The organism is Leisingera caerulea DSM 24564, assembly GCF_000473325.1.
Taxonomy (GTDB): domain Bacteria; phylum Pseudomonadota; class Alphaproteobacteria; order Rhodobacterales; family Rhodobacteraceae; genus Leisingera; species Leisingera caerulea.
Genome location: NZ_KI421514.1, coordinates 4,340 through 226,720, shown reverse-complemented (window position 1 = coordinate 226,720; position 222,381 = coordinate 4,340). Strand labels below are relative to the sequence as shown.

At 63.9% G+C, this 222,381-nt stretch carries 224 protein-coding genes and 1 tRNA gene (1 of these 225 running past the window's edge); 117 read left to right on the top strand and 108 right to left on the bottom strand.

The genetic code is table 11. From position 1 onward, the window contains the following. A protein-coding gene (gene queC / locus CAER_RS0125620; protein WP_027238043.1) for a 7-cyano-7-deazaguanine synthase QueC crosses the window boundary here: on the bottom strand, positions 1-160 show its start. It extends 542 nt beyond the left edge of the window; 160 of the gene's 702 nt are visible here — the first part of the coding sequence; it begins with the start codon at positions 158-160; its stop codon lies off the left edge, out of view. Positions 161-399: 239 nt separating this feature from the next. Continuing rightward, positions 400-1,290 (bottom strand): LysR family transcriptional regulator, encoded by an 891-nt coding sequence (locus CAER_RS0125615; RefSeq protein ID WP_027238042.1) that lies wholly within the window; start codon positions 1,288-1,290, stop codon positions 400-402. A 111-nt stretch (positions 1,291-1,401) separates the two neighbouring features. Here CAER_RS0125615 and CAER_RS0125610 point away from each other — a divergent pair, with 111 nt between their 5' ends. The 3 genes from CAER_RS0125610 to CAER_RS0125600 all read left to right on the top strand — a co-directional run bounded on the left by CAER_RS0125610 (position 1,402) and on the right by CAER_RS0125600 (position 3,461). Further along, positions 1,402-2,160, top strand: coding sequence for a class II aldolase and adducin N-terminal domain-containing protein (locus tag CAER_RS0125610; protein ID WP_027238041.1), 759 nt, complete (start codon positions 1,402-1,404; stop codon positions 2,158-2,160). Positions 2,161-2,183: 23 nt separating this feature from the next. After that, complete coding sequence (locus tag CAER_RS0125605; protein ID WP_027238040.1) at positions 2,184-3,176, top strand: sterol desaturase family protein; 993 nt, start codon at positions 2,184-2,186, stop codon at positions 3,174-3,176. Positions 3,177-3,272: 96 nt separating this feature from the next. Then, positions 3,273-3,461, top strand: a complete 189-nt coding sequence (locus CAER_RS0125600; RefSeq protein WP_027238039.1) for a hypothetical protein — start codon at positions 3,273-3,275, stop codon at positions 3,459-3,461. On the opposite strand, the gene CAER_RS0125595 is transcribed toward CAER_RS0125600, so the two are convergent. Next, entirely contained in the window at positions 3,458-4,216 is a 759-nt protein-coding gene (locus tag CAER_RS0125595; RefSeq protein ID WP_154667863.1) for an alpha/beta fold hydrolase, read from the bottom strand. The two genes, CAER_RS0125600 and CAER_RS0125595, sit on opposite strands and share 4 nt — an antisense overlap. 103 nt (positions 4,217-4,319) lie before the next feature. Here CAER_RS0125595 and CAER_RS0125590 point away from each other — a divergent pair, with 103 nt between their 5' ends. Beyond that, on the top strand, positions 4,320-4,685 hold the full coding sequence (locus CAER_RS0125590; RefSeq protein ID WP_027238037.1) for a hypothetical protein: 366 nt from the start codon (positions 4,320-4,322) through the stop codon (positions 4,683-4,685). Between the two features lie 391 nt (positions 4,686-5,076). Here CAER_RS0125590 and glyA read toward each other — a convergent pair whose 3' ends face one another. Continuing rightward, positions 5,077-6,372 (bottom strand): serine hydroxymethyltransferase, encoded by a 1,296-nt coding sequence (gene glyA, locus CAER_RS0125585; protein ID WP_027238036.1) that lies wholly within the window; start codon positions 6,370-6,372, stop codon positions 5,077-5,079. Between the two features lie 169 nt (positions 6,373-6,541). Here glyA and CAER_RS0125580 point away from each other — a divergent pair, with 169 nt between their 5' ends. Further along, entirely contained in the window at positions 6,542-7,303 is a 762-nt protein-coding gene (locus CAER_RS0125580) for an NAD kinase (RefSeq protein WP_027238035.1), read from the top strand. Positions 7,304-8,091: 788 nt separating this feature from the next. Here CAER_RS0125580 and CAER_RS0125575 read toward each other — a convergent pair. The 4 genes from CAER_RS0125575 to CAER_RS0125560 form a co-directional block, all read right to left on the bottom strand. Next, the gene (locus CAER_RS0125575) at positions 8,092-9,534 is read right to left on the bottom strand and encodes an amidase family protein (RefSeq protein WP_027238034.1); all 1,443 of its coding nucleotides are present in this window, start codon (positions 9,532-9,534) and stop codon (positions 8,092-8,094) included. Positions 9,535-9,678: 144 nt separating this feature from the next. Beyond that, positions 9,679-11,568 (bottom strand): propionate-CoA ligase PrpE, encoded by a 1,890-nt coding sequence (prpE, locus tag CAER_RS0125570; RefSeq protein WP_027238033.1) that lies wholly within the window; start codon positions 11,566-11,568, stop codon positions 9,679-9,681. 262 nt (positions 11,569-11,830) lie between these two features. After that, positions 11,831-12,226 carry a GFA family protein gene (locus tag CAER_RS0125565; protein ID WP_027238032.1) on the bottom strand — a complete coding sequence of 132 codons (396 nt, stop codon included), beginning with the start codon at positions 12,224-12,226 and terminating at the stop codon, positions 11,831-11,833. 47 nt (positions 12,227-12,273) lie between these two features. Next, the gene (locus CAER_RS0125560; RefSeq protein ID WP_027238031.1) at positions 12,274-14,547 is read right to left on the bottom strand and encodes an NADP-dependent malic enzyme; all 2,274 of its coding nucleotides are present in this window, start codon (positions 14,545-14,547) and stop codon (positions 12,274-12,276) included. 163 nt (positions 14,548-14,710) lie between these two features. On the opposite strand from CAER_RS0125560, the gene CAER_RS0125555 reads away from it, so the two are divergent. The 6 genes from CAER_RS0125555 to CAER_RS0125530 all read left to right on the top strand — a co-directional run bounded on the left by CAER_RS0125555 (position 14,711) and on the right by CAER_RS0125530 (position 20,901). Further along, positions 14,711-15,799 carry a cupin domain-containing protein gene (locus tag CAER_RS0125555; RefSeq protein ID WP_027238030.1) on the top strand — a complete coding sequence of 363 codons (1,089 nt, stop codon included), beginning with the start codon at positions 14,711-14,713 and terminating at the stop codon, positions 15,797-15,799. Positions 15,800-15,890: 91 nt separating this feature from the next. Then, a complete protein-coding gene (locus CAER_RS0125550; RefSeq protein WP_027238029.1) occupies positions 15,891-16,283 on the top strand; it encodes a cytidine deaminase in 393 nt (130 codons plus the stop codon). Further along, a complete protein-coding gene (locus CAER_RS0125545; protein WP_027238028.1) occupies positions 16,283-17,587 on the top strand; it encodes a thymidine phosphorylase in 1,305 nt (434 codons plus the stop codon). Before CAER_RS0125550 ends, CAER_RS0125545 begins: the two co-directional genes overlap by 1 nt. Continuing rightward, complete coding sequence (locus CAER_RS0125540; RefSeq protein WP_027238027.1) at positions 17,587-18,798, top strand: phosphopentomutase; 1,212 nt, start codon at positions 17,587-17,589, stop codon at positions 18,796-18,798. The genes CAER_RS0125545 and CAER_RS0125540 overlap by 1 nt, the downstream gene beginning before the upstream one ends. 76 nt (positions 18,799-18,874) lie before the next feature. After that, positions 18,875-19,507, top strand: coding sequence for a uracil phosphoribosyltransferase (upp, locus tag CAER_RS0125535; RefSeq protein WP_027238026.1), 633 nt, complete (start codon positions 18,875-18,877; stop codon positions 19,505-19,507). Positions 19,508-19,686: 179 nt separating this feature from the next. Next, a complete protein-coding gene (locus CAER_RS0125530; protein WP_027238025.1) occupies positions 19,687-20,901 on the top strand; it encodes an SPOR domain-containing protein in 1,215 nt (404 codons plus the stop codon). A gap of 93 nt (positions 20,902-20,994) precedes the next feature. Here CAER_RS0125530 and CAER_RS0125525 read toward each other — a convergent pair whose 3' ends face one another. The 3 genes from CAER_RS0125525 to CAER_RS0125515 form a co-directional block, all read right to left on the bottom strand. Then, complete coding sequence (locus tag CAER_RS0125525; protein WP_027238024.1) at positions 20,995-21,807, bottom strand: class I SAM-dependent methyltransferase; 813 nt, start codon at positions 21,805-21,807, stop codon at positions 20,995-20,997. Between the two features lie 102 nt (positions 21,808-21,909). Beyond that, positions 21,910-22,920 (bottom strand): hypothetical protein, encoded by a 1,011-nt coding sequence (locus CAER_RS0125520; protein WP_027238023.1) that lies wholly within the window; start codon positions 22,918-22,920, stop codon positions 21,910-21,912. Between the two features lie 104 nt (positions 22,921-23,024). Then, entirely contained in the window at positions 23,025-24,653 is a 1,629-nt protein-coding gene (locus tag CAER_RS0125515) for an AMP-binding protein (RefSeq protein WP_027238022.1), read from the bottom strand. 76 nt (positions 24,654-24,729) lie between these two features. Between CAER_RS0125515 and CAER_RS0125510 the strand changes: the two genes are divergently transcribed. The 3 genes from CAER_RS0125510 to CAER_RS0125500 all read left to right on the top strand — a co-directional run bounded on the left by CAER_RS0125510 (position 24,730) and on the right by CAER_RS0125500 (position 27,366). Beyond that, positions 24,730-25,653 (top strand): DMT family transporter, encoded by a 924-nt coding sequence (locus CAER_RS0125510; RefSeq protein WP_027238021.1) that lies wholly within the window; start codon positions 24,730-24,732, stop codon positions 25,651-25,653. Between the two features lie 184 nt (positions 25,654-25,837). Further along, on the top strand, positions 25,838-26,503 hold the full coding sequence (locus tag CAER_RS0125505; RefSeq protein WP_027238020.1) for a sulfotransferase family 2 domain-containing protein: 666 nt from the start codon (positions 25,838-25,840) through the stop codon (positions 26,501-26,503). Positions 26,504-26,685: 182 nt separating this feature from the next. Next, complete coding sequence (locus CAER_RS0125500) at positions 26,686-27,366, top strand: Hint domain-containing protein (RefSeq protein WP_027238019.1); 681 nt, start codon at positions 26,686-26,688, stop codon at positions 27,364-27,366. 70 nt (positions 27,367-27,436) lie between these two features. Here the strand turns inward: CAER_RS0125500 and CAER_RS0125495 are convergent, their stop codons facing one another. From CAER_RS0125495 to CAER_RS0125455, 9 genes are all read right to left on the bottom strand, one after another. After that, complete coding sequence (locus tag CAER_RS0125495) at positions 27,437-29,638, bottom strand: 3-hydroxyacyl-CoA dehydrogenase NAD-binding domain-containing protein (protein WP_027238018.1); 2,202 nt, start codon at positions 29,636-29,638, stop codon at positions 27,437-27,439. Continuing rightward, complete coding sequence (locus tag CAER_RS0125490) at positions 29,635-30,120, bottom strand: cupin domain-containing protein (protein ID WP_027238017.1); 486 nt, start codon at positions 30,118-30,120, stop codon at positions 29,635-29,637. The genes CAER_RS0125495 and CAER_RS0125490 overlap by 4 nt, the downstream gene beginning before the upstream one ends. After that, the gene (locus CAER_RS0125485) at positions 30,120-31,331 is read right to left on the bottom strand and encodes an acetyl-CoA C-acetyltransferase (RefSeq protein ID WP_027238016.1); all 1,212 of its coding nucleotides are present in this window, start codon (positions 31,329-31,331) and stop codon (positions 30,120-30,122) included. Before CAER_RS0125485 ends, CAER_RS0125490 begins: the two co-directional genes overlap by 1 nt. 10 nt (positions 31,332-31,341) lie before the next feature. After that, positions 31,342-31,974 (bottom strand): glutathione S-transferase family protein, encoded by a 633-nt coding sequence (locus CAER_RS0125480; protein ID WP_027238015.1) that lies wholly within the window; start codon positions 31,972-31,974, stop codon positions 31,342-31,344. A gap of 278 nt (positions 31,975-32,252) precedes the next feature. Then, positions 32,253-33,401 carry an acyl-CoA dehydrogenase family protein gene (locus CAER_RS0125475; protein ID WP_027238014.1) on the bottom strand — a complete coding sequence of 383 codons (1,149 nt, stop codon included), beginning with the start codon at positions 33,399-33,401 and terminating at the stop codon, positions 32,253-32,255. 26 nt (positions 33,402-33,427) lie between these two features. After that, positions 33,428-33,640 carry a hypothetical protein gene (locus tag CAER_RS0125470; protein WP_027238013.1) on the bottom strand — a complete coding sequence of 71 codons (213 nt, stop codon included), beginning with the start codon at positions 33,638-33,640 and terminating at the stop codon, positions 33,428-33,430. Positions 33,641-33,713: 73 nt separating this feature from the next. Next, positions 33,714-35,495, bottom strand: a complete 1,782-nt coding sequence (locus tag CAER_RS0125465) for an acyl-CoA dehydrogenase C-terminal domain-containing protein (RefSeq protein ID WP_027238012.1) — start codon at positions 35,493-35,495, stop codon at positions 33,714-33,716. A gap of 73 nt (positions 35,496-35,568) precedes the next feature. Next, positions 35,569-35,970 carry a MerR family transcriptional regulator gene (locus CAER_RS0125460; RefSeq protein WP_027238011.1) on the bottom strand — a complete coding sequence of 134 codons (402 nt, stop codon included), beginning with the start codon at positions 35,968-35,970 and terminating at the stop codon, positions 35,569-35,571. A gap of 400 nt (positions 35,971-36,370) precedes the next feature. Next, positions 36,371-36,739 (bottom strand): MerR family transcriptional regulator, encoded by a 369-nt coding sequence (locus CAER_RS0125455; RefSeq protein WP_027238010.1) that lies wholly within the window; start codon positions 36,737-36,739, stop codon positions 36,371-36,373. A 124-nt stretch (positions 36,740-36,863) separates the two neighbouring features. Between CAER_RS0125455 and CAER_RS0125450 the strand changes: the two genes are divergently transcribed. Genes CAER_RS0125450 through CAER_RS0125440 form a run of 3 tightly spaced genes read left to right on the top strand, consistent with a single transcriptional unit; the run spans position 36,864 to position 39,125 of the window. Continuing rightward, positions 36,864-37,286 carry a PaaI family thioesterase gene (locus tag CAER_RS0125450; protein ID WP_027238009.1) on the top strand — a complete coding sequence of 141 codons (423 nt, stop codon included), beginning with the start codon at positions 36,864-36,866 and terminating at the stop codon, positions 37,284-37,286. Then, positions 37,283-37,801 (top strand): PaaI family thioesterase, encoded by a 519-nt coding sequence (locus CAER_RS0125445; RefSeq protein ID WP_027238008.1) that lies wholly within the window; start codon positions 37,283-37,285, stop codon positions 37,799-37,801. Before CAER_RS0125450 ends, CAER_RS0125445 begins: the two co-directional genes overlap by 4 nt. A 4-nt stretch (positions 37,802-37,805) precedes the next feature. Then, entirely contained in the window at positions 37,806-39,125 is a 1,320-nt protein-coding gene (locus tag CAER_RS0125440) for an MATE family efflux transporter (RefSeq protein WP_027238007.1), read from the top strand. 111 nt (positions 39,126-39,236) lie between these two features. Here CAER_RS0125440 and arsC read toward each other — a convergent pair whose 3' ends face one another. The 3 genes from arsC to CAER_RS0125425 are packed head-to-tail and all read right to left on the bottom strand — an operon-like array spanning position 39,237 to position 40,968. Then, positions 39,237-39,578 (bottom strand): arsenate reductase (glutaredoxin), encoded by a 342-nt coding sequence (arsC, locus tag CAER_RS0125435; protein ID WP_027238006.1) that lies wholly within the window; start codon positions 39,576-39,578, stop codon positions 39,237-39,239. Then, positions 39,575-40,633: a quinone-dependent dihydroorotate dehydrogenase gene (locus tag CAER_RS0125430; protein WP_027238005.1), complete on the bottom strand. Its 1,059-nt coding sequence runs from the start codon at positions 40,631-40,633 to the stop codon at positions 39,575-39,577. The genes arsC and CAER_RS0125430 overlap by 4 nt, the downstream gene beginning before the upstream one ends. Then, complete coding sequence (locus tag CAER_RS0125425; protein ID WP_027238004.1) at positions 40,630-40,968, bottom strand: DUF952 domain-containing protein; 339 nt, start codon at positions 40,966-40,968, stop codon at positions 40,630-40,632. The genes CAER_RS0125430 and CAER_RS0125425 overlap by 4 nt, the downstream gene beginning before the upstream one ends. Before the next feature lie 162 nt (positions 40,969-41,130). Here CAER_RS0125425 and CAER_RS0125420 point away from each other — a divergent pair, with 162 nt between their 5' ends. Both CAER_RS0125420 and CAER_RS0125415 read left to right on the top strand, forming a co-directional pair. Further along, positions 41,131-42,711, top strand: a complete 1,581-nt coding sequence (locus CAER_RS0125420) for a bifunctional metallophosphatase/5'-nucleotidase (RefSeq protein ID WP_027238003.1) — start codon at positions 41,131-41,133, stop codon at positions 42,709-42,711. 163 nt (positions 42,712-42,874) lie between these two features. Next, on the top strand, positions 42,875-43,183 hold the full coding sequence (locus tag CAER_RS0125415) for a DnaJ family domain-containing protein (RefSeq protein WP_027238002.1): 309 nt from the start codon (positions 42,875-42,877) through the stop codon (positions 43,181-43,183). Positions 43,184-43,189: 6 nt separating this feature from the next. On the opposite strand, the gene CAER_RS0125410 is transcribed toward CAER_RS0125415, so the two are convergent. Then, positions 43,190-44,938, bottom strand: a complete 1,749-nt coding sequence (locus CAER_RS0125410) for a tetratricopeptide repeat-containing sulfotransferase family protein (protein WP_027238001.1) — start codon at positions 44,936-44,938, stop codon at positions 43,190-43,192. A gap of 90 nt (positions 44,939-45,028) precedes the next feature. Here CAER_RS0125410 and CAER_RS0125405 point away from each other — a divergent pair, with 90 nt between their 5' ends. Then, complete coding sequence (locus tag CAER_RS0125405; protein WP_036798058.1) at positions 45,029-45,718, top strand: SOS response-associated peptidase; 690 nt, start codon at positions 45,029-45,031, stop codon at positions 45,716-45,718. 4 nt (positions 45,719-45,722) lie between these two features. Here the strand turns inward: CAER_RS0125405 and CAER_RS0125400 are convergent, their stop codons facing one another. Then, complete coding sequence (locus CAER_RS0125400) at positions 45,723-46,214, bottom strand: MarR family winged helix-turn-helix transcriptional regulator (RefSeq protein WP_027237999.1); 492 nt, start codon at positions 46,212-46,214, stop codon at positions 45,723-45,725. A 163-nt stretch (positions 46,215-46,377) separates the two neighbouring features. On the opposite strand from CAER_RS0125400, the gene mnmH reads away from it, so the two are divergent. Continuing rightward, positions 46,378-47,430, top strand: a complete 1,053-nt coding sequence (gene mnmH, locus CAER_RS0125395) for a tRNA 2-selenouridine(34) synthase MnmH (RefSeq protein ID WP_027237998.1) — start codon at positions 46,378-46,380, stop codon at positions 47,428-47,430. 82 nt (positions 47,431-47,512) lie between these two features. Here the strand turns inward: mnmH and selD are convergent, their stop codons facing one another. Genes selD through CAER_RS0125360 form a run of 7 tightly spaced genes read right to left on the bottom strand, consistent with a single transcriptional unit; the run spans position 47,513 to position 55,647 of the window. Next, the gene (selD, locus tag CAER_RS0125390) at positions 47,513-49,675 is read right to left on the bottom strand and encodes a selenide, water dikinase SelD (RefSeq protein ID WP_027237997.1); all 2,163 of its coding nucleotides are present in this window, start codon (positions 49,673-49,675) and stop codon (positions 47,513-47,515) included. Positions 49,676-49,723: 48 nt separating this feature from the next. Continuing rightward, positions 49,724-50,122 (bottom strand): Na+/H+ antiporter subunit G, encoded by a 399-nt coding sequence (locus CAER_RS0125385; protein WP_027237996.1) that lies wholly within the window; start codon positions 50,120-50,122, stop codon positions 49,724-49,726. Positions 50,123-50,131: 9 nt separating this feature from the next. Continuing rightward, positions 50,132-50,401 carry a K+/H+ antiporter subunit F gene (locus tag CAER_RS0125380; RefSeq protein WP_027237995.1) on the bottom strand — a complete coding sequence of 90 codons (270 nt, stop codon included), beginning with the start codon at positions 50,399-50,401 and terminating at the stop codon, positions 50,132-50,134. Then, the gene (locus CAER_RS0125375) at positions 50,398-50,895 is read right to left on the bottom strand and encodes a Na+/H+ antiporter subunit E (RefSeq protein ID WP_027237994.1); all 498 of its coding nucleotides are present in this window, start codon (positions 50,893-50,895) and stop codon (positions 50,398-50,400) included. The genes CAER_RS0125380 and CAER_RS0125375 overlap by 4 nt, the downstream gene beginning before the upstream one ends. Continuing rightward, complete coding sequence (locus CAER_RS0125370; RefSeq protein ID WP_027237993.1) at positions 50,892-52,430, bottom strand: monovalent cation/H+ antiporter subunit D; 1,539 nt, start codon at positions 52,428-52,430, stop codon at positions 50,892-50,894. The genes CAER_RS0125375 and CAER_RS0125370 overlap by 4 nt, the downstream gene beginning before the upstream one ends. Next, entirely contained in the window at positions 52,430-52,783 is a 354-nt protein-coding gene (locus CAER_RS0125365; protein WP_027237992.1) for a Na+/H+ antiporter subunit C, read from the bottom strand. The genes CAER_RS0125370 and CAER_RS0125365 overlap by 1 nt, the downstream gene beginning before the upstream one ends. Positions 52,784-52,785: 2 nt before the next feature. After that, a complete protein-coding gene (locus CAER_RS0125360; RefSeq protein ID WP_027237991.1) occupies positions 52,786-55,647 on the bottom strand; it encodes a monovalent cation/H+ antiporter subunit A in 2,862 nt (953 codons plus the stop codon). 281 nt (positions 55,648-55,928) lie between these two features. Here CAER_RS0125360 and CAER_RS0125355 point away from each other — a divergent pair, with 281 nt between their 5' ends. Together CAER_RS0125355 and CAER_RS0125350 are read left to right on the top strand one after the other, a co-directional pair. Continuing rightward, the gene (locus CAER_RS0125355; protein WP_051357890.1) at positions 55,929-56,414 is read left to right on the top strand and encodes a rhodanese-like domain-containing protein; all 486 of its coding nucleotides are present in this window, start codon (positions 55,929-55,931) and stop codon (positions 56,412-56,414) included. After that, positions 56,414-57,250, top strand: coding sequence for a CE1 family esterase (locus CAER_RS0125350; protein ID WP_036798021.1), 837 nt, complete (start codon positions 56,414-56,416; stop codon positions 57,248-57,250). Before CAER_RS0125355 ends, CAER_RS0125350 begins: the two co-directional genes overlap by 1 nt. Before the next feature lie 273 nt (positions 57,251-57,523). Here the strand turns inward: CAER_RS0125350 and mdoH are convergent, their stop codons facing one another. From mdoH to CAER_RS28550, 11 genes are all read right to left on the bottom strand, one after another. After that, on the bottom strand, positions 57,524-59,401 hold the full coding sequence (gene mdoH, locus CAER_RS0125345; RefSeq protein ID WP_027237988.1) for a glucans biosynthesis glucosyltransferase MdoH: 1,878 nt from the start codon (positions 59,399-59,401) through the stop codon (positions 57,524-57,526). Further along, positions 59,398-60,906: a glucan biosynthesis protein gene (locus CAER_RS0125340; RefSeq protein WP_027237987.1), complete on the bottom strand. Its 1,509-nt coding sequence runs from the start codon at positions 60,904-60,906 to the stop codon at positions 59,398-59,400. Before CAER_RS0125340 ends, mdoH begins: the two co-directional genes overlap by 4 nt. Further along, positions 60,903-62,165: an OpgC family protein gene (locus CAER_RS0125335; RefSeq protein ID WP_027237986.1), complete on the bottom strand. Its 1,263-nt coding sequence runs from the start codon at positions 62,163-62,165 to the stop codon at positions 60,903-60,905. Before CAER_RS0125335 ends, CAER_RS0125340 begins: the two co-directional genes overlap by 4 nt. 25 nt (positions 62,166-62,190) lie before the next feature. Next, entirely contained in the window at positions 62,191-63,552 is a 1,362-nt protein-coding gene (locus CAER_RS0125330) for a tetratricopeptide repeat protein (protein WP_027237985.1), read from the bottom strand. 261 nt (positions 63,553-63,813) lie between these two features. Next, complete coding sequence (locus tag CAER_RS0125325; protein ID WP_027237984.1) at positions 63,814-65,013, bottom strand: CaiB/BaiF CoA transferase family protein; 1,200 nt, start codon at positions 65,011-65,013, stop codon at positions 63,814-63,816. Beyond that, positions 65,000-66,613 (bottom strand): thiamine pyrophosphate-binding protein, encoded by a 1,614-nt coding sequence (locus CAER_RS0125320; RefSeq protein WP_027237983.1) that lies wholly within the window; start codon positions 66,611-66,613, stop codon positions 65,000-65,002. The genes CAER_RS0125325 and CAER_RS0125320 overlap by 14 nt, the downstream gene beginning before the upstream one ends. Positions 66,614-66,757: 144 nt before the next feature. Next, on the bottom strand, positions 66,758-67,228 hold the full coding sequence (locus CAER_RS0125315) for a DUF302 domain-containing protein (protein WP_027237982.1): 471 nt from the start codon (positions 67,226-67,228) through the stop codon (positions 66,758-66,760). A gap of 154 nt (positions 67,229-67,382) precedes the next feature. Beyond that, a complete protein-coding gene (locus CAER_RS0125310) occupies positions 67,383-69,416 on the bottom strand; it encodes a PhoX family protein (protein ID WP_027237981.1) in 2,034 nt (677 codons plus the stop codon). Positions 69,417-69,576: 160 nt separating this feature from the next. Continuing rightward, positions 69,577-70,635: a YeeE/YedE family protein gene (locus CAER_RS0125305; protein ID WP_027237980.1), complete on the bottom strand. Its 1,059-nt coding sequence runs from the start codon at positions 70,633-70,635 to the stop codon at positions 69,577-69,579. A gap of 18 nt (positions 70,636-70,653) precedes the next feature. Further along, entirely contained in the window at positions 70,654-70,992 is a 339-nt protein-coding gene (locus tag CAER_RS28555; protein ID WP_036798019.1) for an ArsR/SmtB family transcription factor, read from the bottom strand. A 60-nt stretch (positions 70,993-71,052) separates the two neighbouring features. After that, positions 71,053-71,436, bottom strand: a complete 384-nt coding sequence (locus tag CAER_RS28550; protein WP_084299658.1) for a hypothetical protein — start codon at positions 71,434-71,436, stop codon at positions 71,053-71,055. Between the two features lie 110 nt (positions 71,437-71,546). Between CAER_RS28550 and CAER_RS0125295 the strand changes: the two genes are divergently transcribed. From CAER_RS0125295 to CAER_RS0125255, 9 genes are all read left to right on the top strand, one after another. Then, positions 71,547-72,284 (top strand): cytochrome c biogenesis CcdA family protein, encoded by a 738-nt coding sequence (locus CAER_RS0125295; protein WP_027237979.1) that lies wholly within the window; start codon positions 71,547-71,549, stop codon positions 72,282-72,284. Between the two features lie 19 nt (positions 72,285-72,303). Continuing rightward, positions 72,304-72,885 (top strand): thioredoxin family protein, encoded by a 582-nt coding sequence (locus CAER_RS0125290; RefSeq protein WP_051357889.1) that lies wholly within the window; start codon positions 72,304-72,306, stop codon positions 72,883-72,885. A 127-nt stretch (positions 72,886-73,012) separates the two neighbouring features. Continuing rightward, complete coding sequence (soxX, locus tag CAER_RS0125285; RefSeq protein WP_027237977.1) at positions 73,013-73,489, top strand: sulfur oxidation c-type cytochrome SoxX; 477 nt, start codon at positions 73,013-73,015, stop codon at positions 73,487-73,489. Between the two features lie 57 nt (positions 73,490-73,546). After that, entirely contained in the window at positions 73,547-73,963 is a 417-nt protein-coding gene (soxY, locus tag CAER_RS0125280) for a thiosulfate oxidation carrier protein SoxY (protein WP_027237976.1), read from the top strand. A gap of 44 nt (positions 73,964-74,007) precedes the next feature. Next, positions 74,008-74,337: a thiosulfate oxidation carrier complex protein SoxZ gene (soxZ, locus tag CAER_RS0125275; RefSeq protein WP_027237975.1), complete on the top strand. Its 330-nt coding sequence runs from the start codon at positions 74,008-74,010 to the stop codon at positions 74,335-74,337. A gap of 75 nt (positions 74,338-74,412) precedes the next feature. Beyond that, on the top strand, positions 74,413-75,264 hold the full coding sequence (soxA, locus tag CAER_RS0125270) for a sulfur oxidation c-type cytochrome SoxA (protein WP_027237974.1): 852 nt from the start codon (positions 74,413-74,415) through the stop codon (positions 75,262-75,264). Positions 75,265-75,363: 99 nt separating this feature from the next. Further along, on the top strand, positions 75,364-77,061 hold the full coding sequence (gene soxB, locus CAER_RS0125265) for a thiosulfohydrolase SoxB (protein WP_027237973.1): 1,698 nt from the start codon (positions 75,364-75,366) through the stop codon (positions 77,059-77,061). 117 nt (positions 77,062-77,178) lie between these two features. Beyond that, the gene (gene soxC / locus CAER_RS0125260; protein WP_027237972.1) at positions 77,179-78,450 is read left to right on the top strand and encodes a sulfite dehydrogenase; all 1,272 of its coding nucleotides are present in this window, start codon (positions 77,179-77,181) and stop codon (positions 78,448-78,450) included. Between the two features lie 130 nt (positions 78,451-78,580). After that, positions 78,581-79,585, top strand: a complete 1,005-nt coding sequence (locus CAER_RS0125255) for a c-type cytochrome (protein WP_051357888.1) — start codon at positions 78,581-78,583, stop codon at positions 79,583-79,585. 75 nt (positions 79,586-79,660) lie between these two features. On the opposite strand, the gene CAER_RS28545 is transcribed toward CAER_RS0125255, so the two are convergent. Together CAER_RS28545 and CAER_RS0125245 are read right to left on the bottom strand one after the other, a co-directional pair. Continuing rightward, on the bottom strand, positions 79,661-81,103 hold the full coding sequence (locus CAER_RS28545) for a hypothetical protein (protein WP_051357887.1): 1,443 nt from the start codon (positions 81,101-81,103) through the stop codon (positions 79,661-79,663). Between the two features lie 239 nt (positions 81,104-81,342). Beyond that, positions 81,343-82,350: a GlxA family transcriptional regulator gene (locus tag CAER_RS0125245; protein WP_027237970.1), complete on the bottom strand. Its 1,008-nt coding sequence runs from the start codon at positions 82,348-82,350 to the stop codon at positions 81,343-81,345. Positions 82,351-82,604: 254 nt separating this feature from the next. On the opposite strand from CAER_RS0125245, the gene CAER_RS0125240 reads away from it, so the two are divergent. The 7 genes from CAER_RS0125240 to CAER_RS0125215 all read left to right on the top strand — a co-directional run bounded on the left by CAER_RS0125240 (position 82,605) and on the right by CAER_RS0125215 (position 86,944). After that, the gene (locus tag CAER_RS0125240; RefSeq protein ID WP_027237969.1) at positions 82,605-83,237 is read left to right on the top strand and encodes an ATP-dependent Clp protease proteolytic subunit; all 633 of its coding nucleotides are present in this window, start codon (positions 82,605-82,607) and stop codon (positions 83,235-83,237) included. A 149-nt stretch (positions 83,238-83,386) separates the two neighbouring features. Continuing rightward, a complete protein-coding gene (gene clpX, locus CAER_RS0125235) occupies positions 83,387-84,655 on the top strand; it encodes an ATP-dependent Clp protease ATP-binding subunit ClpX (protein ID WP_027237968.1) in 1,269 nt (422 codons plus the stop codon). 39 nt (positions 84,656-84,694) lie between these two features. After that, complete coding sequence (locus CAER_RS29935) at positions 84,695-85,195, top strand: hypothetical protein (RefSeq protein ID WP_154667861.1); 501 nt, start codon at positions 84,695-84,697, stop codon at positions 85,193-85,195. A 23-nt stretch (positions 85,196-85,218) separates the two neighbouring features. Then, positions 85,219-85,587: a RidA family protein gene (locus tag CAER_RS0125230; protein ID WP_027237967.1), complete on the top strand. Its 369-nt coding sequence runs from the start codon at positions 85,219-85,221 to the stop codon at positions 85,585-85,587. Between the two features lie 135 nt (positions 85,588-85,722). Then, complete coding sequence (locus tag CAER_RS0125225; RefSeq protein ID WP_027237966.1) at positions 85,723-86,109, top strand: NADH:ubiquinone oxidoreductase subunit NDUFA12; 387 nt, start codon at positions 85,723-85,725, stop codon at positions 86,107-86,109. Between the two features lie 23 nt (positions 86,110-86,132). After that, positions 86,133-86,585: an outer membrane lipid asymmetry maintenance protein MlaD gene (gene mlaD, locus CAER_RS0125220; protein WP_027237965.1), complete on the top strand. Its 453-nt coding sequence runs from the start codon at positions 86,133-86,135 to the stop codon at positions 86,583-86,585. After that, the gene (locus CAER_RS0125215; RefSeq protein WP_027237964.1) at positions 86,582-86,944 is read left to right on the top strand and encodes a DUF2155 domain-containing protein; all 363 of its coding nucleotides are present in this window, start codon (positions 86,582-86,584) and stop codon (positions 86,942-86,944) included. The genes mlaD and CAER_RS0125215 overlap by 4 nt, the downstream gene beginning before the upstream one ends. Here CAER_RS0125215 and aat read toward each other — a convergent pair. The 4 genes from aat to CAER_RS0125195 form a co-directional block, all read right to left on the bottom strand. Beyond that, complete coding sequence (gene aat / locus CAER_RS0125210; RefSeq protein WP_027237963.1) at positions 86,908-87,540, bottom strand: leucyl/phenylalanyl-tRNA--protein transferase; 633 nt, start codon at positions 87,538-87,540, stop codon at positions 86,908-86,910. The two genes, CAER_RS0125215 and aat, sit on opposite strands and share 37 nt — an antisense overlap. 73 nt (positions 87,541-87,613) lie before the next feature. Beyond that, a complete protein-coding gene (gene accC, locus CAER_RS0125205; RefSeq protein WP_027237962.1) occupies positions 87,614-88,963 on the bottom strand; it encodes an acetyl-CoA carboxylase biotin carboxylase subunit in 1,350 nt (449 codons plus the stop codon). Between the two features lie 9 nt (positions 88,964-88,972). Then, entirely contained in the window at positions 88,973-89,470 is a 498-nt protein-coding gene (accB, locus tag CAER_RS0125200; RefSeq protein ID WP_027237961.1) for an acetyl-CoA carboxylase biotin carboxyl carrier protein, read from the bottom strand. Positions 89,471-89,648: 178 nt separating this feature from the next. Next, the gene (locus tag CAER_RS0125195; RefSeq protein WP_027237960.1) at positions 89,649-90,185 is read right to left on the bottom strand and encodes a LuxR C-terminal-related transcriptional regulator; all 537 of its coding nucleotides are present in this window, start codon (positions 90,183-90,185) and stop codon (positions 89,649-89,651) included. A 95-nt stretch (positions 90,186-90,280) separates the two neighbouring features. Here CAER_RS0125195 and CAER_RS0125190 point away from each other — a divergent pair, with 95 nt between their 5' ends. After that, on the top strand, positions 90,281-91,777 hold the full coding sequence (locus CAER_RS0125190; RefSeq protein ID WP_027237959.1) for a class I adenylate-forming enzyme family protein: 1,497 nt from the start codon (positions 90,281-90,283) through the stop codon (positions 91,775-91,777). 7 nt (positions 91,778-91,784) lie between these two features. Here CAER_RS0125190 and CAER_RS28540 read toward each other — a convergent pair whose 3' ends face one another. From CAER_RS28540 to CAER_RS0125150, 8 genes are all read right to left on the bottom strand, one after another. Next, on the bottom strand, positions 91,785-92,333 hold the full coding sequence (locus tag CAER_RS28540) for a helix-turn-helix transcriptional regulator (protein WP_036798016.1): 549 nt from the start codon (positions 92,331-92,333) through the stop codon (positions 91,785-91,787). Further along, positions 92,333-92,872 (bottom strand): cytochrome b/b6 domain-containing protein, encoded by a 540-nt coding sequence (locus tag CAER_RS0125180; protein ID WP_027237958.1) that lies wholly within the window; start codon positions 92,870-92,872, stop codon positions 92,333-92,335. The genes CAER_RS28540 and CAER_RS0125180 overlap by 1 nt, the downstream gene beginning before the upstream one ends. 61 nt (positions 92,873-92,933) lie before the next feature. After that, positions 92,934-93,185, bottom strand: coding sequence for a PepSY domain-containing protein (locus CAER_RS0125175; protein WP_027237957.1), 252 nt, complete (start codon positions 93,183-93,185; stop codon positions 92,934-92,936). Positions 93,186-93,476: 291 nt separating this feature from the next. After that, on the bottom strand, positions 93,477-94,232 hold the full coding sequence (locus CAER_RS0125170; protein ID WP_027237956.1) for an ABC transporter ATP-binding protein: 756 nt from the start codon (positions 94,230-94,232) through the stop codon (positions 93,477-93,479). Between the two features lie 12 nt (positions 94,233-94,244). Then, positions 94,245-95,000 (bottom strand): ABC transporter ATP-binding protein, encoded by a 756-nt coding sequence (locus tag CAER_RS0125165; protein WP_027237955.1) that lies wholly within the window; start codon positions 94,998-95,000, stop codon positions 94,245-94,247. Between the two features lie 12 nt (positions 95,001-95,012). Beyond that, a complete protein-coding gene (locus CAER_RS0125160; protein WP_027237954.1) occupies positions 95,013-96,215 on the bottom strand; it encodes a branched-chain amino acid ABC transporter permease in 1,203 nt (400 codons plus the stop codon). Positions 96,216-96,218: 3 nt separating this feature from the next. Further along, positions 96,219-97,241: a branched-chain amino acid ABC transporter permease gene (locus tag CAER_RS0125155; RefSeq protein ID WP_027237953.1), complete on the bottom strand. Its 1,023-nt coding sequence runs from the start codon at positions 97,239-97,241 to the stop codon at positions 96,219-96,221. Between the two features lie 131 nt (positions 97,242-97,372). Then, positions 97,373-98,719 carry a substrate-binding protein gene (locus CAER_RS0125150; RefSeq protein WP_027237952.1) on the bottom strand — a complete coding sequence of 449 codons (1,347 nt, stop codon included), beginning with the start codon at positions 98,717-98,719 and terminating at the stop codon, positions 97,373-97,375. A 231-nt stretch (positions 98,720-98,950) separates the two neighbouring features. Between CAER_RS0125150 and CAER_RS0125145 the strand changes: the two genes are divergently transcribed. From CAER_RS0125145 to CAER_RS0125125, 5 genes are all read left to right on the top strand, one after another. Beyond that, positions 98,951-100,249 carry a short-chain fatty acyl-CoA regulator family protein gene (locus tag CAER_RS0125145; RefSeq protein ID WP_027237951.1) on the top strand — a complete coding sequence of 433 codons (1,299 nt, stop codon included), beginning with the start codon at positions 98,951-98,953 and terminating at the stop codon, positions 100,247-100,249. Positions 100,250-100,341: 92 nt separating this feature from the next. Further along, positions 100,342-100,722 carry a response regulator transcription factor gene (locus CAER_RS0125140; protein WP_027237950.1) on the top strand — a complete coding sequence of 127 codons (381 nt, stop codon included), beginning with the start codon at positions 100,342-100,344 and terminating at the stop codon, positions 100,720-100,722. Next, positions 100,719-101,087, top strand: coding sequence for a hypothetical protein (locus CAER_RS28535; protein WP_051357886.1), 369 nt, complete (start codon positions 100,719-100,721; stop codon positions 101,085-101,087). Before CAER_RS0125140 ends, CAER_RS28535 begins: the two co-directional genes overlap by 4 nt. Continuing rightward, positions 101,087-103,765, top strand: a complete 2,679-nt coding sequence (locus CAER_RS0125130) for an ATP-binding protein (RefSeq protein ID WP_027237949.1) — start codon at positions 101,087-101,089, stop codon at positions 103,763-103,765. The genes CAER_RS28535 and CAER_RS0125130 overlap by 1 nt, the downstream gene beginning before the upstream one ends. An 84-nt stretch (positions 103,766-103,849) precedes the next feature. After that, entirely contained in the window at positions 103,850-105,145 is a 1,296-nt protein-coding gene (locus CAER_RS0125125) for a FliM/FliN family flagellar motor switch protein (protein WP_027237948.1), read from the top strand. A 196-nt stretch (positions 105,146-105,341) separates the two neighbouring features. On the opposite strand, the gene CAER_RS0125120 is transcribed toward CAER_RS0125125, so the two are convergent. Genes CAER_RS0125120 through CAER_RS0125105 form a run of 4 tightly spaced genes read right to left on the bottom strand, consistent with a single transcriptional unit; the run spans position 105,342 to position 107,537 of the window. Beyond that, complete coding sequence (locus tag CAER_RS0125120; protein WP_027237947.1) at positions 105,342-105,767, bottom strand: protein tyrosine phosphatase family protein; 426 nt, start codon at positions 105,765-105,767, stop codon at positions 105,342-105,344. An 11-nt stretch (positions 105,768-105,778) separates the two neighbouring features. Next, a complete protein-coding gene (locus tag CAER_RS0125115) occupies positions 105,779-106,213 on the bottom strand; it encodes a DUF6691 family protein (RefSeq protein WP_209320224.1) in 435 nt (144 codons plus the stop codon). Further along, positions 106,213-106,641, bottom strand: coding sequence for a YeeE/YedE family protein (locus CAER_RS0125110; RefSeq protein WP_027237945.1), 429 nt, complete (start codon positions 106,639-106,641; stop codon positions 106,213-106,215). Before CAER_RS0125110 ends, CAER_RS0125115 begins: the two co-directional genes overlap by 1 nt. A gap of 32 nt (positions 106,642-106,673) precedes the next feature. Next, a complete protein-coding gene (locus CAER_RS0125105) occupies positions 106,674-107,537 on the bottom strand; it encodes an MBL fold metallo-hydrolase (protein WP_027237944.1) in 864 nt (287 codons plus the stop codon). A 289-nt stretch (positions 107,538-107,826) separates the two neighbouring features. Here CAER_RS0125105 and CAER_RS0125100 point away from each other — a divergent pair, with 289 nt between their 5' ends. After that, the gene (locus CAER_RS0125100; protein ID WP_008556452.1) at positions 107,827-108,042 is read left to right on the top strand and encodes a hypothetical protein; all 216 of its coding nucleotides are present in this window, start codon (positions 107,827-107,829) and stop codon (positions 108,040-108,042) included. 42 nt (positions 108,043-108,084) lie between these two features. Here the strand turns inward: CAER_RS0125100 and CAER_RS0125095 are convergent, their stop codons facing one another. Beyond that, positions 108,085-108,303: a hypothetical protein gene (locus CAER_RS0125095; RefSeq protein ID WP_027237943.1), complete on the bottom strand. Its 219-nt coding sequence runs from the start codon at positions 108,301-108,303 to the stop codon at positions 108,085-108,087. A 194-nt stretch (positions 108,304-108,497) separates the two neighbouring features. Here CAER_RS0125095 and CAER_RS0125090 point away from each other — a divergent pair, with 194 nt between their 5' ends. Continuing rightward, positions 108,498-108,761: a DUF2312 domain-containing protein gene (locus tag CAER_RS0125090; protein WP_008553759.1), complete on the top strand. Its 264-nt coding sequence runs from the start codon at positions 108,498-108,500 to the stop codon at positions 108,759-108,761. Between the two features lie 93 nt (positions 108,762-108,854). Here the strand turns inward: CAER_RS0125090 and CAER_RS0125085 are convergent, their stop codons facing one another. Continuing rightward, on the bottom strand, positions 108,855-110,249 hold the full coding sequence (locus tag CAER_RS0125085) for a hypothetical protein (protein ID WP_027237942.1): 1,395 nt from the start codon (positions 110,247-110,249) through the stop codon (positions 108,855-108,857). A 233-nt stretch (positions 110,250-110,482) separates the two neighbouring features. Here CAER_RS0125085 and CAER_RS0125080 point away from each other — a divergent pair, with 233 nt between their 5' ends. The 8 genes from CAER_RS0125080 to preA all read left to right on the top strand — a co-directional run bounded on the left by CAER_RS0125080 (position 110,483) and on the right by preA (position 118,463). Further along, positions 110,483-111,892 (top strand): UbiA family prenyltransferase, encoded by a 1,410-nt coding sequence (locus tag CAER_RS0125080; RefSeq protein ID WP_027237941.1) that lies wholly within the window; start codon positions 110,483-110,485, stop codon positions 111,890-111,892. Beyond that, complete coding sequence (locus CAER_RS0125075; RefSeq protein WP_027237940.1) at positions 111,889-112,308, top strand: GtrA family protein; 420 nt, start codon at positions 111,889-111,891, stop codon at positions 112,306-112,308. The genes CAER_RS0125080 and CAER_RS0125075 overlap by 4 nt, the downstream gene beginning before the upstream one ends. Then, positions 112,305-113,633, top strand: coding sequence for an FAD-binding oxidoreductase (locus tag CAER_RS0125070; protein WP_027237939.1), 1,329 nt, complete (start codon positions 112,305-112,307; stop codon positions 113,631-113,633). The genes CAER_RS0125075 and CAER_RS0125070 overlap by 4 nt, the downstream gene beginning before the upstream one ends. After that, positions 113,630-114,367, top strand: coding sequence for an SDR family oxidoreductase (locus CAER_RS0125065; RefSeq protein WP_027237938.1), 738 nt, complete (start codon positions 113,630-113,632; stop codon positions 114,365-114,367). The genes CAER_RS0125070 and CAER_RS0125065 overlap by 4 nt, the downstream gene beginning before the upstream one ends. Positions 114,368-114,486: 119 nt before the next feature. Next, positions 114,487-114,885 carry a RidA family protein gene (locus tag CAER_RS0125060; RefSeq protein ID WP_027237937.1) on the top strand — a complete coding sequence of 133 codons (399 nt, stop codon included), beginning with the start codon at positions 114,487-114,489 and terminating at the stop codon, positions 114,883-114,885. An 88-nt stretch (positions 114,886-114,973) separates the two neighbouring features. Beyond that, the gene (locus CAER_RS0125055; RefSeq protein ID WP_027237936.1) at positions 114,974-115,615 is read left to right on the top strand and encodes a cupin domain-containing protein; all 642 of its coding nucleotides are present in this window, start codon (positions 114,974-114,976) and stop codon (positions 115,613-115,615) included. A 155-nt stretch (positions 115,616-115,770) separates the two neighbouring features. Beyond that, positions 115,771-117,105 (top strand): NAD(P)-dependent oxidoreductase, encoded by a 1,335-nt coding sequence (locus CAER_RS0125050; protein ID WP_027237935.1) that lies wholly within the window; start codon positions 115,771-115,773, stop codon positions 117,103-117,105. A gap of 53 nt (positions 117,106-117,158) precedes the next feature. Continuing rightward, positions 117,159-118,463: an NAD-dependent dihydropyrimidine dehydrogenase subunit PreA gene (gene preA / locus CAER_RS0125045; protein ID WP_027237934.1), complete on the top strand. Its 1,305-nt coding sequence runs from the start codon at positions 117,159-117,161 to the stop codon at positions 118,461-118,463. Between the two features lie 90 nt (positions 118,464-118,553). Here preA and CAER_RS0125040 read toward each other — a convergent pair whose 3' ends face one another. Next, a complete protein-coding gene (locus CAER_RS0125040) occupies positions 118,554-119,168 on the bottom strand; it encodes a TetR family transcriptional regulator C-terminal domain-containing protein (protein WP_027237933.1) in 615 nt (204 codons plus the stop codon). A gap of 268 nt (positions 119,169-119,436) precedes the next feature. On the opposite strand from CAER_RS0125040, the gene CAER_RS0125035 reads away from it, so the two are divergent. The 7 genes from CAER_RS0125035 to CAER_RS28530 all read left to right on the top strand — a co-directional run bounded on the left by CAER_RS0125035 (position 119,437) and on the right by CAER_RS28530 (position 127,358). Further along, positions 119,437-120,687: a Zn-dependent hydrolase gene (locus CAER_RS0125035; RefSeq protein ID WP_027237932.1), complete on the top strand. Its 1,251-nt coding sequence runs from the start codon at positions 119,437-119,439 to the stop codon at positions 120,685-120,687. Between the two features lie 129 nt (positions 120,688-120,816). After that, the gene (hydA, locus tag CAER_RS0125030; protein ID WP_027237931.1) at positions 120,817-122,271 is read left to right on the top strand and encodes a dihydropyrimidinase; all 1,455 of its coding nucleotides are present in this window, start codon (positions 120,817-120,819) and stop codon (positions 122,269-122,271) included. Between the two features lie 60 nt (positions 122,272-122,331). Further along, entirely contained in the window at positions 122,332-123,171 is an 840-nt protein-coding gene (locus CAER_RS0125025) for an ABC transporter ATP-binding protein (RefSeq protein WP_027237930.1), read from the top strand. Between the two features lie 99 nt (positions 123,172-123,270). Continuing rightward, positions 123,271-124,188: an ABC transporter permease gene (locus tag CAER_RS0125020; protein WP_027237929.1), complete on the top strand. Its 918-nt coding sequence runs from the start codon at positions 123,271-123,273 to the stop codon at positions 124,186-124,188. An 85-nt stretch (positions 124,189-124,273) separates the two neighbouring features. Next, positions 124,274-125,119, top strand: a complete 846-nt coding sequence (locus tag CAER_RS0125015) for an ABC transporter permease (protein WP_027237928.1) — start codon at positions 124,274-124,276, stop codon at positions 125,117-125,119. A 149-nt stretch (positions 125,120-125,268) separates the two neighbouring features. Then, a complete protein-coding gene (locus CAER_RS0125010) occupies positions 125,269-126,255 on the top strand; it encodes an ABC transporter substrate-binding protein (protein ID WP_027237927.1) in 987 nt (328 codons plus the stop codon). A 296-nt stretch (positions 126,256-126,551) separates the two neighbouring features. Then, positions 126,552-127,358: an ATP-binding protein gene (locus CAER_RS28530; RefSeq protein WP_245597426.1), complete on the top strand. Its 807-nt coding sequence runs from the start codon at positions 126,552-126,554 to the stop codon at positions 127,356-127,358. 30 nt (positions 127,359-127,388) lie between these two features. Here CAER_RS28530 and CAER_RS0125000 read toward each other — a convergent pair whose 3' ends face one another. From CAER_RS0125000 to acs, 8 genes are all read right to left on the bottom strand, one after another. Then, the gene (locus CAER_RS0125000; RefSeq protein WP_027237926.1) at positions 127,389-127,889 is read right to left on the bottom strand and encodes a flavin reductase family protein; all 501 of its coding nucleotides are present in this window, start codon (positions 127,887-127,889) and stop codon (positions 127,389-127,391) included. Between the two features lie 74 nt (positions 127,890-127,963). Further along, on the bottom strand, positions 127,964-129,373 hold the full coding sequence (locus CAER_RS0124995) for a 3'-5' exonuclease (protein WP_027237925.1): 1,410 nt from the start codon (positions 129,371-129,373) through the stop codon (positions 127,964-127,966). Positions 129,374-129,375: 2 nt separating this feature from the next. Continuing rightward, a complete protein-coding gene (locus tag CAER_RS0124990) occupies positions 129,376-129,894 on the bottom strand; it encodes a hypothetical protein (RefSeq protein ID WP_027237924.1) in 519 nt (172 codons plus the stop codon). 85 nt (positions 129,895-129,979) lie between these two features. Beyond that, positions 129,980-131,803 carry a DUF294 nucleotidyltransferase-like domain-containing protein gene (locus CAER_RS0124985; RefSeq protein ID WP_027237923.1) on the bottom strand — a complete coding sequence of 608 codons (1,824 nt, stop codon included), beginning with the start codon at positions 131,801-131,803 and terminating at the stop codon, positions 129,980-129,982. A 206-nt stretch (positions 131,804-132,009) separates the two neighbouring features. Continuing rightward, on the bottom strand, positions 132,010-133,794 hold the full coding sequence (locus CAER_RS0124980; protein ID WP_027237922.1) for a sodium:solute symporter family protein: 1,785 nt from the start codon (positions 133,792-133,794) through the stop codon (positions 132,010-132,012). A 1-nt stretch (position 133,795) separates the two neighbouring features. Then, positions 133,796-134,080: a DUF4212 domain-containing protein gene (locus CAER_RS0124975; protein ID WP_027237921.1), complete on the bottom strand. Its 285-nt coding sequence runs from the start codon at positions 134,078-134,080 to the stop codon at positions 133,796-133,798. A 194-nt stretch (positions 134,081-134,274) separates the two neighbouring features. Next, a complete protein-coding gene (locus CAER_RS0124970) occupies positions 134,275-134,958 on the bottom strand; it encodes an adenylate kinase (RefSeq protein WP_027237920.1) in 684 nt (227 codons plus the stop codon). Positions 134,959-134,965: 7 nt separating this feature from the next. Next, the gene (gene acs / locus CAER_RS0124965) at positions 134,966-136,927 is read right to left on the bottom strand and encodes an acetate--CoA ligase (protein WP_027237919.1); all 1,962 of its coding nucleotides are present in this window, start codon (positions 136,925-136,927) and stop codon (positions 134,966-134,968) included. 504 nt (positions 136,928-137,431) lie between these two features. Between acs and CAER_RS0124960 the strand changes: the two genes are divergently transcribed. The 6 genes from CAER_RS0124960 to CAER_RS0124935 all read left to right on the top strand — a co-directional run bounded on the left by CAER_RS0124960 (position 137,432) and on the right by CAER_RS0124935 (position 143,603). Next, positions 137,432-138,448 (top strand): C4-dicarboxylate TRAP transporter substrate-binding protein, encoded by a 1,017-nt coding sequence (locus CAER_RS0124960; protein WP_027237918.1) that lies wholly within the window; start codon positions 137,432-137,434, stop codon positions 138,446-138,448. A gap of 80 nt (positions 138,449-138,528) precedes the next feature. Continuing rightward, the gene (locus CAER_RS0124955; protein ID WP_027237917.1) at positions 138,529-139,194 is read left to right on the top strand and encodes a TRAP transporter small permease subunit; all 666 of its coding nucleotides are present in this window, start codon (positions 138,529-138,531) and stop codon (positions 139,192-139,194) included. 5 nt (positions 139,195-139,199) lie between these two features. Next, positions 139,200-140,603, top strand: coding sequence for a TRAP transporter large permease (locus CAER_RS0124950; protein WP_027237916.1), 1,404 nt, complete (start codon positions 139,200-139,202; stop codon positions 140,601-140,603). A 250-nt stretch (positions 140,604-140,853) separates the two neighbouring features. Continuing rightward, positions 140,854-141,855 carry a tRNA dihydrouridine(20/20a) synthase DusA gene (gene dusA, locus CAER_RS0124945; RefSeq protein WP_027237915.1) on the top strand — a complete coding sequence of 334 codons (1,002 nt, stop codon included), beginning with the start codon at positions 140,854-140,856 and terminating at the stop codon, positions 141,853-141,855. An 86-nt stretch (positions 141,856-141,941) separates the two neighbouring features. Further along, positions 141,942-142,796, top strand: a complete 855-nt coding sequence (locus CAER_RS0124940) for a sulfite exporter TauE/SafE family protein (protein WP_036798014.1) — start codon at positions 141,942-141,944, stop codon at positions 142,794-142,796. A 9-nt stretch (positions 142,797-142,805) separates the two neighbouring features. Then, a complete protein-coding gene (locus tag CAER_RS0124935) occupies positions 142,806-143,603 on the top strand; it encodes a phytanoyl-CoA dioxygenase family protein (protein WP_027237913.1) in 798 nt (265 codons plus the stop codon). A gap of 34 nt (positions 143,604-143,637) precedes the next feature. Here the strand turns inward: CAER_RS0124935 and CAER_RS29930 are convergent, their stop codons facing one another. The 4 genes from CAER_RS29930 to ccmI form a co-directional block, all read right to left on the bottom strand. Next, a complete protein-coding gene (locus tag CAER_RS29930) occupies positions 143,638-143,943 on the bottom strand; it encodes a hypothetical protein (protein ID WP_154667860.1) in 306 nt (101 codons plus the stop codon). Positions 143,944-144,108: 165 nt separating this feature from the next. Further along, positions 144,109-144,342 carry a DUF1289 domain-containing protein gene (locus tag CAER_RS0124930; RefSeq protein WP_027237912.1) on the bottom strand — a complete coding sequence of 78 codons (234 nt, stop codon included), beginning with the start codon at positions 144,340-144,342 and terminating at the stop codon, positions 144,109-144,111. A gap of 3 nt (positions 144,343-144,345) precedes the next feature. Continuing rightward, positions 144,346-144,819 (bottom strand): Holliday junction resolvase RuvX, encoded by a 474-nt coding sequence (gene ruvX, locus CAER_RS0124925; protein ID WP_027237911.1) that lies wholly within the window; start codon positions 144,817-144,819, stop codon positions 144,346-144,348. After that, a complete protein-coding gene (gene ccmI / locus CAER_RS0124920) occupies positions 144,816-146,054 on the bottom strand; it encodes a c-type cytochrome biogenesis protein CcmI (protein WP_027237910.1) in 1,239 nt (412 codons plus the stop codon). The genes ruvX and ccmI overlap by 4 nt, the downstream gene beginning before the upstream one ends. A 188-nt stretch (positions 146,055-146,242) precedes the next feature. On the opposite strand from ccmI, the gene CAER_RS0124915 reads away from it, so the two are divergent. The 10 genes from CAER_RS0124915 to rarD all read left to right on the top strand — a co-directional run bounded on the left by CAER_RS0124915 (position 146,243) and on the right by rarD (position 155,377). After that, positions 146,243-147,487, top strand: coding sequence for a sarcosine oxidase subunit beta family protein (locus CAER_RS0124915; RefSeq protein ID WP_027237909.1), 1,245 nt, complete (start codon positions 146,243-146,245; stop codon positions 147,485-147,487). A 33-nt stretch (positions 147,488-147,520) separates the two neighbouring features. After that, positions 147,521-147,862: a sarcosine oxidase subunit delta gene (locus CAER_RS0124910; RefSeq protein ID WP_027237908.1), complete on the top strand. Its 342-nt coding sequence runs from the start codon at positions 147,521-147,523 to the stop codon at positions 147,860-147,862. A 49-nt stretch (positions 147,863-147,911) separates the two neighbouring features. Beyond that, a complete protein-coding gene (locus CAER_RS0124905) occupies positions 147,912-150,944 on the top strand; it encodes a sarcosine oxidase subunit alpha family protein (RefSeq protein ID WP_027237907.1) in 3,033 nt (1,010 codons plus the stop codon). Then, entirely contained in the window at positions 150,937-151,503 is a 567-nt protein-coding gene (locus CAER_RS0124900; RefSeq protein ID WP_027237906.1) for a sarcosine oxidase subunit gamma, read from the top strand. Before CAER_RS0124905 ends, CAER_RS0124900 begins: the two co-directional genes overlap by 8 nt. Before the next feature lie 173 nt (positions 151,504-151,676). Next, positions 151,677-152,138 (top strand): hypothetical protein, encoded by a 462-nt coding sequence (locus tag CAER_RS0124895; RefSeq protein ID WP_245597431.1) that lies wholly within the window; start codon positions 151,677-151,679, stop codon positions 152,136-152,138. A gap of 158 nt (positions 152,139-152,296) precedes the next feature. Beyond that, positions 152,297-152,713, top strand: a complete 417-nt coding sequence (locus tag CAER_RS0124890) for a hypothetical protein (protein WP_027237904.1) — start codon at positions 152,297-152,299, stop codon at positions 152,711-152,713. 254 nt (positions 152,714-152,967) lie between these two features. Next, positions 152,968-153,570 carry a superoxide dismutase gene (locus CAER_RS0124885; RefSeq protein WP_008557774.1) on the top strand — a complete coding sequence of 201 codons (603 nt, stop codon included), beginning with the start codon at positions 152,968-152,970 and terminating at the stop codon, positions 153,568-153,570. A gap of 154 nt (positions 153,571-153,724) precedes the next feature. After that, positions 153,725-153,919, top strand: coding sequence for a hypothetical protein (locus tag CAER_RS0124880; RefSeq protein WP_027237903.1), 195 nt, complete (start codon positions 153,725-153,727; stop codon positions 153,917-153,919). 4 nt (positions 153,920-153,923) lie between these two features. After that, a complete protein-coding gene (locus CAER_RS0124875; protein WP_027237902.1) occupies positions 153,924-154,379 on the top strand; it encodes a host attachment family protein in 456 nt (151 codons plus the stop codon). Between the two features lie 86 nt (positions 154,380-154,465). Continuing rightward, positions 154,466-155,377 carry an EamA family transporter RarD gene (gene rarD, locus CAER_RS0124870; RefSeq protein WP_027237901.1) on the top strand — a complete coding sequence of 304 codons (912 nt, stop codon included), beginning with the start codon at positions 154,466-154,468 and terminating at the stop codon, positions 155,375-155,377. Here rarD and CAER_RS0124865 read toward each other — a convergent pair. Beyond that, entirely contained in the window at positions 155,314-155,865 is a 552-nt protein-coding gene (locus CAER_RS0124865) for an LOG family protein (protein WP_027237900.1), read from the bottom strand. The two genes, rarD and CAER_RS0124865, sit on opposite strands and share 64 nt — an antisense overlap. A gap of 124 nt (positions 155,866-155,989) precedes the next feature. On the opposite strand from CAER_RS0124865, the gene CAER_RS29000 reads away from it, so the two are divergent. Further along, positions 155,990-157,633 carry a LysM peptidoglycan-binding domain-containing protein gene (locus tag CAER_RS29000; RefSeq protein ID WP_167332335.1) on the top strand — a complete coding sequence of 548 codons (1,644 nt, stop codon included), beginning with the start codon at positions 155,990-155,992 and terminating at the stop codon, positions 157,631-157,633. Positions 157,634-157,730: 97 nt separating this feature from the next. Further along, positions 157,731-159,560, top strand: coding sequence for an ABCB family ABC transporter ATP-binding protein/permease (locus CAER_RS0124855; protein WP_051357885.1), 1,830 nt, complete (start codon positions 157,731-157,733; stop codon positions 159,558-159,560). Positions 159,561-159,641: 81 nt separating this feature from the next. On the opposite strand, the gene CAER_RS0124850 is transcribed toward CAER_RS0124855, so the two are convergent. Then, positions 159,642-161,813, bottom strand: a complete 2,172-nt coding sequence (locus tag CAER_RS0124850; protein WP_027237897.1) for a methyl-accepting chemotaxis protein — start codon at positions 161,811-161,813, stop codon at positions 159,642-159,644. Positions 161,814-161,936: 123 nt separating this feature from the next. On the opposite strand from CAER_RS0124850, the gene CAER_RS29925 reads away from it, so the two are divergent. Then, entirely contained in the window at positions 161,937-162,212 is a 276-nt protein-coding gene (locus CAER_RS29925) for a hypothetical protein (RefSeq protein WP_154667859.1), read from the top strand. 53 nt (positions 162,213-162,265) lie between these two features. Here CAER_RS29925 and CAER_RS0124840 read toward each other — a convergent pair whose 3' ends face one another. Further along, entirely contained in the window at positions 162,266-166,102 is a 3,837-nt protein-coding gene (locus tag CAER_RS0124840; RefSeq protein WP_027237896.1) for an efflux RND transporter permease subunit, read from the bottom strand. Then, positions 166,099-167,214: an efflux RND transporter periplasmic adaptor subunit gene (locus tag CAER_RS0124835; protein ID WP_027237895.1), complete on the bottom strand. Its 1,116-nt coding sequence runs from the start codon at positions 167,212-167,214 to the stop codon at positions 166,099-166,101. The genes CAER_RS0124840 and CAER_RS0124835 overlap by 4 nt, the downstream gene beginning before the upstream one ends. 288 nt (positions 167,215-167,502) lie before the next feature. Here CAER_RS0124835 and CAER_RS0124830 point away from each other — a divergent pair, with 288 nt between their 5' ends. From CAER_RS0124830 to CAER_RS0124810, 5 genes are all read left to right on the top strand, one after another. After that, positions 167,503-168,174: a hypothetical protein gene (locus CAER_RS0124830; RefSeq protein WP_027237894.1), complete on the top strand. Its 672-nt coding sequence runs from the start codon at positions 167,503-167,505 to the stop codon at positions 168,172-168,174. A gap of 52 nt (positions 168,175-168,226) precedes the next feature. Then, complete coding sequence (locus CAER_RS0124825) at positions 168,227-169,549, top strand: PQQ-like beta-propeller repeat protein (protein ID WP_027237893.1); 1,323 nt, start codon at positions 168,227-168,229, stop codon at positions 169,547-169,549. Between the two features lie 72 nt (positions 169,550-169,621). Then, entirely contained in the window at positions 169,622-171,085 is a 1,464-nt protein-coding gene (der, locus tag CAER_RS0124820) for a ribosome biogenesis GTPase Der (protein WP_027237892.1), read from the top strand. A 310-nt stretch (positions 171,086-171,395) separates the two neighbouring features. Next, positions 171,396-172,349, top strand: a complete 954-nt coding sequence (locus tag CAER_RS0124815; protein WP_027237891.1) for a fatty acid desaturase — start codon at positions 171,396-171,398, stop codon at positions 172,347-172,349. 69 nt (positions 172,350-172,418) lie between these two features. Next, positions 172,419-172,985 carry a helix-hairpin-helix domain-containing protein gene (locus CAER_RS0124810; protein WP_027237890.1) on the top strand — a complete coding sequence of 189 codons (567 nt, stop codon included), beginning with the start codon at positions 172,419-172,421 and terminating at the stop codon, positions 172,983-172,985. Between the two features lie 69 nt (positions 172,986-173,054). Here the strand turns inward: CAER_RS0124810 and serS are convergent, their stop codons facing one another. Continuing rightward, positions 173,055-174,347, bottom strand: a complete 1,293-nt coding sequence (serS, locus tag CAER_RS0124805; protein WP_027237889.1) for a serine--tRNA ligase — start codon at positions 174,345-174,347, stop codon at positions 173,055-173,057. Between the two features lie 302 nt (positions 174,348-174,649). On the opposite strand from serS, the gene yajC reads away from it, so the two are divergent. From yajC to CAER_RS0124755, 10 genes are all read left to right on the top strand, one after another. Further along, the gene (gene yajC, locus CAER_RS0124800; protein WP_027237888.1) at positions 174,650-174,934 is read left to right on the top strand and encodes a preprotein translocase subunit YajC; all 285 of its coding nucleotides are present in this window, start codon (positions 174,650-174,652) and stop codon (positions 174,932-174,934) included. Positions 174,935-174,967: 33 nt separating this feature from the next. Then, the gene (gene secD, locus CAER_RS0124795; protein WP_027237887.1) at positions 174,968-176,629 is read left to right on the top strand and encodes a protein translocase subunit SecD; all 1,662 of its coding nucleotides are present in this window, start codon (positions 174,968-174,970) and stop codon (positions 176,627-176,629) included. 1 nt (position 176,630) lies between these two features. Further along, complete coding sequence (gene secF / locus CAER_RS0124790) at positions 176,631-177,599, top strand: protein translocase subunit SecF (protein ID WP_027237886.1); 969 nt, start codon at positions 176,631-176,633, stop codon at positions 177,597-177,599. After that, positions 177,592-178,344: a TSUP family transporter gene (locus CAER_RS0124785; RefSeq protein ID WP_027237885.1), complete on the top strand. Its 753-nt coding sequence runs from the start codon at positions 177,592-177,594 to the stop codon at positions 178,342-178,344. The genes secF and CAER_RS0124785 overlap by 8 nt, the downstream gene beginning before the upstream one ends. Before the next feature lie 11 nt (positions 178,345-178,355). Further along, positions 178,356-178,709 carry an Mth938-like domain-containing protein gene (locus CAER_RS0124780; protein ID WP_027237884.1) on the top strand — a complete coding sequence of 118 codons (354 nt, stop codon included), beginning with the start codon at positions 178,356-178,358 and terminating at the stop codon, positions 178,707-178,709. A gap of 87 nt (positions 178,710-178,796) precedes the next feature. Further along, positions 178,797-179,411, top strand: coding sequence for a heme ABC exporter ATP-binding protein CcmA (ccmA, locus tag CAER_RS0124775; protein ID WP_027237883.1), 615 nt, complete (start codon positions 178,797-178,799; stop codon positions 179,409-179,411). Continuing rightward, positions 179,408-180,064: a heme exporter protein CcmB gene (gene ccmB / locus CAER_RS0124770; protein WP_027237882.1), complete on the top strand. Its 657-nt coding sequence runs from the start codon at positions 179,408-179,410 to the stop codon at positions 180,062-180,064. The genes ccmA and ccmB overlap by 4 nt, the downstream gene beginning before the upstream one ends. A 57-nt stretch (positions 180,065-180,121) precedes the next feature. Continuing rightward, positions 180,122-180,853, top strand: a complete 732-nt coding sequence (locus CAER_RS0124765) for a heme ABC transporter permease (RefSeq protein WP_027237881.1) — start codon at positions 180,122-180,124, stop codon at positions 180,851-180,853. Beyond that, complete coding sequence (ccmD, locus tag CAER_RS0124760; RefSeq protein ID WP_036798013.1) at positions 180,853-181,008, top strand: heme exporter protein CcmD; 156 nt, start codon at positions 180,853-180,855, stop codon at positions 181,006-181,008. The genes CAER_RS0124765 and ccmD overlap by 1 nt, the downstream gene beginning before the upstream one ends. Beyond that, positions 181,001-181,540: a DsbE family thiol:disulfide interchange protein gene (locus CAER_RS0124755; protein WP_027237879.1), complete on the top strand. Its 540-nt coding sequence runs from the start codon at positions 181,001-181,003 to the stop codon at positions 181,538-181,540. Before ccmD ends, CAER_RS0124755 begins: the two co-directional genes overlap by 8 nt. 14 nt (positions 181,541-181,554) lie before the next feature. Here the strand turns inward: CAER_RS0124755 and CAER_RS0124750 are convergent, their stop codons facing one another. The 3 genes from CAER_RS0124750 to CAER_RS0124740 all read right to left on the bottom strand — a co-directional run bounded on the left by CAER_RS0124750 (position 181,555) and on the right by CAER_RS0124740 (position 182,631). Then, positions 181,555-181,848 carry a putative quinol monooxygenase gene (locus CAER_RS0124750; protein ID WP_027237878.1) on the bottom strand — a complete coding sequence of 98 codons (294 nt, stop codon included), beginning with the start codon at positions 181,846-181,848 and terminating at the stop codon, positions 181,555-181,557. 73 nt (positions 181,849-181,921) lie between these two features. Then, positions 181,922-182,260 (bottom strand): DOPA 4,5-dioxygenase family protein, encoded by a 339-nt coding sequence (locus tag CAER_RS0124745; protein WP_027237877.1) that lies wholly within the window; start codon positions 182,258-182,260, stop codon positions 181,922-181,924. An 86-nt stretch (positions 182,261-182,346) separates the two neighbouring features. After that, complete coding sequence (locus tag CAER_RS0124740) at positions 182,347-182,631, bottom strand: antibiotic biosynthesis monooxygenase (protein ID WP_027237876.1); 285 nt, start codon at positions 182,629-182,631, stop codon at positions 182,347-182,349. Between the two features lie 264 nt (positions 182,632-182,895). Here CAER_RS0124740 and CAER_RS0124735 point away from each other — a divergent pair, with 264 nt between their 5' ends. Continuing rightward, positions 182,896-183,681 carry a substrate-binding periplasmic protein gene (locus CAER_RS0124735; protein ID WP_084299657.1) on the top strand — a complete coding sequence of 262 codons (786 nt, stop codon included), beginning with the start codon at positions 182,896-182,898 and terminating at the stop codon, positions 183,679-183,681. Positions 183,682-183,779: 98 nt separating this feature from the next. Here CAER_RS0124735 and acnA read toward each other — a convergent pair whose 3' ends face one another. After that, positions 183,780-186,554 carry an aconitate hydratase AcnA gene (gene acnA / locus CAER_RS0124730; RefSeq protein ID WP_027237874.1) on the bottom strand — a complete coding sequence of 925 codons (2,775 nt, stop codon included), beginning with the start codon at positions 186,552-186,554 and terminating at the stop codon, positions 183,780-183,782. A gap of 221 nt (positions 186,555-186,775) precedes the next feature. Here acnA and CAER_RS0124725 point away from each other — a divergent pair, with 221 nt between their 5' ends. Next, a complete protein-coding gene (locus CAER_RS0124725) occupies positions 186,776-187,477 on the top strand; it encodes a DUF1223 domain-containing protein (RefSeq protein ID WP_027237873.1) in 702 nt (233 codons plus the stop codon). 66 nt (positions 187,478-187,543) lie between these two features. Here CAER_RS0124725 and CAER_RS0124720 read toward each other — a convergent pair whose 3' ends face one another. The 4 genes from CAER_RS0124720 to purB all read right to left on the bottom strand — a co-directional run bounded on the left by CAER_RS0124720 (position 187,544) and on the right by purB (position 191,760). After that, positions 187,544-188,428, bottom strand: coding sequence for a lysophospholipid acyltransferase family protein (locus tag CAER_RS0124720; RefSeq protein ID WP_027237872.1), 885 nt, complete (start codon positions 188,426-188,428; stop codon positions 187,544-187,546). 153 nt (positions 188,429-188,581) lie between these two features. Further along, entirely contained in the window at positions 188,582-189,691 is a 1,110-nt protein-coding gene (locus CAER_RS0124710; protein WP_027237871.1) for a flagellar motor switch protein FliG, read from the bottom strand. A 75-nt stretch (positions 189,692-189,766) separates the two neighbouring features. Next, positions 189,767-190,300 (bottom strand): tetratricopeptide repeat protein, encoded by a 534-nt coding sequence (locus tag CAER_RS0124705; RefSeq protein WP_027237870.1) that lies wholly within the window; start codon positions 190,298-190,300, stop codon positions 189,767-189,769. 155 nt (positions 190,301-190,455) lie between these two features. Continuing rightward, a complete protein-coding gene (gene purB, locus CAER_RS0124700) occupies positions 190,456-191,760 on the bottom strand; it encodes an adenylosuccinate lyase (protein WP_027237869.1) in 1,305 nt (434 codons plus the stop codon). Positions 191,761-191,846: 86 nt separating this feature from the next. On the opposite strand from purB, the gene CAER_RS30250 reads away from it, so the two are divergent. Next, a complete protein-coding gene (locus CAER_RS30250) occupies positions 191,847-192,194 on the top strand; it encodes a hypothetical protein (protein WP_051357884.1) in 348 nt (115 codons plus the stop codon). A gap of 72 nt (positions 192,195-192,266) precedes the next feature. On the opposite strand, the gene CAER_RS0124690 is transcribed toward CAER_RS30250, so the two are convergent. Both CAER_RS0124690 and CAER_RS0124685 read right to left on the bottom strand, forming a co-directional pair. Then, positions 192,267-192,524, bottom strand: a complete 258-nt coding sequence (locus CAER_RS0124690) for a DUF6455 family protein (protein ID WP_027237868.1) — start codon at positions 192,522-192,524, stop codon at positions 192,267-192,269. A gap of 255 nt (positions 192,525-192,779) precedes the next feature. Then, positions 192,780-194,006 (bottom strand): bifunctional alpha/beta hydrolase/OsmC family protein, encoded by a 1,227-nt coding sequence (locus CAER_RS0124685; protein WP_027237867.1) that lies wholly within the window; start codon positions 194,004-194,006, stop codon positions 192,780-192,782. Between the two features lie 95 nt (positions 194,007-194,101). On the opposite strand from CAER_RS0124685, the gene CAER_RS0124680 reads away from it, so the two are divergent. Beyond that, on the top strand, positions 194,102-194,650 hold the full coding sequence (locus tag CAER_RS0124680; RefSeq protein ID WP_027237866.1) for an NUDIX hydrolase: 549 nt from the start codon (positions 194,102-194,104) through the stop codon (positions 194,648-194,650). A 68-nt stretch (positions 194,651-194,718) separates the two neighbouring features. Here the strand turns inward: CAER_RS0124680 and dddP are convergent, their stop codons facing one another. Further along, positions 194,719-196,062: a dimethylsulfonioproprionate lyase DddP gene (gene dddP / locus CAER_RS0124675; RefSeq protein WP_027237865.1), complete on the bottom strand. Its 1,344-nt coding sequence runs from the start codon at positions 196,060-196,062 to the stop codon at positions 194,719-194,721. Between the two features lie 149 nt (positions 196,063-196,211). Between dddP and CAER_RS0124670 the strand changes: the two genes are divergently transcribed. After that, a complete protein-coding gene (locus CAER_RS0124670) occupies positions 196,212-196,985 on the top strand; it encodes a heme-dependent oxidative N-demethylase family protein (RefSeq protein WP_027237864.1) in 774 nt (257 codons plus the stop codon). On the opposite strand, the gene CAER_RS28995 is transcribed toward CAER_RS0124670, so the two are convergent. From CAER_RS28995 to CAER_RS0124655, 3 genes are all read right to left on the bottom strand, one after another. Continuing rightward, positions 196,982-197,731, bottom strand: coding sequence for a hypothetical protein (locus CAER_RS28995; RefSeq protein WP_154667858.1), 750 nt, complete (start codon positions 197,729-197,731; stop codon positions 196,982-196,984). The genes CAER_RS0124670 and CAER_RS28995 overlap by 4 nt on opposite strands. A 444-nt stretch (positions 197,732-198,175) precedes the next feature. Next, positions 198,176-198,970 (bottom strand): lytic murein transglycosylase, encoded by a 795-nt coding sequence (locus CAER_RS0124660; protein ID WP_027237862.1) that lies wholly within the window; start codon positions 198,968-198,970, stop codon positions 198,176-198,178. Between the two features lie 94 nt (positions 198,971-199,064). Beyond that, on the bottom strand, positions 199,065-200,312 hold the full coding sequence (locus CAER_RS0124655; RefSeq protein WP_027237861.1) for an Hsp70 family protein: 1,248 nt from the start codon (positions 200,310-200,312) through the stop codon (positions 199,065-199,067). A 228-nt stretch (positions 200,313-200,540) separates the two neighbouring features. Between CAER_RS0124655 and CAER_RS0124650 the strand changes: the two genes are divergently transcribed. Then, positions 200,541-202,016 (top strand): globin-coupled sensor protein, encoded by a 1,476-nt coding sequence (locus CAER_RS0124650; protein ID WP_027237860.1) that lies wholly within the window; start codon positions 200,541-200,543, stop codon positions 202,014-202,016. An 80-nt stretch (positions 202,017-202,096) separates the two neighbouring features. On the opposite strand, the gene glnA is transcribed toward CAER_RS0124650, so the two are convergent. After that, complete coding sequence (gene glnA / locus CAER_RS0124645) at positions 202,097-203,503, bottom strand: type I glutamate--ammonia ligase (protein ID WP_027237859.1); 1,407 nt, start codon at positions 203,501-203,503, stop codon at positions 202,097-202,099. Positions 203,504-203,548: 45 nt separating this feature from the next. After that, entirely contained in the window at positions 203,549-203,887 is a 339-nt protein-coding gene (locus CAER_RS0124640; RefSeq protein WP_008554830.1) for a P-II family nitrogen regulator, read from the bottom strand. Between the two features lie 170 nt (positions 203,888-204,057). Between CAER_RS0124640 and CAER_RS0124635 the strand changes: the two genes are divergently transcribed. After that, a complete protein-coding gene (locus tag CAER_RS0124635) occupies positions 204,058-205,689 on the top strand; it encodes a bifunctional ADP-dependent NAD(P)H-hydrate dehydratase/NAD(P)H-hydrate epimerase (protein ID WP_027237858.1) in 1,632 nt (543 codons plus the stop codon). Positions 205,690-205,692: 3 nt separating this feature from the next. Here CAER_RS0124635 and CAER_RS0124630 read toward each other — a convergent pair whose 3' ends face one another. Continuing rightward, entirely contained in the window at positions 205,693-206,220 is a 528-nt protein-coding gene (locus tag CAER_RS0124630; RefSeq protein ID WP_027237857.1) for a Hint domain-containing protein, read from the bottom strand. A gap of 221 nt (positions 206,221-206,441) precedes the next feature. Between CAER_RS0124630 and CAER_RS0124625 the strand changes: the two genes are divergently transcribed. Further along, positions 206,442-206,526, top strand: a tRNA-Leu gene (locus CAER_RS0124625). Between the two features lie 96 nt (positions 206,527-206,622). Here CAER_RS0124625 and CAER_RS0124620 read toward each other — a convergent pair. The 10 genes from CAER_RS0124620 to CAER_RS0124575 all read right to left on the bottom strand — a co-directional run bounded on the left by CAER_RS0124620 (position 206,623) and on the right by CAER_RS0124575 (position 211,285). Beyond that, positions 206,623-207,633, bottom strand: coding sequence for a site-specific integrase (locus tag CAER_RS0124620; RefSeq protein WP_027237856.1), 1,011 nt, complete (start codon positions 207,631-207,633; stop codon positions 206,623-206,625). Beyond that, the gene (locus CAER_RS30245; protein WP_027237855.1) at positions 207,627-207,830 is read right to left on the bottom strand and encodes a helix-turn-helix transcriptional regulator; all 204 of its coding nucleotides are present in this window, start codon (positions 207,828-207,830) and stop codon (positions 207,627-207,629) included. The genes CAER_RS0124620 and CAER_RS30245 overlap by 7 nt, the downstream gene beginning before the upstream one ends. 17 nt (positions 207,831-207,847) lie before the next feature. Then, positions 207,848-208,087 (bottom strand): hypothetical protein, encoded by a 240-nt coding sequence (locus CAER_RS0124610; protein ID WP_154667857.1) that lies wholly within the window; start codon positions 208,085-208,087, stop codon positions 207,848-207,850. A gap of 43 nt (positions 208,088-208,130) precedes the next feature. Continuing rightward, on the bottom strand, positions 208,131-208,406 hold the full coding sequence (locus CAER_RS0124605; protein WP_027237853.1) for a hypothetical protein: 276 nt from the start codon (positions 208,404-208,406) through the stop codon (positions 208,131-208,133). A gap of 86 nt (positions 208,407-208,492) precedes the next feature. Continuing rightward, positions 208,493-208,732, bottom strand: a complete 240-nt coding sequence (locus tag CAER_RS0124600) for a hypothetical protein (protein ID WP_027237852.1) — start codon at positions 208,730-208,732, stop codon at positions 208,493-208,495. Between the two features lie 84 nt (positions 208,733-208,816). Further along, positions 208,817-209,158 (bottom strand): hypothetical protein, encoded by a 342-nt coding sequence (locus tag CAER_RS28990; RefSeq protein WP_027237851.1) that lies wholly within the window; start codon positions 209,156-209,158, stop codon positions 208,817-208,819. Beyond that, positions 209,155-209,406: a hypothetical protein gene (locus tag CAER_RS0124590; RefSeq protein ID WP_027237850.1), complete on the bottom strand. Its 252-nt coding sequence runs from the start codon at positions 209,404-209,406 to the stop codon at positions 209,155-209,157. Before CAER_RS0124590 ends, CAER_RS28990 begins: the two co-directional genes overlap by 4 nt. 97 nt (positions 209,407-209,503) lie before the next feature. Continuing rightward, positions 209,504-210,076 carry an acyl-homoserine-lactone synthase gene (locus CAER_RS28505; RefSeq protein ID WP_051357883.1) on the bottom strand — a complete coding sequence of 191 codons (573 nt, stop codon included), beginning with the start codon at positions 210,074-210,076 and terminating at the stop codon, positions 209,504-209,506. Positions 210,077-210,136: 60 nt separating this feature from the next. Then, positions 210,137-210,796, bottom strand: coding sequence for a helix-turn-helix transcriptional regulator (locus CAER_RS0124580; protein WP_027237849.1), 660 nt, complete (start codon positions 210,794-210,796; stop codon positions 210,137-210,139). Positions 210,797-210,955: 159 nt separating this feature from the next. Continuing rightward, on the bottom strand, positions 210,956-211,285 hold the full coding sequence (locus tag CAER_RS0124575) for a helix-turn-helix domain-containing protein (RefSeq protein WP_161631110.1): 330 nt from the start codon (positions 211,283-211,285) through the stop codon (positions 210,956-210,958). Positions 211,286-211,454: 169 nt separating this feature from the next. On the opposite strand from CAER_RS0124575, the gene CAER_RS0124570 reads away from it, so the two are divergent. The 13 genes from CAER_RS0124570 (at position 211,455) to CAER_RS0124500 (ending at position 222,290) form a co-directional block, all read left to right on the top strand. Beyond that, entirely contained in the window at positions 211,455-211,715 is a 261-nt protein-coding gene (locus tag CAER_RS0124570; RefSeq protein WP_154667856.1) for a hypothetical protein, read from the top strand. A 255-nt stretch (positions 211,716-211,970) separates the two neighbouring features. After that, on the top strand, positions 211,971-212,414 hold the full coding sequence (locus CAER_RS0124560) for a TIR domain-containing protein (RefSeq protein WP_027237846.1): 444 nt from the start codon (positions 211,971-211,973) through the stop codon (positions 212,412-212,414). Beyond that, positions 212,407-213,192, top strand: coding sequence for a DNA-methyltransferase (locus CAER_RS30375; protein WP_036798011.1), 786 nt, complete (start codon positions 212,407-212,409; stop codon positions 213,190-213,192). The genes CAER_RS0124560 and CAER_RS30375 overlap by 8 nt, the downstream gene beginning before the upstream one ends. A 156-nt stretch (positions 213,193-213,348) precedes the next feature. Next, positions 213,349-213,609: a hypothetical protein gene (locus CAER_RS0124545; RefSeq protein ID WP_027237845.1), complete on the top strand. Its 261-nt coding sequence runs from the start codon at positions 213,349-213,351 to the stop codon at positions 213,607-213,609. A 23-nt stretch (positions 213,610-213,632) separates the two neighbouring features. Next, positions 213,633-214,289 (top strand): hypothetical protein, encoded by a 657-nt coding sequence (locus tag CAER_RS28495; protein WP_245597424.1) that lies wholly within the window; start codon positions 213,633-213,635, stop codon positions 214,287-214,289. 184 nt (positions 214,290-214,473) lie between these two features. After that, positions 214,474-215,067 carry a hypothetical protein gene (locus CAER_RS0124535; protein ID WP_027237844.1) on the top strand — a complete coding sequence of 198 codons (594 nt, stop codon included), beginning with the start codon at positions 214,474-214,476 and terminating at the stop codon, positions 215,065-215,067. Beyond that, the gene (locus CAER_RS28490; protein WP_245597423.1) at positions 215,064-215,765 is read left to right on the top strand and encodes a hypothetical protein; all 702 of its coding nucleotides are present in this window, start codon (positions 215,064-215,066) and stop codon (positions 215,763-215,765) included. Before CAER_RS0124535 ends, CAER_RS28490 begins: the two co-directional genes overlap by 4 nt. Before the next feature lie 204 nt (positions 215,766-215,969). Then, a complete protein-coding gene (locus CAER_RS0124525) occupies positions 215,970-216,602 on the top strand; it encodes a hypothetical protein (protein WP_027237843.1) in 633 nt (210 codons plus the stop codon). Then, positions 216,602-218,617, top strand: a complete 2,016-nt coding sequence (locus CAER_RS0124520; protein ID WP_027237842.1) for a phage terminase large subunit family protein — start codon at positions 216,602-216,604, stop codon at positions 218,615-218,617. Before CAER_RS0124525 ends, CAER_RS0124520 begins: the two co-directional genes overlap by 1 nt. Continuing rightward, positions 218,604-218,819, top strand: a complete 216-nt coding sequence (gpW, locus tag CAER_RS0124515; RefSeq protein ID WP_027237841.1) for a gpW family head-tail joining protein — start codon at positions 218,604-218,606, stop codon at positions 218,817-218,819. Before CAER_RS0124520 ends, gpW begins: the two co-directional genes overlap by 14 nt. Further along, positions 218,816-220,447, top strand: a complete 1,632-nt coding sequence (locus CAER_RS28485; protein ID WP_245597422.1) for a phage portal protein — start codon at positions 218,816-218,818, stop codon at positions 220,445-220,447. The genes gpW and CAER_RS28485 overlap by 4 nt, the downstream gene beginning before the upstream one ends. Positions 220,448-220,451: 4 nt before the next feature. Further along, positions 220,452-221,864 carry a S49 family peptidase gene (locus CAER_RS0124505; protein WP_027237840.1) on the top strand — a complete coding sequence of 471 codons (1,413 nt, stop codon included), beginning with the start codon at positions 220,452-220,454 and terminating at the stop codon, positions 221,862-221,864. Positions 221,865-221,918: 54 nt separating this feature from the next. Further along, complete coding sequence (locus CAER_RS0124500; RefSeq protein ID WP_027237839.1) at positions 221,919-222,290, top strand: head decoration protein; 372 nt, start codon at positions 221,919-221,921, stop codon at positions 222,288-222,290. Positions 222,291-222,381 lie beyond the last annotated feature (91 nt).

Below are 222,381 nucleotides of genomic sequence, written 5' to 3'. Positions count from 1 at the left end.
CGCCCAGCCGTTTGGCTGCGGCGGCGGCATAGTCGAGTTCCTTCCTGTGGCGCTGGCCGTAATCGAAGGAGACAAGACGGGTCAGCTGATGTTCCTCAGCGACCATATGGGCAAGCGAAACGGAATCCAGCCCGCCCGAGCAGATAACGATAGTTTTCATTTTTGAACCCTTGTTTTGGTGACCGGGTAGGCTGCGACCGGTGCCGCGCGTTTAGCAGCAAGGCGGGAATGGCGCAAGGTGCGGGCGCATTGCGAACATTCGGCAGGACTTGTTAGGGAAATTTGAAAGTTTGGCGTTGGCGGCACATTGTGAGGGCAGTGCTCGTCCGCGGGCGGAAGCGTAGCGCCCGCCCGTGGGGGCGGACGGGCGCTGCCCGGGGTGCCGCCGGGCGGGGCAGTCTAAACCGGCGGCAGTTCCCCCTCCAGCCACTCCAGAAACGCGCGCGATGCCGGGGTGCTGGCATGGCTGGGCGGCGGCATCAGAAAGTAATTCTCCAGCAGCTCTGCCGAGTGATCGCTGGCCCGGACCAGCTGGCCGCTCTCCAGCAGCCCGCCCGCCAGCGTGTCATGCGACATTGCCATGCCCGCACCATTCAGCGCCGCGGTCATGGCGATCACGTAAGTGGAGGCCAGGTTGATCTCGTGATTGCGTTCAAACGGCAGGTCCTGCGACTTGAACCACGCGCCCCAGGAGCCTGTCACGCCTGCACAATCCAGCAGCGTTGCGCTGCCGAAATCAAACGCGCCATCCTGATAATCAGGAGCGCAGACCGGATAGAACCGGTCGTAAGTCAGCCGCACCGCTGCCGCTGACATGTCATTCGGGCGGCCGAAACGGATTTCTGTCCCGGCAGAGCTGGCATGGCGTTCCGGATCCCAGATCGGCGTCACGATATTCAGCACCAGCCAAGGAAAGCGCTCATAAAGCCGGGGCAGGCGCGGCGACAGCCAGAACACCGAGAATGCCATATTGCACTGCAAGACCAGATGCCGCCCCTGGTCGCCGCCGGTAAAGGCCTGGGTGCCGGCGGCAATCAGGTCGAACGCCTCGCGCACGATCGGCATGTAATTCGCCCCGGCCTCCGACAGCTCCAGCGCGCGGGTTTTGCGGATGAACAGCTCCCTCCCCAGAAAGTTCTCCAGGCTGCGCACATGCTGGCTGATTGCCGATTGCGTCAGGTTCAGCTCTGCCGCGGCGCGGGTGAACGACAGATGCCGGGCGCTGGCCTCAAAGGCGCGCAGCCAGGTGAGCGGGGGCAGGGAGGATGACGGCGGTCCGGGGGGCTGCATGAATGTATCACCTATGCATTAGCTCAATTAATGCATAGCGGCTGAATCCATCGTTTGTCAGCAGGGCAAGCGGCTGGCACCACTAGGAGAAGCGAACTTGGAGGCGCCAGAATGAACAAGCAAGCGGACATGAGCCCGAACCTCACGCATTGGCAGGAGCGAGTCGACATGGCCGCGGCCTTCCGCTGGACCGCGCGGTTGAACATGCACGAGGCTGTGGCGAACCATTTCAGCCTCGCGGTGAATGAGGACGGCACCCGGTTCCTGATGAACCCCAACCAGGTTCATTTTGCCCGTGTAAAGGCGTCTGGCCTGTTGCTGCTGGATGCAAATGATCCCAAAACGATGCAGCGCCCCGACGCGCCGGATCCAACCGCCTGGGGGCTGCACGGCTCCATCCACCGCCTCTGTCCGCACGCGCGCTGCGTGATGCATGTGCATTCGATCCACGCCACGGTGCTGGCCTGCCTCGCCGACAGCACCCTGCCGCCGATCGACCAGAACACCGCCACCTTCTACAACCGCCATGTGGTCGACAGCGATTTCGGGGGCCTGGCATTTGAGGACGAGGGCGCCCGCTGTGCCTCGATGCTGACCGACCCCAAGGTCAAGACTATGATCATGGGCAACCACGGGGTGCTGGTGATCGGCGACAGCGTCGCGGACACATTTAACCGGCTATATTACTTCGAGCGCGCCGCGGAGACCTATATCCGTGCCTTGCAAACCGGCCAGAAGCTGCGGGTGCTGAGCGACGAGATCGCCGAGAAGACCGCGCAGGAGCTGGAGGAGTATCCGGACCAGGCCGACCGGCACCTGGCGGAGCTGAAGGCGATCCTCGACGACGAGGGCTCGAACTACGCAACCTGAGGCCATAAGCAGGAGGCAGCCCGATGCACGGCACACTCCCCGACCGCGAGGCAGACCGCTGGCATTACCGCCCCAACGGACCTGTGCCGCTCAACCCGCTGTTCAGCTGGCCGCCGCGCCCGGCGGCGGTTTTCGCCTGGTACCGCGGCGCCTGGATGGAAATCACATCGCTGACGGTCTGCTTCCTGCTGGCGCTGGCGGTCTATGTGTGGCTGCTGCCGCCGCTGGCGGGGATGGCGGCGTTCCGCCCAGGCTGGATGCTGCAGGTCTGGCTTGCCAACCTGCTGCCGCAGGCGGCTGTTGCCGGCGGGCTGCACTGGTGGCTGTACATGCGCAAGGGCCAGGGGATGCGGAAGAAGTTCGACAAGCGCGACCTGTCCCGGGGCAACGGTACCTTCACCTTCAAGAACCAGGTTCTGGACAATATCTGGTGGACCCTCGGTAGCGCCATCACCGTGGCGACGGTCTATCAGTGGGGCATCTACTGGCTGATGGCCAATGGCTGGGTGCCGGTTGTGACTTTTGCCGAAGCCCCGGTCTGGTGCGTGGTCTGGATGCTGTTCATCCCGATGTGGTCCGGCCTGCATTTCTATTGGGTGCACCGGCTGGAACATCACCCGCGGCTCTATAAACACGTCCACGCGGTGCATCACCGCAACGTCAATACAGGCCCGTGGTCAGGGATCTCCAACCACTGGTATGAAAACCTGCTGTATTTCACCACCTATTTCATCCACCTGATCGTGCCGTCGCACCCGCTGCATCTGGCGTTTCACGCGATGTTCCAGCAGATCAGCCCGGTCCTGTCGCATTCCGGGTTTGAGCGGGTGATTGCCGGGGAAACCGAAGCCGCCAAGGCCGGGGATTTCTTCCACCAGTTGCATCACCGCTATTTCGAGTGCAACTACGGCACCTCAGAAATTCCGTTCGATAAATGGTTCGGCACCTATCACGACGGCTCTGCGGCGGCGACCGACCGGACCCGGGCCTTCAAGAAGCAAATGTATACCCGCTAGGATTGCTTCAGGCGCAAACTGATCAGGATCAAGGCGTACATATTCGCGAATCCCTATGCCTGTACGCAAGACAGTCAAAGGCATAGGAGAAAGCCCATGATGCGCCTTGCATCCATCCTCTATTCGCTGATCGGCAGCAGCCTGGCAGGCGTTGGCGTGATCGCGGTTCTGGTGGCAGGAATGGTCTCGGTTCAGGCGATTCTAGCTTCGGCGGCGGCAGGTGCGGTTGCGGGGTTGCCGGTCGCCTGGCTGGTTGCCAAGCAGCTTTATGCCCGCGGCGCCTAGGCGTTGAGGAACACCCGCGCGGCAGCTTCGAACTCCCGCGGCTTCTCGGCGTGCAGCCAATGGCCCGCGCCGGGAAGCTTGGCAAAGCGGGCGGCGGGAAAGCGCGTGCGGATCTCGTCCCGGTGTTCGGGCAGCACATAATCCGACTCGGAGCCTGACAGGAACAGGGCAGGGCCGTCCCAGGATGCCTCGGTCTGCGGGAAAGACATGATGTTCGGCATCTGGTCCGCCAGCGTGTCCAGGTTCAGCTTCCAGCGCTTGTTCGGCAGGTCCAGCGACTGGGTGAAGAAGCTCTGCAGCGCCGGATCCACCCCGGCCTCGGCCAGTTGGGCTGCGGCCTCGGGGCGGCGCTCAATGGCCTCCAGATCCAGCGACTTCATCGCATGGATGTACTGGATCTGGCTATGGCCGTAAGCCACCGGCGCAATGTCGGCAACCACCAGCCGCCGCACCGCCTCCGGGTGATTCAGCGCCAGCATCATCGCGGCCTTGCCGCCCATCGAATGGCCGATCACATCCATTTGCCCGCCATGGGCCGCGATCACCCCGGCCAGGTCCTCTGCCAGCTCCGGATAGGTGTGGCTGTCCGTGCGCGGGCTGTCGCCGTGGTTACGCATGTCCACCGCAATCACCTGCCGCTCATCCGACAGGCGTTTGGCGATGACGCCCCAGTTGCGGGCGGACCCATAAAGCCCATGGGCAATCAGAAGCGGCGGTTTTCCGGTGGCAGAGCCATGAGTGATCGAGTTCAGCATGCCGCCTTGATAGCGGGGCAGGCAAAGGCTTGCCAGCCCCATTGAGGCGGGCGCGGCCGCAGGCTAGGGTGCCGGAACGAGGCAGCTGAGGGAGAGTGCCGGAATGGCCGCCAGCCTGGACCAGGATATCGAAGAGATCCGCACGTTGCTGAAGGAGCGCGAGCACGCCTCCGGCGACTTTGCCGCCGCGCTGAAACGTGTCCGCCGCCGGCTGCCGCGCCGGATCTACAAACAGGGCATGAAACTGGCCGGTGCGCTGCCGCTGCTGGAACACCCCAAGCTGCGGCAGACAGTGGACGAAAAACCGCTGCGCGGCGCCGCCCGGGAGGTTAAGGCGCATCTGAAGGAAGTCGACATTGCCGACCGGCGCAAGGGCTTCTGGCTGGGCGTGCTGGGCAGCATCGCGTTTTCCATTCTGATGGTGCTGATCCTGCTGATCGTGGTCCTGCGCTGGCGCGGGCTGATCTGATTTCCCGGTTCACGCTGCCTGCAGTGTGAAAGCCTCCCTCAGCCGCAAGTCCTAGACCTTGCGGCTGCCGGCCTTTGAACAGTTGCTGGTGTTTTACGCCTGCAGGCCGGTCTGCTGACGCTAATTGCATTGAGGTCCCTCCCGCCCAGCCGCCAAGCGCTCCCGCCCCTTTCAGGCCCGCCTGCGGCTGTCCCGAAAGCGTTGGGCAGGGCGCCGTGCTTGCTGCACGGCGCGGGCAGCGCCCCTGTCAGGGGCGCTGCCGGGCCCAAGGCCCGTGCCGGGGCATCTGCGATGCACCGGCGGGGCGCGGGAGAGCTGCCGGTGCGGCAATGCAAAACCGCCGCGGCCGATGGGCCGCGACGGTTCAATTTCTTTTGACCTGAGAAAACGCTTACAGGTTCGGGTACAGCGGGAATTTGGCGCAGAGGTCTGCGACTTTCGCGCGGACGGATGCTTCCACATCCGCGTTGCCGTCCTCACCGTTGGCCGCCAGGCCGTCGATCACCTCGATGATCAGGTCGGCGATCTGGCGGAACTCAGCCTCGCCGAAGCCGCGGGTGGTGCCGGCAGGCGTGCCCAGGCGCAGGCCGGAGGTCACGGTCGGCTTTTCCGGGTCGAACGGGATGCCGTTCTTGTTGGTGGTGATGTGGGCGCGGCCCAGCGCCTTGTCGGCGATGTTGCCGGTCACGCCCTTGGGCCGCAGGTCGACCAGCATCACATGGGTGTCGGTGCCGCCGGTCACGATGTCCAGGCCGCCCTTGATCAGCTGGTCCGCCAGCGCCGCCGCGTTCGCCCGCACCTGCTTTTGATATTCTTTGAACTCCGGCTTCAGCGCCTCGCCGAAGGCCGCCGCCTTGCCGGCGATCACATGCATCAGCGGGCCGCCCTGGATGCCCGGGAAAATCGCCGAGTTCACTTTCTTGGCGATCGCCTCGTCGTTGGTCACGATCATGCCGCCGCGGGGGCCGCGCAGGGTCTTGTGGGTGGTGGTGGTGGCGACATGCGCATGCGGGAACGGCGAGGGGTGCTCACCGGCGGCGATCAGGCCCGCGATATGGGCCATGTCGACCATGAAGTAGGCGCCGACGCTGTCCGCGATTTCACGGAACTTGGCAAAGTCGATCTGGCGCGGGATGGCGGAGCCGCCGGCGATGATCAGCTTGGGCCGGTGCTCGGTGGCCAGCGCCTGGATCTGGTCGTAGTCGATCAGGTTGTCGCTTTTGCGCACGCCGTAATGCACCGCGTTGAACCACTTGCCCGACTGGTTCGGCGCCGCGCCGTGGGTCAGGTGGCCGCCGGAGGCCAGATCCATGCCCAGGATGGTGTCGCCGGGCTTCAGCAGGGCCTGGAACACGCCCTGGTTCGCCTGGCTGCCGGAGTTCGGCTGCACGTTGGCGAATTCGCAGCCAAAGAGCTGCTTGGCGCGGTCGATCGCCAGGTTTTCGGCGACGTCGACATACTGGCAGCCGCCGTAGTAGCGGCGCCCCGGGTAGCCTTCGGCGTATTTGTTGGTGAGGACAGAGCCTTGCGCTTCCATCACCGCGGCAGAGACGATGTTCTCGGAGGCAATCAGCTCGATCTCGTCGCGCTGGCGGCCCAGTTCCGCGGTGATCGAGGCATAAAGCTCAGGATCGCGCTCGGCGAGGGATTGGGTGAAAAAGCCGGGATCACGGGTCGCTTCAGTCATGGTGGCTCCGTTTGAGCAGGGGTCAGAATTGAGGGATTTCCTATCGGAAACATCTTTGCGCAGGAAGCCTGTAAAGCGACATTTCCCTGCGACAGAACGGCAACTATGGCCTTTGGCGGAAAGCTGTGATTGTTTCGGAACCAGTTGCCTAATACCGGAAACAGATTTGATGGGTTTGAGAATCGCCTTTCTGGCCAGCGAAGTGGAGGTTGCCCAGGAAGCCCTCGCCGAACTGACCCGCCGTTATGGCCATGTGCCCCCCGAAGAGGCGGATGTAATTGTGGCGCTCGGCGGGGACGGGTTCATGCTGCGCACACTGCACAGCATGGTAAACCACCCGGCGCCGGTTTACGGCATGAACCGCGGCACTGTCGGCTTTCTGATGAATGAATACCGTGAAGACGGGCTGATCGAGCGGCTTGGGGATGCGGTTCAGGAGATCATCAACCCGCTGTCGATGACCGCGATGGACCGCCGCGGCGAGGTTCACAAGGCGCTGGCGATCAACGAGGTGTCGCTGCTGCGCGCCGGCCCGCAGGCGGCACGGCTCAAGGTGTCGGTGGATGGCCGGGTCCGGATGGAGGAGCTGGTTTGCGACGGGGCGCTGGTGTCGACACCGGCGGGCTCCACCGCCTACAACTACTCGGCGCATGGGCCGATCCTGCCGATCGGGGCCGATGTGCTTGCGCTCACTGCCATTGCCGCCTTCCGCCCACGGCGCTGGCGCGGCGCGCTTTTGCCCAGCAACGCGATGGTGCGCTTTGACGTGCTGGAGGCCGACAAGCGCCCGGTGATGGCCGATGCGGACTCGATCTCGGTGGCCGATATCGACTGGGTCGAGATCCGCACGGATCCGGAAGTCCGCCACAAGATTCTGTTCGATCCTGGCCATGGGCTGGAGGAAAGGCTTATTTCCGAGCAGTTTACTTAACCGTTTAACGGAACCTTCACGAGTTTGTGAACTCCCCGGTAACGATTTCATGCGATGCTTTTCCACAGGCAGATGTGGATGGCGTCTGCCCCAGGGCTGAAGCGCCAGAGTGCCGTACCGGCGTGGTTTGAATAACCAGTGCAATTGTTTCCAGCCGGTAGCGCCCACGGAGCCTGCGCCCGAAGCCGGGTCCGCCTTTTATGGCGGGACGGGCGCTGTTTGTAGCGAGTTGTCTGAGTATGGAAGTTCCCCGGGGGCGGTTCACTCCGTTCCCCGGGACCTTATGTCCGCCCGTTGTGCTTGTCTGCCCTGAGTACATGCTGATGCCGGCCTGTGACGCTGCAGGGCCGTGGCGGTATTTCCGGTATGAAATATCGGCCTGAAACACTGGCCTGAACCCCGGGCTGAAACAGTGGCCTGAAATCCAGGTGCTTGCTTGGGAAATCCGCCAGCTTGCAGGGGTGTCTCCGTGCGCTTGGCGTGTGTGGCTGCTGTATACATGCGCCCGACCCGTAACCCGCACCCTTGGCGTCATGGCCAGCAGACCCTCCCACGAGCTTCAAAGAACGTGTGATTACAGGGGCCCCTGAGGCTTGCATTGCGTTGTGCGGGCACTCAGCAGGTCATTTTTTTGTGGCAGTCCGATTGATATGCGGCGCCCTGAAAGCCGTCAGGCCGCCAGAGCGTCCTGCATCTGTAACCCGGCGCGCCCTGCCAGTTGCGGTCAAACGGACCACGCCCCGTAACCCGCTGCTTGCGAGACGCACACCCTCTGACGGCCGCCGGTCTCAGGCGGAACCGGCCTGCATCTTCTCCCACAGGGGCAGGCACATGCGGCCGGCACGGGCCTCGATCGCGGCGCAGGCATCCACGGCCAGATCCTCGCGCCAGCGGCGGGCGGCGATCTGCACGTTGATCGGCTGCGGGCCATTGGTCAGCTGCGCCAGCCGGGCCGGGACGGAGGCCGCAGGCAGGCCGAGGTAATTCATCGCATAGGAGTAAACCGCGCAGCCCAGCACCTCATGCACACCTTCAGCGCCTTCGGTGTCGCGGTCGGGCCGGAAGAAAGGCTGCGGCAGGAAGGGCGACAGCACCAGCGGATACTCTTCCATGAACAGCGACCATTGCCGCGCGTAATGGGTGCGCTTGGCCATCATCTGCAGAAGCTCATCGCCGGCAAACGGCGGAAACTCCTGAAAGTAGACGGCAAAGATATCCCGTACAGTCTGCGAGCCGGCGGCATCCACATCCTGCTTCATCAGCGCATAGATCTCGCCCATCAGCGCGCGGTAGCCGGTGCGTCCGGCCTCAAAGACATTCGGAGGCTCCACTTCTTCGACAACGTAACCCGCATCCGCCAGGGCATCGCGCGCAAAGTCCAGCGCAGCTTCGACTTCCGGATGCAGCTCGTAGCCGTGGGTGTTCTTGGTGAAGGCCACCCGAACCGGCCCCTCCAGCGCCGCGCCGCGCCATGGGCCGGGCACATGGAACGGGTCGCGCGGATCGGCGGCAATCAGCGAAGCCATCGACAAGTGCAGGTCCTCTGCCGTGCGGGTGATCAGCCCCTGCACTGACATCAGCTGCGCCAGCAGCCCGCGTTCCGCCGTCTGGCTGGGATTCCAGGCCGGCACCCGGCCCAAGCCCGGCTTTACTGTAACCGCGCCATTGGCGGCGGCGGGAAAGCGCAAGCTGCCGCCGATGTCATTGCCATGGGCCAGTGCACCGATCCCGGCCATCACGGCCGCCCCCGCACCGCCGGAGGAGCCGCCAGGGGAAATATGCCGCCCCCAGGGGTTATAGGTGCGCCCGTGCAGCGGATTGTCGGTGTCGGCGCGAAAGGAGAACTCCGGCGTGTTGGTCCGCCCGATCACCACCGCGCCGGCCTTGTGCAGGTTTTCCACGACTGGGGCGTCCGCCGGGGCGATCAGGTCTTTCAGCGCAACGACCCCGTTTGAGGTGGCGTGGCCCGTCTGGTCGATGTTGATTTTGATGGTCACCGGCACCCCGTGCAGCGGGCCTGGCTCAGCGCCGCCCTCACGCGCCTTGTCGAGCGCGCGCGCACGCTCCAGCGCCTCCGCGCTCAGGTCCTCGACGACTGCGTTCAAGGCCGGGTTCACCGCATTCATCCGGTCAATTGAGGCCTGGATTGCGTCCTCTGCGCTCAGATCCCCGGCGCGGGTCAGTGCGGTCAGTTCGGTGGCGCTTAAGCGCCAGATGTCCGGTTTCGTCATGCAAAGGCCTCCCAGGCCGCAGCCTAGGCAGGCAGGGCGGAGTTGCAAGCAAAACCGGACGGCAGAAAGGCTCCGCCTGGTGGCGGAGCCTTCAAAAACCCTCGCAGGATTATTGGCCGTTTCCCGCGCCGGGAAACGCGCGCGTTATTTGGCGTAGCCGATGCTCTGCAGCGCCGCGGTGATCTCGTCCAGGATGGCTGGATCGTCGATGGTTGCGGGCATCTTCCAGGGCGTTCCATCGGCGATGTTCACCATCGTGCCGCGCAGGATCTTGCCGGAGCGGGTTTTGGGCAGCCGGTCCACCACAACCGCCAGCTTGAAGGCGGCCACCGGGCCGATCTTCTCCCGCACCAGTTTCACGACCTCGGACACCACTTCGCCGTGGTCGCGGTCCGCGCCCGAGTTCAGGCACAGGAAGCCCACCGGCATCTGCCCCTTAAGGCTGTCCGCCACGCCGATCACGGCGCATTCGGCAACGTCCGGATGGCCTGCCAGCACTTCTTCCATGCCGCCGGTCGACAGCCGGTGGCCCGCCACGTTGATCACGTCATCGGTGCGCGCCATGATGTAAAGGTAGCCGTCCTCGTCTTTCATGCCGGCATCGCCGGTCTCATAGTAGCCGGGGAAGGTGGTCAGGTAGCTCTTTTTAAAGCGGTCCTCGGCGTTCCACAGGGTCGGCAGCGTGCCCGGCGGCAGCGGCAGTTTCACGGCAATCGCGCCCAGCTCGCCCGCGGCAACCGGGTTGCCGCCCTCGTCAAGGATATCCACTTCATAGCCCGGCATCGGCACCGCAGGCGAGCCGAGCTTGGTCGGCAGCTCCTCGATCCCCAGCGGGTTGGCGGCAATCGACCAGCCGGTTTCTGTCTGCCACCAGTGGTCGACCACCGGCACCTTCAGCTGTTCCTGCGCCCAGGTGATGGTGTCGGGGTCCGCACGTTCGCCCGCCAGATAGACCTGCTCAAGGCAGCTCAGATCGTATTTCTTGACGAATTCGCCCTTGGGATCCTCCCGCTTCACCGCGCGGAAGGCGGTGGGGGCGGTGAAAAAGCTTTTCACCTTATGCTCGGAAATCACCCGCCAGAAGGTGCCCGCATCCGGCGTGCCGACGGGCTTGCCCTCGAAGACGATGGTGGTGTTGCCGTGGATCAGCGGCCCGTAGCAGATATAGCTGTGGCCGACGACCCAGCCCACGTCCGAGGCCGCCCAGAACACATCGCCGGGATCGACGTTATAGATGTTCTTCATGGTCCAGTTCAGCGCCACCAGCTGGCCCGCGGTGTGGCGGATCACCCCCTTGGGCTGGCCGGTGGTGCCGGAGGTGTAGAGGATGTAGGAGGGGTGGTTGCCCTCGACCGGCACGCATTCGGCCGGTTCGACACCGTACTGGAAGCCGTGCCAGTTCACATCGCGGCCCGGGATCAGCTCCGCCACTTCCTGTTCGCGCTGAAAGATCACGCAGAACTCGGGCTTATGCTCCGCCAGGTCGATGGCACCGTCCAGCAGCGGCTTGTAATGCACGATCCGGCCCGGCTCGATGCCGCAGGAAGCGGCGATGATCGCCTTGGGCTTGGCATCGTCGATGCGCACGGCGAGTTCGTTGGAAGCAAAACCGCCGAACACCACCGAATGCACCGCGCCGATGCGGGCGCAGGCCAGCATCGCTTCCAGCGCCTCGGGGATCATCGGCATATAGATGATGACGCGGTCGCCCTTCTCGACGCCCTTGGCGCGCAGCGCGCCGGCCAGGGTGGCGACACGGTTCCTGAGCTCGACATAGGAGATTTCACGCTTGGTATGGGTGACCGGGCTGTCGTAGATGATTGCGGTCTGCTCGCCGCGGCCTTCTTCGACGTGGCGGTCGACAGCGTTGTAGCAGGTGTTCACCTTGGCATCGGCAAACCATTCATAAAGGCCCTCGCCCTTGTCAAACAGCGCCTGCTTGGGGGCCTCGTCCCAGCTGATTTGCTTGGCGGCTTCCATCCAGAAACCTTCCGGGTCCTGTTTCCACGCGGCGTAAGTATCCTGATATCCCATGGTGTCTATCTCCTCCTGCCATCTGCGTAGGCGACGAACCGGGGACCGGGCAAGTTTTGCGCAAGGGGCACGCAAGGTTCGTCAAAGAATTTACAGTTTGCAGGCGGATTTCCATCGTGGCTTTACAGAATTTACACCCGGTTTGCCGTTTGCAGCCAATCCGCTTTGCAAACAGGTTTTTGGCGCGGAGTTTTCAGGAAAGCCCCTGCAGAATTGCAAAATTGCAAACTCCGCCGCTGACCCGCCGCCGGGCCGGACAGAATCACTCCTCGCCGGACAGCTTGGCATAGCGGGGCAGGCTGTCTTGAAGGTGCAGCCAGCTGACATGTTCGGAGTGGAACACGTGAAAGCGCGGTGGCGTCGTGCCGGGGCTTTCCAGCGTTGCGGTGTACAGATGCAGGTTCACGCCATCCCTGGCGGTGCGGTAGGCCATCTGGGTGCCGCAGGTGCCGCAGAACAGCCGCTCGACGCCTTGGGACGAGTTGTAGACCTTCGGCTCGGCGCCGGACCAATTCACCGCCTCGTGCGGCAAGGCAAAAAAAGCGGTGACGGGTGCCGCGCAGATGCGGCGGCAGTCGGCGCAGTGGCAATAACAGCTCCAGGCCGCCTCGGCCTGGCTCTCCCAATGCACGGCGCCGCAGTGGCAATGCCCTCTCATACTGGCCTCCCTGGGTGGGCGGCCAGCGGTTTTCCTTGGCCGCGGAATTAACCGTAGTGCGCCACCGGGGTGCCGGCAATGGCGGCCATATTCAAAAGGCCCCGCGCGGTGATCGAGGGCGACACAATATGGGCCCGGTTGCCCATGCCCATCAGGATCGGCCCCACTTCCAGCCCGCCGGCCCGCATTTTCAGGATGTTGCGCACGCCCGAGGCTGCGTCGGCATGGGCAAAGATCAACACATTGGCGGCGCCTTCCAGCCGGGAATTGGGGAAGATCCGCGCGCGCAGATCCGGGTCCAGCGCGGTGTCGATGTTCATCTCGCCTTCATAGGAGAAGTCCCGGCGCTTGTCGTCGAGGATCTCCAGCGCGTCGCGCAGCCGGCTGCCGGTGTCGCAGGCGATATTGCCGAATTGCGACTGAGAGCACAGCGCGATTTTCGGCTCGATCCCGAAGCGGCGCACATGGCGGGCCGCGCCGATCACGGTTTCGGCGATCTGCTCCGGCGTCGGCTCGATCCGCACGTGGGTGTCGGCGATGAACAGGGGGCCGTCCTCCAGGATCATCATCGACAGCGCCCCGTGCGGGGAATAGCTGTTGCCGCCCAGAACCTGCTGCACGTAATTCATATGCCAGCGGTACTCGCCGAAGGTGCCGCACAGCAGGCTGTCGGCCTCGCCGCGGTGGACCATGATGGCGCCGATGGCGGTGGTATTGGTGCGCATGATCGCCTTGGCCAGATCCGGCGTCACCCCGCGGCGCTGCATCACCTTGTGATAGCTGTTCCAGTAATCGTAATAGCGCGGGTCGTTTTCCGGGTTCACCAGCTGGAAATCGCGGCCCGGGCGCACGTCCAGACCCAGCTTCTCGCAGCGGCGTTCGATCACTTCCGGACGGCCGATCAGGATCGGGGTCTCGGTGGTTTCCTCCAGGATCGCCTGCGCGGCACGCAGCACCCGCTCGTCCTCGCCCTCGGCAAACACGATCCGCCGGGCGGCGGCGCGGGCGGCCTCGAACACCGGGCGCATCAGCAGGGCGGACTTGAACACGGTCTGGTTCAGCCTCTGCTTATAGGCCTCGATATCCTCGATCGCGCGGGTCGCCACGCCGCTTTCCATCGCCGCTTTGGCCACAGCAGAGGACACAACCGCCACCAGACGCGGGTCGAACGGTTTGGGGATCAGATAGTCGGCGCCGAAGTTCAGCTGCTCCCCCTTGTAAGCCGCCGCGGCCTCGGCGCTGGTGGTGGCGCGGGCCAGCTCTGCAATACCGTCGACACAGGCAATCTGCATCGCATCGTTGATTTCTGTCGCCCCCGCATCCAGCGCCCCGCGGAAGATGAAGGGGAAGCACAGCACGTTGTTGACCTGATTGGGGAAATCGCTGCGGCCCGTGGCGATGATCGCATCGGGCGCCACCTTGCGCGCCTGGTCCGGCATGATCTCCGGCGTCGGGTTGGCCAAGGCAAAGATGATCGGACGCTTCGCCATCTTCTCCACCATCTCCGGCTTCATCACGTTGGGGCCGGACAGGCCGAGGAACAGATCCGCGCCATCCATCACCTCATCCAGCGTGCGCAGGTCAGATGCCTGGGCAAAGGCCGCTTTCTGCGGGTTCATGTCCTCTTCGCGGCCCTCGTAAACCAGCCCGTGAATGTCGCACAGCCAGATGTTTTCCCGCTTCACGCCCAGCTTCACCAGCATGTTGAGGCAGGCAATCCCCGCGGCGCCGCCGCCGGTGGAGACGATCTTGATCTCCTCAAAGCTTTTGCCTGCCACATGCAGCGCGTTCTTGGCTGCCGCGCCCACGACAATCGCGGTGCCATGCTGGTCGTCGTGGAAGACCGGAATGCCCATGCGCTCGCGGCAGATCTTCTCAACGATGAAGCAGTCCGGCGCCTTGATGTCTTCAAGGTTGATCGCGCCAAAGGTCGGCTCCAGCGAACAGACGATATCCGCCAGTTTCTCGGGATCGCTTTCGTTGACCTCGATGTCAAAGCAGTCGATGCCCGCGAAGTTCTTGAACAAAACCGCCTTGCCTTCCATCACAGGCTTGGAGGCCAGTGCACCGATGTTGCCCAGCCCCAGAACGGCTGAGCCGTTCGACACCACCGCCACTAGGTTCCCGCGCGAGGTGTAGCGGGCGGCATTGGCCGCATCCGCCTTGATCTCGGTGCAGGCTTCAGCGACGCCGGGGGAGTAGGCGCGCGCCAGATCGCGCCCGTTGGCCATCGGCTTGGTCGCCCGGATCTCCAGCTTACCGGGGCGCGGAAACTCGTGATAGTTGAGTGCGGCTTGGCGCAGGTTCTGTGAGTCGGACATCTGGCGCTCCTCGAAAATCGTATTGTTTAGTGTTAAACCATTTTTTCTGCCGGAAACCTAGTCCAAACTGACGCAAACGGGCGCGGCGGCGGGCGGGCGGCGGCTTCTTGCATAAAGCCTGCCCTGCGGCCACAGTTCCGGGCAAATGAAAAGGGAGTGAAAAATGAGCGATACAATCGCCGAAATCCGCCTGCCCACTCAGGAGCTGCGGAACGATATACCGTTCTACACCAAGGTGTTGGGCATGAAGATGGACATGATCTATCCGGCAGATGATCCGCGCACCGCGGTTTTTTCCGGCCACGGCCTGCGTCTGCGCATCGAAAAAGGGGCACAGGAAAGCCCCGGCACAATCCGCATTCTGACTGAAGATCCTGATGGATTTGCCGAAGGCCAGCGCCGCCTGACCGCGCCCAACGGCACCATGGTGGAGATCGAGAAGCGCCACCCGCCGATGGTGATGCCGGAAACGGTGCACAGTTTTGTGGTCCGCCGCCTCAAGGACCAGGCGCCCTGGATCATCGGCCGCGCGGGGATGCACTACCGCGACCTGGTGCCGGACCGGCTGGGCGGCTCGATCATCGCCAGCCACATCCGCATTCCCGACGGCGGCCCGGTGCCGGACATGGTGCATTTCCACCGGGTCGGCTTTCAGCTGATCTTCTGCATCCACGGCTGGGTCGATGTGGTCTATGAGGATCAGGGCGACAAGATGCGGCTCACAGCGGGCGACTGCTTCATCCAGCCGCCGGAAATCCGCCACCGCGTGCTGGAGGCGAGCGACAATGTCCAGGTGATCGAAATCGGCGTGCCGGCAGAACACGTCACCGAAATCGACCACGAGATGACCTTGCCGACACCGGATTACCGCCCCGAACGGGAATGGCAGGGCCAGCGCTTTGTCTACAACAGGGCGGAGGGTGCCGAATGGGTGCCGTTCCGTCTGCCGGGCTACATATGCCGCGACACCACAATTGCCGAGAACACCAAGGGCGTCGCCGGCGTGCAGGTGTTGCGCCGGGGTGATGGCGCGCCGCAATGGGCCGCGCATGACACCGACATCCATTTCACCTTTGTGATGAACGGCACGGTCACGCTGGAAGGCGAGGGCAGGGAGCCTTACCGGCTGGAGCAGGGCGACGCCTTTGTCATCCCGCCGGGCATGAAAACCCGCCTCAGTGAACCTTCGCAGGACGTGGAGCTGCTGGAGGTGACCTTGCCCGGCGTGTTCAACACCACTCTGGGGCAGTGACGGAACCGCGTCCGGGGGCTTTCGCTCCCCGGGGCATTTCCGCTATCCTGCGGCATCTTGACCAAATGATCAAAAAAACCGGGGAATCGCCATGAGCCTCAAAGCCGCTGCCGCCGCCGTCCGCGAAAACGCCCACGCGCCTTACTCCAACTTCAAGGTCGGCGCTGCCATCCGCTCTGCCTCCGGCCAGATCTATGTGGGCTGCAACGTCGAAAACGTGGCTTATCCCGAAGGCACCTGCGCCGAGGCCGGCGCCATCGCCGCGATGGTTGCCGCGGGGGAAAAAGAGCTGGCGGAGGTCTATGTGATCGCCGATTGCCCGTCGCCGATCACGCCCTGCGGCGGCTGCCGCCAGAAGATCAAGGAATTCGGCACCGGCGATGTGAAGGTCATCATGGCCACCACTGACGGCGCCGAGCAGGAAACCACCATAGGCGAGCTGCTGCCCGGCGCCTTTGATACGGACCATATGGAGCGCAGCTGATGGACGCCCGCGCCATCAACGCGCAGCTGCGGCGCGGCGAAACCCCAGGCGAGAACGCGCTGCGCTGGTTTGCCGAAGGGCTTGCCAGCGGCGGCGTGACGGACGCGCAGGCCGGGGCCTTTGCCATGGCCGTCTGCCTGCAGGGCCTCAGCGTCGAGGGCCGCCGCGCGCTGACGCTGGCGATGCGCGACACTGGTGACGTGCTGGAGTGGGATCTGGACGGGCCGGTGCTGGACAAGCATTCCACCGGCGGGGTGGGCGACTGCGTCTCGCTACTGCTGGCCCCGGCGCTGGCCGCCTGCGGCGCCTATGTGCCGATGATCTCTGGCCGCGGCCTGGGCCACACCGGCGGCACCCTGGACAAGCTGGAGGCCATTCCCGGCGTCTCCATTCAGGTCAGCGAGGATCGCTTGCGGGGCATGATGCAGGACGTTGGCTGCGCCATTGTCGGCGCCACCACGCAGATCGCGCCGGCGGACAAGCGGCTGTACGCCATCCGCGACGTGACAGCGACAGTCGAAAGTGTCGACCTGATCACCGCCTCGATCCTGTCCAAGAAGCTGGCCGCCAGCCCGGACGCGCTGGTGCTGGACGTCAAGATCGGCTCCGGGGCCTTCATGAAAACCGCCGATGAGGCCCGCGCCTTGGCGCAATCCCTGTGCGATACCGCCAATGCGGCCGGCTGCAAGACCTCGGCGCTGATCACCGACATGAACCAGCCGCTGGCGCCGGCCCTGGGCAACGCGCTGGAGGTGGCAGAGGTGATGCGCGTCTTGACCGGCGATGCATCCGGCCCGCTGGCCGAAATCTCGGCGGTTCTGGGCGGCGAACTGCTGGCCCACGCCGGTCTGGCCGCGGATACGGCAGAGGGCGCGGCCAAGATCACCGCCACACTCACCGATGGCCGCGCTGCGGACCGCTTTGCCCGGATGATCGCGGCCCTGGGCGGGCCTGCGGATTTTACCGCCAGCTGGCAGGACGATCTGCCCGGCGCAGAAGTCATCCGCGAGGTCAAAGCGCCCTCGGCCGGCCATGTCGCTGCCATGAACGGCGAAGCGCTCGGTCTGGCGGTTGTCAGCCTTGGCGGCGGCCGCATGGTGGAAAGCGACCGCATCCACCCGGGTGTCGGTATTTCGGACATTGTCCGCCTGGGCCAGCACGTTGGGGCAGGGGACACCCTTGCCCGCATCCACGCGGCCAGCGATGATGCGGCAGAAATGGCGGAGGCGGCGTTTCTCGCGGCGGTCTCCATCGGCGAGGCGCCGGACACCCTGCCGCCGCTGGTTCACGAAAGGATCTCCTGATGCCCCGTGCCTTCCTTGTGGTGATGGACTCCGTCGGCATCGGCGGCGCGCCCGACGCCGGGACCTTCTTCAACGGCGATCTGCCGGACCTTGGCGCCAACACGCTGGCCCATATCGCTCAGGCCTGCGGGGCCGGTAAGGCGGATGAGGGCCGCAGCGGCCCGCTGAACGTGCGGCACATGGAACGGCTTGGCCTCGGCGCGGCAATGCGGCTGGCGTCATCCGTGCCGTTTCCGGGCCTGGACACCGAACCGCAGGGCCGCTGGGGCTCTGCCAGCGAGCTCAGCCGCGGCAAGGACACGCCGTCGGGCCATTGGGAACTGGCGGGCTTGCCGGTGCCCTGGGACTGGCACTACTTTCCCGACCAGTCGCCCTCGTTCCCCGAGGACCTGACCGCCTTTGTCGCGGAGCAGGCGGGCACCGACGGCATCCTCGGCAACTGCCACGCCTCCGGCACGGTGATCCTCGACGACCTCGGCGCGGAACACATGCGGACCGGCAAGCCGATCTGCTACACCTCCGCTGACAGCGTGTTCCAGATCGCCGCGCATGAGGAGACCTTTGGCCTCGACCGCCTTCTGAAGCTTTGCCAGGCCATTGCCCCGCGGCTGCACGCGATGAAGGTGGGGCGGGTCATCGCGCGCCCCTTCATCGGGTCGGCGGACCAGGGGTTCACCCGCACCACCAACCGCCGCGATTTTGCCATCACCCCGCCTGCGCCGGTGCTGACCAATTGGGTCCAGGACGCAGGGCGCAAGGTCCACGCCATCGGCAAGATCGGCGACATCTTCTCCATGTCCGGCATCAACACATTGAAAAAAGGCGCTGATGCCCAGCTGATGGAGCATCTGTTCGACGCAGTGGAGACGGCAGAGGACGGCAGCCTGACATTCGCCAACTTCGTCGAATTCGACAGCCTGTACGGCCACACCCGGGACATCTCAGGCTACGCCCGCGCGCTGGAGTGGTTCGACGCTGAAATCGGCCGCCTGCTGCCCAAGCTGCGCAACGGCGACATGCTGCTGCTGACCGCCGATCACGGCAATGATCCCAGCTGGCCCGGCTCCGACCACACCCGCGAACAGGTGCCGGTGCTGATCGCGGGGCTTGACGCAGGCCCCGTCGGGCAGGCCAAATTCGCAGATGTGGCGGCCTCGATCGCGGCCCATCTGGACGTCCCGGCCCAAGGCCCGGGCAAGAGCTTTCTTTGACCCGATGGTCAAAACCCGCTTGCCTGTTCCGGCCAAGCCCGTAAAAGCGCGCAAAACCAAACTTTAGGAGTGCCCCATGACCGACCACCTGACCGTTGTTGATCACCCGCTTGTGCAGCACAAGCTGACCCTGATGCGGGATAAGGGCACGTCCACAGCGGGCTTCCGCCGCCTGCTGCGCGAGATCACCCAGCTGCTGGCCTATGAAATCACCCGCGAGATGCCGCTGACCACCACCAATATCGAAACCCCGATGGAGGAGATGGAGGCGCCGATCCTGGCGGGCAAGAAGCTGGCGCTGGTGTCGATCCTGCGCGCGGGCAACGGTATGCTCGACGGCGTGCTGGAACTGATCCCCTCGGCCCGCGTCGGATTTGTCGGCCTCTACCGTGACGAGGAAACGCTGGAGCCGGTGCAGTATTACTTCAAGGCGCCCGAAGGCCTGAAGGACCGTCTGGTGATCGCGGTGGACCCGATGCTGGCCACCGGCAACAGCTCTGCCGCTGCCGTTGACCTGCTGAAGGAGGCCGGCGCCAACAACATCCGCTTCCTGTGCCTGCTGGCCTCGCCCGAAGGCGTTGCCCGGATGAAGCAAGCACATCCGGATGTGCCGATCGTGACTGCGTCGCTGGACCGCGAAATCAATGCCAAGGGCTATATCCTGCCGGGCCTGGGCGATGCGGGCGACCGGATGTTCGGCACCAAGTAACCGCAACAGCGCCAAGGCGCTTCACGGCGCCTTGGCCGCACGCGGGCTGACCCGGCCCTTGCGGACACTAGCTCCAATTGGCGCAAAAATTGCCGCGGCGCAGCCCTATTGTTGCCGCAGAATCTTTACTCACAAGCCAGAGTCAGGCATCCTGCAGCCATATTTTGTGGGGCGCAGGAATGAAAATAACTAGAATTATTGCACTGGCCATCATCGCGGCGACGTCAGGCGCGGCAGGTGTACAGGCACAAACCCTGCGCCCAACCAGCCCGCCCGCCGAATATCCGCCAGCCTCCTACGACGGCCGGCAATTTGTCGACAGCCGCGGCTGCGTCTATATCCGGGCAGGCATCGACGGCAACGTGACCTGGGTGCCGCGGGTGACGCGCTCGCGCAAGCAGATCTGCGGCATGCAGCCGACAGAGCTGGCCGGAACCACCCGCCAGCAGCCGCGCGCCGCCGCGCCGGAGCTGATCACGCTGGAGCCCAGCCAGCAGCCCGCGCAGACGGCGGCAGCCCAGCCCGCTCCGGCTGCGCAGGCCGAATCCGCGCCTGCTGCGGCCGCCCCGCCGCCCACGGCGGTGACCACAGCCAAACCGCGCCGCACTCCGCAAACCGCCAGCGCCCGCCCGGCGCCTGCCGCTGCCCCCGGGCCCGCGGTCAAGGAAGTGGTGCAGGCAGCCCCCGCTCCTGCTCTGGCGCCCGCCGCCGCTGCGCCGCAGTCCTCCGTGGCGCTGACACCGAACACCCGGGTGGTGCAGACGCACATCTACCAGGACCGCCGCCTCAGCAACAGTTTCCAGGTGCCCCAGGGCTACCGGCCGGTCTGGACCGACGGGCGCCTCAATCCGCAGCGCGCGGTGCGCACGGTCCGGCCTGCGGTGCTGAACGGTGCTGCCAAGGTTCCGCCCGGCTATCTGCTGGTTGAGCGCGGGGACGGCCGCCTGAACCCGATGCGCGGTCTGCGCTCGCCGCAGGGGGACGCGCAGATGGCGCGGATCTGGACCGATGGCGTGCCGCGCAAACTGGTGAGGCTGCCGCTGGACCGTCCCACGGTGAGCCTGCCGCGCGACGCCCGCCGCAGCCCGGCAGAGGCCGGGGCATCAGAGCTGCGCATTTCCACCCGCTCGGCGCCCGGCACGGCAGCGCCGAAGTCAGCCGTTACGGCACAGCGCTACGTCCGGGCCGCCACCTATGCCAGCGCGGAACAGGCCCGCGCCGCCGCCCGCAAGCTAGCCGGGGCCGGTCTGCAGGTGCGGCTTGGCACCGTCAGCCGCAAGGGCCGGCCCTACAAGGTGGTTCTGGCGGGACCTTACCGCAACAGCGGCCAGGCCGCAGCGGCGCTGGCCAGGGTGCAGCGTGCGGGTTTCAGCGGCGCCCGGCTCAGCAGGTAGCAGTTCTCGAAAAAATGGTGCAAAGGCCGGGTCTCTGCCCGGCCTTTTGCCGTTGCTGCACGGCATGTGCCGGTGACAGCCTGCAATCCGGCGCTAATTCCGCCGGCAGGTAAAGACAAAAGCAGCAAGGGGCATCCGCAGCGGCGGCGGTCCGAAGCGGCTGCGAAGGGCGTCCAGGATGGCGCTGGCGACCTCATCGGGATCAACGCCGCCCCGGCTGCGGATTTCGTCGATCATCGGATTGCCATAGACCAGCGCCTCAGCGAATCTTTCTGGATCATCAAGGGTTTTCTCCAGCGTGACGGGGTCATGGCTGGTCTCAGCCCAGTCATCTCCGTTCAGATCCGCCTTCACGGCTTCGGGGGCGCCGTAATGGAACGGCACCTTGTAGAAACCCGGCGGATCTTCCGGGAAAAACCGCGCGGCTTCGGTGTCGGCAATTTCCGCAAACGGGTTTTTCGCCATCGGCGCCCACACGTTGAAGATATAATGCCCGCCGGGTCTCAGCACCCGCGCGGCCTCCCGGAAGGCGGCGGCCTTATCCGGAAAGAACATCACCCCGAACTGGCAGGCAATCAGATCAAAGCTGCCATCGGCATAGGGCAGCGCCATCGCATCGGCAGGCTGGAAGGCGAGATTCGTGGTGTCGGGCAGCTTTGCCTTTGCCAGCTCCAGCATTGGTTCGTTCAAATCCGTAACCGTCAGCTTGCAGCCCGGCGGCAGCTTGCTGCGCAGCCGCTGCGAAACAATCCCTGTTCCTGCAGCCAGCTCCAGGACATCTTGCGGGGCAAGGCTGCGGCAGCGGTCCGCCAGGTCATCTGCATAGTCCTGGAAAATGACCGGTCCCAGGCCGCTGTCGTAGTGACTGGGAATATCCCCCGTGAAACTGGCTGCATTCTCCGTCATGACCCACCCCCCTGAACGTGCATTTGCGCAGATTTCACGATCCTAGCAGATCCGGCGCATTTTCGCGATTGGCGGGGAGGCGGGGGATGGACGCCGGCGGGGTCAGCCGCAGATGTTTTGCAGCTGCACCCAGTCGCGGTCGTTCAGAACCGGCTCCAGCTCGCGGCCGGCCATCGGGTCGGCCTCGATCAGGCCCAGCACCGATTCACCGGTGATATCCAGCGCATAAGCATAGGGCGAGGAGGGGAGAGCAGCGCGGGCGAACTCCGCCAGCAGCACCTGATCCGCAAGCGCGGGGCGGGGGCTGGCTAGGGTGGTCTCGGAGTAGGCGTCCAGCGTGGACCGGTCCACATCCCCGGTGGTCAGCAGTTTGAACGAGGCGAGAACCCCGCCCGCCTCCAGCAGATCAACCATCGGGTCGCGGGCCCCAGCCCGGGCACGCTCCGCCAGAATCGCGCCGGCCGCCACTGCAGGATCCTCGAAATCCTCCACAAAGGAGCGGTTCAGCAAAACGATACCACCTGGCAGATGCAGGCTGCCGGGAATGCCGGAGCGCAGGATCGCCAGCTGCCGCACCCCGGTGCGCTGCGCCAGGTCTTTCAGGATCGGCGCCGCCTCAGGCGTGGCGCAGGCCGGGCCGGAGACCCGCTCGATCCGCCCCAGCAGCGCCTGGCCGATGGCCTTGCGCTTGATCTCGGGCACCACGCTGACGGCGTGGCGGGTGACGGCGCCGGGCAGCCACAGCACCAGCAGCGCCAGAACCAGCGCCAGCGTGCCCAGGATGCTGACCGCCCGCAGCCGCCCGGGCCGCGCGCGCGACCGCCCGATCGCGTTTTGCACCCGGGCAATCGCCTCCAGCATGGCGGTCTCATCCTCGGCGATTTCCAGCGTTTCGCCGGGATCGCCATCGGGGTGGAACAGGGCCGGGAACACGCCGGGATTGGCGCGCTCCACCGCCGCCAGCGACCAATGCGCCAGCGGCCGGTCGTTCATGCTGGCAATGGTCAGCGTCGCATCGCCCAGCGAGATGATCACATCCCGCCGCTGCGCCTCCGGATCTGCGCGCCACAAGCCCGCAGCCTCCAGCCGCTCGAATTCCTTCAATGCCGTCATGCAGCCCGCCCGGCCCCCGTGTTTATCGTTGCCGCCAGAATAATCACATAAAACAGGGGCGGCAATTTGCTTTGCCGCCCCTGAAGCCGTTTCGCCCAGAATTCTTACAGAGACTTGGCGATTTTCCTCAGTTCAAACTTCTGGATCTTGCCGGTGGAGGTCTTGGGCAGCTCCTGGAACACCACTTTCTTGGGCGCCTTGAAGCCTGCCAGCGTCTCCCGCGAGAAGGCGATCAGCGCCGCCTCGTCGGTGCTGGAGCCGGGCTTCAGCTCGACAAAGGCGCAAGGCACCTCACCCCATTTCTCATCCGGCATCGCCGCAACTGCGGCCAGCAGCACATCCGGATGCGCCATCAGCACACCCTCCACCTCGACCGAGGAGATATTTTCGCCCCCCGAGATGATAATATCCTTGGCCCGGTCTGCGATCTGGATATAGCCGTCGGGGTGCTGCACGGCGAGGTCGCCGGAGTTGAAATAGCCGTTCTTGAAGGCCTCGGCCGTGGCCTCCGGGTTCTTCAGGTAGCCCTTCATCACCACATTGCCGCGCAACCCGATCTCTCCCTGGCTCTGGCCGTCCATCGGCAGCACGTTGTGTTCGCTGTCGCGCACCACCACCGGCTCCAGCATTGGCATGGCGACACCCTGGCGGGACTTCTTGGCGGCGATGCCTGCCTTGTCCAGCCCGTCCCAGTCCTCTGTCTTCCAGTAGCATTCGGTGACATGGCCGAAGGTTTCGGTCAGCCCGTAGACATGGGTGATGTTAAAGCCCAGGTCCTCGATCTTCGACAGCGTCGCCGGGGCGGGCGGGGCGCCTGCCGTGAAGACCTCGACCGTGTGGTCGAAGGTGCGCCGCTCCTCGTCCAATGCGTTTACCAGCATGTTCAGCACGATCGGCGCGCCGCCGAAATGGGTGACGCCCTCGTAGTGAATGGCATTGTAAATGTTCTGTGCGCTGATATCGCGGCAGCAGACCAGGGTGCCGCCCACCAGCGGCATCATCCAGGTGTGGTTCCAACCGTTGCAGTGAAACAACGGCACGATGGTCAGATAGACAGGGTGCAGCACCATCCGCCAGGACACCACCGTGCCCATGGTCATGAGATATGCACCGCGGTGATGGTAGACCACGCCCTTGGGCCGCCCGGTCGTGCCGGAGGTATAGTTCAGCGCCAGGCTTTCCCATTCGTCTTCGGGCATGATCCACTGGAAATCCGGGTCGCCGCCGACCAGCAGCGCCTCGTATTCCGTGTGGCGGCCGGTGGCGTGCCAGGTGGCTTGATCATCCGCCACTTCGATCAGCACAGGGGCCGGGCCTTCCATCTCCTCCACGGCGGCCTCCGCCAGTTCCAGGAACTGCGGGTCGACCAGCACCGCCTTGGCTTCGCCGTGCTCAAATATATAGGCGACCGTGCTGGTATCCAGCCGGGTGTTGATGGTGTTCAGCACGGCGCCGCAGGCTGGCACCCCGAAATGCGCCTCCGCCTGGGCGGGTATGTTGGGCAGCAGGGTCGCCACCACATCACCGGGCTTGACCCCCAGCTTGGCCAGGCCCGAAGCCAGCCGCGTGCAGCGCTCATGATACTCGGCATAGGTTTTGCGGTGCTTGCCATAGACCACGGCCGGACGATCCGGAAACACCTGTGCTGCCCGCTGCAGATGCGACAGCGGCGTCAGCGGCACATAATTTGCGGCGGTCTTCTCCAGACCGGTTTCATCCGCCATCCACCCCATCAGTTTCCTCCCCTGAATCACTTTGGTGTCGCTTAGAGGACAGATATTGCGGAAAGTTGCGGGCAATGGGAAGGGTATGAAACAAACAGCAACCCTAGCCCCCGTTGCCGGCAGCCAGGCTGCCGCCGCGCAGTCTATGCTGGCTGCGATGCTGATCATCGGCATCACAGACAACGTCGTGCCGCTGATGGCTGAGACCATCGGGCTGGGCCAGTTCTACCTGTTGCGCACATTTGTCGCACTGCCGTTCCTGTGGCTGATGGCGCGGGCCGGGCTGGGCGGGCTCAGCCCCCGCAACTTCGGCGCGGTGCTGCTCAGGGCGGTTCTGGTGGCGGTGTCGATGGTGTTCTACTTCTCCGCCGTGGCGCTGATGCCGATTGCCCAGGCGCTGGCGGGGCTGTTCACCTCGCCGATCCTGATCGTGGTGATTTCGGTGCTGTTCCTGCGGATGCGGATCGGCTGGGTCCGGGTTGCTGCGGTGCTGTGCGGCTTTGCCGGCGTGCTGATGGTGCTGCAGCCGGACCCGGCGGCCTTCAACTGGCTGATCCTGGTGCCGGTGGCGGGCGGGCTGTTCTATGCGCTCGGCTCTCTGGCGACAGGGCTTTACTGCCAGGGCGAAAGCACGGTGGCGATGCTGTTCATCTACCTGCTGGTGCAGGGCGCCTTGGGCGCGATGCTGCTGGCGGGTCTGGAGGTCTGGCCGCAAGACGTGCCTGCGGGCGCTGACGGCTTTGTCACCCGCGGCTGGGTCTGGCCGCTGTGGGAGATCTCGCACCTGATCCTGCTGCAGGGCTGCGCGGCGGTGGGCGGCGTGTTCCTGATCACCAAGGCCTACCAGCTGGGTGAGGCGTCTTATGTTGCCGTGTTCGAATACTCGGTGATGATCGTCGGCCCGGGCGTCGCCTGGGCCTATTGGGGGCAGATGCTGAACGGGTGGCAGATGCTGGGGATTGCGCTGATCATTGCCGCCGGAAGCACCATCGCGCTGCGCTCGCGGTAGGCGGGCAGGGGCTCTGCCCCTCTTGGCCCTAGCGGGCCAATTCACCCCGGAGTATTTGCGAAAAGGTGAAAGGGCGGGGCGCGCGCTGCGCTTTCATCTTTCCCCAAATACTCCCGCCGGAGGCCTGCACCGCAAGGTGCAGATCTGCATTTCCATCAGCGGATCAATATCCTAGGGTCGGCGCATGATCCTGTCGCAAGGCCGCCAATACGTCTTTATCCATATCCCCAAGACCGGCGGCACCGCCCTGTCGCTGGCGCTGGAGGCGCGCGCCATGGCGGACGACATGATGCTGGGCGATACCCCGAAAGCGCTGAAGCGCCGCCGCCGCCTGCGGAACGCGCAGGCGCGCGGGCGCTTGTGGAAGCACTCCACACTGGCCGATATCGAAGGGCTGGTGCCGCAGGAAAAGCTGCGCGGGCTGTTTGCCTTCACCCTGGTACGCAACCCCTGGGACCGGGCGGTGAGCTATTTTCACTGGCTGCGGGAGCAGAGCTTTGATCATCCGGCCGTCGGTCTGGCGCAGCGTCAGGAGTTTCGTGCGTTTGTGCAGCATCCGGACATCATCAGCGCCTTCCGCGCCAGCCCGGCATCCTCCTACATGCGGCATGCCGATGGAACAGAGCAGTGCCGGCTCTATATCCGGCTGGAGCATTTGCAGAACGACGCACGCCCGCTGTTTGATCACCTCGGTTTTGAGCTGGACCTGCCGCGCATCAACGAAAGCGGCCGCCAGCGCGACTGGCGGATCTATTACGACGATGCCGCGGCGGAGGCCATAGCCGAAGCCTGCGCGCAGGATATCGCGCAATTTGAATACTCTTTTAACGATTTCCTCCTATCCAAGTGACGTGATGCAGCGCTGAGGCCGCCAGTGCGGGGTTCAAACAGGCTCCGGGCAGGCGGACGGGCGCGAAACCGTAAACATTGACCGGTTTTTGCCTCAATTCCGGCCCATAAGTGGCGAGGAAAGAAGGAAAAGACCGGCCTGGCCGGCAGGGTTTCCACCGCGGCCGCAGGAAAGGATCTCGGATGCTGGATTGGCTTCTGAAACGCTCGCAGGTCTCGATGGGTCGGGCCATGAACAGCGGATTCCCCCTGATCCCCGTTGGGCAGGGCGGCTTCCTGGCGGGCACCCATGTGGCGTCCAACCTGGGCTGGCGCCCGGTGGAGGCGCTGACGGCGGGCGACAAGGTGCTGACCTTTGATCACGGGATGCAGACCATCGTGGAATTGCAGCGCGAAACCGTTCTGCCGGGCGAGGGGGAGCTGGAACCGGCCCGCTGCCCGCTGCTGGTGCCGCGCGATGCGCTGATGAACCGGGTGCCTTTGTGGCTGATGCCGGATCAGGGCGTGCTGCTGGAGAGCGACCTGGTGGAGGATGCCCGCGGCGACCCCTTCGCGGTGGTGCCTGCCTGCGCGCTGGAGGGCTACCGCGGTATCCGCCGGATGCATCCGGGGGCGCAGCTGGATCTGGTCACGCCGCGTTTTGCCCAGGATCAGGTGATCTATCTGGAGGCCGGGATGCTGGGGTATTCCGCGGCGCCGCGCGATCTGATGTGCGGGCGGGTCTATCAGGAAGAAGGCGCCTACAGGGTGCTGCCAGCGGATGAGGCGCGCGGGTTGGTGCTGTCGATGATGGCCGGGGACGAGCAGTGGGCGGCCCCCGGTGCCGCCATGACCGGGGCAGAGTATCAGCCGCCGCTGAGCTGATCCGCGGCAGCAGGACGGAAAAAAAACGGCCGGGTGAAACCCCGGCCGTTTTTGATTTTCAGAGGTGCCGTCAGGCCGCCGCGGATTTTTCCGGGGCGAAACGGGTATAAAAGCTTTGGCCCTTCTCCGCCATTTCGCGCAGCAGCGCCGGGCAGGTGAAGCGCTCGCCGAACTTCTCGGTCAGGCTGTCGCAGCGCTCCGCTGCATAAGGTGTGCCCAGGATGTCCAGCCAGCTCAGCGGACCGCCCGACCAGGGCGCAAAGCCCCAGGCCAGGATCGCGCCCACGTCACCCTCGCGGATGTCCATCAGCACGCCTTCTTCCAGCGCCCGCACCGCTTCCAGCACCTGCGCGAACATCAGCCGTTCCTGCACTTCGATCAGATCGGGCTGTTCAGCCGCGAGCGGATATTTCTCCTGCAGGCCCTTCCAGTAGCCGGTGCGCTTGCCCTTCTCGTCATACTCAAAGAAGCCCGCGTTCGACTTGCGGCCCAGACGTCCCTGTTCTTCCATCCAGAAGATCAGATCGTCTGCCGGGCTTTCCGGATAGGCATCGCCCATCGCCGCCTTGGTCGCCCGCGCGATCTTGGCGCCCAGGTCAATCGAGGTCTCATCCGTCAGCTGCACCGGCCCGACCGGGAAGCCCAGCTGGCGTGCGGCGTTGTCGATCAGGACGGGCGAGACGCCCTCGGTGATCATCCGCATCCCTTCGTTGATGTAGGGGATGATGCAGCGGTTGGCGTAGAAGAAGCGTGCGTCGTTGACCACGATCGGCGTCTTGCGGATCTGGCGCACGTAGTCCAGCGCCTTGGCCACCGCGCGGTCGCCGGTCTCCTTGCCCTTGATGATCTCCACAAGGAACATCTTCTCAACCGGCGAGAAGAAGTGGATGCCGATGAACTGATCCGCGCGGCTCGATGCCTTGGCCAGTTCCGAGATCGGCAGGGTGGAGGTGTTGGAGGCAAAGATGCAGTCTTCGGGGATGATCGCCTCAACCTTCTTGGTCATCTCGGCCTTGACGCCCGGGTCCTCGAAAACCGCTTCGATGATCAGGTCGCAGCCTTTCAGCGCGTCCAGATCGGTGGTGGCGGTGATCTGCGCCAGCAGCGCCTCTTTCTTGTCTTCGGTCGCCTTGCCGCGCTTGATGCCCTTGTCCATGTAGGCGGCGGAATAGGCCTTGCCCTTGTCAGCAGCGTCCTGGTCGCGGTCGATCAGCACCACTTCCATGCCCGCCTGAGCGGAGACCAGCGCGATGCCCGCACCCATCATGCCGGCACCCAGCACGCCGATCTTCTTCACGGACTGATCCGGCACGCCGGCGGGCCGCACTGCGCCTTTTTCCAGCGCCTGCTTGTTCAGGAACAGGCTGCGGATCATGGCGGAGGACGAGGGGTTCATCAGCACCGAAGTGAAATGCCTTGCCTCGATCTTCAGCGCGGTGTCGAAATCAACCAGCGCGCCCTCATAGATCGACGAGAGCAGCGCCTTGGCCGCCGGGAAGGCGCCTTGGGTCTTGCCGTGCACCATCGCCGATGCGCCGACAAAAGTCATGAAGCCCGCGGGGTGATAGGGCGCGCCGCCCGGCATCTTGTAGCCTTTGGCGTCCCAGGGCTTGACCAGATCGGCGTCCTTGGCGTTCAGCACCCATTCCTTGGCCGCCGCCAGCGGATCCTCGGCCACGGCGTCGATCAGCTGCGCGCCCTTGGCCTTCTTCGGGTCCATCATCTTGCCTTCCAGCAGGACCGGAGCCGCCGCCATCGCGCCCACCATGCGGGAGTACCGCATGGTGCCGCCGCCGCCGGGGAAGATACCGATCATGATCTCGGGCAGGCCGATCTTGGCCTTCGGGTTGTCGGTCATCACCCGGTGATGGCAGGCCAGCGCAATCTCGGTGCCGATGCCGGCGCAGGTGCCGTTGATGGCGCAGGCCACCGGCTTGCCGCCCTTCTTGGTTTTGCGGTCCATGCCCGCCAGCTCCAGCTTGCGCAGGATGCGGTGGCCGCCCATGGTAAAGTCGAACAGGCCCTGGGCCGGGTTGTCGCCCGACTCCTCGCGGATTGTGGCCAGCACATTGAGGTCCATGCCGCCAGCAAAGTCCTTCTTGCCGCTGGTGATCACGATGCCCTTGACGGCATCGTCCGCCAGCGCCCGGTCCACGTACTGCTCCACCAGGCCAAAGGCCTCGCGGGTGAGGACGTTCATGCTCTTGCCCTCGGCGTCCCAGGTGATGATTGCGACGCCGTCTGCGTCCACGTCGTATTTGAAATCGCTCATGAGTTCTCTCCAGTCTGGTCAGCCGTCAGCGGGCTGCCGTCCTTACGGGTGAAGGTGAACTGCCCTTCGGCAAGTTTCACCATCATGTCCAAATCGCTGTAATAGCCGGTCTCGGTTTCGGTGCGGGTCCCTACCACCAGAAACGCCGCCGGCTTGTCCGAACGGTTCACCAGGTGGTGGCCGTTCGCCTCGCCCGCCGGAAAGGCGGCGCAGTCGCCGGGCTGCATTTCATGCGCGCCCTGATCGTCGATCAGGGTGCAGCTGCCCTCGGTCACTATCACGAACTCGTCCTGCTCCATGTGGTAATGGCGCAAGGAAGAGGCCGCGCCGGGCTCCAGCCGGACGATGTTGACGCCGAACTGGCTGAGCCCGCCGGGATCCCCCAGCGGCTGCACGCTGCGGCCCTTGCAGGCCTCGGCCAGCTTGCCGGGGTAGTCCGATCCGGTCCGCCAGGGCAGTTGGGATAGGTCCAGCTTCGGCATCAGACCCGCTCGATGATCGTTGCGGCGCCCATACCCGAGGCGATGCACAGGGTGGCGAGGCCGGTTTGCTTGTCCTGACGCTCCAGCTCATCCAGCAGGGTGCCGATGATGATCGCGCCGGTGGCGCCCAGCGGGTGGCCCATGGCGATGGAGCCGCCGTTGACGTTCACCAGGTCGGGGTCGACGTCAAACGCCTGCTGGAACCGCAGCACGACAGAGGCAAAGGCTTCGTTGACTTCGAAAAGGTCGATGTCGCCGATCGACATGCCGTTGTCGGCCAGGATCTTCTCGGTCACCGGCACCGGGCCGGTCAGCATGATGGTCGGATCGGTGCCGATCTTGGCGGTCGCCTTGATCCGGGCGCGCGGCGTCAGGCCGTGCTTTTCGCCAAACTCCTTGTTGCCGATCAGCAGCGCCGCAGCGCCGTCCACGATGCCCGAGGAGTTGCCCGCATGGTGAATGTGGTTGATCCGCTCCAGGTGCGGGTATTTCAGCATCGCGACCTTATCAAAGCCCGGCATCTGCTCGCCCATCATCTGGAAGGCCGGGTTCAGCGAGCCAAGCGTCTGCATGTCGGTGCCGGGCCGCATGTATTCGTCATGGCTCAGGATCGGCAGTCCGTTCTGGTCCTTGACGGTGATCACCGATTTCTCGAACCGCTTCTCTTCCCACGCCTTGGCCGCGCGGCGCTGCGATTCCATCGCCAATGCGTCCGCCTGATCGCGGGTAAAGCCATACTCGGTCGCGATGATATCGGCCGAGATGCCCTGCGGCACGAAATAGGTCTCCATCGCGAGGCTCGGGTCCACGGCGATTGCCGCACCGTCGCTGCCCATGGCAACCCGGCCCATCATCTCGACGCCGCCTGCGATATAGGCATCGCCCGCGCCGCCCTTCACCTGGTTTGCCGCCAGGTTCACGGCTTCCATGCCGGAGGCGCAGAAGCGGTTGATCGCCAGGCCAGGGATGCGCTCGTCCAGATCAGAGGCGAGAACAGCGGAGCGCGCCAGGCAGCCGCCCTGTTCCATCACCTGGGTCACGTTGCCCCAGATCACGTCCTCGACCGCGTGGCCTTCCAGGTTGTTGCGCTCCTTGATCGCGTTCAGCGTCAGGGCGGAGAGGCGGACCGAGGTCACCTCATGCAAGGAGCCGTCCTTGCGTCCTTTGCCGCGCGGGGTGCGCAGCGCGTCATAGATATATGCGTCTGTCATCTTGCTCTCCTCAGGCCCGGTCCGACGGGTTGCCGGGCATCAAGTCATAGGGGTGTTTCCAGCCGGGCAGGGCGCTGATGCGGTCCAGCCAGGCGTCGATATGGGGCCAGTCGGCCCGGTCGAAGCCGAAGGGCTCCGGGTAAAACAGGTAGCCGCAGCAGGTCAGGTCGGCGTTGGAAAGTCCATCGCCCACGATCCACTCGCGGCCCTGCAGATGGGTGTTCAGGGTTTTGAAGGCCGCTTTCAGGCGGCCCTGCATGAAGGTGATCACCTCCTGCGGGCGCTTGTCCTCGGGGATGAAGTGCATCAGGAACCGGGTCATGCCCGCCTGGCTGGACAGTTTGTGGTTGTCCCACAGGACCCAGCGCAGAACCTCGTATTTGTCCTCGGGGCGGCCTGCGAACTTTCCGGTTTTGTCGCTGATGTACTGCTGGATCACGCCGGACTGCGACAGGCGAACATCCCCGTCCACCAGCACCGGCGCCTCCGCCATCACGTTGAGGCCGCGGTAATCGTCAGTGCGGTGCGCGCCGCTGAAGAAATCGACAAACACCGGCTCCCAGGCCAGGCCCGATAGCTCCAGCGCCAAGGCCGCCTTGTAGGAGTGGCCGCTTTCGCCGAAGCAATGCAGTTTGATTGTCATGTGTTGCTCCCTGTGTCTGCTGGCGGAGCGGGGGTTTCACACCCCCGCGCCCCCGTGGAGTATTTTTGGAAAGATGATGGGGCGTTAACCTGCGTCTGCGCGCAGCGTGCTACCTTGGTCCTGCGGCACAGGCTGGAGAGCCGATGGCCGTGAAAGGTGAAGACGTCCCTGCCCATTTGGCGAAGGCTTGGGGGCAGGGACACTGCCTTTGCTTCATCTTTCCCCAAATACTCAAAATCCATCATCGGCCTCCCGCGTCGCCGCCGCGGCCCCTGCGCCTACAGCGACCGCGCAATCAGCTCCTTCATGATCTCATTGGTGCCGCCATAGATCCGCTGCACGCGGGCATCGGCCCACATCTCGCCCACGGCATATTCCTGCATGTAGCCGTAGCCGCCATGCAGCTGCAGGCATTCGTCCAGCACTTCGCCCTGGGTGTCGGTGATCCAGTATTTGGCCATTGCCGCCTTCTCGACGCTCAAGCGGCCCTGCAGGTGTTCGGCGATGCACTCATCCAGAAAGGCGCGCGCGACCTTGGTCTTGGTCAGGCATTCGGCCAGCTTGAAGCGGGTGTTCTGGAATTGCAGGATCGGGCCGCCAAAGGCCTCGCGCTCCTTGCAGTAGGCCACGGTGCGCTCCACCGCGCCCTCCATCGCGCCGACCGCACCGCAGGCGATGATCAGGCGCTCCTGCGGCAGCTGCTGCATCATCTGGTAGAACCCCTGGCCCTCGGCGCCGCCCAGGATGTTTTCCGGCGGGATCTCCACATCGCTGAAGAACAGCTCCGAGGTGTCCGCCGCATGGCAGCCGATCTTGTCCAGGTTGCGGCCGCGGCTGAAGCCCGCGGCGCCGTCGGTTTCCACCGCCACCAGCGACACGCCCTTGGCGCCCGCGCCAGGGTCGGTCTTGGCTGCGACCAGGATCAGGTTGGCGTGCTGGCCGTTGGTGATGAAGGTCTTCTGCCCGGACAGCCGGTAGGCGTTGCCATCCTTCACCGCCTTGGTCTTGATCGCCTGCACATCCGACCCGGTCGAAGGTTCGGTCATCGCCAGCGCGCCGACCAGTTCGCCGGTCACCATCTTCGGCAGCCAGCGCTGTTTCTGTTCTTCGGTGCCATAGGCCAGGATGTAATGCGCCACGATGCCGGAGTGGATGCCGTGGCCCCAGCTGGCCAGGTTGGCCCGGCTGCCTTCCATCAGGATCACCGCCTCATGGCCGAAATCGCCGCCCGCACCGCTGTACTCTTCGGGAACCGAAGGGCACAGCAGGCCCAGTTCACCGGCCTGCTGCCAGGTTTCCCGGTCCATCATGCCCTGCTTGCGCCAGGTCTCGAACTTGGGCGCCCATTCATTGGTGATGAACTGGGCCGTCATTTCGGCAAGCATCTGGTGCTCTTCCGTCATCCAGGCGGACTGCGTGCTGGTCATTTTTCTCCCCTCGGCCGCGTTCGGGCCTATCTTTTGCGCGCCTCCAGCTCGGCGTTGAACAGCCGCAGCCGGTGGGTCAGGTTTTCTTGGTCCGTCACACTGTCGAAATGCTCGAACAGGAATGACAGCGCTTCTCCCTCGTCCAGCCCCGCCTCCTGGGCAAATTTCCTGAGCTTGCGGTAGCCGTCCTCGGTCATCGCGACGGGGAAGCGGCGGGTCAGGCGGAAGCGTTTCGGCATCTATCGGTCCTTTGCATGTCAAGGCACCGGCCAGGGCTGTGTCGGGCGCCCCGCGACGGGGCGCCCAAAGGCATCAGAAGGCGTCCGCGTCCAGGGCCATCACCGTGTCCGCACCGCTTTCGATGCGGGCCAGGTGCAGTTTGGTCGCGGGCAGCCGCCGTGCCATATAGTACCGGCCGGTTGCGAGTTTCGTCTCATAGAACGCCGCGTCACCGGCCCCCGCGTCAAGCGCTTCCTGCGCCGCCTTGCCCATCTTGGCCCACATCAGGCCCAGGCAGACCTGGCCGAACAGGTGCATGAAGTCATAAGAGCCCGCCAGCGCGTGGTTGGGATCTTTCATGCCGTTCTGCATGAAGAACATGCCGGCCGCCTGCAGATCCTTGGAAGCCGCCTGCAGGGGTTTGATGAAGTCTTTGGTGTATGCCTCGGAAATATCTTTGTTTTCCTGGCAGAAGCTCTTCACCAGATCAAAGAACGCGAGGACGTATTTGCCGCCGTGCTGGCCCAGCTTGCGGCCCACCAGGTCCAGCGCCTGCACGCCGTTGGCACCCTCGTAGATCATCGCGATGCGGGCGTCGCGGGTGTATTGCGACATGCCCCATTCCTCGATGTAGCCGTGGCCGCCATAAACCTGCTGCGCCTGCACGGTCATGTCATAGCCCTGATCGGTCAGGAAGCCCTTGATCACGGGCGTCATCAGCGAGATCAGGCCGTCGGCGTCCTTGTCGCCCGCGCGGTGCGCCTGGTCGATCAGGGTGGCGCCCCACAGCAGGAACGCGCGCGCGCCCTCGGCAAAGCTTTTCTGATCCATCAGCGAGCGGCGGATGTCCGGGTGCACGATCAGCGGATCGGCCGGGCCGTCCGGGTTCTTCGCACCGGTCACGTCGCGGCCCTGCAGGCGGTCCTTGGCGTATTCCAGAGCGTTCTGATAGGCGGCCTCAGCCTGCGCCAGGCCCTGCATCCCGACGCCCACACGCGCTTCGTTCATCATGGTGAACATCGCGCGCATGCCCTTGTGCTCTTCACCCAGCAGGTAGCCCACCGCGCCGTCATAGTTCATCACACAGGTGGAGTTGCCGTGGATGCCCATCTTCTCTTCGATCTTGCCGACCGAGACGCCGTTGCGCTCGCCCAGCGAACCGTCCTCGTTCACCAGGAACTTGGGCACGATGAACAGGCTGACACCCTTGATGCCCTCGGGGCCGCCGGGGATCTTGGCCAGCACCAGGTGCACGATGTTTTCCGCCATGTCGTGATCGCCGGAGGAGATGAAGATCTTCTGCCCCGAGATGCGGAAGCTGCCGTCATCCTGCGGTTCCGCCTTGGTGCGCATCAGGCCCAGGTCGGTGCCGCAATGCGGTTCGGTCAGGTTCATGGTGCCGGTCCACTCGCAGGACACCATCTTGGGCAGATAGGTGTTTTTCTGCGCGTCGGTGCCATGCGCCAGGATCGCCGAGGCGGCGCCATGGGTCAGGCCCTGGTACATGGTAAAGGCCTGGTTGGCGGCCGAGAAGAACTCGCCCACTGCGGTGCCGATCACATAGGGCATGTTCTGGCCGCCGAACTCTTCCGGCATGTCGATGCCCGGCCAGCCGCCTTCCTTCACCTGCTCAAAGGCGTCCTTGAACCCGTTGGGCGTGTAGACCACGCCGTTTTCCAGGCGGCAGCCTTCGGTGTCGCCCACCACGTTCAGCGGGTGCAGAACTGCGCTGGCGATCTTGCCCGCTTCCTCCAGCACGGCGCCGGTGAATTCAGGTTCCAGCTCGTTGTACCCGGGGATATCCTGGCCAGAGACCTTCAGGACATCATGCAGAATAAACTGGGCGTCTTTGGCGGGGGCTGTATAAGAAGGCATTAGGGTCCTCTTCAGGGGGCTTGTTGGACTTGGTTTGGCGCCGGGCAGGCCGGCAGTGGGGCAGGGCGGCTGCCTATTCGGCAGCCTTTTTCTGGGCCCGCATCGAGGCGATCATCTTTTCGCCCCAGGCGAGCTGGTCTTTCAGGTCCTCGATCGCCTCGGTCAGCTCTTCGCGCTGGCGCTCCATATCGTTGAGCCGGTCCTTGGCAATCTCATAGGTTTTGGTCAGCTGCGTCACCTGCTGGTCGCCGACGTGGTACAGATCCAGCAGCTGGCGGATTTCCTCCAGGCTGAACCCGAACCGCTTGCCGCGCAGAATCAGCTTCAGGCGGGCGCGGTCGCGTTTGGTGAACAGCCGCTTCTGGCCGTCTCGGATCGGGAACAGCAGTTCCTTGGCTTCGTAAAACCGCAGGGTGCGGGGCGTCACGTCAAAGGCCTCGCACATCTCGCGGATGGTCATGGTTTCTTCGGTCATCGTCGTCACTCTTACGGCTTGGTGCAGCCCTAAGCTGAGCACTTCCGGCTTTTCGATCAAGACTGACTTTACGTTTACGTAAGTTGTACGTTGCGTCACTTTTGGGGGCGGTAACAGTTCGCAATACGAACATTATGTGGCGCCGCGTTTCGGTGTGCGGGGGAGGCGGAAGCGGCCTTGGCCCCCGCAAACGGGGGCAGGACGAGGGGCGAATCCAATGGCCAGGACACACGCCGCAGGCGCCGCCCCGAGCCGCCGGGCGGGCGTAGCTGCAATGCGGCTGCATACTCAGAAAGGAGAGGTATTTGGCGTGAACAATGCCGCCAGTGCGAGCCGCAGCGCCATGCCGGCGGCATGCGCTGGCCCGGCGGGCGTTTGCGCCGCGCCGGACTTGGCTGCGTTACTTCAGCAGCGCCTTGGTGCTGGCCCGCAGGGCGGTCAGCTCATCAATGGCCTCATTGATCTGTTCGCGCTGCTTCTCCAGCTCCACCAGCTGGCGGTCGGCCATTTCCATAAAGGCATGGTTCTGGGCGTCGTTGCCCTCTTCCTCATAGATCAGCAGCCACTGGCGGATCTCTTCCAGCTGAAAGCCGAACTTGCGCCCGCGCAGGATCAGCTTCATCCGGGCGCGCTCCCGCGCGCCGTAATAGCGCGAGCGGCCTTCGCGGTCCGGTTGCAGCAATTCGATGTATTCATAATAGCGAAGCGTCCGCGGGGTCACGTCGAACTCTGCGCACATTTCCTTGAATGACAATCTGTTGTCGGTCATCCGTTTTCTCCCTTGCCGGGAACCTATGCACTTGCAGCGAACAGTGCAACCTCCGTGGCGGCACACTTGCGCTTTCGCCGGGCCGCAGCCAAAGATAGGGCAGAGATTTCAAAGGGACAGCCCCATGGCCGACAAGACCCAGCTCGCTCGCCAGTTCATCGAAGCGATCCCGCATGCCAAGCAACTGGGCATGAAGCTGACGGAGATCGGCGACGGCACCGCCGAAATCCGCATGGCCTATGACGAAAAGCTGATCGGCGACCCGGCCACCGGGGTGATTCACGGCGGCGCGGTGTCGGCCCTGATGGACACATGCTGCGGCGCAGCGGTGATGAGCCACCCCTCCGCTCCCGGCGGCACCGCGACCATCGACCTGCGCATCGACTATATGCGGCCCGCCACGCCCGGCCAGCCGATCACCACCCGCGCAACCTGCCACCACATCACCCGCACCGTCGCCTTTGTCCGCGCCGTGGCGATGGATGAGGACCAGGACCGCCCTGTCGCCACCGCCGCAGGCGCCTTTACCGTGGAGAAGAAGTTTTGAGCCGCCCCCGTCCCGAACCGATCCAGGTGGTCAAGCAGCGCCGCGATGCCGCGCTGTCGGCGCTGGTGGATTCGGTGCCGTACATCCGATTCCTGAACGTGACCTTCGACCGCCGCGGCGATGAGCTGACGGCGCAGCTGAATTTCGACGACAAGCTGATCGGCAACCCCTTCCTGCCGGCCATCCACGGCGGCGTTACCGCGGCATTTCTTGAGATCACCTCGATGATCACCCTCAACTGGTCCTTCCTTTGGCCGCGCATTGAATCCGGCGACCTGGACCCGGCACAGATGGCCAAGGGCAACCTGCCGCGCCAGCCCAAGACCATCGACTTCACCGTCGATTACCTGCGCTCCGGCCTGCCGCGGGATGCTTATGCACGGGCACGTGTAAACCGCTCCGGCCGCCGCTATGCCTCGGTGCATGTGGAGGCCTGGCAGGACCACAAGGACAAGCTGTTTGCCCAGGCCACCGGCCACTTCCTGATGCCGCAGGACGCAAGCGGCGAAGGCTGAAGTCATGAGCAGCGCGGATACGGACATCACCCACGCCCGGGTGCTTAGAATCGCGTTGCCGATTGTGCTGTCGAACGCCACCGTCCCCATCCTGGGCGCCGTTGACACCGGCGTGGTCGGGCAGATGGGGCAGGCCGCCCCGATTGGCGCGGTCGGCATCGGCGCGGCGATCCTGGCGGCGGTTTACTGGATCTTCGGCTTCCTGCGCATGGGCACCACCGGGATGGCCGCTCAGGCGCGCGGCGCGGGGGACTGGGCCGAAACCGGGGCTCTGCTGATGCGCGGCCTGCTGCTGGCTTTTGCTGCCGGGGCGCTGTTCATCATCGCCCAGGCCGCGGTGTTCTGGGGCGCCTTCGCGCTGGCGCCTGCCAGTCCCGAGGTCGAAACCCTTGCCCGCGGTTATCTGGAGGTCCGCATCTGGGGCGCGCCTGCCACCATCGCGCTCTATGCCGTCACGGGCTGGCTGATCGCGGTCGAGCGCACCCGCGGCGTGTTCCTGCTGCAGGTCTGGATGAACGGGCTGAACATCGTGCTGGATCTGTGGTTTGTGCTTGGCCTCGGCTGGGGCGTGGAGGGTGTCGCCCTGGCCACGCTGATTGCCGAATGGACCGGGCTGGCGCTGGGGCTGTACCTGTGCCGCGATGCGTTTGCGGGCGACCAGTGGCGCAACTGGGCGCGGGTGTTCGACGCGGCGCGGCTCAGGCGGATGGTGCAGGTGAATGGCGACATCATGGTGCGCTCGGTGCTGCTGACGGGGTCGTTCACCACCTTCCTGTTCATCAGCTCTGGCGTGGGTGACGTGAACCTGGCGGCCAACCAGATCCTGCTGCAGTTCCTGTCGGTCACCGCGTTTGCCCTGGACGGCTTTGCCTTTGCCGCCGAAGCGCTGGTGGGTGGTGCGGTTGGCGCCCGCGCCCGCGCCAGGCTGCGCCGGGCGGCGGTGATTGCCGCGCAATGGAGCACCGGCGGGGCGGTGCTTATGGGGGCGGGGTTTGCCTTGGCAGGACCTGCGGTGATCGACCTGATGGCCACAGCGCCGGAGGTGCGCGACGCGGGCCGCGTCTACTTGCTGTGGGCGGTGCTGGCACCGGTGCTGAGCGTGGCGAGCTACATGTTCGACGGAATCTACATCGGTGCCACCTGGACCCGCGAGATGCGGCGGGCGATGGTGCAGGCGGTGGGTGTCTACGTGCTGGCGCTGCTGGTGCTGGTGCCAGCGTTCGGCAACCACGGCCTGTGGGCGTCTTTGATGGTGTTGAATGTGGCGCGCGGCGTGACGCTGGGATTGCGGTATCCGCGGCTGGAGGCGCAGGTGGGCACCTGAGCCGCCCGGAAGTCTGTAAGACTTCCGGCTCGTTTTCCGGCACGGAAAACCGGCGCTTCGCGCCAAAAAATCCTCCCAGGATCTTTGGCAGTTTCCCGCGCCGGGAAACGGTTACAGCAGCGCTTCGATCGCCTCGGTCGGGCGTCCGATCACCGCCTTGCCGTCCTGGATCGCAATCGGCCGCTCGATCAGGATCGGATGCGCGGCCATCGCCGCCAGCAAGTCGTCCTCCGGGCTGTCCTTGCTCAGACCCAGCTCTTTGAAGGTTTTTTCACCCGTCCGCATCATCTCCACCGCAGAAACACCAAGCGCAGCTTGCACCTGCTTGATTTCCTCAACCGAGGGCGTGTCCTGCAAATAGAGCCGCACCTGCACGTCACCGCCGCGCTCTTCCAGCAGCGCCAGACCGGCGCGGGATTTCGAACAGCGGGGGTTATGCCAATAGGTGATCACAGCCAGTCCTTCCGTTTCGTGCCAACCGCTTGCGCGACATTGTCAAAACCGTCGCGGGCCAGCAATTCATCCAGCCCGCGGGCAATATCGCCCGCCAGCGACAACCCGCCATAGACCATCGCCGTGTAGAACTGCACGGCTGAGGCCCCGGCGCAGATCTTCGCATAAGCCTGTTCCGCCGTGCTGATGCCGCCGACACCGACCAGCGGCACTTGGCCCTCCAGCAGGTCCGACAGCTGCGCCAGAACCCGGGTGGATTTTTCAAACAGCGGCGCGCCGGACAGGCCGCCGGCCTCGCCCTTGTGTTCACTGTGAAGCCCGTCGCGGGACAGGGTGGTGTTGGTGGCAATCACCGCGTCGATGCCGGTTTCCACGGCGACGGCGGCAATGTCCTCGATCCCGGCGCGGTCCAGATCCGGGGCGATCTTCAGGAACACCGGCACCCGGCGGCTGAGGCTGTCGCGGGTCTCTATCACCCCCGCCAGCAGCGCCGACAAAGCCGCCTTGCCCTGCAGGTCGCGCAGCTTCTCGGTGTTGGGGGAGGAGACATTGACCGTGGCAAAGTCCAGATGCGCGCCGCAATGGGCCAGCACCTTGGCAAAATCCGTGGCGCGGTCGGCGCTGTCCTTGTTGGCGCCCAGATTGAGGCCGATCACGGCATCCCGCGGCCGCTGGGAGAGGCGCATGCCAATCGCCTCCATGCCCTCGTTGTTGAACCCGAAGCGGTTGATCGCGGCCTTGTCCTCGGTCAGGCGGAACAGGCGCGGCTTGGGGTTGCCGGGCTGCGGGCGGGGGGTGGCGGCGCCAACCTCGATGAAGCCGAAGCCGGACTTCGCCAGCGGAACCAGCGCCTCGGCGTTTTTGTCATAGCCTGCGGCGAGGCCCACCGGGTTCGGCAGATCAATGCCCGCCAGCGTGGTCTTGAGCCGGGGAGAGGTGACCGGGCCGGGGGCCGGGGCCAGCCCCATGGTCAGCGCCTTGATCGACAGCCCGTGCGCGGCCTCCGGATCAAACCGGTGCATTGCGGCCAGGGCCAGCTTTTCAGTCAGCTTCATGCCATCTCCTCAGGGAACTGATGGGTGCCCTCAACAAGCGGCAGCGGCTTGGCCCAGACCACGTCCGTCGTGCGGATGTTGCGGTAAAGGTGCGGGAACTCGGCGCCGCCGCGGGACACCTCCCACTTCAGGTCATCGCCCATCGCATCGGCATCGCAGGCCAGCAGGGTCAGCCCCTCGGCGCCGGCGAAATGCTTGGCCGCGGTTTCCGCTGCCTGGGTGGCGGTGGAGAAATGGACATAGCCGTCCGCAACATCAATCGGCGCGCCGCTGGTCTCGCCCGCGGCCTGCAGTGCGGCCCATTCGTCCGCCCGGAAAATCTTGTAAATCAGCATGAGCGCCTGATGCCCTGCGTTTGCAAAGGAATCAAGGGGGATTGGCCGTATGCGGCCGTGCAAAGATGACGTCAGGAGAGGGCGGATGGCGGCTTTTCCCCTTTGACCGGCGCGGGCTTTGGGCGCAGGCTTGGTCAAAACAGAACAACGGGAGCGCTTCTCATGATTGCACGCATTCTCACATCGGTTGCAGCCCTGGCCCTGACTGCCGGCGCGTCTACGGCGGAGTACAGGCTGACCATCCTGCACACCAACGACTTCCATTCACGGTTTGAGCCGATCAACAAATACGACAGCACCTGCGATGCGGAGGATCAGGCCGAGGGGAAATGCTTTGGCGGCACCGCGCGGCTTGTGACGGCGATTGCGGACGCGCGGGCGCGGGCGGAGAATGCGATCCTGGTGGATGGCGGCGACCAGTTCCAGGGCTCTTTGTTCTATACCTATTACAAGGGCAAGGCCGCGGCGGAGTTCATGAACCATCTGGGCTATGACGGGATGACCGTCGGCAACCATGAGTTCGACGACGGCCCGGAGGTGCTGCGCGGGTTCATGGATGCGGTGGGCTTTCCGGTCTTGATGTCGAATGCCGATGTGTCTGCTGAACCGGCGCTGGCGGATGTGCTGAAGAAATCCACGGTGATTGAGCGCGGCGGCGAGAAGATCGGCCTTATCGGTCTGACGCCGGAGGACACGCATGAGCTGGCAAGCCCCGGCGAGAACGTGAAGTTTTCCGACCCGGTGGCGGCGGTGCAGGCGGAGGTGGACCGGCTGACGGCCGAAGGCGTGAACAAGATCGTGGTGCTCAGCCACTCCGGCTATGGCGTGGACCAGCGGGTGGCGGCGGAGACCACAGGCGTCGATGTGATCGTGGGCGGGCACTCGAATACCTACCTCTCCAACACGTCTGAGAAGGCCGCGGGGCCGTACCCGACTGTTGTGAACGGGGTGCAGATCGTGCAGGCCTATGCCTATGGCAAGTTCCTGGGTGAGCTGAGCGTGACATTTGACGATGCGGGCAATGTCGTCAGCGCCGAGGGCGAGCCGCTGATCATGGATGCCGCCGTCAGCGAGGATGCAGCCACGTTGGACCGGATCGCCGAACTGGCCCAGCCGCTGGATGAGATCCGCAACAAGGTGGTGGCGGAGACCGCGGAGCCGGTCGAGGGCAGCCGTGATGTCTGCCGGGTGCAGGAGTGTCCGATGGGCAATCTGGTTGCCGATGCAATGCTCGACCGGGTGAAGGATCAGGGCGTGACCGTCGCCATTGCCAACTCCGGCGGCATCCGGGCCAGCCTGGATGCGGGGGAGGTCACCATGGGCGAGGTGCTGACCATCCTGCCGTTCCAGAACACGCTGTCGACGTTTCAGATCGACGGCAAGACGCTGGTCGCGGCGCTGGAGAACGGCGTCAGCCAGGTGGAGGATGTCAAGGGCCGCTTCCCGCAGGTGGCGGGGCTGAAATTCAGCTGGGACAGTTCTGCCGCGCCGAACGAAGGCCGGGTCACCGAGGTGATGGTGGCAGAGGGCGAGGGTTTTGTGCCCATTGATCCGGCCAAGACCTATGTGGTGGTGACCAATGACTACGTCCGCAACGGCGGTGATGGCTATGCGATGTTCGAGGGCGACGACAAGAACGCCTACGACTTCGGCCCGGATCTGGCGGATGTGCTGGCAGAGTATCTGGCGGCGCAAGGGCCCTATACGCCTTATACCGACGGGCGGATTTCACGGGTGAAATAAACCTCGGCATTTAGGTCCGGACCGGACCGAATGTTTCGCGCGCGAAACATTCGGGCAGGAGGGCTGCCGCATTATTTTCAGGGAATAGCAACCTTCGCCGGCGCTTGGTTAACAGGCTGGCGGGGGCTTTCCCAAGGCCGGCACGCGTGGCAGAATGCGGGCCATGGACCACCCGCTGATTGACCTCATCAATGCCCGCATCGAAGCCGCCGAGAAGGACGGCGCCTTTGACAATCTGCAAGGCGCCGGCAGGCCGCTGCCCAAATGCGAGGACCCGGAGAATGAACTGGTCAACCGCCTGGTGCGCGAAAGCGGCGGGGTGCCGGAGTTCGTGAACCTGTCGCGCGAGCTGCAGCGCTTGCGGGCGGAGCTGCGCGAGACCGGCGACCGCGGCCGCCGGCAGGAGATTTTGAAAGAGATGTCGATGATGGACGCGCGGATCGAGATCGCGCGCAAAACTTACACCAAGTAGCCCCTGTTACCCTTTGATTTCCGGCCAGATTTCCGGGTCCAGCCCGTCGATGAAGGGCGCCAGAACATTGGCGTATTTCTCCCATTTGCCGATTGAGCGCGTGTGCGCCGTCTGGCGGACCTGGGTGTTTGACAGCGTCAGCACCTGGCCCTCGTGGCGTTCCGGGTGGGCCATGTCCTCGACCCACTCCAGACCGCAGAAGTCCGCCAGCTTGCGGCTTTCGCCCTCAATATCCGTAACGAAGCTCTCATAACGCAAATCATAGATCCGCCCCGGCATCACCTGCCGCCAGTGCTGCATCAGCCGGCCGTAGAGGTTGAACCGGTGCGCCATCGCCTTGAGGTCATAGGCATAGGTCAGCGAGCTGCCGGAGAAATAGCCGCGCCAGATCGACAGCGCCACATCGCGCGGGTCGCGGCAAAGATGAACAAACCGTGCATCCGGGTAAGCCGTCAGGAGATGGCCCAAGAGGCGGTAGTTGTCGGGCATCTTGTCGACATAGGCCGCTGTGCCCTCGGGCATTTCCGGCAGGCGGCTGATGTCTTCCGTCACGAAATTGCGGGCGGCTTCGGGGGTGAAGTCCTGATCCTTGTCGATAAAGGGATGCAGCAGGAAAGCCGGCACGCCGCGCTCGCCCAGCGGGAACACATCGGGGTGCAGGCCGATCACGGTCTCTGTCAGTGTGGTGCCGGAGCGCGGCATCCCCACGACATAGATCGGGCGCGGGCCCTCGGGCGCGGTGTCCGCCGGGGTGATCTCCGCCGGGAAGGCGGCCATGATCCGGCTGAACTGGCGTTCGCTTTCCTCATAGTCATAGGGGTTCTGCGCCGCCATGCAGGCGTTGGCCTCGTCATTATGGGCGGCAAAGGCGTCCTTGTCGCCTGCCTGATCGGCTATCCGGGCCAGGGCAAAGCTGACGTTGGCGCGGTCGAGCGAGCGGGGGGCGGCGGCCTTCAGCGCCTTTTGCGCGACGGGCAGCAGCTCGGCGTTCTGCTCGCGGCTGCTAATGCGGGCCAGCATTTCCAGCACCTGGGTGTCCTTGGGGTCCAGCTCCAGGATCGCGAGGCAGTGGCCGCGGGCGGCGGCAGCGTCTCCGTTGGAAATCAGCTGGCTGGCCAGGCGCCTGCGGGCCTCGATGTTCTGCGGGGCAACGGCAACTGCCTTCTGCGCGGCTTCGGTGGCCTCGTCCTGCCGCATCAGGCGGGCCAGCAGCAGGCTGGCGTTTTGCAGGGCGTCGGCGTCAGTCGGGTTCACCTTGAGCGCCGCCTGATAGTCCGCCAGCGTCGCCTTTTCATCGCCCAGCGTGTTCCAGGCGGTCGCGCGCAGCCGCAGCATCCGCGGCTGGCGCGGATCGCGGGCGAGTGCTGCGGTGGCGGTCTCGATCGCGGCCTCGGGCGCATTCATCACCAGATGCGCCTGCGCTTGAAGATAGAGCGCCGCCTGATCGCCGGGCTGATCCTTCAGCACCCGCTCCAGCAGCTTCATCGCCTGTTCGCCTTGCTGCAGGAACAGCAGGGTCTGCGCCAGGTTCTTGCGCGCGTCGTGAAAGCCGGGGGCCAGCGCCAGTGCCTTCTTGAAGTAGGGCACGGCATCGCGGTGTTTGCCCAGACCCGACAGGGAGATGCCGGCGATATTGGGAAAATCCGGGTGGCTCTTGTGCCGCTTCATGCCGCCCTTGGACTGCTTCAGCGCCTGCTTGAACTTGCCCTGGTTGAGAAAGCCCAGGGCGGACTGGAGATCGTTCTGAAGAGTCATGAGGCCTATCTATCATCCTGTCGGGGCGGCTGAAAACCGTTGGGCCAGGGAGGCTTTGCATCCGCGCCGCGGCCTGGGTTAGAAATCAGCATGTGCGGACGATTTGCCATAACCCTGCCCACGGATGCAATGGCGCAGCTGTTTGCGGCGCAGCCCGCCAACAATCTTCCCCGGGTGCCGAACTTCAATGTTTGCCCGACCAACGCTGTGCATGCGGTGCAGGCGGGCGAAGCGGGGCGGCAGCTGGTTGCCATGCGCTGGGGGTTTCTGCCGCATTGGTACAAGGCGGAAACCGCTGGGCCGCTGCTGATCAACGCGCGGGCCGAGACGATTGCGGAAAAGCCCGCCTTTGCCGCCGCAGCCCGGGAGCGGCGCTGCTTGATCCCGGCCACCGGTTTTTATGAATGGACCAAGGCGGAGGACGGCGCCCGGCTGCCTTGGTATATCCACCGCAGCGATGGTGCGCCGATAGCGTTCGCAGCGGTCTGGCAAAGCTGGGGATCTGACGATCCGGTCAAGACCTGCGCCATTGTCACCACCGCGGCCAATGAGGGGCTGTCGGCGATCCATCACCGGATGCCGCTGATCCTGGAGCCGCAGGACTGGGGCAAGTGGCTGGGTGAGGAGGGTCGCGGCGCCGCAGCGCTGATGCAGCCGGGGGCGGAGGGTGTTCTGGACTATCACCGGGTTGATCCGGCGGTGAACTCAAACCGGGCCGGGGGGCCTGAGCTGATCGAGCCGTTTGAGGACGGCGATACCCCGCGCGGCCGCCTGATCTGAGCGCTTATTCGGCCGCCTGGCTGCCGGGCAGGTCGCGCTGCGGCGCCCGGCTCAGCTCATTGGCGGCGAGGGTTGCTTTGCGCAGCAGGGCCACAAAGATTTCCCGCTCCGCCTCGGTGAGGCCGGTGAAGATCGCGGGCTGGGCGGCTTGAACAACCGGCAGGATCCGGTCCAGCAGCTCCTCACCGTCGCGGGTCAGGCTGACTTCGCGGGCGCGGCGATCCGCAGCGGAAACACGGCGCGCCACCAGGCCCTTGTCCGCCAGCCGGTCCACCACCTTGCCCAGGGTGGCGCGGTCATAGGCGATCAGCCCCGCGACTGAGGCCTGGTCGATGCCGGGATGGCGCCGGATGGCGGCCAGGGCGGAAAACTGCACCGGGGTCAGATCCACCCCCTCATCAGCCATCCGCTCCATGAACTGGGCGACGGAGATCTGGTGCAGCCGCCGGATCAGGTGGCCGGGCAGAGCGTGTATGTCCAAAGGGTCGGTGTCCATCGGTCCTGGTCCTTGCCGCTGTGGCGCCGCCGGGCCTTCTGCCCGGGCTGGTCTGTTCGCTTCGTTTGCCTTACTGCCCCGCGCGCAGTGCGCGCAAGTATTATTGCCGCAGGAGGGCCGTTTGCGGCTTTTCCTTGCGCAGGGGGCGGGGTACAGCAAAGGCATGGCGCTGACATTCACATCCCTGCAAGAGTTTTACGGCCACGGGTTCGACACCGTGATCGACGTGCGCAGCCCGGCGGAATTTGCCGAAGACCACGTGCCGGGCGCCATCAGCCTGCCGGTGCTGAACAACGAGGAACGCGCCGAGGTCGGCACCATCTATGTGCAGGACAGCCCCTTTAGGGCGCGCAAGCTGGGGGCGGCGCTGGTGTTCCGCAATGCCGCCAACCATATCGAACAAAGCCTGAGCCACCATGAGGGCGGCTGGAAGCCGCTGGTCTATTGCTGGCGCGGCGGCCAGCGGTCCGGGTCCTTCACCTGGATGCTGCAGCAGATCGGCTGGCGTGCCGAGGTGGTGGAGGGCGGTTACCAGACTTACCGCCGCCTGGTGCACAAGGCGATGTACGAGACCGTTCTGCCGCACCGGCTGGTGGCGCTGGACGGTTATACCGGATCGGCAAAGACCGAGGTGCTGAACCGCGCGGCGCAGCTGGGGGTGCAGGTGCTGGATCTGGAGGGGCTGGCCAATCACCGCGGCTCCCTTCTCGGCGAGATGCCGACGCCGCAGCCGTCGCAGAAGGGGTTTGAATCCGCTGTGTCTGGGGCGCTGATGCGGCTGGACCCCGCCCGCCCGGTGCTGGTGGAGGCCGAGTCGAACAAGATCGGCCAGCGGATCATCCCGCCGGCGGTCTGGGACGCCATGAAGCAGGCCCCCCGCATCGAGCTGCAGGTGCCGGTGGCGGCGCGCTGCCGCTATCTGGCGGCGGCCTATGACGACATCCTGTCGGACGCAGCGCGGCTGCGCGAGAAGCTGGGCCCGTTGCGCGCCCATCGCTCCGGCGCTGTGGTGGACGGCTGGTTTGCCAGCATCGAGGCGGGGGACAAGGCTGCTTTGACTGAAGCGCTGATGCTGGAGCATTACGATCCCGCCTACCGCAAGTCCCGGACCGCGATCGGGGCGGAGGTGGCTGCCACGGTGGAGGCTGATGCGCTGGACGAGTCCGGACTGCAGGCGGCCGCGGCGCAGGTTGCGGAGATCATGGCACGCGTCTGACCGGCGGTTCTCCCGCCCGTCGCCGGGGCATCTGCGATGCCCCGCTCCCGTTGGGCCCGGCGCTGCGCTGGCGCGCAGCGGGTCAGGCGCTGAGGGTGATGGCGCCGGCCCCTTCTGTGATCTTGCCGATGAGGGCCGCCGGGTATCCGGCGGCGTGCAGGTGCTCAAGCAGGCCGCCGGCCTGATCTGCGGCCACCGCCGCCAAGAGCCCGCCCGCAGTTTGCGGGTCGAACAGCAGCTCCTGCCAGCCGGTGGTTTTCAGCTCCGGCACCGTCGCCTGGTTGGCGGGCAGCAGCGAGGACCGGACCCCGCGGTCAGCCAGTTCTGCGGCGCCTTGCATCAGGGGCACCTGGCCGGTGAACACGTCCGCGCCTGTGCGGGACGCCTCGCAGATGCCGAGCAGATGGCCGAGCAGGCCAAAGCCGGTCACGTCGGTCATCGCATGGGCGCCTTGCAGGATGCGGGCGGCCTCACCCTGCGGCTGGCTCATCTGCTCCAGTGCCGCTGCCACCCACTCTCCGCTGGCGTCGCCAGCCATTTCCGCGGCCATCAGCACGCCGGAGCCGATGGGTTTGGTCAGGATGAGCGCATCGCCCGGCCGGGCGCCGGCAAGCGTGATCGGCGGGCGGGGGCAGAGGCCGGTGACGGTGAAGCCCACGGTCAGCTCATCCCCCAGCGAGGTGTGGCCGCCGATGATGGCGGCGCCGGCCGATTGCATGACCTCTGTGGCGGCTGCCATGATTTCCTGCAGGGTGCGGGTTTGCAATTCCGGCGACATGCGTGGCAGGATCAGGTTGGCCGTTGCCGCCTGAGGTTCCGCGCCCATTGCCCAGATGTCCCCCAGCGCATGCACGGCGGCGATGCGGGCCATCAGTACCGGATCATTGGTGAAGCTGCGAAGGTGATCGGTGCTGATCACCTGTTTGACGCCGCCGGTGGTCAGCAGCGCGGCATCGTCGCCGGGCAGGGGTGTGATGTCTTCGCGCCCGGTGCTGCTGAGCCCGGCCAGCGTGCCCAGCAGCGCGCCGCGCCCGACCTTGGCGCCGCAGCCGCCGCACATCGGCTTGTCCCCCAGCGCCTGCTCCATCCCCAGCGTGTGTTCGGCGGGCAGCGGCGGCTGGTCCATCGCGGGCAGGTCGCGGAACTTCTCCATGAAGGCCTGGTCGATGCGGTCCTTCCAGCTCCACATCAAGGGGCCCGACAGCGTGGTGCCGAAGCGTTCGCCAAGCGCTTCCTTGGCGCCCATGGAGATCAGTTTCAGGTAATCCTTTTGCGGACGGTATTTGCGCAGAGGGTCGCCTGTCAGGGTGCTGCGCAGATTGTGGTAGAGCACCGGGGCCTGGCGCACTGCATAGACGCCGGCCTTGGGGCGCGGGGCGAAATCCAGATGGGCGCAGTCGCCGGCGGCAAAGACATTGGCGGCAGAGCTTTGCAGGGTTTCACTGACCCGGATGAAGCCGTCCTGCAGGTCAAGCCCGCTGTTCGCGAGCCAGCCGTAGGGGCGGGCGCCGGCGGCGCCGGTGGTGAAATCCGACAGCACCTCGCGCCCGTCCTGCAGCACGATATAGCCGTCCTCAATCCGTTCGACCGGCGCGTTTTCCTCCAGCCGGACGCCGTGTTCGACCAAGGCGCGCAGAAGCTTGCTGCGGGCGGTCTCGCCGATGGCGCGCAAGGCCTGGTCGCTGTCGATCAGCGTCGCCTGGGCCAGACGGCCGCGGGATTTCAGCGCAAAGGCCATGGCCAGGATCAGCTCTGCACCGGCAACCCCGCCGCCGATCACGGCGGCATGGGCGGGGCCGCTGCCATCGCGGAAGGCGGACCACTGCGCGGCGAACCGGCCGAGCGGTTTGGCCGGGATGCCGTATTCGGCAAAGCCCGGCAGATCCGGCATGGCGGAGGTGATGCCGATGTCGACGGAGGCCACGTCATAGGCAACCGGCGGGCGGCCCGGCACATGCACCAGCCGGGCCGCGGTGTCGATATGCTCTGCCGCGCCCAGCACCACGCGGGCACCGGCAAAGCGGGCCAGGCGCACCAGGTCGATGTCCAGCTCCCCGCGTGTGTAATGGCCTGCGACAAAGCCGGGCAGCATGCCGGAATAGGGCGCGGCGGGGCCGGGGTTGATGACTGTCAGCCGGGCGCCGGGCAGGGGCCGCATCCCCCATTTGCGCAAGACCAGCGCGTGGGTGTGGCCGCCGCCGATCAGCACCAGATCGCGGGTGAGCGGCAATCGCAAAGAGTCCATATGCTATCCTGCCTGTGCTGCGGGCCGGTTCCGGCCGGGTTGCTGCGCTTATTGCGCGGCGTCCGGGCGGCCTGCGGTTCTCTGTTCCTCATCCTCCGGTTTGTCATGGGTGGCCCAATGGTCATCCACACCTGCCGAAGGCATTGTTTCGCGGGTCTCGTGCCGGTGGATATGCACCTTGGCAATGAAATTCGCGGTGATCGGGGCGGTCAGGAACAGGAACAGAGTGATCATCAGCTCATGCACCGAGACATATTCCTCGAACACTGCCGCGTGGATCAGCGAGGCCAGCAGCACCCCGCCGACGCCCAGCGTGGTGGCCTTGGTGGGCGCGTGCAGGCGCGACATCCGATCGTTAAGCTTGATCAGGCCGTAGGAGCCGACGATGCCGAAGATCCCGGCAATCACCAGGAAGGCGGCAACAATAAATTCAAACAGACTTGCCATCTTTGCCCCTCACTCGATGATGTTGCCGCGCAGGATGAAGCGCGCGTAGGCCACGGTGGAGACGAAGCCGAGCATGGCGATGATCATCGCGGCCTCGAAAAAGATCTCTGTCCCGAGCGCCATGCCATAGAGCACCATCAGGGCGATGGCGTTGATGAACATGGTATCCAGCGCCAGGATGCGGTCGGCGATATCCGGGGCGGTGACGACCTTCCACAGGTTCATCAGCATCGCCAGGGCGAAGCAGGCAAAGGCGAAATAGGCAGCGTTTTCGATCATTCGAAAATCTCCATCAGCCGGCGCTCATAGCGTTGTTTGATCTCGTCGCGCACCGCGTCCGGGTCGGGGGCATCCAGGCAATGTACCAAAAGCGCGTGGCCTGCGTCAGAGATATCCGCCGACAGGGTGCCGGGGGTCATGGTGATGGTGCCGGCCAGGGCGGTGATCGCCTCGGGCGTTTTCAGGTCCAGCGGGATGGTGATCCAGTTGGGGCGGCGGTCTGCGTTAGGCTTGAACAGCACGATCCGGGCCACGATGATATTGGCCTGGATGATGTCCATCAGGACGATCAGCACGTACTCCGCGATTTTCAGCGGTTTGCTGAGCCGCGGCCGGTTGGGCCAGTAGGGCTGGGTGAAAAACGGGATCAGCACCCCCAGCATAAAGCCGAAAAGCAGCGAGTTCAGCGACCAGCCATTCACCAGCAGCAGCCAGGTGAGGGTCAGCAGCAGCGTCAGAAAAGGGTGCGGCAGCAGCCGCCGGAACAGTTTCATTTCGCCTCCTCCCCAAGCACGGTACCGATATACGCCTCAGGCGCAAAGAGCTGCGCTGCGGTGGCCTCGGCGTAGCGGGTGGCGGGGCCCGCAAAGACGGTGAGCGCCACCAGCCCCGCCAGCAGCCCGAAACACGCGACAAACGGCAGCTGCGCCGGTCTTGCGGCAGGCTCCTCCTGCGGCGGCTCCTCGCTGGTATCGGTGTTTTCCGGCGGCAGGCCGTGGCCTTTCCAGAACAGCAGCGAGCCTGCGCGCGCCATGCCGATGATGGTGATCAGCGAGCCGACGAGGATCACCGCCCAGATCCAGGTGGCCAGCTCAGAGCCGCGGGTGGCATCCAGCACCAGCAGCTTGCCCAGGAAGCCCGACAGCGGCGGCATCCCCGCCAGCGCGATGGCGGCGGCAAAGAACAGCGCCGAGATCAGCCCGGTCTGCGGCATCGGCAGCTGCGGCAGGATCCAGCCGCCCTGGCGCTCCATCACCAGGTCGGCAACCAGGAACAGCAGCGCTGCGGCCAGGGTGGAATGCACCAGGTAATAGAGCGCGGCGGCGGTGGCGGTCTGGGTGAACAGCGACACCGCAATCAGCAGCGTCCCCATCGAGGCGATGGCGCCAAAGGCGGCCAGGCGGCCGATCTTGTTGGAGCCAAGCACGCCAATTGCACCGGCAATCAGCGTCAGCAGCGCGGCGGGCAGCAGCCAGTTTTCGGTCAGCCCGGCGGTCGCCGCGATCTCTGGCCCGAAGACCAGCGTGTACATGCGCAGGATCGAATAGGCGCCGACCTTGGTCATGATGGCGAACAGCGCCGCCACCGGCATCGGCGCGTTGGCATAGGCCGAGGGCAGCCAGAAATGCAGCGGCAGCAGCGCCGCCTTGATGGCAAAGACCAGAAGCAGCATCACCGCGCCGGCCCGCAGCAGGGCGGTATCCTCGGCCGGGATCTGCGCGACCTTCACCGCAAGGTCTGCCATGTTCAGCGTGCCGGTCACCGAATAAATCGTGCCAAGGGCAAACAGGAACAGGGTGGAGCCAAGGAGGTTGAAGACCACATACTGCACCCCGGCCTGAAAGCGGCGGGTGCCGCCAGAGTGGATCATCAGGCCGTAAGAGGCGATCAGCAGCACTTCGAAAAAGACAAACAGGTTGAAGGCGTCGCCGGTCAGGAAGGCGCCCATGATGCCCATCAGCTGGAACTGGAACAGCGCGTGGAAGTTGCTGCCGCGGGTGTCCCAGCCCGACCCGATGGCATAAAGCAGCACCGGCAGCGCCAAAAGCGAGGTCAGCACGATCATCATGCCCGACAGCCGGTCCAGCACCAGCACGATGCCAAAGGGCGCGGGCCAGTCGCCCAGCTCATAAACCTTGACGGTGCCGTCTGCGGCTTGTGCCGCCAGCGCCAGGGTTACACCGGCCAGCAGCACCGCGCTGGCGACGGAGAAGATCCGCTGCAGGTCCAGGTGGTGGCGCAGGACCATGATGATGAACGGCGCAACCAGGGCAGGCAGCACCACCGGCGCGATCAGAAGGTGCTCCATCATGCGTCCTCTCCCGCGCCTTCGGGCTCAGCGGGCAGGGCGGTGCGGTCATCGCGCGAGGACAGGAAGGCCCCCAGCGCGATCATCACCACCACCGCGGTCATGCCGAAGGAGATCACGATGGCGGTCAGCACCAGCGCCTGCGGCAGCGGATCGGTATAGGCCACCTCCTCATACTTGTTGAGGATCGGCGGCGCGGCGGTCATCAGCCGGCCGGAGGCAAACAGGAAGACGTTCACCGCATAGGTGATCAGCGACAGGCCGAGGATCACCGGGAAGCTGCGGCGGCGCAGGATCAGATAGATGCCGGCCGCAGTCAGGATGCCCACGGCCGAGGCGACGAGAAGTTCCATGGTTATCCCTCCGTCCCGGTCTTGGCCGCGTCCTCGCGGGCCGGGTTGATGTCCATCGCGTGTTCAGAGCTGATGCCCGGCTGCCAGGCAAAGCGCGACAGGCTTTCCAGTGCCAAGAGCACCGCGCCCACCACCGCCAGGAAGACGCCAAGGTCAAACAGCGCCGCTGTGGCCCATTCGAACTCCTCCAGCGGTTCCCAGTGGATATAGCCGAAGGCGCTGGTCAGGAACGGCATCCCGTTGAACCAGGCGCCCATGCCGGTGGCGGCGGCAATCAGCACGCCGGAGCCGATGATGGCGTGGTAGGGATAGCGCTGCCGCTCGGTCGCCCAGGCAAAGCCCGAGGCCATGTACTGCATGATGATCGCAATCGCCGCGACGAGGCCCGCGATAAAGCCGCCGCCGGGCAGGTTGTGGCCGCGGAAGAAAATATAGGCCGCCACCATCAGCGCCAGCGGCATCATCACCCGGGTCGCCACCACCATCATCAGCGGATGGCTGTCGCCCGCCTGCGGCAGGTCCGGCTCGCGGTTCAAGAGGTAGGCGCGCACGCGGGAGCCCAGCACCGCCTCTGTCAGGGCAAAGATCACCATGGCGGCGATGCCCAGCACGATGATCTCGCCAAAGGTGTCATAGCCGCGGAAGTCGACCAGGATCACGTTCACCACATTGGTGCCGCCGCCGCCCTTGTAGGAGTTGGCGAGGTGGAAGTCCGAGATGGTCGGGAAGGCAAAGTCGCGCATCAGCAGCGCATAGATCAGCCCGCCCGCGCCCAGGCCCGCGACAACCGAAATGGCGCCGTCGCGCAGACGCGTCAGGACCGGGGTTTCGACCGGGGTTTCCTTGGGCATGAAGTTCAGCGCCAGCAGCATCAGGATGATGGTCACCACCTCGACCGAGATCTGGGTCAGCGCCAGGTCCGGCGCCGAGAGGTAGTTGAACGCCATAGAGACCACCAGGCCGATCACACCGATCAGCACCAGCGACAACAGGCGGTTGCGGTGCTTCACCACGATGAAAAGGGTTGCAATAACCAAGGCGAACCAGCCGGTCACCGGCAGCAAGCCGGGTTCCTGCAGGCTGCGCGTCGGCGCGCCCAGGGTGCCGCCCTGGTAGGCCAGGTAGGCAATCACCACAGTGAAGGCGACCATCACCGCGGAGTAGCGGGTAAGGGCACCGTTGTGCAGCCCGCCGGTCACTGCCTGGCTGAGGCGGGTGAAAGCGCCGATAAGGCCCTCAAAAATCACCTTGGCCTCGGGGCGCGGCGCGGCGTCCCAGGCGCGGGCCAGCGGTTTATGCAGGGCCAGCAGCACCGCGCCGCCAATCACCGCAAATATCGACATATACAGCGCCGGGGTCAGCCCGTGCCACAGTTTGAGCGAGTAATAGGGCAGCTTTTCGCCACCGATCACCGCGCTGGCGGCAGTGGCCACCATCGGGCCTGCGATCTTGGCCGAGGCAAGGCCGATCAGCACCACCAGCAGCACCAGGAAGGCGGGGCCGATCCACATGCCGGTGCCCGGGTCATGCGGGTGGCCGGGGTAATCCTCGCGCTTGGGGCCAAGGAAGACATGGGCAATGAAGCGGAAGGAATAGGCCGCGGAGAACACAGCCGCTGCGGTGACCAGCGCCGGCACAATCAGATGCGAGCCGTTCCAGAGGGTATGGGAGGCTTCTTCCAGCATCATTTCCTTGGACAGGAAGCCGTTCAGTGGCGGAATGCCCGCCATCGACAGCGCCGCCACCGTGCCGATGGTGAAGGTGACGGGCATCAGGTGTCGCAGGCCCCCGAGGCGCTTGATGTCGCGGGTGCCGGCCTCGTGGTCGACGATGCCTGCGGTCATGAACAGGGCCGCCTTGAAGGTGGCGTGGTTGATGATGTGAAAGACAGCCGCTACCGCGGCGAACTTGGTGCCGAACCCCAGGAGCATGGTGATCAGGCCCAGGTGGCTGACGGTGGAGAACGCCAAGAGCGCCTTCAGGTCATCCTTGAACAGCGCAATCACCGCGCCCAGCAGCATGGTGACAAGACCGGTCGTGGCGACAATGTAGAACCATTCCGGCGTGCCGGCCAGAACCGGCCAGAGGCGGGCCATCAGGAACAGCCCGGCCTTCACCATGGTGGCGGAGTGCAGATAGGCCGATACTGGTGTTGGTGCCGCCATCGCGTGCGGCAGCCAGAAGTGGAAGGGGAACTGGGCAGACTTGGTGAAGGCGCCCAGCAGGATCAGGATCAGCGCCGGCAGATAGAGCGGCGAGGCTTGGATCGCGTCCTTGTTCTGCAGGATCACGCTGAGGTCATAGGAGCCTGCGATATGGCCCAGGATCAGCATCCCCGCGATCATCGCCAGCCCGCCGGACCCGGTCACGGCCAGCGCCATGCGGGCGCCCTGGCGGCCTTCGGGCAGGTGCTTCCAATAGCCGATAAGCAGGAAGGAGCTGAGCGAGGTAAGCTCCCAGAATACCAGCAAAAGCAGGATGTTGTCGGACAGAACGATACCAACCATCGCGCCCTGGAACAGCAAGAGGTAGCTGTAGAACTGGCCCATCGGATCTTCGCGCGACAGGTAGAAGCGGGCGTAGAGGATAATCAGCAGGCCGATGCCGAGGATCATCGCCGCAAACAGGAAGCCCAGCCCGTCGAGGAAGAAATGGGCGTTCAGCCCCAGGGCGGGCAGCCAGTCCACCGCAGCAAAAACGGTCTCGCCGCGGAAGATGGCGGGGATGTGCAGCATCAGCCCGGTGAAGGCGAGGAAGGTTGTCAGCCCGGCTGCCGAAGCCGCGGCATTGCGCCCGGCGCGGATCAAAAGCGCTGGGAAGACGGCTCCGAGAAAGGGCAGGGCCGCAATCAGGAATAGGGACACGTGCAGGTCTCCTGTCGGGTTGGCGCGTCGTTGTTTTTTGGTCCAGTGCTAAGCAATTTTTCAGCCCAGAACCACCCCCGCCGCCCCTGATACGGTAAGAATGCCGCAGCCCCGGGACGGAATTGATACGATTATTGCGCCTATATTTGGGGGAGGCGTGCGCAATAACAAGAACTTGACCGGCCGAAACCCTCTATTTCCGGTGATTGGCGGCGGCCAAGCTGCTAGATCTTGGGGCAGGACCGCGATCCAGCGGCGGGAAATGGAGATGCGGAGGCAAAATGCCCGGTACACAGCCCGGTACACAGACGGACACTGGCAACCTGACGCGGCGGCTGATGCTGCTGGGCGGGGCTGCGGCGGCAGGCGGCTTTGGCTACTGGTGGCACCGCCGCCAGCCGCCCGCGCACGACCAGCCGCGGCTGAGCGCGGCACAGGCCTTTGCCGCGGCCCGGGACGGCGGCATTATCCTGGTGGATATCCGCACGCCGCAGGAATGGCGCGCGTCCGGGGTACCGGTGGGCAGCCACCAGATCGACATGCGGCGCGATGATTTCCTGGCCGCCTTGCAGGCGGTGACGGGGCCGGACAGGGCCGCGCCGGTGGCACTGATCTGCGCCCGCGGGGTGCGCTCGGCGCGGATGACGCTGGCGCTGGCAGACGCGGGCTTCACCAATGTGATCGACGTGCCCGAAGGCATGCTGGGCTCCGCCGCGGGACCGGGCTGGATTGCAGGCAACCTGCCGGTGGCCCGGTGGGAGGGGTGATGAGAGGTTTTAGGCCTGGGGCCGCGGTTGCGGCGCTGATTGCGTTTTGGGGCAGCGGAGCGGCGGCAGCCTGCGGCGCGGCGCCGGAGGCTTGCGAGGTGCAGAATGGCCGCTATCACATCGTGCTGCCGGAGGCCTCCGCTGTGCCGGTGCCGGTGGTGATGTTCCTGCACGGCTACGGCGGCAGCGGCGCGCAGGTGCTGAAGAACAAATCGCTTGTCAAAGGGGTGACGCAGCGCGGTTATGCGCTGATCGCGCCGGAGGGGCGCAAGCGGGGCGGTGCTGGTCCGCAAAGCTGGGGGTTCGGCCCCTTTGATGACGGCCGCGATGAAGGCGCGTTCTTTGCCGCGGTTCTGGCAGATGCCTCTGCGCGGTTTGGCACGTCCGGGGCGCAGACCGTCCTGGCAGGGTTCTCGGCCGGGGCCTTTATGGTCCATTACCTGGCCTGCCGCGATCCCGAAGCCTTTGCGGCTTATGCGCCGGTTTCGGGGGCCTTTTGGCGGCCGCAGCCGGAGGCTTGCGCAGGGCCGGTGCGGCTGTTGCAGGTCCACGGCTGGCGCGATGAGGTGGTGCCGCTGGAGGGGCGGCCTCTCGGCGGCGGCCGCTGGGAGCAGGGCGACGTCTTTGCCGGGCTGGAGCTGTGGCGGCAGGCCAATGGCTGCACCTCCCATGCGCCGGACAGAGCGTGGCGGGAGGACGGCCAGTTGCGCCGCCGCTGGGACTGCGGGCCGGGGGCTGAAATCGAGATGGTTCTGTTTGACGGCGGCCATGCGCTGCCCGGGGGCTGGGCTGGCTGGATGGCCGATTGGTTCGAGGACGAACCCGCCGTGCGCTGACCGCCCGGGGCAGCGCCTTTTGAACCGGTGCGCTCCCGCCCATTCACCTGTAAATCAGAGATTTGCGGCAAAGCGTTGGGCCAGGCTGCGCGCCCCTGAGGGCGCGCAGCTGCAGCTCTGAATTGGCGGCGCTATTACAGTGGTGGAAGGTGTTGTTAGTTTCGCGGACCCGCGCCGCGCGTCAGCGCGGCGCCGGGCCCAAGACTGCCAAGGTCAGCCCGGGGCAGCCGGGGTGACCTGCGGGCGCGGGAGGTGCCCCCTTGCGCGCCGGGGTTACTCTGCCGGGGTGCCGCGGGCGGTGCTGCCGTCCAGCAGCGCCTTCAGGTCGGCGCGGGCCGCGCGGGCGGCGCGGGTGATCTGGGGTTCGGTGAACTCCTCCCGCGTGGCCATCCAGTGGCGGATGCGGTTCACGGTCTTGACGCCGGACAAGGCGGACAGCGGCACCGCCAGCACCAGCGACAGCGCGATCGGTGCCAGCCACAGCGACACGGTGCCCGACAGGATGCCGGCCCAGAGCGCCACGCCGCTGACGGTTTCCAGGGCATGGCAGGTGATCAGCGTGCGCAAGGCGTAGCTGCCGCCGTCGCGGGCCTGCGGTTCCCAGCCGCGCTGCAGGCCCAGGGCCGTGCGGAACACTGCGATCATCTGCTGCACCATCAGGATCGGCGCATAGAGGATGGCCAGCATCAACTCGGACAGGAAGGACAGCACGAAGTGCACCGGGCCGCCGTATTCCGAGAACCGGCTGCCGGTCAGCGGCAGCGCCGCCGCGGCCAGGATCTTGGGCGCCAGAAGCATCGCGTAGATCAGGATGATCACCAACACATGCCTGGGCTCCGACATATCCGGCCAGTTGGGGCGGAAGGGGTTGGCTTCGCTGAAATAGCTGATGACAGACGCCTCTTCGCTGCGGCCGATGATGGCCCACAGCACCAGCAGCGCAAACCACACCGGTGCCATCAGATAACCGATGGCGCCCGCAAAGAGGTGGAAGCGGGAGATCGCGCGGAAGCCCTTGGCGTGCAGCAGATTTAGGTGCTGCAGGTTGCCCTGGCACCAGCGGCGGTCGCGCAGGATGTGGTCGATCAGGGTGGCGGGGGTTTCCTCGTAAGAGCCGCGGATGCGGGGCAGGAAGCGCACCGACCAGCCGGCCCGGCGCAAGAGGCCCGCCTCGACGAAATCGTGGCTCATGATCAGCTTCTCGCCGCCGCCGAAGCGCGAGCGCAAGAGCGGAAGGCCCGCGCAGGCGGCAAAGGCGCGGGTGCGGATGATGGCGTTGTGGCCCCAGTAGTTGCCCTCGTGCCCGGCCCAGCGGGCCAGGCCCTCGGCCAGCGCGAGGCCGTAGACGCCGTTGGCGAACTGCTGCATCCGGCCAAAGACCGACTGCGCGCCGATCAGCTGCGGATAGCTCTGGATCAGGCCGGCGCCGGGGTCACGGGCCAGCGCATCGGCCAGCCGGGCAATGGCGCGGCCGGTCATCAGGCTGTCGGCGTCCAGCACCAGCATCGCCTCGTAGCCTGCGCCCCAGCGGCGCACCCAGTCGGAGATATTGCCGACCTTGCGGCCCTCGTTATCGGCGCGGCGGCGGTAGTAGAGTTCCGTGCCTTCCGGCAGCATGGTGCGCAGGGCCTCGACGCTGTCGCGCTCTTGCTTGGCAATTGCATCGTCGCGTGTGTCCGACAGGATGAACATCGCATATTCATGCTGGCCGCCGCGGCCGTGCAGCTCTTGCAGCATGGTCTGGGCATTGCCCAGCACATACCAGGGCACCTCGTTGTAGACCGGCATCAGCAGCGCCACCTTCATCGGGCGCGCGGGGCCGCGGGCCACGGTTTTTTCGCGGCGTGACAGGCCGTAAAGGCCCAAGAGAACGGTGGAGACGGTGAAGGCGATCCAGAAGAAGTTGAAGGCGATCAGCGCCAGCAGGATCATTTCCAGAACCGAGAAGCCGCCGTCGGCGAACCAGCCCTGCATCACCCAAGTGAGCACACCCGTCGCTGCCATGGCTGGCGAAAAGGCCAGCAGGCGCCAGAGCGCCACCTGGCTGGGGGCCGCACCGCCGGGGGCGGCAGCGTCCCTGAAGTCCTTGCTGAAATCCTGTTCCGGCATCGCCAGAGGCTGCTCCGGGGGCATCAGATCACATGCGGTCATGCGGTCCACCTGTAAAGCCAGACCTCGGAGGCGGGGCTGCCGTCCTTCCTGAGCTGGGCGCGAAGTTCGACGTGATCCCGGTCGCCGGGATCGAAGGTGAAGGCGAGCCGCAGGCCGCCGGTTTCCGGGTTTCGCTGCAGCACGCCTTCGCTGGCCGCCACATGGGGAGAGTGGATGTGCACGTCAAGGGCCTCGGGCCCGTCCTCGAACAGGGGGTGGGCGTCGAAGTCGATGGTGACGATCCGGCCCGGCCCGCCAAAGATGCGGGCGCCCTCGGCGGTGTCGATCACCCGCGGCATCGGCAGCACCGGCTCCGCGCCCCAGGTGAGGCGGTAGCTGAGGCTGATCTCCGATCCGGCGGCATAAGGCTCGCGCGGGCGCCAGTAGGCGACAGTATTGTCGTAGATTTCCTTGTCGGCGGGGATTTCCACCAGGGTGACCGCGCCCTTGCCCCAGTCCTCCTTGGGTTCGACCCACAGGCAGGGGCGGTTGTGATAGAAGGCTTCCAGGTCGTTGAAATCCGACAGCTTGCGCGCGCGCTGCATCAGGCCGAAGCCGCGCGGGTTGTCGTCGACGAAGGACGACACCTGCAGCCGCGCGGGGTTGGCCAGCGGCCGCCACAGGGTTTCACCGTTGCCGTTGACCACCAGCAGGCCATCGCTGTCATGCACCGCAGGGCGGAAATCGTCAAAGCGGTTGCGGTTGGTGGCATCGAACAGGAACATCGAGGTGAGGGGCGCCAGGCCCGTGTGGTTCAGGTCCTCGCGGGCGAACAGTGTGGCCTCCACCTCCATCACCGTGCTGCTGCCGGGGGTGATGGTGAAACGGTAGGCGCCGGTGACGGAGGGGGAGTCCATCAGCGCATGGACCACCATTGCGCGCTGGCCGGGAGCAGGGGCCTCCAGCCAGAATTCGATGAACTCCGGGAACTCTTCACCGTCGGGATCCGCGGTTTTCAGCGCCAGGCCGCGGGCGGACAGCCCGTAGGTATTGCCGATGCCGATGGCGCGGAAGTAGCTGGCCCCCTGGAACACACAGAATTCTGTCTTCTGGGTGGGATCGTCCAGAACAGTGCGCAGGCGCAGGCCGGAATAGCCCAGATGCCCATCGGTTGTCAGCTCGGGCGCCTTGTCTGTCTTGTCGAACAGCGACAGGTCGAAAGGCACGGCCTGCGCTTGCCCGCCGGTCACGGTGTTGATTTGAACCGGGCGCGGGAAGTACAGGCCGGGCAGGAAGAAATCCACGTTGTAGCTGCGGTCGGTCTTGGACCACAACGCGTCCGAGGAGCGGAACCAGCGGGCCTTGTAGTCGTCATAAGACTGTTCGAGCCAGTCCTGCGGCACCGACGGGCGTTCGGCATAGTCCTCCTGCGCAAGCGCGCGGGCCTTGGCCACGACCACCTCGCGGCTGAAGGGCTGGGTGTCATTTGCCAGACCCGGCAAGGCGTACAGGGCGGTGCTGCCAAGCGCGGCAGCCAGAAAGGAACGGCGGGAAAAAGAGCTCATTTCTTGGCTCTCCAAGGCTGTGACTTGAACCAGGCAGCGCCGTAAGCGCAGCCAATGATTAGGAAAAAGCCAACCAGATTGGCGTATGCCGTGGTCATAACCGCGCGGTCGGTCTGGTCAAGGGCAAAGCCGATGAACCGGGCCAGGGCCATCGAGAACACAAACACGGCAAGCGATTGCTGGCCGACCTTGGTGATGACCTTCAGCAGCACCGCCCAGAGGCGCGCGCCCAGCGAATGGCCGGTGGCGATCAGGCGCTTGCCCCCTTCGCCCGCCGCAACCCAGCCCAGATAGGCCAGAGCCAGGAAGTGGGCATAACGCAGCAGGCCGAAGTCGGTCTTTTCGCGCCATTCGCCGATGGCGTCGCGGCCGGGTTTGATCAGCTCAGCCAGATCCGGGCTGGCGGCTTTGACCCAGGTGAAGACTTTCCAGGAACCGTACGGGGCCGAGAGGATCAGGAAGGCGGCGGCAAGCACGACCAGAACCTTGGAAACCGGCGGCTTTGGCAGCCAGCCCTTCATGAAGGCAAAGCCGGTGAAGAACAGCAGCTGCCAGCCGAAGGGGTTGAAGAACCATTCCCGGTCAGACCACGGTTCCGCCGGCAGCGAAACGCCGTTGGGGCCAAGGCCGGCCAAATAGGGGTTGGCGGTCAGCCAGATCAGCACCGACATCGCCGCCACGGCCCAAAGCCCCGCCTTCTCCAGTCCGATCATCAGCGGCATCAGCATCAGCACCACCAGGTACATCGGCAGGATGTCGAAGTAATTCGGCACGTAGGTGAGGGTGAAGATGCCGACGATCTGGGTCATCGGATCCTTGAAGAAATGGCCCAGGTTCAGCGAGTTGATATAGCTCTTCTCGAACCCGCCATAAAGGTCGAGCGCCGCCATCGACATGGCCAGGAAGAAGAACAGCCCGATGTGGGCCCAGAACACCTGCCAGCAGCGGAAGGCGACGCGGGCGGTGCCCAGCCACCAGCCCTGGCGGTCGAAAGAGCTGCCAAAGGCGATGGCGGAGGCCATGCCGGAGCAGAAGACAAAGATTTCAGTCGCGTCCGAAAACCCGAAGCGGGCCGGGATCCAGCCAGTCCAGCGGTTGCCAGGGATATGGGCCACTAGGATGATGAACATCGCAATGCCGCGGTAGAAGTCGAGCCGCGGGTCGCGCACCCGCGGCTGCGCCGCTTGCGGCGGGGGGGCTGCGCGGTTGGCGGCAGCAGGGTCTTTCTGAGGCCCGGGGAAGGGCGCAATGCTGGACATCTGTGGTTTCTGGTCCTTGAAGGTCTTACTCGGCAGGTACGCTTTTGGCGCCAGACTGGGTCCGCGCCTCGGCGATCAGGGTGCGGCGGGCCAGCGCGTAATTGTCCTCTGCGCCGCCCCGCTTGGCGCGGCGGTCTTCCAGGATTGCCTCGACCGCGTCAAGCTGGCCTGAGCGGATTCCCGCGTCTATGGTAATGCGTTCAAAAACATCGCGTTGCGCGTGGCTGCCGCCGGCCAGCTGCAGGGTGCCGCGGGCCGCGGACAAACGGGCAAAGGCGGCCTTGTAATTACCGTCTCCGAAGGCTTCGAGCCCGTCGGCAGCGGCGCAGCCGGGGTCCGCCATCCGTGCTCGCGCCTCGCTGCCGCCCTTCTCCGCGTCGGCGTGAATCCGCTGCACCAGGCGGTGGGCGTCTTCCTTGCGGTGGCCGGTCAGCGCCAGCAGGTAGTGCAGATCGGCAAAAATCAGGCTGCCGTCCTCAGTGCGGGCAGCGCAGAGATTCGCCAGCTCTTCCCAGCGGTTGCCGACATCAACGCCTTCCAGCTCCAGCCGCACCAGCAGCGAGGTGGCGTTGGATATGTCGCGGTAGTCGTCGGTCTTGTCCTTGCGGACCTCGGTGTCGTAAAGCGCAATCGCCTCGTCCATCTGGCCCAGGTCCAGATGCATCAGCGCCTTATGCCACCAGACGTGATAGCGGAAGTTGTTGCAATGCGCCCAGGCTTCCTCGCGGCCGTGCAGCCAGTCGAGGCCAGATTTGGCGTTGCCGGTCATGTCATGCACATGGGCCACGGCGTGCAGGCCCCAGGCGTCATCCGGCGCCATCCACAGGGCCTGGCGGCCGGCATTGGCGGCGCGCTCATACTCGCCGGTCTCCTCCAGCGCAAAGGCATGGCAGCCCAAGAGGTAGCCGCGGCCGGCATGGTCCGGCGCATAGGCCGGCAGCACCCGTTCGATCGAGGCACGCATGCCCGCGGGGTCGCCCATGATAAAGCGGATGCCGTGGCTGAGTTTCATCGCCAGTGTGTCCTGAGGGAAGACGGCCAGCACTTGTTCCATCCGCTGGATTGCCAGACTGGGGCGGCCGGCCAGCCAGTCTTCCAGCGCGTCGACGTATTTGCGCTCGCGCGGGAGGGCGCCCTCGTAACAGGCCTTGGCATCACGCAGCGCGGCGCGCGCCGTGGGCACCAGCTCAGAGCGTCCCAGCATCAAGAGCGACAGCCCCTTGATCGCATGGGCCAGGGCATATTCCGGCGCCGCCTTCAGCACTGCGCCCAGGTGATCAGCGGCCGCTGCAGCATGGGAAAGAACTCCCAGCTGCACGGAATTCCAATCCTGCTGTGCGGCGGCATCGGTCAGGCTGCTGTCTTGGCCGAAGATATCTTGCGTCATGAGAGTCCAATCATTGTTCTGATACGAGCGCGGTTTCCGTGTCCTGCTGAAGAGTAGATCATCGGAATGTTCCGGGCGAACCCTGCTCGCGGTTTGGTGATGGCCTGTGTGCGCCTGGATTGAAACTATGGCGGATGTGTAGGATTTCCCGGGAAATTTTGGCAAGACGGCGGATCAGGGCAGGCTGAAAACACCGCTGGTTTAGCGGTGAATTGCCGGAAACTGTAACACATGGCGGAAAGCCGCCGCATCACTGGGGGATCAGGACGGCTCAAACGGGTGTTTTGCGGTCAGAATCTCTTCGGTGCCTTCGCCGCAGACCGGCGGCGCGTGCCGGTATGTGACCGGCGTGCGGGAGAAATTCAGCGGGTTGCCCAGCAGCTTGACCGGGCCGGCCGCCGTTTCCATGCCAATGGCCATGTTGCGGGCTTCCACCTGATCGGTGGCAAACAGGGTTTCCAGGTCCTGCACCGGGCCGGCCGACACCTTGCGGGCCTCCATTGCGGCCAGCACATCCCCGGTGGTGTACCGCTGCACCGACGGGATCAGGACCGCGTTCAGCGCATCGCGGTTCTGCAGGCGGGCGGGGTTGGTGGCAAAGCGCGGATCCTCTGCCAGGCCCTCCAGCTTGAGGAACTCCATAAAGCGGCGGAACTGGCTGTCGTTGCCCACGGCCAGGATGACATGGCCGTCCGACGTTTCGTAAACCCCATAGGGCATGATGCTGGGATGTTCATTGCCGCGGCGCTTTGGGACTTGGCCGGTATTCAGATAGGCGACGCCTTCGTTGATCAGCCAGGCGATCTGGGCATCGACCAGCGCCAGGTCGATCTGCTGGCCCTCGCCGGTTTTATCGCGGTGGTGCAGCGCCGACAGAATCCCGATGCAGGCATACATGCCGCACATCACATCAGCGATGCCGACGCCGGCTTTCATCGGCTGGCCGCCGGGCTCGCCGGTCAGCGACATGATGCCGCCGAACCCCTGCGCCATGATGTCATAGCCGGGCTTGTGGCTGTTGGGGCCGGTCTGGCCGTAGCCGGAGATTGAGCAGTAGATCAGGCCCGGAAGGTCATCTTTGAGGCTGTTATAATCCAGCCCGTATTTCGCCAGCCCGCCGGGTTTGAAGTTCTCGATCAGGATATCTGCCTCTGCCGCCAGACGGCGGATGGCCTTTTGGCCGGCGGGCGTTGCGATATCAATGGAAACCGAGCGTTTGTTGCGGTTGGCGGCCATGAAATAGGCGGAGAGGTCGGATTGGTGCCCGTCCGCATCGGTCACATAGGGCGGTCCCCACTGGCGGGTGTCGTCGCCGCCTGTCTTGGGGTTTTCGACCTTGATCACCGTGGCGCCGAGATCGCCCAGCAGCTGGGTGCAGGTGGGGCCTGCCAGAATGCGGGAAAGGTCAAGAACCTTGACGCCGTTCAGCGCGCCGTGGGGGAGCATCTCAGATCCGGCCATCATAGCCTCCGCGTTCGATCACAGCCGAGATGACCGTGAACCTGTCTGATTTCATCGCGTCCTCAAGGGCGGCGCGCAGTTCGGCGCGGCTGGCAACCGTCACGCCGTTGCCGCCAAAGGCGCGGCCCATCGCGGCAAAGTCGTGCGCCGCGAAATCCACCCCGCCGCTGGCAAGCTGGCGCTGGCGCTGCTTGAGTTCGATCAGGGCGAGGCTGGCATCGGCGAAAACCACAAAGACCGGCGCAACGCCCAGCTCGGCTGCGGTCGAGAGTTCGCCCGCCACCATCAGGAACCCGGCATCCCCGGAGAAGCTGACCACGGGCCGCTCGGGCTGCGCCAGCTTCCGCCCGATTGCCATCGGCACCGCGCAGCCCATGGTGCACAGCGCCGAGGACTGGATCAGGCCGCGCGGCTCCTGGCAGTCCCACATCTGGCTCAGCAGAATGCGGTGGGCGCCGCTGTCGGCGGTGGCAAGAGTTTCTGGCGGCAGGACAGCACGGCATTCGGCGATGACGCCCGCAGGCCCCCAATTGTCATCCTGCGGGAAGGCGTCTGCCAGTTCGGCCTTGACCGCGGCGGGGCGGCCAGTGGGCCAGGTGCCGCGCGGTCCGGTGCCATCCGACAGCGCCGTAAGCGTGGGGGCAATCGCGGTCAGAAAGTTCAGCCCGGCCTGATGCATGTAGTGGGTGTTGGCCTCCGGCGCGATGTCGATTACGTTCTGGTTTTTCACGTCCCAGACGTTGCGCCACCCGGGGCGCATCTCGATCGGGTCGTAACCGATGGAGAGCACCAGATCGGCCTCCCGCACCAGGGGCAGCAGATGCTTGTCCGCCAGCGGCGAGAGGCCTGCCCCGCCAAGGCAGAGCGGGTGGTTCTCTGGGAGGATGCCCTTGGCCTTGTAGCTGGTGATGAAGGGGATCTGGTGTTTCTCAACAAAGCTTCGGATGGCAGGGCCTGCGTTTTCCTGCAGCGCGTCCAGCCCGATCACCGCCACCGGGCGCGTGGACGCGGCCAGCCAGGAACGCGCCTGCGCCAGCGCCTCACCGCTTGGCGCGGTTGCACTCGCAGGCGCGCGGCGGATGCCCCGGTCCCTGGCCGGCGCGTCTGCAACCGAGATCGGCACGTCGATATGCACCGGCCCGTTGCGCGGTTCGGTTGCGATGGCGACGGCCTTGTCTGCGATCAGATCCGCAGCCTCGGCGTCCAGCCGGAAGGTGGCCTTGGTGACCGGGGCAAAGACCGCGCGGTGGTCGAGCACCTGATGGGTATAGCTCTGCGCCTCTGCGGCGTCGACGCAGCCCGTGAGCACCAGCATCGGCACCCGGTCCTGGTGGGCATTGGCCACCACGTTGATGCCGTTCAGCGCGCCGGGACCAAGCGTGGCCACCAGAATGACCGGCGCGCCGTCCGTGTGATGCACGCCTTCGCCGATGAAGCCTGCGCAGTTCTCATGCTTGGCCAGGTGAAACGTGATCCCCGCCTTGGTCAGCGCATCCACCAGCGTCAGCACCTCGCCGCCGGGCATGCCGAAGGCGTGGCGGCAGCCAGCCTCGTAAAGGCGCCGGGCCAGAACATCGGCTGCGCGCAGGGTCTCTGTCATCTTGTGGGTCCAATCCGTTGAATTACCGCCAGATTGCCGAGCCTGCGCCCGCGCGCAAGCCCGTTCACGCCAGTGTGAGAAATGCTGCGGCGGAAATCGGCGCAACCAGCGGAGGGGCAGCTGAAGCGGGAAAGACGCCGGCGGCTATTTCTGCGCCCGTTCCGCAATCAGCGCAAAGCGGCGGTCGAGCTGGCCAGCAAGGGCCGCCAGCCCCGCGCCGCCTTCCTCCGCGTAAGGCGCAAAGACGTGGGTGGGCAGCTTATAGGACAGGGTGGCGCTGCCGTCTGCCTCCTCGGTCACATACATGCGCACCGGCGCCTCGATCATTGCAGCGGTGGAGAGTGCGAGGATCTTGACCGCGAAGTCATTGTTGAACAGGCCAATGACCCGGTTGCCGGGGATGGTGATGCCGCGGGCCGCTGCCGCCTGGGTGGGGCCTGCCTGGGTGACAACGCCCAGGCCCTCGGCCTTGGCGGCGGCTTTGACGTCGTCGATCAGCTGTGCATAGGGTTTGGAGGTTTCATGCACCGCCCAGCCGTCGCGCGGCGTGATGCTGCCGGCGCTGGCGGCAGAGGTTGCAAGGATGAGGGCGGCCGTCAGGCGTTTGGCATACATGGCAGGTCTCCACAGAGCTTTTTCCGGTTTTAGGGCACGGTGCGGGCTGGCGGTTTCACAATCGCGTGCATCCGGCGGCATCCGGTCCGGCAGGGCCGAAACCTGCACGCGCCCCGGATGGCGCGCGCTCCGCATCACAACGGCGGATTTCGGGTCAGCTGGCGATCTTGCCGCCGCCTTGGCGGGTCACCACCACCACTGAGGGGCGCGGCGGCATCTGCGGATCGAAATCCGGCCAGCGGGTGGCCGGGTCCTCAAAGGTCGAGGCGCGCCCGAAGCCTTTCAGGTCCTTGGTGCCGTCCGTGCCCGGATGCTGAACGGCCAGAAACAGCGTCTCGCCGTCCGGGGTGAAACAGGGCCCGCACAGCTCGGCGCCCACGGGGCAGCGGAAAAACAGTTTGGAATGGCCGCGCAAGCCGCCTTCGGTTTCCACCCCGTAGAGCCCGTCCGACTTGCCGGTCTTGCCCCATTTGCTTCCCTGGTCGGTGGCAACCCACAGCCGCCCGTCTGCGTCCATCGCGCTGTTGTCCGGGGAGCCGAACCAGCCGTGTTCCGAGGTCTCCGGGTGCCACTCTGCGCCCACGTCCGCAATGTCCGGATCGCCGCATTTCACCAGGATCGACCAGCGTCCGCTTGCCGCCGCATGGTCGCCGCCGTCCTCCTTGATTTCGACGATATGCCCGAACCGCGACTCCGGGCGCGGGTTGGCGGCATCAGTCTGGCTGGCCTTGCGCCTGGAGTTGTTGGTCAGCATCACATAGGCAGTGCCGTCGCCGCGGGGCGAGGCATCTTCGGGCCGGTCCATCGGCGTGGCCCCCAGCGCATCCGCCGCCAGCCGCGTGTCAATCAGCACATCCGCCTGGCTGGCAAAGCCGTTTTCGGCCGTCAGCGGACCCTGGCCATGCACCAGCGGCAGCCAGCGGCAGGTGCCGTCCGCCTCGAACCGGGCGACGTAGAGCGTGCCGTCGCTCAGCAGCCGGGCGTTGGCCGCGCGGTCCTCTGACACCACGCCGCCGGAGACGTATTTGTAGACATACTCAAAGCGCGCGTCGTCACCCATGTAGATCACCAGGCGGCCGTCCTTGGACAGGGTGGTCTCCGCGCCCTCATGGGCGAAACGGCCCAAAGCGGTGTGTTTCACCGGTTTCGACTGCGGGTCCATCGGGTCGACCTCAACAACCCAGCCGAAGCGGTTGGCTTCGTTGGGTTCTTTGTCGATATTGAAGCGGGTGTGGTACTTGCCCCAGGCGTACCACATGCCGGGCACGCCATAGCGGGCCATTTGCGCCGCCTCCGGCTGGACGGAAAGGTCCGGTTCGCCTTCGAAGTCCAGTCTGTCCGTCCAGAAATAACCGTGAAAGTTCTCCTCGGCCATCAGCCAGGTGCCCCAGGGGGTCATGCCGCCGGCGCAGTTGTTGAGCGTGCCGGTGACCTCAAGGCCGCCGGGGTCGGCGCTGGTCTGCATCCTGGGGTGGCCTGCGGCGGGACCGTCGAGGGTCATCGCGGTGGTCAGCGGCGAGATGCGGCGGTTCAGCTTGCCGTCGCGCACTACCGCCCACTTGCCATCAGCGTTGCGGGCGATCTCGACAACCGTGCCGCCATGCGCCGCCATCTCAATATCGGCCAGCGCGCGGGTCATTCCGGCAAACTCCGCCTTGTCCTGGCGGCCAAGGCCCGGGAACATGACCTCCTCGTTGGTGTATTCGTGGTTCACGCACAGCAGGCCGCGGCTGCCTTCCGCGTTCAGAGGCACAAAGCCGACGTAGTCGTTGTTGTATCCGAACTGCTGCAGCTGGGCGTCCGCCGTCTGGTTCATCACGTCGAAGTCCGGGGCGTCCGCAAAGATCGGATCGCCCCAGCGCAGCAGGATGTCCGCGTCATAGCCCTGGGCCACATGGTGGCTTTCGTCATTGCCCCAGTGCAGCTCGTCAAAGGCATAGCGGCTTTGGGCACCGGGGGCTGCGGCACGACCCTGGCGCGGAGGAGTGAGGGCTGAGGCGCCGAACAGGGCGGTGGCGGCGGCAGTGCCCAGCATTCCCTTCAGGGCCGCGCGGCGGCCATAGCGGGCGGCGATCACATCGCCGATGGTGCGGCTGGGGGCCGGGTTGGCGGGAATGTCGTCCGAGGCCTCAAAAGCCTCCGCCTTGTTGCCGATGTGCGGGTCTCTGACGATCTGCTTGCGGGTCATGGCGGTCTCCGGGCTGTCCATAAACGTCAATGCGGGGCTGGCTCACCCGGATATCTTAGGAATGGCTTGTAACGCACATGTAATCGTTAATGAAAATTAACCAAGACCTCCGGTCCGCGCGGCCGGCCGGGGCCCTGGGCTGTCCCTGCGGGGCAGCAGATTATTCTGCCGGGCGGAAGCCCTCGATCAGCTGGCGCAGCCCGAAGGCGGCGCCGGCAAAGATCGCCAGCATGGTGACCGGAGCAGAGACCGCCAGCAGCGAAAACGCGCTGAGGCCCTGGCCGACGGTGCAGCCCATCGCAATCACCGCGCCTGCGCCCATGATGGCGGCGCCGATGATCTGGCGGCGCAGCTCGCGCGGGTCCTCGCAGGCTTCCCAGCGGAAATGGCCCTTGATCAACGAGCCGATGAAGGCACCGGTCCAGACCCCGGCGATGGAACCGACGGCAAAGGACAGGGGGCGCAGCGAGCCGGTCATGGTCCACAGGATTGTTTCACCCAAGGGGGCCGAGAAGGAGTGGGACACCACTGGCAGCGCCTCGAACCCATGTGTGTTGACATACGTGGACCCGGCCCAGCCGGAGGTCACGGCCAGCCCCACAACCGCGGACCAGAACAGCGCCTGCCTGTCGCGGCGCAGTTCGGAATTGGCAAGGGAGAGCAGAAGGATCAGCAGGCCCGCCCCGGTGCCGGTTGCGGCCAGCGGCAGCCCGCTCCAGGCGGCGGCATAATGGGCGAGTCCCGGCGGGATCTCGTTGGTGACGTCCTGCTGGGCGAAGAAATAGTTGCGCACGGGGGCGAGGGGGCCAGCGAGGACGACATAGGTGGAGACCCCCATCACCAGCACGATCACAAAACTGCGCAGGTCGCCGCCGCCAAGCCGCGCGATGGCGCCATAGCCGCAGTTGCCGCTGAGCGCCATGCCGTAGCCGAACATCAGCCCGCCCAGGATCGAGGCCGCAGGCATCCAGCGGATCGACAGGTAAAAGGACTGGCCTGCATCTGCCAGACCCAGCCCGATCAGCGCAAAGCTGGAGGTGACGGCCACGCCGATGGCCACGCCCCACATCCGCATCCGCAGGGAGGAGCCGCCATAAAGCAGGTCTTCGATCGCCCCCAATGTGCAGAACCGGCCCAGCCGGGCGGCCAGCCCCAGAGCCACACCTCCCAGCAGCCCGATGCAGGCGGCCAGCTGGTGTTCTGTCAGGAGGTCAGGCATAAGGGGGTCATTCAGGCGTCAGCCTTGGTCCTTGCAGAAAAGGTCATAGACCACTTCCAGCATCCGGCGGGGTTTGTCGTCGGCCAGCCGGTAGTAGATCGCCTTGCCTTCCCGGCGGGGAATAACCAGCCCCTCCAGGCGCAGGCGGGAGAGCTGCTGGGAGACGGCGGCCTGGCGGGCGGAAAGAAGCTCCTCCAGCTCGGTCACGGATTTCTCGCCGGAGACCAGATGGCACAGGATCATCAGCCGGCCCTCGTGGCTGATCGCCTTTAGGAAGTTGGACGCCTTGGTCGCGTTTTCGACCATCTTGTCCATCTCTTCCGGGTCCATGTCGGCGGTAAACTGTGGTAGTGCCATGTGCCGTCTCCTGAGCGGCACCGCAGTGCCGCACTTGTCTGTTTTTCCCCATCAGGGCGGTCAGCTGCCGCCCTTGGAGTTCGTATTATCAACAAACCCTGTATGGGCGCTTAGCAAATCTGCAAGCAAAGGCCAAAAAAAATCTTCGCCGGGGTAGCCTTCGAGCCGGGCGCGCTCCTCGCCGTCCTCGACCACCAGGAACGTGGGGGTGAACATGACCCGGCGGGCGAGCTTCAGGTCATCGGGCAGGGCGCGCAGGTCCACCCGGCGCAGGGGAGCGTGTTCGCCCTCAGCCGTTTTGGGGTAGATCGGGGCGATCTCCGCGTTCCAGCGGGCGCACCACTCACAGCCCGGCTGTTCGACCATCACCAGTTCCGCCGCCCAGGCGGGCAGCGTCGCAAGGGCCATGGCTGCGGCTGCAGCCAATTGCCGGAAAGAGCGCATGGGTGTCATTCCATCTGTTGACCGAACGGTGAGAAACAACATAATTCGAATATGTGAATGACACAAGCCGGGCCCGGATAACGTTCGCGTGGGGCCTCTCTGGGGGTGCGATGCTTGAAATTACCCTGTTCGGCGCCTTGATCGCAGGTTTGCTGAGCTTTTTCACCCCCTGCATTTTGCCGATGGTGCCGTTTTACCTGTCCTATATGGGCGGGCTGTCGATGGCGGAGCTGCGCGGCGATGGCGCGATTGCTGCGGGCGCGCAGCGGCGGCTGCTGGTGTCGGCGGTCTGTTTTGCCGCCGGGGTCACCACGGTGTTCATGCTGATGGGCATGGGGGCGACTGCGCTGGGGCAGCTGTTCGGGCAGTATCTGGAAGTTTTGTCCTACGGCGCGGCCGCGCTGTTGCTGCTGTTCGGACTGCATTTTCTGGGTGTTGTGAAGATCCCGCTGCTGTACCGCGAGGCGCGGATGGAGAGTTCTGCGGAGCCCTCCACCGTGCTGGGCGCCTATCTGATGGGACTGGCGTTCGGGTTCGGCTGGACGCCTTGCGTCGGGCCGGCGCTGGCGTCGATCCTGATGATTGCCTCCGGCATGGGCGAGGTCTGGCGGGGCGGGGTGCTGCTGCTGGTCTACGGGCTGGGCATGACGGCGCCCTTTGTGGTTGCAGCGCTGTTTGCCAAGCCGTTCCTGGGCTGGGTCGCGCGCCACCGCAGCGCCTTTGCCTGGGTGGAGAAGGGCATGGGCGCAATGCTGGTGCTGTTTGCGGTGCTGATCGCCACCGGCGGCGTGCGGCTGATCGCGGAGGCAATGATCCGCTGGGTGCCGGGGTTCAGCGCGATCGGGTAAGTGAGGTTTGGAGGTCAACATGCTGAGAAGTATTGCGAAAGTGTTAATGGCCGCGGCTCTGGCGGGCCCGCTGGCCGCGGCGGAGCTGGGCGACGACGGGCTGCACAAGACGTCCTGGATGCGGGAGACCTTCAAGGACCTGCGCGAAGACCTGGAGGAGGCCAATGGCGAGGGCAAGCGGCTGGCGCTGATCTTTGAACAGCGCGGCTGCGTCTATTGCACCAAAATGCATGAGGAGATCTTTCCCCGCCCGGAAATCGGCCAGTACATCGAAGACAACTTTTTTGTCGTGCAGCTGAACCTTTACGGCGATGTGGAGGTGACTGATTTCGACGGCGAGACGCTGCCGGAAAAGGACATGGCGCGCAAATGGGGGGTGCTGTTCACACCGACGATTCTGTTCCTGCCGGAGGAAGTGGGCGAGGGTGCCACCGCGCCCGAGGCGGCAGTGGCGGCGATGCCGGGCGCGTTTGGCGCGGGAACCACGCTGGACATGTTTACATGGGTCAACGAAAAGCGGTATGCGCTTGATAACGGGGAAGATTTTCAGCGCTACCACGCGCGCCGCATCCAGGAGCGCAACAATGGGTCCACAGACTGACGTTTTGCGCACGATCTATAAAAATTCACAATAATGAATTTGTTGTTGCGTATCCGGGGCGCTGTGCCCTACGGTATGCAAAGCTAAGCAAGCCGCCCGGTAACAGCGGCAGCCAATGGGAGGAAACATGAAGCTTACATCTCTGACACTGGCGCTAAGCCTGGCCGGGACTGCGGCTTTGGCCGGGGAGGTTGCTCCGATGGCGGTGGAGTATGGCGAGTCGGGTGAGGTTGCCGCCTCGCTGACCGGCGTTGCCGGCGATGCGGCCAACGGGGCGATTGTTGCCGGCACCAAATCCAAGGGCAACTGCGTGGCCTGCCACCAGGTGACAGCCCTGGCGGATGTGCCGTTCCACGGCGAGATCGGCCCGTCGCTGGATGGCGCCGGCGACCGCTGGACCGAGGAAGAGCTGCGCGGCCTGATCGCCAATGCCAAGATGACATTCGAGGGCACGATGATGCCGGCCTTTTACAAGGTCGAGGGCTTCATCCGCCCGGGCGATGCCTATACCGGCGAGGCCGGGGCTGAGCCGCTGCCGCCGATCCTGACGGCGCAGGAGATCGAGGATGTGGTCGCGTTCCTCGCGACGCTGAAAGAAGAGTAAGGCGCGGGCGGGACCGTTCCGCGGCCTGCACCGATGTGAATTCAAAGGAGAGATATGATGGAGTTCTCACGCCGTGAGACCCTGGCGATGGGCCTGGGCGCTGCCGTGGTTACCGTGCTGCCGTTCCGCGTGACTGCGGCGGCGGATGACCGGATTGCCGCCTTTACCGGCGGTGCTGAAATGGCCGAAGGGGGCGTGACCCTGAACGCGCCGGAGATTGCCGAGAACGGCAACACTGTTCCGATTTCGGTCGAGGCGCCGGGCGCCACCGCGATCCTGGTGCTTGCCGCCGGCAACCCGGAACCGGGTGTGGCGACCTTCAACTTCGGCCCCGGTGCGGCGCAGCAGGCGGCCTCCACCCGGATCCGCCTGGCGGGCACCCAGGACGTGGTTGCGGTTGCCAAGCTGGCGGATGGCTCCTTTGCCAAGGCCAGCGCCACCGTCAAAGTCACCATCGGCGGCTGCGGCGGCTGAAGCCGCCCGCTCCCTGAACGGAATTCTTAAGGAGAGTTAAAGACATGGCATCCGGTGTTAAACCCCGCGTCAAGGTCCCGAAATCCGCTGCCGCCGGCGAGGCGGTCACCATCAAGACGCTGATCAGCCACAAGATGGAAAGCGGCCAGCGCAAGGATAAGGAAGGCAACCTGATCCCGCGCTCGATCATCAACCGCTTCACCTGCGAGTTCAACGGCACCATGGTGCTGGACGTCGCGATGGAGCCCGCGATCTCCACCAACCCGTACTTCGAATTCGACGCGACCGTGCCGGAAGCGGGCGAGTTCGTCTTCACCTGGTATGACGACGACGGCTCCGTCTACGACACAAAGAAGAAAATCGCCATCGGCTGATCCGTTCCGGATCTTCAGGCACGCGTCCTGTCCGGTGGGAACCGGGCAGGGCAGGCACCCAAGGGAGGAAAAGGAATGAACAAAAAGGCAATCACAGCCATTGCCGCTGTGCTGGCGCTGCCGATGGCGGCGGGCGCAGGCCCCGATGACGACAAGCTGGTGGTCAACGAGGAAATCGAGATGGTCACCAAAGCCGCGGCGCCCGCCCATGTGGCGGATGTGCTGGACGAGGTGATGTCGGGCTGGCACTTCCGCTCTGACGAGACACAAGCCCTGCAGATGGATGACTTTGAGAACCCGGCGATGGTGTTTGTCGATCAGGCGCAGGAAGCCTGGGACACTGCCGACGGCTCCGAAGGCAAATCCTGCGCATCGTGCCACGGCGATGTCGAGGAAAGCATGGCAGGCGTGCGCGCGGTCTATCCCAAGTGGAACCAAGAGGCAGGCGAGGTCCGCACCCTGAACATGCAGATCAACGATTGCCGCGAAAACCAGATGGGCGCCGAGAAGTGGAAATACTCCGGCGGCGACATGGCCGCGATGGAGGCGCTGATCTCTGTCCAGTCCCGCGGGATGCCGGTGAACGTGGCCATCGACGGCCCGGTCCAGTCCACCTGGGAAAAGGGCAAGGAGATGTATTACACGCGCACCGGCCAGCTGGAGCTGTCCTGCGCGAACTGCCATGAGGACAATTATGGCAACATGATCCGCGCCGATCACCTGAGCCAGGGCCAGATCAACGGCTTCCCGGTGTACCGTCTGAAAAACACCAAGCTGAACACCGCCCACGCGCGCTTCAAGGGCTGCGTGCGCGACACCCGGGCTGAGACCTATAAGCCAGGTTCCGCGGAGTTCGTTGCACTGGAACTCTATGTCGCCTCGCGCGGCAACGGCCTGTCGGTCGAAGCGCCCTCCGTCCGTAACTGATCTTTGCGCCCCGCGCCTGTTTCCAGGTGCGGGGCGTATCTCTTTCAAAACATTCATTCACGTGAATATATCGCGTGAACATACAGGATACCGGTACTCATGATCTCGCGCCGCGATTTTCTGCAGGTTTCCATGGCCGCCTCGGCCATGGTGGGGGCGTCAGGCTTTGGCAATTGGGCGCGGCTGGCTGCGCAGCAGCGCCTGAGCCAGGACCAGCTGCTGGAGTTTGACACCTATGGCAACATCAGCCTGATCCATGTGACCGATATTCACGGCCAGCTGAAACCGATCTATTTCCGGGAGCCTTCGGTCAATCTGGGGGTTGGAGAGAACAAGGGCCATGTGCCCCACATCACCGGCGCCGACTTCCGCAAGGTGTACGGCATCACTGACGGCAGCCCTTCGGCCTATGCGCTGACCTACAATGATTTCTCTGCGCTGGCCAAGGCCTATGGCCGCGTTGGCGGGATGGACCGGGTGGCGACCATCATCAACGCCATCCGCGCCGACCGCCCCGATGCGCTGCTGCTTGACGGCGGCGACACCTGGCACGGCTCCTATACCTGCCATCACACCCAGGGCCAGGACATGGTCAACGTGATGAACGCGCTGAAGCCGGATGCGATGACGTTCCACTGGGAGTTCACGCTGGGCAGCGACAGGGTGAATGAGATCGTCGAAAACCTGCCCTTTGCCGCGCTTGGCCAGAACATTTTTGACGCCGAATGGGACGAGCCGGCGGAGCTGTTCAAGCCTTATAAGTTCTTTGAGCGCGGCGGCGCCAAGGTGGCAGTGATCGGTCAGGCCTTCCCCTATATGCCGATTGCCAACCCGGGCTGGATGTTCCCGGAGTATTCGTTCGGCATCCGCGATGAGCATATGCAGGCCATGGTGGACGAGGTCCGCGCGGCAGGCGCCGATGTCGTGGTGGTGCTGAGCCACAACGGCTTTGACGTGGACAAGAAGATGGCCGGCAAGGTGCAGGGCATCGACGTGATCCTGTCCGGCCACACCCACGACGCCCTGCCGGAGCCGGTGCTGGCGGGCAAGACCCATATCATCGCGTCCGGTTCCAACGGCAAGTTTGTCTCCCGCGTGGATCTGGATGTGCGCGACGGCCAGCTGATGGGGCTGCGGCACAAGCTGATCCCGGTGTTCTCGGACGTGATCGCGCCGGACCCGGCGGTGGCGCAGCTGATCGAAGCGGAACGCGCCCCCTTCAAGGCGCAGCTGGAGGAGGTGATCGGCCAGACCGATACGCTGCTGTACCGGCGAGGCAACTTCAACGGCACTTGGGACGACCTGATCTGCGACGCGCTGCTGAGCGAGCGGGAGGCGGATATCGCCATGTCGCCCGGCGTGCGCTGGGGGCCGTCGCTGGTGCCGGGGGATGACATCACCCGCGAGGACATCTGGAACGTGACCTCGATGTCTTACGGGGAGGCCTACCGGAGCGAAATGACCGGCGAGTTCATCAAGGTGATCCTGGAGGACGTGGCCGACAACATCTTCAATCCCGATCCCTATTACCAGCAGGGCGGCGACATGGTGCGGATCGGCGGCATGGGCTACCGCATCGACATCACCAAGCCGCAGGGCGAGCGGATCAGTGAAATGACGCTGCTGAAAACCGGCGAGGCGATCGACCCGGCAAAGTCCTATGTGGTGGCGGGCTGGGCCAGCGTGAACGAGGGCACCGAGGGGCCGATGATCTGGGATGTGGTCGAGGATCACATCCGCAAGCTTGGCACCGTGACCCTGGACCCGAACAACTCTGTGCAGGTGGCGGGCGCGTAATCAGCGCCCGCCCCGGCAGGGGCAGATCACCCCCGCCGTGGCGGCGGGCACAGCGAAAAAATTTTGCGCAGTTGAATTCACGAACGTGAATTTATCTATGTAAGGAGGCAAAGAGATATGAGTGACGACGCCAAGAGTCTGGCGCCCTCGCGCCGCCAGTTCCTGACCGGGGCGGCGGCGGCCGGAGCAGGGGCGGTGGCGGCCGGGGCGGCCAAGGCGGCCGCACCCGATCCGCTGATTACCGAAGTGCAGGACTGGGCCAGCGGTCTGGGCGAGGGGGTGGATGCCACGCCCTACGGCTTGCCGATCAAATACGAAAGCGACGTGGTGCGCCGCAACGTGGAGTGGCTGACGGCGGACACCATCAGCTCAATCAACTTCACGCCGATCCACGCCCTGGACGGCACGATCACGCCGCAGGGCTGCGCGTTTGAGCGGCATCATTCCGGCGCGATTGAGCTGCGCAAGGAAGATTACCGGCTGATGATCAACGGTCTGGTCGATACGCCGCTGGTCTTCACTTACGAGGATCTGGAGCGCTTCCCGCGCGAGAACCGGGTCTATTTCTGCGAATGCGCGGCAAACTCCGGCATGGAGTGGGCCGGCGCGCAGCTGAACGGCGCGCAGTTCACCCACGGCATGATCCACAACATGGAATATTCCGGCGTGTCCCTGCGGACGCTGCTTGAGGAAGCCGGCGTGAGCCCCGAGGGCAAATGGGTCTATGTGGAAGGCGCGGATGCGTCCTCCAACGGGCGCTCGATCCCGCTGGAGAAGGCGATGGACGATGTGCTGGTCGCCTTCAAGGCCAATGGCGAGGCGCTGCGCAAGGAGCATGGTTACCCGGTCCGGCTGGTGGTGCCGGGCTGGGAAGGAAACATGTGGATCAAATGGCTGCGCCGGGTCGAGGTGATGGACCAGCCGGTCGAAAGCCGCGAGGAGACCTCGAAATACACCGACACGCTGGCCAACGGCATCAGCCGCAAGTGGACCTGGGAGATGGATGCCAAGTCCGTTGTCACCAGCCCCAGCCCGCAGGCGCCCATCACTCATGGTGCAGGGCCGCTGGTGATCACCGGTCTGGCCTGGTCGGGCCGCGGCGCGATTACCGGGGTGGATGTGACGCTGGATGGCGGCAAGACCTGGACCGAGGCGCGGCTGGCGGCGCCGGGCACGGACAAGGCGCTGACCCGGTTCTACCTGGATATCAACTGGGACGGCTCCGAAATGCTGCTGCAAAGCCGGGCCAAGGACTCCACCGGTTACGTCCAGCCCACCAAGGCGCAGCTGCGCGAGGTCCGGGGGCTGAATTCGATCTATCACAACAACGCCATCCAGACCTGGTGGGTCAAGGCAAACGGGGAGGCGGAAAATGTCGAGGTTTCTTGAAGTGTTGACGATACCCACTGAGGGCATCGCCCGAGCCTGGGTGGGTGCGAAAGCGCCCTCCCGTGGGGAGGGTCGGGCGCTGCCCGGCCTATCGGCTAGGCGGAACATTGTTGCAGCGGCTATTTTATCTATGGCGGTTGTCTCGCCCGTTGCCGCGGAAAAATTCGGCCTCGGCCGCCCGGCCTTGCCGGAGGAAATCGCGGCCTGGGACCTGGACGTGGCACCCGACGGCACCGGTCTGCCGACGGGCTCGGGCGATGTGTTCACCGGCGAGGAAGTCTTTGCCGAGAAATGCGCGGTCTGCCATGGCGACTTTGCCGAGGGCGTAGGCAATTGGCCCAAGCTGGCAGGCGGGCAGGGCACGCTGGACCATGAGGACCCGCTGAAGACAGTGGGCAGCTACTGGCCGTATCTGTCGACCACCTGGGATTACGTGAACCGGTCAATGCCTTTCGGCGATGCGCAGTCGCTGACGCCGGATGAGGTCTATGCCATCGTGGCTTATATCCTCTATTCCAACGATCTGGTGGATGATGAATTCGTTCTATCGGATGAGACCTTCAAACAGGTCGAGCTTCCGAATGCGGATGGTTTCATCCTGGATGACCGGCTAGACGCGGAGAAGCATTTCTGGAACCCGGAACCTTGCATGGAGAACTGCAAGGACAGCGTCGAGATCACCATGCGCGCCCTTGTGCTGGACGTGACGCCGGAAGAGGAGGGGGCCGAGGCTGCTGCCGAAGCTGCGCCAGTACAGGAGGCGGTGGCGGAAGAGGCGGTTGAAGAGCCCGTCGAAACTGCTGCGGTTCTGGATCCGGAGCTGGTGGCCAAGGGCGAGAAGACCTTCAAGAAGTGCAAGGCCTGCCACCAGGTGGGCGAGAACGCCAAGTCCAAGACCGGGCCGATCCTGAACGGCATCGTCGGCGCGCCTGCGGGCCATGCCGAAGGGTTCCGTTATTCCAAGGCGATGAAGGCCGCGGCGGAAGACGGGCTGGTCTGGGATGAAGCCGAGCTGGCGGCCTTTCTGGCCAAGCCCAAGAAGTACATGAAGGGCACCAAAATGTCCTTTGCCGGGCTGAAGAAGGACAGCGATATCGAGGCGGTGATTGCCTATCTGCAGTCCTATTCCCGGTAAGCAGCAGCTGGCAGAACCTTTTAAAGGGGCGCTGACGGCGCCCCTTTTTTGCTGGGCCGCCTGTGCGCAGTGGCATTACTGCTGCGGCGGAAACACCAGGACGCTGCTGTTCTGAAACCCTTCCAGCCGCGCTTGCGGTTGCGGCTCTGCTGCGGGGCTGCGCAGCTCTGGCGGCAGATGCGCGCAGGCTTCAGCAGCCGTTTCGCACAGGATAACCCGGCGCCCGGTCAACAGCTTCAGGCGGCTGGCCAGGCTGCTGGCGCGGTGGAGGCCTGCCTTGCGCGCGGACGGGTGATCCAGAATGCTGCCGGTGGCATAGACCGGCCCCGGCCCGGGCTGCGCCGCGATGGCGCTGGCCATCTGCCGGGTGTCGTGCTGCCAGTCGCGGAAGCGGGTGAACTGCACCGCGGTCTGCACCAGGTAGCTGAGTGCAACCAGCAGCACCGCATTGCGCGCCAGCCGCCCGGGCAGGCCGGGGTTGCGGCTAAGCTCCTGCGCGGCCCGCACGATCAGCACCGCATAGATAATCCAGGTGAAATGAAAGGCCCGCACAGGGATCGTCACGCCCAGTTTGAGCACCTGCAGCGTCATCAGCGCCATCCCGGCCCAAAGCGCGGTCCAGAGGTAGAGCGCCTCCAGCGGCTGGCGGCGCAGCAGCACGGCTGTGGCGGCAATCAGCAGGCACAAGTGAAACAGCAGAACCGGCGTCGACTGGAAGCTCAGCTTGCCGAGCAGGACCGAAAGCGTCTCCTGCAGCAGCGGCAGGTGCGACCACATCTCCGCAAGATCCTGCGCCGGGTCCGGGCTGCGGGCCGGATCCAATGGGATGCCAAAGACGCCATGCACCTGCCAGTTCAACGCATAGACGGCCAGAACCGCGCCAGCGAAACTCGCCCCGAACAGAGTTAGGAGCTTGGCCAGGTCCGGCAGCGAGCGTTTCTGCGTGCTGATCAGGCAGACCGCAAGCAGGATCAGCGGGAAGGTGGTATAGGCCGTGAAGGCGAGCAGCGTGAAAACCGGCAGCAGCAGGCGCAGGGCGCGCTGAGACAGCACCAGCGCCAGGCCGGCAAACAGTGCCAGCACCGCTAACCCCGGGATGAGGGTGCTGGACCAGGGCGCCATCAGAAACACCGGCGGCGCGGGCAGCAGGGTGAGAGCCAGAACCGCAGCGAACCACTTGCGGTTGCCGGGCGGGGTTGCTGCAGTTGCGATGGCGGCAGCGGTCAAGCCCCAAAGAACCTGGAACAGAATGAAGTTCAGCCAGGCCGGCGTAACCAGGCCGCGCAGGTGCCACAGGTAGTTGAGCCAGCGGCCTTCGGTCAGGGTTTTCTGCCAGAACCCTTCGGGTTGGGCCAGAAGGGCGGGGTAATCGTCGTAGCGGACAATCGGGTCCGCAATATTGCCGGCCGAAACGGCGAGCAGGACCGGGATTGCCACGGCGCTGGCCGCGAGGAAGGCAGGCAGGTTGCCGGCCGCGCGGGTGGCCTGCGGCAGATGGAGGTCCGGGGAAGGGCGCATGGAGTAAACCCGTTTGGTTATTAAATGCTTCCCTGGCCGCCAGCCGCAATGCAATTCAGCGCTGCAGACGTGCAGGGGGTTGAAAAATGATTGTCCAAATCAGCCCGTCACCGGTGCGGCCCGGGCGCGGGCGCAGTGAAACAGCTGCGCGGGCAATTTTCAAGGTCCGGGGCTGAACACCTGACGGCCGGACCCAAGCGCCCGGCCGGCGCGGCGGCCTGTGCGGGGCGTGCCGGGTGTCAGCTCCAGCCTTTGCGGAAGAAATGCGGGGAGGCGCCGAACTTGCGCTTGAACTGGCGCGAGAAATGGGTGGCGGAGTTGAAGCCGGAGGCGAGCGCGATTTCGGTGACGCTCATCGAGGTTTCGTTCATCAGCGCGAATGCATGGCTCAGGCGCATGTCGAAATAAACATGCATCGGGCTTTGGTTCAGATAGCGCGAGAACAGCCGCTCCAGCTGGCGGCGGGAGATGTCGAGCCGGTCGCACAGCTCGCCGATCGAGAGCGGCTCCTCGATCGATTCCTGCATCAGCTGCAGCGCGTTCAGCAGGCGCTGGTTGCGGCTGCCGATGGCCACCGCATAGTTCGACTTCTGCGGTGCCGCCTGGCCGCCGGAGCGCACGTGCAGGCACATGTCGGCGACGATGATCGCCAGCTGCTTGCCGTGGCGCTCCTCGATCAGGTGCAGCATCATGTCGGTTGCGGCATTACCGCCGCCGCAGGTCATCAGAGATCCGGAGATCTCAAAAATATTGGGGGAGGGCTCCAGGTTCGGGTAGCTCTCCAGAAAGCCCGGCTGGTTTTCCCAGTGCAGGGTGAACTTGTGATTCTTGATCAGCCCGGCTTGGGCCAGCGCAAAGGCACCGGTGCAGATGCCGCCGATGGAGCGGCCAAAGCGGCTTTCGCGGCGCAGCCAGTTCAGGGTGGCTTCGCTGGCGGTGCTGTGAGGCTCGACGCCCGCGCATACAAAGCCCAGCGAATCCGAGGGCAGCGGCTGCAGCGGGATATCCGGCGTCACCACCATGCCGTTGGAACAGCGCACCGGTTGGCCGTCCTCTGTCATGATGTACCAGCGGTAAAGCCGCGTGCCGGTCACCTGATTGGCAATGCGCAGGGGTTCGATGGCCGCGGCCACCGGCAGCATCGTCGCCTTGGGCAGCAGCAGGAAATAGAAATCCTGCGGCTCGCCCTCGAACGGGATGGCGAGATTGGCGGCGGCGCCTTTCTGAACGAAACTGTCATCGGCCATGGCGGGACCCCAGCGCGGCACCCGGTCAGCATGGCGGCCGGGCGGAATTCGGACTTGATTTTGCTACCTAAGGCGCTGCCGCAGGCCGCAGCCCGAGAATAGCGACAGCGTTCCTGCGGATTGCGACACCACAAGCAGGTTTGCGGCAGCGTAAAATGCCCGCCGCCCCTTGCAGGTCAAATGGGGCGATACTAAGACTCGGGTAACACACTGTCGGGTATGGTGCCGGACATAAACAACGCAGGCAGGTCGAAATGATTGATCCCAGAGAAACATACATGAACACCCTGGTCCCGATGGTGGTTGAGCAGACCAGCCGGGGCGAGCGGGCCTACGACATTTTTTCCCGCCTGCTGAAGGAACGGATCATTTTTGTGAACGGTCCGGTGCACGACGGCATGAGCTCGCTGATCGTGGCGCAGCTGCTGCACCTTGAGGCGGAAAACCCGTCCAAGGAAATCTCGATGTACATCAACTCGCCGGGCGGCGTTGTGACTTCCGGCCTGTCGATCTATGACACCATGCAGTACATCAAGCCCAAGGTTTCCACCCTGGTGATCGGCCAGGCGGCCTCGATGGGGTCGCTGCTGCTGACTGCTGGCGAAAAGGGTATGCGCTTCTCGCTGCCGAACAGCCGCGTGATGGTGCACCAGCCCTCCGGCGGCTTCCAGGGCCAGGCTACCGACATCATGATCCACGCCGAGGAAACCCTGAAGCTGAAGAAGCGCCTGAACGAGATCTACGTCAGGCACACCGGCCAGGATTACGACACGGTCGTCAACGCGCTGGAGCGCGACAACTTCATGTCGCCGGAAGAGGCCAAGGAGTTCGGCCTGATCGACGAGATCGTTGAAAACAGAGCCAAAGGCGATGACGAGCAGGCCTGACGCCTGCGCTTGTGATCAGCGGTGCGCCCCGCGAATGACTTGGGGCGCACTTTCACATTGTGGCGGCCTAAGCAGTGGCTTAAGCTGGCAGAAAGTTGAATTGCCCCGCAGCGCGGGCGCAGCGGTCCGGGCGGACTGAAAGGTAGACCATGGCAACGAATTCAGGCGGCGACAGCAAAAACACCCTCTACTGCAGCTTCTGCGGCAAGAGCCAGCATGAAGTGCGCAAGCTGATCGCAGGCCCCACCGTATTCATTTGCGATGAATGCGTTGAACTGTGCATGGATATCATCCGTGAAGAGACCAAGGCATCCGGGCTGAAGGCCACCGACGGCGTGCCGTCGCCCAAGGACATCTGCCAGGTTCTGGATGATTACGTGATCGGCCAGGCCACCGCCAAGCGGGTGCTGTCGGTTGCGGTGCACAACCATTACAAGCGTCTGAACCACGCCCAGAAGGCGGGGTCGGACATCGAACTGGCGAAGTCGAACATCCTGCTGATCGGCCCCACCGGCTGCGGCAAAACCCTGCTGGCGCAGACGCTGGCGCGGATCCTGGATGTGCCCTTTACCATGGCAGATGCCACCACGCTGACCGAGGCAGGTTATGTGGGCGAGGATGTCGAAAACATCATCCTCAAGCTTTTGCAGGCGTCGGAGTACAACGTCGAGCGCGCACAGCGCGGCATCGTCTATATTGACGAGGTCGACAAGATCACCCGTAAGTCTGAGAACCCCTCGATCACCCGCGACGTGTCGGGCGAGGGCGTGCAGCAGGCGCTTTTGAAGCTGATGGAAGGCACTGTTGCTTCTGTTCCGCCGCAGGGCGGGCGCAAGCACCCGCAGCAGGAATTCCTGCAGGTGGACACCACCAACATCCTGTTCATCTGCGGCGGCGCCTTTGCCGGCCTCGACAGGATCATCGCGCAGCGCGGCAAGGGCTCGGCGATGGGTTTCGGCGCCGATGTGCGTGACAATGATGAGCGCGGCGTGGGCGAAATCTTCCAGGACCTGGAGCCGGAAGACCTGCTGAAATTCGGTCTGATCCCGGAATTTGTCGGCCGCCTGCCGGTTCTGGCGACGCTGGAGGACCTGGACGAGGACGCGCTGGTCACCATCCTGACGCAGCCGAAGAACGCCCTGGTCAAGCAGTACCAGCGCCTGTTCGAACTGGAAGACACTGAGCTGGACTTTACTGACGAGGCGCTGAAGGCGATCGCCCGCAAGGCAATCGAACGCAAGACCGGCGCCCGCGGCCTGCGCTCGATCATGGAGGACATCCTGCTGGATACCATGTTCGACCTGCCCGGCATGGAGAGCGTGACCAAGGTTGTTGTGAACGAGGAGGCGGTCACCTCGGACGCGCAGCCGCTGATGATCCATGCAGATGCCGAGAAAGAGCCAGCTTCGGCGGGCTGAGCTTGAACTATGTGGGCTGTGTTTGCAGTCTTGAAAGGAATGGCCAATGTCGGATTGACATTGGCCTTCCTCGTTTTTGTCGGGTGGTGGGTTTTCGTTGGGTATATGGACAAGCTCAGGCGAGAAGAAGACCCCGTTTATGCAACTGAACTGTTTGAAGACCTTTTGCCTGTGGAGCAGGTTCTTGAAACCCGGAAATGGCATGCTAAGGGAGCTGCGCCATGGGACTGCACGTACGCAATTGCACGTCTCAAAACTAAGCTACCGACTGAACCTCCAACGCGACCTTGGCGGAATGACCTTGGCTGGCAGTACGAGTTTGGCGGTAGCTGGCAAAAGACACCTGCACCGCCATTGGGCGAGAACACTCGTGATTCAGTGCAGTTCTGCTCCAAATATTGGCCTGCAGAGCTAACGAGAGAGCTGCAGGCTGCGCTTTATACTCACGGTGCCTGGTACTCGCGTGACAGGGTCGGAGAAACTCTGTTTATCTTCGCGCCGCATAGAAGGCTTGCTGCCCGAATACGTTTTGGAGATTAAAACGCGATGCGAAAGGAAATTAGATGACAATCAAGCGGATTTCCTCCGGCGGTGAGTTCGAGGCCAAAGTCGGCTATTGCCGCGCCGTCGTGGCGGGCGGTTTTGTGCATGTGGCCGGAACGGTCGGGCAGGGCGAGGATGTGGTGGCACAGTGCCGGTCGGCGCTGGACACCATCGGTTCGGCGCTGGAGAAGGCAGGCGCCAGTTTCGCCGACGCGGTGCGGGTGACCTACTACCTGCCGGATGCCGCCGAGTTTGAGCCTTGCTGGCCGGTTCTGGCCGAAACCTTTGGCGCTAACCCGCCGGCGGCGACCATGATCGAGTGCAATCTGATTGACCCGAAGTTCCGCATCGAGATCGAGGTGACGGCGCTGGCCCCGGCGGAAAGCTGAGCCGGTTAACGGTCCTGAAACGGGGCTGAGGCAAAACTGCCGCTTCCCGCCGGGAGGCCGCCAGCGTGGGCGCAAGCCACTGGACCTTGGCGGGAAATTGGGCCATATCAAGGTCGGAAAACTCCGGAGGCACCCATGGGAATCCTGAACACTCTTCTGCGCGCTGTGACTTGGTGGAACGGCTCCACCCTGAACACCCGGATCTTCACCGCCCGCAAGGGCATCAAGGTGGGTGAGGATGACCAGGGCAATGTATTCTACCGCAATGCCGATGACAGCAAGCGTTGGGTGATGTTCAACGGCGAAGTGGAAGCGTCCCGCGTCAGCCCGGACTGGCACGGCTGGCTGCACCGCACCTTTGACGAAGTGCCGAGCGAGAAGCCGCTGAAGCACAAAGCCTGGGAAAAGCCGCACCAGGAAAACCTGACCGGCACCATGATGGCCTACGCGCCTGCGGGCTCTATCCGCGCCGGCGGCGAGCCCAAGGAGCGCCGCGATTATGAGGCCTGGGTGCCCGAATAAACATCTGCCAGAAGGCTGGTTTCATGTCTCACAATCCTACTGAAGTATTTGCCGGCGGTGTTGTGCTGGCCGCCGCGGTTGCGTTTGCCGTCTATGCCGGGCAGGCGGCGGGTCTGTCGCGGGCTGGCGCAAGCTATGGCCTGAGCGCGTCTTTCCGGTCGCTGGAAGGGGTCAGCGTCGGCACTGATGTGCGGCTGGCGGGCGTTAAGATCGGCACTGTGACCGGCGTTGACCTGAATCCCGAAACCTTCCGAGCCGACACCCGGTTTTCCGTGAAGGAAGGGATCGAAATTCCCGACGACAGCGCCGTCATCATCTCCTCCGAAGGGCTGCTGGGCGGCAATTTTGTTGAGATCATGCCCGGCGGCTCCCCATTTGCCTTTGAGCCGGGGGATGAGATCGAAGACACGCAGGGCGCGGTCAGCCTGATTTCGCTGCTGGTCAAATTCGTGGCAGGCGGCGGGGAAGAATCGTGAAGCGCCTGGCCGCTGCCCTGGCCGCTGCCCTGCTGGCCGTGCCCGCCTGGGGGCAGGAGCAGGCGGCGCAGGGGAGTGCCGCTGTTTTGCGGGCGCTGGACAAGGTCAACGGCCACAGCATGGATGCCGAGGTCGCCGTTGGCACCAGTGCGGAGATGTTCGGGCTGATGGTTTCCGTGTCGGAGTGCCGCTATCCGGCGGAGAACCCGACGGGGGATGCCTTTGCCTATCTCACCGTCCGCAATTCCAGCGACGGCGCGGTGCAGTTCGAAGGCTGGATGATCGCCTCCAGCCCGGCGCTGAGCGCGCTGGATCACAGCCGTTACGACGTTTGGGTCATCCGCTGCAGCAGCAACTGAGGCCCCGGCACGGCGGGTCGCGTGAAATCGGCATTCTTTGACAGGGCGTCGCGCAGCAGTGCCCGGTAGCGGGCGCGGCTGACCTCGATGCCGCCGAGCGACGCTAGATGCGGAGTCAGGAACTGGGTATCGCACAGGCTGTAGCCCGCCTGCACCAGGCGGTCGGTCAGATAAGCCAGCGCCACCTTGGAGGCGTCGCGGCGGCGTGAAAACATGCTCTCGCCGAAGAACGCGCCGCCCAGAGACACGCCATAGGTGCCGCCAGCCAGCTCTCCCTGATGCCAGACCTCCAGCGAATGGGCGTTGCCCATCGTGTGCAGTTCAAGGTAGCGGTCGCGGATTTCGGCGCTGATCCAGGTTTCTGCCCGGTCGGCACAGCCATCCACCACACCGGCAAAGTCGCGGTTCACGGTGATCTCAAAGCCGCCGTTGCGGATGCGCTTGGCCAGTGAGCGGGAGATGCGGAAGCCGTCCAGCGGCAGGATCCCGCGCCGTTTGGGGTCGACCCAGAACACGTCGGGATCATCGCGGTGTTCGGCCATCGGGAAAACACCGGCGGAATAGGCGTGCAGCAGGAGGTCCGCAGTCAAGCTCATGGTGCTGGCAGTATAACGGGAAAATGCAGGTAAAAGTAAAACGGGGCGCAGCCAGTGGCGCGCCCCGCTGAGATTATCCGGGCTGGTTTTCTTCCAGCCAGCGTTCCAGCCAGTGAATGCCGTAATCGCCGGTGTGGATGTCCTGTTCCTGCAGCAGCGCGTGGAACAGCGGCACGGTGGTGTCGATGCCGTCGATGATCAGCTCGCCCAGGGCGCGGTGCAGCCGCGCCAGAGCTTCGGTCCGGTCGCGGCCGTGCACGATCAGCTTGCCGATCAGCGAGTCATAATAGGGCGGAATCGAATAGCCGTCATAAAGCGCCGAATCCATCCGCACACCCAGCCCGCCGGGAGCGTGGAATGCGGTGATCTTGCCCGGGCAGGGCGCAAAGTTCGGCAGCTTTTCGGCGTTGATACGCACCTCAATGGCGTGGCCGTTGATCTCCAGATCGTCCTGGGTAAAGGACATCGGCAGGCCTTCGGCCACCCGGATCTGCTCGCGCACCAGGTCGACGCCGAAAATGGCCTCGGTCACCGGATGCTCCACCTGCAGGCGGGTGTTCATCTCGATGAAGTAGAACTCGCCGTCCTCATACAGGAATTCGACGGTGCCGGCGCCGGAGTAGCCCATCTTGCCGATCGCGTCGGCGCAGATCTTGCCGATGCGGGCGCGCTCTTCCGGGGTGATGCAGGGGCCGGGGGCCTCCTCGAACACCTTCTGGTGACGGCGCTGCAGCGAGCAGTCGCGTTCCGCCAGGTGAATGCCGGTGCCCTTGCCGTCGCCGAAGACCTGCACTTCGATATGACGCGGCTTCTGGAGATATTTCTCCATGTAAACTTCGTCATTGCCGAAGGCTGCCTTGGCTTCAGACCGGGCGGTGGAGAAGGCTGAAACCAGCTCTTTCTCGTCCTTGGCCACCTTCATGCCGCGGCCGCCGCCGCCGGCGGTGGCCTTGATGATGACCGGATAGCCCATGTCCTTGGCCGCCTTTTTGGCAGCCGCAATGTCGGGCACGCCGCCTTCGGAGCCGGGCACCACCGGGATGCCGAGGCTCTTGGCGGTTTCCTTGGCGGTGATCTTGTCACCCATGATGCGGATGTGTTCGGCCGAGGGGCCGATGAACGTCAGCCCGTGGTCCTCAATGATCTGCACAAAGTTGGCGTTCTCGGACAGAAAGCCGTAGCCCGGGTGGATCGCCTGGGCGCCGGTGATTTCGCAGGCGGAGATGATGGCCGGAATCGACAGGTAGCTTTGGGTTCCGGACGGCGGGCCGATGCAGACCGATTCATCGGCCATGCGCACGTGCATCGCATCGGCATCCGCGGTGGAATGCACCGCAACCGATTTGATGCCCATTTCGCGGCAGGCGCGGATTACGCGCAGGGCGATTTCGCCGCGGTTGGCAATCAGGATTTTATCAAACATGGCCCGCCCTTACTCGACGATGACCAGGGGCGACCCGAATTCCACGGCGGCGCCGTCTTCGACCAGGATGCGCTTCACGGTGCCGGACTTCGGCGCCGGAATGTGGTTCATGGTCTTCATCGCTTCGACGATCAGCAGGGTGTCGCCTTCGCTGACCTGCTTGCCCACCGAGATGAAGGAGGGCGCGCCCGGCTCGGGCTGCAGGTATACGGTGCCGACCATCGGCGAGGTCACGGCGCCAGGGTGGCTGGCGGGATCGTCGTTGGCGGCGGCAGGCGCGGCAGCGGCGGCCGGGGCAGCGGCGGCAGCAACCGGGGCGGGGTTGGCTGCGGGCGGCACCGCAACCTGCACCGGTGCAGCGGCCATCTGGCGTGACACGCGGACATTCAGGCTGTCCTCATCGCCGTAGTCCCGCTTGACCTGCAGTTCGGTCAGATCGTTTTCGCGCAGCAGTTCCGCCAGCGCCTTGATGAATGCCACATCCGCTTCGTGAGATTTGTTCGTCATTTTGTCCTCAAGCCGGTTCCGACATGCCCGCCCAAGCCTGAAGGCCCGGCAGGCAGGAAATTAGCGCGCTTATAGGGCAAGGATTACCGCAAGGAAAGCGCTGTCGATGCTTGCCGTAACATGGAGATGGATTGACGGATTTGCAATTGCTTGCCGCATTCAAACTCAGGTTGCCGGATCACAGCGGCATTCCCGTCAGCTTGGCCACCAGTTCCGGCAGTTTGCGGGCGCCGAACTTTTGCAGCAAGTGCGCGCGGTGGCTTTCGACCGTGCGGTAGGAGAGATCCAGTTGTTTGCCGATCTCCTTGGCTGACAGCCCCTTGCAGGTGAGGATCGCGACTTCGCGCTCACGCGGGGTGAGGGAGACCACCGGGCGGTCGTCGGAAATGTCGGCAAATGACCAAATGCCGGTCTGGAAGGGGGCCTCGGGCGTGACAGAGCGGCCCCGCACCCGGCACCAGAACAATTCCCCCGCGCGGCGGCGCATGATGCGCTCGTCGCTGTAGCTGCCGCTTTGCGCCTCAGGCTGCTGCAGCAGCGCGCCGATGCGGTGGAAATCCTCCTGGCTGGGATAAAGTTCGGCTACCAGCATGCCGGAGTAGTCCCCTGGCGCGCCGCCGAAGGTGGCAGCGAACTGCAGATTGCACCGCGTGATGACGCGGCGTTCAAGCACGGCAAGGCCAACGGGGGCATGGTCAAAGGCAAGATCGCTCATATGGTATTCTTACCCCGGTATTTTTGCGGAATTGAAGGGGGCTGCCGTTGCGTGCCACGTTGCGCGCTGCGGGGCAAGCGGGAGAGGGCAAGCAAATGAACATAGCGGTGTGGCTGCAGCGGACGGCGGCGGCAGAGGGCGGGCGGCCTGCGTTGTATCTGGGGCAGGAGATGGTTGCGGATTACGCCGGGTTCCATGCGCAGGCGGCTTCGGTTGCAGGCTGGCTGCAAGCCCAGGGCATTTCAGCGGGTGACCGTGTTGGCATCTTTATGAAGAACTGTCCGGATTACCTGATTGCGCTTTATGGCATCTGGTATGCCGGCGCGGCCGCAGTGCCGGTCAATGCCAAGCTGCATGGCAAGGAAGCGGAGTTCATTCTTGAGAACTCCGGCACCGGGATCGTGTTCACGTCGCCGGGGATGACAGAAGCCGTCGAAGAGACCGGAGCCGCCGTGCGCTGTGTGGATATCACCGGTGCGGATTATGCGGCGGCCTTGCAGGCGGAGCCGGTGGCGGATCCCGCGCCGCGCCTGCCGGAAGATCTGGCCTGGCTGTTCTACACCTCCGGCACAACCGGGCGGCCCAAAGGGGTAATGATCACCCACCGGATGCTGATGAACATGGCCATCGCCTATTTCGCGGATGTCGATCAGGTGAGCGCGGAAGATCACGCGCTTTATGCAGCGCCGATGAGCCATGGCGCGGGGATCTATGCAATCCAGCATGTGTTGGCGGGCGCGCGCCACGTCTGTCCGGCCTCGGGAGGCTTTGACGAGGCGGAGATTTTTGATCTGGCGGCGCATTTTACCCGCGTCCACATGTTCGCAGCGCCCACCATGGTCACGCGCATGACGGCTGAGGCAAAGCGGCTGGGCCGCAGGGGCGAGGGGCTGCGCACCGTGGTTTATGCCGGCGGGCCGATGTATGCCGCCGATATCATCGAAGCGGTGGAGCATTTCGGCCCGGTCTTCGTCCAGGTTTACGGCCAGGGGGAATGCCCGATGGCGATCACGGCGCTGCCGCGCCACGACGTGCAGGACCGCACGCATCCGCGCTGGCGCGAACGGCTGGCCAGCGTCGGCCGGGCGCAAAGCGTTGTGGAGGTGCGGATCGGCACACCGGACGGTGAGTTTCTGCCCGCAGGCAGCCACGGCGAGATCATGGTGCGCGGCGATGCGGTGATGCCGGGCTATTGGCAGAACCCGGAAGCCACAGAGAAGACATTGGTCAATGGCTGGCTGATGACGGGCGACATGGGGGTGCTGGACGAAGACGGCTATCTGACGCTGCAGGACCGTTCCAAGGACATGATCATCACCGGCGGCTCCAACGTCTACCCGCGCGAGGTGGAGGAGGTGCTGCTGATGCACCCGCAGGTGCGCGAGGTCTCGGTCGTGGGCCGGCCTCATGCCGCTTGGGGCGAGGAGGTGGTGGCCTTTGTCGTGGGGGATGCACCGGAGGCGGAACTGGATGCGCTGTGCAACAGCCGGATCGCGCGGTTCAAGCGGCCCAAGGCGTATTTGCGGATTGAGGCGCTTCCCAAGAATAATTACGGCAAGGTGCTGAAGACCGAGCTGCGGAAGATGGTCTGACGGCAGCTCAGGCCGGGCGGGCGGCGGCGCCTTCGCCGCGGTCAGTCTGGCGTTGTCCCATCATCGTGTCGATCAGCAGGCTCATCAGTTCGGCCCGGTTGGCGGTGCCGGATTTACGGTAGATCGCATTCAGCTGTGCCTTAACGGTGCCCTCGGCACTGCCGCGCATGGCGGCGATTTCGGCGGTGCTGAGGCCCTTGACCAGGAAATTTGCCACATCCAGCTCGGCGGGTGTCAGGCCCCAAGTGGCAAATTCTGCGTTGATCACGTCCTGCACTGCGGCCTGGGCGGCGCTCAGGCTTTCCTCCAGATGCGCCTTGCGGCGCAGCAGCCACATCAGAATACGGGTTTCAATCACGATGGCCGCGGTCAGCGCCAGCGCGGCAAGCCCTTCGATATAGGTGTGGCTGCGTTCGCCGGCTTCAGCCTCGCCGGCCTCCAAGCCGCTGAGATCCGCAATCACATCCCCAAGAAAGACCGCCGCGCAGATGGCCTGCACGGCGATCACGGCAATCAGGACCCAAGGCTGGGCGGGGCCGTTCGGGGTGTGGTGCATCAGTGCCTCTCTCTGCGGGCTTCGGGCACCTCCTTGTAGCCAGTGACCATCGCGCGCGCCAGATTGACTTTGGTCCGGCGGCTTTCGAACAGCACCGCTGCCACGTGCAGCACAATGGAAATCTCCGCCCAAGAGACCAGCGCCTCGTGCAGCTCTTCGGGCCATTCAACGCCCCAGAACCGGGTGGTCGTCATCAGATAACCGGTGAGGGCGATGCCGCTGATCGTCAGCAGCAGGTTGTAGATCATCAGCGCGCCCAGCGGAGAGTGGCCGGGATGCCGGCGGATCCGGCCAGTGGCGATATCGCTCAGCTGTCCGGCTGCGGCGCCGGCATCGGGCGGAAAGCTGGAAAACCGCGCATGGCGGCTGCCGATAAGGCCCCAGATCACCCGGATGCCGATCAGCGCGGCAATGGCGTAGCCGACGTATTCGTGAAGATTGCCCTCCGGGTCGGTGAGCAGCGCGTTGGCGGCAAAGCCCGCGGCCAGAGACCAGTGAAACAGCCGGACCACAGGGTCCCAGACGTATGTGCGGTGCATGTCAGCCCTCCTGTCAAAGCGGGCGCCGGGAGTTGGCGCCCGGTGCGTTGTTCCGTTGGGCTCAGTCGTTCTCTTCGATCTTTACCACTTCGATCTTGTCGTTCAGATAGACCTCGTACTTTTTGCCGTCCTTCAGGGCGTAGGCCTCGTACAGTCCATCTTCGGTTTCGATCTTGCGCACTTCATAGCCCTGGCCGGTCAGCAGTTCGCGGATCTTGGCCTGGGTTTCGGCACCAGGTGTGCCGTCGGAAGCAAATGCCGCTGCAGCGGGCAGGGTGAACGCTAGCGCGAGGAGTTTCAGCGAATGGCGCATTGAGTATCCTTTCTGTGTCCTGTCAGAGGCCGCACCGGAATGGCACAGGCCGTGGCAGAGACATCGCGGCTGGAGCGGCGGGAAAGAATAGGCGCCGGGTTGGAAAAACGCAGAAACCGGGGGCGTATAACCGGGGTTTATTGCGGGGTCGAACTGATGTTTTGAGCGCGCAGACACTGCTCTCGCCCCGCAAAATAAAAAGAGGCCAGCCCAGGGAAGAGCCGGCCTCAGTCTGCCAATGCCGGCATGTGGGTGGCCGGCAAGACGGAGGTAAAGATTTTGGGGCGCGTCTTAGATCGCCAGGTATTCGGCGCGCAGCTCCTCGTTTTCCAGGACCTCGGCGGCAGTGCCGTCAAAGACGATGCCGCCGGTATCGAGGATCACCGCACGGTCCGCCAGTTCCAGGGCGCGGACCGCGTTCTGCTCGACAATGATGGTTGTCATGCCCTGTTCCTTGATGTGGATGAGGGTCTTTTCGATCTCGTCCACGATCACCGGGGCAAGACCCTCGTAGGGTTCATCCAGCAAAAGCACCTTGATGTCGCGGGCCAGCGCCCGGGCTATGGCCAGCATCTGCTGCTCACCGCCCGAAAGCGTCACGCCCTCCTGCTTGCGCCGCTCGCCCAGGCGCGGGAACAGGTCGTAAAGCCGCTCCAGTGACCAGCCGATGGGCGGGGCGATCTGCGCCAGTTGCAGGTTCTCCTCGACCGTCAGGCCGGGAATGATGCGGCGATCTTCGGGAACAAGGCCCAGACCCTCGGCAGCGGCCTCATAGGATGTCATCTTGTGCAGCGGCTTATGGTCCAGCCAGATCTCGCCCCGTGTCACCATGGGGGAGCCGGTGCGGGCGATCGAGCGCAGGGTCGAGGTTTTGCCCGCGCCGTTGCGGCCCAGCAGCGCCAGGATTTCGCCCTCATGGACGTTAAAGTTGATGCCCTGCACGATGTAGCTCTCGCCGTAGTAGGCATGCACATCCCAGACCGAAAGGAAGGCCGGGGCGGTCGTCGCCACATTGGCGTGTTTGGAGAAATCGGGTTTCACATTCATGGTGTTTCTCCTTTACGCGCTTTCGCCCAGATAGGCTTCGCGCACCTTCGGGTTGCCGCGGATGTTCTGCGGGTCGTCCTCTACCAGCGGGGTACCCTGGGCCAGCACGGTGATCCGGTTGGCGAGGGAAAACACCACATGCATGTCGTGTTCGATGATGGCGATGGTGATGTCGCGCTCGTCGCTGATCTGTTTCAGCAGGTCGATGGTGTTGTTGGTGTCGGCCCGCGCCATGCCGGCGGTGGGCTCGTCCAGCAGCAGCAGGCGCGGCTCTTGCGACAGGCACATGCCGATCTCCAGCCGCCGCTTGTCGCCGCGGGACATGGCGGCGGCGTGCATGTGCCGCTTGTCCGCCATGTTCATCTCTTCCAGCATATGCTCGGCCTTCTGCAGGATGTCCTTCTGCTTCAGCACCGCGGACAGGGCGTTCAGCTCAAACGCGCCGTCCCGTTTGGCGAAGCAGGGGATCATCATGTTTTCCAGCACCGTCAGATCGCCAAAGATTTCCGGCGTCTGGAACACGCGGCTGATGCCCATCTGGTTGATCTCATAGGGCGCGCGGCCCAGCACCGACTGGCCGTCGAACATGACCGAGCCTGTGTCGGGGATCAGTTTGCCCACCAGGCAGTTGAGCAGGGTGGACTTGCCCGCGCCGTTCGGCCCGATGATCGCATGGACCGAGTTTTCCTGAACGCTGAGGTTCACGTCGGACAGCGCCTGCAGGCCGCCGAACCGTTTCCCCACGTCTTTGACTTCAAGGATACCCATTGTTCTGTCTCCTTATTCCGCGGGGTTGGTTTCGCCGGAGGCTTTGCTGTCCTTGGCCTTGCGGCCGCTGAGCCAGCCCTTGATCCGCTGGCCGCCCTCAACCAGGCCGCCGGGCAGGAAGATCACCACCAGCATGAACAGGATGCCCAGCGTCAGGTGCCAGCCCTTGCCGATGAAAGGGTGGATCAGGAAGACCACTGCGTCCTCCATTCCATCGGGCAGGAAGCTGAACCAGCTGTGCAGCACGTTGTCGTTGATCTTGGAGAAGATGTTCTCGAAGTACTTGATGAAACCTGCGCCCAGCACCGGGCCGATCAGCGTGCCGGCACCGCCCAGGATGGTCATCAGAACCACTTCGCCGGAGGCGGTCCACTGCATCCGCTCAGCGCCTGCCAGCGGGTCCATCGAGGCCATCAGACCGCCTGCAAGGCCAGCATACATGCCGGAGATCACAAAGGCCGCCAGCGTGTAGGGCCGGGTGTTGAGGCCGGTGTAGTTCATCCGCTGCTGGTTCGATTTCACCGCCCGCAGCATCATGCCGAAGGGCGAGCGGAAGATGCGGATCGACAGATAGAAGGCGGCCAGCATGATCAGCGCGCACAGGTAGTAGCCTGCGTTGAACTGGAACGCCCAGGGGCCGACGGCCAGCTCAAAGGTGGAGCGCATTTCCAGCCCGAACAGGTTGGTCACGGGGATCGAGCCGTCGGCGGTGGCGGAGACGCCCAGGATGCGGGGGTCTTCCAGCGTCAGCTGCAGTCCGGTCTCGCCGTTGGTGATTGGTGTCAGCACCGAATAGGCGAGGTTGAAGGACATCTGTGCAAAGGCCAGCGTCAGGATCGAGAAGTAGATGCCGGAGCGGCGCAAGCTGACAAAGCCGATCAGCAGCGCAAACAGGCCCGCGACAATGACCGACAGCACAATCGCCGGGATAACGTTCATACCGATGAGCTTGAACATCCAGACGGCGGAGTAGGAGCCGGCCCCGAGGAAGGCCGCATGGCCGAACGACAGGTAGCCGGTGAGGCCGAACAGGATGTTGAAGCCGATGGCGAAGATTCCGAAGATCACGAAACGCTGCATCAGGTCCGGATAGCCCGCGTTGAACTGCGCCATGGCGCTGCCGGTCGGGAAGGGGTTCAGGATGAAGGGCGCAAACAGCGTCAGGATGGCGACGATGATCAGCAGGGATGTGTCTTTTTTGTCCAGTCCGAACATGTCTTAGTCCTCCATCACGCCTTTGCGGCCCATCAGGCCCCGCGGGCGGGTCAGCAGAATGATGATTGCGACCACATAGATGATGATCTGGTCGATGCCGGGGATCAGAGACTTGATCTCGTTCATCGAGGCAAAGCTTTCCAGAACGCCCAGCAGGAAACCGGCCAGCACCGCGCCGGGCAGGGAGCCCATGCCGCCGACGACCACCACCACGAAGCTGAGGACCAGGAAGTCCATGCCCATGTGATAGTTGGGCGAGTTGATCGGCGTGTACATGACGCCGGCCAGACCCGCGACAGCGGCGGCGATGCCGAACATGATGGTAAAGCGGCGGTCGATGTTGATGCCCAGAAGGCCCACGGTCTCGCGGTCGGCCATGCCTGCCCGCACCACCATGCCGAAGGTGGTGAACTGCAGGAAGCTGAAGATGCCGCCGATGATCAGCACGGCAAAGAAGAAATAGACAACGCGCCAGACCGGATAGATGATGTCCATGCCGATCACGGCGCCCAGGTTCATCACCCCGTTCAGCGCGTCCGGCGCCGGGGTCTGGATCGGGTTGGCGCCGTAGAAATACTTGACCACTTCCTGCAGCACGATGGCGAGGCCGAAGGTCACCAGGATCTGGTCTGCATGGGGGCGTTTGTAGAAATGCTTGATCAGCCCGCGCTCCATCACATAGCCGACGCCGATCATGATCGGGATCGCAAAGAGGATCGCCAGCGGCACCGCCCAGTCGATGATGGCACCGCCGAACTCGGGGCCGAACCAGGCCTCGACATAGGGGGTTTTCACCTTGAGCGGGTTGCCGAGGAAGTCGGTCTGGGTCTCGTCGACGACTTCAAAGCTGAGGTTCAGAATGCGCTGCAGGGTGACGGCGCAGAAGGCGCCGATCATGAACAGGGCCCCATGGGCAAAGTTCACCACGCCCAGCGTGCCGAAAATAAGTGTCAATCCCAGCGCGATCAGCGCATAGGCCGAGCCCTTGTCGAGCCCGTTCAGGATTTGCAGGAGAATGGCGTCCATGGGTCCCACCGTTCGTCAGGTCAGGGATGGCCCGTCCGGCGGGGGAGCGGACGGGCCGGTTGGGGCAGCCGGAGTCCGGCTCGGACTCCGGCCCGGAATTTTTCAGAAAATTCCGGTGCCCTGCGGCTGGCTTATGCGCCCGGGTTGCAGGCGCCCAGGTTGCCGCCAGCGAACATCGGGTGATCGGGGGCGTATTCCACCTGTGCCCGCGGAGTGACCTCGACAACTTCCAGCAGGTCGAATTCCGAGGTCGGGTTCTCTTTGCCGCGCACCACCAGGACATCCTTGAAGCACTGGTGGTCTTCGGCGCGGTAGAGGGTCGGACCGTTGCCCAGACCGTCGAACTCATAGCCCTCCAGCGCTTCCACAACCGCACAGGGGTTAAAGCTGCCTGCGCGCTCGACCGCGTCTGCATAAAGCAGGGTCTGCACATAGCAGGTGTGCGCGGCCTGGCTCGGCGGGAAGCCGTATTTCGTGCCGAAGGACTTCACAAAGGCCTTGGAGCCTTCATCCTGCAGCGTCCAGTGCCAGTTGGTGGAGCCGTGGATGCCCTTCACGTTCTCGCCTGCGCCCTTGGCCATCAGGCGGGAGTAGAGCGGCACCACGATTTCGAAGTTCTTGCCGTTCACGACCTTCTCGCGCAGGCCGAACTGCACCGCGTTGGTCAGCGAATTCACCATGTTGCCGCCATAGTGGTTCAGCACCAGCACGTCGGCGCCCGAATTCAGAACCGGCGCGATGTAGGAGGAGAAGTCGGTGGCCGCCAGCGGGGTGCGGACCTTGTTCACCGTCTGCCAGCCCAAGGCCTCGGTGGCCGCGGCGATCGATTCTTCCTGGGTCCAGCCCCAGGTGTAGTCCGCGGTCAGGTGATAGGCGGTGCGGTCGGTGCCATAGAGGTTCTTCAGCACCGGCGCCAGCGCCGCGCCCGACATGTAGCCGTTGAAGAAGTGGCGGAAGCCGTTGGCCTTCTTATCCTTGCCGGTGGTATCATTGGAGTGGGTGAGGCCCGCCATGAAGATCACACCTGCCTCCTGGCAGAGGCCCTGAACGGCAATCGCCACACCGGAGGAGGAGCCGCCGGTGATCATCACCGCGCCGTCCTTTTCAATCATCGACTTGGCAGAGGCGCGGGCGGCGTCGGATTTGGTCTGGGTGTCGCCGGTGACGTATTCCACCTTCTTGCCCAGGATACCGTTGCCCTGCAGCGCCTTGGAGCTGAAGGTGTTCATCATGCCGCCGTCGCCGCCGCCGTTCAGGTGCTCGACCGCGAGTTCGTAGGCGCGCAGCTCGTCGGCGCCTTCGTCGGCATAGGGGCCGGTTTGCGGCACGTTGAAGCCCAGAGTGACGGTGCTGCCGGTTGGTTCGTTGGTAAAGGCGGCTGCGGAAGAGGCGGTGAAGATGGTTGGCAGCGCCACACCGGCGCCTGCGATTGCGCCGGTCTTGATGAGACCACGGCGCGAAACGTCAAATTTAGACATGTATTCCTCCCTAATATGATTGGTGCCTTGCAGCTCCTCACTTCTGCGCGGTACCAGCACTTTGCGTGCAAAATCAGTATGAGAGCGTCATGTAAACCCAAGCAATAAAACCCTTTTGCAGCTTGAAAATTCTGTAAATAAATGAACAATATTCCGTGGCGTTCTGTAAACAAACTTATATTGCGTTGCAGAAAGCCCTTGAATTGGAAGTGTTTTGGGAGGCCAGCCTGAATGGCACGCGACACCCTCACTGGCAGCCGGATCCGCGAACGCAGGCTCATCCTTGGGGTGCGTCAGGCTGAATTGGCGCGGGAAGCAGGAATTTCAGCCTCTTATCTCAACCTGATCGAGCACAACCGGCGCAGAATCGGCGGCAAGCTGCTGGTGGATATTGCCGGGGTTTTGGGGGTCGAACCCTCGATGCTGAGCGAAGGGGCGGAGGCGGCGCTGATCTCCACCCTGCGGGAGGCGGCGGCGGACAGCGGCGTGCCGGTGGCAGAGCTGGACCGGGTGGATGAATTCGCCGGCCGCTTCCCGGGCTGGGCCGAGGTGCTGGCGTCCGGCCACCGCCGCATCGCCACGCTGGAGCGCACGGTTGAGACACTCTCAGACCGGCTGACCCATGACCCGAACCTGGCGGCCTCGGTGCATGAGGTGCTGTCAACCGCAGCGGCGATCCGCTCAACCGCGTCGATCCTGGCGGAAACCGGCGAATTGGAGCCGGAATGGCGCGACCGCTTCCACAAGAACCTTAACGAGGATTCGCTGCGCCTGTCGGAAAGCAGCCGGGCCCTGGTCAGCTTTCTGGATGAGGGCGACACCGGCGAGGACCGCCGCGGCATGCCGCAGGAGGAGGCCGAGGCCTTCCTGCAGGCCAGCGGCTTCCATTTTCCGGAGCTGGAGGAAGGCACCGCGGCGCCGCAGGATCTGGTGCAAGACGCTCCGGAGCTGGTCAGCGAAGCCGCCCGCAGCCTGGCCCGCGCCGCGCTGGAGCAATATCAGGCGGATGCCCGCGCCATGCCGCTGCCGGCAATAGCGCTGGAGGTCCGTTCCGGCGGGCTGGACCCGGTGGCCCTGGCGCAGCAATTCGGCTGCGAACTGCCTGCGGTGCTGCGGCGGCTGGCGGCGCTGCCCGAGGACGTGCTGGGTCGGGAAGCCGGGCTGGTGATCTGCGATGCCTCCGGCACTCTGTTGTTCCGCAAACCGGTCACCGGCTTTGCCATGCCGCGGTTCGGAGCGTCCTGCCCGCTGTGGCCGCTGTACACCGCGCTGGTGCGGCCGCATGTGCCGGTGCGGCGCAATGTGGTGCAGCAGGGGCGCAATGCCGCCGCCTTTGACTGCATGGCGGTGGCCTGGCCGTTGCAGATGCCGGATTTCGGAGCCGATCCCCTGTACCGTGCGGTGATGCTGATCCTTCCGGACGGGCAGGAGGCGCAGGACCCGCAGCCGGTCGGAGCCAGCTGCCGGATCTGCCCGCGCCAGGGCTGTCCGGCCCGGCGCGAGCCGTCGATCCTGAAGGAAGAGTTTTGACAGCCGCAGGGCCGCGGGGCTAACCTGCGCAAAAAGGAATGCGTGCCCGCACCGGCCTGGCCGGCAGGGAGCGCCGGGAGGAAATTCTGCTGATGGGCAGGCATGTTGTACTGATCGAAGATGAGCCGAATATCACCGAGGCCATCCGGTTTCTGCTGATCCGCGACGGGTGGAGCGTGGATGCCCATACCGATGGCGCCACCGCAGTGGAGGTGATCCGGGATGCCAATCCGGATCTGGTGATTCTCGATCTGATGCTGCCCGGTAAAAGCGGGCTGGAGATCGTCCGCGAACTGCGCGCCGAGGCTGCGATGCAGAAACTGCCGGTGCTGATGCTGACCGCCCGCGGCCAGATGCGGGACCGCGAGATGGCCGAAAAAGCGGGCGTCAGCCGCTTCATGACAAAACCCTTTTCCAATGCCGAGGTGCTGACCGCAGTGCGCGACCTGCACGCCCAGGCCGGGCAGGGATGACCCGGGACGGCGGCCCCAGAGAGCAAACGGGCACCCGCGCGGAGCGCCAGACCTACCGCCGCCGCCGCCTGATGGACATCGCCCGGCTGCTGCCGGTGCTGGGGGTGCTGCTGCTGGCGCTGCCGCTGCTCTGGCCCGAAGCCTCGACTCATCCGGCGGCACGGGATGGGGTCAGCATGTCGTCGGCCATCATCTATGTGTTTGCGGTCTGGATCGGGCTGATCGGCGCCTGTGTCGCCTTCAGCCTGACGGTGCAGCGGTGGGCCGACCACTGGACCGGCGGCGGGCCGGACGGGGCAGAGCTGCCCGGTGACCGGCCCGATGACAGGTCCGAAGACAGGCCCGAAGGCGGGGAGAACGGCTGATGGCTTCCCTGAATGTGCTGGCCTTTGTCTGCCTTGCCTATGTGGCCTTTCTGTTCTTCATCGCCTTCTGGGCCGACCGGATGGCCACCCGCGGCCGCAGTGCAGCGTGGATGCGCTCGCCGCTGATCTACACGCTGTCGCTGTCGGTCTACTGCACCGCCTGGACCTTTTACGGTGCGGTCGGCTATGCGGCGCGCTCGGGGCTGGAGTTTGTGACCATCTACCTTGGCCCTTCGCTGGTGATGATCGGCTGGTGGTGGGGCCTGCGCAAGCTGGTGCGGATCGGGCGCAGCCAGCGCATCACCTCCATCGCCGACCTGATATCTTCGCGCTATGGCAAGTCGAACCTGCTGGCCACCGGGGTGACCATCCTCGCGGTGATCGGCGTCACCCCCTATATCTCGCTGCAGTTGCAATCGGTTACCCTGTCCTTTGCCATCTTTGCCGAGGCCGATCCGCTGCGCGGCTACAACGAGACCTCGACCGTGTTCTGGGTGGCCGCCGGGCTGGCAGTGTTTGCAATCCTGTTCGGCACCCGCAACCTCAACGCCAACGAGCGCCACCACGGGGTGGTGACCGCCATTGCGCTGGAGGCAATCGTCAAGCTGGCGGCGCTGCTGGCAGTAGGCGTGTTTGTGGTCTGGGGCGTGGCGGGCGGCGTCGGCGGAACGCTGCAGCGCATTGATGCCTCGCAGATCGGCCAGTGGAACGTGGACGGCAGCCGCTGGGCGACCATCACCTTCCTGGCCGCTGCCGCCTTTGTCTGCCTGCCAAGGATGTTCCAAGTGATGGTGGTCGAGAATGAGGACGAGCGCCACCTGCGCATTGCTTCCTGGGCCTTCCCGGCCTACCTGCTGCTGATTTCGATGTTCGTGGTGCCGATTGCCGTCGTCGGGCTGGAGCTGCTGCCCGCGGGGGCCAACCCGGACATGTTTGTGCTTACGGTTCCCCTGCAGCAGGGGCAGCAGGGGCTGGCGGTGCTGTCGTTCCTGGGCGGGTTCTCCTCCGCGACGTCGATGGTGATCGTGGCAGCTATGGCGCTGTCCACGATGGTGTCAAACCATATCGTGATGCCGGTCTGGCTGCGGCTGCAAAGCCGCCGCGCCTCGGTCTCGGGCGATGTGCGCGACGTGGTGCTGTTCTCCCGCCGGGTGTCGATCGCGGTGATAATGGCGCTGGGGTATTTCTACTATCACCTGTCCGGCGGCGCCGCGGCGCTGGCGGCCATCGGCCTGATCTCCTTTGCCGGGGTGGCACAGATCCTGCCCGCACTCGTCGGCGGGCTGTTCTGGCGCGGCGCCACCCGCTCTGGCGCCCTGGCCGGGCTCACCGTGGGTTTTGCCATCTGGCTCTACACCATGCTGCTGCCCGCGCTCGGTGGCGGGCTGCTGCCGGAGCACATTTTGCGCGACGGCCTCTTTGGCCTTGCCTGGCTTCGCCCGGAGGCGCTGTTCGGAATTGAGGGCCTGGACCCGACGGTTCACGCGGTGATGTGGTCGATGAGCCTCAATGCCTTGGCCTTCTGCCTTGTGTCGCTGATGAGCTTCCCCAGCCCGCTGGAGAGGCTGCAGGGGGCGCAATTCGTCAATGTCTTCGACCATTCCGCCGGCCCACGCGGCTGGACCGGCTCGGTCGCGCAATCCGAAGACCTGATGATCATGTCGCAGCGGATCCTCGGCGCGCAGGAGGCGCAGGCGTTCTTCCAGCGCGAGCGGCTGCGCCAGGGCGGCCGCGGCCCGCTGCCGGAGCCGACGCCTGCCTTCCTGGAGCGGCTGGAACGCGAGCTCAGCGCCTCCATCGGCGCCGCGGCGGCGCATGCGATGATTGGACAGATCGTCGGCGGCTCCTCGGTCTCGGTGCAGGATCTGCTGGCGGTGGCGGATGAGACAGCGCAGATGCTGGAGTATTCCAGCCGCCTTGAGGCGCAGTCGGCAGAGTTGACAGCAACGGCGCGCAAGCTGCGGGAAACAAACGAAAAGCTCACCCAGCTTTCTGAACAGAAGGACGCCTTTCTCAGCCAGGTGAGTCACGAGCTGCGCACGCCGATGACCTCGATTCGGGCCTTTTCGGAAATCCTGCGCGATGACGGCCAGCTGAGCCCGCAGGACCAGCGCCACTATGCCGGGATCATCCATGACGAGACGCTGCGGCTGACCCGGTTGCTGAACGACCTCCTGGACCTCAGCGTGCTGGAGAACGGCCAGGTGAGCCTCAACATGACGGCGGGAACCCTGCCGGAGGTGCTGGACCATGCGGTTGCCGCGGCGCTGGCGGGGTCGGACCGGCCGCTGCAAGTGAATCGCAGCCCCAAGGCGGAGGCGTACCGCATTTCCTCGGACCTCGACCGGCTGGCGCAGGTGTTCATAAACCTGATCGCCAATGCCCAGAAATACTGCGACGCGGAAGAACCTGAGCTGACCATTGCCACCACTGTATCCGGCGGCCAGCTGCACATCGACTTCACGGATAACGGCAGCGGCGTGCCCGCGGATTTCCAGCAAATGATTTTCGAGAAGTTCTCCCGCGTCAGCCCCGAGCGCGCGGGCGGGGCGGGGCTTGGCCTGGCAATCTGCCGCGAGGTCATGCAGCGGCTCGGCGGCGATATCTGCTACTTGCCGGGACATAGCGGCGGCGCTTTCCGGGTTTCCTTACCCGCTGCAGGCGAAAAGGCGGCGTAACCTGCTGTGAGGTACAGGAGTTGTTAACCTCCTTTCGGGTAAAACCGGGGAAACGGGACGCGTATGGGGCAGGTTGAACAGCCTATGTCTGAGACAGAAGCAGCACAGGCGGGCAGCGGTAAGCAGAGTGTGCTTGCACGCAAGCTGGCAGCAACCAAGGAAGGCGCAGGGGCAATCAACAGCTCCTTGACGCTGAAAGCGTTGCGCCGTTCCGTTGCGCGCGCGGCCGCGGATCTGTGTGAGCTGCCGATGGCAGTGCTGGCGGCCCGGCAGTGCAACCGGATCTCAGAGGATCTTGCCCAGCATCTGTCAGACAAAGACCTGCTGGTGGTGCTGGACTGCCCCAACGGCCGGATGGGTGCGGCCAGCATGGACGCGGCCACAGTGACTGCGCTGATCCAGCAGCAGACCATCGGTGCGGTGATCGGCAAGGCGCCGGACGAACGGCTTTACACCCCCACCGATGCTGCAATGACCGCCGAGTTTCTGGAGCGTACCTTTGCCAAGGTTATGTCGATGCTGGACGGCCACGCGGATCAGGCCATCTTCTCCGGCTACCGCTTTGGCGCGCAGGTTGAGAACGTGCGCAGCCTGGTGCTGGGGATGGAGGCTGAGGATTACCGGGTGATCGAGCTGACGCTGGATCTGGCCTGCGGCGCCATGCAGGGGGTTATGAAACTGATCCTGCCGGAGCCCACTGCGGAGGAGCTGCAGGAAGGCCAGGGCAGCGGTGCCCAGGGTCCGTCTTTGGGCCGCAACCTCGATTCGATCCGCGCCGAGCTGACCGCGGTTCTGTGCAAGATGCGGGTGCCGCTGCGCGACTTTGCCGGCCTCAAGGTTGGCGACACACTGCCGTTGGATCAGGCTTTCCTTTATGAAACCGACCTGCTGAGCATCGGTGGCAAGCCGGTGGCACAGGGACGGCTGGGGCAGATGAACGGATCCCGTGCGGTCCGTCTGAACCAGCCCGGATCCAGACCGGCCGGCGATGGCAGTGGCGACGGAATGGCCTTTTCCGACGGGGGCGGCATGGATGCGATGCCGGACGCCCCGCCGGCGCTTGGCATGGGTATTGCCGACCAGGGGCTGCAGGACCCGATGGATGATGGCGGTCTGCCCGCGCTGGAAGCAGCGCCGGCGCTGGATGGCGGCGGCATGGGCGGTATGGACAGCGGGCTGGATGGCTTGGATCTGTCCGGACTCGACGGCGATGGCGGACTGGGCATGGATGGTCTGGACGGCGGGCTGCCGGATCTTCCCGATTTGCCGGATCTGCCTGACTTGCCTGCCGCAGGTCTCGGCGATTTCGAAGCTGATGACGCGGCGGCAGAAATCTCGCAGCTGGCCGGACTGGACAGCGCGCTAACGGAAAACGGCTGACAGCAGGCTTGAAAACACCTGATTAAGTCGCAGTCTGCGCAGCTCCGAAAGAACTTGGCCACCCGTTGGCCTCAGCGCGGTCAACAGGTTGCTTTCAAGTCACGCTTTGCTTCCTGTGGAACCCCGTCTCTGGAGGCGGCTGCCAAGGGTTTGGATTGCCTGCCCGGCCAGGACAGGCACCCTTGCAGTCAAGACCTCAGCGGCTTGCCAGGGAGGCCAGCGCCGGGCGCAGCCCATCCAGCTGGTAGCCCGCCGTCGCGGTTTTTTGAAGAATGTCATCCGCGCTCATGTCGCTGGCTTGGCCCAGGGCCCAGACAACCGAACAGCGCGTGCCGGAGGCGCAGTAGGCCAGCACCGGGCCTTCGCTGCCCTCATACAGCTCCCGCTGCAACGCCACGTTTTCCGGTGTCATGGTCTGGTGGGTCAGGGGCAGGACCTCGAACCGCAGACCGGCGGCCTCCGCCGCGGAACGGATCGCGTCCGCCTGATGGCTGGGCGGCACTTCCTCGTCCGGGCGGTTGCAGATCACCATTTTATAGCCGGCGGCGGCAATGGCAGGCAGGTCCTCAGCCGAGATCTGCGGCGAGACCGAATAGCGGGGGGTGATTACGCGTGCATCCATGGGCCGAGTCCTTACGCGTTTGCGGCGCTCCGGTCCAGATGCCGGCTGACCCTTGGGGCGGCCAACATGCCGCAGGCCATAGCGGCCAGGAACAACGCGCCCTGCCAGCTGTTGTAGCTGAGCGAGGCCATCGCCGGGCCGGGGCAAAGGCCCACCAGACCCCAGCCGATGCCGAACAGCACCGATCCAAGGAGAAGCCGCCGGTCCAGCTCGGCTGAGGGTGGCGAAGGGAAGCTGCCGCCGGCAGCCGGTTTGCGCCCTTCGGTCAGCCGCCAGGCGAGCGCCATCGGCAGCAGCGCACCGCCCATCACGAAGGCCAGCGTGGGATCCCAATTGCCAAAGATATCCAGGAACCCCTGCACCTTGGCGGTGTCAGTCATCCCCGACAGCATCAGACCAGCCCCGAACAGGCTGCCTGCGGCCAGTGCCAGAAAAATCCGCAGCATCAGATCACCCCCAGAAGCTGGCGCAGCACCGCCAGAGTAAGGACGCCTGCCAGCATGAAAACGGCGGTGGCCGCAATCCCGCGCAGGGACAGGCGGGAAATACCGCAGACCCCGTGGCCGGAAGTGCAGCCGTTGGCAACCCGCGTGCCGATGCCCACCAGCAACCCTGCAAGGACCAGAACCGCCGCATTGCTGGTGACATGGGTATCGGGGGTGCCGCCGGTCAGCAGCCCGATCAGCAGCGGCATGGCAATCACCCCGGCGATGAAGGCGGTCCGCTCAGCCGCGGTGTTGCGGCCGCTGCCGTCCAGCAGCCCGCCCAGGATGCCGCTGGCCCCCATGATCCGGCCGTTGCCAAGCAGGTAAACTGCGCCGCCAAGCCCGATCAGCAGGCCGCCGCCCAGTCCCCAAATCCAGTCTGCTTCCATTATATTTCCTTGGTCTTTCCCTGTGTGTCCGGTCAGATCTTGTTCACCGGGATTTTCAGGAACACATCGCCCTGGTTATCCGGCTCCGGCATCTGGCCTGCGCGCATGTTCACCTGCAGCGACGGCAGGATCAGCCGCGGCATCCCCAGCGTTGCGTCGCGGGCGTCGCGCATTTCGACGAATTCTTCGATGCTGCGGCCCGCGCCCACATGCACGTTCAGCGCCTTCTGCTCGCCCACGGTGGTTTCCCAGGCATAATCGTCGCGGCCCGGCGCCTTGTAGTCATGGCCGACGAAGATCCGGGTCTCGTCCGGCAGCGCCAGGATTTTCTGGATCGAGTTGAATAGATCGGCAGAAGACCCGCCGGGAAAGTCGCAGCGGGCGGTGCCGAAATCGGGCATGAACAGCGTATCGCCGACAAAAGCCGCGTCACCGATCACATAGGTGAGGCAGGCGGGCGTGTGGCCGGGCGTGTGCAGCACCTCGCCGCGCAGCTGGCCGATCATGAAGCTGTCGCCTTCGCGGAACAGCCGGTCGAACTGGCTGCCATCGCGCTGGAATTCGGTGCCTTCGTTGAAGATCTTGCCAAAGGTGTCCTGGACCACGGTGATCCGGTCGCCAATGCCGATTTTGCCCCCCAGCTGTTCCTGCAGATAGGGCGCGGCAGACAGATGGTCGGCATGGACATGGCTTTCCAGGATCCACTCCACCCGCAGCCCCTCTGCCTTGACCCAGGCGGCGATTGCGTCGGCGGATTCGGTGCTGGTGCGCCCGGCCGCGTGATCAAAATCCAGGACCGAGTCGATGATGGCGCAGGCCGCGCCTTGGCGCTCGCGCACTACGTAAGACACGGTGTTGGTGGCTTCGTCGAAAAAGGCTTTGACGGCGGGGGTCATCTGTCGGTCTCCCTGGCTTATGGGAATTCATATATTGATTTGAGAATGTGTTTCAAGGCCGCCGGAGTTCAAACCCGCGGGTGCAGGTAAATCATCGCAGCCGTCTGATTTGAGTCAAGGCGGGTGAAGCTGTGCCGCGCTAGCGTCGCCGGGCGCCAAGTAAAGCCGCATAAGCGGCAGCCTGCCGATAAAAATGCGTAAATTTGCGGCACGGTGGCCACATTCCGCGGGATTTCGTACTCCTGTTGCGAAATACTGTCACAATCGCAGGACGTAGGGAGGACTGCTCATGACAATGGAAGATCTGTTTCACACCGTCGAACAGCTGGAAACCAGAATTCAGAAAGAAACAGGTGCCGCCCGGCTGGCGATGCGCCCCGAATTCATCCGGCTGCTGGATCACATGCGCAAGAAGGGGGCTGAGGTGCCGCGCCGCTTCCGCCGTCTTGAGGCCGCGTTGTGCGAAGAGGCGGTGGAAGAGATGTTCGATAACATGCCCGTCTGACGGCCTGCCGGTCCTGCAGGGCCGGCAAACCCTTCCTGGGAGTCAGCCCAGGAAAATACCCACCATCACCAGCATCAGGCCCAGTACCGACAGCAGCAGGGCGCCCAGATTATAGGGCAGCACAGATTGCACCACAGCACGCAGCGCGTCATCATCCAGGTTTTGACGGCGGGCGCGTGCGACCTTGATGATGCACCAGACCAGCCCCAGCAGCCCTGCAACGGACAAGGCGGCTCCGGCCCAGACGATGAGATCGAACATTGGTGTGCTCCTGCAGGGTTTTACGCTCCGCCGCGCCTAGCCGATCCGCGCAGCGCGCGCAAGCCGCGCAGGCGCGGGCGCCGGTTTTTGCCGCTTCGCGCAGCTCTGCAGCTTTCCCTTCTTGCGGCGCGGCGGGCGGGACGCTATCCCCTTGCTCCGACAGCAACTGACAGCATGTGCCGACGGAGCCGCAGATGGATATCACCGAAGACGAAAAAAGCGAAAACTACCGTGTGACCGCTGGCGAACTGCGCCAGTTTATCGAGCGGTTCGAACGTCTGGACGAAGAGAAAAAGACGATCGCCGAGCAGCAGAAAGAGGTGATGGCCGAAGCCAAGGGGCGCGGCTACGACACCAAGGTGATGCGCAAGATCATCGCCCTGCGCAAGCGAGACGAAAACGACATCGCCGAAGAAGAGGCGGTGCTGGAAATGTACAAGGAAGCCCTGGGCATGTGAGCCGCGCGGGGTTTCGGCCCTGCCAGGGAATTTGCTGGCGCCGGGCGGGCAGCAGTGCCCCCGGCGCCAGTTTTGCATTGAGGTCACAGAAGCCTAGTGCGAGCTGCCCGGTGATGGCAGGTTATCAGCCCCGGCGCGTCCGCTCAGCCGCCTAAGGCGCCGGCCCGCCTCCAGCAGCACCACGGCATAAAGCCCCCAGAACAGCGGGTGCAGCGTGTAGCGCATACGCTCCTGCTCCGGCCCGTTCACCGCGTGTGCAACGCCGAGGAACAGCACTGCCGACAGCAGCATCACCTGAAAAAACGCCCGGCGCGCCGGATCACTGTCCCGGCGGGCAAGCTCCGCCAGTGCGATCAGCGCAAACAGGTTCAGCGCCAGCGTCAGGAACCGCGACAGGCTGGGGTCGATCACGATCTTGTTGTCTTCGGTCAGCACCCGCTTGGTGTCGGGCAGTTTGGGGAAACGGTCCCAGTTCAGCGGCGGAAAAAAGTATTCGTTCGGCCACAGCGACAGGCTGGTGAAGGCGCGCACCACCACGCCGGCGGCATACTGCAGGGGGCTGGCGGAAATCACCTGCAAGGACTTCTTCAGGCAGATTTTGGAATATTCGATCATCCGCGGATCGTTCAGGGCGCTGCCGGTATGCTGGCCGATCAGCCCGTGGGTTTCGGCGAAGGTCTTGAAGGAACAGCCCTCGATCCGCTCCGGCGCCACTTGCGAGACATTCAGGCCCAGCCAGCTGCCGGAACTGAAGATGCCGAAAACCGCTTTGTTTTTGACCGACGGCAGCAGCGATACCGCCAGCGTCAGGGCCAGTATGGCGGCGCGGGCGGGGCCTGCGCCAGCCTTGTACAGCACCAGGCCGCCGACCAGCAGGATGTAGATCGGGTGAAACAGTGTCCAGGTCAGCGACAGGATCGCCAGACAGGTGCAGAACAACAGGAAATACAGCGTGCGGCGCGTTTTCAGCAGCAGCAGGACACAGAGGCAGGACAGGGCAAAAAGCGCTGAGGTGAAATGGGCATAAAGGATGAAGTTCTCGTAGTAGAACACGGCCGGCGACAGCACATAGGCCATTGGCAGCAGCCAGGCCATCCGCAGCGACGGGGTCAGCAGGCGCAGGGCAGCAAACATGCTGACAGCGGTCACAATCGTCAGCAGCAGGTGGCTGCCCCAGATCAGCTGGATCATGCAGGCCTCCTGCGCGTTGCAGGCCTTGGCGGCCAGTCCCAGCAGAAAGTTCCAGAACGGCGGCTGCGAGTGCAGGCTCAACAGCGCGTCCAGCAGCCCGGCCTGCAGCTGCTGCACCGGCAGATGCTGGTACGCCCCGGACAGGTGAACTGGATCGGGGCGGATCTCCAGCAGCAACGCTGCCAGCGCTCTGCTCACGAGCACGGCCGCCGCTGCGGCAAGAGTAAAAACAGCGGTTTCGCGCAGCAGCGAAACCGGCCTGGGCGACGCGCCGGGAACGTGCGGGGGAGTTGTCATATGCCGGACCTCAAATGTTTTTCCCGTCATACTAGAACGTTATCGTGTATGAAATTCCCCCTGCCGGACAGCGGCCCCGGCGCAGGCAACGCTGCAACAGGCGCCCCGGCGCGGCCCAGTTGGCACCTAGCCAACAAGCGGAGCCGCTGGTACAAGCGGGGCAGGGACCAAAACCATCTTCCGGTTGACTTCATTTGACGAAAAATTCTTCGCTTCCGGCCGGGCAGCCCGGCGTGCTTGCCGTCGACCTGGATGGCACCCTGCTGCGCAGCAACATTCTGTATGAAAGCTTCTGGTCTTCCTTCGGGCGCGACTGGAAAAGCCCCTTTTCAGCGGCGGTTGCGCTGCTGAACGGCCGGGCGGCGCTGAAGCGGCACCTGGCTGGAACCTCGCGCATTGACGCGGCCAGCCTGCCTTATGATCCGGCGGTGATGGCGTATGTCCGGGACTGGCGGCAGCGGGGCGGCCAGACCGCGCTGGTCACCGCCAGCGACCAGTCCATCGCCGATCAGATCGCCGGCCATCTGGACCTGTTTGACGAGGTGCATGGCTCCAGCGGCACCGAAAACCTCAAAGGCCCGGTCAAGGCGGACTTCCTGCAAAGCCGGTTCGGGGCGGGCGGCTTTGCCTATATGGGAGATTCCGCTGCCGACCTGCCGGTCTGGCAGCTGGCGGCCAAGGCCGTCACCGTGAATGCCGCCCCGGCGCTGCGCCGGAAGGCAGAGCAAGCCGCCTCCGACACCGAACATCTGGAAACGGCGGAGCCCGCGCTGGCCGCGTATATCAAGGCGCTGCGGCCGCACCAGTGGCTGAAGAACATCCTGGTCTTCCTGCCGATGCTGGCCGCGCATCAACTGGACCTGACCACCCTGGTGCAATCGTTGCTGGCCTTCCTGTCGTTTAGCCTGATTGCCTCCAGCGTCTATGTGGTGAATGACCTTTTGGACCTCAACGCCGACCGCGCCCATCCGCGCAAGCGGTTCCGGCCCTTTGCCGCGGGCCGCATCCCGATTGAGCACGGCAGCTGGATGGCGGCGGCGCTGTTTCTGGGCGGTTTGGCGGCGGCGCTGCCGCTGGGCCTGCTGTTTGTTGGGATCATCCTGCTTTATTACGCGATGACAACGGCTTATTCGTTGCATTTCAAGCGGTTGATCGTGATGGACATCTGCCTGCTGGCCGGGCTTTACACTATCCGCATCGCGGCAGGCGCCGCCGCCACGGGGATTTCGCTGTCGGTATGGCTGCTGGCGTTTTCGATCTTTTTCTTCTTCTCGCTAGCCGCGGTGAAACGGCAGGCAGAGCTGGTCGACAGTGCCAAGCGCCAGCAGCTGACCGCCAAGGGGCGCGGCTACCACGTGAACGATCTGCCGGTGATCTCGATGATCGCCATCGCTGCGGGTTATGTCTCAGTGCTGGTTCTGGCGCTCTACCTCAACTCGCCTGCTGTGGCCGCGCTTTATACCACGCCGCAGGGGTTGTGGGGGATCTGCTGTGTGCTGCTCTATTGGATCACCAATACGGTGATGCTGGCCCACCGGGGGCAGATGCAGGACGACCCGGTGGTCTATGCGGCGCGCGACCGCGGCAGCCAGCTGTGCTTCCTGATCGCCCTGTCCTTTGCGGTCTGGAGCAGCGCGATATGACCCTGCAACAGCTCCTGGTCCGCTACACCGCCTTTGCGGCGGCTGCCACTGCGGTCAACCTCGCCACCCAGCGCGCGGTGTTGCAGCTGGGGGAGACCGGCGTATTTTTCACTGCCGCGATGGCTGCAGGCACCTTGGCCGGGCTGGTGGTCAAATACCTGCTCGACAAGCGCTGGATCTTTTTTGACCAGCAGGGCGGCCTGAAACACCAGGGCCGGACATTCCTGCTGTATTCGCTGATGGGCGTGGCGACCACGGCAGTGTTCTGGATCACCGAGACGCTGTTCTGGCTCACCTTTGGCACCGATGCGGCGCGCGAGGCCGGGGCGGTCCTGGGGCTGGTGGTCGGTTACATGGTGAAATACCAGCTTGACCGGCAATTCGTTTTCACTCGCCGCGCGGCGGAGGCGGAATGAGGGGGCTTTCCGGCTGGGGAAACTACCCGGTGTCGCAGGCGCAGCTGCTTGCGCCGCGCAGCGAAGCTGAGCTGAAACGGCTGATCACCGAAAGCCCCTCCGTCATCGCCCGCGGCAATGGCCGCGCCTATGGCGACAGCGCGGTTGGCGTCCCGACCACCCTGCATATGCGCCATTTCAACAAGATGATTTCCTTCGATGCCACGACTGGCCTGCTGGTGGCAGAAGGCGGCGTGCTGCTGGGCGATGTCATCTCTGCCTTCCTGCCACGCGGCTGGTTCCCGGCGGTGGTGCCGGGCACCAAGTTCGTGACCCTGGGCGGCGCGATTGCCGCGGATGTGCATGGCAAGAACCACCACAAGGACGGCAGTTTCCGCAGCTGCCTGGACTGGGTCGAGGTGATGGGGCCGGACGGAACGGTCCGCCGCTGTTCTGCCCGGGAGAACAGCGAACTGTTCAACTGGACTGCGGGCGGCATGGGGCTCACAGGCGTGATCCTGCGCGCCGCCATCCGCCTGCGGCGTGTACCCTCCGCCTGGATCCGGCAACAGACAACACCGGCTGCAAACCTCGACGCGGCCATCGAAATCTTCGAACGCTCCGCCGATGCGACCTATTCCGTGGCCTGGATCGACTGTCTGGCGGGCGGGGACAAGCTGGGCCGGTCCCTGGTCATGCTGGGGGAACATGCCGGGCTGCAGGACTTGAGCTATGCCCAGGCGGCGCAGCCCTTTGCCATTCCTCGCGCCAGCAGACGCACTGTACCGCCGGTGTTTCCGTCCTTTGCCCTAAACCGCTTCAGTGTTCGCGCCTTCAATGCCGCCTATTACTGGGCCGGGGCGCGCAAGGCCGGGCGGCAGATCACCGGTTATGACAGCTTCTTCTTTCCGCTTGATGCGCTCTTGGGCTGGAACCGGATCTACGGGCGCAAGGGCTTTGCCCAGTTTCAATGCGTGCTGCCGCTGGATAGCGCGCGGGCAGGCTTGCGTGCCTTGCTCAAGGCAATCTCTGCCGCCGGGCAGGGGTCCTTCCTGGCGGTGCTCAAACGGCTGGGGCCGCAGGACAGCCCGTTCTCCTTCCCGATGGAGGGCTACACGCTGGCGCTGGACTTCCCGGTCAACCGCCGCAGCCTGCAGCTGATGCAGGACCTCGACCGCATCACCATTGCCCACGGCGGCCGCTTTTATCTGGCCAAGGACAGCCGGATGAGCCGGGACACGCTGCGCGCCGCCGACCCCAGGGCCGCAGAGTACGCCGGGATGCGGCAAATGTCCGGGCTGCACCCCTCCTTTCAGTCCGCCCAGTCGCAAAGGCTCTCGCTATGACCAAATCCCCCGTTCTGATCCTTGGCGCCCGGTCCGACATCGGCCTGGCGGTGGCCCACGCCTATGCCGCGCAAGGCCACCCGGTGCATCTGGCCGCCCGCAATGCGGGCAGTCTGGAAACCCGGAAGACCGACCTGGAGCTGCGCCACAGCGTGCCGGTCACCTTGCATGAATTCGACGCCTTGGAGCTGGAGGATCACGAACGCTTTGCCGATGCTCTGCCGGAGCTGCCGGGCATTGCCGTCTCCGCCATCGGCTTCATGGGGGAGCAGGGCGAAAGCGAAAACAGCCCCGCCGCCGCGGTTCAAGTGCTGCGCAGCAATTTCGAAGGCCCAGCCAGCATTCTGGCGGTTCTGGCCAGCCGGTTCGAACAGCGCGGCTCCGGCACGCTGGTCGGGATCAGCTCGGTCGCCGGAGACCGCGGCCGCGCCACCAATTATGTCTATGGCTCCGCCAAGGCCGGCTTCACCGCCTTTCTGTCCGGTTTGCGCAACCGGCTGGCCCGCAAGGGCGTGCATGTGGTCACTGTGCTGCCGGGCTTTGTCGCCACGCAAATGACCGAGGGCATGGACCTGCCGGAAAAGCTGACAGCCCAGCCCGAGGAGGTCGCCCGCGCCATTACCGATGCCACTGCCAAGCAGAAAAGCGTCGTTTATGTGCGGCCTGTCTGGCGGCTGATCATGCTGATCATCCGCAACATTCCGGAAGGCGTTTTCAAGAAGATGAGCATCTGACCCGGGCACGAACCAGGCGGCAATTCGGGGTTGCTTCAGGCTTATAAGTTTTAAGCTTGAAATAAATCCCGCTGCGGCGCTATTGTCAGCAGCAGGCGTTATCAGCAAAGGAGCCCCCCATGCCGGCCATCAGTGTGCATCCCGAAGGGTGGAAGCCCGCCAAAGGCTATGCCAACGGCATGATTGCAGAGGGCAAGCAGCTGTTTGTCGGCGGCCAGATCGGCTGGACTGCTGATCAGGTGTTTGAGGCGCAGGATTTCATCGGCCAGATGAGCCAGGCGCTGCGCAACATCCTGGAAGTGGTCGAGGCCGCGGGCGGCACCGCCCAGGACATCACCCGGCTGACCTGGTTCGTGACTGACAAGGCGGAATACCTTGCCCACCAGGCAGAGGTCGGCAAGGCCTACCGCGCGGTGATGGGCTATCACTTCCCGGCGATGACCATGGTTGTCGTGTCCGCGCTGGTTGAGGATGAGGCCAAGGTTGAGATCGAAGCCACCGCCGTGCTGCCCGGCTAAGCCTTCGGATTAAGCACGGTTTCGTGAGCACTCTTCCCTCTGCTTGGGTCAGCGGCCACATTGCTTGGCGCAGTCAGGGGAGAGAGACATGCGTATCAATGCCGACTTCACCAAACGCGCCGCGGTGCATTTCGAGGACACGCCCTGGGTGCCCAGCCCGGCACCGGGCGTAGAGCGCAAGATGCTTGACCGTATCGGCGAGGAAGTTGCCCGCGCCACCACCATCGTCCGCTTTGCGCCGGGGTCGGCGTTTGACCCGCATGTGCACGACGGCGGCGAGGAGTTTCTGGTGCTGGACGGCGTGTTTCAGGACGAGCATGGCGATTTCCCCGCAGGCTCCTATGTCCGCAACCCGCCCACCACCAGCCACACGCCCGCCGCGGCAGAGGGCGCGGTAATCCTGGTTAAGCTGCATCAGTTCGACCCCGCAGACCGCACCGAGGTCAAAATCCGCACCGATGACGGCGCCGCGCAGCAGCAGCTGTTTCAGGATGCGGTTGAGACGGTGACGCTGCAAACCTGGGCTCCCGATCAGGAAGTCAGCCTGGACGCACCCGGCGGGCTGGAGGTCTTTGTGGTCGAGGGCAGCTACAGCGAAAGCGGCGAGCAATTCTCCCGCTGGGACTGGCTGCGCCTGCCGCCCGGCAGCCGGTTTGACGCCGTAACCGGCCCGGATGGCGCCAAGGTCTGGATGAAAAGTGGTCACCTTGCACAAATGTCCGCTAAATAGGCACCGGTTCTTTTTAATTTGGAATCATGTTCTTGCATGCCGCTCCGGCTAGGGGCGGCATAATTTTTGCGGCTCTCAAAAATTTTACCAGTTGATAAAAAATGAGACTGTGGCACTCTGATATTCAGAACAACAGAAAATCAGGGAGACACCCAATGGCGACCAGCCATCAGGCATCCGGTATTCAGGCGGCGCGGCTTGACGCTGCCGGGATCGCTGAGAATTTCTCGGACTTGCACCCGCCCTATGACGCGCATGAGGCCGCCGTGGCAGCCGACCGCTGCTATTTCTGCTACGACGCGCCCTGCATGACGGCCTGTCCGACCAGCATCGACATCCCCCAATTCATCCGGGAGATCCAGGCAGGCCACCCGGAAAGCGCGGCCCGCACCATTCTGGAGCAGAACATCCTGGGCGGCATGTGCGCCCGGGTCTGCCCGACCGAAACCCTTTGTGAAGAGGTCTGCGTGCGCGAAACGGCAGAGGGCAAGCCGGTCGAGATCGGCCGCCTGCAGCGTTATGCCACCGACACGCTGATGGAAAAGGACGAGCATCCCTTCACCCGCGCTGCCGCCACCGGCAAGAAGGTGGCCGTGGTGGGGGCGGGTCCTGCGGGCCTGTCTGCGGCGCACCGGCTGGCCATGCTGGGCCATAACGTGGTGGTCTATGACGCCAAGACCAAGGCTGGCGGGCTCAACGAATTCGGGATTGCAGCGTATAAGACCACCAACGACTTTGCGCAGCGCGAGGTCGACTGGCTGCTGCAGATCGGCGGCATCACTATGGATTACGGCAAGAAGCTGGGCGAGGACCTGTCGCTTGATGCGCTGAAGCAGGCTTATGACGCGGTGTTCCTCTCCATCGGCCTGGCCGGGGTCAATGCCCTGCGTGCGCCGGGTGAGGATATGGAGGGTGTCCGCGACGCGGTGGAGTTCATCGCTGAGCTGCGCCAGGCCGACGACCTGACGGCGCTGCCGGTGGGCCGCAATGTGGTGGTGATCGGCGGCGGCATGACCGCGGTTGATGCCGCTGTGCAGTCGAAGCTGCTGGGTGCCGAAAACGTCACCATCGCCTACCGCCGCAGCCGCGAGGAGATGGGCGCAAGCCGGTTCGAACAGGATCTGGCGGCCTCTAAAGGCGTCAAGCTGATGTTCAACGTGATGCCGGTTGCGGTGCACGGCAACGGCGCAGCGGCCGAGATCGAATTGGAGTATACTCAGGTCACGGACGGCAAGGTCTCCGGCACTGGCGAGACCGTGCGCTTGGCCGCGGATCAAGTGTTCAAGGCGATCGGCCAGACCTTGGAAGGCCAGCCCGATGCGCTGGCGCTGGAAGGCCGCAAGATCAAGGTCGACGCCAGCGGGCGCACCTCTGTCGCAGGCGTCTGGGCCGGGGGCGACTGCGCCTCGGGCGGCGAGGACCTTACCGTGACTGCCGTGGCTGAGGGCCGCGACGCGGCAATGGACATTCACTCCAGCCTGATGGGCTGAGCCAGCTCCAGCGCAGTCCGTTGCGCTGAGCTAGCCTTAAGAGGAGAGATCAAATGGCTGATCTGACAACAGAATTTCTGGGGATCAAATCCCCCAACCCGTTCTGGCTGGCCTCTGCGCCGCCGACCGACAAGGAATACAACGTCCGCCGCGCCTTTGAGGCCGGGTGGGGCGGCGTGGTCTGGAAAACCCTCGGCTCCGAAGGCCCGCCGGTGGTCAACGTGAACGGCCCGCGCTATGGCGCGATCTGGGGCGCCGACCGCCGCCTGTTGGGGCTCAACAACATTGAGCTGATTACTGACCGGCCGTTGCAGACCAACCTGGAGGAAATCACCCGGGTCAAGAAAGACTACCCGGACCGTGCCGTGATCGTATCAATCATGGTGCCCTGCGAGGAGCAGGCCTGGAAAGACATCCTGCCGCAGGTGGAGGCTACCGGCGCCGACGGGATCGAGCTGAACTTCGGCTGCCCGCATGGCATGGCCGAACGCGGTATGGGTTCTGCCGTGGGGCAGGTGCCGGAATACATCCAGATGGTCACCGAGTGGTGCAAGAAATACTACTCCAAGCCGGTGATCGTGAAGCTGACACCGAACATCACCGACATCCGCCACCCGGCCCGCGCGGCCAATGCGGGCAACGCCGATGCGGTCAGCCTGATCAACACCATCAACTCTATCACCTCGGTGGACCTCGACAGCATGGCGCCGGAGCCGACCATCGGCGGCAAGGGCACCCACGGCGGCTATTGCGGTCCGGCGGTGAAGCCGATTGCGCTGAACATGGTCGCTGAAATCGCCCGCGACGCCCAAACCCGCGGCCTGCCGATTTCCGCCATCGGCGGCGTCACCACCTGGCGCGACGCAGCAGAGTTCATGGCGTTGGGCGCAGGCAACGTGCAGGTCTGCACCGCTGCGATGACTTATGGCTTCAACGTGGTGAAGGAGATGATCTCGGGCCTCTCGAACTGGATGGATGAGAAGGGCTACACCTCCACTCAGGACTTCATCGGCATGGCGGTGCCGAATGTGACCGACTGGCAGTATCTGGACCTGAACTATGTCACCAAGGCAAAGATCAGCCAGGACGATTGCATTAAATGCGGCCGCTGCTATGCCGCCTGCGAGGACACCTCGCACCAGGCGATTGCGATGAGCGAGGACCGTGTTTTCACGGTCAAGGACGACGAATGCGTCGCCTGCAACCTCTGTGTGAATGTCTGCCCGGTGGAGGGCTGCATCACCATGGAAGAAGTTCCGGCGGGACAGATCGACGAACGCACCGGTGAGGTGGTCTCAGACGAATACGCCAACTGGACCACGCATCCGAACAATCCGTCGGCCACTGCGGCGGAGTAAGGAAAAGGCGCCCTATGCAGGGCGCGTGCCTTCGGTTGGGAAATTTGGAGCAAGAGGAAAAGGCGGTCTGCAGGGGCCGCCTTTTTCGACTCAGCTTTCGGGCGTAAGCATCCGGCGGTACAGGGTTTCCAGATAATCTGGCGCGGCGTCAAACGGGTCTTCTTCCCCCATCAGCATGCGCACTTGGGCGTCGAAATCCGCGTAATGCTGGGTCAGCGACCATATCGAAAACAGCAGATGCTTAGGATGCGCCCGGTTGATCCGTCCGGCATCCATCCACTCCTGCAGCAGCTGCGTCTTTTCCTCCACCAGCACCTTGAGGTCGGTGGCGATCACCTCGCGCAGCCGCGGTGCCCCCTGCACGATCTCATTGGCATAAAGCCGGCTTTCGCGCGGGAAATCACGGCTCATCTGCAGCTTGCGCTGCACATAGGCGAGAATTTCCTCCAGCGGCTCACCCTCAGGGTTCAGGCTGCGCAACGGATCCAGCCAGGTGTCCAGCAGCCCTGTCATCAGCTCGTTGAAAATCGCTTCCTTGGAGGGGAAGTAATAGAGCAGGTTCGGTTTCGACAGCCCGGCCGCCTTGGCGATCTGGTCCACGGTGGAGCCGCGGAATCCGTGGCTGGAAAACACGTCCAGCGCCGCCTCAAGGATGGCGGCGCGATTCTTTTTCTGAATGCGGGTGGGCGCGCGGTCTGCGGGCATGGTCGTCCTTGTCTGGTTTTGCCGCCTTGGGCCGGCGAAAGCACGGAATTTCACCTGTTTCCGGCAAAGGGGCCGTTTTTTGCAAGGGTCCTGCGGCAATTTCTTGACTGGTGGTGAACCCGTGATAGCGTGAGTTTGACCAGTTGGTCAAATCAATGTCCGGACTGCGAACAGGCCGGCTTGATAAACGGCCAGCATTCAAAGCCACCTAACACGGCGCCAAGCCGGAAAGCCCGCAAAGACGGGCGCTCAGGGAAGGAAGCTCTTGATGACGTCGCTTGGACAGAATCTGAATATCAATGGTGACAGGCTGTGGGACAGCCTGATGGAGATGGCCAAGATCGGCCCCGGCGTTGCAGGCGGCAACAACCGCCAGACGCTGACGGACGAGGACGGCGAGGGCCGCGCGCTGTTTCAGAAGTGGTGCGAGGAGGCGGGCTGCACCATGGGGCTCGACCAGATGGGCAACATGTTTGCAATGCGCGCGGGCACCGACCCGGATGCGCTGCCGGTCTATGTCGGCTCGCACCTCGATACCCAGCCCACCGGCGGTAAATATGACGGGGTGCTGGGGGTGCTGGCGGGGCTGGAGCTGATCCGCTCGCTCAACGACATGAATATCAAGACCAAGCACCCGATCGTGGCCACAAACTTCACCAATGAGGAGGGTACCCGCTATGCGCCGGCGATGCTGTCGTCGGGCGTGTTTGCCGGTGTGCATACCCAGGACTGGGCCTATGACCGGGAAGATGCCGAGGGCAAGAAGTTCGGTGACGAGCTGAAGCGGATCGGCTGGCGCGGCGAGGAGGAAACCGGCGCCCGCAAGATGCACGCCTTCTTTGAACTGCACATCGAACAGGGACCGATCCTGGAGTCAGAGGGCAAGGACATCGGCGTCGTGACCCACGGCCAGGGCCTGAGCTGGACCCAGGTGACGATCACCGGCAAGGACGCACACACCGGCTCCACCCCGATGCCGATGCGCCGCAATGCGGGCCTGGCGATGGCGCGGATCCTGGAGGAAGTGGACGCAATCGCCTGGAGCCATGCTCCCCATGCGGTGGGCGCGGCGGGCCATATCGACGTCTATCCGAACTCGCGCAATGTGATCCCGGGCAAGGTGGTCTTCACTGTCGATTTCCGCAGCCCGGAACTGGACGTGATCACTGACATGGAAAACCGCTTGCGCGAGAAAGGCACCGGGATCGCCGAGACAATGGGGGTGGAGATCGAGTTCGAGAAGGTCGGCGGCTTTGACCCCGTAGCCTTTGACGAGGGGTGCGTGACTGCGGTGCGCAACGCGGCGGAGCGGCTGGGGTATTCGCACCTTGATATCATCTCTGGCGCGGGCCACGACGCCTGCTGGATCAACCGTGTGGCGCCGACCGCCATGGTGATGTGCCCCTGTGTTGATGGCCTCAGCCACAACGAGGCCGAGGAGATCAGCAAGGACTGGGCCGAGGCGGGCGCCAATGTGCTGTTCCACGCGGTGGTGGAGACGGCGGAGATCGTTGAGTAAGGGGCGCTGCCCCCCGCGGCCCCTTGGGCCGCTCCCCCGGGATACTTTCCGGCCAGATGAACAAGGGAGCTTGTTCTTCAAGAATAATTGGAGGCGTGAAAATACGCCCCGCTTCAGGGAGTTGCAACCATGAATAAAGTTATCAGAAACGGCACCATCGTGACCGCCGATCTGACCTACAAAGCGGATGTGCTGATCGAAAACGGGGTGATCACCCAGATCGGCCCGAACCTGAAAGGCGACGAGGAGCTGGACGCCACCGGCTGTTATGTGATGCCTGGCGGGATTGACCCGCATACTCACTTGGAGATGCCCTTTATGGGCACTTACAGCTCGGACGACTTTGAGTCCGGTACCCGCGCGGGCCTCGCGGGCGGCACCACCATGGTGGTGGATTTTGCGCTGCCCAACCCGGGCGAGAGCCTGCTGGACGCGCTGAAACGCTGGGACAACAAGTCGACCCGCGCCAACTGCGACTACTCCTTCCACATGGCGGTGACCTGGTGGGGTGAGCAGGTCTTTGATGACATCAAGACTGTGATCCAGGAGCGCGGCATCAACACCTTCAAGCATTTCATGGCCTACAAAGGCGCGCTGATGGTGAATGATGACGAGCTGTATGCCTCGTTCAAACGCCTGTCGGAACTGGGCGGCATTGCCATGGTGCATGCCGAGAACGGCGACGTTGTGGCGGAGTTGCAGGCCAAGCTGCTGGCTGAGGGCAACACAGGCCCTGAAGCGCACGCCTATTCCCGCCCGCCGCAGGTGGAGGGTGAGGCGACCAACCGCGCCATCATGATTGCCGATATGGCGGGCGTGCCGCTGTATGTCGTGCATACCTCCTGCGAGGAAAGCCACGAGGCGATCCGCCGTGCCCGGATGCAGGGCAAGCGGGTCTGGGGCGAGCCCTTGATCCAGCATCTGACCCTGGATGAGAGCGAATATTTCAACAAGGACTGGGACCACGCCGCCCGCCGGGTGATGTCACCGCCGTTCCGCAACAAGCAGCATCAGGACAGCCTCTGGGCCGGTCTGCAGTCGGGCTCGCTGTCGGTTGTGGCCACCGATCACTGCGCCTTTACCACAGAGCAGAAGCGTACCGGCGTGGGGGACTTCACCAAGATCCCGAACGGCACCGGCGGCCTGGAAGACCGGATGCCGATGCTGTGGACACATGGTGTGGGAACCGGCCGCCTGACCCCGAATGAGTTTGTGGCCGTCACTTCTACCAACATCGCCAAGATCCTGAATTGCTATCCGAAAAAGGGCGCGGTTCTGGTGGGTGCCGATGCCGACCTGGTGGTCTGGGACCCGGAGAAACGCAAGACGATTTCGGCGGATAGTCAGCAGTCCGCGATCGACTACAATGTGTTCGAGGGGCATGAGGTGAAGGGCCTGCCGCGCTTTACCCTGACCCGCGGCCATGTGGCGGTGCATGACGGTGAAATCAAGTGCCAGGAGGGCCACGGCAAGTTCGTCTCGCGGGAGGCCAACGCATCGGTGAACAAGGCGCTGTCGACCTGGAAGGAACTGACGGCGCCGCGCCCGGTGGAGCGCACCGGGATCCCGGCAACAGGCGTGTAAATCAGGAGCGGGCTGCCGGAAACGGCGGCCCGTTTTCCTGTGTGAAATCAAGGCGAAGATATGAATATGGAACCGACCACCCAGGCAATCCGCCCCGAGGCCGCCGCGTCCGCACCTGCCCCCGCAGACTGCGTGATCGAGGCCCGGAACCTGGACCTGACATTCCAGACCAACGACGGTCCGGTGCACGCACTGAAGGATGTGAGCCTGCAGATCAACAAAGGCGATTTTGTCTCCTTCATCGGGCCGTCAGGCTGCGGCAAGACGACTTTTTTGCGCTGTATCGCGGCGCTGGAAACCCCGACCGGCGGCAGCCTGAGCGTCAATGGTATGACCCCGGATAAGGCGCGGCGCAACCGGGCCTATGGCTATGTGTTTCAAGCGGCGGGGCTGTACCCGTGGCGCACCATCGCCAAGAACATCAAGCTGCCGCTGGAGATCATGGGATATTCCAAGGCGGAGCAGGAGAAGCGCGTTAACCAGGTCCTGGAACTTGTTGAATTGACAGGCTTTGGCGGTAAGTTTCCTTGGCAGCTGTCGGGTGGGATGCAGCAGCGGGCTTCCATCGCGCGGGCGTTGGCGTTTGATGCCGATATCCTGTTGATGGATGAACCTTTCGGGGCGCTGGACGAGATCGTGCGCGACCACCTGAACGAGCAGCTTTTGAAGCTTTGGGCGCGGACCAACAAGACCATCGGCTTTGTCACCCACTCGATTCCGGAGGCGGTGTATCTGTCCACCAAGATCGTGGTGATGTCGCCCAGACCCGGCCGCATACATGACGTGATCGACAGCACCTTGCCCAAGGAGCGGCCGCTGGATATCCGTGACAGCCCGGAGTTCATCGAAATCGCCCACCGGGTGCGCGAGGGGCTGCGGGCGGGGCATGGCGATGACTGAGTTCGCCAGCACGACCCGCCGGAATTGGGGGCTGCCATGCGTGCACCCCCTGTACACCCCCTGTGCACCGGGCGGCTGCCGTTTGCGGAGGGCGCGGGTATGAAAAGCCTTGTTGCCGTTCTCACCGTTGTCGCCGCGATCATCGCCCTTTGGTATGCGGCCTGCGTGCCGATGAACATCAAGGGCGTGCTGGATCAGGCAGAGCGGGCAGGGGTGGAAGTGACCCCGGCCACCGCCAAGGCGCGCCGGGATATGAGCGAGATCGGGCTGGTGGCGACGAACAGCTTTGCCATCAGCCTGACCTGGGTGCAGGAGCGCCCGCGGCTGCCCGCACCGCATCAGGTGGCGGTCGAGCTGTGGGAAACCACGGTGGAGAAGAAGATCACTTCCAAGCGCAGTCTGGTCTATCACGCGCAGGTGACACTGTCGGCGACGCTGCTGGGCTTTGCCATTGGCACCGGGCTTGGCATCCTGCTGGCGGTGGGGATCGTGCATTCGCGCGTCATGGACATGTCGGTGATGCCCTGGGCGATTGTCAGCCAGACCATCCCGATCATCGCGCTGGCGCCGATGATCATCGTGGTGCTCTATTCCATCGGGGTGCAGGGCATCATTCCCAAGGCGGTGATCTCCGCCTACCTCAGCTTCTTCCCGGTTGTTGTCGGCATGGTAAAGGGCCTGCGGGCGCCGGATGCGATGCAGCTGGATCTCTTGAAGACCTACAACGCCAATACCTCGCAAGGGTTCTGGAAACTGCGGCTGCCGTCCTCGATGCCCTATCTGTTTGCATCGCTGAAAATCGGCATTGCGGCATCGCTGGTTGGGGCCATCGTGGGTGAGCTGCCGACCGGTGCGGTTGCGGGGCTGGGCGCGCGGCTGCTGGCGGGCAGCTATTACGGGCAAACGGTGCAGATCTGGTCGGCGCTGTTTGCGGCGGCGATCCTGGCGGCGGCGCTGGTGGCCTTGCTGGGCTTGATCGAGAAGCTTGTCTTGAGCCGGATGGGGGTGCGGGCATGATCGATGTTTGGAGTGACGGCTCTGCCCTCGCCGCTCTGCGGCTCACCCGGGATATTTCTGGCCAGATGAAGAGGGGGATCCTGTCATGCTGATGGTGGTGCTTGCCGTGCTTGTCTGGTGCCTGGGGTGGTGGCTGAACAGCCGATTGGCCAATAGCCCGGCGTCGAAAACCCGGGCCGTGCAGCTGCTGGTGCCGGCCATTTTCGGCATTACCGTGCTGCTGGTCTGGGAACTGCTGGTGCGCGGGCTGGAGGTGTCCCTGGTGATCCTGCCGGCGCCGTCGGTTATTGCGGCGCGCTTTGCCTCCAGTCTGCCGATCCTGTGGGACGATTTTGCCCAGACCATCCTGAAGGGCGCGTTGGGCGGCTATGTGATCGGGTGCGGTGCGGCATTTCTGACTGCGATCCTGGTGGACCGCAGCGATTTCCTGCGCCGCGGGCTGCTGCCGGTGGGGAACTTTGTCGCCGCGCTGCCGATTGTGGGCACCGCGCCGATCCTGGTGATGTGGTTCGGGTTCGACTGGCAGTCCAAGGCCGCCGTTGTCGTGGTCATGGTGTTCTTTCCGATGCTGGTGAACACGGTGGCGGGCCTGCGCGAGACCTCGGCCATGCAGCGCGATCTGATGCAGACGTATGCGGCGAGTTACTGGCAGAGCTTTTTCAAGCTGCGGTTGCCGGCGGCGCTGCCGTTTGTGTTCAACGGCCTCAAGATCTCCACCACCCTGGCGCTGATCGGCGCGATTGTGGCGGAATTCTTTGGCTCGCCCACGGTCGGCATGGGCTTCCGCATTTCCACCAGCGTCGGCCAGCTGGCGCTGGACATGGTCTGGGCCGAGATCGTGGTGGCGGCGCTGGCGGGATCGGCCTTTTACGGGCTGGTCGCGCTGATTGAGAAGAGCTTCACCTTCTGGCACCCGTCTCAGCGGGGCTGACAGGAAGACGCCGTCCCGCCAGGCGCGGGGCGGTTTCGCCGGAAATTTGCGCGGGGCGCCCGCAAGGGCAGGCCTGATAAAGAAAAAACTTTGAACGAATGGTCAAACCCGGGCAAGCTTCACATCATAATCAATAGGGAGAAAAAGACATGAAACATATTTTGACTGCGGCGGCTTTGGCGCTGGGGGCAACCGGGGCGGCGCAGGCGGCGGATGATGTGACGCTGCAGCTGAAATGGGTGACCCAGGCGCAGTTTGCCGGATATTACGTGGCGCTGGACAAGGGGTTCTACGAAGAAGAGGACCTGAATGTCACCATCCTGCCGGGCGGTCCGGATATTGCGCCGACCCAGGTGATCGCAGGCGGCGGTGCTGATGTGACGGTGGAATGGATGCCCGCGGCGCTGGCGGCCCGTGAAAAGGGGCTGCCGCTGGTCAATATCGCCCAGCCGTTCAAATCCTCCGGCATGATGCTGACCTGCTGGAAGGATGCCGGCATCGAAAGCCCGGAGGACTTGAAGAACCGCACCCTGGGGGTCTGGTTCTTTGGCAATGAATTCCCCTTTATGAGCTGGATGAGCCAGCTGGGCATCGGCACCGATGGCAAGGGTGAAAACAGTGTCGAGGTGCTGAAGCAGGGGTTCAATGTCGACCCGCTGCTGCAGCGCCAGGCGGACTGCATTTCGACCATGACCTATAATGAATACTGGCAGGTCATCGACGCAGGCGTGTCGCCGGATGAGCTGGTCACCTTCAAGTATGAGGATCAGGGCGTCGCGACGCTGGAGGATGGTCTTTATGTGCTGGAAGAGAACCTCGAGAACCCTGAGTTCACTGACAAGATGGAACGGTTCGTGCGGGCCTCGATGAAGGGCTGGAAATATGCGGAGGAGAACCCGGACGAAGCGGCGGAGATCGTGCTCGACAACGATGCCTCCGGCGCCCAGACCGAAACACACCAGAAGCGGATGATGGGCGAGATCGCCAAGCTGACCGCAGGAAGCAATGGCGCGCTGGATCCGGCCGATTATGAGCGCACGGTGGAAACGCTGATGGGTGGAGGCTCCGATCCGGTGATCACCAAGCAGCCGGAAGGCGCCTGGACACACGCCATCACCGATGCGGCTTTGAAATAAGCCGTCTCGCCGGCTGACAGGAAAAGCCCAGGCCCGCCGGATTTTACCCGGCGGGCCGTTTTTGTTTTGAGGGAAATTTTGTAAAGTTTTCGGCAAATCTGCCTGGAGAGCGATTTACTCGCTTTAGGAGAATATTTTTGTGCTAGCCTCTCCCAATGGGAGAGATGCACGCTCATATCCCTCAGGGGCAGAGGCCAGACGGACACCCGCCGCAGTACGTGTGCTTCTGCCGCCGGCCCCAGATCCCTGATTGCAATGCGCGCCATGCCCCGCGCGGGCGGCCGGCGCTGCTGGATGTGGCCAGCAGCAGCTGCGAACTGCCGCTGGCTTCCTGGTGCGAGGGGGCGCACCAGCGCAAGCATGAAACCGGCCGCCCCCAGGTCCTGGTCCTGTATGAGACGGAGCCGGTTTCCCTGGCAGCGGCAGCGCCGCGGCGGGAGGCGGAGGGCGCGGCAGACGTGATCCCGGTTCTGGTCTGCTGCCTGGAGAGGATCGGCCACGCCGACCTTCTGCACGCGCTGGCCTGCGGCTTTGACGTCATTCACCTGCAGGCCTGTCCCGGCTCCGCCGGCGGTGCGCACCAGCAGCAGGTGGAGCTGGCGCGGGTGCTGGGCGGGCTGGGCCGCATCCTGCTGTTCGAGGACGCCGGCACCCTGGCGCAGCGGCTGCAGGCGGGGATCTTTCCGTTTCCGTCGCTGGCGCCCGGCGTGCTGGCGGTCGGCAGCCGCAGGGACACCGCGCGCGCCAGCGCCGCGGCGCTGCTGCCGGCCAAAACGGGTATCATCGCGCTGCCGGAGCAGGCGCCCTATGGGGCGGTCAGCCTGGACGAAAGCTGCTGCACCCATTGCAGCAGCTGCGTCTGGGTCTGCCCCTCGGATGCGCTGAGCCTGACGGAAAACGGCGGCGCGCTGAGCTTTGTGGAATCCTTGTGCTTTCAATGCGGACTGTGCGTTTCGATCTGCCCGCAGCGGGCATTGCAGATGGAACCCGGGATGGATCTGACCGCGTCGGCGGTGCTGCCGCAGCTGCTGACGGGAGAAGAGGGCCGGCGTGAGACGGAACCGGGGCACACTGGTTTGCCGCCAAATCTGCCCGCGGGGTAGCTGCACCGGCCTCAGGGCGGCAAGCGGCGCTCAGCTCTGCTCCAGGAAACCGCCGTACTGGCCGCGCTTGAAGATCAGCCCCTTGCCGGGCCGGGTGGTCACGCTGGCCACCTCGCCAATGATGATGGTGTGATCGCCTGCGGGATGGGCAGCAAAACGGCGGCAGTCGAAACGGGCAATCACCCCTGCCAGCGCCGGTGCCCCCTGGGCGTTGACCTGCCACGCGGCGGCACTGAAGTCCTCGCCGTTGGCGGCGAAATGCTTGGCCAGGTCCAGCTGGTCCTCTGCCATCACGTGAATGGCGAAATGCTCTGCCGCGGCAAAGGCGTCATGGCGCAGCGAAGCCTTGGCCGGGCACCACAGCAGCAGCGGCGGCTCAAGCGAAACGGAGGTGAAGCTGTTGACGGTGATCGCCAGCGGGCCGCGCGCGGTCTGGGTGGTGACAACCGTCACCCCGGTGCCGAAGCAGCCGAGCGCATCGCGGTAGGCCCGGGCGGTATCCGGCCCGGGGATGAAGCTGGTGTCGGCCATGTCGCGCGCCTTTTGTTCGTTCCGGCCAGTGACCTGCCACGCATGGGCGTGATTGTCTACCCAGGGTCAGGACACTAGTTCATGTCCTCGATGAGGCGTCCGTGCTTGCGGGTCTCCTCGATCACCGCGCCAAAGGTGCTGAGGCCGCGCGCTTCCAGCATCGGCAGCATCTTGCAGAACACCTCTGCCGTGGCCTGGGCATCCCCCATGGCGGTGTGGCGCAGGGCAGGCGGGATGGTCACCTCCAGCCGCTCGCACAGCGCGTCCAGCGTGTGGCCTTGCGAGGCGCCGAACAGCACCGCGCTCAGCAGCACGGTGTCCAGGATCGGCTGATCCCAGCTGACTCCCGCGCGTTTGGCGTGGCGGCGCAGAAAGGCCATGTCGAAGGGCGCGTTATGAGCGACGATGACCGCGTCCGAGGCAAACCGGTGGAAGCCGCGGGCGGCCTCGCCGATGTCAGGCGCGCCTTGGACCATGGCATCGCTGACCCCGTGCACCTTGGTGGAGGCAGCGGGGATCGGCGTGCCGGGATTGACCAGCGTTTCGAACTGCTCGCCTTCGATTATCCTGTTGCGCACCACCCGCAGCGCGCCGATCTGCACGATCTCGTCCTTGTGCGGCAGCAGTCCGGTGGTTTCAGTATCGAACACCACATAGCTGAGGTGTGAAAGCTTGCGGTTGTCCAGCTCCGCATGCTCGGTCTCCAGCAGGGCAAAATCGTAAACCAGCGGACGCGAGTCATCGGGGGCGAGGCCCGCATGGGCGCCTTCAAACAAGATGATATAGCCGGGCGCGCCGCCCAGCGGTTTCAGCCGCAGATCAAACACCTGGCTGCCGCTCGCGCTTTTGACTTCGGCCTGAACCTCCATGCCGCTGCGCACCAGCCGTCCGTAAGCGGCCTCCAGCCCGGTTTGGTCCAGGTAGTCGGACAGCGGCGCATTGAGCCGCGGCGGCGCTTCCTGCGCCAGCACCGCGGCGGCCTGGCCGTCATACAGCACGATCTGATGTGCGGGGCTGGCCATTACGGTGGCGATGGGAATGTCCGTCAGCAGCGCCGCCAGGCGGGCTTTCTCCGCCTCCAGATGCTCGGTTTCGCGGGCAATCGCCTCGGCTGCGGACAGGGCCGAGTCGCCCAGTTGGCCCGCCAGCCCCTGGGCGGCTGCGGCGAGATCGCCCAGGTAGCGGGCCCCGTGTGTGTCCAGCTCCTTGTTCACCCCGGCATGTGCCCGGGCGCGCATCCCAGCTGCCAGCCGTTCGATCGGCTTGGCGACGTTCTCGTCGAACAGCAGCCAGACCCCGGCACAGAGCCCGAGCATGGCAAAGCTGCTGAGGAGGCCGGAGAAAATGAAGGCATCGGTCAGACCGGGCTGGCCTGCGCGGGTGTAGCCAAGCCACAGCGCGCCGCCGGTGACGGCAATGCCACCAAGCGCCAGCAGGCAGAAGAACAGAAAGATCCGAAGACGCAGGCTGAGGCGTGACAGCATCTTTACCCTCCGCAGGCAGTCGTCAAAAGCGCGTCATCGGGCCCGCCGGCAATCCAGTCGAGCCCCTTGGGCAGGCTGTTGCCGGAAAAGACGACGTTGCTGGCCACCAGTGCCCGCCGCCACTTTCCGCAGTCCAGCACGGCAGGCCGCCTGCTGACAGGCGCCCAGCGGCCAAAGAAATAGACCTCAGCAAGATAAACCTGCGGATGCGCCTCGTGGCTTTTCATGGTGGCGGTGTCGATGGCGGCAAAGCGGTCCACGTAAGGCACGGCATAGGTCCAGGGCCGGTAGAAGCTCTGCTTTTCAACGGTTTCCGCAACCTCCAGCCCTTCGGGAAGGGCCGCTTTGGTGCGTCCGTACCAGCCGTATTCCGAGGCGATGGTCACGCCGATCATCGCAAGGCCCGCCGCCACCGGCGCCATCCAGCGGGGCAGCCGTCCCTTCAGCGTCCGGTTCAGCAGCATCACCACGCCCGCCGCAGCAATGCCTGCAAAAATCACCGCAATCAGTTCCAGAAACATATGCTCTCCCTGCTGGCCCCCGGCCTGTTCATCTTTCTCAAAATACTCGCGCCGCAGGCTCCCGCACTCTCCGCAGGCGCTGCCGTCAGCTCAGCATCCCCTTACCGTGCCCAACCGCCGATTGCATCGTCTTTACCACAACAAAGGCGTCGCGCAGATGACTTCGCTCAAAATCCGACAGGTCCGAGGGCGCCAGGTAATTGTCCGGGGCATGGCCGCCGCGAACCTGGGCCGCCTGATGCTCCAGCCGGGTCTGGGCAATCAGGTCATAGGCATCCATCAAATCCCGCGCGCCGGAAGGGCTGAGCACGCCCGCGGCCTCCGCCGCCTCCAGCCGGGCGCGGGTGTTGACCTCTGCCAGCTGCCCCTGCAGCGCATAGACCCGGCCCAGATCCACCACCGGCACCACGCCATTATGCTTCATGTCCAGCGTGTTGCGGTGCTCGCCTGAGCGGATGGTGGCCAGCCCGCGCAGCAGCCCCAGGGGGGGCGTATGCTTCAGCGAGTTGGCAATCATATGGGCCGTGAAGATCGTATTTGCGCTGGCCGCTTGCAGGGTTTTCTGCTGCAGATCGGCAAACAGCGCGGCATCGCCGCCGATGGGGCGCAGGTCGAACATCACCGAGGCCAGCATCTGCGCCTCGGGGTTCGGCTTGGCGATCCAGCCGCGGAAATAGTCGCGCCAGACCCGCAGCGGCTGACGCCAGCGCGGATTGGAGGCCATCATGTCGCCGGGGCAATAGACATAGCCGCAGGTGTTCAGCCCGTCGCAGACAAACTTGGCAAGCTGCTCGAAATAGGCCTCATCGCCGGCGGCCAGATCGTCGGACAGGATCAGGCAGTTGTCCTGGTCGGAGACGCCGGTCTGCTCGCGCCGCCCTTGCGAGCCGCAGGCGAGCCATAGGTAGGGCACGGGCGCGGGGCCCAGTTTTTCCTCGGCCAGGGCCAGCAGGCGCCGGGTGGCGGTGTCGGCGATGTCGGTGATCAGCCGCGTCACCACCTCATGCCGGTTGCCGCCGGCCACAAGCTGCACCAGCAGGCGGGGGATTTCGGCGGTGACCTTGGCCATCTCCTCAGCGGAGCCCGCCCGGGCGATGCTGGAGACCATCTCACCGGAGCTGACGGCCTGAAACCGGGTGAGGTCGGTCTGGGTGACGATGCCTGCAAGCTTGCCTGCCTCGACCACCGGGATGTGGCCGATGCCGTGCTCCATCATCATGTGCAGCACGTCGGAACCGATGGCTGAGGGTGCCAGGGTCAGCGGGTCCGGGGTCATCACCGTGCTGACCGGGGTCGAGATGGGTTTGCCCGCGGCCAGGATTTTGGCGGTCAGGTCGCGTGTCGTCAGGATGCCCTGCAAGCTGTCCCCGTCGGTCACGCAGACAGAGGAAATGCGGCGGTCCCGCATCAGCTGTGCCGCGCCCTGGCAGGTGAGGCCGCCGGAACAGGTGACGGGCGCGCGTGCCATGATCGCCTCGACCCGTGTGGTGGCCAGGCTGCCGGTGTCCTGGCTGCCGGGGCGGCGGCGGTCGAAGAATTTGGCGACCTTTGGCTGGCTGGCCATCAGGGCGTGGAAATCCGCCTTGGGCAGCAGCAGCAGGATTGTGTTCTTGGTTGTCCGGGCAGAGGTCACCGCCCGGCCGGTGCGGGTCAGCCCGCGCTCGCCAAAGGAATTGCGTGGGCCGAGGATGGAGACGGGAATGCCGTTTTCATCGGTTACTTCCACCTCGCCGGTGTGGACCAGGTACAGCCCTTCCAGATCCTCGTTGAGGGCATAAACGGGATCGCCGGCAGCGGCGTCGATCTGGCGGAACTTTGGTGCCAGCGCCTGCAGCAGCGCGGGTTCCAGGCTGTCGTAGGGATGGACCGAGGTCAGGAAGCGGAGCAGCGCGGCATCAGATAGGGGCATTTGCTTGTGTCCTCTTGAACTGTCTTTCCCGGGCCGCAGGCCCGGATTGCCTCCGACCCGCCCCCCCCAGGGCGGGGGCAATCCTGAGTGCTTTCTAATGACCGCTGTTTCGGGCGTCCTAGCAAAAAATGGCCCCGCCAGTGAAACACCGTACGGGACCATGAGGAAAGAGGCGGGCGGCTGGGAGGCAGCCCGCCCAGGGGAGGTTAGTGGTCCTGTGCGGCCCCGGCGCCGCGCGGGATGCGGACGCTTTCCACCAGCTCTTCGATCTCGGCGGGGATCGCCTCGCTCGATTTCGACACGATGAAGGCCACCGCGAAGTTCACCATTGCGCCAATCGCACCGAAGGAGGTGGATTTGATGGTGCCCAGCAGCGGGTCCGCATCGGTGAAGGAGTTTGTGCCCGGGATGAACAGCCAGCCCTTGTGCAGGAAGATGTAGACCAGGGTCACGATCAGGCCTGCCAGCATGCCGGCCACCGCACCCTTGTTGTTCACCTTGGTGAAGATGCCCATCATCAGCGCCGGGAAGATCGAGGCTGCGGCCAGGCCGAAGGCCAGCGCCACGGTTTGCGCCGCAAAGCCCGGCGGGTTCAGACCCAGGTAGGTTGCCACACCGATGGCCACGGCCATGGCGACACGGGCCGACAGCAGCTCGCCTTTTTCCGAGATGTTCGGGTTGATCGAACCCTTGATCAGGTCGTGCGAGACAGCTGAGGAGATTGCCAGCAGAAGACCGGCAGCGGTGGACAGTGCAGCCGCCAGGCCGCCGGCTGCCACGAGGCCGATCACCCAGCTGGGCAGGTTGGCGATTTCCGGGTTGGCCAGAACCAGGATGTCACGGTTGAACTTGGTCAGCTCATTGCCGGCCCAGCCGTTTGCCGCGGCAGTTGCCTGCAGCTCTTCGGACTGATCGTTGTAGTACTGGATCGCACCATCGCCGTTCTTGTCTTCCCAAGCCAGCAGGCCGGTTTTCTGCCAGGTGGCCATCCAGTCGTACTGCGGATCGTTCTCGATCTGCTGCACGGTCACGGCGCCGCCTTCGATGCCGCCATTGGGCCACATCATCTCGGTGATGTTGAGGCGGGCCATGGCGCCCACAGCCGGAGCGGTCAGGTACAGCAGCGCGATGAACACCAGCGCCCAGCCGGCCGACCAGCGGGCATCAGCCACTTTCGGCACGGTGAAGAAGCGCATGATCACGTGCGGCAGGCCCGCGGTGCCGATCATCAGCGACAGGGTGAAGAGCACCATGTTGAAGGTATCGGCATGATGCGCGGTGTACTCGTTAAAGCCGAGTTCGGTCACGATGGCATCCAGCTTGGTCAGCAGCGGCTCGCCGGAGGCGGCATGGTCGCCGAACAGGCCGAGCGCCGGGATCGGGTTGCCGGTCAGCTGCAGCGAGATAAAGATCGCCGGGATGGTGTAGGCCATGATCAGCACGCAGTACTGCGCCACCTGGGTGTAGGTCACGCCCTTCATGCCGCCGAACACGGCGTAGGCAAAGACCACACAGGCGCCGATCAGCAGGCCGGCGGTGTTGGAGACCTCCAGGAAGCGGCCGAAGGCGACGCCGACACCGGTCATCTGGCCGATCACATAGGTGGTCGACGCCACGATCAGGCAGATCACCGCCACGATCCGCGCGGTCGGGGAGTAGAACCGGTCGCCGATGAACTCGGACACGGTGAACTTGCCGAACTTGCGCAGGTAGGGCGCAAGCAGCAGCGCCAGCAGCACGTAGCCGCCGGTCCAGCCCATCAGGAAGGTGGAGTTGTCATAGCCGGTGAAAGCGATGAGGCCCGCCATCGAGATAAAGGAAGCCGCCGACATCCAGTCGGCCGCGGTGGCCATGCCGTTGGTGACGGGGTGAACGCCCCGGCCCGCGGCATAGAATTCAGATGTGGAGCCCGCACGGGCCCAGATCGCGATGCCGATGTAGAGCGCAAAGGAGGCGCCCACAAACAGCAGGTTGATGGTAAACTGGTCCATCTTATTCTTCCTCCACGCCGTATTCGCGGTCCAGCTTGTTCATCCGGAACGCGTAGAAAAAGATCAGCCCCAGAAACACCAGGATCGAGCCTTGCTGGGCGAACCAGAAGCCCAGATCGCTGCCGCCGACCTTGATGCCCGCAAGCATCGGACGCAGCAGGATGCCGAAGCCGAATGATACAACAGCCCAGATCACCAGGCTGATTAGAATGATGCGCACGTTCGCCGCCCAATAGCCTTTATCGGCTTCGGCGGTTTTTGCCGCATTTGTGGTTTGATCCGCCATGGCGGCTCCTCCTTCTTCCTCCTGAGCCGCCGCGGGGGGCGGGCTGGCTCTCTCCGTTTGCCTGGCGCCGGGTCAGGGCGCGCAGGCATGACTCCTCCGGTCCGGCAGATGCGTGCACCTGGCGGGTCCGATGGGTATTCCAATGTCCGGGAGACGGGGTCCTGCCGGTCAGGGCAGGCCCCGTTTCTTGTTCGTTAGCTGGTGGCCTTTGTCACAATGGCCGCCATATCCTGGGCGATGTCGTTGATACCGCCCATGGCATCTGTGGTCTGCAGCACGCCCTTGCCGCAGTAGTAGGCAATCAGCGGCGCGGTCTGCGCGTGATAGGCCTCCAGCCGGCTGGCAACGGTTTCCGCATTGTCATCGGCGCGGCGCTTCATTTCTGTGCCGCCGCATTTATCGCATTTGCCCGCCTCGGCAGGCTGCTTGAAGCTGTCGTGATAGCCCTCGCCGCAGCCGCCGCAGGTGTAGCGGCCGGAAATCCGCTCAACCATGGCCGCATCGTCCACTTCCAGGCTGATCGCGGCATTGATCTTCTGGTTGGTTTCCGCCAGCAGATCGTCCAGCGCTTCGGCCTGCACGGTGGTGCGGGGGAAGCCGTCGAGGATCACGCCCTTGGCGCAATCGGGCTCTGCCAGGCGGTCGCGCAGGATGTTGATCACGATCTCGTCGCTGACCAGCTGGCCCGCTTCCATCACCGCCTTGGCGGCGAGGCCGGCGGGCGTGCCCGCGGCAACCGCCTCGCGCAGCAGGTCGCCGGTCGACAGCTGCACATAGCCGAATTTCTCCTCCAGCATCCGCGCCTGGGTGCCCTTGCCGGCGCCCGGAGGCCCCAGCAGGATCAAAACGGCGGGACGGGTCATAACTGCCATATTCATCGGTCTATCACCCCTTGTTCGCGCGGTTTTCGATCAGGTCCTCGACCACCGACGGATCGGCGAGGGTCGAGGTGTCGCCCAGGCTGCCATAGTCGTTCTCGGCAATCTTGCGCAGGATGCGGCGCATGATTTTGCCGGAGCGGGTCTTCGGCAGGCCGGGCGCCCATTGGATGACATCCGGGGAGGCAATCGGGCCGATCTCAGTCCGGACCCAGGTGCGCAGCTCCTTCAGCAGCTCATCGGACGGCTCGCGGTCGTTCATCAGGGTCACGTAGCAGTAGATGCCCTGGCCCTTGATCTCATGCGGGTAGCCAACCACGGCGGCCTCGGCCACGGCGGCGTGGGCCACCAGGGCGCTTTCGACCTCAGCCGTGCCCATGCGGTGGCCGGAGACGTTGATCACGTCATCGACGCGCCCGGTGATCCAGTAGTCGCCGTCCTCGTCGCGGCGGCAGCCGTCGCCGGTGAAATAGTAGCCTTTGTAGTCCGAGAAATAGGTGTTCTCGAACCGTTCATGGTCACCCCAGACGGTGCGCATCTGGCCCGGCCAGCTGTCCTTGATGCAGAGCACGCCTTCGACGCCGTTGCCCTCGATCTCGACACCCGACTGCGGATCCAGAACCACCGGCTGGATGCCGAAGAAGGGTTTCATTGCCGCGCCGGGCTTCATCGCGTGGGCGCCCGGCAGCGGGGTCATCAGGTGGCCGCCGGTCTCGGTCTGCCACCAGGTGTCGACGATCGGGCATTTGCCCTTGCCGACAACCTCGTTGTACCAGGTCCAGGCTTCGGGGTTGATCGGCTCGCCCACGGTGCCCAGCACCTTAAGATCGCTCAGATCGCACTTTTCGACCCATTCATTGCCTTGGCCCATCAGCGCGCGCAGTGCGGTGGGGGCAGTGTAGAACTGGTTCACCTTGTGCTTTTCGCAGACCTGCCAGAAGCGAGAGGCATCGGGGTAGGTCGGCACGCCTTCGAACATCAGCGTGGTGGCGCCGTTGGCCAGCGGGCCATAGACAATATAGCTGTGGCCGGTGACCCAGCCCACGTCGGCGGTGCACCAGTAGATGTCGCCGTCGTGGTAATCAAAAGTGACCTCATGGGTCAGTGCGGCATAGGTCAGGTAGCCGCCGGAGGTGTGCACAACACCCTTGGGCTGGCCGGTGGAACCGGAGGTGTAGAGGATGAACAGCGGATCCTCGGCGTTCATCTCGGCCGGTTTGCAGTAGTCGTCCGCTTCCAGCGCCATCTCGTTATAGTCATAGTCGCGGCCGTCGACCCAGGTGGTCTGGCCGCCGGTGCGCTTGACCACCAGGCATTTCACCGTGTCCTTGGTGTGCAAGAGGGCGGCGTCGGCGTTCGACTTCAGCGGGGTCTTGCGGCCGCCGCGCGGCGCCTCGTCGGCGGTGATGATCACCTTGGCGTCGCAGCCGTTGATACGGGCCGCCAGCGCGTCGGGGGAGAAGCCGGCAAACACGATGGAATGAATGGCGCCGATGCGGGCGCAGGCCAGCATGGCATAGGCCGCTTCGGGGATCATCGGCAGGTAGATGACAACCCGGTCGCCCTTGCGCACACCCATCGATTCCAGGATGTTGGCCATCCGGCAGGTGCGGCGGTGCAGCTCCTTATAGGTGATGTGCTGCGCGTCCTCATTGGGATCATCCGGCTCCCAGATGATCGCGGTCTGGTCGCCGCGGGTGTCCAGGTGGCGGTCGATGCAGTTGGCGGAAACGTTCAGGGTACCGTCCGCATACCAGTTGATCGAAACATTGCCGAAGTTGTAGTTCACGTCCTTCACCTGGGTGAAGGGCTTGATCCAGTCGATGCGCTTGCCCTGTTCGCCCCAGAAGCCTTCGGGGTCGTTCAGCGAAGCGTCATACATCTCCTGGTATTTCGCGGCATTGACATGCGCGCGGGCAACGGTTTCGTCGGATGGCGGATAGACAGCGTCTGCGTGCAGCGCGTTCATTCGGTTTCCTCCCAGAAATTTTATTGGCAAGACAAACGACACCGCTGTGCCGTGGCTGTCAAACCGTTTCCTCCTGAGCATAGATAATACCGCAAGCTGAAAATTTGTGAATAAGCGACCGGTTTTTAAGCATTTCATTGTCAACGAATTTCCCTCTGGGATGCGATCTTGTAAATGTTTTGACAGCCGCATACCCTGCTTTTGGGAAAAACAACGGCTTAGGTGTAAACGGGTTTGCGGTCAATTTACGGGCCGCGCCGGGGCAAATTGACCAAGGGGCAGCCTGGGCGGCGGAAACAGGCGCAGGCGTCCTGCGGCATATTGTGCCACGCCGTCCGGCGGAAGGCCGCGCGGAGGGCGCTCCGTTCGCGAAACGCGAGTCGCTGCGTAACGTTTCTGCCGCGGGGGTTGGCAGGGCGCGGCCTTGCGGCTAGCCTGTCGGGCAAGCGCCCGCCTGCTGCACGTGCGGAAGGCAAAAAGGGCGCAATTCGGGAGAGTTACATCATGAACAGATTTCTGACTGCCGCTGTGGCGGCAACGGCTGGCGTTGCAATGGCAGGCGAGGCTGCGGCGACGGAGTGGAATGTGTCCCTGTGGGGCAAACGCCGCGCCTTTACCGAACATGTGGAGAAACTGGCGGAGCTGGTCTCCGAGAAAACCAATGGCGAGTTCACCCTGAATATCAGCTATGGCGGCCTCAGCAAGAACAAGGAGAACCTCGACGGCATCTCCATCGGCGCCTTTGAAATGGCGCAGTTCTGCGCGGGCTACCACCGCGACAAGAACCCCTCGATCACCGTGCTGGAGCTGCCGTTCCTGGGTGTGAACACGCTGGAGGAAGAGGTCGCCGTATCCCACGCGGTTTACGCCCACCCGGCGGTGGAGGCGGATCTGGCGCGCTGGAACGCCAAGCTGCTGATGACCTCGCCGATGCCGCAATACAACATCGTCGGCACCGGCGAACCGCGCGACGAGCTGGGTGAGTTCAAGGACATGCGGGTGCGCGCCACCGGCGGCATCGGCCAGGCGTTTTCCGCCGTTGGCGCGGTGCCGACCTCTGTGACCGCGACCGAGGCTTACAACGCGATGGAATCCGGCGTTGTCGATACCGTCGCCTTTGCCCAGCACGCGCATCTGGCCTTTGGCACCATCAACAAGGCCGACTGGTGGACCGCCAACCTGAACCCCGGCACCGTGAACTGCCCGGTGGTGGTCAACACCGATGCCTATGACGCCCTCAGCGACGCCGAGCGCGAGGCGCTGGAAAGCTCGGTTGAGGAAGCGATTGCCCATTACCTCGACAACTACGGTGCACTGCTGACCAAATGGGACAGCGTGCTGGAGGAAAAGGGCGTCGAGAAGGTCACCATCTCCGACGAGCAGCTGGCCGAATTCCGCAAAGTGGCTGCCGATCCGATCCGCGAGCAGTGGATCAAGGACATGAGCGGCCAGGGCCTGCCGGCACAGGAGCTCTATGATCTGGTGCAGAAGACCCTCAGCGACCACCGCTCGGGCAGCTGAGCCTGACATGATACGGAAGGGCCGGGCACAGCGTTCCGGCCCTTTCTGTCTTTGACGCTACTGAAAGATGGGGGCAGGGCATGGCGGCAGGAGCAGCAGTCCTGGAGGACGGCAGCCTGATCAGCAGGCTGGACCGCGGGTTATTGAAAGCCGAGCGCCTGCTGGCGCTGCTGAGCGGGATTGCGGTGTTTTCGCTGATGATCCTGGCGGTGGTCTCGGTCGGCGGGCGCAACGCGATAAACGCGCCGCTGCCCGGCTATGTCGACTGGATCGAGCAGATCATGCCGCTGATTGCTTTCATGGGCATCGCCTATGTGCAGCGCGACGGCACCCACATCCGCATGGATATTTTCATCGGCGCCCTGCGGGGCCGTGCGCTGTGGCTGTTTGAGCTGGTCTCGGTGTTGCTGATCCTGTTTCTGATCCTGGCGCTGGTCTGGGGCAGCTGGTCGCATTTCCTGCGCTCCTTCGACTTTGCCGCGCCGCTGTGGAGCCGCGACAGCTCTATCGACATCGGCCTGCCGATCTGGCCGGCCAAGCTGCTGGCGCCGGTGGCCTTTGCGGTGCTGGCCCTGCGGCTGATGCTGCAGATCTGGGGCTATGGCCGGGCGCTGGTGCTGGGGCTGGAGGCGCCGGTCGCGGTGCCGCTGGTGCAAAGCGCCGCCGAACTGGCGGCGGCAGAGGCCGAGCAGATGCAGGGCCATGACAGCGGCTCAGATAATAACTCTACCGGCGGGCAGGGGTAACACAGATGGAACCGATTGAAATCGGCCTTTGGGTCACGGGCGGCCTGCTGGCGATGGTTGTCCTGGGGATGCGGGTGGCCTTCGCAGCCGGCCTGGCAGGTCTTGCCGGGCTTATCTGGATCTTCTGGGCCAAGTTCGGCTATGACCCGGCGCGGTTTGGCAAGGCGCTGACCGTCTCGGTCAAGATCGCAGGCCAGGTGCCGCACTCCAAGGTGTCCAGCCAGGCGCTGAGCCTGATCCCCACCTTCATCCTGATCGGCTATCTGGCGTATTACGCGGGGCTGACGCGCGCGCTGTTCACCGCAGCCAAGCGCTGGATCGCCTGGCTGCCGGGCGGGCTGGCGGTTTCCACCGTTTTTGCCACGGCGGGCTTTGCCGCGGTGTCGGGGGCCTCGGTTGCCACCTCCGCCGTTTTTGCCCGCATCGCCATCCCAGAGATGCTGGACATCGGCTACAACAAGCGCTTTGCCGCAGGCGTGGTGGCGGCGGGCGGCACGCTTGCCTCGCTGATCCCGCCCTCGGCGATCCTGGTGATCTACGCCATCATCGTCGAGCAGGACGTGGGCAAGCTCCTTCTGGCGGGCTTTATCCCCGGTGCGTTTTCGGCGGTGATCTATGGCCTGCTGATCGTCGGTATTGCGGTGATCTTCAAATCCGTCGGCCCGCCTGTGAAGGGCTTCACCTGGGGCCAGCGGTTCGCCGCGCTGCCCGGGGCGCTGCCGATCATCCTGGTGGTCGTGATCATCATTTGTTTTGTCTACAACCCCTTTGGCGGCGACGCCTGGGGCACCCCGACAGAAGGCGGCGCCATCGGGGCCTTCATCGTCTTCCTTTATGCGCTGAAGGAAGGCATGAAATGGGCTGAGCTGAAATCGGCGCTCTTGGAGACCGCCAAGCTGACGGTGATGATCTTCACCATCATCTGGGGGGTGCTGATCTATGTCCGGTTCCTGGGCTTTGCCGATCTGCCAGGGGCGTTTTCGGACTGGATCACCACGCTGGAGATGAGCCCGATGGTGATCCTGATCTGTATCCTGCTGGCCTATGCGGTGCTGGGCATGTTCATGGACGCGATTGGAATGCTCTTGCTGACCCTGCCGGTGGTTTACCCGGCGGTGATGGCGCTGAACGGCGGCGAGAGCGTGGCCGCGGCCGACAGCGCCTTTGGCATGAGCGGCACCATGTGCGCGATCTGGTTTGGCATCCTGGTGGTGAAGATGGCCGAGTTCTGCCTGATCACCCCGCCCATCGGTCTCAACTGCTTTGTGGTCGCGGGCGTGCGCGACGATCTGAGCGTGCAGGATGTGTTCCGCGGCGTGATGCCGTTCTTCGTCGCGGACGCGGTGACAATTGCGCTGCTGGTCGCCTTCCCGGGGATTGTTCTCTACCTGCCGTCCCTGGCCGGGTAGGGTGAAGGCAGAAGGTCGCTCAGGGCTCACCAAAGCAGATACTCGCGTCAGACCCGCCTTCACATTATCCCTGCCTGCCGGCGCCCGCCGCCGGCCTCAATCAAAACAGCCGCATCCCCGCCTGCGGGCGGGGCCCCTCGGCGGTTTTCCTTGATCCCGCCGCCTGTCCCCGGCTGTCTGTGCTCACGCGAAGGCGGCTCCGGAGCAGATCAGCTTGGCAGATGGCGGCACAGGGCCTATATGGCGCGGCATGAGAGATTTTGCCCCCCTGCACCAGGCCGCGCGTTTGAGCGTGGCGCCCATGATGGATTGGACTGACCGTCACTGCCGCTACTTGCACCGGCTGCTGAGCCGGGAAGCGCTGCTTTATACCGAGATGGTGACGGCGCCCGCGCTGGTGCGCGGCGGGGCGCTGCATTTGCTAGAGTTCAATGCCGAAGAGCATCCGGTGGCATTGCAGCTGGGCGGCTCTGATCCGGAGGAGCTGGCTGAGGCGGCGCGTTTGGGTGAGCAGGCGGGCTACGACGAGATCAACCTCAACTGCGGCTGCCCCAGCGACCGGGTCCAATCCGGCGCCTTCGGGGCGGTGCTGATGCAGACGCCGGAACTGGTTGCGGATTGTGTGTCCGCTATGCGCGAAACGGTGGATGTGGAAGTCACCGTCAAATGCCGCATTGGCGTCGATGAGCAGGAGCCGGAAGAGGTGCTGCCGGACTTCCTGGAGAAAATCCGGGATGCGGGCTGCCGGCGGGTGACCATCCACGCACGCAAGGCCTGGTTGCAGGGCCTGTCCCCGAAGGAGAACCGGGACATCCCGCCGCTGGACTATGACCTGGTGCACCGGATGAAGGCGACGTTCCCGGATCTGCATATCTCGATCAACGGCGGCATTGCGACGCTGGCAGATGCGAAGGCGCATCTGGACCGCGGCCTGGACGGCGTCATGGTGGGCCGTGCGGCTTATCATCAGCCGGCTGATGTGCTCTGCGCGGCGGACCCTGAGATTTACGGCACCGGCACGGTGAGCGATCCGGGCGGCGCCGTGCGGCAGATGCTGCCCTATATCGAGGCGCGGCTGAATGAAGGCGCGAAGCTCAACCAGATCACCCGCCACATGCTGGGGCTGTTTGCGGGCAAACCCGGGGCGCGGCAGTGGCGGCGGATGCTGTCCGAAGGCGCCTGCCGCACCGGCGCCGGGCCGGAGCTGGTGCAGGAGGCGCTGGCCCAGGTGGAGACGCGCGCCGCAGCGTGACGGTACGCCTCACGCGCTAGTGCCTTGTGCGGGCCGGGCGCGGCGGCTAACCCTTTGCCGGTGAACCAAAGCCCGAGGTGACCCGCATGACCGACCCTGCTCTGACCGCAGCCCTGTGGCCCGCGCCTGCTCTGCTGATGCAGATGGCAGCGCTGCTGGTGGTGATTGGCGCCTTTGCAGGCGTGCTGGCCGGCCTTCTGGGGGTTGGCGGCGGCATCGTGCTGGTGCCTGCGTTCTTCTATGCTTTCCAGACACTGGGCTATGGCGGCGATCAGCTGATGCAGATTTGCCTGGCGACCTCCCTGGCGACGATCATCGTGACCTCGATGCGCTCTGTCATGAGCCACAATAAGAAAGGCGCGGTGGATTGGGAGATCCTGCGCAGCTGGGGCATTGGCATTGCGCTTGGGGCTGTGGTGGGCGTGCTGGCGGCCTCCGCCCTGCGCTCCACGGTGCTGCAAGGGGTGTTTGGCGGGCTGGCGCTGGTGATCGGCTGTTACCTTGGGCTGGGACGCTCCGAGTGGCGGCTGGCCGAAGCCATGCCCAAGGGCGTTAAGCGGATGGTGCTGTCGCCTGCGGTCGGCTTCCTGTCGGTGCTGATGGGCATCGGCGGCGGCAGCTTCGGGGTGCCGCTGATGACCCTGCACGGGGTGGCGGTGCACCGGGCGGTGGCGACCGCTGCGGGCTTTGGCGTGATCATCGCGGTGCCCTCGGTGGCCGGTTTCCTGCTGCTGGAAGTGGACCCGGCCGTCCGCCCGCCGCTCACCATCGGGGCTGTCAATCTGGCGGCCTTCTTCATCGTGATTGCAATGACGCTGATCACCGCGCCCTGGGGGGTGAAGCTGGCCCATGCGATGGATCCGAAACCGCTGAAACGGGTGTTCGGGGCGTTTCTGGTGCTGGTGGCGCTGAACATGCTGCGCAAGGCCTTTGGGTACTAAGGGGGCGTCATGCCGGAACAGATCAAGCAGTTTCAGAACAAGGGCTGGGTGCGGTTCGGCCATGATACGCGGGTCGCGGCCTGGGCAGCGGATGCGCTGCAACATGGGGTGCAGGCGCTGCACGACCCGTCAAACGCCGAGTGGTTCCAGTGCGAGCGGACCTGGTTTATCGGCGTTGATGCGCTTCCGAATAATGCTGCGGGACGCTTGCCCGGCGGTCCGCCGCTGGCGGGGGCGCCTGTTGATTTCATCACGCAGAACCTTGGTCCGATCCCGGATCTGCACCGGGCGCAGGTGTCCTCGGTCTTTCCCGGTTACCCGCGCCCGCGTCCGGGTGAGGGCGAGGCCGCCTTCCACTACCGCGTCAAACGCGATGCGGCGCATGTGGACGGGGTCAAGATGTACGGCGGGCACCGCCGCCGCAAGGTGGAGGAGCCGCATGCCTGGGTGCTGGGCATCCCGCTGAATGAAAGCAGCGCCGATGCCGCGCCGCTGGTGATCTGGGAGGGCAGTCACAGGATCATGTGCCGCGCCTTTGCCGCGGCGTTCGAGGGTGTGCTGCCGCAGGACTGGGCGGATGTGGATGTGACCGATGCCTATACGGCTGCCCGCGCCGAGGTGTTCGAGACCTGCCCGCGGATCACGGTGCACGCCAAGCCGGGCGAGTCGTATCTGATGCACCGGCTGTGCCTGCACGGGGTCGCGCCTTGGGGAGAGGGGGCATCAGCGCCGGTAGAGGGGCGGATGATTGCGTACTTCCGGCCAGAGCTGGCGGATTGGACCAAAGGGTGGCTGGCGGAGGGGTAGGCAGCAGTGCGCGCCTTTTGTCAGGGCGCGCCTCTTATCCGCCGATCCATTTGAGTGTTCCCCAGAAAGCAAAACACATTACTGTCCATTCGGCAGGCACAGAAAGACTGTGGTTGTAGTTCATCAGCCTGCCCGGAGTTGAAAACAGCTGCCGTTGTTCTGGCGAACACCTGAGCCAAAGAACGGTTTCGATGAGTGTTCTCAATATGAGGAACCGGAAACTGATCCAAAAAAGCCAAGGCGCTACGCGGAAAATCACAGTCATCGTGAAGCTGCCGAGGCAGAGAGACGCAATGACAAGCAGTTTGTTTGGGAATGAAAGCAGCAGATGTTCTCCCATTCGAAATAGGTCAGCACTCCTGCCTGAATGTTTCGCGCGCGAAACATTGGGTCAGTGCTTATTCCGCATGATTTGCAAACGGTTACCTCACCGCGCGCCGCGTTACATTTTTGATAACCCATGTCCGAGAAGCTAAAAACAGGTTCCCACTTTTGAGCGACATGCTTAGCTGCGCTTGAGCCTCGCGCCGCGGCCGCCGCGGCGCTTGACCAGTTTGCTGGCGCGGTCGGGGAGGTCGTTCATGATGCCGGCGCGCTCCTCGTTGGTCATTTTCGACCAGTCGCGGATTTCGTCGATGGAGCGGTAGCAGCCGGTGCAGATGCGGGCCTCGGGGTGGACGACGCAGATCTTGATGCAGGGGGACTGGATCTCGTCCCGTTTCCATACGTCGTCAGTCATATCTCACCCGTTCTTCAAATGCCGCATCCGGTCCAATGCGCCTTGCAAGATATAGGAGGCCGCGACGTGGTCGATAACCTCTGCGCGGCGTTTGCGTGTCGTATCTGCCTCAAGAAGCGCTTTTTCTGCCGCCACGGTGCTGAGGCGCTCGTCCCAGAAGCTGATCGGCAGATCGGTCAATTGCATCAGGTTGCGGGCAAAGGCGCGGGTGGATTGGCAGCGGGGGCCCTCAGAGCCGTCCATGTTGCGGGGCAGGCCCAGGAGGATGCCGCTGATGTCGCGCTGCTTGATGATCTCCAGCAGCCGCGCGGCGTCGACGGAGAACTTCTTGCGCTTCACGGTTTCCAGCGGTGTCGCCACCGCGCCGATACGGTCGGAGACGGCGACGCCGATGGTCTTGGTGCCGAGGTCCAGCCCCATCAGCGCGCTCATCGGCGGCAGGGCGGCGGCGAAGTCTTCGAATGCGTCGTGGATCATTCTGCAATTCCCGACTGGGCGGCGATGGTTTCCAAAAGCGCCAGCGCCTCGGCATCCGCCTCGAATGCGCCGCGGGCCTCGTCATAGACGGTGCGGGCGCGATCGGTTTCGCCCAGCACCGAAAGGGCTCCGATCAGCCGGGCCCATTCCTCGGCGCTGCCGCCTTCGGTTGCCAGCCGGTCCGACAGGCGGGTGACCATGCCGCGGATCATCTCCTGCTGCTCTTCAGCGGACAACTCGCTGGCGGAGGACATGTCTTCGGCGCTGGGGCCGGGCAGGGCGGGGGCAGTGCCGCCGCCGGGTGTGATGGGCCGGTATTCAACACCGGCGCGGAAGGCCATTTCCTCGATCTGGCCCTGAATGCCCTTGACCCAAGGAGCATCCGCCGGGCCGTCGCGCAGTGTTGCGGCCCACTCGCGGTAGGCGAGGTCCGGGCGGCCGATCTGGCCCAGCATCAGACCCCAGTAATAGCGGGCAGGCCCGTGGGAAGGGTCAATGGCCAGCGCTTTTCGCAGATCCGCCTGCGCCTCTGGCGAGACATAGCCGCCGGTTGCCATGATCTTGAGCTCGGCCAGCTCGGTGAAGTCGCGGGCGTTGACCTTGCCCTCGGCCAGGCTGATGTATTTGGCCTTGGCCTCATAAGCGGACTTGAAGTTGCCGAGGTTGGCCTCGTGCTGCGCCAGCAGGGCCTGTCCGCGGGCGTCGTTCTCCCGCTGGCCCGCTGTCTCGCGCAGCTGTTCGACCAGTTTGACATAGCCTTCCTCCACCTGCGGTTTCGGCAGGGGGGGGACCTCGGCTTCGGCCTCAGCCTGCGAGGGGCGGTTTTCGGCGCGCTCGCCGGCCATGCGGACGCGGTCCTTGAGGCCCAGGTCTCCATACCCCGGCGCACCAAGCTGCCAGTAGAGGCCCAGGGTGCCGCCGGTGATCAGCAGCGCAATGGCAATGGCAGAGACCAGCGACAGGGACCTGGGCTGGGCGTGGCCGGACTTGCGCTTTTGCAGCTGGGCGTCGGCGGCCAGGATGCGGCGGGAGATTTCCGTGCGGATGCGCTCTGCGTCGCCTTCATTGATGACGCCGCGGGCCAGGTCCTTGTCGACCTCGCGCAACTGCTGGCGGTAGACCCGCAGGTCGTAGGCCGCGGCAGGTTCGCCTTGCTCGCGGGCGCGAATGATGATCATTGCCAGCAGCAGGGCCGCCGAGAATGCGATGAGTGCGGTGACTGTCCAGAAAACCATGCCGTCTCCGAAGTTTGGTTTTCATCTATATGCGGCGGGCGGCGAACAAAAGGGCCAAACTGCCGCGGGATGCTGCAATGCGTCATCGGCTTATGTCGCAATAACGCAGAAAGAGGACGATAAACGGCACTGGCTTGCCATGCGTTTCGGGCATACCCGCTATCAGACACGAACCATCGGATTCGCTCATGAAACGCTATTCAGTCTTTGCTGTCGCGCGGGAAGCCCTGCGCTATCACACCGGATGGGAGCGCGCCTGGCGCTCGCCGGAACCCAAGCGCCACTACGATGTGATCATCGTCGGGGCGGGCGGGCACGGCCTCGCCACCGCCTACTACCTGGGCAAGAATTTCGGCATTACCAATGTCGCAATTATCGAGAAAGGCTGGCTGGGTGGCGGCAATACGGGCCGGAACACCACCATCATCCGCTCGAACTACCTGCAGGATCCCTCGGCTGCGATCTATGAGAAGGCCCGCAGCCTGTATGAGACCATGTCGCAGGATTTGAACTATAACGTGATGTTCTCCCCGCGCGGCGTGATCATGCTGGCCCAGACCGAGCATGAGATCCGCGGCTACAAGCGCACCGCGCACGCCAACCAGCAGCAGGGCGTTTCCACCGAGTGGATCACCCCGGAGCGGGTTAAGGAGCTGGTGCCGATCATCAACCTGCATGGCCCCCGCTATCCTGTGCTGGGCGGCCTGTGGCAGGAGCGCGGCGGCACCGCCCGCCACGACGCCGTGGCCTGGGGCTATGCGCGGGCGTGCTCCGACATGGGCATGGACATCATCCAGAAGTGCGAAGTCACCGGCGTGCGCACCGAAAACGGCCGCACCGTGGGTGTCGACACCACCAAAGGCCCGATTGATTGCGACAAGCTGGGCATGGTTGTGGCCGGCAACGCCTCTGTGCTGGCGGAAATGGCGGGCTTCCGCCTGCCGATGGAATCCGTGGCGCTGCAGGCGATGGTTTCCGAGCCGATCAAGCCCTGCATGGATGTGGTTGTGATGGCCAACACCGTGCACGGCTACATGTCCCAGTCCGACAAGGGCGAGATGGTGATCGGCGGCGGCACCGACGGGTTCAACAACTACACCCAGCGCGGCAGCTTCCACCACATTGAGGAAACCGTGCGCGCCCTGGTCGAGACCTTCCCGATGGTCAGCCGTCTGAAGATGCTGCGCCAGTGGGGCGGTATCGTGGACGTGACCGGCGACCGCTCGCCGCTGATCTCCAAAACCCCGGTCCAGAACTGCTTTGTCAACGCAGGCTGGGGCACCGGCGGCTTCAAGGCGATCCCGGGCTCGGGCTGGGCGATGGCGGAGCTGATCGCCACCGGACATTCGCCGCTGACCGAAGAGTTCTCGATGAACCGCTTCAAGGAAGGCAAGTTCATCGACGAGAGCGTCGCCGCCGGTGTGGCGCACTAACGCTGCAGAATTCAATTTTACGGAGCAAGCAAAATGCTGATCCTTGAGTGCCCTTACTGCGGCGTTAAAGCCGAAGAAACCGAACTGGCCGCGGGCGGCGAAGCGCATCTGAAGCGCTTTGGCCCCGGCTCCAATGACGATGAGTTCCATGACTACCTGTTCATGCGCGAAAACCCCAAAGGCGTTCATTTCGAACGCTGGCGCCATGCCAACGGCTGCGGCAAGTGGTTCCACGCTGCCCGCTGCACCATGACGCTGGAGGTCTTTGGCACCTACAGCGCTCAGACCACTGAGCCGCCGAAGGAGATTCAGGACAAGATCTCTGCCAAACGCCCGGGCTGGACCTGGCGCGAATTCTCGGACGGTCAGAAATGACCTTCCGCCTGACTGAAACACCCGCTTTTCTTTTGAAAGGTCTGCGCCCATGAGCACGCGTCTTGCCAAGCACGGCCGGCTGATCGACCGCTCCAAACAGATCGACTTCACCTTCAACGGCAAGCGCATGAAGGGCTTTGCCGGCGATACGCTCGCATCCGCCCTGCTGGCCAACGGCCAGGTGATGATGGGCCGCTCGTTCAAGTACCACCGCCCGCGCGGCGTTGTCGCTTCCGGCTCGGAAGAGCCCAATGCGCTGATGCAGCTGGGTGTGGGCGACCGGTATGAGCCGAACCAGCGCGCCACCACCACCGAGCTGTTCTCGGGCCTGACCGCGCAGTCGCAGAACCACTGGCCGAGCCTGGAGTTCGACGTTCTGTCGGTGAATAACAAGCTGTCGCGTTTCCTGACTGCCGGCTTCTACTACAAGATGTTCATCCACCCGCGTCCGCTGTGGAAGCACGTCTATGAGCCGATCATCCGCAAGTCCGCCGGTCTGGGCGCCGCGCCCGACAAGGAGCTGAAGGACGCCGACACCTACGAGCACTTCTACTTCTTTGCGGATGTGCTGGTCATCGGCGGCGGCGTTGCCGGCCTGCAGGCAGCCAAGGCGGCTGCGGCGTCGGGCGCCAAGGTTCTGGTTCTGGAGCAGAACAACTTCTGGGGCGGCCGTGCGCCGGTCGACGGCGGCACCATTGACGGCGAAGCGCCCGAGGCCTGGATCGAAAAGACCCTGGCTGAGCTGCGCGGAATGGACAATGTCACCTTGCGCGACCGCTGCATGGGCTCCGGCGTCTATGACCACGGCTATGCCCTGGGCTACGAGCGCCTGACCGACCACGCGCCGGGCCAGGGCGGCCCGCGCCATCGTCTGTGGCGGATCCGTGCCTCCCAGATCGTCACCGCAACCGGTGCCATCGAGCGTCCGCTGTCCTTTGCCGGCAACGATGTGCCGGGCGTGATGCTGGCGGCCTCGATGCGCGACTATGTGGTGAACTGGGGCATCAACCCGGGCCAGAAGGTCGTGGTTGCCACCAACAACGACGACGCCTACCGCACCGCGCTGGTGCTGCATGATGCGGGCGTCGAAGTGGTCCGTGTGGTTGACACCCGCGAAACCGGTGGCGGCGAACTGATGGAAGCCGTGCGCGAGAAGGGCATCCGGGTCGAGCTGGGCCGTGCCATCGCCAAGGTGAAGGACGGCAAATGCGTGACCCAGGTCTCCATCTGCGCCCAGAACGGCGAAGGCGGAGCCCGCGAGGAAGTCGAAGCAGACGCGGTTGCCATGTCCGGCGGCTGGTCGCCGGTGGTGCACCTGTGGTCCCACTGCGGCGGCAAGCTGATCTGGGACGAGAAAAACGCCAACTTCCGCCCCGATGCCTCCCGTCCGCCGCTGGGCGACAACGGTCAGGGCTTTGTGGTTCCGGCCGGTGCCGCGAACGGCGAGTTCGGCCTGGGCGCGCTGCTGGAAGACGCGGCAGCGGCTGGTGCCAAGGCAGCTGAGGCGGCGGGCTTCCCGGCGAAATCCGTGACGGCTGCCAAGGGCGAGTCCGAGGCGGAAGCGCAGATGGAAGCGGTGTGGCTGATGCCCGCAAAGGCAGACATCAAGCTGCGCATGAAGTCCTGGCTGGACTATCAGAACGACGTGAAAGTCTCCGACGTGCAGCTGGCTGCGCGCGAAGGCTACGAAAGCGTCGAGCACACCAAGCGCTACACCACGCTGGGCATGGCCACCGACCAAGGCAAACTGTCCAACATCAACGGCCTGGCCATTCTGGCCGACAGCCTGAACTCGGAAATCCCGCAGGTGGGCACCACCACCTTCCGTCCGCCGTACCACCCGATCTCGCTGGGTGCGATCGCTGGCGAGGCCCGGGCCGAGATCTTCCAGCCGGTGCGCAAGACGCCGATCTACGACTGGATGGACAAGAACGGCGCGGATTGGGAACCGGTTGGCCAGTGGCGCCGCCCGTTTGCGATCACCCGCCCGGGCGAGGACCGTCATGCCGCGGTGAACCGAGAGGTGAAGAACACCCGCGAGAACCTCGGCCTGCTGGACGCCTCGACCCTCGGCAAGCTGATCGTCAAAGGCCCCGACGCCGGCAAGTTCCTGGACATGCTGTACACCAACATGATGTCCACGCTGAAGGTCGGCAAATGCCGCTATGGCCTGATGTGCTCGGAGAACGGCTTCCTGATCGACGACGGTGTGGTTGCCCGCATCGACGAAGACACCTGGCTGTGCCACACCACCACCGGCGGTGCCGAAAGCATCCATGGCCACATGGAAGAATGGCTGCAGACCGAATGGTGGGACTGGAAAGTCTACGTTGCCAACGTGACGGAGCAGTACGCCCAGATCGCCGTGGTCGGCCCCAACGCCCGCAAGGTGCTGGAGAAGCTGAACGCGCAAGCGGGCGGCGGCATGGATGTCTCCAAAGAGGCGCTGCCGTTCATGGAATGGCGTGACGGCCAGATCGGCGGCTTTGATGCCCGCGCCTTCCGGATCTCCTTCTCCGGCGAGCTGTCTTTTGAGATCGCGGTTGCGGCCTCTGAAGGCCAGGCATTCTGGGATGCGCTGATGGAGGCTGGCAAGGAATTCGGCGTCATGCCTTATGGCACCGAGACCCTGCACATCCTGCGGGCCGAGAAGGGCTTCATCATGATCGGCGACGAGACCGATGGCACTGTGATCCCTCAGGATCTGGGTCTGCATTGGGCGCTGTCGAAGAAGAAGGAAGACTACCTGGGCAAGCGTGCGCAGCAGCGCTCGCACATGGCGGATCCGGACCGCTGGCAGCTGGTCGGCCTGGAAACCGTCGATGGCTCGGTGCTGCCGGACGGCGCCTATGCGGTGGGCGAGGGCGTCAACGCCAACGGCCAGCGCAACATGATCGGCCGGGTGACGTCGACCTATCACTCCGCAACCCTGGGCCGCGGCATCGCCATGGGCCTGGTCAAGCATGGTCCCAAACGGATGGGCGAAGTGATCGAGTTCCCGGGCACTGACGGCAAGACCTATAAAGCCAAGATCGTCGATGCGGTCTTCTACGACAAGGATGGAGAGAAGCAGAATGTCTAAGGCTGTTTCCGTACTGAACGGCGCCCGGTATTCCGGGCTGGCCAAGGTCGAGGATGCCGGTCTGCAGGGGATGATCACCCTGCGCGGCGATCTGGGCTCATCGGCACTGAAGGCGGCTGTCAAAGCCGCCACCGGCGCCGAGGTTCCGGCCCAAGGGACTGTCAGCATTGCCGAAAACGGCGCGGCGGCCTGGATGTCCCCGGACGAGCTGCTGCTGCTGGTGCCCTATGAGGACGCCGTTGCCAAGACAGCGGAAGTGGCCGGGGCGCTGAAGGGCGAGCACGCGCTGGCGGTGAACGTCTCCGACGCCCGTGCCTTCTTCCGCCTCTCGGGCGAGGGCGCGCGCGAGGTTCTGGGTAAGGTGAGCCCGGTGGACTTCGACGCCGCGGCCTTCACGCCCGGCCAGTTCCGCCGCTCGCGGCTGGCACAGGTGGCTGGCGCCTTCTGGCTGAACGAGGACGGCAGCTTTTATATCGTCTGCTTCCGCTCGGTTGGCGAGTATGTGTTCAAACTGCTGAGCGCAGCGGCCCATCCGCAAAGTAAAGTGGGTGTTTATTAAAATTATCACTCGCTTTTTGCTTGTGACGCCACCCCGCGTCAATTACGGTGCCCTGGAGATGTTCCGGGGCACCGCCTTTTTTAGAGCAGATGCCTCCGAACGGTTCCTTTGCAGGGATTGAAATTGTTCTATTTTTCAGCTGGTTACCGGTCATGGGAAGCAGCTGTGTGAAGATGTTTCGGGGGCGGCTGATGGGTCTGCTGAATTGCGGCTGTGTTGCACTATTTTTTACGCTCGCCGGCGCGGCTGCCGCAGCGGGCTCCAGTTTCCGCTGCAACCTGGAACCTATTTCCGGCGACACCTGGGTGCCCAGCAGGATTGCCATCGAGTTTTCCGATGATTTCACCGCGGCGCAGATCACCGACGCCGCGTTTGGCGTCTCTGTTCCGGCCAAGGTGGTCAGGCGCAGCCGCACCTCCTACGCGCTCAGCTGGTCGTTGCCAGGGCTTGCGGTGCTGATGGAGAGCGGCGAGGCGGAGCCGCGCTTCCGGGCGGTGCTGAACACGGCCAACCTGAAAATGAGCATCCAATCCATCCGCCTTGAAGAGGGGATGCTGCTGCCGCGCGGCTCCGGCAGCTGCGAGCGGCTGGAAACGCTGTCGCAGCTGGCGCAGTATCAGGCCTATCTGCAGTAGCCAGGCGTGCGCGCTGCCGGGGCCGCATGGCAGCACCGGGGCTGTAGCAAGTTTGCCTTCTTTTCAATCATTGCAACCAACCTTCGCGAGAGGGTGGTTGCGTTTTGCATTGGCAGGTTGCATTCCGTTTCCGGAAACTGATTTTAGGACTTAGGTGCATGAAACGTATTGCTCTGGCAGGCTGTATTGCGGCTGCGAATTTTCTTGGCCAACCAGTCTCTGCTGAGACTGTTTATGACTGCGATATCAAGGTTTTTACAAACAACGGCTGGATTGCGCCACGGGTTCTGGTGCTGTGGGACGACAGCAGCAAAACCGCAAAGATCTATGACGGCTACATCGACCAGCTTGTCGGTGAACCGCTGGCCGCAAAGGTCGTGCAACGGAACGAAATGGCTTATGACCTGTCGTGGCGGGTGAATGACATCCCGGTCAGCAACGCCCGCACCAAGGTGGACGGGCTGTATTCCGCCGTGTTCAACATGCAGAAAAACACCCTGTCGATCCGGGGTGTGATCACCGGCTTCGCCAACGCGCCGCGCGGACGCGGCAAGTGCAAGGTCAAGCAGGACTAGGCGGCGCAGGCCCGAACCGGAAGGCTGGCAAGCGCCGCCGGACGGCGAGCGGACTGGCGGCTGAGGCGGCGGCGGCAGCGGGTCCCCGCAGCGGCTGATGCCGGACCGGGCCGCAGGTCTTCGGCCGGGCTGCTTCCGCCCCGCGGGTGCACGCACGGCTTGCACGGATTTCGTGCCTTGGCCTCTTGACCTGCAACCCGCCGCACCGCATGTATCTGCGCAGGAACGCAAACAATTTTGACAGGGGGCCCAAAATGGCTTTTGAACTTCCCGATCTTCCTTATGCACATGACGCGCTGGCCGCCAAAGGCATGTCGGCAGAAACCCTGGAATACCACCATGACCTGCACCACAAGGCCTATGTTGACAACGGCAACAAGCTGATCGCCGGCACCGAGTGGGAAGGCAAGTCGCTGGAAGAGATCATCAAGGGCACCTACGACGCTAACGCGGTGGCCCAGAACGGCATCTTCAACAACATCTCCCAGCTGTGGAACCACAACCAGTTCTGGGAAATGATGGGTCCGGGCGAAAACAAGATGCCGGGTGAGCTGGAGAAGGCACTGACCGAAAGCTTTGGCTCGGTTGACAAGTTCAAGGAAGAATTCTCTGCCGCAGGCGCCGGCCAGTTCGGCTCCGGCTGGGCCTGGCTGGTCAAAAAGGCGGACGGCTCGCTGGCTGTGACCAAGACCGAAAACGGCGTCAACCCGCTGTGTTTCGATCAGACCGCGCTGCTGGGCTGTGACGTGTGGGAGCATTCCTACTACATTGATTTCCGCAACAAGCGCCCGGCCTACCTGACCAACTTCCTGGACAACCTGGTGAACTGGGAAAACGTCGCCTCCCGCCTGGGTTAAGACGTCAGAACCGGAGCCCGGCGCCGCAGTTGGCGCCGGACCGCAAGCATTCCGCCCGCGCAGCATTGCTGTGCGGGCTTTTTCATGGCATTTTCAGGAACTATGCCCCTCGCTGCACGTTGATCCGCTACACGCGCATTTCAAGGAGGTTTCCATGGCTGAACGCAAACGATCCAAAGACGGACACCGCGAGACAGAGGAGATCCCCGGTGCTAAGGGGAGCGTCTCGCAGCAAGGCCGGACCGGTGGCGGGTTGCAGCGCGACATCGCCTCTGAAGACGAGCTGAAGCGGGCCAAGGAGCGCCCGGCCGGCAGCACCCGCGTAACAAAATCCAAGGAGCAGGAGTGACACCATGACCTTTTTGACGCAGGGCACCTGGGTGCTGGTTGCAGACAGCGAAAAAGCGCTGTTCCTCGAAAACACCACAGACGCGCAAAACCCGAACCTGAAGGTGCGGCGCAAGGACGAACAGGAAAACCCCTCTGACCGCGAGCAATCGGCCAACCGGCCGGGGCGGTTCAACGACGGCCCCAGTGTGCACCGCTCGGCAGTGGATGACACCGACTGGCACCAGCTGGCCAAGGAACGGTTTGCCTCTGACTTGGCGGACCGGTTGTACAAGATGGCGCACAAGGGCGAGTTTGAGCGTCTGGTTCTGGTGGCAGCCCCTGAAGTGCTGGGCGAGCTGCGCAAGAACCTGCACAAGGAAGTCGCCGATTGCGTGGTTGGCGAGGTCGCAAAAAACCTGACCAACCACGAGACCAGCAAGATCGAGGATATGGTGAAACAGGCGCTTGAGAACGCCTAAGGTCTGAGGCCCGGGGCTTGACCCTTGACCCTTGACCCTTGCCCCTGTCCGGTGTCTGTCAGCAGATGCAAGGGCAGGGGCAAATCATGCGGGAAACACATCTGGGCGTCTTGGCGATGATCTCGGCCTGCGTAGTCTGGGGGCTGTCGGGGATCTACTACAAGGCGCTGTCGCATGTGCCGCCGGAGCAGGTGCTGTCGCACCGGGTGCTATGGTCGTTCCTGTTCTTTGCGGGCGTGCTGCTGGTACAGGGGCGGATCAGCACCTTGCGGGCGGCCTTCGCTGACGGGCGCAGCGCGCTGCTGCTGGCATTTGCCACCGCGATGATCTCGCTCAATTGGTTTGTTTTCATTTCCTCCGTCCAGACCGGCCACGCGACTGAGGCGAGCCTGGGCTATTACATCTTTCCTTTACTGAGCGTGCTGCTGGGGCGGCTGGTGTTTGGAGAACGGCTGGCCCGGGCGCAGCTGCTGGCCGTTTTGCTGGCCGGGGCCGCGGTGGCGGTGCTGTCCTTCGGGCTGGGCGCCGCGCCGCTGATACCGCTGGTGCTGAGTGTGAGCTTCGCGCTCTATGGCGTTGCCAAGAAACGGCTTTCACTGGGGCCGGTGGTTTCGGTCACCGCTGAGGTTCTGCTGATCCTGCCGGTGGCGCTGACAGTCATCTGGCTGACCGGGGGCGCTGGGTTCCTGGGCAGTCCGGCAGATGCGGCCATGCTGGCGTTTTCCGGTATCCTGACAGGGCTGCCGCTGATCCTGTTCAGCTATGCCGCCAAGCGGGTGCGGCTGGGCACTGTGGGCGTGCTGCAGTACCTGAACCCGACGCTGCAGTTCCTGGTGGCGGTCCTGCTGTTCGCTGAGCCCTTCACCCCCTGGCATGGCGCCGCCTTTGCGCTGATCTGGAGCGCGGTTGCGGTGTTCTCTTTCTCGGCGTTGCGTCAGGAGCGCGCGTCGCGCAGGGCGGCAATGGCGGCCACCGGGGTGTCGGCCCAGATCAGGTAATCTGCCAGGTCGGGCCCGGCGAACCCCTCGCCGATCACCTGCTCCAGCAGGGCGCGCAGCTTGTCCCAGTAACCCGCAGTATTCAGGATCACGATCGGCTTGGAATGCAGGCCAAGCTGGCGCCAGGTGAGCGCCTCGAACAGCTCATCCAGCGAACCAGCGCCGCCGGGCAGCACTATGACCGCGTCTGCGTTCCACAGCATCACCTTCTTGCGCTCATGCATGGTCTCCGTCACCACATATGTGGTGAGATCCGATTTGCCGACCTCGCGCCGCTCCAGGTGGCTGGGGATCACCCCGAAGGTTTCGCCGCCGGCCTGCTGGGCCGCGCGGGCAACTTCGCCCATCAGCCCGACATCGCCGGCGCCATAGACCAGGCGCATGCCGTTACTGGCAAGCCCGGCACCCAGTGCGCGGGCGGCCTCTGCATAGGCGGGCTGCGCGCCTGCGCGTGATCCGCAATACACACAAACGGATTTGATGCTCATCGGCCAGCCTTTCCGTGGAATTTCAAGGTGCAAAGCAATTGGTGTTTTGACCCGTGATAGCGGGATTGGTAGGTTTGCTCAACTAAGCGGAAGGGAACATTCCGCAAACGTCGAAGGGAAAGACATGGCGGATGCATCTGGAAGCGGGGGTCTGGGGGCTCTCACACTTGGCGCTGTTGCCGGCGTGGCCGTGGTGCTGGGCGGAGTGGTGCTGTTCCAGCTGGGAGTATTCGGCACTGGCCAGACGGGTGGCGAGGCCGCAAACGGGCAGCCTGGCGGGCAGCAAGCGGCAGATAGCGCCGCCTTCCAGGGCGACGGCGAGGAGTCCGGCCAGCCGCTCCAGAACCGTGCAGCAAACGCGCCGGTTGAAGCGGAGCCTGAGAGCGCTGCTGCCGGGGCTGAGCCGGATCAGAAAGCGCCTGAAAGTGCAGCGGTTTCAGACGAGCCTGCGGCAGAGGACGCAGCGGAGTCCCCGCAAGCAGACACCCCGGCGGCGGCTGAGGACGCACCGGTAACTGCCGGTGCTAAAACGGAAACCTCGCCCGTTGAAGGCCCTGCAGAGAGTGAGGAGATTGCCCTGGCTGCGCCTTCTGATCCGGCAGCAGAGGCGGCGCAGGCGGCAGACGAGAGCAAGGAAGACCTGTTTGTCCTGCAAGCACCGGAGCTGGATCTGGTGCGGGTGGACCGCGACGGCGCGGTGGTGATTGCCGGGCGGGCGCAGGAGGGGGTCCGGGTCTCCGTGCTGCTGGATGGCGAGGTGCTGGAGCAGGTGGAAGTGCCGGCAGGCGGCGAATTTGTCTCTCTCACCACCATTGCGCCAAGTTCCGATGCGCAGGTGGTGTCGCTGCTGGCAGAGTACGGCGGCCAGCAGAGTGCATCGGGCGACACCTTCATTCTGGCGCCGGTCACCCCGCTGGCCGCCGGAACAGCTTCCGGCGAAGGCACCAGCGCACCGGCAGAGACGGCAGCAGCCGCGCCCGCCGCCGCGGACCAGTTTGCACTGCTGGACCCGGCGGCCGGAGCAGAGACAGCGCAGCCCGCTGCGCCCGCGGCAGGGGCAGAGCCGGATGACGCCGGCGCCGCAGCCGATGGAGCCGGGGAGGCCGGGAGCATACCGGCAACCGGCGGCCAGCAGGGCACTGCATCCCCCGCACCGGCAGCGCCGACTCCGGCGGTTGCTGCTGATCCTGCCGCGCCGCAGCCTCAGGGCCAGGCCGTTGCGGTGCTGCGGGCCGGGCAGGACGGGATTGAAGTAGTGCAGCCCGCGGTCCCGGCCGACCCGGAACTGAGCGACGAGGTGGCGCTGGATGCCATCAGCTATAACGGCGCCGGTGCCGTGCAGCTTTCGGGCCGGGCCCGGCCGAAATCGCGGGTGCGGGTCTATGTCGACAATGCGCAGGTTGCCGAGATTGACGCAGCTGAGGACGGCCGCTGGAATGGTGAGCTTGAAAACGTGCCGCCTGGTCTCTACACGCTGCGCGTCGATGAAATCGAGCCGGGCAGCGGCAAGGTTGTGAGCCGCCTGGAAACCCCCTTCAAGCGCGAAGCGCCCGGTGCGCTGCCTCAGCCCGCGGGCGATGCCGCGCCGGATCAGCCTGTGCCGCTGGTGCGCTCGGTGACGGTGCAGAAGGGCGACACGCTCTGGGCGATCTCGCAAGAGAAATTCGGGAGCGGGTTTCTGTATGTGCGGGTGTTCGAGGCAAACAAGGGCGCGATCCGCAATCCGGACCTCATCTATCCGGGGCAGGTCTTTACCATCCCCGAGTAAACCTGGGAAAACGCGCCCTTGCGGCGCGTTTTTTCTGCCTGCCCCTCGCAAATCCGTGAACAGGTGAATATCTGAAGCGGTCTAGCCAGGAAACGCCATGACCCAGACAGACCAGGCGGCCGTGCCGTCCCAAGCAGACATCGCCAAAGAAGAGCGCCGCTCCGGACTGCGCACCCTGCGGAAGGTGGGGCCGTATCTGTGGCCGAAAGGAAACCGTGCAGTGAAAGTACGGGTGGTTCTGGCGCTGGCGGTGCTGGTTCTGGCCAAGCTGATCGCGGTCTATACGCCGATGCTGTACAAGGGCGCCGTGGACAGCCTAGCGGGCGAGGGCGTGCCGCCACTGGCACTGGGGGCGGTCGGCCTCACCGTGGCTTATGGCGTGTCGCGGATCCTGACCACCGGCTTCCAGCAGCTCCGTGATGCGGTGTTTGCGCCGGTGGGCCAGCGGGCGCTGCGCCGCCTGGCGCTGGAGACCTTTACCCATATCCACCGCCTGTCGATGCGCTATCACATCACCCGCAAGACCGGGGGCCTCAGCCGGATCATCGAGCGCGGGGTGAAGGGGGTCGAGTTCCTCTTGCGCTTCATGCTGTTTTCCATCGGGCCGCTGATCCTCGAGCTGACCCTGGTGGCCATAATCCTGACGGTGCTGTTTGACGCCTGGTATCTGGCCGTGGTGGCCGGCACCATCGGGCTTTATGTCTGGTTCACCTTTGCGGTCACTGAGTGGCGGGTGAAACTGCGCCGTGAGATGAACAAGCAGGACACCGATGCAAATCAAAAGGCGATCGACAGCCTGCTGAATTTCGAAACGGTGAAGTATTTCGTCGCTGAAGAGCGCGAGGCGGCCCGGTATGACGGGGCGATGCGGGGCTATGCGCAGGCGGCCTTGAAAACGGCCTACTCTTTGGCAGCGCTGAACTTCGGACAAAGTGTGATCATCACTGCGGGCCTCATTGGCGTTATGGTGATGGCGGCCATCGGGGTGGAACAGGGCAGGCTGACGGTCGGCGATTTTGTCATGGTCAACGCCTATATGATCCAGATCACCGTGCCGCTGAATTTCCTGGGCACTGTCTATCGCGAAATCCGCCAGAGCCTGGTGGACATGGGCGAGATGTTCGACCTGCTGGAACAGCCCGCCGATGTAAGCGACCGGCCCGGAGCCGGCGAGCTGAAGGTCAATGGCGGGCGGATCACGCTGGAAGACGTGCGGTTTTCCTATGATGCCGGGCGGGAAATCCTGAAAGGGATCTCGCTGCAGGCGGAGCCGGGCCAGACCGTGGCCATTGTCGGCTCCACCGGGTCGGGCAAATCAACCATCGGGCGGCTGCTGTTCCGGTTCTATGACGTGACCGGCGGGGCGCTCAAGATCGACGGGCAGGATGTGCGCGACGTGACCCAGAAGAGCCTGCATCAGGCGATCGGCGTGGTGCCGCAGGACACCGTGCTGTTCAATGACACGATCCGCTACAACATTGCCTATGGCCGCGACGGGGCCACCCAGGAGGAGGTGGAGCAGGCGGCCCGCGATGCGCAGATTCATGACTTTATCACGGCGCTGCCAGAAGGGTACGACACCCAAGTGGGTGAGCGCGGGCTGAAACTGTCGGGCGGTGAAAAGCAGCGCGTGGGGATTGCCCGGACGCTTCTGAAAAACCCGCCGGTGCTGCTGCTGGATGAGGCGACTTCCGCGCTGGATACCGACACTGAGCAGGAGATCAAAGAGGCGCTGGCGCGCGCCGGGCAGGGGCGCACGGTGCTGACGATTGCCCACCGGCTGTCGACCATTGCCGAGGCCGACAGGATCGTGGTTCTGGAGAAGGGCGAGATTGCCGAGACCGGCACCCATGAGGAACTGCTGGCCAAAGACGGCCGCTATGCCCGGCTGTGGCAGCGCCAGCAGGCGGATCAGGACGCGGCCTGAGCACGGGCATAGCGCGTTTGAGCAGTCAACGAGAAAGGCCGGTCCTTGGACCGGCCTTCGTGTGTGTTTTGCAGCTTGGTTTCAGAAATCGCTCCAGGCGGCATTTGCTGCTTTGGCCGGCATCGGCACTGCGGAGCCGAATTCGAGCTCCCCGCCATGTGCGCTGGGGGCGGCAGGTGCTTCGGCGGTGGGAGCCTTGCGGATGACGGCGCCTGCCGCGCCATTGAGTTTGAACTGCCCCATCAGCTCTGCCAGCTTACTTGCATCCGTGTGCAGCATGTGGCCTGCGGCGGTGGCTTCCTCGACCATGGCCGCGTTCTGCTGGGTGACCTGATCCAGCTGGCTGACACCGGTATTGATCTCGCTGAGGCCGGTGGACTGTTCGGCGGCGCCCTCCGCGATGTTGGTGACAAGTTCCGAGATGGTGTTGACCCGGCTGACGATGCTGGTCAGCGCGTCCCCGGTTTCACCGACCAGGTCGACGCCCTGTTTTACATGCTTGGAGCTGTCGCCGATCAGGGTTTTGATCTCGGTGGCAGCATCGGCAGACCGTTGTGCCAGCGCCCGCACCTCTGAGGCGACAACGGCAAAGCCCTTGCCGGCCTCACCCGCCCGCGCGGCCTCGACCCCGGCGTTCAGCGCCAGCAGATTGGTCTGAAAGGCGATGTCGTCGATCACCGAGATGATCTGTGCGATCCTGAGCGAGGATTGCTCGATCTCAGTCATCGCCGAAACCGCGCGCTGCACCACCTGGCCGCTATCTTCGGCTTCCTGGCGTGCTTCCTGCATTGTCACTTCGACGTTGCGCGCACCATCGGCGGAAGATTTCACCGAAGCCGTCAGCTGTTCCAGGGCTGCGGCGGTCTGTTCCAGCGTGGCAGCCTGGCTTTCGGTGCGGTTGGACAGATCGTCCGAGGCGGTGCTGATTTCGGTCGCGCCATTGTGGATGCTGCCGGTTGCCGCGATCACCTGTTGGATGGTTTCCTTCAGCGTGGCAACGGTGGAGTTGAAGCTTTGCCTCAGCTCTTCGTACTCTTCCGGGAAGGCCTCCTCGATGGTGCAGTCCAGATCGCGGTTGGACAGGCGGGCGAGATGGTCATCCAGCTTGCCCACAACCGCGCCGCGGTCGGCGATGCGGCTGGCCTCGATGGAGGCGAGCCGGTCCTCGGCCTCGGCCAGGGCGGCACGGGTTTTTTCCATCGCACGGCTCAGGCCGCCGGCTTCGGTCCGGTCGTTCAGATGGGCCGGTTCAAAGTCGAACTCCTTACGCGCCAGCCGGTCCAGGTCCGCCTGCAGGCTGCCGAACTGCCGGGTGAAGGAGAGGATCAGGCGCAGCCCGGTCAAAGCGCTGAGGATCAGGGCAAGCGCCACCGCTGCCACGGTCCCGATCAGCGCCCGGCGGGCCTGCGACGCCTCCTGCTGCGCGCGGGCCATCATCGCGCCGGTGACGGTGGTTTCTGCCGTCCGCAGGGAACTGACCCAGCGCGTGGCCCGCTCAAACCAGTCTGTGACGGCAACCTCCGGGGCCGGGGCGCCGGGGCCTGCGGTCAGAACCTGCTCGCGGATGCCGGGCAGCCCGCTGGGGGCCAGGCCTGCGCGCAGCTCCAGCGCCGGAAGGCTTTGGCCGAAGGCCAGCGCGGCGATGTCCAGAAGCTGGCCCTCAACCGCGCCTGTGCGGATGAACCAGCGGTAGGTTTCCAGAGAAAAACTGCCCTGTCCGAAACCGGAGGCCCCGGCAGCGCGCTGCTGGCCTGCGGCTTCCTTGGCATAGGCGAGGCTCACCAGCCCGGTCCCAAGCTGCGCCAGTTCGGCATTCTTGGGGTGCAGCAGCCGGATGCTGACGCCGCGCAGGAGATTGGCAATAGTTTCCGAGTAGCGCGCGCCCATCTGGCCCGGTTGGAGCTGGCGGCCGGTCACGGCGTCACGCAGGGCGGCCAGCCCGTCCAGATGTTTCAAAGCGGCGGCAGCGCCCGCTGGCACCTGCTGGATGGCGTTGTCGGATTTGGCCCGGGCCTCCTTCAGAGCGCGGGAGGCCCCGGTGCCGCCGGAGGACAAAAAGACGGCAGACAGGCCGCGTTCGACCTGCAGATCGTGAATGACTTTCATCAAAGCCACGGATTCCCGTGTCTCAGCCTCAGTCAGTTGCGCGTCCTGAAAGCGGTTCCAATCCGACAGCGCCTTGAGGCCGCCAACACCGGCCAATGCAAGAAGCGGGATTATGATCAGCGCCAGAATTTGCGAGCGTAGTGACATTCTTCTCTTTCCCAACCAGTAAGACAATGCGGAGCGGCGGTACTTGGGCTCCTGACGCTCCGTTGCACGCAGGGGCTAACAAACTGTGAACGTTTGCATTGGCCTGAAAACCTTTGAAATCACGTGGAATTTTTGGATGCTGCGTTTGCGTCATCCAGTGGCGCCTGCTGCCGCAAACCGTTGCAAAGGTATGAGCGGGAGTCATTTATTATTGTGGCCGATGGCCTGGGCCTTTCTGAAATACTCAAGTTTTTCAGAAGGTTGCCGGTGGATGTTCGCGAGCTTGAAGGCGGCGCAGGTTTTTCCCGGGTAGGCGCAATTTTCGGGAAAAAACATGGCTGCGACAGCAAGCAGCCGGCAAGCGGTGCGTGTTCCGGTGCTATGCGGGCGCCGGCTTGAGGCAGAGTTGAGGGCTGAAATGAAAAATGCCCCGCCAATTGGCGGGGCGCTGATTACTCGGCGGCGCGCAGCCTGCCTTCAGAGGGCGGCGAGGGCTCATCGTCGTCTTCTGCCTGAGGCTCCGGTTCTGCCGGGGCGGCGGTCTCGTCACCCTCCCACAGGATTTCCGTGCTCGGCAGGGCGCGGGCCTTTTTGAACAGGCGCGAATCCTGCGCGATGCGGCTGGAACGGCCGCGGGTGAGGCGCGACAGCGCCCGGCCCAGCATGTGCATATAGGTGGAGAACCATACCCGGATCGCCAGCAGCGACGGGGTCACCACCAGGGTCAGCACGGTGGCAATGCCAAGTCCGAAGACAACAGCAGTTGCCAGCTGTTTCCACCACAGCGCGGTGGGGCTGTCGATTGAGTAGCCGCCGTTGATGAAGTCGAGGCTGACCCCGAACATCATCGGAGTGAGGCCCGCCATCGTGGTGATGGTGGTCAGCAGCACCGGGCGGATACGTGCCTCGGCGGTGCGGATGATTGCCTCAAGCCGCGGCATCTGCTGGCTGAACTCCTGATAGGTGTCGATCAGAACGATGTTGTTGTTCACAACAATTCCCGCCAGCGCCACGATGCCGGTGCCGGTCATGATGATCGAGAACGGCTGCTGCATCACCATCATGCCGATCAGCACGCCGGTGGTGGACAGTACCACCGCCAAGAGCACCAGCACAGAGTTGTAGAAGCTGTTGAACTGCGCCAGCAGGATCACGAACATCAGCGCCAGCGCGCCGGCAAAGGCCTTGGACAGGAAGGCACCGGATTCCTCCTGCTCCTCCTGGTCGCCGGTCCATTCCCAGGCAATGCTGCGCGGCAGCGGCTCGGTCTCCAGCCATTCGGTGATGACCGCAATCCGCTCGTTCGGGTTCACCGGGCTGATCTTGGCGCCGTTGTCCAAGGCGTCCAGCACCGCGTCAAAGCTGTCTGCGCCAGTGAGCGTCACCAGTTCCATCAGCCGGCCGTTCGGGGCAGTGAGGCTGTCGCCGTTGGCAGCCGTGCCCTCAGGCACTTCCTTCAGCAGGGCCAGGCGGGTCATTTCACCGGTGTCCGGATCCTCAAGGATGACCTTGTTCAGACCGGCTTCCACATCCGCCTTGACGTCATAGAACCGTTCCTGGCCGATGCGGTTGATCTGCGCCAGTTTCGGCACCGGCTGGCGGGTTACGAAGTTCGAGAGCGGCACCAGCCCGTCGGAAGTGCGGACCTTGAGGTTGTCCAGCGTCGACAGCACCCGGTCCTGTTCCGGCAGGCGGACGCGGATCTCGATCTCCTCGTCGGAGCTGTCGACCCGCATGGTGTCCAGCAGGATGCCGCGGGTGACCAGCTGCACCATCGCGCCCACGGTCGCCACATCGGCGCCGTAGCGGCCGGCCTTTTCGACATCCACATTGATCTGCCAGTCGATGCCGGGCAGGGGCAGGCTGTCTTCGATCAGGATCAGGCCGGGGGTGTTCTCGAACTGCTCCCGTGCGGCCAGGGTGGCGCTGGTCAAGTCTTCCCAGCCGTCGCCGCGCAGGCGCAGATGCACCGGCTTGCCGGAGGCAGGACCCTGTGCCAGGGCGCGCACCTCGACCTCGAAACCGGGCAGCTTGGCCAGCTGGGCGTTCAACTGGTCGATCACGGTGTTGCCGTCATATTCTTCGGCGATGATTTCCTTTTCAAAGCCGAGGTATTTGCTCAGCAGAGCGCCGAACCAGCCGTTCAGGGGCTCCGTTTCGGTGGGGCGTTCCTCCCACGGGATGATCTCGAACTGCACCTGGCCGATAGTGTCCGGCGGCAGTTGTGCCCCGGAGCTGTCAGTGTTCAGGCCGCCGTCGCCGGCAAAGGAGAACACATTGATCACCGCATGGTGATCCAGAATGACCTCCTCGGCGGCGCGCACCATCTCGTCCTTTTCGTGCAGCGAGATGTTGCCGCGGGCGCGGACATAGGCGGTGGCCTGTTCCGGCTCCGAGTCGACGAAGAATTCAACGCCATAGTTGTTTTCGCTGAACATCGAGAACACGGTCATGATCGCGAAACCCACGGCGGCGACCGTCACGATGGGCATCACCGGGTTGCCGGCGATGAACTTGATCACATGGCCGAACGGGGTGTGGTGGTAGCCGGGAGCGACCTCTGTTTCCTCGCGCTCCACCTTGACCGAGCTGAGGGTGATCGAGGCGGCAAAGGCTGCGAGCGTAAAGACCAGCCCGCCGAACAGCACACCCGCCATCGGGCCAGTTCCCTCTCCCAGCAGGTAGGAGGGGTTCAGCATCTGCATCGCGCCTGCAAACATGCCCCACATGGAGACCGGCACCAGAGCCGCGCGCAGCCACCAGGGTGCGATCATCCGCAGGCCGTGGGAAGCGCCCTCGAACGTGCGGCTGATACGGCCGGTGACACCGCCCATCACGGGCAGGTAGATCAGCGCCACCACCAGCGAGGCCGACAGCACGAAGATCAGGGTGACCGGAAGCATGCCCATGAACTCACCCGGCACGCCGGGCCAGAACAGCATCGGCAGGAAGGCGCAGAGCGTGGTCGCGGTAGAGGACACAATGGGCCAAAACATCCGCTGCGCCGCCTCGACATAGGCGTGCATCGGGCCGGTGCCTTCCTTGATGCGCTTGTCGGCGTATTCCACCACCACGATGGCGCCATCGACCAGCATCCCCACGGCAAGGATCAGGCCGAACATCACGATGTTGGAGATCGAGATGCCCATCAGCGCAAGCAGCGCGAAACACAGCAGGAACGACGTCGGGATCGCAAAGCCGACCAAGAGCGCCGCGCGGCTGCCAAGCGCCGACAGCACCACGATCATCACCAGCGCGATGGCGGTCAGGACCGAGCCTTCCAGCTGGCTGACCATGGAGCCGACAACGCGGCTCTGGTCGTTGGAGGTGCCGACCTGGACCGCTGCGCGCAGTTCCGGCGGCCATTTGGATTTGGATTTTTCCAGGGTCGTCTTCACCAGATTGACGGTGTCGATCAGGTTGTACCCTTTGCGCTTGACCACCTGCAGGGCCACCGTGTCCTCGCCGTTGAAGCGGGCGGTGCCCTCGCGGTCCTCGAAGGTGAAGTTGATCTGCGCCAGCTCACCCAAGGTGACCACGCGGTCGCCGTTGGTTTTGACCGGCAGCTGATAGATGTCCTTCACGTCGTCGAAGGAGGAGGGGATCTTAACCGAGAACGCGCCCTGGCTGGTCTCGACCTCACCCGCCGCGATCAGCTGGTTGTTGTTCTGCACCACATTGATCAGCTCCAGCGCGGTGACGTTGTAGGCCTCCAGCCGAAGCGGGTCGATCAGCACCTCGACCATCTCGTCGCGGTTGCCTGCAATGCCTGCCTCCAGCACTGCATCCAGCGCCTCAAGGTCGTCCTGCAAGTCCTTGGCAATTCGCGCCATCGTCCGTTCCGGCACGGCGCCGGTCAGGTTCACGATGACGATCGGGAATTCGGAGAAGTTGATCTCGGTGATCGAGTATTTCTCGGCGCCTTCCGGGAACTCTGCCTCCGCCTTGTCCATGGCGTCGCGCACGTCGGCCATGATGGCGGTCTTGTCCCAGCCGAATTCAAACTCCAGCGCTACCCCGGCATAGCCTTCGGCGGCGGTGGAGGTCATCTTATCGAGCCCGTCGAGATCGGCAAGCTCGGTCTCCATCACCTTGACCATCAGGGATTCTGCGTCCTCGGCAGAGATGCCGGGGAAGGGGACTGAGATGAACAGGGCCGGGATTTCGATATCCGGCTCGCCCTCTTTGGGCAGCATTGAATAAGCGAAGCCGCCGACAAGCAGCGAGATAGCGATGAAGGCGAGGACCATCCGGGCGCGGCCGGCGGCCCAATCGACGATGCCAATCACTGTTCAGTCTCCCGGTAGGTGGCCGCCACGGCGACGCCTTCGGTCACAAAGTCCTGTCCCACGACAATCACGTCGGCGGTTTCGGGCAGGCCGCCGAGCCAGACGCCGTCGGCCTCATCCCGCAGAAGCTGCACGGGGTAGAATACCACGGTGCTGTCGGATCCGACAACGCGAACGCCCAGCTGGCCCTCGTTGTTCAGCGTCAGCGCCGATTGCGGCAGCTTGTGCGCCAAGGAACCGGCCGAGGAAATCGCGATGTCTGCGGTCTGGCCGTCGCGGATGCTGAGGTCCTGGTTCGGCACCGTAATCTCGACCTCAAAGGTGCGGGTGGTAGGGTCGGCGGAGCGGCTGAGGAAGGTAACCTTGCCCTGAACCGTCTGGCCGGTGGACAGCTCTGCACCTGCGGTTGCGCCCAGTTCCACCTTGTTGACCTCTGCCTCCGGCACATAGCCTACCAGCTTGATGGTATCGAGCTGGATCACGGTGCCGCACAGGCTGCCGGGCTGCAGCAGGCTGCCAAGTTCCGCAGTGTCGCTTTCCAGCAGGCCCGCGAACGGGGCTTTGATCGTCAGCCGCTCCATTTCCTTTTCCGCGGCGGCAACCGCGGCAATGGCAGTGCGCTCCGCGGCTTCGGAGGCGGCCAGCCGGGTCTCCGAGGCATAGCCGCCTTCAGACAGTTTGGAGGCGGCGGTGAGATTGATCTGGGCTTCCTTCAGCCGTGCCTGCGCTTCTTGCAGCGCGGCATCGCGGGTGCCCGGGTCCAGCTGGCACAGCACATCGCCCTGCTCAACGTGGGCGCCCTTGCGCAGCGGTTCGGAAATCACGGTTGAGGTGGTCTCGGCCCGCACCTCCACCTGGCGGATTGCCTGGGTCTGGCCGCGCAGGATTACTGCGTTGCCGATGGTGCGCGCCTTGCTTTGCAGGGCCACGACCCCGACGCGCGTGTCTTCGGCTTGGGCTGCATCTTGGCCTTCAGCAGCTTCCGTTTCGCTTTGGGCTGCGTCTGGGGCATCCTCGCCGCGGGCAAAGGCCATCAGTTCGTCACGCTGAATGACCACCATATAGAGGCTGGCTGTCACCACCACTGCGGTCAGCATCGGAATGATACGCATGTCGGGCCTTTCCTTATTCCTGTCAGCTCCCTGTGCGCTGTGCTCCTGGGCCGCCGGCGGCAGGGCTGAGTACAAGGAGAGTCGCGCGTATGTGATAGACCTGATATAGGATATGTCCATTCTAAACTAAGTGGTTTAGTTCACATTTCTTGCTTTTCCGGCGCCAATGCGGATGTTTCTGATGCAAACGGGCCACTTGGCTTGGCGTTTGAGCCGGGTTAAGAGGGGCGCGACGCATTCAATACCGGCCGGGGCGCAGGCCCGGGCCGCGCATATCAGGGGCTTTTCATGAGCGATACCGACAGCTTTATCGACGAGGTGACCGAAGAGGTCCGCCGTGACCGGCTTTTCCTGATGCTGAAGCGCTATGGCTGGATCGGCGGCGTGGCTGTGGCGCTGATCGTCGGCGGCGCGGCGTTCCGCGAATACAACAAGGCGCAGGAGCGCGCGGCGGCAGAGGATCTGGGCGACCGGATCACTGCGGCGCTGGAAACCGAGGGCAGCGATGATCAGGCCGCGGCGCTGGCGGCGGTGACCGCTGAAGGCGCTGGCGGGACAGCTGTCGTCAAGATGCTGGAAGCCGGCGCGCTGGCCGAGTCGGGCAAGTCCGCCGAGGCAGTGGCCCGGCTGGAAGCCGTCGCCGTGAACGGCGAGCTGCCGCTGATCTACCGCCATATCGCCAGCTTCAAGGCGCTGTCGCTGCAGGCGGACAGCCTGAGCGCCGCGGACCGCCGCCTGCAGTATGAAGCCCTGGCCCAGCCCGGTGCGCCGCTGGCGCTGCTGGCGTCCGAGCAGCTGGCGCTGCTGGACATCGAGGAAGGCAACAACGAGGCCGCTATTGCCCGGCTGCGGGAGATTGCGGCTGATGCCGGGGTAAGCGGAGACTTGAAAGACCGCGCGTCTCAGGTGATTGTGGCGCTCGGCGGCTCCCTGGAGGGGGACGCTGCGCCAGAGGGGTAAGGCGCTCCGCGGATGGGAACTTGCGGAAGACTACGGCATACAGGGCAGGGCAATGACAATAACCAAGACTTTCTCCCGGGTACGGGGTCTTCTGTGCACAACAGCAGCCATGGCCGTTCTGGCCGCCTGCGGCGAGGAGGAGATTATCCTGCGCGGCGAGCGCGAGGATATCCGTCCCGATGCTGCCGTGGAGGTGGTGAACCAGGCACGTCCCATTTCCCTGCCCGGACAGGTTGCTAACGCGGAGTGGGCCCAGGGACATGGCGCCGAGGCGGGCCGCACCGCGCATCCGGCGCTTTCTGCCGCGCCGCAGCGCATCTGGTCTGCCTCGATCGGTGAGGGTGACAGCCGCCGCCAGCGCATCACCGCAACGCCGGTTGCCGGCGGCGGACGCATCTACACTCTGGACAGCGGTGCGCGGGTGTCCGCGGTGTCGCCGCAGGGCCAGGTGCTGTGGCAAAGCGAACTGATCCCGGCGGCGGATGACGAAGGCCAGGCAACAGGCGGCGGATTGGCCTATGACAATGGCGTGCTGTATGTCTCCTCTGGCTTCGGGGTGCTGACGGCGCTGAACGCCTCAGACGGCAGCCTGGTCTGGCGGCAGGAACTGGGGGCCACCGGCTCCGGCCAGCCGCGGGTCAGCGGCGGGCTGGTCTATCTGGTTGCTGGCGATGACACCGGCTGGGCGGTCAATACCAAGGATGGCCGCATTGCCTGGCAGATCGAGGCCTCGCCCTCGGCCGCCAACATCCTGGGCGCGCCGGCCCCCGTGGTCACCAATGACCTCGCGATCTTTGCCTTTGGCTCCGGTGATCTGATTGCCACCTTCCGCCGCGGCGGCCTGCGCCGCTGGAGCGCCTCGGTGGCCGGCCAGCGCACGGGCCAGACCCTGTCGCGGATCAGCGATGTGACCGGCGCGCCGGTGGTTGCGGGCAAGCGGCTGTACGCGGGCAACAACTCGGGCCGCACCGTTGCCATCGACCTGGCAACCGGCGACCGGCTGTGGACCGCGCGCGAAGGCGCCTCCGGCCCCGCCTGGCCTGCGGGCGGCAGCCTGTTCCAGGTCAGCGACCTGAACCAGCTGCTGCGCCTGGATGCGGGCACGGGCGAGGTGATCTGGGCCGTGGACCTGCCGGGCTTTGTGAAGGACAAGCCGGGCAAGCGCGGCAAGATCTATGTGCATCATGGCCCGGTGCTGGCAGGCGGGCAGATTGTGCTGGCCTCCAACGACGGGCTGCTGCGGTTCTTCAATCCTGTTAACGGCAGCCTGACCCGCACGGCGGAGGTGCCGGGCGGCGCCACCACCGCGCCGGTGGTTGCGGGGTGCACGCTCTATGTGGTTTCCTCCAACGGTGAATTGCTGGCCTACCGCTGATCCGTGTTTCCGGGTGGCGGAAGCCGCGCAGATGCGCTATGAGCCGCGTCTGAATCGCAGAAAGCTGGTCTGATGTCCTTTACCCTCGCCATCGTGGGCCGTCCCAATGTGGGCAAGTCCACCCTGTTCAACCGCCTTGTGGGCAAGAAGCTGGCCCTGGTCGACGACCAGCCGGGCGTGACGCGCGACCTGCGCGAGGGCGAGGCGCGGCTGGGGGATCTGCGGTTCACGGTGATCGACACCGCTGGTCTTGAAGATGCCACCGACAACTCGCTGGAAGGCCGCATGCGCCGCCTGACAGAACGGGCGGTGGATATGGCCGACATTTGCCTGTTCATGATCGACGCGCGCACCGGGGTGACCCCGACGGATGAGATCTTTGCCGACATCCTGCGCCGAAAGTCCGCGCATGTGATCCTGGCCGCCAACAAAGCCGAGGGCAACGCCGCTGAAGCTGGCGTGCTGGAGGCTTATGGCCTGGGTCTGGGCGAGCCGCTGCGGCTGTCGGGCGAGCATGGCGAGGGGATGCCGGACCTCTACGGAATCCTGCAGCCGCTGGCCGAAAAATTCGAAGCCGAGGCCGAAGACCATTCCCCGGACACCGACGTCGAGGTTTATGAAGAGATTGGCGAGGACGAGGAAGAAGTCATTCCGGTTCCGACCGACGCCAAGCCCCTGCAGGTCGCCGTGGTGGGCCGCCCGAACGCGGGAAAATCCACGCTGATCAACAAGATTCTGGGCGAGGAGCGGCTGCTGACCGGCCCCGAGGCCGGGATCACCCGCGATGCGATCTCGCTCAAGATCAACTGGAAAGATGTGCCGATGCGGGTGTTCGACACCGCCGGCATGCGCAAGAAGGCCAAGGTGCAGGAGAAGCTGGAAAAGCTCTCTGTCTCTGACGGCCTGCGCGCGGTGAAATTCGCCGAGGTTGTGGTGGTGCTGCTGGATGCCAGCATCCCGTTTGAACAGCAGGACCTGCGGATTGCCGACCTGGCCGAGCGCGAGGGGCGCGCGGTTGTGGTGGCGGTCAACAAATGGGACGCTGAAGAGCACAAGCAGGAAAAGCTGCGAGACCTCAAGGAGGCTTTTGGCCGCCTGCTGCCGCAGCTGCGCGGCGCGCCGCTGGTCACGGTGTCTGCCAAGACCGGCAAAGGACTGGACCGGCTGCATGAGGCGATCATGCGCGCCTATGGCACCTGGAACCGGCGTGTCCCCACTGCGGCGCTGAACCGCTGGCTGGTTGGCATGCTGGAACAGCACCCGCCGCCTGCGCCTCAGGGCAAGCGTATCAAGCTGCGCTACATGACCCAGGCCAAAAGCCGCCCGCCGGGGTTTGTGGTGATGTGCTCGCATCCCGATAAGCTGCCGGAAAGCTATACCCGCTATCTGGTCAACGGGCTGCGTGAAGACTTCGATATGCCCGGCACGCCGATCCGCCTGTACATGCGCGGGCAGGGCGACAAGAACCCCTATAAAGGCAAGCGCGCCAAGAACGCCGGAGCCCTGGCCAAGCACTTGAACAAGCGCGGCAGCTGACGCGGCAGGCAAGCGCGGGGCGGCTCCCGCCCGGCCTCGCGGCATTCACAGAATACCTTGGCCCGTTGGGCCCGGCGCCGCCCTGACGGGCGGCGCTTTTGCGTTGCGCGGGTTCTGGCGGCCCAAGGCCTGCATGCGCTCCCGGGCGTGAAGTGCTGTTTCGGCATTTCCAGCGGTTTGCTACACCTGCGGTTGCGCATTTGTTGCGCGGCAGCCTTGTCTTTGGGCCTGGCGGAATTATCTGAAATCCTACCTTGGACGGGCTGCGCGTTTCGCACGTTTGTCACGAAATGATTTTACGGATGTTTTCATGGACCTGAGGGCGCATACGAGAAAGTTCACCGAAAAGGACAACCGGCTGGCTTCGCTCAGCTATTTCGGGACATTCGCGGTCTATTTCCTGTCGCTTTACCTGGCCATCGCCCATGCGGACCGCTGGTACGTGATGCTGCCTGCCGGGGTGGTCTTTGCATTTGCGGCGGTGCGCCTCTACGTGCTGCAGCACGACACCGGCCATCATTCGCTGTTCGAAACCCGCCTGCAGAATGAGATCGCGGGCCATGTTCTGTCCCCCTTCACCTTTGCCCCGTTTGAGGTGATGAAGCAGAATCACAACCTGCATCATTCCAACATCGGCAACCTGGAGCACCGTGAAACCGGCGAGATTCACACGATGACGGTGCGGGAGTGGAAGGCGGCCGGCTTCTGGGAGCGGCTGGGCTACCGGCTGTACCGCAACCCGTTTGTGCTGGTGCCGCTGGGGTCGGCCTTTACCTATTTCATCCGCTACCGCTGGCCCAAGAACACGGTCCGCTTCGGCGCCTGGGGCGTGATCCTGCACAATCTGGTGATCGTGGCGATGCTTGCGCTGCTCTATTGGGCGGCGGGCATGACCGGCATCTGGATCTGGCTGGCGTTTTCCTTCCTTGGCGGCATGATCGGGGTGTTCCTGGTCTACCTGCAGCATAATTTCGAGGATACCTACTGGGACCGCCGACCGGACCTGAACCCGCAGGTGGCGGCGCTGCAAGGATCTTCCTGCCTGGATTTCGGATGGTTCTTCGACATGGCAGTGGCAAATATCACCCTGCACGACATCCACCATTACAACGCGCGTATTCCGTCCTACCGGCTGCGGCAGTGCCACTACAGCCTGCCGCCGGAACTGGGGCTGCGCCGGATCAAATTCCCGGAGGCCGTCCGGGCTTTGACGCTAAAGCTCTGGGATGAAGAGAAAAAATGCCTTGTTCCCTTCCCCGGCTAAGCGGACCGTGTCATCCTTGCACAGAGATTGGGCAAGTAAGGTATTGAAAATAAAAGGAATAGATCAGGCATGACACCAATACACAAGCTGCGCGGGGTCGGACCGGCGCTGGCAAAGGTGCTGCAGGAACATGGCGTGAAAACCGCTGAAGAACTGGCAGGGATGGATGAAGCAAAGCTGCGCGGCATTCCAGGGATCGGAGCAAACCGAGCTGCGGCGCTGAGGGTGCTGGCCCGGGAGGCTGCAGACGCCAAGGGGGCGGGTGATCCGGGCCAGGCTAAAGCCAAGCCGGTGAACGGCAATCCGGCCCGCGGCAAGCGGGACGGGCAGGCGGCAGCCCCTCAGGCACAGCCGACGCAGGAAGAGATGGACAGGAAGCTGGCCGAAGCCGAGGCGGCCCGCAAGGCAGCGGAGGAGAAGGCGGCAAAGGCCAAGGCCAAGGCCGCCAAGGCCAAGCGCAAGGCTGCCAATCTGGCGGAAGAATTCGCGGCGGCAAAAATCAAGGCCAAGCAGAAAGCCAAAAAAATGAAGGCAAAGGCCAAGAAAGCCATCGAAAAGGAGAAGGCTAAGGCGCAGGCTATCCTGGAGGGGACGGCTAGCGACAAGAAAAAGAAGAAGGCGAAGAAATCGCGTTAAGCCTTCGATTCCTTAGAAAAACCGGCGCCGATTAGCGCCGGTTTCCTTGTGTCTGGCAGGGCTTCTGGATCAGACCAGCTGCCCCTCGGCACTCAAGGTCAGTTTGCTGCCCAGGTAGGGGGCCAGCACCTCCGGCAGCTTGACCGAGCCATCCGCCTGCTGGCCGTTTTCCAGCACGGCGATCAGGCAGCGGCCCACCGCCAGGCCAGAGCCGTTCAGCGTGTGCACGAACTGCGGCTTGCCGCCATCCGCGGGCTTGAAGCGGGCGTTCATCCGGCGTGCCTGAAAATCGCCGCAGACCGAGACCGAGGAGATCTCGCGGTAGGTGTTCTGGCCGGGCACCCAGACCTCGATGTCGTGGGTTTTGCGGGCGCCAAAGCCCATGTCGCCGGTGCACAGAACGATGGTGCGGTAGGGCAGTCCCAGCCGCTCCAGGATGTCCTCGGCGCAGCGTGTCATGCGCTCGTGCTCCTCGACGCTCTTGTCCGGATGTGTGACGGAGACCATTTCGACCTTCTCGAACTGGTGCTGGCGCAGCATGCCGGCGGTGTCCTTGCCGGCCGAACCGGCCTCAGACCGGAAGCACTGGGTGTGGGCCACATAGCGGCGCGGCAGGTAGCCTTCCTCGACCACCAGGCCGTTGACGATGTTGGTCAGCGTGACCTCCGCCGTCGGAACCAGCCACCAGCCGTTGGTGGTCTTGTAGCTGTCCTCGCCGAACTTGGGCAGCTGACCGGTGCCGTACATCATCTCTTCGCGCACCAACACCGGGGTCCAGGTCTCGGTCAGGCCGTTTTCGTCTACATGGGTGTTGATCATGAACTGCGCCAGCGCCCGGTGGATACGGGCCACCGCACCGGACAACACCACAAAGCGGCTGCCCGAGAGCTTGGCCGCGGTCTCGAAATCCATGCCCGGCTTCACACCTTCGATCTCGAAATGCTCCTTGGCCTCGAACTCGAGCGCCTTGGGCTCACCCCAACGGCGGATTTCGACATTGTCGTCCTCATCCTCGCCCAGCGGCACATCCTCGAACGCCAGGTTCGGAATGGTGGCCAGCATGTCATTGAGCTGCTGGTCCAGCGCCTTGGCCTCGGTGTTCATGGCAGCGACTTCGGCCTTCTTCTCGGCGACCAGCGCGCGCAGGCGCTCGAACTCGGCCTCGTCGCCGCGGCCCTTGGCTGCGCCAACCTCCTTGGAGGCCTTGTTCTGCTCGGCTTGCGCGGTCTCTGCCGCCAGGATCTTGGCACGGCGCGCTTCGTCCAGCGCCAGGATCTCGGATGACACGCCCGCATCCCCGCGCCGCGCCACAGCGGCGTCGAATGCGGCAGGGTTTTCGCGGATAGCGCGGATGTCATGCATGAGAGTCTCTCCTAGCGTTGAATGATATTTGAATCAGTAGGCCCATCCTATGACGCAAGGGTGAAGAAAGGGGAAGGGGGGCGTGCGGTCTGTGTGCAGGCCGGGCATTCCGGGCACGGTCCATGCCACGCGGTCTGCGCCGGGAAAGCCCCTGCAACAGGCCGTTAAGGGCAATCCTGCAACGGCGTTTTACGCTTGCGCTTTTGCGCTGCGTGAGCCTTGCGCTCCATCCAGCCAGCGCATAGGTTCCGCTGCAAATTTCCGGCGTGAAAACCATGCCGCTTTGACAGAAGGAATATCCCATGGACGGTGGCGCAGTCGCCCAATTTCTCCCGCTTATTCTGATCTTCGCGATCATGTACTTCCTACTGATCCGCCCGCAGCAGAAGAAGATGAAACAGCATCAGGCGATGGTGGACGGCCTGCGCCGCGGTGACCAGGTGGTGACCCAGGGCGGCGTCATTGGCAAGGTGGCAAAGGTCAAGGAAGACGGCGAGATCGAGGTGGAGATCGCTGACGGCGTCAAGGTGCGCGTGGTCAAGGCGACCATTGCCCAGGTTCTGAACAAGACCGAGCCGGCAGCTTAAGCGCTCCTTGCAACTATCTGAAAAGGCAGGGCAATGCTGCAAATTGATCTCTGGAAGAGGGTGCTGATCTGGCTGGTATGCGCAGCTGGATTGATGCTTGCCCTGCCAAACGGGTTCTACACCCGCGTCGAACAGGCAAACGACGCGGCAGCCGACATTATCGCCAAGGGCGAGACGCCGGAGCGGCTGGAAACGGTCGGCCAGTGGCCGTCTTTCCTGCCGTCAGGGCTGGTGAACCTTGGCCTCGACCTGCGGGGCGGCGCGCATCTGCTAGCCGAGGTGCAGGTGGAAGACGTCTATGAAGCGCGGATGGATGCGCTGTGGCCGGAAGTGCGGGATGCGCTGCGGCCGGAGCGCAGCACCGTCGGCACTTTCCGCCGCCAGCCGGAGCCTGCGGATGAGATTCGCCTGAAGCTCTCCAAACCCGATGGCATGGCCCGTGCGCTGGAAGTGGTGCGCGGCCTGGCCAACCCGATCACGACGCTGACAGGTGTCGGCGCCAACGACATCGAGGTTTCGGCCCAGGGCGACATCCTGGTGGTGCGCCTGAGCGAGGCGGAGAAGGTCGCCTCTGACGACCGCACCGTGCGCCAGGCACTGGAGATCGTGCGCCGCCGCATCGACGAGGTCGGCACCCGCGAGCCGACCATTCAGCGCCAGGGCGCTGACCGGATCCTTATTCAGGTGCCGGGCATCGGGTCCGCGTCTGAACTCAAGGCGATCATCGGCACCACCGCGCAGCTGACCTTCAACCCGGTTGTGGGCCGCGGCAGCGATCCGGACGCCGCCCCCGGCATCGGCAACAAGGTGATCCCGTCGCTGGATGAGGAAGGCGCCTATTACACCATCGAGGCCGCTGCGGTTGTGACCGGCGAAGACCTGGTCGATGCGCAGCCGTCCTTCGACCAGAACGGCCGGCCAGCGGTGACCTTCCGCTTCAACACCTCCGGCGCGCGCCGGTTTGGCGACTACACGGCGGAAAACATCGGCTCGCCCTTTGCGATCGTGCTGGATGACGAGGTGGTCTCTGCCCCGGTGATCCAGTCGCATATCCCGGGCGGCTCCGGTATCATCACCGGCAACTTCACCATCGAGGAAAGCACCAACCTTGCGGTTCTGCTGCGCGCAGGCGCGCTGCCTGCCGGGCTGGAGTTCCTGGAAGAGCGCACCATCGGCCCGGAACTGGGCCAGGACAGCATCGACGCGGGCAAGGTGGCAACGGCCGTGGCCTTTATCGCGGTGCTGGTGTTCATGGGGCTCAGCTACGGCCTGTTCGGCCTGTTCGCCAATGTGGCGCTGATCCTGAATATCGCGCTGATCTTTGGCATGCTCAGCCTGATCGGCGGCACCCTGACGCTGCCGGGCATCGCCGGTATCGTTCTGACCGTCGGCATGGCGGTTGACGCCAACGTGCTGATCTTCGAGCGCATACGCGAAGAGCTGAAATCGGGCCGCGGCCCGGCCAAGGCCATCGACGAAGGTTACTCCAAGGCGCTGAGCGCCATTCTCGACGCCAACATCACCACCTTCATCACTGCGGTGATCCTGTTCGCCATGGGCTCCGGCCCGGTGCGCGGCTTTGCGATCACCCTGGGGCTGGGCATCATGACCTCGGTATTCACCGCGATCTTTGTCACCCGCCTGATGATTGTCATGTGGTTTGAACGGCGCCGTCCGAAAACGATTGAGGTGTGATATGCGGCTGAGACTTGTTCCCCAGGAAACCTCATTCGATTTCTTCAAACGCGCCAAGCTGTGGCTGGGTATTTCCGCCCTGATGATGGTGGTGGGCTTTGCTTCCTTCCTGTTACAGGGGCTGAACTTCGGCATCGACTTCCGCGGCGGCACCACCATCCGCACCGAGGCCACCCAGACTGTGGATGTGGGCGCCTACCGCGACGCGCTGGCAGTGCACGGGCTGGGCGATGTGTCGATCACTGAGGTGTTTGATCCGGCCTTCGATGAAGACCAGCATGTCGCCATGATCCGCATCCAGGCGCAAGAGGATGGGGAGGCGATCTCCGGCGAGATGATCGAGATGCTGAAGGCCTCGTTGGACGCGGTGGCACCGGGCATCAAATTCGTCTCAGTCGAATCCGTTGGCCCCAAGGTCTCGGGCGAGCTGATCCAGACCGCGGTGATTGCCGTTGTGCTCGCCATCGCGGCGGTGCTGGTCTACATCTGGCTGCGGTTCGAATGGCAGTTCGCCCTCGGCGCGGTGGCGGCGCTGGTGCATGACGTGGTGCTGACCATTGGCGTGTTCTCGGAACTGCAGATCAAGTTCGACCTGGCGATCATTGCGGCCCTGCTGACCATCGTCGGCTACTCGCTGAACGACACGGTGGTGGTCTTTGACCGGGTGCGCGAGAACCTGCGCCGCTACAAGCAGAAGGATCTGGCGGAAGTCCTGAACATCTCAATCAACGAGACGCTGAGCCGGACCGTGATGACCTCTGTTACTACGCTGCTGGCGCTGATCTCGCTTTATGTGCTGGGCGGCGACGTAATCCGCGGGTTCGTGTTTGCGATGATTTGGGGTGTTCTGGTCGGGACCTATTCGTCCGTGTTCGTGGCCTCCACCATCCTGCTGAAACTGGGGGTGAAGCGCGACTGGTCGAAGCCGTCGAACACCTCCGGCAACCAGTTTGCCAACATTGATGCTTGAGGCCTTTCAGGCAGCCCTGCAGACGCCGGGGCTGTTCTGGCTGCTGGTCACCATCGGAGCCGCGGGTCTAGTCCGCGGCTTCACTGGTTTTGGCACTGCGATGATCTTTGTCCCTGTGGGGGCGCAGTTCCTGCCATCAGCCGATGTGGTGTTCCTGATGGTGCTGATGGGCGTGTTTTCTACCATCACCCTGTTCCCGCAGGCCTGGAGCAAGGCCGACAGGGCCGAAGTCGGGGCCTTGTCCATGGCCGCCGCGGTGACTGTACCGGCGGGTCTGTGGATCATGTCGCAGATGGACCCGCTGACCCTGCGCTGGGTTGCGGCCGGGGTGATCGGCGTGACATTGGCCGCCGTGATCTCCGGCTGGCGCTGGCAGGGCAGACTTGGCTGGCCGGGGCGGTTCGCAATTGGCGGCGCGGCGGGCGTTGTCGGCGGCATGACCGGGCTGACGGGGCCGGTGATCATTGTCTTCTACCTGGCAAACGTGCGCGACGTGGCGCGGGTCAGGGCCAATACCATTGTTTTCCTGGCGGCGCTGGATGTGGTGATTGCGGTAAACCTGATCTTCGGCGGCATGGCCAGTCTCAAGGCGTTCATTCTGGCAGCGCTGCTAGGGGTGCCCTACGTGATCACCACGCTGACCGGCAAGGCGCTGTTTGATCCCAAGCTGGAGAAACTCTACCGCTTTGCCTCCTATTCCGTGATCGGGCTGGCCGTGTTATCCAGCCTCCCGGTATTTGATTGAAAGGACCGCGCATGCGCCTGAATGAAGTGAGCTATACCGACGCGCAGCCGATTGATGGCTATGGCGCGGGGTTCTTCCGGATCGGCGGGCAGGTGCATCAGGGGGCGGTGCTGACCTCGGCGGCTGGCACGGCGCCCTGGGACGGCATGGCCGACGCCGAACCGCTGCTGGCGCTCGCCGGAGAGATTGATGTGCTGTTCATCGGCACCGGCGCGGAAATCGCCCATATCCCGGCAGAATTGCGCAAGGCGCTGGAAGAGGCCGGGCTGGGGGTGGAGATTATGAACTCGCCTGCGGCGTGCCGCACCTATAACGTGCTCTTGTCTGAAGGGCGCCGGATTGCCATGGCGGCGCTGCCGGTCTGATTTCCTGAAATTCATTTGACCTGCCGCAAAGCGGGCATCTTGAAAACAGGCTTTTCATGCGCGGACACAATGGGATAAGCGGGCTTCATGACATTGACAGTGACGGATCTGAGCGTGGCCCGCGGAGGCATCCCGGTGCTGGAGGGGCTGAGCTTTGAGCTGGAGTCCGGCAGGGCGCTGATCCTGCGCGGCCCCAATGGCATTGGCAAAACCACGCTCTTGCGAACCGTCGCGGGCCTGCAGCCGCCGCTGAGGGGCCGGGTTGAGGGCGCTGAGGACCAGATTGCCTATGCCGCCCACTCCGATGGGCTGAAGCCGACGCTGACGGTGGCCGAGAACCTGACATTCTGGGCCAGCGTCTTTGGCCGCAGCGGTATTGAACAGGCACTGGACGGGTTCGACCTGCAAGGTTTGCGGGACCGGCAGGCGGGGGCGCTGTCGGCGGGGCAGAAACGCCGCCTGGGCCTCAGCCGGATGCTGGTGACAGGCCGTCCCATCTGGATCATGGACGAGCCGACAGTGAGCCTGGACAAGACCTCGGTCGCGATGTTTGCAAACACGGTGCGGGCGCATTTGGGGCAGGGCGGCGCGGCGCTGATTGCCACCCATATCGACCTGGGGCTGGAGGCGGAGGTGCTGGACGTGGGTCCCTACAAGGCCAAACCGCCGGAGATCGACGATTTTGACGGAGACTTCCTGTGATTGCGCTTCTCCTGCGGGATCTGAAGCTTGCCTTCCGCGCGGGCGGCGGCTTTGGGTTGGGCCTTGCCTTCTTTCTGATCGTGACCGTGATGGTGCCATTTTCCGTCGGCCCGCAGTCTGAGCTGCTGTCGCGGATCGCACCCGGCGTGCTGTGGCTTGGCGCGCTTCTGGCGTGCCTCTTGTCGCTGGACCGGCTGCTGGCGCTGGATTGGGAGGACGGTTCGCTCGACCTCTTGGCCACTGCGCCGCTGCCGCTGGAAAGCACGGTCACCATCAAGGCGCTGGCGCATTGGATCACCACCGGGCTGCCGCTGGTGATGGCGGCGCCGGTGCTGGGGGTGCTGCTGAACCTGCCGCTTGCGGGTTTTCAGTGGCTGGTTGTCTCGCTGCTGCTGGGCACCCCGGCGCTGTCGGTCATCGGCACCTTTGGCGCTGCACTGACCGTGGGGCTGAAACGCGGCGGCCTGCTGATGTCGCTGCTGGTGATGCCGCTGTATGTGCCGACGCTGATCTTCGGCTCGGAGGTTGCCCGCCGCGGTGCCGAGGGCATGGCGGTGCAAACGCCGCTGTTGCTGCTGGCCGGGATCTCCGCCGCCTCCATCGCCCTTCTGCCCTTTGCCAGCGCTGCCGTCCTGCGCGTCAATTTGCGCTAGGACTTTTTGCCGTGACCAACAATTGAGAAATCCGGAAGCAGGACCTAAATAGCCACCATGTCGATCTGGGAATACGCCAACCCGAAAAAGTTCCTGGCCACCACCGAAAAGGTGATGCCGGCCTTGTGGGTCAGCTCAGCGGTGCTGATCACCGTGGGGCTGGTCTGGGGCTTTTTTTTCACGCCTGATGACTACCGTCAGGGCTCCACCGTCAAGATCATTTTCCTGCATGTGCCGTCGGCACTGATGGCGATCAACGCCTGGTTCATGATGCTGGTTACCTCGCTGGTCTGGGTGATCCGCCGCCACCACGTCAGCGCGCTGGCGGCCCGGGCCGCGGCGCCTGTGGGCGTGGTGATGACGGTGATCGCGCTGATCACCGGCGCGATCTGGGGGCAGCCGATGTGGGGCACCTGGTGGGCCTGGGACCCGCGGCTCACGTCCTTCCTGGTGCTGTTCCTGTTCTACCTCGGCTACATTGCCCTGTGGGAGGCGATCGACAACCCGGACACCGCCGCTGACCTGACCTCGATCCTGTGCCTGGTGGGATCGGTGTTCGCGGTGCTCAGCCGCTATGCGGTGAATTTCTGGAACCAGGGGCTGCACCAGGGCGCGTCGCTGTCGTTGGACAAGAAGGAGAACGTCGCCGATGCGTTTTCCAACCCGCTGTATGTGTGCATGGCGGGGTTTGTGCTGTTGTTCATCGCGTTGGTGTTCTACCGCACCGGAACTGAAATCCGCGCCCGCCGCATCAAGGCATTGATGGCGCGCGAACGGCTGGAGGCCTGATGCCCGATCTTGGAAAATACGCCGATACGGTGCTGTCGGCCTATGCCGCCTCGCTGATCCTGCTGGTGGCGCTGGTGGTGCTGACAATCTTGCGCGGCCGCAAGGTGCGCCGGGAGATGGAAACCCTGGAAACCCGGGTGAAGCGCAATGGCTAAAATCTCTCCGCTGATGGCGATCCCCGGTTTGGTGTTTGCAGGCTTTGTCGGCCTGGCGCTGGTGGGGATGTTCCGCGAGGACCCCAACAGCCTGCCGTCCGCGCGCGAAGGCCAGCCCGCGCCGCCGGTGGTGCTGGATCCGTTTCCGGGCAAGGAGATGTTCAGCGACGAAACCCTGCGCGACGGCAACGTGAAGCTGGTGAACTACTGGGCCAGCTGGTGCGCGCCTTGCCGGGTGGAGCACCCGAACCTTGAAGCGCTGTCCAAGGAAGGCATCCCGGTCTACGGCATCAACTACAAGGACCAGCTGGCAAATGCCGAGGCCTTTCTGGATGAGCTCGGCGATCCCTATGCAGCCATCGGCCGGGACGAGAAGGGCCGGATGGCTATCGACTGGGGCCTCTATGGTGTGCCTGAGACCTACGTGGTGGATGGCGAGGGCAAGATCGTGCTGCGGTTTGCCGGGCCTGTCACCCAGCGGGTGATCGAAAAGACCCTGCGCCCGGCGATGGAGAAGGCCGCGGGCCAGTAACCGGGCAGGGCGCGTCAGGCGCCCGTGCCGAGGGTGAAGCTCTTGAAGTCCGGCTCCGCCGCAAGCAGCTTGTGGAGTTGCTCGAAATCCGCCTGCTTGGAGCGCCAGATCAAATAGTCGCCGAAGGCGTCGGCGTTCTCCCAGCGCTGGAAGATGGCAATCTCGTCCCGCTCCGGGGCCAGCAGCGTGTCGGCTTGCAGACAGCCGGGAAAATCCCGGACCTGTGCCACCATCTGTTTCACCAGGACCGCCAGCCGGGTGTATTGCCCCGGCAGCGGCTGCAGCTCAATGATTACTGCTTCGGTCAAAGGAAGCTCCGCGTGTCAAAAGGGGCGGCGGTCCGGCCGGCCGCCCGGAAGTTTCTGCTGGAGGCGCCGCATATCAGCTGAAAATGCTGAGATCCAGTGCCAGCCCCGCCCCTAGCCAGATGCCATGATCGCGATGGTCCGCCAGGGCGTCGCCGGTTTCCGGATGGGCAAACACGATCAGCCCCTCGCGGTTCAGCGCCAGCCAAGGCAGAAGCCTTGCGAACTGCTCCGGGCTGGCGGCCAGCTGGCAGGACCATCTTGGATGCGGCCCCACGTTTTTCTCATGCACCCGGCCCATCTGGACGCCGAACTGCCGGGCGGCCTGCTCGCAAAGGGATCTGGCCTGCCCGATGGTGGTTTCGTCAAAATAGACGTGGGCGTGAAAGCCGGTGATGCTGCTGCTCTGTTTCATGGCAGCAGTATTGCCGCCGCCAGCCCGGCGGGGCAATCTGCAGTTTGCGAACAGAGGTTGTGCAGTCCGGATGAGGCCCGCGCGGCTCAGGGCACGGAAAAGGTGCGGAAGTCCTGTTCCCGCCGCATGGTGGCGCTGCGGGCGTCCAGGTCGCCGCGTTCAGCGCGCCAGGTCAGGTAGCGGTCCAGGTGGTCATTTGATTCCCAGAAGTGGAACACAGCGATTTCATGACGCTCGCGATTGATGCCGGCGTGGGCTTCGATACAGCCGGGAAATCGCCGGGTTTCGCATATCATTGCTGCCACCGCCTTAGCGTGATCTTCAAACGTGTCTATGTCCGGATAAATAACGGCAATTGCGGCTTCTTTCATGCGTTCTGCGTGCGGCCTCTGAATGCGCCCTGAAAGGGAAAAGGTTAATTCAGGAATTATGTTTACACATTATTAACGGACGGTACAGCAGCTTACGCTGCGGGACCGGAGAGCTTTTTGCGTGGCGCGCGGGCACGCATTTGTCAGGACGGGTTGCCCCGCGGACTCTTTTAATCTGCCGCGGAATACTGCAGGATTTTAGAGTTAAGAAATTCAGGGTTTCGCGGCACTGCGTGCCGGTAAAACACGTGGTCCGGGAATGAGATGAAAGTAATTGATCCCGCTAGAGTCCTGAGTACAGGCCTGGGATGCGTCGTGGCCGCCTGCCTGTTTGCGGCGGCTGCGCGGGCGGAAACTGTCCTGACCTTCTGCTATGATCCCTATCCGCCCTACACCATGGGAACCGGCAGCATCCCGTCCGGCGGGCTGAAGGTGCAGCTGCTCGACGCGGTGACGGAGCGGATCGGCGGCCTTAGCGCAGTGACGGTTCTGCTGCCCTGGCAGCGCTGCCTGGCCCAGGCCAAGTCAGGGGAGGCAAACGGCATCCTGCCCCTGTTCAAGTCCCCGGAGCGGGAGGCCTTCCTGGCATTCAGCGAACCCGCGTTTGAGCAGACGAATACTTTCTGGTACAACCGGGACCGCTTTCCAAGCGGGTTGAAATGGGGCGAGGGCTATGCCGGTGTGTCCCACCTGAGGCTGGGCATGGTGAACGGCAGCGTCATCGACCCCCGGATGGAAGCGGCGTTCAGCGCCCGTAACCGCATCATCAGGGCCGGCGATGCAGCCGGTCTGATGCAAATGCTGCTGTTCGGCCAGCTGGACCTGGTCGCAATTGACGATGCTGTCGGGCGCTATCATGTGGGCCTGAACGGCTGGCAGGACCGGATTGCCGCCGCCGGGACAGCCGTTTCCAGCCGCACGTCGCACTTCGGACTGTCCCGCGCCAGCGGTGCGGAGGCCTATCTGGAAGAATTCGACCGCGCGATCAGGGAGCTGAAGGCCGAAGGTGAGATTGACCGGATCCTGCACAGCCGCAGCTACAGCCACTAGCCAGGAACGCAGGTCGGCACTGCTGCCATTGCGGACCTAGTATCCAAAAGAAAAGGGCGCCCGCTTGGGCGCCCTTGTCCGTGTGGCAGCGGCCGGCCTTACTGCTTGGCCAGATTGCGCAGCACATAGTGCAGAACGCCGCCGTGTTCGATGTATTCGATCTCCGGTGCGGTATCGATACGGCACTTCAGCGTGATGGTCTTTTCCGAACCGTCGGCAAAGGTGATGTCGCACGGCACCTCCTGCAGCGGCTTGATGCTGTCCAGCCCATGGATCGAGACGGTTTCCTCGCCGGTGAGCCCCAGCGTCTTGCGGGTGTCGCCGCCGGTGAACTCGAACGGGATCACGCCCATGCCGACCAGGTTGGAACGGTGGATGCGCTCGAAGCTTTCCGCGATCACGGCCTTCACGCCCAGAAGAGCAGTGCCCTTGGCCGCCCAGTCGCGCGAGGAGCCCGCGCCGTACTGCTCGCCGCCGAATACCACCAGCGGGGTGCCGTTTTCCTGATGCGCCATCGAAGCCTCAAAGATCGAGGTCTGCTCGCCATCGGGGCCTTTGGTGTAGCCGCCCTCGACGCCGTCCAGCATCTCGTTCCGGATGCGGATATTGGCGAAGGTGCCGCGCATCATGATCTCGTGGTTGCCGCGGCGCGAGCCGTATGAGTTGAACTCACGCGGCTGCACCTGGCGCTCCAGCAGGTACTGGCCCGCGGGCGTGGTGGTGGCAAAGGATCCCGCGGGCGAGATGTGGTCGGTGGTGACCATATCGCCCAGGATCGCCAGAACCTTGGCGCCTTCGACGTTTTCGATGGTGCCCGGCTCGGGACCCATGTCCTGGAAGTAAGGCGGGTTCTGGATGTAGGTCGAACTTGCGGGCCAGTCATAGGTTTCCGCGTCGGTGACCTCCACCGCCTGCCACTTCTCATCGCCCTTGAAGACATCGGCGTATTTCGACTGGAACGCTTCGCGGGTCACGGTCTGCTCGACCAGATCGGCGATTTCCTTCTGGCTCGGCCAGAGGTCCTTGAGGAAGACGTCGTTGCCGTCCTGGTCCTGGCCCAGCGGCGCGGTGGTGATGTCGATGTTCATGTCACCGGCCAGCGCATAGGCCACCACCAGCGGCGGCGAGGCCAGGTAGTTGGCGCGCACGTCGGGGGAGATGCGGCCCTCGAAGTTGCGGTTGCCCGACAGCACCGAAACGCCGATCAGGTCATTGTCGTTGATGCACTTGGAGATTTCTTCGGCCAGCGGGCCGGAGTTGCCGATGCAGGTGGTGCAGCCATAGCCGACCAGGTTGAAGCCGATGGCGTCCAGATGCTCCTGCAGGCCGGCGGCCTCCAGGTACTCGGACACAACCTGCGACCCCGGCGCCAGCGAGGTTTTGACCCAGGGCTTGCGGGTCAGGCCGCGCTCATGCGCCTTTTTCGCGACAAGGCCTGCGCCGATCATCACATAGGGGTTCGATGTGTTGGTGCAGGAGGTGATCGAGGCGATCACGATGGAGCCGTCGTGCAGCTGGTACTTGCCATCGTCCGTCGTCACAAAGCCGGATTTGTGGTGGCCCTTGTCGCCGGGGATGTCCTGCGGTTCGGGCTGGCCGCCCTCGGCCTCCCAGCGGCCTTCGGCACGTTCGCTGGCGTCCTTGCCAGTGCGCTGGCCTTCGACATAGTCGTGGAAGGTGGTGGCCGCCTGGTCCAGCGCGATGTGGTCCTGCGGGCGCTTCGGGCCGGAGATCGCGGGCACGACCGTGCCCATGTCCAGGTGCAGCGTGTCGGTGTAGACCGGGTTGTAGCTCTCGTCACGCCAGAGGCCGTTTTCCTTGGCGTAGGCCTCAACCAGCGCGATGCGGTCCTTGTCGCGGCCGGTGTTGCGCAGGTAGCGGAGTGTTTCGCCGTCAATCGGGAAAAAGCCGCAGGTGGCGCCGTATTCGGGGGCCATGTTGGCAATGGTCGCGCGGTCAGCCAGCGGCAGCCGGTCCAGGCCGTCGCCGAAGAACTCGACGAATTTGCCGACCACGCCCTTGGCGCGCAGCATTTCCACCACTTTCAGCACCAGATCGGTGCCGGTGGTGCCTTCGGTCATCTCGCCGGTCAGCTCAAAGCCGACCACTTCGGGGATCAGCATGGAAATCGGCTGGCCCAGCATCGCCGCTTCGGCCTCGATGCCGCCAACACCCCAGCCCAGAACCGCAGCGCCGTTCACCATGGTGGTGTGGCTGTCGGTGCCGACGAGAGTGTCGGGATAGGCGACTTCCTCGCCGTTCTGGTCGGTGTCGGTCCAGACAGTCTGGGCCAGGTATTCCAGGTTCACCTGGTGGCAGATGCCGGTGCCCGGCGGCACCACGCGGAAATTGTTGAACGCCTTCTGGCCCCACTTCAGGAACTGATAGCGCTCCATATTGCGCTCATACTCGCGGTCGACGTTCATCTGGAACGCGCGCGGGTTGCCGAATTCGTCGATCATCACAGAGTGGTCGATGACCAGATCCACTGGCACCAGCGGGTTGATCTTGGCGGCTGAGCCCTTGAGGCCGACGATGCCGTCACGCATGGCGGCGAGGTCGACCACAGCGGGAACGCCGGTGAAGTCCTGCATCAGCACACGGGCCGGGCGATAGGAGATCTCGCGCGGGTTCTTGCCCCCCTTGCCGGCCCATTCGCCAAAGGCCTTGATGTCATCGGTGGAGACCGAAAAGCCGCCGTCCTCGAAGCGCAGCATGTTTTCCAGCACCACCTTGAGCGCGGCGGGAAGCTTGGAAAAGTCGCCAAAGCCTGCTTCGGTGGCTGCGGGAATGGAATAGTAAGAAATCGTTTTGCCGTTGACGCTGAGAGTGCGGCGCGCGCTGGCGTTGTCCTGTCCGACGGTGATAGGCATGGGTGGCCTCCCTCAAGAAATTGAACTTGGGAATTCGCTGCTTGTTAAATGCATGAGGTAAGCGCTTCATTCAATAGTTCAAACGCCGCAGGGGCAGTTTTGTATGCGATTGTACACATTTTTGGCGGCGCAGCGGCTCCTGCGTGCCTCAAAAATGATTGATTGGCCTAATCCGCGGCACATCTTTAGACCGGTGGCCATAGTAACAGAGAAGGCGATTCATGAGATTTCCGGCGTCGATCATGACGGTTCTGGCCCTGGCCCTGCCAGTGTATGGCCAATCAGCCGCAGAACCCGTGGTGGTGGAGCTGTACACTTCGCAGGGCTGTTCGTCCTGCCCGCCGGCGGATGCGCTGCTGCACGAACTGGCCGCGCGCCCCGACGTGCTGCCGCTGGCGCTGCATGTGGACTATTGGGATTACATCGGCTGGAAGGACAAATTCGCCAAGCCCGCCCACACGCGGCGGCAGAAGGGGTATGCCCGTTCCGGCGGGCGGCGGATGATTTATACGCCGCAGATGATCATCATGGGCCAGGACGACGTTGTCGGGGCCGATGCCGTGGAAGTCGCCGAAGCCATTGAAAAGCATCAGAAGCAGCCGCGCCCGGTGGCGCTGAAACTGCAGCGGCAGGGTGGCAAACTGGTGATCCGTCTGCAGCCGCGGGCCGGGATGCCGGACGGCCGCCTGCTGGTGCAGCTGGTGCGCTTTACCCCGGAACGCACCGTCAGCATCACCCGCGGCGAACTGGCCGGGAAGACGTTTACCTATGCAAATGTGGTGGAGGACTGGAAGGTGGCGGCAGAGTGGGACGGCACAGAGCCGCTGGAACTGACGGTGCCGCTCACCGGCAGCCAGCCCGCCGCAGTGCTGGTGCAGGAGGCGCCGTACGGCCCGGTCATCGCCGCGGCCCGGGCTGACTGACCCCGTTTTTGTCGGCTTGGCCTTTGTCGGCTTGGCGCTGCCGCGGCCGGGACTGGCGGCCGCCGTTCAGGTTTTCCAGCGCCGGTGGATCCAGAACCATTGGCCAACGTGCTTGCGCACGATGGACTCCAGATCCGCCGTCAGCGCCTTGGTCATGGTCAGCGGGTCCGAAGGCGGGACCTCGGCGTTCATGATAATCTCGAAATCCAGTCCGTTGTCCTGGCGCACCGCGTAGACCGGGATCAGCGCCGCGCCGAATTTCAGCGCCAATTCAGCCGGAACGGTTGAGGTGACGGCAGGCTTGCCGAAAAAGTCGATCGGCTCGCCGCCTTGGGCGTACAGGTCGGTGACGATGGCTGCGATGCCGCCCTTTTTCAGATGCCGGACCAGTTCGACCATGCCGCGCTTGCCCTGTTCGAACATCAGCTCGCCGGTGGTCTTCATGGCGGCGACGTAATGCTCGTTGAAATAGGGGTTGGCCATGCGCCGGTACAGCGCACCCATCTCGTGGCCGCGGGCGGTCAGCGCGGCGCGGGCGGCGTCGTAATTGCCGAAATGCGCGGTGGCCAGCAGCACCGGCCGCCCGGCGGCGCGCGCGGCCTCCAGCGCCTCCAGCCCGGGACCGGTGATGGGGGCCGATCTGGCCTTATCATAGAATGTGGCGCCGTCATAAAGCTCGGCGATCATCCGGCCGGCATTGTCGCTGACATCCCGGTAAAGCTGGTCCGGATCCAGGCCGGAAAGTTCGGGGCTGACGTGGCGGAGGTTGTTGTGCACCCGTTTGTCAAACCCCGCCAGCCGCCCCATGCCGGTGACCAGGCGGCCCATCATCGGCACCCGCAGCCGGTAGGGGATCAGCCGGGCGCCCAGCAGCAGCCCGCGCAGAAACAGGTTGCTGCCAAAATATTTGACATGGCTCCAGGTGGAGAGCTCGGAGGGGTCTACTGGCATGGCATCTGGATGGCTGCGGCGCAAAAATGCGGCTGGAAGCCCGCATCATAAGCAGCCGCGCCGGCGGGCACAAGCAGGTCGCAAGCGGCCGCCGGCCCGATTTGCCGGGGCGGGCGGCTGTGGCGCATTGCGCGCCGGTTGCAGACGGCGGGGTCAGTCCTCGCCGCCGTCTTCCTCATTGTCGGACTTCAGCTCGATCTCGCCCGTTGCCACCAGGTCGCGCATGGCCGAGATGATCATGCTGAACGCCGCCTCGCCGTCGGTGCGCTTGACCTTGCCGCGTTCCGCCACTTCTTCGCGGATGTTGTCGGCCATCCGGCTCGACATGTTTTTCAGCAGGAATTCGTTGGTGGCCACGTCTTCCTCGTCCGAGGCGAAGGCCATGGCTGTGACCAGGTCGGGCTGCGACAGGACCCGCATCAGCTTGGGCACGTCGATAGGCTGCATCCGCTCGCCGATCAGCGCATAGGTGAAGATCGCCTTTCGCACCTTGATGGCGAATTCCTCGTCCTCTTCGTCCAGCGCGGTCAGAACCTCGTCCCGCTTGGCAGCAGCGGCTTCGGTCAGAATGCCGCCCAGCCTCTGGCCAGGGGTGTCGTCGAAGGCAAGCTCCGGCCGGGCCTCAACCTGGGCCGCCAGGGACAGGCCGATCCGGTCGACGGTTTCTGGCGTCACATTGGCGGTCTGGCTGACCGCATAGGTGATGCGCCGGGCAACCGGGCCGGGCAGATGGACCAGCATCTGCGCCGCCTTGGCGGTGTCCAGCTTAGAGAGCAGCACCGCCGCCACCTCTGTGCTTTCGGCCTCTGCCAGCGACGCCAGATCTTCCGGCGGCAGCTGTTTCAGCCGCTGCCAGGGATCGCCGAACTGGCGCACGCCGGCCTCCTTGCGCAGGCGGCTGTGGGTATAGCGGCTGATTTTGCCTTCCATCGCGTTCAAGGCGCCGGCCAGGCCGTTGGGGAAATGCAGGCCGATATTGTCCAGAAGGTCAGCGAATTCACCCGCCACCGCGTTCAAGGTGTCGCGGTCGACAATCCGCATTTTGCCCATCTGCTGGGTCAGCTCCAGCTGCAGGTCGTCCGGCAGCTCCTCCAGCGGGATTTCGGCACCTTCGTTCAGCAGCAACCGGACGATAATCGCTGCCTTGGCCTTGCCGCTCAGGCCGCTGCCGTTGCCTGCACCCATCGGCGCCGGGGCGGCAAACCCGCCCAGGTCCGGGCCGTCAGTTGCCATCGGAAGCGCCAGCATGTTGTCTTGAGGCATTCTCGCACCCTACCAAAGATTCTTCTCGATCATGGAGGGCAGAATAGGCCGCAAGCCGTAAAAAAAGCCTGAAGCTTAATAGCTGTAGGACGCCCCTGTCTCCAGCGCGCTGCGCAGCGAGGCTTCGGCCCATGTGCCGTCGCCGCCCCGGGCCCTGATCTCCTTCCACTGTATCAGAGCCGCGCCGTATTTGCCCTGTTGCACAAGGCCTTGACCCATATACGAACGGGCAAGGATATTATCCGGATCGCTGGCAAGCGCCTGATCGTAATAGGCTTGTGCCAGTTCCAAATTGCCCAGTTTGCGGTGGGTGAAGCCCCAGTAGGTCAGCACCAGGGACTCCTGCTGGTCTGCCATCGCGCTCAGCACCGCCTGGGCATCTTCCTGGCGGCCGGAATAGGCCAGCTCGCGGGCGGCGCCCAGCAATTGCTCTTGGTTCAGCGAGGACTTGCGGGGCCGCACGCAGCGTTTCTTCTGCTCATCCCAGACCCTTTTGCCTTTGCAGGTTTTGGTGGTTTCGGTGGGTTTGGGAGGATTCCAGTCGTTGCCGCTAGCGGCGAGGGCGGCAACCGGCAGTGTTAAGGCGGCGGCCAGGGCAAGAAAACGCATATCGGAAACTCCAGACGCAGAATGTTTTGCCCACTTTAACCCCGGAACCCCGGTCTGGATCTGTATTTTTGTTCACAAAGGCGTTTGCCCGCCAGGAAAACGCAAAACGCCCCGCCGGATAGGCGGGGCGTCGAATGCATTGCACGCGGGCAGGTTTACGCGCCGAAGACGCGTTTGAAGATCGTGTCGACATGTTTTGTGTGATAGCCCATGTCGAATTTCTCGTTGATCGCCTCTTCGCCGAGGGCGGCGACCACATCGGCATCGGCCAGCAGCAGCTCGCGGAAATCAACACGCTCTTCCCAGACCTTCAGGGCGTTGCGCTGCACCATGGCATAGGCGTCCTCGCGGCTGACGCCTGCTTGGGTCAGCGCCAGCAGAACCCGCTGCGACATCACCAAGCCGGGGAATTTGTTCATGTTGTCCAGCATGTTCTCCGGGAACACCAGCATCTTGTCGACAACACCGGCCAGGCGGTGCAGGGCGAAGTCGAGGGTGATGGTGGCATCCGGGCCGATGCCGCGCTCGACGGAGGAGTGCGAGATATCGCGCTCATGCCACAGGGCTACGTTCTCCATCGCCGGGATCACCGCCATGCGCACCAGGCGCGCGAGGCCAGTGAGGTTCTCGGTCAGCACAGGGTTTTTCTTGTGCGGCATCGCCGAGGAGCCTTTCTGGCCCATCGAGAAGAATTCCGCGCCTTCCAGCACTTCGGTGCGCTGCATGTGGCGGATTTCCACGGCAACGTTCTCGATCGAAGACGCGATGACGCCCAGGGTGGCAAAGAACATCGCGTGGCGGTCGCGCGGGATCACCTGGGTGGAGATCGGCTCAGGGCGCAGGCCCAGCTGCTCGCAGACGTGCTCTTCAACCGCCGGGTCGATGTTGGCGAATGTGCCGACCGCGCCGGAGATCGCGCCGGTGGCCACTTCCCAGCGGGCCTTTTCCAGACGGTTCTTGTTGCGGTCCATCTCGGCATAGAACCGGGCAAAGGTCAGGCCCATGGTGGTGGGCTCGGCATGAATGCCGTGGCTGCGGCCCACGCGCACGGTGTTCTTGTGCTCCAGCGCGCGTTTCTTAAGCGCGGCCAGCACCTTGTCCATGCCTTCCAGCAGGATGTCGGCGGCGCGCACCAGCTGCACGTTCAGGCAGGTGTCCAGCACGTCCGACGACGTCATGCCCTGATGCACAAAGCGCGCTTCCTCAGAGCCCACATGCTCCGCCAGGTGCGTGAGGAAGGCAATCACGTCGTGCTTGGTCACCGCCTCGATTTCGTCGATGCGGGCAACGTCGAATTCCACATCCTTGGCTTTCCACACCGCATCTACGTTTTCGCGCGGGATCACGCCGAGGTTGGCCATGGCTTCACAGGCGTGGGCCTCGATCTCGTACCAGATCTTGAATTTGGTCTCGGGCGACCAGATTGCGACCATCTCGGGGCGGGAATAGCGGGGGATCATGGGCGAAAGCACCTTTATGTGATTGTGCAGCAGATGCCCGGCCTCTTAGATCAGGAGAGGCAGGACAGCAAGGCTGGGAGGGGAGCATGAGGCAGTTTGCCCTGATGATTGCGGTATCATGCACGGTTGCGCCGGCTTGGGCGGGTGAGTGGCGGGTGCTGACCGGGGACGAAGTGCGGGCGGCGCTGGAGGAGCGCAGGCTGGTCTATGGCACTGGCGCTTGGCAGGACTTCAGTGCTTCGGGCCGCACGCTCTACAATGCGGGCCATGAGAGCTGGGGCTACTGGGGCGTGCGGGACGGCAAGTATTGCTCCGCCTGGCCGCCCTCGGACCTGTGGGCCTGTTATGCGCTGGAAAGCGACGGGGAGGCGATCCGGTTTGTTGGCGGGGCAGGTGAGGTCACAACGGGGCGCTACGCCGAGCCTGAGGATTAACAACGGCGCGCGTTCCCAGACGCCGCAAACCGGATTTGTTTGCAGCGGGCGTAAGTGGCCGGGCAGGCGGGCTCAGTTGCCGCGCAGATGCGCCAGCAATTGCGCGTTGCGGCAGTAGGACGGCGCCTCGGCCAGTTCCGTGACCTTTTGCTGCAAGTCACTGCAGCCGTCCTGGTTGCGGCAAGTGCTGCAGCGCAGGACAGCGCGCATGTATTTCCGGCCCTGCGCCTGCGGATCCGCGGCAACCATACCGCCATAGTCAATGCCCAGTCGGCTGGCCATGCCATGCACCAGATCGCTGCTGCGCCCGAGTTTTGCAAATAGTCCCATGTCTCTCCTCCTGTACCCGGCCGCCGCCGGGAGCGGGTCCAGCATGGGCGGGATCAAGCCCCGGGACTTTGATGCGGCGCAAACTTCCGCAGCAGGTCGGATCTCCCGCCTGCGCTGCGGCCTTCTGACAAAGGCCTGCCGCAGTTGGGCCCGGCGCCGCGCCTTGCGCGGCGCCGGGCCCAAAGCCGCTGCTGGTGCAGGTTGCCTGCACCCGCCGGACGCGGGAGCACCGCCGGAGACTGCCGGGTGTCAGGCTTAGGCCTGTTCTGTTGCCTCCAGCCGCGTCACCACCTTGGCGCCGCTCTCCAGGGTGCGGTGTACCGGGCATTTATCTGCGATTTCCAACAGCCGCGCGCGCTGTTCCTCGCTCAAGGGGCCGCAGAGGCGCACCACCCGTGTGAACTGGTCGATCTTGGCAGGCCCGGAGGGCAGGGCGTCCTGGGCGTGCACCTTGTCATGGCTCACATCCACGCTGATCCCCTCCAGCGGCCAGTCCTTGCGCCGCGCATACATTCTGAGCGTCATCGAGGTGCAGGCGCCAAGCCCCGCAGCCACAAACCCGTAAGGAGACATGCCGCGGTTGGTGCCGCCATAGGCCAGCGGCTCGTCCGCCAAGGCGTGGTGATAGGGGCCGGATTGAACATCCTGCAGGAACCCGTCCGGATCCGCCTCTGTCACCCGCAGGATGCCCTCCGGTGCGCCGGGCGGCGGTGCGGGCGGGGCCATGCCGATATAGCGCCCGGCCCAGGCAGCGATGACTTCGGCGGCGTATTCCGCGTCTGCCGGCCGGGAAATCAGGTGATCGGCGTCATCCAGAGTGACAAAGCTCTTGGGGTGTTTCGCAGCAGTGAAGATGGAGGCGGCATTGTCGATGCTCACGGTCTCGTCGCGCGGCGCATGCAGCACCAGCAGCGCGGCCTTGAGTTCAGCAATCGCAGGCGCCAGCGCCTCGGCGCTGATGTCGTCGACAAACTCCTTGCCGATCACAAACGGCCGCCCGCCCAGGCAGACCTCGGCACGGCCCTTGGCCTCGATCTCCGGCAGGGCGGCTTCGAAGTGGTGGGAGACATGGCCCGGATCAAACGGCGCGGCCAGTGTCACCACCCCCTTGACCGACGGGATGCCCGCCCGCGCCCGCAGTACCGCCGCCCCGCCCAGCGAGTGGCCGATCAGCAGCGCCGGCGCCATATTGCGTGTTGCAAGGTACTGCGCCGCTTTGATGAGGTCCGCCACGTTGGAGCTGAAAGTGGTATTCTCAAACTCGCCTTCCGAATGCCCCAGCCCGGTGAAATCGAACCGCAAGACCGCAATCCCCATCGCCGCCAGCCGCCCGGCAATCCGCCGCGCGGCCGGGATGTCCTTGGAGCAGGTGAAGCAATGGGCGAACAGCGCGGTGGCCAGCACCGGCCCCTCCGGCAGGTCGAGGCGGGCAGCAAGGGTGTTTCCGGCGTGGCCGGTGAAGGTGATCCGTTCCGTGGGCATGGGCGTGGCCTTTTTTGGGTGTTCCGCATAGATTGAGCGTTCGGCGGGGCCTGAACAAGGCAGCGGGACGGAACGTCACGGGAAGGTGAAGCCAGATGAGCAGCAGCGCCCTTACGGGCATCGGATGTTACAGCCCGCAGACCGCGCGGGACCGCGGGATGTGGCAGCGGTTGCAGGCGTTTTGCAGGCAGGAGCCGCAAGCCTTTGGCCGCAATCCGGAAACCGGACATGTCACCGGCTCTGCCTTTGTGATGTCACCGGACAGAAAAAACGTGCTGCTGACTCACCACAAAAAGCTCAACCGCTGGTTCCAGCTGGGCGGCCATTGCGACGGAATTGCCGACGTGCCCTTTGTTGCGCTGAAAGAAGCCTATGAGGAAAGCGGGCTGGCGCGCATCAGGCCGCTGTCTGCCTGTGTGTTCGACGTCGACATCCACGAAATCCCGCCCGGCACCAGGGAGTGCGCCCATCTGCACTATGACGTCCGCTACCTGTTTCAGGCAGAGGCCGGGGGAATTGCTGCAAGTGGTGAATCCCACGCCCTGGCCTGGGTGCCAATCACCCGGCTGGAAGACGTCACTGACTCCCCCGGCGTGCTGGTGCTGCGGGAAAAGCTGGAGCCGTTCCTGAGCAGCTCTTGTTAAGCGGTGGCGCCTGACGGCGCCGCAGGCTGTCCCGGCCCCTCCTTGCGGGAGGGACCGGCGGCAATGGATTACGCCTCGCCCATCAGGGCCTTGTCGAAGGGGTAGCTGGTCAGGTTCTCATAGCCGTCCTCGGTGATCAGCACCTGGTCTTCCAGCTTGATCGAGAAGTCACCGCCCTCAGGCGAAACCAGCGCCTCGACACAGAGCACCATGCCCGGCTCCAGCTCATAGTCAAAGGCGCCCTCGACCATTTGATCCGGATAGGCGACCAGAGGCCACTCGTCGCACAGCCCGACGCCGTGCATCATGCAGCCGTATTTCTGTTTCTGGAATTGGTCATCCAGCACGTGGCAGCCGCGCGACAGCTCCTGAATGTTCACGCCCGGCTTCAGCATCTCCATGTTGTGGCGGATGTGCTCCACCCCGTGCTGCATGGCATAGACCATGTCGGGTCGCGGCTTCTGACTGCCAATCCACCAGCTGCGGGAAATGTCGATGCAGATGCCGTAGGAGCCGACAAGGTCGGTGTCAAAGCTGATCATCTCGTTGTTCTGGATGATGCGGGGGCCGCATTCCTGGAACCAGGGGTTGGTGCGCGGCCCGGACGCCAGCAGCCGGGTTTCGATCCATTCGCCGCCGCGGCGGATGTTCTCTGCGTGCAGCACCGCCCAGACGTCGTCTTCGGAGATATAGCCGCCGGGGATCTGCTCGCGGGCGAATTTCTCCATCGCCGCCACCGCGGTTTCGCAGGCGTGATGGGCGCAGCGCATCGCCAGAATCTCATCCGGTCCCTTCACCGCGCGGCATTTCTCGGTCAGCTCCTCGCCGGGAAAAATCTCCAGCCCCTGTGCCTCCAGCGCCCGCAGCCCGTGCAGCATCACCTTGTCCACCGCCAGCCGCTTGTTGCTGCCGCTGTGCTCTTCCAGCAGGATGCGCACTTCGTTGGAGAACTTGTCGGCGGCCACGTCGATCTTGTCGCCGCGGTCGAAGTAGAACAGGTCGGCACCGGCGCGCTGCTCCCGCACCAGTGGGTTGAATTCGCTGAGGAAGGGCGACTGCTTGTAGTCCCACAGCACCATATAGCCGTCGGCGCAGATCAGCAGCGCGCGGAACGGGTTGTGGGTGTTCCACAGCTGCATGTTCGTGGAATCGGTCGCATAGCGGATGTTGAGCGGGTCAAAGACCAGCAGGCCGCCATAGCCGCGGTCATTGATGTGCTTGACCAGACGTTCCCAGCGGAACCTGCGCAACGCCTGCAGGTCAGGCAGTTGCAGCCCGGCCTCGGCCCATTCTGAAAACGCCAGCTGGGTCGGGCCGATCTCAACCCGGTTGTTGTCGTTCGGGGTGTTGTCGCCCAGGGTGGCGCCGCGGGTCGGGTCAATCTTGCGGATGTCGCGGTAATGCTCGTTCATGCGTGGCCTCCGTCGCTGCACAGTCCTGTCCAATGTGCCGCCGGCAGCCGGGGAAATCGCTGCAGAAAACGACGGGTTTTCCGGTCGTTTCTGACCTGTGATGCAGCGTTGCGGCTGTTTCCCGGCGCTTTGGATGCTATCGCAGAGGGATGAAGGCGATTCTGCAGAAAACACTTCCCTACAACCCGCTGGAGGAGAAGAAACTCCCTGGTATTCAGCCGCTTGAGCCGGATCGCTGGCTGGTGGCGGATGACGCCTATGCGGACCAGATGGCAGAGCGCGAGCGGCTGCTGGCTACCCGGCGGGACGCGGTTTTGCGGCTGGACGCAAACGCGATGGCGGCGGCGCAGGAGCTTTTGCGGATGGCGCTGGACGCACTGGACATCGGCGCGGGCGACACCGCGCTGCGGCCCGATGGTATGCGGGTGACGGTCGATCTGGAGGATCCACTGGGCACCCTGGGCCGTCTCGCGCAGCAGGATTTCTGCATTCTGCAAAAGCCAGAGGGCGCACAGGAGCATGTTCTGACCGGCGCCGTTCTGTGTTTTCCGGCAAGCTGGACGCTGGCGGAAAAATTCCTGCAGCCGCTGACCGGCATACACGTGCCGATGGACAGCTACGATGCAGGGATTGCAGCGCGGGTGCAGCGGCTGTTTGACGGGGTGCAGGCGGGGCGGCCGCTGTGGCGGTTCAATGCGCTTTGGTATCAGGATCCGGCACTGTTTCAGCCGCGGAGCCAATATGCGCCGCGGGACAAACCGCACAGCACCAGGGCTGATTACCTGCGCAGTGAAAGACAAGTGATCATGCGGCTGCCGCAGACCCGTGCGGTGGTGTTTTCAATACATACGCATGTGCTTGCGCGGGCGGATGTGCTCCGCCAGTGGGGCTCAGCGCTGGACCAGCCCGCAGCGCGGCCCTAGTGGAACAGCGGACGCGCGGCCTGCACCATGCCGGCGCTGTCCAGGAACAGGAACAGGGCGGCCATCAGCAGCAGGTGGCTGACAAAACGCAGGCGGCGGCGCGGCGCCAGGATGAAGGCTGACAGCGCGGAGGCCCGTGCCTGGCCGCCCCAGCCGCTGTACTGCTGCCCGGTTTGCAGCGGTCCGCGCATCCGGGCCCGGGTCCGCTCGGCAGCTGTTGTTGCGCCCGGGCCCGGCGCGCGTCTGCCGGCGGCCTGAAAGGCGCGCTCGCAGTGGGCTTCAAGCGCAGGCGCGGTGAGCTCAACCGGGGTGAAGCAGGCGCGCCCGCGCGGCCGCGGGGGCTGCGGCTGCATTGGCTGGCGGCCGGCAGCTTTGGCCGCTGCCGGGGGCGTTTGGACCGGCTGCGGTTCAAACACGCTAAGGAACTGATCGCAGGTCAGCGCCACATCGGTATCGAGCCATTCAACTGAGGTGGCTTCGACCATCGGAACCAGCCGCCGCAGCATTTCGGCCAGCAGCGTTTCAGAGATTTCCCGATCGCAGTCTTCCGGGTAAAGCGGCGACAGCGCGAGTTCCAGCAGCGCCGAAGGCTGCAGCATGCTCCCGGTCAGCCGGCTGGAGCGCCGCAGCGGCACCCGGCGCAGGCGCACCGTGACAAGATACTGATCGCACTGCAGCCGGACGGCATGCTCGGCGCGGGCCTCGATGGCTTCTGCCGGATGGCCAAAATCTTCGAGCGTGTCCACAACAGCGGAAACTGCTGCAGAGAGGGTTCCCTGATCCCGGCTTTCCAGCCCGAGCCTGCCGCTAATTTGCACGTTCTCTGCCACTTTCCGGATCCTCCGTTCAGGGTGCCGATAAAATAAGAATAAATTTGGAACGGGTTGAAAGTTGGGCGGAAAGCGCGGCCCGGCGGCAAACTTTGAGGATTACGCGTTAAAAATCACGAAACGATTTAAGTGTCTGTTTTTATTGGGATTCACGTTCGCTTTGCGTAGCCGGTCGGCGGAATACGGCTCAACTGTGGCACGCGCCGGACACATTGATGCCTTAGGCCTTACAATGCAGCGGGAATCGCGGCACTGTTCCCGGTGGTATGCGCCCCCCCCGCTGCGGCCGCTTTGCAGGCGGCCTCAGGTGCAGGGCGGAGCTACGGCTGCGGTGCTGGCGAAGGCGGCGGCGGCAGGCGCTCAGCCGTCGATTTGCCGCCCCATGATTGCCAGCGACTGCTGATAGACCGTGGCGGCGTTCCACTGCTTCAGAACGGGATAATTCGGCTCACCCGGCTGATAGCCCTTGCCGCGCTTCCAACCCTTCTGGCGCAGGTAATTGGCGGTCGAGGCCAGCGCATCGCCCATATTGTAGAAATCCACCCGGCCGTTGCCGTCCCAGTCGATCCCGTACTGCAAGGCGTTACCGGGCAGGAACTGTGTATGGCCCAGCTCGCCGTGTTTTGCGCCCAGGGTGGCCGGGGTGATTGCGCCCTGATCCACCAGTTTCAGCGCCCCCAGCGCGTGCGGGCGGAAGAAATCGGAGCGGCGGCAGTCATAGGTCAGCGTCACAATGGCAGAGACCACCTGGCTGTCGCCCATATAATTGCCAAAGGCCGTTTCCATGCCGTGGATCGCAATCAGCACACCCGCGGGCACGCCGTACTTGCGTTCCAGCGCGGCATAAAAGTCCGGATTGCGCGCCTTGCGCTTGCGGCCCTGCGCCACGATGGTAGCGGAGCCGCGGACCTGCATGAATTTCTCCAACGAGTATTTGAAGCTCTTCTGATTGCGGTCGGCGGCGATGGTGCGGCGGGCGTATTGCGCATTGGCCAGCGCCTGCAGCCCTGCCTTGCGCACCCCGGCGCGCTTGGCCTCGCGGCTGAACGCCTGTTTCCAGGCATCGAACCCGGCAGAGGTATTGCCGCAGGTCGCGGCCGCGGCGGGGGAGGCGAGGAGGACGGAAATCAGGGCAGGGGCAAGCAGCCGACGCATGAATGAAACTCTCGAAATGTGACTCGTGTGATTGCAGCCTAGCGTGACCGCGGCTTATGTCTAACGGGAAATCCCGCCAATGGTTCCCATCCGCTCAGGAAAAGGCTGTGCCGGCTGCCAGTGCCAACCCATCGGCGACTGCGGTCATGGCGTTTTCCGTTTCGACACGGGCTTTTGGGCACAGCGACCGCATCTCAGCCTGCACCGCCGCCAGCAGCGACGAGCCGCCGACCATGACAATCCGGTTCACTTGCGCCGGGTCTATGCCCGCCTGGTCCAGGGTTTCGGCGGCGCAAAGACCGATAGCGCGGGTTTGCTCCGCCAGCGTCCGGTTCATGCCCGTGCCGGGCAGAGGCACAGACAAACCGCGCTGCAAAAGCTTAAGGTCGATCGCGGCGCTGCCCCCGGCATCATTGGCGCGGATCTTGCCGCGCTCCACCGCAAAGGCCAGTTCGTGCCCCAGTTCGTCCTCCAGCACGGCAACCAGCCGCGCCAGTTTTTCCGGCTCCGCTGCATTGGCGGCCAGGTCCTTTGCAGCCCGGCGGTTTTCGGGGCTGTAAAGAAACGGGATCATCTGCCAGGTGGCCAGATCGTTGAACAGCCGGTTCGGCGCGGGCAGGGCGCCTCCGCCGAAGGTGTTGCGGATCAGGCTGCCGCGGCCCAGCAGCGGCATCACATGCTGAATGCTCAGCTGCCGGTCGAAATCGGTGCCGCCCAGACGGATCCCGTGCGAGGCCAGGATGCGTGCAGCGCCGTCCGGTCCCTGCTCAAAGGCGGTAAAGTCCGAGGTGCCGCCGCCGATATCGACGATCAGCCCCAGCCCCGGCGACGGCGCGGCGGCACGCAGGGCGGCTTCGGGCTCGTACATGAACAGGACGTCCTCGAAACCGGCCTCCAGATAGCAGGCGCGCAGGTCCTTTTCCGCCTGCGCGTCGCGGTCCGCATCCTTGGAATGAAACCGCACCGGCCGCCCCGACAGCGCATGGGTGAACTGCATGCGGGTGGCCGCCTCGGCGCGCCGCTTCAACTCTGCCAGGAAGCGGGCGATAATGGTGGCAAAGCTCATCCGCTCGCCGCCCAGCCGCCGCTCCTCATGCAGCAGGGAGGTGCCAAGCAGGCTTTTGAGCGCCCGCATGAAACGGCCCTCATCGCCGCGGATTAGGGCGCGTGCGGCGCTGTGGCCGATCCGCATCCGGCGCGAGTCCTCCGCGAAGAACACCGCGGTGGGCAGGGTCTGCTCGCCAGGCTCCATCTCCACCAGCCACGGCTGCCCGGCAACTGCAATCCCGGCAGCAGAGTTGGATGTGCCAAAGTCGATACCAAGAGTGTTCGGGGCTGTCATAATGCGCTCCTCAGACCAAGCGGAGCCGCCCCGGCTACAGCAACTGCGGGCTCCGATCAAGGCGAATCACCCGGAATCAATGGTTGTGAATGCGCCACTGCACAGATTGCCGCAGGAGGTGCAAGTGCCTCAAATATCAACAGTAAAGCGGCCGTAAAAGTATATTAATTCCTGAATATCACACTTTTCTAACCTGCTGCCCAGAGCAGGATCTTTGGAGTTTGGAAGATGAGTAATACTGATAACCAGCGCATCATCTCGAAATTTGCGCTTGATGGAGAGCATCAGAAAGACCTGACACGCGCAAGTGCACTTCTGGTGCCTCACTTCGATCTGATCCTCGACAAGTTCTACGCCTTTGCCCAATCGGACCGCGAAGCAAGCACGTTCTTTCCCAATGAGGAAATCCTAACCCACGCCAGAACGGCGCAGAAACGGCATTGGGAACTGCTGCTGAGAGGCGATTTCCCGGAAGAGTATTTCGCCTCCGCGGAGCGCGTCGGCGCCGTCCACTTCAAGATCCAGCTCCCGTTCGAGCTTTACTTGTCGGCCTATTCACGGGCGACCTCCCACATTCAGCAGGTTCTCGGCGAAAAGTTCGGAGCCGCGGTAACCCCGGGCGGGCGGCGCAAACTTTTTGCCCTGCTGGGGGCGCTGAACCGGGTGTTTGCGCTGGACACCTATTTTGTCATTGACGCTTATTTTGCGGCGCAGCGCGCGGAACAGGACACTGCCTTTGACTATATCACCGCCGGGATCGAGCGGATGGAAGCCCGCGATCTCTCCCAGACAATCCCAGCCCCCGGCGAAAGCGATTACCCGGAGCGCTATGACCAGGTGCGCGTGACGTTCAACCGGCTTATGGGCAGCCTGGCCGGCGTGATCGGCAGTATTCAGGACTCCGCCGACGGCCTGAACAGCACTGCCAGTGAAATTTCCGACGCGGCCCAGGATCTGTCGCAGCGCACTGAAACCCAGGCGGCAACCCTGGAGGAGACGGCAGCGGCGGTTGAGGAAATAACCTCAAGCATGCGGTCGTCGGCAGAGGCGACCAAGGAAACCAGCACCGTGGCCGCAACAGCGCAAGCCTGCGCCGAAGACGGCTTTGCAGTGGTGACTGACGCCGTCAGCAAGATGAAGGAGATCGCCGACTCCTCTGACCGGATTTCCCAGATCATCGGCGTGATTGACGATATCTCCTTCCAGACCAACCTGCTGGCGCTGAACGCCGGGGTCGAGGCCGCCCGCGCCGGAGAGGCCGGGCGCGGTTTTGCGGTTGTCGCCTCCGAGGTGCGCGGCCTGGCCCAGCGGGCCGCCGTGTCCGCCAAGGAAATCAAAGAGCTGATCAACATCAGTTCAGGCCATGTGGACGAGGGTGTTTCGCTGGTGGACCGCGCAGGCGAGGTGCTGACCCGGATTGTGTCCGATGTGAACCGGGTGTCTGAACTGTCGGCGTCGGTCTCTGCCTCTGCCGGCGAGCAGACCACCGGGCTGACCGAGATCAACACCGGCGTTTCGCATCTGGACGGGGTCACGCAGCAGAACGCGGCAATGGTCGAGCAGACGACGGCGGCGACGGTGACCATGCGCCAGGATTCGCAGGCGCTGGCCGATCTGGTCAAATCTTTCAATGTTGGCCACACAGCCGCCCCAGCCGCCGCAGGCAGCGGGGACAGCGGCGGCAGCCTGCGTCTGGCCGGCTGACGCAACGATCGGCGCCTGCCTGCTGGCACAAACAGAAAAAGGCGCCGCGAACGGCGCCTTTTCCTTTGGATGTCCTGCTATCAGCAGCTGTAGTACATGCCGAACTCAACCGGGTGCGGCGTGTGCTCGAACTTGTGGACCTCTTCCATCTTCAGCTCGATGTAGCCGTCGATCTGGTCCTTGGTGAACACATCGCCCTGCAGCAGGAAGTCGTGGTCGGCCGCCAGCGCGTCGATGGCTTCGCGCAGCGAGCCGCAGACGGTCGGGATGCCTTCCAGCTCTTCGGCCGGCAGATCGTACAGGTTCTTGTCCATGGCTTCGCCCGGATCGATCTTGTTGCGGATGCCGTCCAGGCCGGCCATCAGCAGCGCGGCAAAGCACAGATAGGGGTTTGCCGCCGGATCGGGGAAGCGGGCCTCGACGCGCTTGGCTTTCGGGCTTTCGGTCCACGGAATACGCACACAGCCGGAGCGGTTGCGGGCGGAGTAGGCGCGCAGAACCGGAGCCTCAAAGCCCGGGATCAGGCGCTTGTAGGAGTTGGTGGACGGGTTGGTGAAGGCATTCAGGGTCTTGGAATGCTTCAGGATGCCGCCGATGAAGTACAGCGCTTCCTGCGACAGGTCCGCGTATTTGTCGCCTGCAAACAGCGGCTTGCCGTCTTTCCAGATCGACATGTTGACGTGCATGCCGGAGCCGTTGTCGCCATAGATCGGCTTCGGCATGAAGGTTGCCGACTTGCCGTATGCGTGCGCCACGTTGTGGATCACGTATTTGTACTTCTGCAGCTCGTCGGCCTGTTTGGTCAGGCTGTCGAAGATCAGGCCCAGCTCGTGCTGGCAGGACGCCACTTCGTGGTGGTGCTTGTCGACCTTCATGCCCAGGCGCTTCATGGTCGAGAGCATTTCGGAGCGCAGGTCCTGCGCTTCGTCGGTCGGGTTGACCGGGAAGTAGCCGCCCTTCAGGCCCGGGCGGTGGCCCATGTTGCCCATCTCGAACTCAGCGTCGGTGTTCCAGGAGCCGTCGGTTGCGTCAACCTCATAGGACACCTTGTTGATGGTGTTGGAGTAACGCACGTCGTCGAACAGGAAGAATTCCGCTTCCGGGCCCATATAGGCCACGTCGCCGATGCCGGAGGACTTGAGGTAAGCTTCCGCCTTCTGGGCGGTGCCGCGCGGGTCGCGCTCATAGGCTTCGCCGGTGTCGGGCTCAACGATGGAGCAGTGCAGGCACAGGGTCTTTTCCGCGTAGAACGGGTCGATGTAGGCGGACTCGGTGTCTGCAACCAGTTTCATGTCGGAGTTTTCGATCGACTTCCAGCCGGCGATCGAGGAGCCGTCGAACATGAAGCCTTCTTCCAGGAAGTCTTCGTCGACCAGGTCCACGTCCACGGTCACGTGCTGCAGCTTGCCGCGCACATCGGTGAAACGGATGTCGACATAGGCGACGTCCTCGTCCTTGAGTGTCTTGAGAACTGCGTCTACGCTCATTCCCTCGGTCCTTTTTGTAGAGATGTAAGGATTTTCGTTGGTGTCTTAGAGTGCGTCCGGGCCGGTCTCGCCGGTACGGATGCGGATCGCTTGCTCGACGGGCGAGACAAAGATCTTGCCGTCGCCGATCTTGTCGGTCTTGGCGGCGTCGACGATGGCCTCGATCGCCTGGTCGACCTGATCGTCGTCCAGCACAACCTCGACCTTCACTTTGGGCAGGAAGTCGACGACATACTCGGCGCCGCGGTAAAGCTCGGTGTGACCCTTCTGGCGGCCGAAGCCCTTGACCTCGATGACGGAAAGGCCCTGCACGCCAACGTCCTGCAACGCTTCCTTCACCTCATCCAGTTTAAAAGGCTTGATGATGGCTTCGATCTTTTTCATCGGCATGGCTCCTCGCAAGCTTGTTGGGGGTGTCATTTCACTTCTAAATGAAGGCAGCAATGCGCGCCTGCGCGGCTGCGGCAATTCTGGCCAGGATTTCATCGTCGCTGCCTAAAAATTAAGCACTGCGCCTGCAAATTGCGCAGAATTGAATCGGGGAAGGGCAAAACATGACCGAACTGCTGACCGCAGCCCAGATGCGGGCGATTGAGCAGGCCGCCATCGCGTCCGGCGAGGTGACCGGGCTGGAACTGATGGAGCGGGCCGGGCAGGGGGTGGTCGAGGCCATCTTCGAGGAGTGGCCGGAACTGGCAGAAGAGCGAGGGGCCAGCCCCTCGCGCTCCCCGGAGTATTTGGGGAAAGATGAAAAGCTGCGCCGTGCAGTTGTCCTGTGCGGGCCGGGCAACAACGGCGGCGACGGGTTTGTGGTGGCGCGGCTCTTGAAGGAGCGCGGCTGGGAGGTGGAGGTGTTTCTTTACGGCGATGCTGAGAAGCTGCCGCCGGATGCGAAGGTGAACTATGAGCGGTGGCAGGAGTTAGGCCGTGTCAATGAGTGGGATGATCGCGGTATCCGTGATTTCTACGAAGGGGATGAAGAAAGCCAGTTTCTCGTGATAGACGCCTTGTTCGGAACGGGGCTGACCCGGGAAATGCCAGATGACACAAATGAAGCATGGAATGGCTTTATGCCGTCTCCTCTAATTACGGATGCCCACGAGCCGAACGAAGACCGTTTCGTAGCAATTGATTTCCCCAGCGGAATTTGCAGCGATAGCGGGCGAGACTTTGGAGCGCTCCCGACCCATCTTACCGTCACCTTCCATAGCGCCAAAATTGGCCATCATATGAGCCAGAATTGCAGGAACTATGGAGGAGCGGGAGGCTGTGGAAAGCTCAAAGTTGTGTCGATCGGTCTACCCCCTGTTTACCCCAAGGGGGGTGTCGAGTTGATTGACGACACGAAGGGTAAACTGAGTGCGAAATTTTCAGGCCACAAATACGCCCACGGCCACGCCCTCGTCCTCTCCGGCGGTCATGGCAAAACCGGAGCGGCCCGGCTGGCTGCCCGGGGCGCGCTGCGGATCGGGGCAGGGCTGGTCACTGTCGGCTCACCGCGCTCGGCGATGTTTGAAAATGCCGCCAACCTGACCGCCATCATGCTGCGTCAGATCGACGGGGCGCATGGGCTGGCGGAACTGTTGGAAGACGACCGCCTCAGTGCTCTCTGCCTTGGGCCGGGCATGGGGCGCGGGGCGGACACGCAGGCGATGGTTTTTGCGGCGCTGAAGGAAAAGCGGCCAACCGTTCTGGATGCCGATGCGCTCACAAGGTTTGAGCTGAAGCCCGAGGCGCTGTTTGAGGCCCTGCACGAAAACTGCGTGATCACCCCGCATGGCGGTGAGTTTGCCAGGCTGTTTCCGGACTTGGCGGAGAAGCTTAAAGCACCGGCAACCACCGGCCCCGCCTATTCCAAGGTCGACGCTACCCGTGAGGCCGCCAAACGCGCAGGTTGCGTGGTGCTGTTCAAGGGGCCGGATACGGTGATCGCCGCGCCGGACGGGCGCTGCTCTGTCAACTCAGCCCATTACGAACGCTCCGCTCCCTGGCTGGCAACCGCGGGGTCGGGCGACGTGCTGGCAGGCTTCATCACCGGGTTGATGGCGCGCGGGTTCGCCCCGATGCAGGCGGCGGAAACCGCTGCCTATATCCATGTGGAATGCGCGCTGGAATTCGGCCCCGGCCTGATTGCCGAGGATCTGCCGGAACAGATCCCCGCGGTGTTCCGCAAACTGGGCCTTTAAAGGTCAGGCCGCCGGGCGCAGATCCTCTTGCGGCGCAGCGGCGGCGGACAGTTCCAGCCCGCCTGCATAGATCACATGCGGGCGGGAAAACTCCAGCACTGCCAGATCCATCATCTGCAGGCCGAGGTCGCGGATGAACTCGCCGTCCACCAGCTCATAGGCCGGCACCACCGCCTGCGGCTGGCCGAACATTGCCTTGGCACGCCAGTCGCGCACCAGAATGCGCTGGTCCCAGGGCACAATCAGATCGCCGTCCGCGCGGGTGTCGCCCAGCGAACCGGCCGCAATGCTCACCGCTTGCAGCATGGCGCGGCGGGTCCGCACCGCCTCGACCTGGGCCATGCCCTGGGTGCGGGTGATCAGGCTGTCGCCGGATTTGATGTCCTCTGCCGGACGTTCGCCCTCACGGGTCAGCACGGTGGTGCCGCGCAGCAGGCTGATGTTCTGGCTGCCTTGAAACAGCCGCCGGGGCTGTGCCTGCCCGCGCATCGCGATTTGCGCGCGCAGGGCCGCATTTCCAAACGGTTTCATATTGTTGCTCGCTCTGTCTGCCTCAGACTTTTTTACCAATCTACGGCACAACCGGATTCCAGGCCCAGTCTTCTCTGGCAAAATTCCGCTCATTGTTGCAATTATGCGGACGGTTTGTTGCCGGTCTGCACTGGGAGGGCCCGGCCGCGTTTTCCGCTCGCATCCGCTGCGAAGCTTTGCTATTGAGCGCGGCACGCAAGGCCGGGTGCCTCGCGGTTCGTGCGGGTGTGGCGGAATTGGTAGACGCACCAGATTTAGGTTCTGGCGCCGCAAGGCGTGGGGGTTCAAGTCCCTTCACCCGCACCACAATGATTTTAAACGAAAATTCTCTTTGATGTGAGGTGGCGCCTCGCCCATGATCCAGAGTGTTTTACACTTTGTTTTACACTCTGGAATCTGTTCCTATTCTGTATTTGTTCTGTTCCGGCGCAGCTGAGCTGTCTTTGAGAGCTGCCTTTGCCTAGCTTGCTGGCGGTACTTCTTCACCATTTCCAGCGATTTGTGGCCGGTCACTGATTGGATTTCGGTGTCTGAGCAGCCTGCCTCTGCCAGCTCTTTGGCGGCGGTGTAGCGCCAGCCGTGGATTACAAAGCCCTCGGCCTCGATCTTCTTGCGGACTTCGGCCACAAGGCTCTGAGCGCGCCGTTTGCTGATGTGTTGCGTCAGGTTCTTTGACACGATGTGTTTTCCGTTGCGCGGCAAGCGCTCCAGAAAGGTCTGCAGGCGCTCCGGGCAGAAGATCGAAAGCCGGGCGCCGGTTTTCTCCTGCACAACGTCCATGTAACCGCCTTGGAAGTGCGCCCATTCCATGGCTACCACATCACCAATGCGCTGCCCGGTGCCGATGCACAGCTCATAAATCGCGCGCTCAATCTTCAGCCCATGCTGTTCGCAGTAGCGCTCATATGCGGCCAGCTTTGGCTCCGGCCAGGCTTCATAGCTGCCGCCCTTCAGCTTTTCGACGCCCTGGGCGGGGTTGGCGGTGATCCATTCCAGATCAATGGCGTGACGGGCCAGAATCGAAAGCTGTTCGACCATGGCATTCGCCTTGCGCCACTGGTCTGCATACTTGTCCCGCGCAGCGATAACGTGTTTGCGGCGCAGTTTGGTGAAGTCTTTGGGGCCGTTCTTTTCGCGGAGCAATTCAAGGGTGCGGCGGTACTCCGCCTTGGTGCTTGGCTTCAATCCCTTGAACCGAGGTGTTTGGTAGTAGCTGGCGATCAGTGCCTCAAAGGTCGTTTTTACCGTCGCCTTGTGCTGGCCTGATCTGATGGCCCAGTATTCCCGGTCAAATTCCTCGCTGTCGGGATCGTCGGGAAGGCGGATCAGAGTCTTGCCCTTGCGAAAATACCAGTAGTCTTTTCCGCCGCGCGGTATCCGGGCCAGGTAAGGTTTTGAGTTCTTCTTTACCATTCGAAATCTTCACTCAGCATGGCGCCTGAGCTGATTGCCTCAAGCTGTTTCACGGACCAGCGTTCTAATTTGCCGCCAATCTTAACCGGCTTGGGCAGGCTCCCGGCTGCCACCAAGGCGCGGAATTCCCTGAGCGGCATATCCAGCATCTTAGCTGCCGTGCTTTCGCGCGCTAGGATTTGGTTTGCTGCGGGCACAGAATCCGTCTCCTTGTTCAGTTCTTGCCTTGGGCGCGCCGCATCCGGCGGATGCAGCGGTTCATGATTTTGGTGCGTTCTTCAGTGAGGTCTGCCAGCGCGCGTTTCTTCTGTTCGATGCGCTTGTGCACCTTTGCCAGGCGCCGCATTTCCAGTTCGTTTGCAAAGTGGAGCCACATGGCTCTGAGGCCGAATGGCTCCGTTTTTTCGGGGCGTTTTTCTTCGTCCAGCAGGCGGGCCTGTGCAGCGAGTTGCACTGTACGGTTTGTGATTTCTGCAGGTGTCAGCATCGGTGAAATCTCAGCGGGGCGTTGCGAGTTTGCCGGTCCATGCGTCGAATTCTGTGCGCAGGGACTGGAAGCGGTCGGCGGCGGCCGGGTCGTGCAACAACTCGCAGCGGCTGGTTACCTTGCAGACCTGTCGGACGTACTCAGCCGCGCCGCCTTGGGTGAGCTGCTTGTCCGGGTAGCCGCAGCGTTGGGCTGCGAAGGTCTGAAACCGCGGGTCATTGCAGAGGATGCCTGCCTGCGTCGACGGCGGCAGATCTTCAAAGCGCTTTTTCTGTTCCGTGGGCATTGGCTTGCCTTTCTGCAGGGCGGGCGCGGTGCGGTTTTGTGAGTGGTAGATTTAGCCGCGCCCGGCGGATCTGACAGGGTTAGGACTTAGGATTGTGACTCGAGGAACCGCACGACTGCGCCGTGGAGCTGCGTTTCTTCCTCGGTTTCGCCGGATGCCGCATCCAGCAGGAGGCGCAGGGCGTCGGCCAGCGAGGTAATCGTTTCCCCTGATCCCACACCGTCGAAGGCGCTGATGTGATCACCACGCGCGGCCTCGATCATGTCGGAGGTCGCGGCGCTGGCAGCGGATGCTGCGGCCAGTAATGTTGCCCTTTGTTCCTGCATGGTATCTCCGGTGGGTTCGGTTTCTGAAAAGGGGCCGGGGGCGGTTCGGGATGTGCCCCCGGCCAGTCTGCTGAGGCGCAGGTTTCAGACGGCCTCGGCAACTTGCGTGTCTGCGGGTGGCAGCGGAGCTGCGCCGTTGAACGGGCAATCCGGGCGGCCATCGGTGGCGCGGGCAGTCTTGTTGTCCTGGTGCAGGGTCAGGGCGGACTTGACCCATTCCCCGATGGCCGCGTTCTGGCTGGGCCCGCGCTCTGTCAGGCCGTAAAGGCGCACCGTCCAATCAAATTCGTCATGACCAACGAGCTCAGGATCGGCGGGCCAGGACTCGCCACCCAGACCGGCGAAAATCAGCGCGCGTGTGATCGGGCTGGCCTCGGCCATGTTCTGGGCTGCTGCGTAGATTTCCTGTGGGGAGGGGCCGGTCATCTCAGGGCCCCCGGCGCGATGAGTGCCGGCGGCCGGGTGGGGTAGCCCTTGGCGGCGATGTGGCGATGGATGCGAGCGGAAAGACCGGCGACGCGCTCTGCTTGGCGCCGGGTGTTTTCAGCAGCGCCATTGGCAGGAACGTGCAGTGAGCGCTTCGGCGGGGCGTCAAAGCGGACCTCTTTGCTGAGGTGAACAATCTGGCAAGCGCCCGCCTTGCCGTGTTCAGTCTGCGGGGTGTGCTGTGTCATAGTCTGCCCTCTCCATTTTCGGAGAGATGAATATCACCTCAAAAGGTGATTAACAACCCCAAAAGATTTAAAAATGACCTTTCGGGGTTTGGCGCGGTCAGAGCGCCATTTCTATCGTGCAGATCCTGTTGCCTTGTCCATCTTTCAAGGTTGGGCCTGTCTTGTTAGTAGGTAGGCCGATTGAGGTTAGCCAGCGGACATATGCCGGCGGCATTAGTGCAATGAGCTTCGATGCCCCCAAGTCTCTGGCCGCGCCAGTTAGCGCCCGGGCGTTTTCGGCAAGTATTGAGTTGCGTTCCGCTTTCGGGATGCTGGGATCAACCGTGAAACGGGTTGCTTCCCAAATATTGTGGTCCCGGGGTGGGGCGTCCATCAGGGTATCCGGAATGCCGGGCAGTTTTCCTTCGCAAGCGTCGTTGATCATGTATGACCAGTAGCCGAAGTCGCCGAAAGTCGGATTTAGCCGTGAAGCGGCCAAAGGGGTGCCATTGGTGTGGGTGATGACGTATAGCGTTTTGGGCGTGTCGTACTGATCCGCCTCAACGTCAGGAGTGTGAGGAATGCTCCAGTGCATTTCGTCAACAAAGAGCTGTTTCCGCATTTTTAGATGTAGCCACCAAAGCTGGCCGTGCTCGTGGATCGTTTCCCAAGATACAATGCTGTGCTGCATGCCTATTCTCCAAGTTGCAAACTAGGAGTAAGGTTTGCACCGCCTCCGCGGGAGTTTCCTCTACTTTATGGGGTGAAGGGTTAAACCAGCGATGGCGCAAATGTTCACTGCAGTTGTGAAATTGTTAACGCCTATTCTGCTTTGTATTGAAGCCTTTCTTTGCTTCACGGTTTCCTCGGAAATTTCGAGCTTCGCTGAGATTTCTTTTGCGCGATACCCCTTTGCGGCAAGGTAAACCACGTCAATATGTTGGGGGTGCAGCAGTTGGGCTTTGCTGGTCAGGTATCCCATGTGAGCCTCCCTAACAGCCCGTGTCGCGGCTTCAATCGCGGCGTCGGACGGGGTATCGTTGGTGGTGAGACCGACCAGGCAAGAACTTCCTGCGATTGTGTCTGTGATCGAGGTTCCAGACTTTAGGCCGTAACCAAAGCAGGCGTCCTTGAATTCCGGGTCCTGAATGGTTTCTGCGGTCCAATGGTGAACTCCAGGGCCGCGTAAGCCAATGATCACTGCGGGATCCCGGTTCAGCCATTTCCGCTCATGGTATAGGCTCTGCCATTCGGTCGAGTAGGTGGTGAACACGTCAATCTGGCCGGTTCGAAATGAACCAATTCCAAGTGCTAGGCCATGTGGCGCAACGTCGGACAGGTCTGCGGGCACGTCGGGAAAAAACTGCATGAAAATTCTCGCGGTATCACCTTTTGGGGTGAAATTTACCATTTTGGGTATTGAACCGCAAGCGTGAGTTGTGCAGCTATGGCCGCGCATAGCTTTATTGGATATTAGACATGCGTGACATAGTGCCTTCGGCTAAGGAAGATTTGAAAGCTCTTGTGGAGAAAATGAGCGACGCCCAGGCTGCTAAGTACCTGGAAGAGCTTAAGAACCGGACCGGTCAGCCGTAGAGCTAGAAATTCTCTCCAGTTCTTGCCTGGCCTCTTCCTCCGACATTCCCTCAATGATCTTGAACAGCTCTGTTTTTGCGTTGGATAGGGGGTTGTTGGAATCAATTGCCATCAAGTTCGATTCAAGGACTGCCAGAATGGCCTCTAAGCTCTTTTGAGACAGGGTCTTGCTTTCCCCCCGCATAAACTTGCCCAAGGTATTTGGGGATACTTTGGCAGCTTGGCAGACCTGCGCTGCCTTCATGCGCTTAGCGCCCATCAAGGCGCCTAGGTTAGCGCGTCTCTTCTCCCAAATGTCATCCATACTGACGATCCGCTGTTTGTTTTGCGGCATACTTTCACCTTTTGGGGTGAAAATGAATATACCAAAAAGGTTGTTTACACACCTCGAAATGCTACATATAACCTCAAAAGGTGATAAAACAACATTTTGAGGTTGCGCCGTGAAGCCAGAGGGCGAACAAGAGACGTTCTTGCCTGACTCGGATGAGTTCAGAGCTTGGCTCACGGTAGCTAGGCAAAAGCTGGGGATCAAACCCTCCACCTTGTGCGTGGCGGCTGGTGTTGCTCCGAATACATTGGGGAAGTTTGAAGATGTTCGCGCGAAGTCGCGTGAAATTCACCTTACAACGGCTGCCAAGATTTATCGCGCAGCACTTAAGGCAGCGCGCGAGCAGGGTGTTGAGCTTCCGCCTCTTGAGCAATTTGCAAAGGATATCGAGGGCGACGAATGACCGTCGCCCGACCAGAAAAAGGCCATATCAAGATACCTTCCGCCACCGATGGCAGCGGTGCTGAAGGTGCAGGCAGCCTGGGTGGCGGACACGCCCTGGCCGCCTGCGAAAATTCTGCGGGGCGGGGTCCTTTCCCGCCAGTGGCGCTGACCGGGGGCAGGCGTGGCTGCAGAATGCCCCTTAATACCTCCCTGTTGACCTTGGGGCGCGTGGCGGATGGTCTGCCGCGTGCCCCCTTTTTCGCGGGGGCGGTCAATGCTTGATTTGTCAGCAGCCGCGCGGCAGTTCCCGGATGATCCGGATTGGACCTGGCTAGCCTGGTTCTGGGCGCCGGGCGGGCTGTTCCGCCAGGGGCTGATGCTGGAGGCTATCGCGGCAGATGCCGCCGGGCGGCTGGCCTGCCTAGCAACGCCCTATGCCCGGTACGACGGCGGGCCGGTTCTGGCGGCGGATACCGCGCTGGAATGGATGGCGCAGCTGGGCAGGGTGGATATCCTGCCGCTGGCACCCGCCTATCTTGCCGATGAGGCGGGCGCTGACATAGCGGATCCTGTCCGGATTCTGAACTACGCCGATCTTGTGATCATTCCGCCGGTGCCCGGCTGGCGCCGGTCGGCCTGCGTCTGGCGGGCGGCCTGCTGCGCCCTGGACCGGATGAAGCCGGTCTGCGTTTTGAACGGGGGTGAGGCCGATGGCTGACCCGTGGCAGCGCAAGGTGGTGATCGGCGGCTGCACGCTGTACCTGGGCGATTGCCTGGAGATCATGCCGCAGCTGGGCCGCGTGGATCATTTCGTGAAGGATCCGCCGTATGAGGCGATTATGCACGAAGCAAAGGGTGCGAAGGCGCGCAAGGATCTGCGCACCGACGGCGGCAGCGCATCGCAGGAATTGGATTTTGCGCCGATTGATGAAATCCGGGACCGTGTAGTTGACCTGGGTACACAGTGCGATGGCTGGTTCATCGCATTCTGCACGCCGGAGGGGGTCGGGCGGTGGGCGGATGCGATCAACGCCAGCCCGATGAGGTACAAACGGGCCTGTGCCTGGATCAAGCCGGACGCGATGCCGCAGATAAACGGGCAGGGCCCTGCACCCGGTTATGAAAATTTCGTCTGTGCCTGGGCTGGCAAGGGGCATTCGCGGTGGAATGCCGGCGGCAAGCGCGGCGTCTATGTCGAGCCCTGCAATCCCCGGGACCGCACTGGCGGCCACACCACGGAAAAGCCCTGGCGGCTGATGCGGGATATCCTGTTCGATTTCACCAATCCGGGCGACCTGGTGGCGGATACGTTCATGGGATCCGGAACCACGCTGGTTGCCGCGGCGCTGACCGGGCGGCGGGCCATCGGGATTGAACAGAAACCGGAGTATTTCGAACTGGCCTGCCGCCGGGTGCGAAAGGCGGTTCTGGCGGCGCAGCAGCTTGGCCTGGCTGTGCCTCAGTTTCAGCCGGACATGTTTCAGGAGGCGGTATAGTGCAGATTTCGTGCTGCAAGAAAGACAAGAATGTGAGCGCCTACGGAGCTGCGAATGAAACCGGCTGGGCCGGTTGCTGCCTGAAGTGCGGCCGCACCTGGCTGGTTGATGCTGATCGCGCACAGGAGATCCTGAAGGGAAGGGGGGCTGCAAGCGATGGCTGAGCGCAAGGAATTGCACGTCGACCAGGCGCGGCAGATCCTGCGGCAGGTATCGCATCCGATGTGGTCGCCCTCGGACGATTTCGACCTTCTGACGATGAAGGCTGGGGGCCAGAATTTTCACGATATTGCGGATTGGCTGGGGCGGCAGCGCCTGGCGGTCGAACAACGGTATCACCGGCTGCGCGTGGTGCCCCGGATTTCCGAGGCGCTGCGGGTCAGCGGGCTGACAAGCGAGCCTTATCAGGCAGGGTAGGCAGAAAGGCAGGAGGCTGAGCAGTGAAAGACGTGATTGACGATTCAGGCGGGCGAATGCCCGATACCTGGCCCTTGCAGCGCGGGGAAACGCTGTCCTCGCATGACTGGTTTCCGTTCTTCGGGCACAAGTTCCTGTCGTCCCGGTTTTTGAGCAAATCGGTGATGACCGGGCGCCGGGCGGATATCGGAACGGCGCTGATCCTGTGGGCTGAGGCGATGCGGCAGGATCCCGCTGGCACTTTGCCCGTGGATGATCTGGAGCTGGCGGATATGGCACGTTTCCGGTCTCTGGGCGAGTGGCAGGAGGTCCGGGCCTCTGTCCTGCATGGCTGGGTGGAGGTTCACGTGGAAGATCCGCGCACGCATGAAGTGGAGGTGCGGCTGGGCCACCCTGGGCTGATCGAGGAAATTGTGCAGGATATGTACAAGCGCAAGCGCGGCCGGGATGCGGCGCGCGAGGCCGGGCGGCTGGCCCTTAAGAAGCACAAGATCCGAAAGAAAATGGGCGAAATGGGTGTGCCGGAGCATATCATCAAGGATGACCGCGCCATCACGGCGCTGGCTGAGCACTTCGAGCATTCGGAGCTGTACATCACGCCGGACAACGTGCGGGCTGCCATGGTCGAGGTGCTGGGCTACACCGGCGATGTGACCCCGATCAGCGCGGCCCGGAAGTGAAATTCACCTGAAATGAAGTGAAATGATTTCACCGGATTTCAGTCCTATTTCGGGCCTTTCAGTGAAATTGCCCTACAGGACAGAACAATAAAAAACAGAAGAATATAAAACACCTTACAGGGACCGAACGCAGGCCGGAGAGCCGGTGGGAACGTGGGATTGCTGAGAATGAGGGAATGCGGAAATGAATGAGAAAGAGCAGGCCGCAGGCGAAAAGCGGGTCAAGGAATTGCTGATTGAGCCGCTGGAGGCATTGGGGCTGACCAAGCCCGGGACCATGCGAAAAGAGCAGTTCGAAACCATGAAGAAAGAGCTGCGCCAAATGTTGGCCTACATGCAGCCCAAAAGTTTGGAGGAGCTGCGGGAATGGTGCGAGGCGCACCCGGGCGGCAAGGAGCGGGACCGGTTTCCTATTGCCCTTCACATCCTTAAGGAAGCGCGTCGGATCGAGCCGCCGGAAACCGGGCCGTCGCCGCTGATGCTGAAAGTCTTTGCGCATCAGATGGGGCAAGCGGCGTTGGCTGTGGGCTGGGCTCCAGAACTTCTGATCTGGTTGAAGGGGAACCGTGAGTGGCCTGGCGCTTGGACGATATCGAAGATTAAGGCAGAGGCTGATGATCCCATGCGGCGCCTGCAGGATATTGAGGCGCGTATGGCCCGCGGCGGTGTTGTCAGCGCTGAGGAAACTGCGTTCCGCGACCGGCGCCGGGCAGCCCTTCAAAAGTGCCGGGATATTGCCGATGAGGCGCGGGCGCAGCGGGCAGAGGTGCGGACATGAACTTGGCAGTCGCGCATCAAGGGGCATTTGCTGATCCTAAGCGGGCAGTTGGCGCAGCCGTTCAGGCGCCGCGCACTGGCAAGCTGGAGGTGAGCGCGCTGGAGCTGATCGAGTGGGCCTTTCAGCGCGAAAAGGTCGGGTTGGACTTTGATGAGATTGAGCGGGAAACAGGTGCGCGTCCCGGTTTCGGGATGGAGTGGATCTTGATCGAACAGGCCCGCTTGGGTGTTAAAGGCCGCATTCAGGGTGGCGGCAGTTCGCCGCGTCACCATGATGCGGATATGGTTGCCGCTTCGCTTGCCTGCCTGCCGGAAACCTATGGCGGGCGCCGGATGGCGGTTATGATTGCTGAGCTGGCCCGTGCTGGTGAGGTGCCGGATTGGATGGGTGGCGCCGTGCCTGCCTGTGAGCCGGTCGATTGGCGGGGCAGCAAGCATGGCCGCTACGCTGTTCGTGAGGTCTGCCGCGTTCCGGGGTTGCGTTGGCCAGCCGATCAGGTGGCGGGGCGTGACAATGGCTATTGGTGCCCGGTCACCTACCCGGTGGATGCCAGGATGATCGCGGCAGCGCGCCGCCGTTATCTGGATTGGCGGGGGGCCATCCACCATTTGCAGTTCATCTTTCAGATGGCGTGCCACCTCACTTCCTTCACTGTGTCGAACTCGCTGCCGCCGCGTGCGCCTTGGAAGGGGGCTTGACCGAATGTCAATCTGTTGACATGTTGCAGTCGACCGAATTGCGCCCGGAGCGGAGATCCCGCCCCGGGCGCTCGCATTTCCCCAACCCCTTCCAGCCTCAGAAAACGGCGGGTCCTTCCCGGCGCTTCGAACGTATACGGGGCGTCGAGGGGCATGAGTTTTAGTCCGCTAAACCAATTGGAAAGCCTAAACTAAACACTAAACATGACCACAGTGACAGCATCTGAACTCGCCAAAAAACTGAACAAGTCGAAGGGGCGTATCAGTCAAATGGTGTCCAGTGGTCAGCTGGCCGGGTGTTACACGGGCGAGGGAAGGCACCGCCGGTTTGATCTCGAAAAATGCCGGGCCGCACTGGGCCAGAGGCTTGATCCCGGGCAGATGCTTGGCAACGGGGCTGGCACCCGCGAGGCTTTGCAGAACCTGGCCGATCAGCAGGGTGAAGAGCTGCCGCTGGGCCAGTCTGAGATCGGCGCCGGTGCGCGCCGTCTGCCGGAAGAGGATCAGGACGGCTACAGCCTTGCCCGCACGCAAAAGGCAGTGGAAGAAGCGCGAAAATTGCGCCGCCAGAATGCCGAAGCGGAAGGCCTGTATGTCCTGGCCTCGGAAGTCGAGCTGGAAGTCAAAAAGCTGATCAGTCAGGAGATCGCAGAATTCGAGCAGGTTATGCGGGTGGGCGCTCGTGCCGTTGCGGATGAATTCGGAGTCGACTTCAAATCGGTCAAGAAACTGCTGATCGACACATGGCGCGGCCACCGGGACAAGCGGTCGCGCAAGCTCGCTGACGATGCTCAGTCCGCGGACATGTCTGAGGACGAAAAGGCGCAGGATTGCTGATGGGGTTCCTCACTTCTGCAGCCGGTGTGGTCGGGCTCGCCCTGTCGCAAGCCATGGCGCCGCCGCCGCCGCCGGATATCACCAAGTGGTGCGAAGACAATATCGTCTTCGACGCGCGCTCGCCGATGCCGGGGCCTTTCGATATTGAACGCTTTGCGTTCCTGCGGGAGATCCACGAGGTTCTTTCACCGGAACACCCCTGCCGGGAAGTGACAATCCTCGGTTCGGCGCAATGGGGGAAGACGGTTTCCATCATCCAGCCGACGCTGGGCGCCTGGCACAACAGCACTGCGCTGGACAGCCTGGTGGTTCATCCCACCATGTCGGCCGCCACAGAGTGGGTGGACAACAAGTGGAAGCCGATGCGGCGCCAGGCGCCGGATCTGAAGCGGATCTTCGGCGATGGATTGGCCGGCGGTGAGAACCGAGACCAGAAATTCAATCAGGAAACCGTTGCGCGTGACGGCAGCCTGAAAGTTGCTTCTTCCGGTTCCCCGGCCGACTTGACCGGCACATCCCGCCGCCTGGTCATCATGGATGACCTGGCGAAGTTCGAGATGACGGACAAGGGCGATCCGGAAGCCCTTGCGGAAAGCCGGGCCAGCGGTTTCGAAGAAGCCAAGATCTTGCGGGTGTCGACTCCGCTGATCAAGGGCACCTGCCGGATCAACCGGGCATATGCGCGGAGCGACCAGCGCGTCTATGAGGTTCCCTGCCCGCATTGCGGCCACATGGCCGCGCTGACCTGGGAGAATTTTGTCGAGAATATTAATCCGACTAACCTTGAGGACGCCCATTTCCGCTGCGAGCCCTGCCAGGGCAAGATCGAACACAAGCACAAGGAAGAGATTGTCCGCCGGGGCCGCTGGCGGGCGACCAACCCGAAGGGGGACCACCCGGGGTTCTTCCTGTGGCGGGCTTACGCGCCGCAGCGGGACTGGGCCTCGATCGCCAAGGAATACGCCCGCGTCATGGGCTGGACTCGCACGGAAGGCGAAGCCAGCAAGGAAGAGAAGAAACAGTCGGTAGAGGCCGAAACCGAACAGACGTTTTTCAATGATGTTCTGGGACTGGCCTATGAGCAGTCCTCGGGCTCGATGGACTGGGAAGTTCTGAAAAACCGCGTCGAGGAAGCCGACGAGATCGAAGACGGGATCCGGCCCCTGCCGGTGGGAATTCTGCCTGCCACCGGGTTCATTTTCAGCGCAGGTGTCGACTGTCAGGATGATCGCACCGAAGTGCATTTCAAGTGCTTCTGCCGGAACCGGCAGCGCTGGACGGTGCATTATAAGATCATTCCGCACCACATCAGCACCAAGGAATGCCGGGATACCCTAGATGCTTACCTGGCCGCGGAGTGGCGGACGGAACTGGGGTTCAAGGTCAAGCTCGACGTTTTGGCGATCGATGGCGGCACCTATACGGATGATGTCTGGGATTGGGCCAAGAAGCACTCCTGGCACCGGGTGATCATCGTGAAGGGCGGCAGCAACCAGAACGGCCCGAACATGGTGCCGCAGAAGTTTGAGCGCCGCAAAGACGGCAAAGCGAAGCGCCAGCAGAAGCGGGCGTTCATCCTCAACGTCTCCAGCATGAAGGGGCAGCTTTACAAATGGGTGGAGCAGCTGGACCCGGCGGAGCGCGGTTACTGTCACTTCGCCAAAGGGCTCGGGGATGAGTTTTACCGGCAGTTCGTCTCGGAGGTCCGGACCCTGACCAGACAGAGATCAGGGACGGTCACTGCGAAGTGGGAGCTGGTGGAGCCGACGCGGCGAAACGAGGTGCTGGATACCGAGCTTTACGCTGAAGCCGGAGCGCTGCGGAAAGGCTGGGCGTCGCTGACTGACGCTCAGTGGGATGCCCTGGAGGCTGAGCGCGGCGCGGTGCCCCCCGAACAGCAAGGCGACCTGTTCGATGCGGTAGTGCCAGTCTCGGCCGAGGCCGCCGCAACCAAGAAACCAAAGCCCGCTGAAAAGCGGCAGAGCCTGTCAGGGATGCTGAATGTCAATCGATAGAGAAAAGCTGGAAGCGCAGCTGGCAGAGGCGGAAGACGCGCTGCATCGGCTGCTGACCGGCGGCCAGGTGACCGAAGTGGATTATGACGGCCACGGCACGAAATTCGCCAAGCCGACCGAAACCGGTCTGCGCCGCCGGATCAACGAGCTGCAGCGCAAGCTGGGGCGCTCCCGTCTTGGGTCCCGGAGGGTTTCGTTTTGAAAGCGTTTCTGCAGCGGCTGGTTCCGTCGAAAAAGCAGGCCCAAGACGCTGGGTTCAAGCCGCAGGCCGCTGCGCGCCGGGAGGCTGGCTTTGGCGGTAGCTCGCCCTATGTGGCCGGTGACCGCGGAATTGAAACCATGTCGGGTTTCCAGCCGCGCACCATGTCGGCGGATGCTGAAATTGGCCCGGCCCGGAAGGTGATCAACGCCCGCACGCGCGACTTGGCGCGCAACAACGGCTTTGCTGCTGGCGCGGTGGGCAAGGAAGTTGATGCGATCATCGGAGGCAATTTCCGCCCATTCGTGAAACCGGATTGGCGCGCTCTGGGGTTGAGCAAGGAATGGGCCAATGAGTTCAAGGAACAGGTCACCAGTGAATGGCGCAGCTACGCGGAAGATCCCCGCAAGTATGCCGATGTGACCCGCTCGCAAACGGTTCCGCAGATGTTCGGCACCGCCTACCGAGGCTACCTGCTGGAAGGCGAGGCGCTGGGGCTGAACAACTGGCGGAAGCGCCGGCCAACCAAAACCTGCCTGCGGCTCGTGGATCCCGACTTGCTGTCAAATCCGCATGACCGCGCTGATGAGCGTTTCCTGCGCGGCGGCATCGACCTGTCCCGCGACGGCGTGGCGCTGGCCTACAACTTCCGCGAGGCGCACCAAAGTGACCGCTGGGCCGGGGTTGAGGGGGTGAAGTGGAAACGCATCCGGCGGGAAACCCGGTGGGGCCGTCCGATCGTCATCCATTTCTTTGACAAGTTGCGTGACGGCCAAACCCGCGGCGTCTCCCGCATGGCGCCGATCGTCGAAAAGCTGCGGATGGAAGACCACTATTCGAAAGTGGAGCTGCAGGCCGCCGTGATCAATGCTGTGCTGGCCGCCTTCATCAAGTCGCCCATGGGTCCTGAGGCCATGGAGGAAATGTTTGGTGAGGACGGCATCACCAAAGAGGGGTCTGCAGCAAGCGGCTGGGTAGGTGAGCGCAGCCAGTTCTATCAGGAAAACTCGATCAAGGTTGGCGGTGCGCGGATCCAGGCGCTGTTTCCGAATGATGAAATCGGCATGGTCCAGACCGCGCGCCCGGCGGCGCAGTTTGCCGACTTTGAAGCCGCGGTGCTGCGCCATGTCGCCAGCGGTCTGGGCATTTCTTATGAGCAGCTGGCCAGTGACTGGAGCAAGACGAACTACTCCAGCGCCCGTGCTGCGCTGATCGAGATCTGGCGCGGCTGGACTGTCCGCCGGACAGCCTTTGCGCAAGGCTTTTGCCAGCCTTTCTTCATGTCCTGGCTGGAGGAAATGGTTCTGGATCGCCGGATCCGGCTGCCGCAGAACGCGCCGGACTTCCATCAGAACTGGATGGCCTATTCACGGGCCAAATGGGTTGGGCCCGGCCGCGGGTTCGTGGATCCGGTCAAGGAGATCCAGGCGGCGGCGATGCGCGTGGCGCTGGGTGTCTCGACGCTGGAAGATGAGGCGGCCGAGCTGACCGGCTCCGACTGGGGCGACAACATGGATCAGATCAAAGACGAAATGGGCAAAATGCCCGCGGGCGTTCTGCACCCGATGCAGGAAAGTTTCGCCAAGCTGCTGGGCCACAACGGCGGCCCGGCCTTGAACTCCGAGGAATAATCACATGACGCATCCGCAAATTGCGCAGCGTGTATTTCACACGCCGCTTCTGGCTGCGCCTGCCAAGGCTGCAGGTTTCGTAATGGGTCTGGGCTCGCGCATTCTGGGCGGCGGTTCGATCGAACTCAAAGGGTTCGAAGGTGTTGCGGTGACTGGGCCCGCCAGCCAGCCTTTTGCCTCTTTGCTGGATGATCGGGTTGGTGACCAGATCCGCGCGGGAAAAGCTGAGGCCTTCCGAATTGTCGACGGCGTTGCCGTGATCCCGGTGACCGGGACGCTGATCCATCGCGGCGCCTGGGTGGGCAGCTTCTCCGGTGAAATGTCCTATGAGGGGATCTCGGCGCAGATCAAGGCGGCGGCCTCTCATAGTAGTGTTCGCGCCATTGCGCTGGAGATTGACAGCCACGGCGGCGAGGTTGCCGGCTGTTTCGATCTGGCGGCCGAGATCCGGGCCGCGCGTGATGAAAAGCCGGTGCATGCCTTTGTTTGCGACAATGCGCATTCTGCGGCCTACGCGCTGGCTTCGCAGGCAACGCGGGTCATCGTGCCGCGCGCGGGCAGCGCGGGCTCGATCGGAGTGATTTGCATGCACGCGGATCGCAGCCAACAGCTGGAGGCTGTGGGCGTCAGCGTGACCATCATCGCCGCGGGCAAGCACAAGGCGGATGGCAACCCCTATGAGCCGCTGCCGGAAGCTGTTCGCGACAGCCTGAAGCGGGAAATGGAGACACTGCGCGGGATCTTCGCTGAAACCGTCGCCGCGGGCCGTGGTGCCAGCCTTTCAGCCGACGCTGCGCTGGCGACAGAGGCCGCGTGCCTGCTTGGTCAGGACGCTGTTGACGCCGGGCTCGCCGATGAGGTGGCCAGCCCGAAAGAAGCATTTGAGCAGCTTGCTGCTCAGTTCAGCTGGCGGCGGGCGCCGCTGGGCAAAACCGCAACCAAAGAAGGACCATTGACGATGGCAACCCCTGAAGACGACGAACAGTCCGGCGGCGGCGTGAACGATACGCCGAATGCAGGCACCAAAACCCCTGAAGCCGGTGACGGCGGCGGCGCGCCGGAAGCGAATGCCGGCGGCCAGCAGGAGCCGCAAGGCACCTCGGCGCCGGAGGGTAAGCAGTCCTCCCTGGCGGCAACCTCTGGCGCTGATGAGGAGCGCCAGCGGATTATGGGCATCCTCGGGTGTGAGGAAGCCCAAGGCCGCAGTGCTCTGGCCAGCAGCCTCGCCAATGATCCGCACATGACCGTGGAGCAGGCAAAGAAGCACTTGGCTGCCGCGGGCAAAGAGGGGAGTGGCCGGACGCTCAGCGATCTGATGGAGGGCGAAGCCGAAGCCGACCTGGATCAGCCGCCGCCTGCTGCCGAACGCGGTGGCGGCCTGGCTGCCAAAGCCAAGGCGCGCTTCAGCGGCCAGTAAGACCACCGCGGGCCTTGGCCCGCTTTTTTGTGACCTCAATCTGGAGATAACAGCATGAACGCGCTGACCGAGGGAAACACCGCAGGCGATTTCGTCGCATGGGAAGAAGACAGCTACTTCAGCCGTGACACCGGCACCGTCGCCGCGGGGAACGACTATGAGCCGGGTTCGGTTCTGGGGGAAATCACCGCTTCCGGTAAGCTGGTCTACTGGGATCCGGCAGCTATTGATGGTTCTGAAACCGTCGTGGCCGTCCTGCGCACCCCTGCAGCCGCCGCAGGCGCGGACGTGCCGGATGCCGTGCTGATGAAGCGCCATTGCCGCCTGAAGCGTCACGGCCTGATCTTCGGCCCTGGCGTGACAACCCAGGCCCAGCGTGACCAGGCCGTTGCCGAGCTGGAAACCCTGGGGATGCTGGCCCGCTAATCCAGCCTCTTCGAAGAAAACGCGCCTGATTGGCGCACATCAGAAAGGGAGCCAATCATGGCCCATATGGATATCTTCCAAAACGACGCCT

Coding starts and splice junctions, on each gene's coding strand:
- CAER_RS0124600 (WP_027237852.1), bottom strand. CDS start 208,732: ATGCAGGAACAAAGGGCAACATTACTGGCCGCAGCATCCGCTGCCAGC.
- CAER_RS0125365 (WP_027237992.1), bottom strand. CDS start 52,783: ATGGAACTTCTCGTCGCCTCGGCCGTGGGCATCCTGACTGCGGCCGGC.
- CAER_RS0125425 (WP_027238004.1), bottom strand. CDS start 40,968: ATGCTGATTTACAAGATTTTCCGGGCGGACGAATGGGCCGCACTGCAG.
- CAER_RS0125145 (WP_027237951.1), top strand. CDS start 98,951: ATGGCACGCGACACCCTCACTGGCAGCCGGATCCGCGAACGCAGGCTC.
- CAER_RS0124910 (WP_027237908.1), top strand. CDS start 147,521: ATGCTGATCCTTGAGTGCCCTTACTGCGGCGTTAAAGCCGAAGAAACC.
- clpX (WP_027237968.1), top strand. CDS start 83,387: ATGGCAACGAATTCAGGCGGCGACAGCAAAAACACCCTCTACTGCAGC.
- CAER_RS0125240 (WP_027237969.1), top strand. CDS start 82,605: ATGATTGATCCCAGAGAAACATACATGAACACCCTGGTCCCGATGGTG.
- CAER_RS0125580 (WP_027238035.1), top strand. CDS start 6,542: ATGGGTTTGAGAATCGCCTTTCTGGCCAGCGAAGTGGAGGTTGCCCAG.
- CAER_RS0124635 (WP_027237858.1), top strand. CDS start 204,058: ATGACCGAACTGCTGACCGCAGCCCAGATGCGGGCGATTGAGCAGGCC.
- CAER_RS0124885 (WP_008557774.1), top strand. CDS start 152,968: ATGGCTTTTGAACTTCCCGATCTTCCTTATGCACATGACGCGCTGGCC.
- CAER_RS0125150 (WP_027237952.1), bottom strand. CDS start 98,719: ATGTCTAAATTTGACGTTTCGCGCCGTGGTCTCATCAAGACCGGCGCA.
- CAER_RS0124745 (WP_027237877.1), bottom strand. CDS start 182,260: ATGAAACAGAGCAGCAGCATCACCGGCTTTCACGCCCACGTCTATTTT.
- CAER_RS0125175 (WP_027237957.1), bottom strand. CDS start 93,185: ATGCGCCATTCGCTGAAACTCCTCGCGCTAGCGTTCACCCTGCCCGCT.
- CAER_RS0124895 (WP_245597431.1), top strand. CDS start 151,677: ATGTTTCGGGGGCGGCTGATGGGTCTGCTGAATTGCGGCTGTGTTGCA.
- CAER_RS0125560 (WP_027238031.1), bottom strand. CDS start 14,547: ATGTCCGACTCACAGAACCTGCGCCAAGCCGCACTCAACTATCACGAG.
- acs (WP_027237919.1), bottom strand. CDS start 136,927: ATGAACGCGCTGCACGCAGACGCTGTCTATCCGCCATCCGACGAAACC.
- CAER_RS0125125 (WP_027237948.1), top strand. CDS start 103,850: ATGTCTGAGACAGAAGCAGCACAGGCGGGCAGCGGTAAGCAGAGTGTG.
- CAER_RS0124655 (WP_027237861.1), bottom strand. CDS start 200,312: ATGACAGCCCCGAACACTCTTGGTATCGACTTTGGCACATCCAACTCT.
- CAER_RS0125180 (WP_027237958.1), bottom strand. CDS start 92,872: ATGCACCGCACATACGTCTGGGACCCTGTGGTCCGGCTGTTTCACTGG.
- CAER_RS0124930 (WP_027237912.1), bottom strand. CDS start 144,342: ATGACTGACGACGTATGGAAACGGGACGAGATCCAGTCCCCCTGCATC.
- CAER_RS0124735 (WP_084299657.1), top strand. CDS start 182,896: ATGAAAGTAATTGATCCCGCTAGAGTCCTGAGTACAGGCCTGGGATGC.
- CAER_RS0125225 (WP_027237966.1), top strand. CDS start 85,723: ATGGGAATCCTGAACACTCTTCTGCGCGCTGTGACTTGGTGGAACGGC.
- CAER_RS0125500 (WP_027238019.1), top strand. CDS start 26,686: ATGCTGGATTGGCTTCTGAAACGCTCGCAGGTCTCGATGGGTCGGGCC.
- CAER_RS0124590 (WP_027237850.1), bottom strand. CDS start 209,406: ATGACACAGCACACCCCGCAGACTGAACACGGCAAGGCGGGCGCTTGC.
- CAER_RS0124505 (WP_027237840.1), top strand. CDS start 220,452: ATGACGCATCCGCAAATTGCGCAGCGTGTATTTCACACGCCGCTTCTG.
- mlaD (WP_027237965.1), top strand. CDS start 86,133: ATGTCTCACAATCCTACTGAAGTATTTGCCGGCGGTGTTGTGCTGGCC.
- soxC (WP_027237972.1), top strand. CDS start 77,179: ATGAGTGACGACGCCAAGAGTCTGGCGCCCTCGCGCCGCCAGTTCCTG.
- CAER_RS0125015 (WP_027237928.1), top strand. CDS start 124,274: ATGCTGATGGTGGTGCTTGCCGTGCTTGTCTGGTGCCTGGGGTGGTGG.
- CAER_RS0125070 (WP_027237939.1), top strand. CDS start 112,305: ATGAGGGGGCTTTCCGGCTGGGGAAACTACCCGGTGTCGCAGGCGCAG.
- CAER_RS0125475 (WP_027238014.1), bottom strand. CDS start 33,401: ATGACCAGCACGCAGTCCGCCTGGATGACGGAAGAGCACCAGATGCTT.
- CAER_RS0125465 (WP_027238012.1), bottom strand. CDS start 35,495: ATGCCTTCTTATACAGCCCCCGCCAAAGACGCCCAGTTTATTCTGCAT.
- rarD (WP_027237901.1), top strand. CDS start 154,466: ATGCGGGAAACACATCTGGGCGTCTTGGCGATGATCTCGGCCTGCGTA.
- CAER_RS0125010 (WP_027237927.1), top strand. CDS start 125,269: ATGAAACATATTTTGACTGCGGCGGCTTTGGCGCTGGGGGCAACCGGG.
- CAER_RS0124905 (WP_027237907.1), top strand. CDS start 147,912: ATGAGCACGCGTCTTGCCAAGCACGGCCGGCTGATCGACCGCTCCAAA.
- CAER_RS0125140 (WP_027237950.1), top strand. CDS start 100,342: ATGGGCAGGCATGTTGTACTGATCGAAGATGAGCCGAATATCACCGAG.
- CAER_RS0125330 (WP_027237985.1), bottom strand. CDS start 63,552: ATGACGCAAGATATCTTCGGCCAAGACAGCAGCCTGACCGATGCCGCC.
- CAER_RS0125530 (WP_027238025.1), top strand. CDS start 19,687: ATGAAAATAACTAGAATTATTGCACTGGCCATCATCGCGGCGACGTCA.
- CAER_RS0124560 (WP_027237846.1), top strand. CDS start 211,971: ATGCTTGATTTGTCAGCAGCCGCGCGGCAGTTCCCGGATGATCCGGAT.
- CAER_RS0125370 (WP_027237993.1), bottom strand. CDS start 52,430: ATGGAGCACCTTCTGATCGCGCCGGTGGTGCTGCCTGCCCTGGTTGCG.
- CAER_RS0125110 (WP_027237945.1), bottom strand. CDS start 106,641: ATGGAAGCAGACTGGATTTGGGGACTGGGCGGCGGCCTGCTGATCGGG.
- CAER_RS0124500 (WP_027237839.1), top strand. CDS start 221,919: ATGAACGCGCTGACCGAGGGAAACACCGCAGGCGATTTCGTCGCATGG.
- CAER_RS0124880 (WP_027237903.1), top strand. CDS start 153,725: ATGGCTGAACGCAAACGATCCAAAGACGGACACCGCGAGACAGAGGAG.
- selD (WP_027237997.1), bottom strand. CDS start 49,675: ATGGACTCTTTGCGATTGCCGCTCACCCGCGATCTGGTGCTGATCGGC.
- CAER_RS0125600 (WP_027238039.1), top strand. CDS start 3,273: ATGATGCGCCTTGCATCCATCCTCTATTCGCTGATCGGCAGCAGCCTG.
- CAER_RS0124690 (WP_027237868.1), bottom strand. CDS start 192,524: ATGGGACTATTTGCAAAACTCGGGCGCAGCAGCGATCTGGTGCATGGC.
- CAER_RS28545 (WP_051357887.1), bottom strand. CDS start 81,103: ATGCGCCCTTCCCCGGACCTCCATCTGCCGCAGGCCACCCGCGCGGCC.
- CAER_RS0125380 (WP_027237995.1), bottom strand. CDS start 50,401: ATGATCGAAAACGCTGCCTATTTCGCCTTTGCCTGCTTCGCCCTGGCG.
- CAER_RS0125035 (WP_027237932.1), top strand. CDS start 119,437: ATGACGTCGCTTGGACAGAATCTGAATATCAATGGTGACAGGCTGTGG.
- CAER_RS0124740 (WP_027237876.1), bottom strand. CDS start 182,631: ATGAAAGAAGCCGCAATTGCCGTTATTTATCCGGACATAGACACGTTT.
- CAER_RS0124970 (WP_027237920.1), bottom strand. CDS start 134,958: ATGAATATGGCAGTTATGACCCGTCCCGCCGTTTTGATCCTGCTGGGG.
- CAER_RS0125095 (WP_027237943.1), bottom strand. CDS start 108,303: ATGTTCGATCTCATCGTCTGGGCCGGAGCCGCCTTGTCCGTTGCAGGG.
- CAER_RS0124915 (WP_027237909.1), top strand. CDS start 146,243: ATGAAACGCTATTCAGTCTTTGCTGTCGCGCGGGAAGCCCTGCGCTAT.
- ccmA (WP_027237883.1), top strand. CDS start 178,797: ATGACATTGACAGTGACGGATCTGAGCGTGGCCCGCGGAGGCATCCCG.
- CAER_RS28550 (WP_084299658.1), bottom strand. CDS start 71,436: ATGCGCTCTTTCCGGCAATTGGCTGCAGCCGCAGCCATGGCCCTTGCG.
- CAER_RS0125480 (WP_027238015.1), bottom strand. CDS start 31,974: ATGACAATCAAACTGCATTGCTTCGGCGAAAGCGGCCACTCCTACAAG.
- CAER_RS30250 (WP_051357884.1), top strand. CDS start 191,847: ATGAGGCAGTTTGCCCTGATGATTGCGGTATCATGCACGGTTGCGCCG.
- CAER_RS0125355 (WP_051357890.1), top strand. CDS start 55,929: ATGCCCGGTACACAGCCCGGTACACAGACGGACACTGGCAACCTGACG.
- CAER_RS0124525 (WP_027237843.1), top strand. CDS start 215,970: ATGACCACAGTGACAGCATCTGAACTCGCCAAAAAACTGAACAAGTCG.
- CAER_RS0124830 (WP_027237894.1), top strand. CDS start 167,503: ATGAGCGATACCGACAGCTTTATCGACGAGGTGACCGAAGAGGTCCGC.
- CAER_RS0124960 (WP_027237918.1), top strand. CDS start 137,432: ATGAACAGATTTCTGACTGCCGCTGTGGCGGCAACGGCTGGCGTTGCA.
- CAER_RS0125515 (WP_027238022.1), bottom strand. CDS start 24,653: ATGGGGTGGATGGCGGATGAAACCGGTCTGGAGAAGACCGCCGCAAAT.
- CAER_RS0125060 (WP_027237937.1), top strand. CDS start 114,487: ATGCCGGCCATCAGTGTGCATCCCGAAGGGTGGAAGCCCGCCAAAGGC.
- CAER_RS0124955 (WP_027237917.1), top strand. CDS start 138,529: ATGGCGGCAGGAGCAGCAGTCCTGGAGGACGGCAGCCTGATCAGCAGG.
- CAER_RS0124875 (WP_027237902.1), top strand. CDS start 153,924: ATGACCTTTTTGACGCAGGGCACCTGGGTGCTGGTTGCAGACAGCGAA.
- CAER_RS0124685 (WP_027237867.1), bottom strand. CDS start 194,006: ATGCCCACGGAACGGATCACCTTCACCGGCCACGCCGGAAACACCCTT.
- CAER_RS29000 (WP_167332335.1), top strand. CDS start 155,990: ATGGCGGATGCATCTGGAAGCGGGGGTCTGGGGGCTCTCACACTTGGC.
- CAER_RS0125085 (WP_027237942.1), bottom strand. CDS start 110,249: ATGACAACTCCCCCGCACGTTCCCGGCGCGTCGCCCAGGCCGGTTTCG.
- CAER_RS0124950 (WP_027237916.1), top strand. CDS start 139,200: ATGGAACCGATTGAAATCGGCCTTTGGGTCACGGGCGGCCTGCTGGCG.
- ccmI (WP_027237910.1), bottom strand. CDS start 146,054: ATGGTTTTCTGGACAGTCACCGCACTCATCGCATTCTCGGCGGCCCTG.
- purB (WP_027237869.1), bottom strand. CDS start 191,760: ATGATCCCCCGCTATTCCCGCCCCGAGATGGTCGCAATCTGGTCGCCC.
- CAER_RS30375 (WP_036798011.1), top strand. CDS start 212,407: ATGGCTGACCCGTGGCAGCGCAAGGTGGTGATCGGCGGCTGCACGCTG.
- CAER_RS0125245 (WP_027237970.1), bottom strand. CDS start 82,350: ATGGCCGATGACAGTTTCGTTCAGAAAGGCGCCGCCGCCAATCTCGCC.
- CAER_RS0124535 (WP_027237844.1), top strand. CDS start 214,474: ATGAATGAGAAAGAGCAGGCCGCAGGCGAAAAGCGGGTCAAGGAATTG.
- dusA (WP_027237915.1), top strand. CDS start 140,854: ATGAGAGATTTTGCCCCCCTGCACCAGGCCGCGCGTTTGAGCGTGGCG.
- CAER_RS0125020 (WP_027237929.1), top strand. CDS start 123,271: ATGAAAAGCCTTGTTGCCGTTCTCACCGTTGTCGCCGCGATCATCGCC.
- CAER_RS0124720 (WP_027237872.1), bottom strand. CDS start 188,428: ATGCCAGTAGACCCCTCCGAGCTCTCCACCTGGAGCCATGTCAAATAT.
- CAER_RS0125590 (WP_027238037.1), top strand. CDS start 4,320: ATGGCCGCCAGCCTGGACCAGGATATCGAAGAGATCCGCACGTTGCTG.
- CAER_RS0124975 (WP_027237921.1), bottom strand. CDS start 134,080: ATGGCGGATCAAACCACAAATGCGGCAAAAACCGCCGAAGCCGATAAA.
- CAER_RS0125505 (WP_027238020.1), top strand. CDS start 25,838: ATGATCCTGTCGCAAGGCCGCCAATACGTCTTTATCCATATCCCCAAG.
- CAER_RS0125385 (WP_027237996.1), bottom strand. CDS start 50,122: ATGGCAAGTCTGTTTGAATTTATTGTTGCCGCCTTCCTGGTGATTGCC.
- accB (WP_027237961.1), bottom strand. CDS start 89,470: ATGACGAACAAATCTCACGAAGCGGATGTGGCATTCATCAAGGCGCTG.
- hydA (WP_027237931.1), top strand. CDS start 120,817: ATGAATAAAGTTATCAGAAACGGCACCATCGTGACCGCCGATCTGACC.
- ccmD (WP_036798013.1), top strand. CDS start 180,853: ATGCCCGATCTTGGAAAATACGCCGATACGGTGCTGTCGGCCTATGCC.
- CAER_RS0125455 (WP_027238010.1), bottom strand. CDS start 36,739: ATGACCGACAACAGATTGTCATTCAAGGAAATGTGCGCAGAGTTCGAC.
- CAER_RS0125520 (WP_027238023.1), bottom strand. CDS start 22,920: ATGACGGCATTGAAGGAATTCGAGCGGCTGGAGGCTGCGGGCTTGTGG.
- CAER_RS0125165 (WP_027237955.1), bottom strand. CDS start 95,000: ATGGGTATCCTTGAAGTCAAAGACGTGGGGAAACGGTTCGGCGGCCTG.
- CAER_RS0124545 (WP_027237845.1), top strand. CDS start 213,349: ATGGCTGAGCGCAAGGAATTGCACGTCGACCAGGCGCGGCAGATCCTG.
- CAER_RS28490 (WP_245597423.1), top strand. CDS start 215,064: ATGAACTTGGCAGTCGCGCATCAAGGGGCATTTGCTGATCCTAAGCGG.
- CAER_RS28990 (WP_027237851.1), bottom strand. CDS start 209,158: ATGACCGGCCCCTCCCCACAGGAAATCTACGCAGCAGCCCAGAACATG.
- CAER_RS0124835 (WP_027237895.1), bottom strand. CDS start 167,214: ATGCGTATCATTCCGATGCTGACCGCAGTGGTGGTGACAGCCAGCCTC.
- CAER_RS0125350 (WP_036798021.1), top strand. CDS start 56,414: ATGAGAGGTTTTAGGCCTGGGGCCGCGGTTGCGGCGCTGATTGCGTTT.
- CAER_RS0125510 (WP_027238021.1), top strand. CDS start 24,730: ATGAAACAAACAGCAACCCTAGCCCCCGTTGCCGGCAGCCAGGCTGCC.
- soxA (WP_027237974.1), top strand. CDS start 74,413: ATGAACAAAAAGGCAATCACAGCCATTGCCGCTGTGCTGGCGCTGCCG.
- CAER_RS28555 (WP_036798019.1), bottom strand. CDS start 70,992: ATGGCACTACCACAGTTTACCGCCGACATGGACCCGGAAGAGATGGAC.
- CAER_RS0124980 (WP_027237922.1), bottom strand. CDS start 133,794: ATGGACCAGTTTACCATCAACCTGCTGTTTGTGGGCGCCTCCTTTGCG.
- soxB (WP_027237973.1), top strand. CDS start 75,364: ATGATCTCGCGCCGCGATTTTCTGCAGGTTTCCATGGCCGCCTCGGCC.
- CAER_RS0125375 (WP_027237994.1), bottom strand. CDS start 50,895: ATGAAACTGTTCCGGCGGCTGCTGCCGCACCCTTTTCTGACGCTGCTG.
- CAER_RS0124620 (WP_027237856.1), bottom strand. CDS start 207,633: ATGGTAAAGAAGAACTCAAAACCTTACCTGGCCCGGATACCGCGCGGC.
- CAER_RS0124660 (WP_027237862.1), bottom strand. CDS start 198,970: ATGCGTCGGCTGCTTGCCCCTGCCCTGATTTCCGTCCTCCTCGCCTCC.
- CAER_RS0124785 (WP_027237885.1), top strand. CDS start 177,592: ATGCTTGAGGCCTTTCAGGCAGCCCTGCAGACGCCGGGGCTGTTCTGG.
- CAER_RS0124990 (WP_027237924.1), bottom strand. CDS start 129,894: ATGTTTCTGGAACTGATTGCGGTGATTTTTGCAGGCATTGCTGCGGCG.
- CAER_RS0125525 (WP_027238024.1), bottom strand. CDS start 21,807: ATGACGGAGAATGCAGCCAGTTTCACGGGGGATATTCCCAGTCACTAC.
- CAER_RS0125170 (WP_027237956.1), bottom strand. CDS start 94,232: ATGAATGTGAAACCCGATTTCTCCAAACACGCCAATGTGGCGACGACC.
- CAER_RS0125055 (WP_027237936.1), top strand. CDS start 114,974: ATGCGTATCAATGCCGACTTCACCAAACGCGCCGCGGTGCATTTCGAG.
- CAER_RS0125460 (WP_027238011.1), bottom strand. CDS start 35,970: ATGACCGAAGAAACCATGACCATCCGCGAGATGTGCGAGGCCTTTGAC.
- CAER_RS0125190 (WP_027237959.1), top strand. CDS start 90,281: ATGAACATAGCGGTGTGGCTGCAGCGGACGGCGGCGGCAGAGGGCGGG.
- CAER_RS0125335 (WP_027237986.1), bottom strand. CDS start 62,165: ATGTCCAGCATTGCGCCCTTCCCCGGGCCTCAGAAAGACCCTGCTGCC.
- CAER_RS0124765 (WP_027237881.1), top strand. CDS start 180,122: ATGTCGATCTGGGAATACGCCAACCCGAAAAAGTTCCTGGCCACCACC.
- CAER_RS0125545 (WP_027238028.1), top strand. CDS start 16,283: ATGGACGCCCGCGCCATCAACGCGCAGCTGCGGCGCGGCGAAACCCCA.
- aat (WP_027237963.1), bottom strand. CDS start 87,540: ATGAGCTTGACTGCGGACCTCCTGCTGCACGCCTATTCCGCCGGTGTT.
- soxZ (WP_027237975.1), top strand. CDS start 74,008: ATGGCATCCGGTGTTAAACCCCGCGTCAAGGTCCCGAAATCCGCTGCC.
- secF (WP_027237886.1), top strand. CDS start 176,631: ATGCGGCTGAGACTTGTTCCCCAGGAAACCTCATTCGATTTCTTCAAA.
- CAER_RS0125540 (WP_027238027.1), top strand. CDS start 17,587: ATGCCCCGTGCCTTCCTTGTGGTGATGGACTCCGTCGGCATCGGCGGC.
- soxX (WP_027237977.1), top strand. CDS start 73,013: ATGAAGCTTACATCTCTGACACTGGCGCTAAGCCTGGCCGGGACTGCG.
- dddP (WP_027237865.1), bottom strand. CDS start 196,062: ATGAACGAGCATTACCGCGACATCCGCAAGATTGACCCGACCCGCGGC.
- CAER_RS0125610 (WP_027238041.1), top strand. CDS start 1,402: ATGAACAAGCAAGCGGACATGAGCCCGAACCTCACGCATTGGCAGGAG.
- CAER_RS0124705 (WP_027237870.1), bottom strand. CDS start 190,300: ATGCGTTTTCTTGCCCTGGCCGCCGCCTTAACACTGCCGGTTGCCGCC.
- CAER_RS0124725 (WP_027237873.1), top strand. CDS start 186,776: ATGAGATTTCCGGCGTCGATCATGACGGTTCTGGCCCTGGCCCTGCCA.
- CAER_RS0125485 (WP_027238016.1), bottom strand. CDS start 31,331: ATGACAGACGCATATATCTATGACGCGCTGCGCACCCCGCGCGGCAAA.
- CAER_RS28540 (WP_036798016.1), bottom strand. CDS start 92,333: ATGCACCACACCCCGAACGGCCCCGCCCAGCCTTGGGTCCTGATTGCC.
- accC (WP_027237962.1), bottom strand. CDS start 88,963: ATGTTTGATAAAATCCTGATTGCCAACCGCGGCGAAATCGCCCTGCGC.
- CAER_RS0124670 (WP_027237864.1), top strand. CDS start 196,212: ATGAAGGCGATTCTGCAGAAAACACTTCCCTACAACCCGCTGGAGGAG.
- CAER_RS29930 (WP_154667860.1), bottom strand. CDS start 143,943: ATGGGAGAACATCTGCTGCTTTCATTCCCAAACAAACTGCTTGTCATT.
- CAER_RS0125040 (WP_027237933.1), bottom strand. CDS start 119,168: ATGCCCGCAGACCGCGCGCCCACCCGCATTCAGAAAAAGAATCGCGCC.
- CAER_RS29935 (WP_154667861.1), top strand. CDS start 84,695: ATGGCCAATGTCGGATTGACATTGGCCTTCCTCGTTTTTGTCGGGTGG.
- CAER_RS0125605 (WP_027238040.1), top strand. CDS start 2,184: ATGCACGGCACACTCCCCGACCGCGAGGCAGACCGCTGGCATTACCGC.
- CAER_RS28505 (WP_051357883.1), bottom strand. CDS start 210,076: ATGCAGCACAGCATTGTATCTTGGGAAACGATCCACGAGCACGGCCAG.
- CAER_RS0124900 (WP_027237906.1), top strand. CDS start 150,937: ATGTCTAAGGCTGTTTCCGTACTGAACGGCGCCCGGTATTCCGGGCTG.
- CAER_RS0125025 (WP_027237930.1), top strand. CDS start 122,332: ATGAATATGGAACCGACCACCCAGGCAATCCGCCCCGAGGCCGCCGCG.
- CAER_RS0125155 (WP_027237953.1), bottom strand. CDS start 97,241: ATGGACGCCATTCTCCTGCAAATCCTGAACGGGCTCGACAAGGGCTCG.
- ruvX (WP_027237911.1), bottom strand. CDS start 144,819: ATGATCCACGACGCATTCGAAGACTTCGCCGCCGCCCTGCCGCCGATG.
- CAER_RS0124985 (WP_027237923.1), bottom strand. CDS start 131,803: ATGCCCCTATCTGATGCCGCGCTGCTCCGCTTCCTGACCTCGGTCCAT.
- mnmH (WP_027237998.1), top strand. CDS start 46,378: ATGGCGCTGACATTCACATCCCTGCAAGAGTTTTACGGCCACGGGTTC.
- yajC (WP_027237888.1), top strand. CDS start 174,650: ATGGACGGTGGCGCAGTCGCCCAATTTCTCCCGCTTATTCTGATCTTC.
- CAER_RS0125120 (WP_027237947.1), bottom strand. CDS start 105,767: ATGGATGCACGCGTAATCACCCCCCGCTATTCGGTCTCGCCGCAGATC.
- CAER_RS0125100 (WP_008556452.1), top strand. CDS start 107,827: ATGACAATGGAAGATCTGTTTCACACCGTCGAACAGCTGGAAACCAGA.
- CAER_RS0124810 (WP_027237890.1), top strand. CDS start 172,419: ATGACACCAATACACAAGCTGCGCGGGGTCGGACCGGCGCTGGCAAAG.
- CAER_RS28535 (WP_051357886.1), top strand. CDS start 100,719: ATGACCCGGGACGGCGGCCCCAGAGAGCAAACGGGCACCCGCGCGGAG.
- CAER_RS0125325 (WP_027237984.1), bottom strand. CDS start 65,013: ATGGCCGGATCTGAGATGCTCCCCCACGGCGCGCTGAACGGCGTCAAG.
- acnA (WP_027237874.1), bottom strand. CDS start 186,554: ATGCCTATCACCGTCGGACAGGACAACGCCAGCGCGCGCCGCACTCTC.
- der (WP_027237892.1), top strand. CDS start 169,622: ATGTCCTTTACCCTCGCCATCGTGGGCCGTCCCAATGTGGGCAAGTCC.
- CAER_RS0124995 (WP_027237925.1), bottom strand. CDS start 129,373: ATGCTGTCACGCCTCAGCCTGCGTCTTCGGATCTTTCTGTTCTTCTGC.
- CAER_RS0124755 (WP_027237879.1), top strand. CDS start 181,001: ATGGCTAAAATCTCTCCGCTGATGGCGATCCCCGGTTTGGTGTTTGCA.
- CAER_RS0125470 (WP_027238013.1), bottom strand. CDS start 33,640: ATGCCGAAACGCTTCCGCCTGACCCGCCGCTTCCCCGTCGCGATGACC.
- CAER_RS0125295 (WP_027237979.1), top strand. CDS start 71,547: ATGCTTGAAATTACCCTGTTCGGCGCCTTGATCGCAGGTTTGCTGAGC.
- CAER_RS0125290 (WP_051357889.1), top strand. CDS start 72,304: ATGCTGAGAAGTATTGCGAAAGTGTTAATGGCCGCGGCTCTGGCGGGC.
- CAER_RS0125400 (WP_027237999.1), bottom strand. CDS start 46,214: ATGGACACCGACCCTTTGGACATACACGCTCTGCCCGGCCACCTGATC.
- CAER_RS0124605 (WP_027237853.1), bottom strand. CDS start 208,406: ATGCCCACGGAACAGAAAAAGCGCTTTGAAGATCTGCCGCCGTCGACG.
- CAER_RS0125550 (WP_027238029.1), top strand. CDS start 15,891: ATGAGCCTCAAAGCCGCTGCCGCCGCCGTCCGCGAAAACGCCCACGCG.
- preA (WP_027237934.1), top strand. CDS start 117,159: ATGGCTGATCTGACAACAGAATTTCTGGGGATCAAATCCCCCAACCCG.
- CAER_RS0125075 (WP_027237940.1), top strand. CDS start 111,889: ATGACCCTGCAACAGCTCCTGGTCCGCTACACCGCCTTTGCGGCGGCT.
- CAER_RS0125130 (WP_027237949.1), top strand. CDS start 101,087: ATGGCTTCCCTGAATGTGCTGGCCTTTGTCTGCCTTGCCTATGTGGCC.
- mdoH (WP_027237988.1), bottom strand. CDS start 59,401: ATGACCGCATGTGATCTGATGCCCCCGGAGCAGCCTCTGGCGATGCCG.
- CAER_RS0125105 (WP_027237944.1), bottom strand. CDS start 107,537: ATGACCCCCGCCGTCAAAGCCTTTTTCGACGAAGCCACCAACACCGTG.
- CAER_RS0124520 (WP_027237842.1), top strand. CDS start 216,602: ATGGGGTTCCTCACTTCTGCAGCCGGTGTGGTCGGGCTCGCCCTGTCG.
- CAER_RS0125305 (WP_027237980.1), bottom strand. CDS start 70,635: ATGCCTGACCTCCTGACAGAACACCAGCTGGCCGCCTGCATCGGGCTG.
- glyA (WP_027238036.1), bottom strand. CDS start 6,372: ATGACTGAAGCGACCCGTGATCCCGGCTTTTTCACCCAATCCCTCGCC.
- CAER_RS0125090 (WP_008553759.1), top strand. CDS start 108,498: ATGGATATCACCGAAGACGAAAAAAGCGAAAACTACCGTGTGACCGCT.
- CAER_RS0125195 (WP_027237960.1), bottom strand. CDS start 90,185: ATGAGCGATCTTGCCTTTGACCATGCCCCCGTTGGCCTTGCCGTGCTT.
- CAER_RS0125575 (WP_027238034.1), bottom strand. CDS start 9,534: ATGACGAAACCGGACATCTGGCGCTTAAGCGCCACCGAACTGACCGCA.
- serS (WP_027237889.1), bottom strand. CDS start 174,347: ATGCATGACATCCGCGCTATCCGCGAAAACCCTGCCGCATTCGACGCC.
- CAER_RS0124825 (WP_027237893.1), top strand. CDS start 168,227: ATGACAATAACCAAGACTTTCTCCCGGGTACGGGGTCTTCTGTGCACA.
- CAER_RS0125160 (WP_027237954.1), bottom strand. CDS start 96,215: ATGTTCGGACTGGACAAAAAAGACACATCCCTGCTGATCATCGTCGCC.
- secD (WP_027237887.1), top strand. CDS start 174,968: ATGCTGCAAATTGATCTCTGGAAGAGGGTGCTGATCTGGCTGGTATGC.
- CAER_RS0125405 (WP_036798058.1), top strand. CDS start 45,029: ATGTGCGGACGATTTGCCATAACCCTGCCCACGGATGCAATGGCGCAG.
- CAER_RS0125115 (WP_209320224.1), bottom strand. CDS start 106,213: ATGCTGCGGATTTTTCTGGCACTGGCCGCAGGCAGCCTGTTCGGGGCT.
- CAER_RS0125555 (WP_027238030.1), top strand. CDS start 14,711: ATGAGCGATACAATCGCCGAAATCCGCCTGCCCACTCAGGAGCTGCGG.
- CAER_RS0124815 (WP_027237891.1), top strand. CDS start 171,396: ATGGACCTGAGGGCGCATACGAGAAAGTTCACCGAAAAGGACAACCGG.
- CAER_RS0125495 (WP_027238018.1), bottom strand. CDS start 29,638: ATGAGCGATTTCAAATACGACGTGGACGCAGACGGCGTCGCAATCATC.
- prpE (WP_027238033.1), bottom strand. CDS start 11,568: ATGGGATATCAGGATACTTACGCCGCGTGGAAACAGGACCCGGAAGGT.
- gpW (WP_027237841.1), top strand. CDS start 218,604: ATGTCAATCGATAGAGAAAAGCTGGAAGCGCAGCTGGCAGAGGCGGAA.
- CAER_RS0124935 (WP_027237913.1), top strand. CDS start 142,806: ATGCCGGAACAGATCAAGCAGTTTCAGAACAAGGGCTGGGTGCGGTTC.
- CAER_RS0124710 (WP_027237871.1), bottom strand. CDS start 189,691: ATGCCTCAAGACAACATGCTGGCGCTTCCGATGGCAACTGACGGCCCG.
- CAER_RS0125310 (WP_027237981.1), bottom strand. CDS start 69,416: ATGACCCGCAAGCAGATCGTCAGAGACCCGCACATCGGCAACAAGGCG.
- CAER_RS0125340 (WP_027237987.1), bottom strand. CDS start 60,906: ATGAGCTCTTTTTCCCGCCGTTCCTTTCTGGCTGCCGCGCTTGGCAGC.
- CAER_RS0125565 (WP_027238032.1), bottom strand. CDS start 12,226: ATGAGAGGGCATTGCCACTGCGGCGCCGTGCATTGGGAGAGCCAGGCC.
- CAER_RS0124580 (WP_027237849.1), bottom strand. CDS start 210,796: ATGGTAAATTTCACCCCAAAAGGTGATACCGCGAGAATTTTCATGCAG.
- CAER_RS0124890 (WP_027237904.1), top strand. CDS start 152,297: ATGAAACGTATTGCTCTGGCAGGCTGTATTGCGGCTGCGAATTTTCTT.
- CAER_RS0125410 (WP_027238001.1), bottom strand. CDS start 44,938: ATGACTCTTCAGAACGATCTCCAGTCCGCCCTGGGCTTTCTCAACCAG.
- CAER_RS0124780 (WP_027237884.1), top strand. CDS start 178,356: ATGCGCCTGAATGAAGTGAGCTATACCGACGCGCAGCCGATTGATGGC.
- CAER_RS0124640 (WP_008554830.1), bottom strand. CDS start 203,887: ATGAAAAAGATCGAAGCCATCATCAAGCCTTTTAAACTGGATGAGGTG.
- CAER_RS0124680 (WP_027237866.1), top strand. CDS start 194,102: ATGAGCAGCAGCGCCCTTACGGGCATCGGATGTTACAGCCCGCAGACC.
- soxY (WP_027237976.1), top strand. CDS start 73,547: ATGGAGTTCTCACGCCGTGAGACCCTGGCGATGGGCCTGGGCGCTGCC.
- CAER_RS0124940 (WP_036798014.1), top strand. CDS start 141,942: ATGACCGACCCTGCTCTGACCGCAGCCCTGTGGCCCGCGCCTGCTCTG.
- CAER_RS0125065 (WP_027237938.1), top strand. CDS start 113,630: ATGACCAAATCCCCCGTTCTGATCCTTGGCGCCCGGTCCGACATCGGC.
- CAER_RS0125595 (WP_154667863.1), bottom strand. CDS start 4,216: ATGCTGAACTCGATCACTCATGGCTCTGCCACCGGAAAACCGCCGCTT.
- CAER_RS0124630 (WP_027237857.1), bottom strand. CDS start 206,220: ATGAAACCGTTTGGAAATGCGGCCCTGCGCGCGCAAATCGCGATGCGC.
- CAER_RS0125320 (WP_027237983.1), bottom strand. CDS start 66,613: ATGACAGAGACCCTGCGCGCAGCCGATGTTCTGGCCCGGCGCCTTTAC.
- CAER_RS0124575 (WP_161631110.1), bottom strand. CDS start 211,285: ATGGATGACATTTGGGAGAAGAGACGCGCTAACCTAGGCGCCTTGATG.
- CAER_RS0125415 (WP_027238002.1), top strand. CDS start 42,875: ATGGACCACCCGCTGATTGACCTCATCAATGCCCGCATCGAAGCCGCC.
- upp (WP_027238026.1), top strand. CDS start 18,875: ATGACCGACCACCTGACCGTTGTTGATCACCCGCTTGTGCAGCACAAG.
- CAER_RS0125230 (WP_027237967.1), top strand. CDS start 85,219: ATGACAATCAAGCGGATTTCCTCCGGCGGTGAGTTCGAGGCCAAAGTC.
- CAER_RS0125315 (WP_027237982.1), bottom strand. CDS start 67,228: ATGTATGCCAAACGCCTGACGGCCGCCCTCATCCTTGCAACCTCTGCC.
- CAER_RS0124865 (WP_027237900.1), bottom strand. CDS start 155,865: ATGAGCATCAAATCCGTTTGTGTGTATTGCGGATCACGCGCAGGCGCG.
- CAER_RS0124650 (WP_027237860.1), top strand. CDS start 200,541: ATGAGTAATACTGATAACCAGCGCATCATCTCGAAATTTGCGCTTGAT.
- glnA (WP_027237859.1), bottom strand. CDS start 203,503: ATGAGCGTAGACGCAGTTCTCAAGACACTCAAGGACGAGGACGTCGCC.
- CAER_RS0125450 (WP_027238009.1), top strand. CDS start 36,864: ATGGCCGACAAGACCCAGCTCGCTCGCCAGTTCATCGAAGCGATCCCG.
- CAER_RS0125050 (WP_027237935.1), top strand. CDS start 115,771: ATGGCGACCAGCCATCAGGCATCCGGTATTCAGGCGGCGCGGCTTGAC.
- CAER_RS0125420 (WP_027238003.1), top strand. CDS start 41,131: ATGATTGCACGCATTCTCACATCGGTTGCAGCCCTGGCCCTGACTGCC.
- CAER_RS0125255 (WP_051357888.1), top strand. CDS start 78,581: ATGGCGGTTGTCTCGCCCGTTGCCGCGGAAAAATTCGGCCTCGGCCGC.
- CAER_RS0124850 (WP_027237897.1), bottom strand. CDS start 161,813: ATGTCACTACGCTCGCAAATTCTGGCGCTGATCATAATCCCGCTTCTT.
- CAER_RS0125440 (WP_027238007.1), top strand. CDS start 37,806: ATGAGCAGCGCGGATACGGACATCACCCACGCCCGGGTGCTTAGAATC.
- CAER_RS0125000 (WP_027237926.1), bottom strand. CDS start 127,889: ATGGCCGACACCAGCTTCATCCCCGGGCCGGATACCGCCCGGGCCTAC.
- CAER_RS0125490 (WP_027238017.1), bottom strand. CDS start 30,120: ATGCCGAAGCTGGACCTATCCCAACTGCCCTGGCGGACCGGATCGGAC.
- CAER_RS0124855 (WP_051357885.1), top strand. CDS start 157,731: ATGACCCAGACAGACCAGGCGGCCGTGCCGTCCCAAGCAGACATCGCC.
- CAER_RS0125615 (WP_027238042.1), bottom strand. CDS start 1,290: ATGCAGCCCCCCGGACCGCCGTCATCCTCCCTGCCCCCGCTCACCTGG.
- CAER_RS0125430 (WP_027238005.1), bottom strand. CDS start 40,633: ATGAAGCTGACTGAAAAGCTGGCCCTGGCCGCAATGCACCGGTTTGAT.